The organism is Xanthobacter sp. NM-59 (assembly GCF_021401125.1).
Lineage (GTDB): Bacteria > Pseudomonadota > Alphaproteobacteria > Rhizobiales > Xanthobacteraceae > Xanthobacter.
In genome coordinates this window covers 1-230,686 of record NZ_JACBFQ010000004.1, presented here as the reverse complement: position 1 = coordinate 230,686, position 230,686 = coordinate 1, and the positions used below count along the sequence as shown (strand labels likewise).

The window sequence follows — 230,686 nt, the reverse complement described above, 5'->3', positions numbered from 1 at the left end:
GCGGCGCCCGCATCCAGGAAGGCGTGGCGGCGCTGGGCGGCTACGGCGAGGTGTTCAAGCGCAACGTGCTTGCCTCGGGCGTCATCCCGCAGATCTCCCTCATCATGGGCCCGTGCGCGGGCGGCGACGTCTATTCGCCGGCCATGACCGACTTCATCTTCATGGTCCGCGACACCTCCTACATGTTCGTGACCGGCCCGGACGTGGTGAAGACCGTCACCAACGAGACCGTCACCTCCGAGGAGCTGGGTGGCGCCAAGGTGCACACCTCCAAGTCCTCGGTAGCGGACGGCTCGTTCGAGAACGATGTCGAGATGCTGCTGGAGTGCCGCCGGCTCATCGACTTCCTGCCCTCCAACAACCAGGAAGGCGTGCCGCAGTGGCCCTCCTTCGACGATCCCGGCCGCTATGACGAGAGCCTGGACACCCTGGTTCCGGACAATCCGAACAAGCCCTACGACATCAAGGAACTGATCCTGAAGGTCGTGGACGAGGGCGATTTCTTCGAGATCCAGGCCGCCTACGCCAAGAACATCGTCACCGGCTTCGGCCGCATCGAGGGGCGCACGGTGGGCTTTGTGGCCAACCAGCCCATGGTGCTGGCGGGCGTGCTTGATTCGGATGCCTCCCGCAAGGCGGCCCGCTTCGTGCGCTTTTGCGACGCGTTCGAGATCCCGATCGTCACCTTCGTGGACGTGCCCGGCTTCCTGCCCGGCACCGCGCAGGAATATGGCGGCCTCATCAAGCACGGCGCGAAGCTGCTGTTCGCCTATTCCCAGGCCACCGTGCCGCTGGTCACCGTCATCACCCGCAAGGCCTTCGGCGGCGCTTACGACGTGATGGCCTCCAAGCATGTGGGCGCCGACGTCAACTACGCCTGGCCTACCGCTCAGATCGCGGTGATGGGCGCCAAGGGCGCGGTGGAGATCATCTTCCGGGCCGACATGGACGATCCGGAGAAGATCGCCGCCCAGACCAAGAATTACGAGCAGCGCTTCCTGTCGCCCTTCGTGGCGGCGGAGCGGGGCTTCGTGGACGAGGTCATCATGCCCCATTCCACCCGTCGGCGCCTTGCCCGCGCGCTCGCCATGCTGCGCACCAAGAAGCTGGAGCAGCCCCACCGCAAGCACGACAACGTGCCGCTCTGAGCGGCTGGGACTGATTTAAAGGCCCTTCCCACCAAGCTCGCCCTCCCCTCCCAAGCCCTCCCCTGAAAGCAGGAGAGGGAGTTGGCATGGGGGTCAGGCGAAAGCCCTCTCCCGCCTGCGGGGGAGGGTTGGGAGGGGGAACCGCTCCTTAAGATTTTCAGCGCCCATGCCACCGGCGCTTCAAGGAACCGCACGCTATGTTCTCGAAAATCCTGATCGCGAACCGAGGCGAGATCGCCTGCCGCGTCATCAAGACGGCGCGCAAGATGGGCATCAAGACCGTGGCCGTCTATTCCGAGGCGGACAAGGATGCCCTGCATGTGGAGATGGCGGACGAGGCCGTCTTCATCGGCCCGCCGCCGGCAGCCCAGTCCTACCTCATCGCCGAAAAGATCGTGGAAGCCTGCATGCTGACCCACGCCGAGGCGGTGCATCCCGGCTACGGCTTCCTCTCCGAGCGCGCCGCCTTCCCCAAGCTGCTCGCCGAGCACGGCATCGTCTTCATCGGCCCGAACCCCCATGCCATCGAGGCCATGGGTGACAAGATCGAGTCCAAGAAGGCGGCCGCCGCGGCCAAGGTCTCCACCGTTCCCGGCTATCTGGGCGTCATCGAGAGCGGTGAGCAGGCGGCCAAGATCGCCGATGAGATCGGTTATCCGGTGATGATCAAGGCCTCCGCCGGCGGCGGCGGCAAGGGCATGCGCATCGCCCATTCCCGCTCGGAAGTGCAGGACGGCTTCGACCGCGCCCGCTCGGAGGCCAAGTCGTCCTTCGGCGATGATCGCGTGTTCGTGGAAAAGTTCATCGTCGATCCGCGCCACATCGAGATCCAGGTGCTGGGCGACAAGCACGGCAACGTGATCTATCTGGGCGAACGCGAATGCTCCATCCAGCGCCGTAACCAGAAGGTGGTCGAGGAAGCCCCCTCCCCGCTGCTGGACGAGGCCACCCGCAAGAAGATGGGCGAGCAGGCCGTGGCCCTCGCCAAGGCGGTGGGCTATGACAGCGCCGGCACGGTGGAGTTCGTCGCCGGCCAGGACAAGAGCTTCTACTTCCTGGAGATGAACACCCGCCTGCAGGTGGAACATCCGGTCACCGAGCTCATCACCGGCATCGACCTCGTGGAGCAGATGATCCGCGTCGCCGCCGGCGAGCCCCTCTCCGTCACCCAGGACGACGTGAAGCTGACCGGCTGGGCGGTGGAAAGCCGCATCTATGCGGAAGACCCCTACCGCAACTTCCTGCCCTCCACTGGCCGCCTCGTGCGCTACCGGCCCCCGGCGGAAGGCAAGACCGGCCCCATCACCGTGCGCAACGACACGGGCGTCTATGAGGGCGGCGAAATCTCGCTCTTCTACGATCCCATGATCGCCAAGCTCGTGACCCACGCGCCCACCCGCGCCATGGCCATCGAGGCCCAGGCGGATGCGCTCGACGCCTTCGCCATCGACGGCATCGGCCACAACATTCCCTTCCTCTCGGCCCTGATGGCGCACCAGCGCTGGCAGGATGGCCGCCTCTCCACCGGCTTCATCGCCGAGGAGTATCCGGACGGCTTCCATCCCCGCGTGCCGGAAGGCGAGATCGTCCACACCCTGTCTTCGGTGGCGGCGGTGATCGACCACATCCAGAATGCCCGCAAGCGGCAGATCTCGGGCCAGACCTCCGGCGTGCCGGTGAGCTTCGCCAAGCGCCGCATCGTCACCCTCGCCACCGGTGAGCACGTCGTCTCCACCGCCTGCGAAGTGGAAGACGTGGACGGCGGCTACAAGGTCCAGATCTTCGACGCGGAGGGCAATCCCGGCCACGCGCACGTGCTGCGCTCCAGCTGGAAGCCCGGTGATCCGGTGTGGACCGGCACCATCGATGCCGACCAGGCCACCATGCAGGTGCGGCCCATCTCCAACGGCGTGGCGCTGGCCCATCGCGGCGTCGCCACCAAGGCGCGGGTCTATACGGAGTTCTCCGCCTCCCTCGCGGCCCTGATGCCGAAGAAGGAAGCGGCGGGCGGCGGCAAGGAGCTCTTGTGCCCCATGCCGGGCCTCGTGGTGTCCATCGCCGTCACCCCCGGCCAGGAGGTGAAGAACGGCGAGATCCTCGCCATCGTGGAAGCCATGAAGATGGAAAACGTGCTGCGCGCCGAGCGCGACGGCATGATCAAGGCGGTTCACGCCAAGCCCGGCGACAGCCTCGCCGTGGATGCGGTGATCCTGGAATTCGCCTGATGATCGCGGCGCGCGGGGCCATTCCTTCCATGCGCCTGCGCGCCGTCATGCCCGGGCTCGTCCCGGGCCCCCGCGCCCCGAGGCCCGGCCTGCGCCGGTCCTTGGGCATCCTGTCTTTCTGCGCCCACGACCGGGACAAGACCGGATCGGCGCGCTACCTTCGGTCGGCCCTCCCGCGGAAGGACGTCTGACCTATGCGCCTGCTCTCCCATCTCCTGAAGCGGTTCGTGGACAAGGGCCGCCTCACGGTCATCACTGCTGACGGCACGCGCCACGTGTTCGGCTCGGGCGAAGGTGGTCCCTCCGTCACGGTGCGCATGCATGACCGGAAGGTGGAGAAGGAACTTTTCTTCAACCCCGAGCTCGCCGCCGCCGAGGCCTTCATGGATGGCCGCCTCACCTTTGAGGACGGGGCGGGCGTGTTCGACCTGCTCTACCTGTTCTCCGTCAACCGAAAGGGTCTCGGCAGCCATCCGGTGCAGCAGGCCCTGCGGCAGGCGTGGCGCTCGGTGCGCCGCTTCCAGCAGGCCAACCCCATCGGCAAGGCGAAGGAAAACGTCTCCAGCCATTACGACCATCCGGCCGCCTTCTACCGGCTGTGGCTGGATGAGACCATGACCTATTCCTGCGCCTATTTCCGCGAGCCGGAAGAGCCGCTCGCCGATGCCCAGCGCAACAAGTTCCGCCACATCGCCGCCAAGCTGAAAATCACGCCCGGCATGCGGGTGGCGGAGATCGGCTCGGGCTGGGGCGCGCTCGCCATCTACATGGCCAAGGAATGCGGTGCGAAGGTCACCGCCATTAATGTCTCGCCCGAGCAGCTGGCGGAAAGCCGCCGGCTGGCCGAAGCCGCGGGCGTCGCCGACAGCATCGATTTTCGCGAGGTGGATTATCGCCAGTTGAAGGGCAAGTTCGACCGTGTGGTCTCCATCGGCATGATGGAGCATGTGGGCGTCGCCCATTATGACGAATACTTCACCACCATCCGCAATCTTCTGAACGAGGGCGGTTTTGCTCTGGTGCACGCCATCGGCCGCATGTCGCCGCCCGGCACCACGGCGCCCTTCATCCGCAAATACATCTTCCCCGGTGGCTATGTGCCTGCCTTATCGGAAGTGTTCGCCTCAACCGAGCGCACCCACCTGTGGGTGGACGATTGCGAGGTGCTGCGGCTGCATTATTACTGGACCATCCGCGCGTGGCGGCGAAACTTCATGGCCAAGCGCGCGGAGGTGGATGCCATGATGGGCGAACGCTTCGGCCGCATGTGGGAATTCTACCTCGCGGCCGTGGAACTGGGCTTCCTGCACGGCTCCAACATGGTGTTCCAGCTCCTGCTCTCGGAAAAGCGGGACGATGTACCGGTGCTGCGCGATTACATGATCGACGCGGAACGCGCCCTCGCCACCCAGGAGGCGCGCTGATGGGCGCCCTCCCGCTCCCCTCTTGCCCGATGCGGCCCGCGACAGCGGAGCGGCACGGGGGCCAATCTTCCTGGTGCGCACCGCGCGGCGCTTTTCGCCGACCCGCGAGCCGCCACACCTCAAACTTCTTGCCTTCGGAGGCTCAGCCATGACCACCCTGCCCTTCGCCACCGACCTGCCGACCGTGACCCGCGAGGACTGGCTGAAGCTGCTGGAGGGCGTGCTCAAGGGCGTGCCCTACGACAAGAAGATGGTGACCCCCACCTATGAGGGTCTCGCACTGGACGCCCTGCCGCCGCGCAAGCCGGCCGCCCCCATCCTGGCGGGCCGCGCCGCCGCCGCACCCTGGACCATCTCCATGCGGGTGGACCAGCCTGACCTGACGGCGTCCAACGCCCAGGCGCTGGAGGATCTGGACGGCGGGGCTTCTGGCCTCTCGCTGGTGTTCGCCACCTCGCCCCAGTCCTACGGCTTCGGCCTGCCCAACGGCGCCGATCTCGATGCCGTCCTGAAGGGCGTGATGCTCGACCTTATCGAGACCCGCCTGGAGCTGGGCGGCTTCACGGGCCGCGAAAATGCCCTCGCCTTCGCCGCTCTGGCGGAAACGCGCGGGCTCGACCCCAAGGCGGTGAAGGTTTCGTTCGGCCTCAATCCCATGGGCAGCTTCGCCCTCATGGGTCATCTGCCCATGAGCTGGTCGGACCTGGCCAAGCGATTCTGCGAGACCTCCGCGACCCTGGCGGACAAAGGCTTTGCCGGCACCATCGCCCGCGCGGAAGGTTCCATCTTCCACGAGGCGGGTGCTTCCGATGCGCAGGAGCTGGCGGCGGTTCTGGCCACCGCCGTGGCCTACCTGAAGATCTACACCAATGCCGGCGTGCCGCTGGAGGAAGCCGCGCGCCGCATCGAGGTGTCGCTGGTGGCGGACGTGAACCAGACCGCGACCATCGCCAAGTTCCGCGCCATCCGCCTGCTGTGGGGCGCGGTGCTGCGCGAGTGCGGCCTGCCCGCCAAACCGCTCACCGTGCATGGCACCACCGCGTGGCGCTCCATGACCCGGCGCGACCCCTATGTGAACCTGCTGCGCGCCACCGTGGCGGCGTTCGCGGCCGGCGTCGGCGGGGCGGACAGCGTCACCGTGCTGCCCTTCACCCAGACGCTGGGCCTGCCGGATGCCTTCGCCCGCCGCCTCGCCCGCAACACCCAGGTGATGCTGATCGAGGAATCCAATGTGCACCGCGTGGCCGACCCTGCCGCCGGCGCTGGCGCGGTGGAAGCCCACACCGACGGGCTGGCTGAAAAGGCCTGGGACCTGTTCCGCACCATCGAGCATCGTGGCGGCCTCATCGACGTTCTGACCGATCGCTGGCTCCAGGGCGAGATTGCCGAAGTGAAGGCCCGCCGCGACAAGGATGTGGCCACCCGCAAGGCGCCCATCACCGGCACTTCGGAATTCCCCATCCTCGTGCAGGAGATGCCGGAAGTGCTCGCGCCCCTGCCGGCGGCGGCCCCTGTCGCCGATGGCGCCCTGGGCTCCTACCGCACCGCCGAGCCCTTCGAGGACCTGCGTAACAAGGCTGAGGCCGCCGCCCCCAAGGTGTTCCTCGCAACTCTTGGCCCGGTCGCAGCCTTCACCGCCCGTGCCACCTTCGCCAAGAACTTCTTCGAGGCTGGCGGCATCAGCGCCGCGGTGCCGGACGGCTTCGCCGATCTCGACGCCCTGGTGGCCGCCTTCAAGGCCGCCGGCACGCCCTTCGCCTGCCTTGCCTCCTCCGACGAGGTCTATGGCACCGACGCCGCTGCGGCGGCCAAGGCCCTCAAGGCGGCCGGTGCCGGCGCGGTCTGGCTGGCGGGCAAGCCCACCGCCATCGAGGCGGAGCTGAAGGCAGCGGGCGTGGATGGCTTCATCTTCGTCGGCTGCAACGTGCTCGAAACGCTGGCCGCCGCCCAGGCGGCCGCCGGCCTGAAGTGAGGGTGGCGAACGTGGCGCCAGCGCTTGCAGCCGCCTCACGATACCGGAGGGCTTACGGTCCCCGGCGCTTGGGAGGCACGACATCCCTCCTGGCGGCCCTTGCCGCGAGCCTTGTGCTCGCGGTTCCCGCCGCCGCGGCCTCCCGCCACGACGGAACCTGGGATGTGCGTACCGCCCCCGAAGGTGGCGCCTGCGACAGCACTTTCGACTTCAAGCAGAAAGTGAAGGGTGGCAAAGTCACCTATGCGGGCTTTTGGCCGGTGAAAGCCACTGGAGGCATCAACAAGCTCGGCGTGGTGAACATGGCTCTCGCCCACGGCCACCATCGCGTCGTCGCGAAGGGGCTGGTGGAAGGTGACGCCGCCTCCGGGGATTGGACCTCGCCGAAGCCGAAATGCTCCGGCTCCTGGTTCGCCAAGCGCGCTTAGGCGCGCCACGGTTCGCCAAATGCGCGATCGCGCGCATCACGATTTCAAGGCCGGCTCGCGGCCCATCTCGCGAGCTGAAAGACAAGCCGACGCATTCAAGGGGATAGAACCATGAGCCAGATCCCGAACTTCGCCGCCGTCGACTGGCGCGCCCCCGACGTGGCGCAGCCTTCGAGCGACGCCGCCGCCTGGACCACGCCCGAGGGCATCGACGTCAAGCCCCTGTACGGCCCCGCCGACATTGCGGACTTGGGCTATATCGACACCTATCCCGGCATCGTCCCGTTCCTGCGCGGGCCCTATGCGGGCATGTATGCCACCCAGCCCTGGACCATCCGCCAATATGCGGGCTTCTCCACGGCCGAGGATTCCAACGCCTTCTACCGGCGCAACCTCGCCGCCGGCCAGAAGGGCCTTTCGGTCGCCTTCGACCTCGCCACCCACCGTGGCTATGACTCGGACCATCCGCGCGTCGCCGGCGACGTGGGCATGGCGGGCGTGGCCATCGACAGCATCTATGACATGCGCACCCTGTTTTCCGGCATTCCGCTGGACCAGATGAGCGTGTCCATGACCATGAACGGCGCGGTTCTGCCCATTCTGGCGCTCTATGTGGTCGCCGCGGAAGAACAGGGCGTACGGCACGATCAGCTTTCCGGCACCATTCAGAATGACATTCTGAAGGAGTTCATGGTCCGGAATACCTATATCTATCCGCCCGCGCCTTCCATGCGCATCATCTCGGACATCTTCGCCTATACGTCGAAGGAGATGCCGCGCTTCAACTCCATCTCCATTTCCGGCTACCACATGCAGGAAGCCGGCGCGACCCAGGACCTGGAGCTGGCCTACACCCTCGCGGACGGCGTGGAATATGGCCGCGCCGGCATCGCCGCCGGGCTGAACATCGACAAGTTCGCGCCGCGCCTCAGCTTCTTCTGGGCCATCGGCATGAACTTCTTCATGGAAGTGGCCAAGCTGCGCGCCGCGCGCCTGCTGTGGACCCGCCTGATGAGCGACCTCGGGGCCAAGAACCCCAAGTCCCTGCCTTTGCGCACCCACTCGCAGACCTCCGGCTGGTCGCTCACCGCCCAGGACGTGTTCAACAATGTGATGCGCACGGCCATCGAGGCCATGGCCGCCACCCAGGGCCAGACCCAGTCCCTGCACACCAATGCCCTCGACGAGGCGCTGGCTCTGCCGACCGACTTCTCGGCCCGCATCGCCCGCAACACCCAGATCATGCTCCAGCAGGAGAGCGGCACCACCCGGCAGATCGACCTGTGGGGCGGCTCCTTCTATGTTGAGAAGCTGACCTATGACCTCGCCGCCAAGGCCTGGGCCCACATCCAGGAGGTGGAGGCGCTGGGCGGCATGGCCAAGGCCATCGAGGCGGGCATTCCCAAGCTGCGCATCGAAGAGGCCGCGGCCACCACCCAGGCCCGCATCGACGGCGGTGCGCAGACCGTGGTGGGCGTGAACAAGTTCAAGCCCGAGAAAGACAAGATCATCGACGTGCTGAAGGTGGAAAATGCCGCCGTGCGCGCCGCCCAGATCGAAAAGCTCCAGCGCCTGCGCGCCGAGCGCAATCCGGCCGAAGTGGAATCCGCCCTGACCGCCCTCACCAATGGCGCGGCCGCCAACGGCAACCTTCTGGAGCTCGCCATCAACGCGGCCCGGGTGAAGGCCACCGTGGGCGAAATTTCCGACGCGCTGGAGAAGGTGTTCGGCCGCCATCGCGCCGAGATTCGCGCCATTTCCGGCGTTTATAAGCGGGAGGCTTCCGCCATGACGGACAAGGTCGCCAAGGTGCAGAAGCTGGTGGAAGCGTTCGAGGTCGCCGAGGGCCGCCGGCCGCGCATCCTGGTGGCCAAGGTGGGCCAGGACGGCCACGACCGCGGCCAGAAGGTGATCGCCTCCGCCTTCGCCGATCTCGGCTTCGACGTGGATATTGGCCCGCTCTTCGCCACGCCCGAGGAAGCCGCCCGTCAGGCGGTGGAAAATGACGTGCACGTGGTGGGCATCTCCTCCCTCGCCGCTGGCCATCTCACCCTGGTGCCGGCGCTGAAGAAGGCGCTGGAGGCGGAAGGGCGCGGCGACATCATGGTGGTGGTGGGCGGCGTGGTGCCCCCGCAGGACTATCAGGCCCTCAAGGACTTCGGCGCGGAGGCCATCTTCCCGCCCGGCACCGTGATCGCCGATGCCGCCACCGAGCTGCTGCAGACCCTCTCCCACCGCCTGGGCCACAATCTGGAAGCGGCGGAGTGAGCACCCCTTCGTCCGGTGGCGGAAGCATCGCCGCCACCGGAGCACCTGTATTCGCTCGGCCTGGGTCCACCCTGCGCATTCTGGAACCGGCCCCGCATGTGCTGGCCTTCTATGACGGCCGCATCGCGGGCACGCGCCTGCACAGCGCTGCGGAGAACTGGCTCGACGATGGCGCCTATACGCTCGGCATCGCCTCCTATGCGGTGATCGATGGGGAAGAAGCGCTGGTCTACGACCCGCACATCTCGCTCATCCACGCCCGCCTCATCCGTGAGTCCCTGGAGGCCCGGGGGGTGCGACGGCTACGGCTGGTGCTGAGCCACTGGCACGACGACCATGTGGCGGGCAATGCGGTGTTCGCCGATGGCGAGATCATCGCCAGCGCGGAAACCGCCGAGCTGCTGGCAGCCCACCGGGCGCGGCTGGAACGCGGCGACCCGCCCATCAAACCTCTGGTCATGCCCAACCACATCTTCCACGGGCGCCAGGACATTCAGGTCGGCGGCATTCCGGTGCAGCTCCATCACCTGGACATTCACAGCCGCGACGGGGTCGTGGCCCTGCTGCCCGGCGGCGTCCTGCTGGCCGGAGACACGCTTGAAGACCCCATCACCTATGTGGACGAGGCCGACCGGCTTGCGATCCACCTTCGCAATCTTGATGCCCTCGCGGCCCTGGGCGCGACGCGCATCCTGCCCAATCATGGCGCGCCTGAGGTGATCGCCGCCGGTGGGTATGGGCCGGAGCTGATCGAGGCCACCCGCCTCTATGTGGAACAGCTGCTGCGTGTGAAGGCCGAGCCCGAGCTGGCGACGCAGGACCTGCGCACCTTCGCCGCCGCAGCATTCGCCACCGGCGCCATCACTTATTTCGAGCCCTATGAGGCAGTGCACCGGCGCAATGTTGCCGCCGTTCTGGAGCGCGGGTAAGGGCCAGCGAAGGGAAAGCTCTTGCTGGCCTCAAGCCTCAGGGGGAATGCCCCTGGCGGATTAAGCCGCAGCATCTCTTCGAGCGCTCGCGAGCCGGGCGGTCACCGCTCGGCGTGCAGCAAACGCGTCAACTCAATGACTTGGACTTCTCTTTGCTTCGCTGAAGCAAGGACAGCGCTGGCGACCCATTCCACAGCTGCGCTGGACAGCGGCACCAGCTCCGAGCCACCCGATTGCGCCGCGCACGCAACCGCCTCTTCCCTCAATGCGAGCTGCCTGTCGTGCGTTGGCACGGCCGAGCCGCCGCCGGCACTCAGCCGGCCCGCGACAGGCCCCGGCCCGTGCGGCCGGCGCCCAGAACGGCTTCGGCCTTGGAGACAATGGCATCCGCATCAAGGCCCGCCTCGGCGAGCTGGCGCGCCTGGCTGTCCTGGTCGATATAGATATCGGGCAGCGCCATGGATCGTACCTTCAGATCGCCATGGTCGAGCATGCCCTCGTCGGTCAGCAGCTGGAGCACGTGGCTGCCGAAGCCGCCAACCGCCCCCTCTTCCACAGTGAGCAGCACCTTGTGGCCGGCAGCCAAACGCAGCAGCAGATCACGATCCAGCGGCTTGGCGAAGCGGGCATCGGCCACGCTCACCTTGAAGCCCTGCGCCTCCAACCGTTCGGCCGCCTTCAGGCACTCGCCAAGGCGCGTGCCCAGCGACAGAAGGGCAATGTCGCCCTCGCCTGAGCCTGAAACCAGCCGTCCCTTGCCGATGGGCAGCACTTCCCCACGATCCGGCCGCTCCACGCCCACGCCTTCCCCACGCGGGAAGCGTATGGCACAGGGGCCTTCGTCATAGGCCACGGCGGTGGCGACCATGTGGGTCAGCTCCGCCTCGTCGGCCGGCGCCATCAGCACCATGCCCGGCAGACAGGCCAGGAAAGCAACATCGAAGGCGCCTGCATGGGTGGCCCCGTCCGCCCCCACGAGGCCCGCGCGATCGATAATGAAGCGCACCGGCAGGCCCTGCAGGGCGACGTCATGCACCACCTGGTCGTAGCCGCGCTGGAGGAAGGTGGAGTAGATGGCGCAGAACGGCTTGAAGCCCTCGGTCGCAAGCCCGGCCGCAAACGTCACCGCATGCTGCTCGGCGATGCCGACATCGAAGGTGCGGGCGGGATGCGTCTGTCCGAACAGGTCCAGCCCCGTTCCCGAGGGCATGGCGGCGGTAATGGCCACCACTTTCTCGTCACGCCCGGCTTCCGCGATCAGGCTTTCGGCGAACACGCGGGTGTAGGAAGGCGCGTTGGACTTCGCCTTCTGCTGCGTGCCGGTGAGGACGTCGAACTTGACGACGCCGTGATACTTGTCGGCGCTGGCCTCGGCCGGGGCGTAGCCCTTGCCTTTCTGGGTCACCACGTGGACCAGGATCGGTCCGCGCTTGGCGTCGCGCACATTCCGCAGCACCGGAAGCAGGTGGTCGAGATTGTGCCCGTCGATGGGGCCCACATAATAGAAGCCCAGCTCCTCGAACAGGGTGCCGCCGGTCCAGAATCCGCGCGCGAACTCCTCCGCACGCTGGGCGCCGCGCTCCACGAACTTGGGCAGGCGACCGGCGAGCTGCTTGCCGATCTCCCGCAGCGACAGATAGGTCTGCCCGGAAATGAGCCGAGCCAGATAGGCCGACATGGCCCCCGTTGGAGGCGCGATGGACATGTCGTTGTCGTTGAGGATGACGATGAGGCGCGAATCCATGGCGCCCGCATTGTTCATGGCCTCATAGGCCATGCCGGCGGACATGGCGCCGTCGCCGATCACGCACACCACATTGCGGTCCCCGCCCGAAAGGTCCCGCGCCACCGCCATGCCGAGCCCGGCCGAGATGGAGGTGGAGGAATGGGCCGCGCCGAACGGGTCGTAGACGCTCTCCGAGCGCTTGGTGAAGCCGGAAAGGCCACCGCCCTGGCGCAGGGTGCGGATGCGGTCGCGGCGGCCGGTGAGAATCTTGTGGGGATAGCACTGGTGCCCCACGTCCCAGATGAGCCGGTCGTGGGGGGTGTTGAAGACGTGATGCAGCGCAACCGTCAGCTCCACCACGCCAAGGCCCGCGCCCAAATGCCCGCCAGTGACGGACACCGCATCGATGGTCTCCGCGCGCAGTTCGGCCGCAAGCTGGGAGAGCTTCTCCTGGGGCAGGCGCCGCACGTCGGCGGCATCCTTGATGGTATCGAGCAACGGGGTCTTCAAAGACGTCACGGAACCACTCCGCGCCGGACCCGCCGGCGACAAGCGAGGCTTACACAGGGAAATGATACGGCGCAACGCGCGGCATTAACCATTAGACCTGTGGCCTGCGCAACTTCTCGTGCCCCCATGAGGCGGCTTCAAGGCACGCGAGCCTCGGCCACGCCGTCGCTCGCCAGCTTCGCACCGCGGCTCAGAAAGCCAGCAGGGCAGCCGCCCGCAGGCCCAGCGACCCCAGATGCAGCTGCACCTCATCGGGCTCGAAGCCATATTGGGCCAGATGCCCGCGCCAGTCCTTCAGGTCGACGCCCGAGGGATTGTCGCGCAGCAGCTGGACCTTCACAAAGGGCAAGCCCGCGGCATTGAGGCGGCGCCAGTCCTTCATGGTGGGGTTGTCCTTATTGCGAGGGGCATAGAAGACATCCACACGATTGCCTGCGGCTTCCAGCGCGCTTTCCAGCTTCACCTCGTAGGAGCGGATCACCTCGTCCTTGTCGACCAGGGCCCGGACGGAGTCGAAAAAGGCGCGGGTCTGCGGGCGGGCCAGGGCTCCGGACTTCAGGACGAAGAAATAGCTTTGGAAATGAGGCTCGATCTGGTTGGAGCCGGTCGCCGCGACCACGTCGGCGGTGCTGGCCTTCACATAGTCCGCGAACGCCGGGAACAGGCCCGGAGAGTGATAGACGCTGTCGTTCGCGAACCAGAGGGCGGAGGTCTCCCACAGCCACGGCCACAGCCGCAGCACGGCAGTCCAGGCGGCGAAGTCGAGGCCATGGTTTTCCCGCACCACCACCGCATCGACGACATCCGGCCCGGGGTCCTCGCAGCACAGGTCGGTGCGCTCAGTGGTGGCGATCAGCACCACGCGGCACCCAGTGGCCCGCAAGCTCCGGGCATAGCTGACCAGATGCGGCCACAGCCGGCCGTCGGGGCTGTAGGTCACCAGCAGGCACACCGGCCCCGGCCCCTCCGACAGGGGGCGGCGCACCACGCAACGCTGGGCCTCCACCTCGGTATCCTCGGTGTAGAGCGGGGCCGAGGCTGAACGGGGCATCATCCCAAGCAGGGTGAGAACCTTGCGAAGGTTTCGCTGCGGATTGCGATGCACCAGGATCTTGCCGGCGGCGGTCAAAAGATGACGCGCCACGCGACGGCGATCGATAACGAGCTCTTGCCCGGATGTGCGATCAAGGGTCATTTCGAATCACTTCAAGGTTGGCACGGGGATCTGGTCGAATAAGCCGCGCAACTTGCCGGCCCGTACCGCGACCCGATGGGGATTGAGGAGCAATCCAGCCAGAAGGCAGCCCCCGAGGAGCTTCAGCACCATGCCGGCGATACCGCGTCCGCGCCCGTATTTCGTGCGGACATAGCGCTCGGATTGCTGCTTGAACCGGTTGATGGCGAAGGTCTGGGCGAAGCTCGGCGTGGATGAGCGCCCGCCGCTGTGAACCGCCTGCGCAGCAGCAACGACGGTGATCGGCATGCGCCGCGCGCGGGCGCGCAGGGAAAGATCATCGTCTTCATGATAAAGAAAGATGGCCTCGTCGAACCCGCCCAGGGAGAGGAAGGAGGCCCGCGCCATCATGAAGGCGGCGCCGTGGAGGAAGCCGGTGCAGTAGTCGCCGGCAATCTCCCCCGCCTTTAGCCGGGCGCGGCGCGGCACCTGGTCTAGAATGGTACCCTGCTTGCGCATCAGCCGACCATTGTCGCCGATGATGGCGGGCATGAGGATGGCCTCGTCGCCATAAATGCCGGCAGCCTCGAACAGCTGATCCACCGCATCGGGGGCGAGCGCGGCGTCGGGATTGAGGAACATCACATAGGGCGTAGCCGCCCGCCGCGCACCGGCATTGCAGGCGGCGCCGAAGCCGGCATTGCGCCCCATGTCCACCACCTCGGCCGGACGGGGAAGGCTCGCGCGCCACGGCGTGCCCTCAGGGCTCGCATTGTCGACGATGATCACGTCGCAGCCATCGGGCACGCTCGCGACCGCGCGGGCAATGACGGCGCCGCTATTATAGGTCACGAACACCACAGTAAGCCGCGGCGTGCCGACGTTAGGTGTGGCGGACAATGGACGGCCTCGGTTCTGAGCCGGCGACATTCCACAAGGCGAGACCACCGGCCGGGCATTTCCTTGCCCTTTCCCCGCCTTGAACACAAGCCTTCGCTGCCCGCCGACGACCCGTGCCCCAACCCGGCCGAGCCGGTTTAGCGCTTAACAAAACGTAAAAATCCTCTAGAAGGCGCCCGCATGCGGGACGGTTCCAGCAGCCGCGAAATGCGCCGGCACTTCTTTTTCGCGGCGGGGTACCACCCCATGACCGTCGACGACCATTTCCGGGTGTTTGGCCGCGAGCTCAAGCGGTTCGGCTCCGTGTGGTCGGTCGAGACGCGCTGCCTCGACGCGGCCCCGCAGGCCACCCCCACGGGCGCCCTCTGGCGGGCGCGGGCCGCCGGCCCCGGCTGGGAAACACAGGCCAATTTCGAGATCCTAGCCTGGGATGATCTCGCCCGCGCCGACATGGAGCGCTCGGCATGGTCCCACCTCAAGGGCCAGATCAGCACCATCGCCGACATGATCACGAGCGGCACGCTGGCCCGCTATTTCCGCTCCAGCCGGCGCTACGGCATCTTCTTTCTCCTCACCTATTTGATGCTGGCCGCGCTGTGGGGCACCGCGCTCGCGCTTGGGCTGGAGGTGGGGCGAGCGCTGGTGCCGCTCACGGGAACCATGGGGGCCACGGTTGCGGGTGGAGCGCTGGCCCTCGCCTGCGGGCTGCTGCTGATGCGCTGGCCCGGTCGGCGGCTGCACCTCAAGCAATCCCTCGACCTCGCTGAATTCTCGGTCGATTTCGCCCATGGCCGCCATCCGGAGGTGGATGCGCGGGTGGCCGCCTTCGCCCGGCGCATCGCCGATGTGGCGGCGCGGGACGATGTGGATGAGGTGGTTGTCGCCGGCCACAGCCTGGGCGCCATGCATGCCATCTGCGCCCTAGCGGCGGCGGTGGAGGCGGACCCGGCCTTCGGCCAAAAGGTGCCGGTGCGGCTGCTGACCCTTGGCAGCACCACCGCCAAGTTCGCGCTGCATCCGGCTGGGGAAAGGCTGCGCCGGGCGGCGGCTCGGCTCGCGGCGGCGCCCGCCATCGGCTGGCTCGAAATCCAGTCCCGCGACGATATCGTGAGCTTCTACAAGGTGAACCCCGTCACGCTGGAACGGGCGACGATGGTGGCGCACAACCTGCGGCCGGGGGATTTCTCCACCCGCCCCCTGCTGCGCCATGTACCCATCCGCGACATGATCACCCCCGCCACCTACCGCCGTTTCCAGCTGGACGTGATGCGACTGCACTGCCAGTGCTTCCTGGCCGGCGACAAGCGGGCGCCGCACGACTTTTATGCTTATGTGTGCGCGCCGGTGCGCTTCGATGCCCTGGCGGCGGACACCGGCGGCCTTCTGGCCTATCTGAACGAGGGCGGCCAGCTGCGGCCCTCCGCTCAGGGCCCGGCCCCGCGAGCTTCCTCGAACCCCTGAGAGCGTGATGACCCTTCTCGCCTTTTCCAAGATCGCATGGGCGATCGGCGTGGTGTGCTGGTACGTGCTGCGCATCCCGTTCGAGCGCAAGGCGCGCCGCATGAAGGTGACCAACGCCCGCCACCGCAACGCGCGAGATATGACGCTGCTCACCATCTCCACCCTGGGGCTCGGCATCACGCCCGGCATCTACGCCCTCACCGGCTGGCCGCGCTTCGCCTCCTATCCCATCACCATGGTGCAGGTGGTGGCGGGCGTCCTGGTGTTCCTGGCGGCCCTTTGGCTGTTCTGGGCCACCCACAAGGCCATCGGCCGCTATTGGTCGGTGACACTGGAAATCAAGGAAAAGCACGAGCTGGTCACCACCGGCGTCTATGGCCAGGTGCGGCACCCCATGTATTCCGCCTTTTTCATGTGGGCGCTGGCGCAGGCGCTGCTGCTGCCGAACTGGATCGCGGGCCCCGCCGGACTGGTGGGCTTCGGCATCCTGTTCTTTTTCCGGGTGGGACGGGAAGAGCAGATGATGCGCGAGGCCTTCGGCGCGGAATATGACGCCTATGTCCGCCGCACCAAGCGCATCATCCCCGGCATTTATTGAGCTTCGGCACTGGGCGGGAACAAACGGTGATGCGGACGGTGTCAGCGATTCGGTCCCGCTGCGTTCCCGCTTTCCACTCAGCCTCGTCCCATATGGGGACACCGATCCCTTGAGCCGGGCACGAAGCGCGAACCGGCTATAAAAAGTGATTCGTCCCGCCTTCGTTCGCGATCCGGACCCACGGCGCGAAAACGGTGTCCCATTCCGGCACGGGCCCGAAAACCGGGAACAGGACCGGAACTGGGAGCGGACAGCGATTCGGTCACGGCCCGTTCCCCCTTTCCTCCCGCCCCTGGTTCAAAACGGGACGCGATCAGGCCTCCGGATCGAGAGGCGCCAGACCGGCGGGGCGCCCCTCGGCGTCGCGGGTAATGGTTTCGACCCGAGCTTCCGCCTGCTTGAGCAAGGCCTCGCAGCGCTTTTTCAGCGCCTCGCCGCGCTCGTAGATGGCGATGGATTCTTCCAGCGGCACGTTGCCCTTTTCCAGGCTCGCGACGATTGCCTCCAGCTCCGCCAGGGCCTGCTCGAAGGAGAGGCTGGCCACATCCGCCGCCTTCCCCGTCTTCGCACCCTTGGGCGCGCCGCCCGTTCCTGCCTCGACCATGGCCGTCTCCCTCCAATTTCCCGCGCCGCCACCATAGCTGAAGCCAGCCTCCACCTTGAAGCGGCCGCGACGGGGTGGCCCTGCCGCGCCCCCTTTGCTAGAAGCCCAGCATTCAGATGGAAAGTGGAACCATGTCCGCCGCGGCGCCCGCGTCCCTCCCTGTGCACGACCCCCGCATCCTCGAAGAGGCCCTCATCGCCCGCTTCGATGCGGCCGGCTATGTGCGCCTTGATCCGCCCATCCTCCAGCCGGCCGACGTGTTCCTGGACCTGTCGGGCGAGAGCATCCGCCGGCGCATGTTCCTGACCGCCGACGCGGAAGGCCGCGAGCTGTGCCTGCGGCCGGACCTCACCATTCCCGTGGCCCGCGCCGTGCTCGAACATCAGATGCCGCTGCCCGCGGCGGTGAGCTATCTGGGGCCTGTCTTCCGCTTTCGCGGCGAAGGCTCCGGGGAATTTCGCCAGGCCGGCGTGGAATCCTTCGGCCGGACGGATATCGAGGCAGCGGACGCGGAAATCCTCGCCCTCGGGCTTGACGTGTGCACGCTCTACGGCGTCGAGCAACCGGAGATCCGGCTCGGCGATGTGGGCCTGTTCAGCGCCCTGCTGGAAGCCCTGCCCCTGGCCCCGGCCCTGCGCCGGCGCCTGTTGAAGGATTTCGGCCAGGGCCGACTCGGCGCGGACTTCACCCGCCCCGCCGCCGGTGACACGACCACCGCCCATTCCGGCGTGCTCAACGCCTTGGCGGGGGCCGACCCGGAAGCCGCCCGCGCCCTCATCACCGATCTCCTCTCCATCGCCGGCATTTCCACCGTCGGCGGGCGTACCGTCTCGGAAATCGCCGAGCGCTTTCTGGAAAAGGCCTCGCTGGAGGCTGACGGCCTGCCCCAGGAAACGGCGACCGTCCTCACCCGCTACCTCTCCATCACCGGCCAGCCGGATGCGGCATCGGCGCAGATGCGCGCGCTTGTGGAGGATGCGGGCATCGACCTTGATCCTGTGCTCGACCTGTTCGACCGGCGCACGGGCTTCCTGACCGCCCACGACGTGAACCTCGCGGACGTGCGCTTCTCCACGGCTTTCGGGCGGCCGCTCGATTATTACAGCGGCATGGTGTTCGAGCTGCACGACCCCGCCGGCCGCGCTGGCGGCGCCCTGGTGGCGGGTGGGCGCTATGATCGCCTGCTGCCACGCCTCGGCTCCTCGTCGGAGGTGACCGGGGTTGGCCTTGCCGCCTGGGTGGAACGCCTCGACGCCCTCACTTCCCGCGGGACCCTGTCATGACCGCTTCCAGCCCGCTCATCCTCGCCGTACCGTCCAAGGGGCGCCTGCAGGAGAACGTTCACGCCTTCTTCGCCCGCGCCGGCATGCCGCTGACCCAGGCGCGCGGCGCCCGTGAATATCGCGGCGCGCTGGCCGGCGTGGACAATGTGGAGGTGGCCTATCTCTCCGCCTCCGAGATCGCCGCCGCGCTGGCGTCCGGCACCGCCCACCTGGGCGTCACCGGCGAGGATCTGGTGCGGGAGAACATCCTCGACCCGGATACCCGCGTCGCCCTGCTGGAGAAGCTGGGCTTCGGCTATGCCAATGTGGTGGTCGCGGTGCCGCAAGCCTGGATCGATGTGCGCACCATGGCGGATCTGGACGACGTGGCCACCCACTTCCACGGCCGCACCGGGCGGCGGATCCGCGTGGCGACCAAGTATGTGAACCTCACCCGCGGCTTCTTCGCCCGCTCCGGCATTGTCGACTACCGCATTGTGGAGAGCGCCGGCGCCACCGAGGGCACCCCCGCCTCGGGCTCGGCCGAGCTGATCGTGGACATCACCACCACCGGCAGCACGCTGGCGGCCAACGGCCTCAAGGTGGTGGATGACGGCATCATCCTGAAGTCCGAAGCCAATCTCGTCGCCTCGCTCACCGCGCCGTGGAGCCCACAGGCCCTGGCCGCCGCGCGCGCCATGTTCGACCGGCTGGGCGCGGAAAAGCGCGCCCGCACCAAGCGCGAGGTGCGCACCCGCTTTTCGAGCTGCGACGCCTCGCTGGTGGACGAAGCCGTGGCGCAGTTCCGCTGCGTGGCGCCCTTTGGCGGGCCGACCTCGTCGGGCATGCTCACCCTCCATTGCCCGCCAGACACGCTGCACGGCCTCGCCACCTTCCTGCGGGAGCGGGGCGCCAGCATGGTGACGGTCGCGCCCATCGAATACGTGTTCGCCTCGGACAACCCCCTTTTCGGGGCCCTGGAAGCGCGGCTTGGCGCGAAGCAGGCTCTCGGCTGAACCCAATGTGCGACGACTGGGCGCCCCCGAGGCGCCCAGTCTGCACCAGATGGCCGATGCGTGCAGCCGGCTTCGATGTCATGCTGGAGCTTAGCGTGTCATCGGGAAGAGCCCAGCCATGAATGCCCGCCTTGCGGCCCCTCAGCGTGCTTGGCCCCGCCTCCTGGGCGCGTTTGCCGGGGGCGGAAGCATCGGGGCGCTGGGCGGGCTCATTGGCCTTGGCGGCGCGGAATTCCGGCTGCCGCTGCTCATCGGCGCGTTCGGCTTCGGCGCCCTGGAAGCCGTTATCCTCAACAAGGCCATGAGCCTCGTGGTGGTGGCCTTCGCCCTGCCCTTCCGCATGTCCACCGTGCCTTTGTCCGCGCTGGCGGCGCACTGGGACATCATCCTCAACCTGCTGGCGGGCAGCCTCATCGGCGCGTGGCTCGGGGCCGGCTGGGCGACGAAGCTGGCCTCCCGCACCTTGTTCCGGGTGATCGCGGTGATGCTTGGCATCATCGCCGTGGTACTGGTGTTGCTCCATGATCCGGACGGCGCGCAGGTGCCTTTCCACGGCGGCGCGCTCATGATGCTGGGCACGATTGCCGGCTTCGTCATCGGCATTTTCGCGTCGTTGCTGGGAGTCGCGGGGGGCGAATTGCTGATCCCCACGCTGGTTCTGCTGTTCGGCGCCGACATCAAGCTGGCGGGCAGCCTGTCCCTCGCCATCTCTCTGCCAACCATGCTGGTGGGCTTTGCCCGCTACAGCCAGGATCGCAGCTTCGCGGTGCTGGGGCGGAACAAGGCATTCGTCGGCATCATGGCGATCGGCTCCATCGCGGGAGCGTTCATGGGCGGCCACCTGCTTGGGCTCGTGCCCTCCTCTTTGCTGCTGCCCGTTTTGGGCGTGATCCTGCTTCTGTCCGCCATCAAGGTCTGGCGCCACGGCTGAGGGGCGCGGCGCGGCTTTCCTCCGCCACGATCGCGCACTACTCTTGCCGGCCGAAGCGCACCGCGGGTTGCGCCCTTGCGCAATCCCCCCATGCCCCGGTGCCGACAGGAGCCCAGTTCCATGCGTGATGCCGAGCCGCAGCCGATCCGCCTTGCTGATTACCGACCGCCGGAGTGGCTGGTGGATAAGGTGGATCTCGATTTCGCGCTGCATCCCACACAGACCCGCGTCACCGCCCGCCTCGCCCTGCGCCGCAACCCGAAGGGCACGGCCGACGCCCCGGTGGTGCTTGAGGGCGACGGCCTGACCCTGTTGCGGCTCGCGATCAATGGCGAGCCGCTCGCCGGCACCAGTTTCGAGGCGACGCCGGAGCAGCTCACGCTCGCCCACCCACCGGCTGACAGCTTCACGCTGGAAATCGAGACCCTGGTGGACCCCACCGCCAACACCCAGCTCATGGGGCTTTACCGCTCGTCCGGAAACTACTGCACCCAGTGCGAGCCGGAAGGCTTCCGCCGCATCACCTATTTCCCCGACCGGCCGGACGTGCTCGCCGTCTACACCACCCGCATCGAGGCGGAGAAGGACGAGGCGCCGATCCTGCTCTCCAACGGGAATCTGGAGAAGAGCGGGCCCATTCCCGGCACCAACCGGCATTACGCGGTGTGGCACGACCCGTGGCCGAAGCCCTCCTATCTGTTCGCTCTGGTGGGCGGCAAGCTCGCCAAGGTGGCTGATCATTTCGTCACCGCCTCCGGCCGGCCGGTGGAGCTCGGCATCTATGTGGAGGAAGGCAAGCAGGATCGCGCCGGCTATGCCATGGACGCGCTGAAGCGCTCCATGCGCTGGGATGAGGAGGCGTTCGGCCGCGAATATGATCTCGACGTGTTCAACATCGTCGCCGTCTCCGACTTCAACATGGGCGCGATGGAGAATAAGGGACTCAATGTCTTCAACGACAAGTATGTCCTCGCCAGCCCACAGACCGCCACCGACGCCGATTATTCCGGCATCGAAGGGGTCATCGCCCATGAATACTTCCACAATTGGAGCGGCAATCGCATTACCTGCCGCGACTGGTTCCAGCTGTGCCTGAAGGAGGGCCTCACCGTCTTCCGCGACCAGGAATTCTCATCCGACCAGCGCTCGCGCCCGGTGAAGCGCATCGCTGACGTGCGGGCGCTGAAGGCTGCGCAGTTCACGGAGGATTCCGGCCCGCTCTCCCATCCGGTGCGTCCGCAGACCTATCGCGAGATCAACAACTTCTACACCGCGACAGTCTATGAAAAAGGCGCCGAGGTGGTGCGCATGCTGAAGACCTTGCTGGGCGAGGATGGGTTCCGCGCCGGCATGGATCTTTACTTCAAGACCCATGACGGGGAGGCGGCCACCATTGAAGACTTCCTGGCGGCGTTCGCCGAGGCCACCGGCCGCGACCTCTCCCAGTTTGCCCTTTGGTATGAGCAATCCGGCACGCCGGTCCTGACGGTGAAGGGCACCTACGACGAAGCCGCCCGCACCTATCGCCTTGACGTTGCGCAATCGATTCCGCCGACCCCCGGCCAGCCCACCAAGCAGCCCATGGTCATTCCGCTGGCGCTGGGCCTTGTGGGACCGGATGGCAATGACATGCCGCTGACCCTCGGCAACAGGGTGGTCGAACGCGGCGTGCTGGAGCTGAAGGCGGCCGAGCAGAGCTTCGTCTTCACCGGCATCGACGCCCGCCCCGTGCCCTCCCTCAACCGCGGCTTTTCCGCCCCGGTGAATGTGGTGAGCGATCTTTCCGCCGATGATCGCGTCTTCCTCGCGGCCCATGACGCGGACCCCTTCAACCGCTTTGATGCGTTGCAGGGCCTTGCGCTGGGCCTGCTGAAGGAGGCGGCCCGCTCGCATGCCGCGGCCGAGCCCGCAGCCCTCACCGGCGCGGCGCGCGGCCTACTCGCGGACAAGGCTCTCGATCCCGCCTTCAAGGCCCAGGCGCTGGCACTGCCGGGGGAAGGCGAGGTCGCGCGCGAGCTCGCAACCGACGTCGACCCGGACGCCATCTACGCCGCCCGCAAGACGCTCAAGATCGCGTTGGGCACCGCGCTCGCCGACGGATTCGCGCAGACCTATGGCGCGCTTTCAAGCGCCGGCACCTTCACCCCGGATGCCGCCTCCGCCGGCCGGCGCGCGCTGCGCAATCTCGCCCTCGACTATCTGGCGGTTGCCGGATCAGCGGAAGGCATCGCGCGGGCGGCGGCTCAGTTCGAGCAGGCCGACAACATGACCGACCGTCTCGCCGCCCTGGCCGTGCTGGCGCAGCATGACGTGCCCGAGCGTGAGCGGGCGTTGGCCGCCTTCTACGAGCGCTTCAAGGCGGATGCCCTGGTCATCGACAAGTGGTTCATCCTGCAGGCGCAGATCGCGGCGCCCGACACGCTGGAGCGGGTGAAGGGGCTGATGGAGCACCCGGCGTTCTCGCTGGGCAACCCCAACCGGGTGCGCTCGCTCATCGGCGCGTTCGCCGCCGGAAACCCCACCCAGTTCAATCGCCCCGACGGCGCCGGCCATGGGTTCGTGGCTGACGTGGTGCTGACGCTGGATCCGAAGAACCCGCAGGTCGCCTCCCGCCTGCTGTCGTCCTTCAAGACCTGGCGCCAGCTGGAGCCCGTGCGCCGCGCCAGTGCTGAGGCGGCGTTGCGCCGCGTGGCGGAGACGCCGGGCCTGTCCGCCGACGTTTCCGACATCGCGACCCGCGCCCTCAGCTGAAGGCACATCGGTAGCTGAGAAACCAGGGACGGCCCCTTTCAAGGGGGCCGTCCGCACAGACGCAAGGCGTCCCGCATTGCTGCCGAAAACGGCATAAAGTCATTCGAACGTCACGCATTATCCCGCCGGCGTTCGAGGCCTAAATCTCCCTCATCGAAAGCGGCTCAAGCGAACCGCAGCAGAAAAAGGGAGAAGACCCATGCGTACCCTCACCATCGCGACCGTGACCCTCGCCGCATCTCTGTCGTTCGCCGGCATTGCCAGTGCGGATGAAGGCATCTCGCGCGAGAATGCCGAGTCTGCGGCCGTCGCCGCCCAGTCCTGGCAGGAAGCACACGAGCCCCGCTCGGCCGCGTCCGACACTGCGCTTGGCTACAGCACCCAGGCCTCGCACCGCGCCCAGCAGATCGACGCCATCTTCAGCCAGCCTGCGCACCCGAGCAACGATGCGCTCTTCCTCGACCAGGGTGACCGTGGCCTGGGCACCAACTGATCTGGCGCTGCACGAGCGCGTGCTTATCTGTTGAACAAGATGCGCCCGGCACCTGCCGGGCGCCTCAAACGGGGCCAACATGGGGGGAGGCCCTTCAAGGAACGCGACCCATGGCCAGGTTCGATGATGTCGAGGTGTTCGTGCGGGTGGTGGAGCGCGGCAGCTTTCACGGCGCCGCCCAGCAACTGGGTCTGCCTGCCACGTCTGTGAGCCGCAAGATCAAGGCTCTGGAAGAGCGCCTCGGCGTTCAGCTGCTCCACCGCACCACGCGCCGGGTATGGCCCTCAGACGCGGGGCAGGCCTATTACCAGCGCTGCGTCAGCGCCGTGGCCCTTCTCGATCAGGCCGACGCCCAGGTGCGGGCCCTGGCCCAGGAGCCGGAGGGGCCGCTGAAAGTGCTGATGCCCCACTCCACGGGCATCCTCTTTCTGGAGCCGGAGCTTGGAGCGTTTCGCGCCCGCTATCCAAAGGTCCAGCTCCACATCACCCTGGACAACCACGCCCTCGACCTGGTGGAGCACGGCTTTGACCTCGCGGTGCGGCACGGGCCGGTGCGCGATTCCAGCTATCACGTCCGCGCCCTCGGCCTCTCCCCCCTGCATCTGATGGCAAGTCCGGCCTATCTGGCAGAGCACGGGCGCCCCACACATCCGCGGGAGCTCGCACAACACGAGCTCATCGGCATCCGCTCCGCGCCCGGGCCGCTCATGTGGGCCCTGGAGGGGCCCGGCGGCGGCGTCGAGCTGAAGATCGAGCCGCACCTTGTGACCAACGACCCCGTTCTCGCCATGCGCCAGGCCCTCTCCGGCGGCGGCATCGCGCTGCTCTCCCATTGCCTGAGCGAACGCCGCATCGAGGCCGGAGAGCTGGAAATCATCATGCCGGACTGGGAACGCCGCGAGCCGCTGGAAACGGTCGCCCTGTTTCCCGCCCGCGCCACCTTGGACCTGAAGGTCCGGGTGTTCCTCGATTTTCTTGCGGAAATCTTCGGCCGCCGGTTCCTCGCGGGCGCGGCCCGACCGTTGGGCGGCGCTCTGCCAGGCCATGCCCCCTCAGGGGGCGCGAGCTGAGCCAAATCTGCACCGCGCCGGCGGCCCGTAGGCGCCGGCGCGGCCGCGGCTCAGTATTCCACGATGCCGTCGAGCGCGTAGTGCTTCACGCTCTTGCGGTTGGCGATCAGCTCATCCGCCGTCGGCTTGCCGGTCATGGCACGGGAAATGGCGAGCTTCGTGGCCTCGTAATTGGTGCGATAGAGATCCGCCTTGTCGAGGTTCGGATCCTCCGGGCACCGGGGGTCGAGCCACACCATGATGATCATGCAGAGCTCGTCGGCCTGATCCTTCGGCAGGATACCCTCGCTCAGGCAATCGACGATGGCGTCGCCCATGGCGCCCTGCACCACGCCGCCGAGCAGCTCAACATATTCAGCGGACGGGATGGTGACCTTGCAGGTCATCATGGTCGCCGGACGCACCATCTGATTGAGGTCACGCACCACAAACATGCGCGTGTGCCCGGCCGACTGCCCCATCATGGAGGCGAACGCCTGCCCAACGGGCCCGCGCACGGAGCCGATCAGCACCTCCGGCATGGCGTCCGTGGCCTGCCCTTCCTTCGCCAGCACCGTGGCCTCGCCGGTCTTGAACCAAATGTCCGTCATGTCGTCTCCTCGCTTCCGGGTTCCGAGAACCACCGCTTCTAAAATTCTTTTCGCTTGAGGAAAATCTTTTTTCCTCACCCCCTTCCTGCCGCACAGGCGGGTTGACGCCCTATTACCTCCCCGGCGCTGCCCATCACTTGTCCCCGTTTTCCCCAACTGCATACCAGGGCTCCTCCAAGCCCCGAGAACGACTCTCCGCACGCGATTTTCGCCCCCGAAGAGCCCTATTTTTTAACTCTTGACACACCTCCGACCCTGGACAAATCACCCGCGATTCGATTCCAATGGTCACGATTCGGAGAGATGCGGCACGTCCCTCCAGATCGAGGACGTGGAAGGCTTGAGCTTAGGCCGCTCAAGGCTTCCGAATGACCCGAAGGAGACCGGCGATGGCACGCGCCAACGCTGCGAGCGTCGGCGCGCGCGACCAAGCCATTCGAGGTCTGGCAAGGTCGATCGCGCGCCCTGCCTACCAGCGCCTGCTCGACGCAGAGCCGGTCCTTCGCAGGATCGTCCCTGCATTGATCGTGACATTTCTGGTGGTGATCGGAGCTGGGGCCCTGGTGCAGGTCCACAGCCACCGCCTCACCGTGCTTGAGAACGCCAAGGACGACTTGGCGCTGCTCGCGCTCGCCACCGCAGAGGGGCTTACCCGCCAGCCCGGCAATCCGCTCGACCGCGCCGCCCAGGCGCTCGCGGACGCGCTGCCCCCGCGCGCCACCGATTCCGGCCGCCGCGTTTATGTGACGGACCAGAGCGGCCGCATCATCGCCAGCGCCCCCCGCTTGGAGCGCATGCCTGCAAGCCTCGCCGACATCATGGATCCGGCCCAACCGCTGGTCATCTTTGCCGAGCGCGCCGGAGTGCTGGAAGTGCCCATGGCACCTGCCGCGGGTGGCCAGACCATGCTCGCCACCGTGCGCAACCTGAAGGCACCCCTCGGCCAGATCGTCTATGTGCAGCCCATGGCCGACGCGCTCGCCGCCTGGTCGGACAGCACCACGCTCACCATCACCCTGTTCACCACCACCGGGGCGGTGCTCCTCATCCTCGGCTTCTCCTTCCACTGGCAGGCGAGCCGCGCGCGCGAGGCGGACCACATCTATGACACCGTGCGCCGGCGCATCGACACCGCCCTCAATCGCGGCCGCTGCGGCATGTGGGATTGGGACATGGCACGAGGGCGCATGTACTGGTCCGACACCATGTTCGAGATCCTGGGCCTGGAGCGGAAGGACGAGCTGATTTCCTTCGGCGACATCGCCAAGCTGGTGCACCCCGACGACGTCGACCTCTACGAGCTGGCCAAAGACCTGGCGGACCGCCCCGGCGCCGCCGTGGACCGGGTGTTCCGCATGCGCACCGCGCGCGGCGACTATGTGTGGCTGCGCATGCGCGCCGAAGTGGTGCAGCAGCAGGGCGAGGACGGCCCCCATCTGATCGGCATCGCCATGGACGTCACTGAAGCCCAGCACATGGCTGAGCGCACGGTGACCGCGGATATGCGCCTGCGCGACGCCATCGAGAGCATTTCCGAGGCGTTCGTGCTCTGGGACAGCCAGAACCGTCTGGTGCTCTGCAATTCCAAATTCCAGTCCCTGCACGAGCTGCCTGACGAGGCCATCCAGGCGGGTACCCCATTCGAGACCATCGCCTCGGTGGGCCGGCACCCCGTCACCCGCACCCCGCTGAAGCCCGAGGACAAGCCGGAAGAGGGCTCGCGCGCCTTCGAAGCCCAGCTTTCCAACGGCCGCTGGCTGAAGATCGCCGAGCGCCGCACCAAGGATGGCGGCTACGTCTCGGTGGGTACCGACATCACCACCATGAAGCGCCATGAAGAGCGCCTCATGGACAATGAGAAGCGCCTGATGGCGCTGGTGGCGGACCTGCGCAAATCCCAGCAGACCCTGGAGCACCAAGCCCAGCAGCTCGCCGAACTCGCGGAGAAGTACTCGGAGGAGCGCAACAAGGCCGAGGACGCCAACCGCGCCAAGAGCGAGTTCCTGGCCAACATGTCCCACGAGCTGCGCACGCCGCTCAACGCCATCATCGGCTTCTCGGAGATCATGGAAAGCGGCATGTTCGGCCCGCTGGGCTCGCCCAAATACGCCGAATACTGCACGGACATCAAAGGCTCCGGCACCTATCTGCTGGACGTGATCAACGACATCCTCGACATGTCGAAGATCGAGGCCGGCCGCATGCAGCTCGAAGTGGAGGATGTGGCTCTCGACGAGATCATCGCGGACGCCATGCGCGTCACCGCCGTGAACGCCGACGAGAAAAATATCGCCATGACGGTTGCCGAGAGCGAGAAGCTAAACATCAAGGGCGACCGGCGGGCGCTGAAGCAGATCCTTCTGAACCTGCTCTCCAATGCGGTGAAGTTCACGCCGGAGGGCGGCAAGATTTCCGTTCGTGCACGCATCAACGGCTCGGCGGCCGTGGTCGCCATCGAGGACAGCGGCATTGGAATAGCGCGCGACGCGCTGGCCCGCATCGGCCGGCCGTTTGAACAGGTGGAAAGCCAGTTCACGAAAACCCACAAGGGCTCTGGCCTCGGCCTTGCCATCGCCAAGTCACTGGTGGAGCTGCATGGTGGCGCCATGCGCATCCGCTCCAGCGAAGGTAAGGGCACCGCCGTCATCGTCCGCCTGCCGGTGAGCGGGCGCGCTGCGAATTCCAACGAGACACCGAAGCTCGCCGCGGTGATGTGATCGGGACACCCGCGGAGCACCATAGGGTCACCACATGAACCTGTTGCCGTTTCTTCGCCTGCCCCGCACCTTCCTTTCGCCCTGCCGCACCGCGCTGTTCGCAGGCGTTTGCATGACCGCCATCGCGTCGTCGCAGGTGGCGGCGCGGGCAGAAATGAATCTGGCCATCGACTCAAAGCTGCCGCCATCCGAATCCGTCGCGCTCGGCATTCCCAAGGGCCAGGTCGAGACCGCGATCGGAAAGCTCGACGACTTCGCCACTGCCCTGATGAAGCGCTCCGGCGTGCCCGGCATGGCCGTGGTGGTCGTGCGCGACGGCAAGACCGTCTATCTGAAGGGCTTCGGCGTCCGCAAGGCGGGCGAGAAAGACGCCGTCGACGGCGACACGGTGTTTCAACTCGCCTCGCTCTCCAAGGCCATCGGTGCGAGCGTCGTGGCGCAGCAGATCGGCACAGGGTCCGTGACCTGGGACACCCCAGTAAAGAAGCTGCTGCCCTGGTTCGCCCTGAAAGATCCGTGGGTCAGCGAGCATGTGACCCTGGCTGACCTCTACACCCACCGGTCGGGACTGCCCGACCATGCCGGCGACGAGCTGGAGGATATGGGCTTCGACCGCAGGCAGATCCTGGAACGGCTGAAGCTGCTGCCCCTCGCCCCCTTCCGGATCTCCTACGCCTATACGAATTACGGCGTCACCGCCGCGGGCGAGGCCGTCGCCACCGCCGCCCACAAGGATTGGGCCGAGCTTTCCGACGAGGTGCTCTACAAGCCCCTGGGAATGAGCGCGACCTCCTCAAGGTTTTCGGACTTCATGGCACGCGCGAACCGCGCCATCCCCCATGTTCGCGAGAATGGCGCCTTCGTCGCCAAGTACCAGCGCGACCCGGACGCACAGTCGCCCGCTGGCGGGGTGAGTTCTTCCGCGCGCGACATGGGCCGCTGGCTGTCATTCGTGCTCGGCAACGGCACGTTCGACGGCAAGGAAATCGCGCCCGCATCGGCCTTGCTGCCCGCCATGACGGCGCAGATCATCTCCACGCCGTCGGATACAACCACAGCGCGCCCCGCTTTCTACGGCCACGGCTTCGGTCTCAACATCGCGCCCTCGGGACGCGTCGTCATCTCACACTCGGGCGCATTCATGCTGGGCGCGGGCACCACCTTCGCGCTGCTGCCCTCGGAAAAGCTCGGCATCGCCGTGCTGACCAATGCGCAGCCCGTGGGCGCGGCCGAGGCGCTGGCCATGCAGTTCATGGACTATGTGCAGTTCGGCTCCATCACGCGGGATTGGTTCGCCGCCTATACGGGCCTGATGGCGCCGCTCTACCATCCACTGGGCGTGCTCAGCGGCCTTCCGGCGCCAACCAAGCCGGAGCCGGCCCAGAAGCTCGAAACCTATGCCGGCAGCTACACCAACCCCTATTTCGGCCCCGCTACCGTGTCCGTTGAGGGCGAACGGCTGATGCTCAGCGTCGGCCCCAAGCCTGAAACCGCCAGCCTGGGACACTGGAACGGCGACGTCTTTACCTTTGTGCCCTCCGGGGAAAGCGCGCCTCCCGGCACCGTGTCCGAGGTGACGTTCGCCGTGAAGGGCAAGAGCGCCTCCACGATGACCATCGAGTTCTTCAACGAGAACGGCCTCGGGACGTTCACGCGCCAGTCGACGCCCCGCAAGAGCGGCAAGTCGAAGGCGGTTCACCAGAAATAGGCCGGTTTGCGCATGCGGTCGCGGCGGGCATATTGGGGCCGCCGCGACTGGCCTTCAGGATGGAGCCCCGCTAGTCCTCAGAATCGGCAGCCACGGGAACCACCAGGGCATCACAGCTGAGGCCATCAAGAACAGACTTGGCCGTAGAGCCCACCAACAATTCCAGCAGCGCCCCCTTGCCCTCGGTGCCCAGCACAACGAGATCGGCCCGGAACGCCGTCACATATTGCTGAATGAGCCGGGCCGGGTCGCCTCGCTCCACCAGAACGTCCACCACCTGGCGGGGCGGAATTCCCACCTGGGACAGGAAGGCTTCCAGGTCGCGCGCCGCCAGCTCACCGAAAGCAGTGCGATAGCCCTGCGGGTCGCTCAGCAATCCATCGAGCGGCGGGTCGAACGCGTGGAACACGTGAAAGGGCGTGTCTGGAAAAAAGCCGGCGGTCGTGCGCAGGGCGGCCCGCGACGCGGGGGAGACATCGGCAGCCACCACGATGCCCCCATAGGGATGCCGCGGCCTCTGGCGCACTACCAGCACAGGCACCCGCGCCCGGCGCAAAACCTTGTCGACGGTCGCCCCCAGCAGGAACCGTCCGAGGACCTCATCGCGCGCGACGGCGGTAACGATAAGCCCGCAGCCGTGCTCCTCCGCCGCCTTCAGGATCAGCTCAACGGGATCGCCCGGCTCGACAATCGAGATGACCGGCACCGGTGAACCATCCAGATCATGCTGGAGCGCCTCCGCGACGATGCGGGCGGGTTCCGGGCCACGTTGCCATGACGGCAGATCCGCCAGATCGTTCACGCCTGCGGATGCGGGCACATCCTGGGCATCCAGGGCATGAACGACCACCAGTTCCGCCCTCCAGGCCCTGGCCAAGGCGACGGCGCGATCCAGCGCGCGGTCGCACCGGGCGCTGAGGTCGCTCGCGAGCATGATGCGGCGCGGCGTGCCGATGGTGTCCGGCTGTTGCGTCATCTCGATTTCCCCCAAATCGCGGCCATGTGACGTAAAACCGCCCTATGTCGCGCCCGCACCCATGGCGTGACCCGCGCGAGGCCACCACCGCATCGCCTTCAATCGGCCAAGCCGAACCGGCGCATGACCACCTTCTCGCCCTCGAGAATGGCCATGAAGATCACCCCCGCAGCGATGATGATCAATCCATCGGACAGTGTTACCGGGGTGGTGCCGAACAATTCATGCATGACCGGCAGATAGGTCAGCGCGAATTGCGCGGCAATGACGCCCGCCAGCGCCAGCAGCACCGCCGGCGTTCCCAGCGCACCCCGCCAGGTCAGCGAGGTCATGTGCATGAAGCGCACGTTGAACAGGTAGAAGATTTCAAGCACCACGATGGCATTCACCACCAGCGTGCGCGCCGTGGCCAGATCCCGACCTTCGCCCAGTGCGTAAAAGAAAATGGAAAGCGTGCCGGCGGCGAACAGGACCGAAACGAAGAACACACGCCACAGCAGGAACCGCGTCAGCAGTGGAGCATCCGCACGGCGGGGCGGGCGGCGCATCACATCCGGCTCGGCGGGCTCGAACGCCAGCACCAGACCCAGCGTGATGGTGGTGATGAGGTTGATCCAGAGGATCTGCGCCGCCGACATGGGCATGACGAAGCCGAATACGATCGCCGTGACGACGGCCAGAACCTCGCCGCCATTGGTGGGCAGCGTCCAGGCGATCACCTTGCGCACATTGTCGTACACGGTGCGCCCCTCATGCACGGCGGAGACGATGGACACGAAATTGTCGTCCAGCAGCACCATCTCCGAGGCCTCCTTCGCGGCCTCCGTGCCCTTGACGCCCATGGCCACGCCCACGTCCGCCTGCTTGAGCGCGGGGGCGTCATTGACCCCGTCGCCAGTCATCGCCACCACGGCGCCGGTGGATTGCAGGGCCCGAACGATGCGCAGCTTGTGTTCCGGGCTTGTGCGCGCGAACACGCTGGCCCGTGTCGCCAGTAAGGCGAGCTCCGCGTCCGAGGCCGCATCCACCTCGGCGCCCGTGGCCACCTCCAGGTGATCAGAAAGGCCGAGCTGGCCGGCGATGGCGGCGGCAGTGGCCGCATGGTCGCCGGTGATCATCTTCACCGAGATGCCCGCCGAGCGGCATTCGGCGATGGCATCGATGACCTCCGGCCGGGGCGGATCGATGAAGCCGACCAGGCCCAGAAAGCACAGGCCATCCACATCGGCAAAGCCGAGCCGCCCTTCCGCGACGCCCTGGGCCTGGGCCTTCATAGCGAAGCCGAGCACGCGCTCGCCCTTGCCCGCGGCCCGGGCGATGGCCTCGCTCCAATGGCCAGCGTCCAGCGCCTCGACGCCCGCCGCGCCGGCCTGCGTGCGGCAGCGGCCCAGCAGCGCTTCCGGCGCACCCTTCACGAACAGCACCGCGCCGCCGCCCGGATGGCGATGCCGGCTGGCCATGAACCGATGCTGGGCATCAAAGGGGATCTCGTCCTGCCGCTGCCATTCGGAGCGCAGATGATCGGGATCGAGCCCTGCCTTTACGGCAAGGGTCACAAGCGCCCCCTCCATGGGGTCCCCGCTCACGCGCCAGTGCCCGTCGGCATGGGCGAGGGCCGCGTCATTGCAGAGCAGACCGCAACGGATAAGCTCCTCCGCAGCCTCCAGGGCCGCCACATCATCGTCGGACCCGATCGCCTTGAAGGCGCCCTGCGGCGCGTAGCCAGAGCCATCGACCTCCAGCTGGTGGGTCGCGGTGACCAGACGGCGGGCCGTCATCTCGTTGCGGGTGAGCGTGCCGGTCTTGTCGGAGCAGATGATTGAGGTGGCGCCCAGCGTCTCCACCGCAGGCAGGCGGCGGATGACCGCCCGGCGCGAGGCCATGCGCTGCACGCCGATCGCGAGCGTGATGGTGATGACCGCCGGCAGCCCCTCGGGAATGGCGCCGACCGCGAGGGCCACCACGGCAATGAGGGCCTCGACCCAGTCATAGCCCCGCAGCAGCACCGCGAAAGCGAACAGCGCAATGGAGGCCAGGAAGGCGACGATGGTGAAGCCGCGGCCAAAGCTGTTGATCTGCTTCAGCAGCGGGGTCGTGAGCGGCTCGACCTTGGCGATGAGGGTGCTGATATGGCCGATCTGCGTGTCGCGGCCCGTCGCCACGGCGATGCCCGCCCCCTGCCCGGCCGCCACCAGCGTGCCTGAAAACGCCATGGAGGCGCGATCCCCCAGCGGCGCATCGACAGCGACGGAACCCTCGTGCTTCTCCGCCGCAACCGACTCCCCGGTCAGCATCGCCTCGTCGACCAGCAGGTTTCGGGCATGCACGAGGCGCAGATCCGCCGGCACACGGTCGCCGGCTTCCAGCAGCACCAGATCACCCGGCACCAGCTCGCGCACCGGAATCGAGGTGCGCACGCCGTCCCGCATCACGGCTGCATGGGGCGCGATAAGGTCGCGAATGGCACTCAACGCCTGTTCGGCCTTGCCCTCCTGAATGAAGCCCACCACCGCATTGACGCTCACCACCGCGACGATGACCACCGCGTCGATGGTATGGCCGAGTGCCAGCGCCGCGACGGCGGACGCCAGCAGGAAATAGATGAGGGCGTTATTGAACTGCGCCAGAAAACGAAAGATCGGGTTGCGCGCCGGCGCCTCCGGCAGGGCATTGGGGCCATGGCGCTCAAGACGATGGCGCGCCTCTTCGCTCGAAATTCCCGATGCGCCCGTGTCCAGCGCAATGAAAACTTGCGATGGCACCAGAGCGTGCCAGTCGGCGGTGCTGTTCTGCGAGGAAGAGGAAGCGGCCGAACGGTGGTCCTGATCTGCCAAGGTCAATGCACCTGCCCCTGATGACGGCATCACAAAGCGCGTGTGACGCCCCCATGGCGCGCCATTACTTGATCGAAATCAAGTTTACGCTGCGGAATATCATAGGGGAGGACGAGCCGGCCGGGCAAGCCATCCGGCACGGCTCAATGCCGCAGCCCCTGCATCCCGCCCCGGTCAGGCGGCGCCGGCCTGAAGGATTCGCTCGAAGATGGCCCGCACCTTCTGCTGGGTCTCGGTGAGATAGGCTTCCAGGGTGGCGAAGTCCGGCATCTCGCCAGCGCGGGCGAGCAGGGCCCTCAGCGCCGGGCTGGCATCGGCCGGCACCACATGGGCATCCACCGACAGGCGCAGCACCTGCGTCAGGTCCTGGTAGAGCCGGCAGGCACGGATGAGGACATTGGCATCCTCCGCCTCCAGCAGATCGAGCCGCTCGGCATGGGCCAGGATGCGGGCGGTCGCAGTGTCGACGATCTCCGGATGACGCTCAGCATGGGCCAGAACGAGGTATTGGGCCAGGAACTCCACGTCCACCTGCCCGCCGGCGGCGTGCTTGAGGTTCCATTTGTCGTCCTCGCCCTTCTCAGCGGCGATGGCGTGGCGCATGTCGAGGATGTCGCGGGCCAGGGTGCGCCGGTCCCGCGGCTGGCGCATCACCGAGCAGATGACTTCCTCAACGCGGATCCGGAAGTCGTCATCAGACGCGATGACGCGGGCCCGGGTGAGCGCCATGTGCTCCCAGGTCCAGGCCTCCTCCTGCTGATAGGCGGCAAAGGAGGTGAGGCGCGTCGCCAAAGGCCCAGAGCGGCCAGAGGGGCGCAGCCTCAGGTCCACATCATAGAGCTTGCCCGCATTGGTGAGGGAGGTGAGCGCCGTCACCAGGCGCTGGGTGAAGCGCGCAAAATACTGGGCGCCCTGCAGCGGCCGCTCGCCATCGGAGGTGGGGTCGGCGTCGGCGGCATAATCGTAGAGCACGATCAGGTCGAGGTCCGAGCCGGCGGTCATCTCGCGACCGCCCAGCTTGCCCATGGCCAGCACCGCCGTGCGCGCGCCCGCAATGCTGCCGTGCGCCTCCACGAAGCGCGCCCACACGCGCCGGTGCAGCGCGCGGATGATGACTTCCGCAAGGCGCGCATAAGCCTCGCCCGCCCGCGCCGCCGCCAGGGTGCCCGAGGCGATGCGCACGCCGATGAGCACGTGCTGTTCCTGCCGGAACCGCCGCGCCCGGTCGAACTGCTCCTCCTCCGTGTCGGCGCCGTCCAGCAGAAACTCAAGATGGGTTTCAAGGCTGCGTTCGTCGGGCAGAACATCGAAAAAGGCGGGATCGAGCAGCGCATCCGCCAATGACGGCCGCCGGGCGAGGGTTTCGCCCAGGCGCGGCGCCGCCGTGAGAATGGTCGCCAGAAGCCGCACCAGATCAGGGTGGCGATCCAGCGCCGCCAGCAGGTGTGGCCCGGAAAGGTCCGTGAGGAAACGGTCCGCCGCGATCAGCGCCCCGTCGGGATCGCCACCGCGGGCCAGGGATTCCAGCAGCAGCGGCACGATGCGCGCAAGGTGCAGGCGCGCGCTCTCGGTCTTGAGCGCGCGGGGTTGCCCGGCCAGCCACCCGCGCACGATGCCGCTCGCCGCCGCCGGCTCGCGAAAGCCCAGGCGGGCCAGCGCGGCCATGGTGGGGCGGTCATTCTCATCCGGCGGAAACAGGAGGTCGGCATCGAGCACGGCCGGCGGCGGCGCATCCTCGAACAGCTGGGCATAGTGCCCCTGCACCCGCTGCAGGCGCTCCACCAGCGCGGCGGCGAAGGCGTCGCGGTCGGCATAGCCCATGAAACGCGCGAAGCCCTCCATGGTCTCGCGGCTCTCGGGCAGCTCATGGGTCTGCGCATCCGCCACCATCTGGATGCGGTGCTCCACCCGGCGCAGGAACAGGTAGGCCTCGGTCAGCTCGTCGCGCACATTGGGGGCGATCCAGCGATGGGCGGTCAGCGCCTCCAGCGCCTCCAGCGTGCGCGAGGTGCGCAGCAGGGGATCGCGCCCGCCGGCGATGAGCTGCTGGGTCTGCACGAAGAACTCGATCTCGCGGATACCACCGCGCCCGAGCTTCACATTGTGGCCCTCCACCGCCACCACGTCATGGCCACGGAAGGCATGGATCTCCCGCTTCATGGCGTGGACATCGGCGATGGCCTGGAAATCCAGCACGCGCCGCCACACGAACGGCGACAGCTCGGTGAGGTAGCGCCGCCCCAGATCGAGGTCGCCGGCCACAGGGCGGGCCTTGATATAGGCGGCGCGTTCCCAGGTGGCGCCCTCGCGCTCGTAATAATCGAGGGCGGCGTTGATGGAGAGGGCAACCTGGGTGGAGCCGGGATCGGGCCGCAGGCGCAAATCCACACGCAGCACATAGCCGTCGCCGGTGCGTTCCTGGAGCATGCGCACCAGCCCCTTCGTGACCTTCACGAAGAAGGGGGAAGCGACGACGTCTTCCGCCAACGGCGCGCGGTCGCGGTCGTAGACCACGATCAGGTCGATGTCGCTGGAATAGTTGAGCTCGCGGGCGCCATGCTTGCCCATGGCGATGACCGCGAAGCCGCAGCCGAGCGCCGGCTGCGCTGGGTCGACGGGTGAAAGGCGGCCCGCACGGGCGGCATCCGTCAGCAGGAAGTCCAGCGCCCCGCGCACGGCCGCATCGGCCACATCGCTCAGAGCGGCCGTCACATCCACCAGGTCGAAGGCCCCGCCGATGTCCGCAAGGGCGATAAGAAGGGCCGCCTCGCTGCGCATGCGCCGCAGGGCCCGCATCGCCTCTGCTTCCTCGGTGGCAGCGAGGCAGGCGGCGGCGCAGGTGGAGATCAGCCGTTCAAGGTGGACTGCGGGATCACTCCCCAGGATGCGCAGCAGGCGCTGCGGTTCGGAGCGGATCAGCTCCATGAGAAAGGGCGAGCCCTCCGCGACACCGCGCACCACATCCCGCGACGCGGGGCCGGCGGCGAAAAGCGCGTCCAGTCGTTCCCGCTCCGCCGGCTCCAGCCGCTCGACCGCATGGGAGAGCCGCAGATCGGCGGCGGCAGCGTCATGAACAACGGGCGCTTCCCGCATCATGACGGCGAGGACGGTTCCTTCGGACGAATCCGACACGTGGTCCGGAGCATGGGGCGCGCGCATGGACTGACCTAAAGGCACGGGAGCGCACAATGTGCAACCCCTCAGATGACAGTGAGACCGATTCTGAGGCGTGCCCGCCGATTCGGTCGCCTCGCCCCGCCTTTGTGCCTCACCGGGGTTAACGTCGGCTGGCCAGATCCGCGGTTGCACTCGCGCCATCCCGCACCACCTTGGCCGGAAGACGCAGGCTGGCGACAAGGCCGGGCGCATTGTCGGCAAAGGAAAGTTCGCCTCCATGCAGCCGCGCCACGGCGGCCACCAGCGACAGGCCTAGCCCGGAACCCGGCCGGGTGCGGCTTGCTTCCAGCCGAACGAAGCGCTCCACCACCCGCTCGCGGTCCGCAGCCGAGATGCCTGGGCCTGAATCGGCGACGGTCAGCACCGCATGCCCCCCATCGCGCTTGAGGCTGACCTCGATGCGCCCGCGCTCCCCTTCGGGCGGGCGGCCGTATTTGATGGCATTGTCGAGGAGATTGGAAAGCGCCTGCGCCAGCAGCTCGCGCACGCCATGCACGAAAACCGGCTCCAGCGTCACCGTCAGGTCGAGCCCCTGCTCGTCCGCCAGGGGGTCATAGAGTTCGGAGACGTTCTCGGCGATATCCGCCAGGTCCACGTCGGTCATGTTGTCGCGCGCCTGCCCGGCCTCCGCGCGAGCGATCATCAGCAGCGCGTTGAAAGTTCGGATGAGGCCGTCACTCTCCTCAATGGTGGTCTCCAGCGCGGCCCGCCATTCCTCCTCGCCGCGCGCGGTGCGCAGGGCCTCCTCCGCGCGGTTGCGCAGGCGGGTCAGCGGCGTCTTCAGATCGTGGGCGATATTGTCGGACACCTCCTTCAGACCCTGCATGAGGGCCTCTATGCGCTCCAGCATGACATTGAGGGAATGGGCCAGCCGGTCGAACTCGTCGCCGGTTCCGGTCAGGGCCAGCCGGCCGGAAAGGTCGCCGGCCATGATGGTCTCGGTGGTGGCGGTCATGGCATCGATGCGCTTCAGCACGCGCCGCGTCACGAACACGCCGCCGGCCAGCCCCAGCACCACGATGAGCACCACAGCCCATTGCGCCGGCCGGGCCACGAGATCGCGCAGCGTGTCACGCTCTTCGATGTCACGCCCCACCAGCAGGCGATAGCCGCCCGGCAATATGAACACCTGCACGAACGCCACATGGCTGCGGCTGGCGCCGCCGTCATCCTGCCGATTATAGGTTGTGAAGCGCGTGCCCGCCGCATCCAGCAGGCCCAGCGACAGGTCCGACACGTTGGCGGCGAGCACCTCGCCCTGGAAATTCGCCAGCATGTAAATGGACGAGCCGGGCCGGCGGGAACGCCGGTCGATCACATAGACCAGCCGCTGGATACCACCGACGCGGTACTGGTCCGCCAGATAGCGGACCTCGCGGTCGAGATCGTCGGCCACCTGGTTCTGGATGAGCTCGCGGGTGTGCCACGCCGTGTAGCCGATGACCGAGACCGCGAACACGGCGAACACGGCGAGATAGGCCGCCAGCAGCTTGAAGGCGGTGGTGCGCACCAGGCGCGAAAGCTGCCCGAAGACGCGCACGGCCGCCCCCGCGATCTCCCGCCCCAGGGGCACGCGCGGCGCGCTTGTCACGCCAGCCCCGCCCGCACCATGTAGCCGGCTCCGCGCACGGTGTGGATCAGCGGCACCTCGAAGCCCTTATCCACCTTGGAGCGCAGCCGCGACACATGCACGTCGATGACGTTGGTCTGCGGGTCGAAATGATAGTCCCACACATTTTCCAACAGCATGGTGCGGGTCACCACCTGTCCGGCATGGCGCATGAGATATTCCAGCAGGCGGAACTCCCGCGGCTGCAGGGGAATTTCCTTGCCGCCCCGCGTCACCCGGTGGGCCAGGCGGTCCAGCTCCAGGTCCGCCACCTTGTAGAGGGTGTCAGTGGCCTGCGGTCCGCCGCGCCGGGCGAGCGCCTCCACCCGCGCCAGCAGCTCCGTGAAGGCATAGGGCTTGGGAAGATAATCGTCGCCACCGGCCCTGAGACCCTGCACCCGGTCATCCACCTGGCCGAGGGCGGACAGGATGAGCACGGGGGTGGCATGGCCGCGCCCGCGCAGCTCCGCGACCAGCGACAAGCCATCGCGCAGCGGCAGCATGCGGTCCACCACAAGCACGTCGTATTTGTCGGCGAGGGCAAGGGCGAGCCCCTCTTCCCCGTCGGCGGCATGGTCCACCACGTGGCCGGCCTCGCGGAAGGCCTTGCGGAGATATTCGGCGGCGTCGCGGTCGTCCTCGACAAGGAGGAGGCGCATGGCGGTGAGGGTATCCAGATCGAGATTCGCGTTCATGCCACTCTAAAGCGATTTCGAGCGAAAGGGGACCGGCCAAAGGCGGGCCGCGAGAGGCGCAGGGCACGTGCGCAAAAAGAAAAGCGCGGGAAGCCCTCTGGAGCTTCCCGCGCTTGCGGTTCCGGCCGACGGTGGGGGCGACGGGGATCGTCGGGCACGGCACCGGAAACGGTCCGATCGGCGGGGCGAGGGGTAGGGGGCGAACCCCGCCGATCGGCACTGGCCGGGCTGTTTGGGATCAGCCCGGGAACTTCTTGATGTTGATCAGCCCCAGGCCTTTCCTCAGCCCTTGGCCTTGCTGTCGAGGGTGATGGCGACGAAGCGCACGCCCTGCTCGTTCTTCACCTGCATGAGCACCGCCTTGCGGTTCTCAGCCTTGGCGGCGGCGAGCCCGTCGCGCACATCCTTGGGGCTGGAAACAGCCTTGTCACCCACCTTCAGGATCACGTCGCCGGTGCGGAAGCCGCGGGCGGCGGCGGGGCCGTTGGGGTCCACGCCGGTGACGACCACACCTTCACTGCCGGCACCGTCCACACCCTTGGCCGGGGCGAGCTGCAGGCCGAGGCGCGGCAGGCCCTTGGCGCCCGCATCCTCATCCGCCTGCTCGGCGCGGGCCACCTGGTCGTTGGGCAGCTGGTCCAGCTTCACCGCCACGGTGATGGGCTTGGCATCGCGGATCACCGCGAGCTGCACCTCGGTGCCCGGCTTCAGCATGCCCACCTTGCGGGTGAGCTCACGGGCGTCCTTGATCGGCTCGTTGTTGAGCTTGACGATCACGTCGCCCGCCTTCAGCCCCGCCTTGGCGCCGGGGGTGTTGGGCTGAACCTGGGCCACCAGCGCGCCCTCGGTCTCCTTGATGCCGAGACCGGAGGCGAGATCCTCGGTTACCGGCTGGATCTGCACGCCGATATAGCCGCGCGCCACCGAGCCGTTCTCGCGGAGCTGGTTCACCACCGTCTTCACGGTCTCGGAGGGAATGGCGAAGGCGATGCCCACATTGCCGCCCGAGGGGGAGACGATGGCGGTATTCATGCCGATCACCTCACCGTTCAGCGAGAAGGTCGGACCGCCGGAATTGCCCCGGTTGATGGGGGCGTCGATCTGAATGAAGTCGTCATAGGGACCCGAGCCGATGTCGCGGCCGCGAGCCGAGACGATGCCCGCAGTCACCGTGCCGCCGAGGCCGAACGGATTGCCGACCGCCATCACCCAGTCACCCACGCGCGGGGCGCTGTCGGCCAGCTTCACCCAGGGCAGGTCCTTGGCATCCTGGATCTTCAGAAGGGCGACGTCGGTGCGCGGATCGGTGCCGATCACCTTGGCCACGTGCTCCTTGCCGTCGGTGGTGGTCACATCCACCTCGTCGGCGCCGTCCACCACGTGGTTGTTGGTCACCACATAGCCGTCGGCAGAGATGATGAATCCGGAGCCCTGGCCAACCACGGGGCGCTCACCGCCCGGGCCGCGATGGCCGCGCGGCCCCATCGGACCGTTGGGGCCCATGGGACCCATCGGGCCACGGCCCTCACCGAAGCCGAAGCGCTTCATGAACTGCTCGATCTGGGGCGGAATGTTGCCGCTGCCAAGGCCCTCGCCGTCATTGGAAGCGACTTGGTCGCCCACATCCTTCTTCACCTTCACGGACACGACCGCAGGCGACACCTTCTCGACGATGTCGGCGAAGGAGAAGGTCCCAGCCGGCTGGCTGGTGGTGATCTGCGCGTAAGCGGGAGTCGCAGTGCCCGGCAGGAACTCACCAGCCACCATGCCGGCGACCGCGAGGCCGAACACGCCAGCGAGTAGAGCCTGGCGACGGCGCTTCGTCACGGAGGGGGTCTTGTCAGAGCGGGTCATGCGATCGGATCTCACTTTTTAGCGTCGGGTGTCCTGCGTCATCGGCAGGTTCGAGGGTGAAAGTAGATGTCCGAGCCTTACGGTTCCCTGGCGATGGCATTACGGTTCGGTAATGTCGCTCACACGGCCGTGATGGCCGGTTTCGACGGAACGCGGCGCGCCCGCGAGCGTTCACCGGCCGGATGCGCCCTCTCTAAGCGACGGCTTGGTGCGCAAGGATTTCCCGAGAGCGGCCGCCGCGATTGTGTCAGGAGGTCGACCATGGGCCGATCGCTTCTTGCCCCTGCTACCGCCGTGTGCCTGGGTCTTCTCGCCATTGGCCCCGCCCTGGCGGCCGAACCTGCAATGATCATGGAAACCCCGAAGGGCAATGCCCTGGTGGATGCCTCGGGCATGACCCTTTACGTCTTCGCCAAGGATGCGCCAGGCAAATCCGCCTGCGCCGCGGCCTGCGCCAAGAATTGGCCGCCGCTGAAAGCCGGCATGGATGCCAAGGCCATGGGCGCCTGGACCCTCGTCACCCGCGACGACGGCACCATGCAATGGGCCTATAAGGGCAAGCCCCTGTATCATTTCGCCAAGGACCAGAAGCCCGGCGAGGCCATGGGAGACGGATTGCTCGACGGCGCGTGGAGCGTCGCCCGGCCTTAATCCGTCGGTGCGGGCAACCTGCGGCGCCGGTTGGGCCGGAAACGCCCCTGTGTCGTGCACAGGGGCCAATGCGTCGGAATCGGCGCCGGTTGTCCCGTGCGCTCAGCCCACGGCCCGGGAAGCGTTGTCCTGGTAGTCGTCTGCGGCATCCTCGAGCTGGGCGGGATCGAGACTGGCTTGCTGCCCTTCGCCTTCGGCGCCCGCGGCGGCGGTGGAAGCCGCCGCCTCCTCCGCCTGCTGCTGGCGATGCCAGAGATCGGCATAGAGCCCGCCGCGCGCCAACAAAGCCGCATGGCTACCGCGCTCGGCCACCTGCCCGTCGGCCATCACCAGGATCTCGTCCGCCCCAACGATGGTGGACAGGCGGTGGGCGATGACGAGCGTGGTGCGCCCTTCCGACACCTTGTCGAGGGCTTCCTGGATATCGCGCTCGGTGTGGCTGTCGAGGGCGGAGGTCGCCTCGTCCAGCACCAGGATGGGCGGCGCCTTCAGCAAGGTGCGGGCGATGGCCACACGCTGCTTCTCGCCGCCGGAGAGCTTCAGGCCGCGCTCGCCCACCTCGGTCTTGTAGCCCTTGGGAGTGGAGCGGATGAAGCCGTCGATGCGGGCCAGCCGCGCCGCTTCCTCCACCTCGCCCTCGGATGCATCCTGGCGGCCATAGCGGATGTTGTAGGCGATGGTGTCGTTGAACAGCACCGTATCCTGCGGGACCATGCCGATGGCAGCCCGCAACGACGATTGGGTCACGTCGCGGATATCCTGCCCATCGATGAGGATGCGGCCGGAGGAAATGTCGTAAAAGCGGAACAGCAGGCGCGACAGCGTGCTCTTGCCCGCGCCCGAGGAACCCACGATGGCGAGCGTGCGGCCCGCCGGCACCTCGAACGAGACGCCCTTGAGGATCTCGCGATTGCCTTCATAGGAAAAGCGCACGTCCTCAAACCGCACAGTGCCGCCGCGCACCACCAGATCGGCCGCGCCCGCCTTGTCCTTGATCTCCGGATCGCGCGCCAGAACGGCGAACATCGCCTCGATATCGAGCAGGGCCTGCTTGATCTCGCGATAGATGAAGCCGAGGAAATTCAGCGGCACGTAAAGCTGCAGCATCATGACATTGATCATGACGAAGGAGCCCACCGTCTGCCGTCCGGCACGGATGTCGAACACGCACATCACCATGATGACGGCAAGGCCGACCGAGTAAATGACAGCCTGCCCGGCATTAAGCCAGGCCAGAGACGTGTAAGTGTGGATCGTCGCCTTCTCATAGCGCGCCATGGAGCGATCGTAGCGGGCATTTTCCCACCGCTCGGCACCAAAATACTTGACCGTTTCGTAGTTCAGCAGGCTATCCACGGCCTTGGTGTTGGCCTCGGTGTCGCTGTCATTCATTTCCTTGCGAATGGCCAGACGCCATTCGCTGGCGCGATAGGTGAAGATGCCATAAGCGGCGATGGTGAGCGCCACCACCACGACGTAACGCCAGTCGAACGCGAACAGCAGCACGCCCAGCACCATCACCAGCTCGACGATGGTGGGCGCAAGCTGGAGCACCGCCATGCGCACGATGGTCTCGATGCCATTGCGGGCCCGTTCCAGAACACGCGTCAAGCCGCCCGTCTTGCGCTCCAGATGGAAGCGCAGCGACAGATCATGCATATGCTGGAAGGTCTCGATGGCCAGCTTTCGAACCGCATTCAGCGCCACCTTGGCGAAGATGCCGTCGCGCAGCTGGGTGATGGCCGCCATGACGATGCGCGCCAGTCCGTAGGCCAGGGTCAAGGCGACGGGCGCCGCAAGCACATAGGCCCAGCCGGAGGGGGTGGGCTCGCCATTCACCTCGGACGTCAAAGCGTCGGTCGCCCATTTGAACACGAAGGGCACCACCATGGTGGCGCCCTTCGAGCCGAACAGCAGCACCATGGTGATGATGACCCGGGTGCGCAGGTCGGCCCGATCCCGTGGCCACAGATAAGGCCACAGGCGCGATAGGGTGCCGAACATGCGCTCGCCCGCCGCGCCGGAAGCGCGCGGGGCGGGCGCGGCGAGGCCCGCGCCGCCAGCCTTGGAACCGTCAGACATGAAAACCTAACTTTCCGCCGTGGGCTCGTCCGCTCCCTCACGGAGCAGGAGATCGAACACGGCCTGCAACTCGGCGCGAAGCGCCAGGACGGCCTCACGATCGAGGCAATAGCTGATGCGCGCCCCTTCCGCGCGGCTGCGGATAAGGCCCGCTTCCGCCAGAACCTTCAGATGCTGCGATACGGTGGACTGGGCCAATGGCAGCCCGCGCACGATCTCCCCGCACACGCAGCGGTTCTCCCGCGCCAGCCGCAGAAGCACCGTGAGGCGCGCTGGATGGGCCAGCGCCCGCAAGCCCTCGGCCAGCCCATCGAGGGCCTCGGGATCGGGATCCGCGCAGGCGGCGACAAGGGGAGGAGGATTCATCGTTCATCGTCGATAAACGATGATCATGACCCTTTCAAGACCCGCTGTCACGCCGGCGTCGCGGCCTGCGGCGAAGCTGGGGTACGCTGCGAAAAACAGTGCTAAAGTGGGGCCATGGCTAAAATTGAAAGCGTCTGTGTTTATTGCGGATCGTCCCGCGGCCGCTCCCCCGTCTTCTCGGAGGGGGCGCAACAGTTTGGAAGAATCCTTGCCGAGAACGGCATCCGACTCGTCTATGGCGGCGGTGGCGTGGGGCTGATGGGTGATGTGGCGAGCGCGGCCGCGCTGGCCGGCGGCGCCGTCACGGGCATCATCCCGACCTTCCTCAAGAAGGCGGAGCGCGCCTTCCGCCACGAGGCGGAAATGATCGAAGTCGGCGGCATGCATGAGCGCAAACGGCTCATGTTCGAGCGCGCCGACGCGTTCGTGGCGCTGCCAGGCGGCGTCGGCACGCTGGAGGAGCTGGTCGAGCAGATCACCTGGGCCCAGCTCGGCCGGCACCGCAAGCCGATCCTGCTGGCCAATCTTGAGGGCTTCTGGAATCCGTTCCTCGACCTGCTGAGTCACATGCAGGAGATGGGGTTTCTGTGGGCCCAGCAGCCGCTACGCATTCTCACCGCCGAACGCATCGAGGATATTCTGCCCGCGCTCCAGGCGGCCGCGGCAGCGGTGCCCGAAGCGGAGTTCCACGGCCTCGACGCGGACCTGGCCAAGCAGATGTGAGGCGCGGCGCCTCACATCTCGTCCAGGTGAAGCCCCCAGGTCAGGCCCCCAGGTCAGACGCCCGCATATTCGGCGTAAGACAGCGGCGTCTCGAAAACGCGGACGCTCGCCAGCTGCGGCAATGCGGGCTTCACGCGCGTCCAGATCCAGACGCTGATATTCTCCGCGGTGGGGTTTTCGAGCCCCTCCACCTCGTTCAGGCAATAGTGATCGAGCCGCGCCAGCAGGGGCGCGAAAGCGGCCTCCACGTCGAAGAAGTCGGCTACGAAGCCAGTAACCGGATCAACCTCGCCCACCAGGGTCAGCTCCACCTTGTAGGAGTGGCCGTGCATCCGCCGGCAGCGGTGAGTTTCGGGCACGTGGGGCAGGAAATGGGCCGCCTCGAAATGGAAGCCCTGGGTAATGCGCATGGCGCGCGCCGCTCCGCTCATGGAATACCGATCATCTTGTGGGTCTGGAGGGACAGGCGCCAGCGCGGATGGGCGAGGCAATAGGCCACCGCCTCCTCGGTATGGCGCAACCGGTCCGGTCCATCCATCGGTTGCAGGAAGAAATTGGCGAAATCGAGCCCGGCCACCGCTTCGGGATCAAGGCCCGGCTGCGGGAACACGAGCTTCAGCTCCTGCCCCTGGCGCTGCACCAGCGGCGCGCCGGCCTTCGGGCTCACGCAGATCCAGTCGATGCCCGTCGGGGCTTCAACGGTTCCATTGGTCTCGACCGCGATCTCGAAGCCCTCGGCGTGCGCTGCCACGATCAGCGCGCGGTCCAGCTGCAACAAAGGCTCGCCGCCGGTGAACACCACGAAGCGGCCGGCCCTCTCCGGCCCCCAGACAGCCGCGAGTGTGGATGCCAAATCGGTCGCTGAGACGAAGCGGCCGCCGCCCTCCCCGTTCACGCCCACGAAGTCGGTATCGCAGAATTGGCAGATGGCCGCCTCGCGGTCAGCCTCGCGACCCGACCACAGGTTGCACCCGGCAAAGCGGCAGAACACGGCGGCGCGGCCGCTCTGCGCCCCCTCCCCCTGGAGGGTCTTGAACATTTCCTTGACAGTGTAAGCCATGGCCATCGCTTTAGACCCATCCCGCCCCGGGGGGAAGCGGCGCGGGCCTCATCCATTGGCGGGGCGCCCGGCGCTGGGATAAAGGGACTGGACCGGATGTTTCACGCCACAGCGAGCAACCCAGAATGACCGCTCTCGACCTCGACGCCCGCCTCGACCCGCGCGAGCTGCGCAACGCCCTCGGCCGTTTCGCCACCGGCATTGCGGTGGTGATGGCCGGTGACGACGAGGGACTGATGGGCGTGACGGTGAATTCCTTCTCCGCCGTCTCCCTTGATCCGCCGCTGATCCTGTTCTGCATGGCCCGCTCGCTCCGCTCACTGCCGCGGCTGGAAAAGGCGAGCGCCTATTCGGTCAATATCCTGCTGGAAAACCAGGAGGATGTTTCCAACCGCTTCGCCACCGCCGGCGAGGACAAGTTTGCCGCGACGGACTGGGAGCACGGCCCCAGCGGCGCCCCGCGCCTGGTGCCCGCCCACGCCGTGTTCGAGTGCCTGCCCTACGCCCATTACGACGGCGGCGACCATGTGATCTTCGTCGGCCGGGTCGTGCACATGCATGCGGAGGGGGAAGAGGCGCCCCTGCTCTATTATCGCGGGCGCTATCGCACCCTCGGCTCCCCGGAGAAGTGAGCCCACCGGAAGATGGGAATGCCGGCTTCAAGCGCCACGCGGAAGGGTCTAAACAAGCGTTGACCTGACGCAACGTTGGCGCGGCGGAAGATCGCTGACGCCCGGTATCGACGCCCTCTCCACGCGGATCTCGCAGGCGGGCCCGTGCATTTTTCGAGGAATGGCCATGCTCCAGAACCTAAGAAGCATCCTCATCGGCCTCACTGAGGAAGGCGTCGACAAGCCGTCCGCGGCGCTGGGCTACGGTCTCTCGCTGGCCCGGCAGGCGGGCGCCCACGCCACCATCCAGGCCGCATCGCTGAAGGTGGTGCTGGGCACCGCCTTCGTGAGCAGCATGGCCGCCGGGTATGTGAGTGACCATAACCGCCGCCTGCGACAGTTGGCGGCGAGTCTCGCCGAACGCGCGCGCGGCGACGCAGCGGCCCAGGGGGTTTCCTGCTCGGTGGAAACGCCCCAGCTTCCCTATGACGAGCTGGCGGAAACCTTTGTCACCCAGGCCCGCGTGCACGACCTGTGCGTGCTCGATGCCGAAACCGCGACCGTGAATGCCGAGCGCGGCCTCATCGATGCGCTGCTGTTCGAGAGCGGGCGGCCGGTCATCGTCGTGCCGGCGGCTTGGGAGGAGTTCAAGCACCAGCGTGTGGTCATCGCCTGGGATGCGAGCGCCCGCGCGGCGCGCGCGGTGGCCGACGCGATGCCGATCCTGCAATCCGCGGCCGCCGTCGAGGTGGTTGCCATCGGCACCGAGAAGGAGCTCGGCCAGAGCGTTCCGGGGGCGGAGCTCGGCCCGCACCTCGCGCGCCACGGCGTGAACGTGAGCGTCAAGGACCTGGTGGTTCAGCCCGACGGCATCGCGGGTACGCTGCGAGAGCAAGCGAGCCTGTTCGATGCCGATCTCCTGGTGATGGGCGCGTTCAACCACTCCATGGTGCGCGAATGGGTGCTCGGCGGCGTCACCGAGTCCCTGCTTCAGGACTGCGCCGTACCTCTGTTCATGTCCTACTGAGTAGCGGGCGCGCTCAGCTCACCGCCTGCCACTTGCCATCGGTATTGCGGCAGGCGGCGCCGCGCGCAATCTGCGGGCGGTTGTCGATATAGATGGTGTGGGAATAATCCCGGCAGGTCTGGAAACCGGCGCGGTGATACGGCGGGCCGGCAATGACGGTGCCGTGGGCGCCGCTGTCGCTCTTCCAGCCCGTGGGATAGCCGGGGCCACCGGTCTCGAGGGCGGAGATTTCCGCGTCATAGGCCTTCTGGCGATCAGTATCGTCGAGGCCATTGCCGATGGCGCCACTGATGAGGCCGCCGGAAACCGCGCCGCGCATGACCGGCGCCGCCGGCAGGGCGATGTTGCCGGTGCCCTTCAAGCTGGAATTGGCATCGCTGGCGCAGCCCGACAGGAGCATTCCAAGAGCAAGTGCACTGAGAGCGGCGGGCAACTGACGAACGGGCATCGCACGGGATCTTTCAACGCCAAGGCCTTGCGGCGCGGAAACGGATCGCAGCCGGAACAGGCTGCCGCACAGTCTTAGTTGGACTTTGCCGGGAGGAAAAGCGCGCGCGGTGCCGCCTGTCCGCGCAGGTGCGATAAACCGCATCAACACGCAGCTCCAGGCTGAGAGGGAGCCATCACCGCTGGCAGCACCAGCTCGGTTCTCAACCCGCCGCCGGGCGCCGAGCCAAGCTCAAGGCTTCCGCCATAAAGCAGGGCGAGCTCATGGACGATGGACAGGCCGAGCCCTGAACCGGGCATCGATTCGTCCAGCCGCCTCCCGCGCTGCCCCACCTCGGCGCGACGGGCGGGGTCCAGGCCGGGACCGTCATCATCGATCACCACGCGAAAAAACGGAGCGCTGCCAGCCGGGCGGGGGGCATCCAGGCGCACCTCCAGGTCGACCCGAGAACGGGCCCACTTGCAGGCATTGTCCACAAGATTGCCCACCATCTCCTCAAGGTCCTGCTGCTCGCCGCGAAAACGCACGCCGTCGAGAATGCGCACATCGATGGCGAGCCCCTTCGCGCGGTGGATCTTCTCCATGGTGCGGGCGAGGGCGGTGACGGTGTAGGCGACGTCGCATGCCCCGACGACGATGGACGGGCGCGCCGCCATCCGCGCCCGCTCCAGATGATGGGCGACCTGGTCGCGCATGACGCTCACCTGGTCCCGCACCCGTGCCGCAAGGGGATCGCCCCGCGTGCCGGCCTCGTTCAGCAGCACTGAAAGCGGGGTTTTCAACGCATGGGCGAGATTGCCGACATGGGTCCTGGCGCGCTGCACCACTTCCCGATTGGCGTCGATGAGCGCATTCACCTCGCGCACCAGTGGCACGATCTCCACCGGATAGGCCCCCACCAGGCGTTCCGCCTCGCCCGAACGCACATCGGACAGGGCCTGGGAGATACGTGACAGGGGCTTCAACCCGAACCGCACCTGGAACAGAACCACCAGCAGGAAGGCAAGACCGAGCACAATCAGTGTTCCGACCAGCACCATGTTGAAGCCGGCGACATCGCTGTCGAGCTCTGTGGAAACCGCCGCCACTGAAACCACATAGCTGCCGTCCGCCCCGAAATCGAGCTCCCGCTCCACCACCCGCAGGGTTTCCCCGCGCGGCCCCAGGCCATAGCCCTGACGGACGGCGCCGGTGCCGTCCGCCCCGCTGGCAGGGGCCGCGCGAGGCAGGCGCGCATCCCGCAGCGAGCGCGAGGTCTTCACGGCCGAGCCGCCCTCCGCCTTATGGGCGATCTGCCAGTACCAGCCGGAATTGGGGAAGATGAACAGGGGGTCAGAAAGGGCTTGCGGCTCCGGCACGTCGGCGCCGCTGGCATTGGCCACCTCAGCAACGATCATCTTCAGATAGACGCCAAGCCGCCGGTCGAAGGCGCGTTCCGCCGCCCGGGCATACAGGGTGGAGAGCACCAGCCCCACCACCAGCAGCACCGCCAGCATGATGGCGAGGGCAGACAGCACGAGGCGCAGGGCAAGCGAGCCCGATGGAGGCGTAGGGCCCATGCTTCACGCCCTCCCCGGCACAGGCGCGCCGCGGCTCATTGCGCGTCTTCCGGCGGCCCGAGAAGGTAGCCAAGGCCACGCACCGTTTGGATAAGCTCACAATCGAGCTTCCGCCGCAGACGCCCGACGAACACTTCGATGGTATTGGAATCCCGGTCCGAATCCTGCTCGTAAAGGTGCTCCACCAGCTCGGCGCGGGACACGACCCTCCCGGCATGGTGCATCAGATAGGACAGCAGGCGATATTCGTGAGAGGTGAGCTTCACCGGCAAGCCCCGCACGGACACCCGGCCCGAGCGCGTGTCCAACCGCAGCGGGCCGCAGGTCAGCTCGCTGGAGGCATGGCCGGCGGCACGGCGCAGCAGGGCCCGCAGCCGCGCCAGCACCTCCTCCATGTGGAAGGGCTTCGGCACATAGTCATCGGCTCCGGCGTCGAAACCCTGCACCTTGTCGCTCCAGCGATCGCGGGCGGTCAGGATCAGCACCGGGACGGTCTTGCCCGCGCGGCGCCAGCGCTCGAGAACGGAGATGCCGTCGAGCTTGGGCAGGCCGATATCCAGCACGATGGCGTCATAAGGCTCGGTGTCGCCGAGGAAATGCCCCTCCTCCCCGTCGAAGGCGCGGTCGACCGCATAGCCGGCCTCGCCCAGCGCCGCCGAGAGCTGGCGGTTGAGATCGGGATCATCCTCCACCACCAGCAGACGCAACGCCACCTCCCCCAGCCGTTCTTTAGAATAATAACATTCTTACCTCGGCCAGGGCAGGACCTATCCCCATCAACCGGGGCCCGCATCGCGCCCAGAGCGCACGGCGTCAACTTCCGCGGCCTCGGTCCGATGCGCCAGCACATAGAGACCGGCGGCCAACACCGCCACTCCCGTCGGCCACATCCAGCTGGGCAGCCCACTCAAGGCGTCGCGCAGCGCGCTGAGCTTGCCGACCGCCTCGGGCACCTGCTCCAGCACGCCGAGCAGCGTCGCGGGCGCCGCCAACAGCAGGGCCCCGCGCTTGCTCCAGCCGGCGGCGAGTGCTACCGCATCCCCTTCCGCCGCGAGGCTGCCGCCGGTGACGCGCGCGCGGGCGCCGCTCACCGGGCGCGGCCCTGCCGTCGCGAGAGCCGCGGCCGTCGCCGTGTCGAGCCGGCCAGTCACCGGCAGAGCGGTGGTCGCCTGGAACGCCGCGACACCAGCCGTGGTGCGCGGCCCCCAAAGGCCATCGGCGCGCCCCGTTTCCGCATACCCCAGGTCCCGCAGGCGCTGTTGCAAGGCCCGCACCTCGCCGGGGTCGAGCCCGTCTGACGCCGCTTTCCCCGCCGGCTGCGGCGGCCGGACGGGAGGCGAAGCCTCGCGCGCGCCGAAGCCCACCTCGGAATCCAGCTCCATGAGGCGTGCCATCAGGGGCGCAATGCCGATCTGCTTGTCGACGGCATTGCCGCTCCACACGCCATCGGCGACATATTTTCCGCGCGCATACCGGTCCGACCCGCTCCAGAGATAGGCGCTGGGCACGCCGCGCATGCGGTAGCCGAAGCCGTTGAAGCGCTCGCCCTCGAACAGGCAGCGCGGCAAGCTCCACGGGAATCCGGGCTTGTAGCCCTTCAGCGACAGCGCATCTTCCGCCGCTTCCTCCCAGGTCTCGAAAGGCCCCCGGCCAGCGGGCACCAGCCGCGTCGCGTGGCCCGTCCCGAGGATCTTCTCGCCGTTATGGAGCACGCCGCGAAAGTCGCAGCCGGACTCGCGGGCATGAAGCACCCCAATAAAGGCCCACGGCACGCCCGTGAGCGCCTCGACAGCCTGATAGCGCGCCTTGCCGGCGATGATCTTGCGCGCCGTGGAATCGATCGCGGGCAGACGCTCCGGCGCCAGCCGCATGTCGGCCCAGCGCTGGGCATACTCGGCCTCCAGCACCACAAAGGAATAGTTCGCCGACATCGCCTGTCCTTCCCTGCGAATGAACAAAAAAGGCCGCCGAGAGGGCGGCCCGCAAATGCGCGGTGGGATGAAGGAGGCAAGGGGCATCGTGTCCCGCTGGTGCGGAGGCCGCCACAATTGCCGCAAGGGAATATCAGGCTTATAGTCCTGCCCTTGGGGGAACTGCCATGGAAAACCTTCGCCTGCCTCTCCTCACCTTTGCCTTTATGCTCTGGTTTGCGCTGTACTGGTTTCACTGAGGAAAACCGGCCCGCGCCGGCCTTCAGAGGGCGAAACAGCAGCGCGGCGTCTGCGGCGCAATGAGAGAGGCACCGAAATCGGGCGCGCTCGCCTGCGTGCCCCACCACAGAAAATTCACGTGTTCCCCGCTGGTACTGGTCGGCACGCCATGGTCTGACAGGAAACACAGATCATAGCGCGTGCCCGCGAACCAACCGGACGTGGTCATTTCCCGCCCGTCTTCCTGACCCGCGGAACCGACATGCCCAAGCACGGCGGCAAGTGTCGCGAGCGCTTCGGCTCGATCGGAAAATCGCAGATAGATCGTGACCATCGCGCCCTCCTCAGGCCCACACGCGCGCTTGGGACTGGATCGCCGATGCGCTGCCCTTGACGGGCCAGATCAGCAGTTCGTCGATCTCGAACCGGGTGCCGCTATCCATGCCTCCGGAGCGGCCAAAGAAAATACTGTCCATGCCGTAGGTTGGAGCCGTCGCGTCGGTCCCCGCATCGGCCCCGTTCATGGCCCCGATACGGCCGGCGCCGTTCCACCCCACGCAGGCTCCCACATCCGAGGCGCCGCCGAGCGTGATGGGGCCGAGCGAAAGGTGAATGGAGGCGCCGTAAAGGCGGAGGGTGCCATCCGCGTGCGCGTACAGCAGGTGCCCGCCGGTGGTGTAGATCACGCCCTTGCTCCCGGCCGCGAAGAAAAGGGTTCCGCGCAGCGCGATGGTGCACGGCCCGGCCGTGGTCGGGAGAGCGGCCGCCTCCCCTGACCACGCGCTGACATCCGTGGTGCGCGTGGCCGCCGCCGTGGTCGTGGCGATGTAGCTCGACGCCACGGCCCCGATCTCAAGCTGGACTTTGGTGACGGTGCCGGACGGCGTTAAGGTCAGCGTTCCGGCGGCAGGAGTGAAAGCGTAGCTGGTGCGCATGGTAGCGCCGCCACCGGTCACCGTGGCGCTGTGGGCTCCGGAAAGAGCCAGTGCGCCCGCGCCCCAGAAGGAAACGGTATAGCTCTGCGCCGTCACCGCGATGGACTGCGTCGTGGCTGCCGCAGAATTGAGGAAGAGATTGGTGGCCGCCCCCTCCAGCAGCAGACGCCGCCGGCCGGAGGAATAGTCGAAGGCCACCGTATCCGCCGGGGCCACCATCAAGGCCCCCGAGGCGGCCGTCACCATTTTCGTTCCACCGGCTCTTTGCAGGATGCTCGGGGACGACGCCTGGCCGCCACCAAGGGCGTATCGCTCTCGCGAGAAATCCGCGGCCAGCGCGGGCTCCGCCTCATCGAGCAGATAGCCCTCCTTCGCCCACCAGCGGGCTTCCAGTGCCGGAAAAGCCGACGCCGGACAGGTCAGCACATGGATGGAAACCCGCACGCGCCCACCGGTGAAGGCGCCGTCCTTGGCGGTTAGCCGCACCGCAGTCGGCGCATAAAATGCGGTGGGCCCTATGACACCGGAATTGGACGAGCCCTGCGCGATGCCGAGCGTTCCGCCGAACTTCGAGCTTTCGCCCGCAATCCCACAATCATACGACGTCGGGCCGGTCAGTGCCGACAGGACGAGCGTGGACACGCCGAGCACAATGCCCCGCGCCGGAATGCGGATGGTGGTGTCCACGCTGGTGCCGGACAGCACCAGATCCTCTTCCAGCACCTGCGCCTCGATGGCCGAGCGCGTGGGCCGAACGGCCAGGGGCGAAACCCAGTCCCCGCCGTCATAGAGCGCAAGCCGCCACTCGTCGCGGATGAAGGCGAGAGTTCCCGCCGTCGGCGCCACGAAGGAGAACACGCCGCCCTCATGGGTCGCAATGGTCCCCTCATGGCCGGCAAACACACCACCGGCGCCGGCAGGCACGAACCAGTTCGCTCCATCATCGGGGCTGGCAGGCGGAGCAACGGCGCTGATGCTTTCCAGCACGAGCTGGCCCCCGCCCCCGCTCGCCGCGCCCCCGGAGAGCAGCGGCACCCAAGTGGTGCCGTCGAACCGCGCGAAGCTTTCCGCATCGCGGACATAGGCCAGGGTGTCCCGGGGCACGGTGAGGAAATCGAAGGCGCCGGCCTCATAGGCGGCCAGCTTGCCGGCCTGTCCGGCGAAGGCGCCGCTCGCCCCCTGGGGCACGAACCAGCGGGCGCCTTCGGTTGGAGTGCCCGGCGGCTCGGTCGCGCTCACGCTTTCCAAGGCGAGCTGAACATAGGCGTCGAGGCGCCGTACGGCCTCGTTGTGGGTCACATGCTTCTGCGCCTGCGCCGCCGCCAGATACGGCAAAGCAAGGTTGGCGGACTGTTCGGTCGCCATGGACGTGCTCCGGGTTAAGGATGTGATCCGGGCGCGCGGCCCGTGAAAATAAGGAGGCACACCGCGACAGGGCGTCCCTCCATCCGGTCAGAGGACCAGCGTGCGCACGGCTGCGGCGCCCGCCCCGACGGTGGCGGAGAGCTGGCGCACCCGCACCGTGAGACTGCTCTGCACGGCGCCGAAATCCGCCAGCTCCGCGGCATTGGGGTAAGTGACCTCGGTGCTGGCGGCCGCAAGGATGCGCACCACGGTGGTGCCTGCGAGGATTTCCACCCGATAGGCCTCACTGGCCTCGCCCAGAGGCACCTCCACCACGTCCCAGCCGTCACCGTCCACACGGGTGCGGCGCGTGAAGTTGATGACGATGCCCGCCGGGGTGCGCCGCGCCTTCAGATGCACCGGAGAGAGGGGCAGCAAGGCGCTGCCGGTGACGGTGGCGCTCACCTCGGTCACGTCGTCCCCGCCATAGTCGCCGCTGGCGGGGCCGACCCGGTAGATGGAGCTGCGCCCCACGGCCGAGAGGCCGCTGGCCACGGTCACCACCGTCCCGTCCAGCAACAGCGCCCGCGTGCCCTCGGGCCAGGTTTCGGCCCCCGCCGCCTCGGTGCCCGCGCGACCGCGCAACAGGCCGGAGAGGCGGTAGGTGTTGGTATCCACCAGTTCGGCCTCGGTGAACTGGACGAGCTCCGGCGTCCGCCCATCCGCGAATAGCGCCAGCACATTGGCACCTGCCAGCACCTGGCTTTCGCTGGCCGAAACCAATTGCGAGCTGTCCACCTGCACCAGCAGGGTGTTGAAGCGGTCGAACCGCCAGGCCGGCCCCGGCGGCAGGGCCGCAAGCAAGGAGCCAAGGGCGGACGAGGCGCTGACCGCCCCCAGCGTCTCGAAACTCTCGCCATCCCCGGAGCGCCAGACGGCGAGCGTGCCCGGCCAGGGCGCGGCGGCGGCGGCAAGATATTGCAGCGGCAGCGGATCAGCAGACACCGTCGTTGGCAGGTCCAGCACCACCACCGCCGGCGGCCCCGAAACGGTGGGCACCGCGACACTGCCCGCCGGCAGGGTGTCGAGCGCAGTGTCGAACACCTCGGGCTCGATGGAACGGGCGGTGATCGCCCGCGCCTCCGCCTCCTCGACCCGGGTGATTTCCAGCAGCCGCTCGCGCCCGTCGAGGGTAAGCCGGACCACGTCTCCCGGCATCAGGCCCACATGGGACGGCGGCAGGCTGAAGCTCACCGTCTCGCGGGAGGCCCAAAGGTCCTGGAGCCACATGTCGGCGGCCCGCACCATCACATTGGGCGCCGCCACGAGAGCAAGGTCCGCCTCCGTCACATGGCGGCTGCGGCCCGCCAGGCGTCGGGACGAGACGGTGGCCTTGCGGAAATCGTGCAGCGGATCGATGAACCCGACGGTGACCTCCAGCGGCAGCTCGCTTTCCTGCGCGCGGGTCAGGGAGATGAGGGCGCCTTCATCATCGGGCTGCACAAGGTCGTCCACGCCGAGGTCTGATACCGTGCCATCGCCGCGCTGGTGGAAGACGATGCCGCCACCCTGCTCCGCCGCCTCGAAGGAGAAGGCGCGCGCGAGCGGCTCCAGCGCCGTGCGGGCGGACATGGGGTCGGCCACCACATAGCCTTCCACCACGCCCGACAGGCGCGCCGTGTCCACCTCGACGCCGAAATCCGCGCACAGGGCCCGCACCAGCCCGTCGAGGGGCGCCGAGCCCAGGCGGCCGGTGAGCCAGTGGCCGGTGTTCCAGTTGTCACCGTCGCCCCACACGTTCGAGAGCAGGGGGAATTGGGGATAGGGCCGCGCGTCCCAGGTCCACAAGAACACGCAGCCCGCCTCCACCATCCGCCCGCCATAGAGCGGCGCGGCCGGGTTGTCGGCGAGGCTCGCCCCGGCGGCCGGATCGAAGGTGGCGAGGATCGCTTCCAGCGTCCGCCGCTGCACCATGTCGTCGCGATTGCCGGTGGAATAGGGCGGCAGCGCATTTTCCGACGACTTGGCATCGGGAAAGGCGCTGGGCCGGTTCGGCCCCTTATCCACCGCGGCGCAGCCGGCCTCCATCAGGCGAATGGGCTTGCCCGCGGGCACATAAGCCGTCGGGCTCCCGGCCCGCACGCCCGCGATGCGCTCGTGATGGACATTGGCCCACCACGACCACAAATCCTTCTGGCGATAGACCCAGGGCTCGCCATAGGCGCCGTCGGTGATGGGGGTGCGCCTTTGGGCGTCGCGGTCCGCATCGCTCGCATAGAACCAGTCGAAAGCCTCACCCGCCCGCAGCCGCCCCTTGAGATAGGCCGGATCGGTGATGGCGCGCGCCAGCCCCGCGTCCAGATGGGCGGAGCCATCGCGCCAGTCGGTGATGGGCGGGTAATAGTCGATGCCCACGAAATCGACCGCCGGCGAGGCCCACACCGCATCCAGCGGAAACCGCACATCGCCATCATCAAAGGCCTGGGCGCCATACTCGGTCCAGTTGGCGCCGTAGGACACCTGCGTGCCCTCCCCCACCACCGCCTTCACATCCTCGGCGAGGGCCGCGAGGGCCGTGGCGGCGGGGAAGCCGCCGTCGCCGCCACGCAGCCGCGTCAGGGCCTCCATCTCGGAGCCAACGAGGATCGCCTCCACCCCGCCAGCCGCGACCGCCAGGTGGGCATAATGCAGCACCATGCGGCGCAGGCTCCACTCCGCCGCGCCCAGATAGAGCACGAGGTCGCCCAGGCGCAGGAAATCCGTCGCCCGCGCGGCGCCGAACAGGGCCTCCACCTGGTCCGCGCACGCGCTGGTGCCCTCCACCGATCCGGCGCGCCCCGGCGCGGGATCGCACACGATGCGGCCCCGCCAGGGATGGGGCGGCTGGCTGCTCGCGCCGCTCCAGGGGTCCGGCAGCGTGTTGGTGGACGGAATATCCATCATCACGAACGGGTTGAGCGTCACCTTCACCCCCGCCGCATTGAGCCGGCGGATGGCGCGGATAACGGTGAGGTCAGAGGGCGTGCCGCCATAGGCCGCGCGGCCGTCATAGCGGGACACGGCCGGCAGCAGCAGGCGCGTGAAGCCGCCCACCGACCACTCATCGGGAAAGGTGGACTTCAAGGCGCGCTCGCATTTGGGACGCACGCGGCAGTGGCCCGCCCTGAGATCGTCGCCGAACCACGCCACCACCAGCGACACCCGCTCCAGGTTCGGGCAGGCCGCCAGAAGCTGCTCGACGGCCGCGTTGAAATCGCTGGCGGCGGTGGAGACATGGCGGGCCTCCGGACCGTAGCTGCCGCCGCCATAGACCTGGATGGTGGCCATGGTGTCGTAGCCGAACTCGGTGGCGCCGGGGATGAGGGTGACCGCCCGCACCTGCTGTTCCAGGTCGCCCACGGCACGTTCCACTTCCACGGTGATCTGCGGCAGGCGATTGCCGAAATCGGTTAGCTCGAGATTTTCGAACACCAGATAGGCGATGCCGCGATAGGCGGGGGTTCCGGCGCCGCCCTGCTTGGCCGAAATCCACGTATCGGCCGCCTGCGTCTCGCCACCCAGGTGCCGGCGGATGGACAGGCCGGCCAGCTCCAGGAGCTTGCCATCGGCCCAGATGCGGCCGATGCGGGAGATGGGCCCCTCGCACAAGGCGACCGCGAAATTGGCGTAATAGGTGTAGGTGACGGCGCTGGACTTGGCCGAGAGGCTGCCGCCCTTGCCGCCCACGGACTGGCTGCTGGTGCTCTTGATCTCGGTGAGGCGGGTGGCCCAGATGACCTGCCCGGACAGGCGCGCGCGGCCATAGAGCCGGGGGATGGACGCCCCGGGCGTCGAGGCCATCACCTCCAGGTCGCTGAGGCGCGTGCCCTCGCTCGACGCGGTGCGATTGCCGCCCAGGAGGGTCTGATCGAGCACCGCGCCGCCGAGCGCGCCCAGTGCCCGCCCGGCCACCGCACCCAGGGGGCCGAACAGCGCGCCGCCCACCAGCCCTCCGGCCGCGCCGAGAAGCAGGGTCGCCATGACAGATCCTCGCAATGATGGAGAAAAGGAGAGCAGCCGTCGCCCGGTCACGCCTCGGGATCGGCAAGGCCGGGAAAGCGGAACGCAAAGGCCAGGCGCCGGCGCCACCACGGGGTCAGCGCGGTCTCGCACACGTTTGCGCCGTCATAGGCGTGGATCATCTGGCCGCCGCCACTCAAAATGGCCGCGTGCTTGGCCGGCAGATGGGCGCGGAAGCGGAACAGGACCACATCGCCGGGCCCGGCCTGCGACACATCGAGCGGCACCAGATGGCGCCGCGCCGTGTCCGCCAGGGTCTCGCGCCGGCTGGCCTCCGCCCAGTCGGGCGCATAGGGCGGAAGCGGCTCCGGCTCCGGGCCCACGCACGCGCGCCACACGCCGCGCACGAGGCCCAGGCAATCGGCCCCCCGCCCCTTCAGCGAGGCGCGATGGCGGTAGGGAGTGCCGACCCAGTCGCGCGCTTCCGCCACCAGCACGTCACGGGTGAGATGGCGGCTCATTCCAGCAGGCTCCCATCATATCCCCCCTCCCCGGACAGCGCGACGGAGATGACGAAATCGTTGCCCGGCATATGGGGAAAGCCGCGGAAGTTCAGGGCATTGGCGAAGCGGTCACGGCAGGTGGCGAACTGCTTGTCGCAACCCGCGCTCACACGCACGCGGTCCCCCGCCGCCACCGCGAACGGCGGGCGCTGCCACAGGCGCAGCACGGCGAGAGCGCCATTCCGCGTGTGGCCCTTGATCTCGGTGGCGAAGCCGGAATTGGCGCCGTCCGTGAACTCCAGCCGCCCGCGCGCCAGCGTCTCCGCAGCGAAGGCGGAAACACCGGCCACGGTCAGGCGCAGCGCCCCTTCCACCGCGCTCACGGTGCCGACGCCCGTGTGGGCGACAAGGTCCAGCCCGCACCGCGCATCTCCGAAATCCGCGTCGCAGCGGGTGCCGAACACGCGCCCGCGCTTCTGGTTCAGCGCATCGGTCAAGGCGCGGATTTCCGCCGTGAAGCGGCCATCCTCCCGCTTCACCTCGCCGATGGTGCCCCGGCGCAGGAGAAGGCGCATGGCCGGATCCGACCAGTTGAGCAAATAGAGCTCGATATCCGCGCCGTCATAGAGCCCCGCAGCGAGATCATCTTCGCTCAGCGCATCGGCCGTGAGGGCGCCGGAGAGCTCGCTGCCGGTCACCGCCAGCCCCTCCGCGGCGGCGCTTTCCGACGAGGCGATGCCGGAGGCGGCCTTCAGCATCAGGCCGTCGAACAGAAGATCGCGATCATGATCGGTGAAGCCGAGCACGGTGCCGTCGCGCCGCGTGAGCCGCCAGCCGTGGCACAAGGTGGTGGCGCCGCCCGCCAGATGGGTGGCGAGCGCCGGGTCCAGGGTGCGCATGGCATCCTCCAACGTCTTGGGAAAATTCAGATCCGGATCTCGATGACCGGAATGCGCGGGATTTCGCCGGCCGCGAAGGCGGAAAGGTTCACCTCCAGGAAATCGGTGTCGAAGCGCACCGGCACATCGAACAGGAAGCCCGCCGTCACCACCGCTCCGGCCGACGGAACATGGCCGTCGAGGAAGAGGATGCGCCCGCTGCCGGCATCCAGCGAAAAGGCCGCGCCGGACGCCTGTTCGACCCCGTCCACCGCCACGCGCACCGTGCCGGCGACCGGCTTGGAAATGGGGCGCGCATAGGGCGCATGGAGGGCGCCATAGGTCTTCGTGAGGGCGAAGCTGGCGGTGGCGCCATCGCCAACCGCCAGCGGCTGGTCAAGGGGGCTCGGCGCCGCGCCCGGCGGGGCCGAGCTGTGGTCCAGCCGGTCGCGCCAGCGGAAGCCATAGAGGCGCCCCCGCCGCTCCTCGAAAAACGCCACCACCTCGGCCAGGGCGGCAAGGGTTTTCACCCCATAGCCGGCATCCCAGCGGCGGCGCGAATCAGCGAGCCGTGTGTTGCGTTCCTCGCGCCCGGTGGCCGTGGTGATCACCTGCGTGACCCGCTCGGGACCGCCGGAGGCCCCAAGCGCCACATCCATGGGAAACAGAACGTCATGGAAGGCGGCCATTTGATCCCTCCCATCCCCAATTCTTCACCCCAGCCAATAGAAACAGCCTTGACATAGTTTTATCCCGCGCCTTGACTTTCATCGCCTCGATGAGGATGGAGCAGATGCATGGCTACGAAGCCCGCGAAGAAGCCTGCGGCTGCGGCTGAAGAACCGGCCGCGACGAAGGCGGATCCGGTCAAGGCAGCCCCGGCAGCCAAGACCTCAGTGAAGACCGCCTCCGTGAAGACCGCCGCCACGGCCGCCGTTAAGAAAACCGCGACCACGAAAACTGCGACCACGAAAACTGCGACCGAGAAAGCCGCGATCGAGAAGCCCGCGACGAAGCCCGTCGCCAAAACGATTGCCAAGCCGACCGCGACGAAGGCTGCGGCCTCCAAGGTCAAGGTCGCGGAAGCCGGCGCCCCCGCCGCAATCAAGCCGGCAGCTGTGAAAGCCGCCAAGGCCCCCACCAGCAAGGAAGCCGCCCCGAAAGCGGCAACCACCAAGCCCCTCGCCAAGGCCGCAGAGCCTGCCAAGGCTGCTGCTGCCAAGGCCGCCCCCGCCAAGGCGACTGCCGCGAAGGCAACCGCAGCCAAGCCCAGCGCGACCAAGGGCGCTAAGGACGGGATGACCGCCAAGGCCGCCGCGGCGAAGACTGTCGCCACCAAGGCCCCGGCCTCCAAGGCCGCTCTGGCGAAGGAAGCTCCTGCGGAGCCCGCCACCGCCCCGACAAAGGCCAAGGTCGCCCCCAAGGCGAAAAGTGAGCTCGCCAAAGTCGAGCCTGCGAAGGCTGGGGGGGCCAAGTCGGCGGCCTCGAAGCCGGCTGCGACCAAGGCCGCGACCACCAAGCCCGCTGCCGCGAAGGCACCGGCTGCCAAGTCGTCAGCAGCCAAGTCGTCAGCGGCCAAGTCCCCAGCCTCCAAGGCAACTGGCGCAAAGCCTGCCGCGGCCAAGTCGGCACCTGCCGAGTCATCCCCTGTAAAGTCGGCCCCTGCGAAGTCGACATCCACAAAGTCGGAAGCCGCCAAGCCTGTGGCGACCAAGCCGGCGGAGCCCAAGGGCGAGGCGACGAAGAAGGCCGCGTCGGTGAAAAAGCCTGTCGAAGCGAAGGCTGAGCCGTCCCCCGCGAAGAAGGCCGCGCCCAAGACCAAGGCGAAGGCCGCCGCCAAGGCGTGACACACCGGCCGCGCAAGGCCGGCGGAAGCAGAACACGTAATGACGCCTCGGGATCATTCCCCGAGGCGAGAAGTCGCTCGTGACAGCTTCGCATTCGTGCGGTGGAGGGCGCAGCTTTCAGCCCCTCCCCTCCCGCAAAGGCAGCATTGGTGAGGGCGCAGGCCTGTGCCATAGTCGCTCGGCAGGATAGAGGCATTCCCAATGCGCGCCCGCCGGGGCCGACTGAAGGGCCTGTCGCAAATCCAAGCTTCAAGCGATGTGGCGGGAGCGATGGGGCGCCACCGGCTCCGCAAGGGCCGCGCCCCCGCGGCGCATTTTGAAGGCTGTGGTCCACCATGTTGTCATCTGCCTCACCCGCGTCTTCCATCGCCGCCGGCCAACTGGGGAAGCGCACAGCGGCTTGGCGCACGGGAACCTTCGCCGCAGGCCGGCCATGCCTGTTCACGACCGCGTATGCGGTTGCGATCACGGCCACCCTCATCGCCGCGTCCGGCGCGGCCTATGCGCAGAAGGCTCCCACCAAGAGCGCGGATTGCGCAGCGCTGGGCGAGGGCTTCATGAAGATGCCCGGCTCGGATACCTGCGTGCGCATGCAGGGCGCGGTGCGGATGGATGCGGGCAGCGGGCGCAGCGTGTCCAACACGGGAAGCTTCGGCAACAGCGCCACTGAGCTCGGCAGCAGTTCGTCCAACAGCTCCCAAGGGTCGACATCTGATCCCTGGAGGCAGGCGCGCTAGGACCCTTCCCCGTGTCCTGGAACAAGGGAAACGCCGGATCTTATTGAGCGAACGCGCTTTCTTGATGCGAGCCGCGCCCCCATAACTCGAAACCGCGCTCAGGGCACCGTCAGGCTCCCCGCTGCGCGCGCCCTACGGCCCGCGCCACCAGGCCGGAAAGATAGGCGTCGGAGCGGCGAAAGGCCGAGAGATCCGGCGTCGCCACATTCACCGTCACCTGCGCCCGCGCGCCTCCCTCCACCTGTCGCACACCCAGGCTGCCATCGGCGCCACGGGTCAGGGGCATGATGGCTTCCGCGCCCTTCTCACCCATCAGGCCGAACGACGCCCCGCTGAGCGGAAAATAGGTGGGCGCCGCCACCACGCCGCCACGGGCGAAGGGGCGAACGCGCGCCTCGGAAAGCGGCGCCGCCCCCTGCCCCACCCCACCCGAGAACACGCCGCCCGAGAACACGCCGCCTTTGGCAAAGGGCAGCACCGCTCCCCCCTCAAACACCCCACCCTTGGCGAAGCCCAGCCCGCTCGTGGCGCCGGACAGCAACGCGGTAAGCCCGCTCTCCAGGGGTTTCAGCGCGGCGGTCAGCGCCATGTTGGAGAGCCGCACCCCGAGCTGCTCGATGACCGTGCTCAGGTCCTTGCCCTTCACCACCAGGCCGGTGAAGGCGGAGCCGAGGGCGCTGGCCAGCCCCTTGGCTGAAACCTCCATCTCCCCCAAGGCGGCCTTGGCCTCCCGCGTATCGACGGATACGGCGATATCGACGGTCTCGCTCATCCTTATGTCCTTTCACGGCGGTAGCCCCCGAAGCGCGCGCATCGGGGCCTCGATTTCAGAGCGGGCCCGACGGCGCATCGGGAAAGCGGGCCATCAGCGCCGCGAGATCCGCGCGGCGCAGCACGGCCGGCGGGCGCGGGGAAAGCACGCCGGCCGCCGCCGCCAGCTCTCGCGGTGTCATGCGCCAGAAGTCCTCCGGGGGCAGCCGCAGGATGCCCAGTCCCAGCCCCATGGCCTCGTCCCACGGAAAGGCGCGGGGCTCGGTGGGGGGCCGGGTCAGGCCTCCTGCGGCGGCGGAGGGGGGAGAGCGGCCTCCGCCGCGCCGAACGTGGCTGCGAGCAAGGCGGCGACGATGCGCACGAAGCCAGCGGCGCCGTCCTCCACCCGCATGCGTTCCACATCGGCCAGCGTCACGTCCTCTCCCGCGCCGCGCAGGCCGGCGCACAGAATGCGCGCGGCGTCGCGGGCGCCGAGGCGGCCACGCTCGAAACGCTCGGCCAGCGCCATGAGATCGGCCACGCCGAAGGCGGCCTCAAGCTCCGCCAGCGCGCCGAGGGTCAGCACCAGAACGCGCGGCCGGCCGTCCATGACGGCCGCGATCTCGCCGCGTCGGATATTGGCCATGGTCATGTCCTCCGAACGTGATCTCACAGGGCGGCGAAGGCGATCTCGCCAGCGCTCTCCAAGGTCAGGTCGAAGGTGACCTCACGGTCATGCTCGGCCGCGATCTCCAGGGCGGTGACCTGAAAACTGCCGGTGATGGTGCCGAAGTCGGGCACCAGGATCTGGCAGCTCGCCAGCGCGCCGTTGAAGAACATCTGCCGCACCAGCGCATCGGACGCGGCATCCTTGAACACGCCCGATCCCGAGACGCTCGCGCGCTTGACGCCCGCGCCATCCAGCAGCTCGCGCCAGCGGCCGGCGGATTCCGAATGGGTCACGTCCACACTCTGCGCGTTGAAGGCGAGCGTGCGCGAGCGCAGCCCCGCCACCGTCACGAAGGCCGTGCCGTCGTGGATCTTCAACAACAGGTCCTTGCCCTTCTGCGCACTCATGGCGATCTCCGATGGGTAGCCGGCCCCCTTCCGCCCGACCGGCTTCGGATCGCGGCGGAAAGATGCGTGGCTTCAAGTGGTTGGAAGTGTGGGGCGTATAGCCGCCCGAGCTTCACACAGGCTCGGTGACGGCGCGGAACCGCACCAGGGCGTGAAACGTGCGCCCATCCTTCTCGCGCACCACCTCGCTGGTCGTGGCGCGCAGATTGGCCAGCCGATGGCCCTGGAGGGAGAGAGGCGCATCGTGCAGCGCCTCCTGCACGGCGGCGGCAAGGGCGAAGGCCTCGCCCCGCCCACCACTGCGGGAGAAAGCGTGCAGGGTCAGCGCATGCTCGGTACCGGCCTCCGTGGCCGTGGACCAGTCGCTCACCACAGCCTCGCCGAGGGCGACGAAAGGAAAGACCGCATCCTTCGGCGGCACGTCATGGATGCGCGCGCCGCCAAGCAGCGCCACCAGCGGAGCGTCGGCGCACAGGGCCGCATGGATGGCCTTGCGCAGGCTCAAGGCGGGGCTCGTCAGCGGCACGCTCATGGCGTCGTCCCCTCCGGGGTCGGGGCGGGCTGCGCTGGCCGGCGCGTGAAAGCGAGGCGCACGCGATCGAGCACCGGGTCTCCCGCATGCGCCGCATCACCCCGCACGCGATCGAGCACGGCGGGGTCGGTGACCCGCACCAGCGGGCGCGATGGGGTGCCGGCCTGCTGCGGGGCGGCGCCGGTCGCCGTGGCAATCTCCCGTGCAAGCGCATCGGAGGCCTGGCCAGCGACCTTTTCCGCCACCGGGGGAAGAACCTGCGCGGCAAGGCGCGCGGCCAAGCCCTCGACGCCGCGACTGGAAATGCTCACCTTCATGGCTGCTCCTCCCGGCAGCGGCAGAGGGAGAAGCGCCCGCGCCCATCCGCATCCCGCACCGCCTCCACATGGAACGTCCGGGTGCCCAGCAGCAGCCGATCCCCGGGCGCGATGGTGTTGGGCGAGCGCACCGTAATGCGCACGACATGGGACGCGCGGGCGCGCTCCTCGCCGATGCCGAACTCGGTAGACGCCGTCTCCACCGCCCCCCACAGCCGATCCACGGACAGGAAGGTGCGGGAGATGCCGCCGGCGCCGTCGGCGGTGTCCACATAGGTCTGGTGCGTCAGGCGCTGACGCAGGGCCGCCACCGCGCTCACAGCCGCACCAAGCGGTAGGGCGCCAGCAGCGCGCCGACGGTGTCGGGCAGTGACAAGGCGTCGCCCGAGCCGTCGCGGAACTCATAGAAATGCGCCATCACCAGCCGCACCGCCTGCATCAGGTCGGCCGGCACGGCGGCGGCGGTCGCGCCATAGCCGGCGGTGATGGTGATCGCGATGCCGCCCGCTCCCGGCTGCGGCGCGCGGGCGAGATCCACATGGATGAGCGCGGGCGCGCGATCCGCCTTCAGGCTGAGCACCCCTTCGGGCACCTCCACCGTGTGCCCATCGGCCAGGGACACGATTGCGGAGACGATCGTGCGCACCGGGGCCACGGGGGCCGGAATGACGCCGCTGAGCGGCCAGGCCTCACGGCCAAAGCACCAGGTCTGCTCCAGCAGCACGCGGCCCGTGGCCGCCTCCACCATGCGCCGGGCGGCGACGATGAGGGCATCGACCAGCGCATCCTCGTCGTCATGGTCGATGCGCAGGAAGGATTTCGCCTCGGCGCGGGTCAGCGGCTCGGCGGCGGGGCCGGCGAGAAGTTCTGCCATGCTCGGTCTCCATTGAGATTGAACCTGCGCGGCGCCATTGACGGTGGGGAGCCGGAGCGGCAGAACGCGCCCATGATCGGCTTTGCTCCCCTGCGCGCGTCCTGCGCCGTCGTCCTCCTCGCGGCCACCATCGGCGCCGCGCTTCCCGCGCGGGCCATGGTGGGCGGCGCGCCGGCCGACCCCACCCTGGAGGCGCACGCGGCCATGGTGGTTTCCACCCGCGGCGCGGTCTGCACCGGCACCGTCCTGGCGCCGGACCTGCTGCTGACCGCCGCTCACTGCGTGGAGCCCCAGGCGGACTATGCGGTGGCCATCGTGGGTGAGGGTCCGCCCCGGCTGATCCCGGCGGCGCGGGTCGAGGTGCATCCGCGCTTCAACGCGGACCAGTTCCGCACCCGCAGGCCCACACCCGACCTCGCCCTCGTCAAGCTGGCATCGCCGCTGCCACCGCGCTTTCACCCGGTGGCGCTCACCGCCGCCACGGGGCTGCCGGCCAAGGGCACGCCCTTCACCCTCGCCGGGTTCGGTGTGACGGCGGACGGCGCCACCAAGACCGCCGGCACCCTGCGCACGGTGAACCTGCCTTCCATTGGCACCACCGGGGGCATCATGGTGCGCCTTTCAGCGGGCCAGGGCGCGGCCGGCGCCTGCACCGGCGATTCCGGCGGCCCGGCCTTCCAAGACGGGACGGTGGCCGGCGTTATCGGCTGGGCCACGGGACCCGGCGGCACACGCGGCTGCGGCGGCGTCACCGGCGTGACGCTGGTGTCCATCCACCGCGATTGGATCACCTCCACCGCCGCTGCCCTCGGCAGCCCCATCGGCCGCTGACCATGGCCGCGGCGTCGCCCCTTCCCATGCGGACGGCGCGCCGCGGTATTGCCGCCGGCCTCCTGCTGCTCGGCGCGCTGGCGGGCACTCCCGCGCCGGCCGAGGCGCAAGCGGTCGACGGCCTCGCGAATGATGCTCCCCAGCCGCCCATGACAGCACCCCCGCCCTCCGGATCTCCCGGCAGCGGCGACACGGCCAAAGGCGAAACCATCGATGGCGCGCTGTGCCGCCTGATCGACGGCGCGGCGGCGCGGAGCGGCCTCCCGGCCACCTTCCTCACGCGGCTGATCTGGCGTGAAAGCTCGTTTCGCCCCCATGTGGTGAGCCGCGCGGGCGCCCAGGGCATCGCCCAGTTCATGCCGGGCACGGCGCGGGAGCGCGGCCTCTCCAACCCGTTCGACCCGGAAGAGGCCATTCCCGCCTCGGCGGCGCTGCTGGCCGATCTGCGGCGGCAGTTCGGCAATCTCGGCCTTGCGGCGGCGGCCTATAATGGGGGGCCGGGCCGCGTGTCAGCCTTCCTGGCCGGCGGCGGCCTGCCCCGCGAGACCCGTGCGTATGTGCGCCTCATCACCGGCCGCACCGCTGACGACTGGGCCGCCCTGAAACGGAGCGGGGATGTCCCGCCCGAAGAAGCGGACGCGACCTGCCTCGTCACCCTCGCCAGCCTGCGCCAGGGGACGCCCGCGCCCGATGCCGGGCCCAATGCCCTCTTCGCACCCTGGGGCGTGCAGATCTCCGGAAACTTCTCCAAGGATCTGGCTCTGTCATCGTTCCAGCGCGCGGCGGGCAAATATCAATCGGTTTTCGGCGATGCGGTGCCGGTGATCGTCGCCACCCGCATGGCGGGCCGCGGTGCGCGCACCTTCTATCGCGTGCGCCTGCCGGCCCAGACGCGGTCGGAAGCCAACGCCCTGTGCACCCGCCTGCGCAAGGCCGGCGGCCCCTGCATCGTGCTGCCGAACTGAGGGCTCAACGGCGCCCGCCTCCGGCCTCGCCCAGGTCCCACCCCTTCCAGGAACGCGACGCCGCGCACAGCCATTGGCATCACCATCCTCCGCCCGAGGCGACCGCGGCGCTCCGCGCCAGCGGCGTTGCGATGCCCCCGCGGCATCCGCGGCGGCCATGCCTTGGGGTGCAGATTCATAACCAATGGCTGACTGTCGCGGCAATGCAGGCAGCAGTGGGAAAGTTGACGGCCAGACGGTGGTAGCGGATCGCGATACGCCGCAGGTCCTTCAGGCACTACAACATAGGTTCGATGACGTTGCGGTCGCGGTACAGCGCCACAGAGAAGCAGGGTCTCCAACGCCGGTGGGCATTGGCGGGATGTTCGGCATGGAACGCGCCTCGTGCACCTGAGGGCGAACCGCGTTGCTGTCATAGCCTTTGTCCCCATACATGATGCGGGCATTCGGCATCTGCTGGAGCAACGTCGCCGCAGCCATGCAATCGGCCACCGGGCCGCCGGTGAGCAGAAAGGCGACAGACCGGCAGCTAAGCTCGGTCAGCACGTGAATCTCGGTCGTGCGCCCCGCCAGGGGAGCGGACGATAGCCGGCGCGCGCTCCCCTTTCCCGCCCGAGGCCGAGCGGTGGTCCTTGACGGCGGAACTGTCGATCAGAACTCGCGCAGGCGGCCCGCCGGCTCCGGTGAACGCGTGGAAGTCGCCCCCTAAGGCGACCCGGCGGGCACAGCGGTTGTACGGGTTTTGCGTGGGCCCCAGTCGACCGAGGCATCGACCCAGCGTCCGCCGGATTTCAGGACAAGAATAATCCCGCTGACCACCCTGCGGTCCTCGACACGAGGTAGCCCGCACGTGTCCTTCGGCAGATGGGGTTCAGTCCGCGCGAACTGCGCATCCGTTAGCGAGAAAAGGCCCCAGTTCATCTCGCCTTCCCTTCGGAAGCCGTGAAACACGACCCGGGCCCAACAACGAACCGTTTATGGGCCCACACCCCAGGAGTGCGCGAAGAGCCGCGCGAACATCCCTTTTGATTTCACCAGGAGCTACCCCCTCAAGTGAGCAGCGCAAGACGCACCCGCAGCCACCGGCCCGAGCGGCTTCGAGCCACTGAGGCGGGCGCCGTGCGAGCGGCGCGGCAATGCCCCCGATCATGCGCACCCATCCGCGCCGGTGAGATCGCGGGAGAAGAGGGCAAAGCGGCCCCGCCTTTCCTCATGCGTCCGCCCCAGATCGGCCATACCGCACGCGGATCCTGTGCGTCGACCCGGGTCTGATGGCCTCGCGTGTCCCCGTGATCCGAGCTGAACGGTTCACCGGAGCCGCAATGGCGCTCCATCCCCGCAACCGTCGGAGGGGGCGCAGGCGCCGCCGGCGCCCCTGTGTCAGGAGAGCCCCCTTGTCCTCTCCCCGCGAAGGAGGCGGCGCGCCCCGCGCGCGCCGCCTGCCTCCCTCAGCTCGCGGCGAACTTCAGCAGCTTGGCCGCGTCGAAGTCCATGATGCCGCCGCCGACCCGCTTGGTGGTATAGAACAGCACGTAGGGCTTGGCGGAGTACGGGTCGCGCAGCACCCGCATCCCCGCCCGGTCCACCACCAGGTAGAACCGCTGGAAGTCGCCGAAGGCGATGGGGAAGGCATCGGCCGCGATGTCGGGCATGTCCTCGCTTTCCACCACGGGAAAGCCCATGAGGCTGGCGCCCTGGCCCGCCACCGGCGGCGGGGCCCACAGATAATTGCCGTTCTCATCCTTCAGCTTGCGCACGGCCGACTGGGTGCGCCGGTTCATGACGAAGCTGGCATTCTGGCGATAGCCGCCCTTCAGCGCATAGACGAGGTCGATGAGCCGATCCCCCGCATCCGCGCCGGGAAAGGCGCCGGCGGCGCCGGTGGCCACATAGCCCACCTTGTCCCAGGCCCAGGCGCTTTCCGCCACCTTGTCATAGGCCAGGAAGCCCTTGGGCTTGGCCACGCCATCGCCATTGATGAAGGCCGCGCCCTCCTGCTCGGCGAAGACGGTGTCCACCTCCTCGGCCAGCCAGTCGTCCACATTCACCTGGACATCGTCCAGCAGCGCCTGGGTGGCGGCGGGCATGGCATAAAGCTCCATGGCCGGATAATCGAGGGCGGCCAGCACCGGGCTGTCGGTCTGCGGGCGCGCCGCCGTCTCCGCCGCCCAGCCGCTGACGGGGCCGGAGGTCATGAACGGCTTGCGGTAGATGCCCGTGCCCATGGTCCGCACCGAGGCGATGGCGCGAATGGGCGACAGGGTCGAAAGGCGCCGACCGACCTCGCTCTCGACCTCGACCGGCACCAGATAGCCGCCATCGACCCCGGAGCCGGAGGAGAGCGCCTTCGCTTCCAGCGCCTTCAGGCCGCCGGCCTCGCCGTGGCGCACATAGGTGTCGAAGGCCGAGGCATGGGCGCTCGCCGCCACCGAGCGCTCAGGCGCGCCGCCCAGGGCCGGGCGGCGGGCCTTGGTGGCCAGGGCATCGAGCCGCGCCTGGTGGGCATCGAGCGCGGCGTCGATGCGGCCGAGCTGGTCGAGGGTGAGGGCATCCGCACCGCGCCGCTCCATCTGCGAGAGGCGGGCATCATTGGTGGCCTTGTAGTCCTCGAAGGCGGACAGGAAATCGGCCAGGGCGGAACGCGCCTCGGCACCGGCGAAATCGGGCGCGGCCACTTTGGTCTCGGGGGCGCTGACGGCATTAGGCATGGGACATCCTCAAGGGTTACAACGAAAAGGGCAGTTCAGCGGGCCGCAAGGCTGGCGCGCAGGCGGCGGGTGGCGCCGGCCAGCGCCAGAGCGGGCGGCAGGCTCGGCGCGAAACCGGGAGCGAGAGCCGGCTCGACCGGCGCGAGACGGGCGCCGGGCTGCATGGGGAAGGTGACGATGGAGACCTCCCACAGATCGATGCGGGAGAGCCGGCGCACCCGCGTCTTGGGATCGGTGCGGGCCTCCACGGCCTTGAAGCCGATGGAGAGGCCATCGAGCGCGCCTTCGCGCACCAGGGCCGCGCATTCGCGGGCGCGGGCCACCGCGGGGGAGAGCCGGCCGCGCACATAAAGGCCGCGCGCATCCTCGCGGATGTCGGTCCACACGCCGATGGGCTCGGCCGGGTCGTGCTGGTAGAGCATGCGCACGGCGGCGCCCCGGGCCAGGCTTTCGGCGAAGGCGCCGGGCAAGACCATGTCGCGGCCGAGATCCACCACCCCGAACAGGCAGGCGTGCCCCTCAATGACCAGCCCCTCGGCGGATGGGGGTAGAAAGATCGTCTCATCCATGCCTCAGCCCTCCCCGCCCGTGGCGCCGGGCTTCTTGCGGCGGCGGCTCTTGTCGAGCTTCTCCAGGGTGGCGACGAATTCGCGGAACACCTTGCCGGCCGAGGGCGCGTTCTGGGCCGGGCCCGGCGCCTTGGCGCGCGAGGGGGCGCCGCCGAGCGCGCGGATGCGCGGCGCCGGCGCCTTCTGGAAGGGGGCACGCATGGAATTTCTCCGGATGTCAGGCGTGAAGACGGCGCCGCGCGGCAGGCGACGGCGCGGAAAGCCTCAGGCGACGGAGCCTTTGCGCGGCTCAGCCTTTGCCGTTGTGGCGGGCATTGAAGCGGGCGAGCTCCCGCACGAAATCATCGAACCGGCGCGTGGCGCGGGCGAGCTCGGAGAGCACCCGCCAGAAGGCGAGCGAGGCCGACAACGCCCACACCAGCAGCGCCAGATGCGCGAGATCGCCCCGCTCGGCGAAGGTGCGGATGACGGTATCCATCGGGCCTCAAGCCTTCAGCACGGCGGTTGGTCGCGTCCCGCCCCCCGGGGCGAGAGCGGCGGGGCGTTGGATCTGGCGCGCAATATGCCTGCCGCCGTCTGGACCCGCGGTTTCGTCGGGTTTGCAACGTCGAATCCGACAAGGAGCTCATCTTGCCCGCATTGCAGGAAACCCGCGCCACGGTGACACTGGCCCCCGCAAAGCCCACCGGATTGGCCGATCTGGGCGTGCCCATGGTCGAGACCACGGCGGTTAAAAAGGGGCGCGTGCACGAGCATGACCAGCTTCTGGCTGACGGCAAGATCGGCCGGCGCTACCAGGATCTTCGCGTCATCGCCATCAAGACGGTGGAAGGCGGCGCTCCCTCCGCCAAGGTGTTCGTGCAGTTCGAGGTGTTCGGCGACAATACGACTATGCTCGCCGGCGGCGGCATCTTTGAAATCGTGCTGTTCGCGGGCGAGCGGCAAGTGGCCAGCCGCGCTTCAAGCGGCATGTTCATACCCTATGCCAATTTCTGGTACGCGAACCGCTTCGTGTTCGACCTGACCATGGAAGAACTCGACCAGGCCGACCGCGTGGAATTCATCGCGAAGGCCGAAGACGTCGGCGCGATCTAGGCCGGGTTGAGCTGCAAAGTCAGGCATGGCCGGGCGCCTCCCCTCTCCCGCTCGCGGGGGAGGGTTCGGGAGCGGGGCGGAATGTCCCCTCTTCTTCAGAACACAGGCCTTGAGGAGGCTACGGCCACCCGAGGTCTGCGCCCCACGCCCGCTCTGCCTTCACCCCCCGGCGCGCCCGCCCCTCCCCCCGCAAGCGCGAGGGAGGGACGGCGGGAGAGCCGTTCGCCTCGACGCCCAGGCCATCCCTTTGCGCTGAAGGTCAGTCGATGCCCTCCGGCGCGCCCCGTAGAAATCCCCTCCGCGAGCCTGCGCGGAGCCAGCATGAGCGAAGAGCATGACCTATCCCCTCGTCAAACGCGTGCCCCATCGAATGCTCGGCGAGATGCTGCGCATGATGCTGAGCGACGATGTCTATTTCGACCTGACCCTGGAAGAGGGCCGAACCCTGTCCCGCGCCTTCACCGCCGTCGCCTTTGACTGGCGCCGCACGGACTTCATCTATCTCAGCCCCATCGGTACCGACACCGAATTCTCCGCCGCCGTAACGCAAACCGGCGTCACCGTAGAAACCCCCAAGGGGCCCCATCACCTGAGCTGGGACGATGTGAGCGAACTGGCGGAGCGGCTGGCGGTGGTGTGAGGGCCGTGTGGCTGTAGTGCGCAGCGAATACCGCGGGCTATTTCTCACCAGCCACACCTCACATGGGGATGAGGATCGATATACCTCCGTCATTTGCCCATATTGACGGCACTCCATGTCCGTAAGGCGCCTCGAAACAATGATCTAAATCGCGGACATAGCGCGGCGGTCGTTGGCGCGTTGCCACAACCTCTCGTTAACTGAGGGGAACGAATTTTCTCCTTTGGAGATAAGCCATAGGGCACCATCTCTGGCGTCTCCGCCACCACAACATCCGCGACGACGAAAAGAGATGCCATAAGGTATACTCAATCCATTGGGTCAACGGAACCTCGCAGCGGAAACAGAATAGGACTGCTCCATGACATTCGTTGCGGCGAAGCGTTTTGGAAAAAGGATCATTATGGTCGGAGACACGATGATTTCAGACCTGCAAGGGACCCGACATAGTTCGATCCCTGGCCAACTAAAGATCGTCGTATTGTCTCCCACCTTGACAGTCGCGTTCGCCGGCTTGGCAAACCAAGCGCTCGACGCCATTCGCACAGCCAGACGACTCCACTTGGCTGGAGAAACCATAGCCGAAATTGAACAGATGTTAACGGAAGAGACTGCGTATCATGAAGGCCAGATAGAATTCCTCCTTGTCAGCCATTCCAGTGGCGAGCCGACACTGAAACGCATTTGGGATGGTCGCAACTCTAATGATTTACCGTATAGTTGCATTGGCCAGCGAAACCTTTTGCCAACCCTCCTGATGAAAGCAGGCGAAGTTCCATTGGGATGCCGCTCCCATGAATTCGAGCAAGAGATCCAGTTTTGGACAGCGTTTCGGCGCCTATTCGACGGCACAAGGATTACGGATGGAGTAGGAGGCCTCCCCATCATGGCCACCTGCTCGCCCTATGGGCACTGCTACAATTCATCAGCAAGCTCAGCAACGTGGGACGTGATTTCCTTCCCCGGCGGCCTGACACAGCAGCAGCTGACAGACCGCTGTTCCGGCATGACCCAATGGTTATTCAACATCCAAGATACAAAATACCGTGGCGTCGCGGTCCTAGGGGTGCTCATTCTCGACGCTGGTGTAGGGTATATCTATTCCCCTCTGGAAAATGACAATCCGCTCAATTGGCGTTTTTCAAATCCTTTAACACAAGCTGTGCGTGACACGATATTAGCGGAATTTAAAGCGGCTTTGGAAGAGAGAGTGGAAGCGCTCGGTGGATTATTAATTGATAATTATACTCCAATCGAGCATCGATTGACTGATATTGAGCTTGAGGAAATAATGGCCCATGCGGCAGCGGCGCCCATTCCGACGCAAATTACCGTAGAAACGGATGGACTGTGGATTGAATGTGGTCAATGCGCAATACGAAGCTGCGAACGCTTAGGATTTCAAGGCATCGGACCCCAACCGGTGCTGGTCATCAAAACATTGATTGATCGGATGAATGCAGAAGTTGCTGCACGACAGTAAACTTGCAACTGCCCATCATCACGAAGGCGTCCCCCAAGTAAGGAGCACAAGCTCGAAGGATGACGCGGACCGAATAGGTGAACTCCGGAGGCTTTTCGAGTTCAAATCTCACCCATACCCCACCGCCGCCCGCTTCTCCTCGTCGGTCAGGAAGTCTGCGGCGCCCACGCGGGTCCACAGGTCGGCGCGTTCGCTGGCGAGGGCTTCGATCTGGTCGAGGTCGGGGACGAGGCGCAGGGCGCCTTCATAGGCGGGGGTGAGCCAAGTGGAGAGGCTTTCGGCGGTGCGCTTCACCAGCGGCACCACGCTCTGGCGCCACAAGGCGCGGTTGGCTTCGGCGTAGTTGGCGTAGGTGTTGTCGCCGGGAATGCCCAGCAGCATGGGCGGCACGCCCACCGCCAGCGCGATTTCCCGCGCGGCGGCGTTGCGCGCGGCCTCGAAATCCATGTCCTTGGGCGAGAGGGAGAGGGGGCGCCAGTCCAGCCCGCCTTCCAGCAGCAGCGGCCGGCCGGCGTTGGTGGCGCCCTGAAAGGACGCTTCCAGCTCGCCCTTCAGGCGCTCGAACTGCTCATCGCTCAGCGCCCCCGTGCCGCCATAAACCAGCGCGCCGGAAGGCCGGGCCGCATTGTCGATCAGCGCCTTGTTCCAATTGCTGGCGGAATTGTGCAGGTCGAGGGCCTGCGAGGCCGCCTCCAGAGGCGGAAAGCCGTAATGGTCGTCCAGCGGATTGAAGGCGGTGAGGTGGAGGATGGCCGGCACATCGCCCCCTTCCACCACGCTCGCCTGGGAAATGCGCAGGGTGCGCCCGCACAAGGTGTAGTCATAGGCCTCCGGCCAGCCATCCGGACCCGGCACCACGCGCATGCGATCGGGCCGCAGCACATGCAGCTCGCGCACGCGGCCTTCCACCGCCACCGCCTCCACATAAGCATTGCCCGCCACCATGAGATGGCTGATCAGCGCCTCCATGAAGCTGGAGCCGGTGAGGCGCGGATTGGGCCGGGCCAGAAGGTCCAGCATTGGGTGGGTGTCCAGCTCGCGCGGGCCGTCCATCAGCACCAGCGGCACGGAGGCCGCCGCCTCCCCGATCATCCGCACCGCCCGGTAGGCGATGGCGTTGCGGGCGAATCCGTCGCGGGCAAGGGAGGCGTAATCGTGCCGGCTCCAGGTGGGCCGGCCGGTGGTGAGCAGCGCCACAAGGGCCGCCGTGCGGCTCGCCTTCGCCTCGGGCGGCGCGGATTTTGGGCGGAAGGGGGCGAGAAGCGAACCAAGCATGAGGGGCTCCAGCAGAAAAGAAGCTCTGAACGCCGCGGACAGCCGGTTTCCGGCCTCCGGGAAAAAGCGTAGGATCATCGCGTAGCGGCATCTGGAGGGCGCATGCTCTACGCACTGATCCTCGTCATCTCCACGACCACCCGCATCGAGCAGTTCACGCCGGCTCCCGATTGGCCGGTGCAGGTGGGCGCAAGCTATTTGGCCACCATCGATACGCAGAAGCTGGTGGCCTATTACGACACCGAGCGCGCCTGCCTGCGTGCCAGCACGCGGCCCAACGGCGCCTGGCCGGCGCCGGCCCCCGGCCAGCGCGTGCGCGCCATGTGCATGCCCGTGCCCGCGCAGCAGCCCGCGCCATCTCCCTTCGGTGGTTTCGGGAACTGAGCCTGCTCAGCTGTCCGAGGGAGCGCCCTACAGCCCCCGCACCCGCGGCGGCGCACCCTGCCGCCCCAGCGCCAAGGCGGTGATGGCCCACACCAGCGCATCCAGCCGGTCCGGCGAGCGGCCGGAGCTGAGGCCGTCCGGCCCGAAGTCGCAAAGCTCGTCCTCGAGGGGCGGAAAGGGGCCCACATGGCGCACCCGCCCCTGCTCGTAGAGCGCCGCCACCGGCTCGGCGCGCAGATACTTGCCGCGCGTGGCGCGCACAGCCTGCACCGGCACGGCGGCATCCACCTCCGCCAGCACGGCGCGCACCATCTCGCCCCCCTGGTTCACCTCGGCCACCACGCCGTCGGCCTCGAAGCGGTGATACAGGGCCACCGCCCGCGCCGCCCACTGGGCCGGGCGCAGCCCCGCCGCGCTCTCATCGGCCAGCACATAGACCATGCCCGCGCTGTCGATGCCGGCGCAGACAATGCCGCACGCATCCGCCCCCGCGCGGGACGAAGCCGGCGGGTCCACCGCCACCATGATGCGGGCGAGCGCCGGCGCGGAACGGGTTCGCGCCGCATCGAGCGCCGCGCGGGTCCATAGGGCATCGGGCCGGTCCTCGATGATCTCGCCATCCAGCTCCTGCCGCCCCAGCCGCGTGCCGCCATAGCGGGCCAGCACCTGAGACAGGAAAGTGGGGGCGAGATGGAAGGCGTTGTCCGCCGTCTTGGCCCGCGTCACCGCCGTGGCCGGATCATCCAGCAGCCGGCGCAGCAAATGGGTGGGGCGCGGCGTGGTGGTGACCATCTGGCGGGGATGGTCGCCCAGCCGCAGGCCGAACTGCAGCATGTCGAAGGTGGCCTCGCCACGCCGCCACTTGGCCAGCTCGTCGCACCAGGCGGCGCCGAACTGGGGGCCGCGCAGGCTTTCCGGATCCTCCGCCGAGAAGCCCTGCGCCACCGCGCCATTGGGCCATTCCAGCCGGCGACGGGAAGGCTCCCAGCGCGGCCGCTCCTCCCGCGTGTGCACCGCAAGGAGGCCGGAAACGCCCTCCACCATCACGTCTCGTACATCGGCCAGGGTCTCGGCCACCAAGGCGATGCGGCCAACGGGGCGGCTGGCGAAGGGCGCGCGCCCCAGCGCCAGGCCCCGTACCCATTCGGCGCCCGCGCGGGTCTTGCCCGCGCCGCGCCCGCCCAGCACCAGCCACGTGGTCCAGGGCCCGCCCCCAGGGGCCTCGGCGGGGGGCAGCTGATCGGCCCGTGCCCAGAACGTCCAATCCGCGAGAAGGGCCCGCAGCTCGCCGTGGCTGAGGTCAAGCAGGAAGCGGCTTGTCAGGTGCGGCCTCGTCTTCACGCAGTCGCTCAAGGCGGCGCGCAAGCTCGCGACGGAACTCGTCGAGGTCGCGAACGGTGTCATCGGCATCCTTCTCCGGTTTCACGGTCGCATCCTCCTCGGCGGCCACCAGCTCGCGCAGGGTGCGGGCCAGGAGAGCGAGGGCGCGGGCATCTTTCTCCGCATCTGCGGCGGCGCGGGGCGGCGCCTCGCCCTCGGCGGCATCGAAGCGCTTCGCGCGCGCCTCGATATCGGCCACCTGCCGCTCGGCCGCCCGCCACAGCCGTTTGAGAAGGCGGACGCGGGGCGACTCCCCCGGCTGCGCCGCATCGCGGCGGGCCGTGTAGGCCTTGCCGGCGCGGCGGCTGATGGGGGCGAGGCGGACCGAGCCGTCTTCCCCCACCTCGCGGTCAATCCAGTGATAGGCGGCGCCGGTGCTGAGGCCGGTGCGCGCGCAGATCTCGGCGATGGGCACGCCCTCGGCATAGAGCCGACGCGCGAGCCCCGCCGTCGCGGGCGTCTGCCGACGCGGCGGTGTGGGTGCCATGAGATGTCCAAGCTGAAGGTGCGAGAGGCCCGGCCCCGCCAGGCGCAACTCTCGAACATGGCAAAACTCTAGCCCCGCAGCGTATCGCTGTCAAGGACTAAATTCCTCATTTCGTAAAAATAGGATCAAATGCCTTCAGCCGGAGGAAGCGCCATGGGCTCCTCGCCCCGCACGTGGTTCCGGCCTGCCATCTTGGCCGCGTAGAGCGCCTTGTCGGCACGGCCATAGATGGAGGTGAAATCGTCACCCGGGCGCACCGCCGCCACGCCACAGGAGAAGGTGTAGGAGAAGTCCGGCATATCGGGCAGTGGACGGGAGCCACGCACCGCCGCCAGCATGCGCTCGACAATGCGGATGCCCTCATCGAGCTCCGTGTCCGGCAGCACGAGCACGAACTCCTCGCCGCCGATGCGCCCGAAGCAATCGGACCGGCGCACCTGGCCGCTGATGCAGCCGGCGAAATCGCGCAGGATCGCGTCGCCGGCCTGATGGCCGTAGCTGTCGTTGATGTACTTGAAATTATCGAGATCGAGCACGCACAGGGATCCGGGCACCCGCGGCCCATGCACCAGGGCGGAATGCGCGAGCATGGTCTCGATGCGGGCGATGACGAAGCGGCGATTCGCGACGCCGGTCAGGTCGTCGGTGTGGGCGGCGCGCAACGCCTCGTCGCGGTCGCGGCGCACCGCGCGCACGTCCGCGCGCAGCTTGGTGATGTCGCAGCCCACGCACAGGCGCCAGCCATCTGGGCCCACGCTTTCCTGCAGCAGCAGCCAGCGGCCGTCTGGGAGCTTTACCTCCACCTTGCGGGGCGCGGCGGTGCAGGTCGCAACCGCTTCGGCCACCCAGGACTCGATGTCGGCCCCCTCCAGCACCACCCCGGTGTTCAAGGCCAGGTTGCGGCGCATCAGGTCCGCCCAGCCGAGCAGCTCGCCGGCGGCGATGCCATAGGCCGCGCGGTAGGCGGCATTGGCATGTCGCAGGAATCCGCCACCATCGAACGCGGCGAAGAGAGCCGGGCTCTCCTCCTGGAGCTGAAGCAGTTGGGCCGCCAAATCAGTCATAATCGTACCGAACATAACCGAGAATTACCTGCGGCGGGAGATACGACGATGACGGTGACGCCCGCATCCACCAGATGGCATACGAACCTTGCATGCAGCCATCGCATGGCGGTCGCCTCCGCAGAAGCCTTGAAATGAACCCGCAACTCTGGTCTGACACGCCCCTTCCGGAGACTGACATGAGCGCCTGCGGCCTGGATTTCGGCACATCGAACACCACACTCGGCATTCTGACGGAAGGCCGGGCCCGCCTGTGCGCGCTCGAGGGCGCCCACGTCACGGTGCCAAGCGCCGTGTTTTTCGGCACGGACGGCACCTATCGCATCGGCCGCGCGGCCATCGAGGCCTATGTGGAGGGCGTGGAAGGCCGGCTCATGCGCGGGCTCAAATCCGTGCTCGGCAGCGCGCTGATCGACGAGGCGACGCGAATCGGCCGCGAGCGCGCGCCCTTCCGCACCGTCATCACCCGCTTTTTGGCGGAAGTGAAGCACCGAGCCGAGGTCACCGCCGGCCGCCCCCTCGACGCGGTGGTGCATGGGCGCCCGGTACACTTTGTGGACGGCGACCCGGAGGGCGACCGCAAGGCCGAGGACACCCTGCGCCTCATTGCCGGCGAGATCGGCTTTCGGGATGTGCTGTTCCAGTACGAGCCCATCGCCGCGGCCCTCGACTACGAACAGCAGATCGACGACGAGGAACTGGCGCTGATCGCGGACATCGGTGGCGGCACCTCCGACTTCTCCATCGTCCGCATCAGCCCGGAGCGGCGCGCGCAGGCCGAGCGGGGCGACGACATCCTGGCCAATGACGGCGTGCGCATCGGCGGCACCGATTTCGACCGGGTGCTGAGCCTCAGCACGCTGATGCCGCTTCTGGGCTATGGCAGCCCCATGCGCGGCAAGAATATCGACGTGCCGTCCAGCTATTTCCACGACCTTGCCAGCTGGCACTCCATCAATCGCGTCTATGAGCCCAAGGTGGCCCGGGAAATCCGCGAGGTGAAGCGCGATGCCATGGAACCCGAGCGTCTGGAGCGTCTGGAGCAGGTGATCGAGGAGCGCCGCGGCCACGCTTTGGCCGGTGCGGTGGAGGGCGCCAAGATCGGCCTTGCCGAGGCGCCGGACACGCATATTCCGCTGGAGTGGCTGAAGGCTGGCTTCACCCTGGGCATCAGCCGCCAGGAGCTGAAGGAAAACACCGCCGAGCTGGCCGCCCGAATCTCCCGCCGCATCGACACGGTGCTGAAGCAGGCCGGGGTGAGCGCGGAGCGCATCGACGCGCTCTTCCTCACCGGCGGGTCCACGCGCCTTGCCCATGTGCGCGCCGCCATCACCGCGGCCCTGCCCACCGCCAAGGTGGTGGAGGGCGACACCTTCGGCTCGGTGGGGGTCGGCCTCACCATCGCGGCGGGGCGCCGTTTCCCGCAGTGAAAGCGGGGCCCCCGCCCCGCCCTTGAGCAGCCGGGCGGATCCATGCCAGACGCAAAAAAGGCATCCCGGCGGGGGCGCCAGGATGCCTTGAAAATGCTGGCGCCTCTTAATGGGCGCCGGCAAGGCTCAGCTTCTGAAATGCAGCTCGCCTTGTGTGACGGCGGACGCCCGATAGCCCACGCCGCCGCCAGCACACCGCAAGGCGATCACCCCCACCACGGAAGCGGCGGTGATCAGCCCCATCACCTTCTCACTTGGCGGAGAGGCCGGCGAAGGTGGCGGACGGGATGCGGAAGAAGCCGCGGCCGTTGGACAGGGTCTGGTAATAGGAAGAGGCACCGGCCAGCAGGCGCTCATACCAAGCCTTGGGGCTCACGCCCTCGGGGCAGCTGTCGATGGTCCACACCTCGGCATTGGGGTGGAAGCGGACGTGGATGAGGACTTCATCGGCGGTCTGGGCAACGGCGGACATGGAATGCTCCGTGATGAATGCAGGGCTCGCCAAAAAGGCGACTGGAACCGAAGAGGCCCCGCATGTGGCTCTCTCACCTGCGGAAAACCCCTCGCTGGCAAGGTAAACACAGGCGCCGTGAGCAAACCTTGATCACGATCAAAAACCGCGCATTCAGGGCGCCGGCCTTGTCGCCGCCGGCCTCAGGCCCAGCCCCGCCGGCCGGCGGCAGCGCGGTGTCTTGCACACGGGATTGGCTTGCCTCGATCCGCATCAGGCCGTCTACACTAACGCCCACCTGGAATCGCGACGGCCCCCATGCGCCCCTTTCCCAAGCCCCGTGTCGATGCCCTGACCGATGGCATTTTTGCCTTCGCCATGACCCTGCTGGTGGTGGATATCCGCGTGCCGGAGGCGGTGGAGGTCACCTCGACGGAGGCTCTCTGGCAGCAGCTGCGCGCGCTCTCGCCGCAGGTGGTGGCCTATGTCATTTCGTTCTTCGTGCTCGCCGCCATGTGGCGCAACGTGATTTCCGTGCGTCACGACACGGACGAGGTGGCGGCCGGCCCCATGCATCTATGGTTGTGGTACCTGCTGTTCGTCACCATGGTGCCCTTCTCATCGGCCCTGGTGGGCCGCTATGGGCAGTTCCCGCCGGCGGTCTGGATCTATGGGGCCAACATGGCGGCCCTCGGCATCCTCTCCATCCCCCTGCACCGGCTGGAAATTCCGGAGCCGATGCAGGCCGAGGCGCGGCGCGGAGAACGGCGCATGGTGGTGTTCATCGTTTCCGCGCTGGCCTCCGTGCTGGTCAGCCTCAGGGCGCCGCACTACGCCATGTATGCCTATCTGCTCAACGTGCTGGGCCGCCTGCCGCCATTCCGCTGAGCGCCCTTGCCGGCGGCCTAACCCTTGCGCTTCTTCTTGCCCTTATCTTTGTCCTTGCCCTTCGGCTTGGCACCCTCAGGCCCCTTGGCGCCCTTAGGCCCCTTGGCGCCCTTAGGCCCCTTGGCGCCCTTAGGCCAACGGACGGGCCAGGTGACCAGCCGGTCGATCAGCTCGAACACGCCGTAATCGTCCTCCAGCCCCGCCACCCGGCCGGCCACGGAGATGCCCGCCGCGCGCACGCTGTCGGGGTCCCCGGAAACCAGCGGGTGCCAGAATGGCAGGTCCTGGCCCTCCTGGAGCAGGCGATAGGCGCAGGTGGGCGGCAGCCAGGAGAGGGTGGCAACCGCCTCGGGCGTGAGGCGAACGCAATCCTCCACCTTTTGCGAGCGGTTTGCATAATCGGAGCAGCGGCAGGTGCCGGTGTCGAACAGCTGGCAGGCGACGTCGGTATAGACCACGACGCCGGTTTCCTCGTCCTCCATCTTCACGAGGCAGCAGCGCCCGCAGCCGTCGCACAGGCTCTCCCATTGCTCCGCGTTCATGGCCGCGAGCGGCGTGGTGCGCCAGAAGGGCTGTTCGGGCTCGGTCCCGGCAGCGGGCGTGGAGGGGGCGGCGGGCGGCGTTTCAACGGGCGGCGTTTCAGCGGGCGGCTTCATGGGGCATCTTTAGAACATTTCCGCGATCCGCGGAAACGGGGAAATGTTCTAGCTTATTGAGCTGACGCACATTCTTCATACCCTCCGCCCTCGCCGGACGCCTCGCTCCCGGCTGGCGCCCGCCTCTCAATCCCACATCAGCACCATCTCGGACACCACCGGCCGCACTGCGCGCATGGCCGCATCGTCGGACCGAAACTCGCGATCGCCGCTCACCTTGGTGATGCGCTTGGGATCGGCCTCGGGCCCGGGCGCGAAGCGCAGCAGGATGCGGCAGCCGGGCCGAGCCAGCTTGCCGCCGGACCACTCACCGGCCATGCCGCCATAATCCCACTCGAAGCCGGAAAGGACGAAGGGCCTGCCATTGGCGGCCTGCACCGCTTCCAGCGTGGAGCCGACGCCAATGCCCGCCGGCGTGCGCCAGCCCACCGCCCCTTCGCGCACCGTCAGCGATGCCGGCTCCTGGCGCCGGGCATCGTCCTGCCAGAGGATTTCCGCCCGCCGCACCGGATCATCGGGGAACAGGAGGGTGCCCTCCTCCTCCGCGCCCTCGGCGCCGGGGACTTTCGCGCGCTTCACCGCGGGCCCGCCGAAGACCTTCGCCAGGGTCGACTGGCTGGCCGATGCGACCAGGGGGCCGGAGCAATCGAAGCTCAGCTCCTGCGCCCACGCCGGTATCGCCAGCAAGGCCGCCGTGGCAACGGCGACAACTGCGATGGCACGCGCTGCGATCCGGATCCCCATGACGGCCCCCTCACAGGACGTGGCCGAGAGAGGGTAGCCCAATATGACATCGCATCAAATCACAAGGCGCTGCGCCAACCGTGATCACGCGGCGATGGAACGTGTCAGCTCAGATAGCCGCGGGCCTTCAGATGCTGCACGATCTGGTCGGCCATCTCCTGCGGCGCGTGCACCCCGCCTTCCAGGTGGATCTCGGGGGATTCCGGCGGCTCGTAGGGGCTGTCGATGCCGGTGAAGTTCTTGATCTGGCCGGCGCGCGCCTTCTTGTAGAGCCCTTTCACATCGCGGCTTTCGGCCACCGCCAACGGGGTATCCACGAAGATCTCTACAAACTCGCCCGCGCCCATCAGCTCGCGCGCCATCTGCCGCTCGGCGCGGAAGGGCGAGATGAAGGACACCAGTGTGATGAGGCCGGCATCCACGAACAGCCGCGCCACCTCGGCCACGCGGCGGATGTTCTCCACCCGGTCCGCCTCGGTGAAGCCGAGATCGCGGTTGAGACCGTGGCGCACATTGTCGCCGTCGAGCATGTAGGTGTGGCGCCCCTCGGCGTTGAGCTTCTTCTCCACCAGGTTGGCCACCGTGGACTTGCCGGCACCGGAAAGCCCGGTGAACCACAGCACCACCGGCCGCTGGCCCTTCATGGCCGCGCGGCTCTCCTTGGAGACATTGAGTTCCTGCCAGTGCACGTTGGTGGCACGCCTGAGGCCGAAATCCACCATGCCGGCGCCGACCGTGAGATTGCTCATGCGGTCGATGACGATGAAAGCGCCGGTTTCCGGCACCTGCGCGAACGGATCGAAGGCGATAGGCTCATGGGTGGCAAGGTTCACCACCGCCACCTCATTGAGCTGGAGCGTCTTAGCGGCGAGATGCTGGAACGTGTTCACGTCCAGCTTGTGCTTGATCTCGGTGACCTGCGCACCCACCGTGCGGGTGCCCATCTTGATGAGATAGGGCCGGCCCGGCAGCAGCGGCTCCTCATTCATCCAGATGAGATGGGCGGCGAACTGGTCGGACACTTCCGGCCGGTCGGCGGCCGCCGCCAGCACATCACCGCGGGAAACGTCCACCTCGTCGGTAAGGGTGAGCGTCACCGCCTCACCGGCGCCGGCCTCCTCCAGGTCGCCATCCTTGGTGACGATGGACTTGACGCGGCTGGTGGCACCGGAGCCGGCCACCACCACGGCGTCCCCCGGGCGCACGAAGCCCGACACGATGGTGCCGGAGAAGCCGCGGAAATCCAGGTTCGGCCGGTTCACCCACTGCACCGGCATGCGGAACGGGCGGGCCAGAGCGTGGCTCTCCACCTCCACCGTCTCGAGGTGCTCCAGAAGGCTCGGGCCGGTGTACCAGGGGGTGTTGGTGCTGCGCTCGATCACATTGTCGCCGAAGCGGGCGGACAGGGGGATGGGCACCAGGGTCTCGAAGCCGAAATCAGCCGCGAAATCCGCATAGGTGCGCACGATCTCGTCGAACCGCTCCTGGGAGAAATCCACGAGGTCGATCTTGTTCACCGCCAGCACCACATGGCGCAGGCCCAGCAGCTTCACGATGTAGGAATGCCGGCGGGTCTGGGTGAGGATGCCCTGGCGGGCGTCCACCAGGATCACCGCCAGGTCCGAGTTGGACGCGCCGGTGGCCATGTTGCGGGTGTACTGCTCGTGGCCGGGCGTGTCGGCGACGATGAACTTGCGCTTGTCGGTGGCGAAGAAGCGATAGGCCACATCGATCGTGATGCCCTGCTCACGCTCAGCGGCAAGGCCATCCACCAGCAGCGCGAAATCCAGGTCCGCCCCGGCCGTGCCGTGCTTGCGGCTGTCGGCGGAAAGGGTGGCGAGCTGGTCCTCGAACAACAGCTTGGTGTCGTAGAGCAGGCGGCCGATGAGGGTGCTCTTGCCGTCGTCCACGCTGCCGCAGGTGAGGAAGCGCAGCAGGCTCTTGCCTTCCTGGGCGGCCAGATAATCGCTGAAGCTGGAAAATTCGGGCTGGGCGGACATCAGAAATAGCCCTCGCGCTTCTTCTTTTCCATGGAGGCGGCTTCGTCATGGTCGATGAGGCGGCCGGCGCGCTCGGAGGTGCGGGCCGTGAGCATCTCGCCCACGATGGCCTCCAGCGTATCGGCATCGCTCTCCACCGCGGCGGTGAGCGGGTAGCAGCCCAGGGTGCGGAAGCGGATGCGCTTCATCTGCGGCACCTCGCCGGGGTTCAGCGGCAGGCGCGCGTCATCCACCATGATGAGCTGCCCGCCGCGCTCCACCACCGGCCGCTCGGCCGCGAAATAGAGCGGCACGATGGGGATGCGCTCGGCCAGGATGTATTGCCAGATATCGAGCTCGGTCCAGTTGGAGAGCGGGAATACGCGGATGCTCTCCCCCGCCTTCACCCGGGTGTTGTAGAGGTTCCACAGCTCCGGGCGCTGGGTCTTGGGGTCCCAGCCGTGATTGGCGGTACGGAAGGAGAAGATGCGCTCCTTCGCGCGGCTCTTCTCCTCGTCCCGGCGGGCGCCGCCAAAGGCCGCATCGAAGCCATGCTTGGTCAGCGCCTGCTTCAGCGCCTCGGTCTTCATCACATGGGTATAGAGGCTGGAGCCGTGGTCGAACGGATTGATGTTCTGCGCCAGCCCCTCGGGATTGGTGTAGGTGATGAGCTCGAAGCCCAGCTCCTTGGCCATGCGGTCCCGGAAGGCGATCATCTCGCGGAACTTCCAGGTGGTGTCGATGTGCATCAGGGGAAAAGGCGGCTTGGACGGGTAGAACGCCTTCACCGCCAGATGCAGCATCACGGCCGAATCCTTGCCGATGGAATAGAGCATCACCGGATTGCGGAACTCGGACGCCACCTCCCGCATGATGAAGATGGATTCGGCCTCCAGACGCTTCAAATGCGTCATGCGCTCAGACGACATCGACCCGCACTCTCCTGCCTGCCCTGCCGGCCCCGGCATGGGCGCCCCTTGTGGGCACCTATTTCACCAGACATAGATGTCTTAAGAGATATAATCCATACAATTTTGATATGTAATTTATTTCACATCAAAATACCGTCGTTTTGGCTTCAGCGGCTGAAGGTGGCCACCAGCTCCACATGGGGGGAGTAGCGGAACTGGTCCACCGGCGTCACGCCGCCGAGCCGCCAGCCGCCATCCACCAGCAGCCGCGCGTCACGGGCGAAGGTGGCGGCGTTGCAGGAGACGTAGACGAGCCGCTCCACCTTGGCCGCGGCCAGCTCGCGGGCCTGGGCCTCGGCGCCCTGGCGGGGCGGGTCGATCACCACCGCGTCGAAGGCGGCCAGCTCCTGGGCCATCAGCGGGCGGCGGAACAGGTCTCGCGCCTCGCCCTTCACCGCCTTGAGGCCCGGCGCGTGGGCAGCCTTCAGGAGGGCGGCGAGGGCCGGCGCGTGGCTTTCGGCAGCAAAGACGCGTCCACGGGCAGCCAGGCGCAGGGCGAACGTGCCCACCCCGGCGAACAGGTCCGCCACATGCTTCGCGCCCTCGGTGGCCGCGAGCACCGCCTGCGACAGCAATTCCTCGCCGGCGCGGGTGGCCTGCAGGAAGGCGGCCGGCGGCAGCTCCACCCGCGCGGTGCCCATGGCCAGCACGGGCGCGACCCGCTGCAGCACGAGCTCCCCATGGCGGGTGAGGCGCGCGAGATTGAAGCGGTCCGCCAGGGCGGCCACGTCCATCAGCAGCGCCGGCGGCAGGGGGCCGGAGCCGCGCACATCCATGTCGAGCCCGGTATCGGTGGCGATCACCTGGAGGTCGAGCGGCTTTTTCAGCGGCGCCAGCACCTCCGCCACCGCGCGGGCGGCGGGCAGCGCCCGGTCCAGGCCCGGCGCCAGCACCGGGCAGGCTTCCAGCGCCACCATGGCGTGCGACTTGCGCTCGGCGAAGCCCACCACCGTGCGCGGGCCATATTGTCGGGCATGGAATATGACGCGCCGGCGCCCGTCGCCATGGGCGTCGATCAGCGGCGCCACCTCGGCGTCCAGGCCCTCGCGCCGCAGCGCCTCCACCACCAGGGTGCGCTTCCACTCGAAATAGGGCTCAAGGCTCCAGTGCTGGAGCAGGCAGCCGCCGCAGCGGCCGAAATGGGCGCAGGCCGGCGCCACGCGATCCGCGCTCGGCTCCAGGATCTCGGCCACGACGAGCCGCTCGCCCTCCAGGGCGCCGCGCACCGTCTCGCCGGGCAGCACATAAGGCATGAAAACGGGGCCGGCCGGCCCTTCGGCCACGCCGTCACCCTGCGCGCCCAGGCGGCGCACCTGAAGATCCACCATCGTCGCCGTCACGGGCGCTCCGCTCCCAGAAGATATTCCACATTGCCGTCGCCGCCGGTGATGGGCGACGGCACGAGCCCTGAAACCCGCCAGCCCAGGCTCGTCACGAAGTCCTCGCTGGCGGTGCAGACCTCCTGCCGCGCCGCCGGATCACGGACGATGCCCTTCTTCAGCGCATCCCGGCCAGCCTCGAACTGCGGCTTCACCAGCGCCACCAGCCGCGCGCGCGGGGCGGCGAAGGCCAGCGCCGCCGGCAGCACCTGCCGCAGCGAGATGAAGCTGACATCCACCACCACCAGGTCCACCGCTCCCGGTACCGCCGCGCGGTCCAGGCTCCGGATGTCGGTTTCCTCCATCAGGGTAATGTCCGGCCGGCCCCTCAGGCTGGCGTGGAACTGCTCGCGCCCCACATCCACGGCGAACACATGGGCGGCGCCCCGGCGCAGCAACACATCCGTGAAGCCGCCGGTGGAGGCGCCCACATCCAGCGCGCGCAGCCCGATGGGATTGATGCCGAAGGCCTTCAGGCCCGCTTCCAGCTTCATGCCCCCGCGCGAGACGAAATCATGGACATCGCGCGCCTCGATGCGGGCATCTTCCGCCACCTCCGCCGCCGGCTTGGTGACGACGGCGCCATCCACCTTCACCAGCCCCGCGGCCAGCGCGGCCTGGGCCCGGGCCCGGCTTTCGAACAGGCCCCGCTCCACCAACAATCGATCAATGCGCATGCCCGGCGCCCTGCTCCAGCCCCGCCCCGACGTATGGCTTTTCCACCTGCGGCCGAGCCTTGCGGCTGCCCCGCGACGCAAAGCCGTAGCTTGCGCCGTCGCGAGCGGATAAAGGCCGTGATATGCCAAGCCCGTTGGGGAAGCAAATTGACCATTGAGTGGCAAGGAAGCGCGATCCGGGACGGTCACGACCGCCGCCGGGGGCGTCGGCGCGCGACGGAACCGGGAACCATGCAGCAGACCAAGCCGAAGCGTGCACCAGCCGAAATCGCCCTGAGCCTCGTTTTTTCCAGCCTCCTGGCCCTCTGGCCGGGTGCGACGGGGGCCTGGGCGGCCACCTCCCACGGGGAAAAGGCCAAGCCCGCCAAGCACAGCGACGCGCCGAAGGATAATCGCGTGTGGCTGATCGCGCGGGCCGATGAAACCATCGTGCTGCGCTTCGGCGCGCCGGGAGCGGCGGACCCGGTCTTCGCCGTGGGGTGCCAGCCCAGTGCAGGCCTGCTGCAGTTCACCGTCGAGGTAAAGTCCGCCAAGATCCATTCGGGCGAAGGGGTGGCGCTTTCCCTGTCCGCCGGCAAGCGCCGGCTGGAGCTCGCCGCCTCCACCTTTCGCGGCGCCAGCGACGGGCTGGTGGTGGCGGAAGCGGCCGTGAGCTTCGACGAGCGCGTGCTCGACCTGCTCGCCGACGGGGACACCCTGACGGTGCGCGCGCCGGGCGCCACCGCCAGCTTCCCGCTGGCCGGAGCCAAGATGAAGCTGGCCGATTTCCGCCGCGCCTGCCAGCCCCGGCGGTAGCCCGCAGCGCCTGGAGACGGGGCGTTAAGGCTCGCGCACGGACAGCGCGCGCGAGCCCCTTCAACTTCCCGTGACAGGCAGTATGATCCGCGCCGGATCAACTGGAACACGACCATGCTCCGCCCGCTCGTCCTCCTGCCCCTCATGTCCGTTGCCGCCACGGCGGCGCTCACGCTGCCGGCCACGGCTCAGCAGAAGATGTCGTGGCACCTCCAGCAGACCGAGGAGAGCGCCGCGCTCGTCTTCGGCGTGCCGGAGACCGACGAGGTGATGCTGTTCTTCCTCTGCAAGCCCGGCTCGGACAGCGTGACCGCGCAAAGCCAGATCGGCTCCGAGGGCCTGGAGCGGGAGGCCGCCGCACGGCTCATCCTGTCCACCGGCAGCGTCAAGAAGACGCTCAACGGCAAGGCCGTGGGCAATGAGGAGAACAATGCCGTGGACGTGGAAGCGCCCACCAAGCTCGCCGACGTCAAGGCGCTCCTGAAGGGCGGCTCCTCCCTCACCGTCGAGGTGAAGGGGATGAAGCAGAAGATCAGCCTTTCCGGCGCCGGCGAGGCCCTCACCGCCTTCGAGGCCGCCTGCAAGCCCAAGAATTGAAGCCGGACATGACCGAGGGCGGACAAGACTGACGCCCCGAGCGGCCAGTCACCGCCCCCTCTCGGGCGCGCCATGGCGGTGCCCGCGGCGCCGCCGCTTCCGTGCGGCACCACATCGCCCGCGCGGATCCGAGCCCCACGGCTATGGCGCGCGGGACTGGGCAGTCCTCCGCTCACGGAAGCGGAGAAATCCTTTAGCGTCTTGACTTAAAGCACTTTCCTCAGGCGAACCGGGAGCCTCTTCGCTTGAAGACGCTCCCGCCCCGCGCGCAGCCCCCGGCCTCAGGCCGCGGCCACCTGTTTCAGGAAGCCGTCGATCTCGGTGTCGAGGCGCGTTGTCGCCGCTCCCACCGAGTGCGAGGCATCCTGCACGCGGGTCGCCGAGGCACTGGTGCCGGCCACCGCGATGTTCAGGCCGCCGATATCCGCCGCCACCTGGCTGGTACCGGCCGCAGCGCTCTCGATATTCGAGCTGATCTCCGTGGTGGCTACGGTCTGTTCCTCAATGGCGCCGGCGATGGCGGTGGCATAGTGCTCCACCTCTTCCATCAGGCTCACGATGGCCCGGATGGCATCCACCGCCTCCGCCGTCTCGGTCTGGACCGAGGAGATGTGCTGCGCGATGTCATGGGTGGCCCGCGCGGTCTGCTCCGCAAGGTCCTTCACTTCCGCCGCCACCACGGCGAACCCGCGCCCCGCCTCGCCGGCGCGCGCGGCCTCTATGGTGGCGTTCAAGGCCAGCAGGTTGGTCTGCTGCGCGATGGCCTCGATCAGCCCCACCACCTCACCGATGCGGGAGACGGCCTCCGCCAGGCCGGCAATCTTGGTATTGGCAACGCCCGCCCCTTCGGTGGCCTTGCCCACCATCTGCTCGGTCCGGGCGATCTGCTGGGCGATCTCGGAGATGGAGGCGCTCAGCTCTTCCGCCGCGCCAGCCACGGCCTGCACATTGCCCGACGCGCTCTGCGAGGTCTGAAGCGCCGACGCGGAGTCGCGCTGGCTCGTCTCGGCCGCTCCGATCAGCGCGCCGGACACGGTATCGAGCTCGCGCATGGCACCGTTGACATCATTGATCACGGTGTTTGCCGTCTGGCGGAAGCCCTGGATCAACGCGTCGATCCGGGCCTGGCGGGCCATGCGGGCCTCGTTCGCCTGCTGGGCGGCGGCCTCGTGCTCCCTGCGCGCGATGGCATTGAGGCGGAACACGTCCACCGCCCGCGCCATCTCGCCGATCTCGTCCTTGCGGTCCATGTCCTCCACCGCGATCGAGGTGTCGTCGCTGGCCAGAAGACGCATCTTCTCGGTCATGCGGTGGATCGGGCGCGCCAGGGCGCCGGCACCGAAGAACACCAGCACCAGGATAAGGGCCAGCGTCACCACCGCCGTCAGCAGCAGCTTGTTCCGCGTGTCCGTAACGGTGGCGAACAAGGTGGCCTCCGGCACGCTCATCACCAGCACCCAGCGCTCATTGACCCCTGACAGCGTGACCGGCGCCGCCATCAGCGACCATGTGCCCGCCGCGTCCTCCCGCTGCCCGGTCGCGGTCTCGCCCCGCTTGGCGGCATCGAGCAGCGCCCTGAGCGACGGGTCCGTGACCGGCTTGCCGAGGAGCTTGGGATCGTTGTTGGCGATCCACAGGTCATTCGTGCCCACCAGCGCCACCCGGCCGTCGCCGAAAGGCCGCAGCGTCTGCACGAAACGGGTGATGCCGGTCAGCGGCAGATCGGTGGTGACGATGCCGATGGGCTTGCCGTTGCGGCGCACCACCACGCTGCTGGTGGTCATCAGCCGGTTTTCGCCGTTCACGGGATATTCGTAAGGCGGGGTGACCAGGGCCCGGTTCTCGCGCACCGGCCGGTCATACCAGTTCTCGGTGCCGGCCTCCTTGGTCATGACGAGCTTTTCGACATCCACGGAGCCGTCGGGCTTATGGAAGAAATAGGGCACGAAGCGCCCGGCCGCGTCAGAGTAGGGGTGGGAGACGAAATCGGCGTCCCGGCCTTCCAGCCCATTGGGTTCGAAGGCCAGCGTCATGCCCACCAATTGGGGATTTTCGCGCACCATGCGCAGCATCAGGCCGCCGAGCGCGTCCCGATCCACCATGTTCGCCTCAAGCAGCCCCTCCACCGCCAGCGCGCCCGATTGCGCGATGGTGATGGAACGGGACATCTGCGCGGCAATGGTCTGCTCATATTGGCCAAGCAGCGCCTCGGCGCGTGCCTCCGCGTCCCGCGTGGCGGCCCGGGCCGACACCCACAGGCTGACGCCCGCCACCACCAGCATGGACAGGATGCTCAACGCACCCGCAGCAAGGACGAGTTTCGTCCGGATGCCCAGATCGGCCAAACGCATGATACACTCCCCGCCCACCATAGTCACTTACGGGATACTTCTAGCTGTACCCAATGACCACGGATTGACAGCGAGTCGCAATCCTATGCGGAATAAAATACCTTCGGCAATTCGGAGACTTAGGCCGGATCGCCGAGCCCGCCCGCCGTTTCGATAAAGCGCGCCACGGCCTCCACCCCGCTGCCATTGCGGATGGCGGAGAAGACGTAAGGGCGCCCGGCGCGCATGCGGATGGTGTCGTCTTCCATCACCTTGAGGTCGGCGCCCACCAGCGGCGCGAGGTCGGTCTTGTTCACCACCAGCAGGTCCGAGCGGGTGATGCCGGGCCCGCCCTTGCGCGGGATCTTCTCACCACCCGCCACGTCGATCACATAAATGGTGATGTCGGCCAGCTCCGGGGAAAAAGTGGCGGCCAGGTTGTCCCCGCCGGATTCGATCAGCACCACGTCGAGCGCCGGAAACTTCGCCTGCATGTCGGCCACCGCCCGCAGGTTGATGGAGGCATCCTCGCGAATGGCCGTGTGCGGGCAGCCGCCGGTTTCCACCCCCAGGATGCGCTCGGGCGGCAGGGCGCCGGCCACCGTGAGCAGGCGCGCATCCTCCTTGGTGTAGATGTCGTTGGTGATGGCGCAGACGTCGTAGCGGTCGCGGAAGGCCTTGCAGAGGGCCTCCATGAGCGCCGTCTTGCCCGAGCCGACGGGCCCGCCGATGCCGACGCGCAGGGGAGATTTGCTGGAGCTCATGAGCGGAACAGCCTCGTATATTGGGTTTCGTGGCGAAAGCTGCCGAGATCGGCGCGAAAGGTGGCGCTGCCGATCTCATCCAGCGTGAGCGCGGGCGCCTCCGCCGCGAGCGCGCGGGCGTGGGGCGCCAGGGCCGCCACCACCCTCGTGCCCGCCGTCTGGCCAATGGGGGCAAGGCGCACGGCGGCCGAGACGAGATTTTGCGCCACGCCGAGAAGGAAGGCTTCCAGCACCGGTGCGAGCGCCATGCCATGGGCCGCGCCGGCGAGCCCCAGCGCCACCGCATAGGCGGCCTCCGGCACCAGCAGCGGGGCGAATTCGGCCAGGCGCGGCGCGGGCCACGCGGCGCTCACCGCATCGAGGAAGGAGCGGCCCTGCTGGCAGCCCTCCAGCCGCAGCTCGGCGGAGGGCGCGAGCGCCACGGCCAGGTCATTCACATCCCGCAGCGCGTGCCCGTTGCCCGCGTGAGCGGCAGCATAAGCGTGAGCGAGAAGGATGGCATCGGTGCGCGCGAAGCCGTGGGCGAACACGTCTTCCAGCCACGACAGCAGCTGCGCGGGGGTCTCGACGTCGCCGGCCTCCACCGCCCATTCGAGGGCGTGGGAATAGGCATAGGCCCCCACCGGAAAGGCCGGCGAGAGCCACGCGAACAGCGGCAGCAGGCCAAGCGTCACGCCCCCGCCGGGTGGGGGCTCGCCGGCCGCATCCCCCACCGCGCCGGCACGCGATACGGAATGCGCAAGGGAAGCCGGCTCATTGGGTGGCTCCACCGCCGTCGCAACGCTGAGGCCGGCGGCCGATGGCCCGTTCGTGACCGCGATATCAGCCATGCCGGTGGCTGTGGCCCGCGCCGTGATCATGGGCATGCTCACCAGCCTGGGGCTGCGAGCTTTCATGCCCGTGGCCGTGGTGCTCGTGGCCATGGTGCCCGTGGGCATCCTCGTGGGTGTGCGCATGGTCGTGATCATGGGCATGATCGTGCCCACAGCCCGGTCCATGGACATGGCCTTCGTGTTCATGCTCGTGAGCGTGGTGCTCATGATCATGCCCGCAGCCGGGGCCGTGGACGTGCTCCTCCCCATGCGCATGAGCGTGCTCGTGGTGGGCATGGCCATCATGATCGTGGTCGTGATGGCCGCCATGGGCGGCGGCGGCCTCGTAGGCGCCCTTTTCGGGTCGGAAGGGGCGCTCCACCACGGCGGTGGCGGCGCCCAGGCCCCGCACCATCTCCATCAGCACATGATCGTCCGCGAAATAGATGGCGTCCTCGGTGAGCTCGGCGGGCACGTGCCGGTTGCCCAGGTGCCACGCCACCTTCATGAGCCGCAGGGGGCTCGCCGTGCGCACCTCGATCAGCCGCTCGGGCGCGGCCTTGATGCGCACCAGGCGGCCATCCTCGAGCTTCACCGCGTCGCCATCGTCGAGCACGGCGGCCTTGTCGAGGTCGAGCAGGAAGGCAAGCCCTCCATCGGCGGTGAAGGCGAAGCGGCGGCGGTGCCGGGCCTGATGGTCGAGGGTCAGCTCATCGGCAACCCGCTCGGTGCGGACGGCGGGGCGGCGGACAATGGTGGTGGCGCGGATCATCTCATCCTCCGGGATCATCTCCCGATCTCAATCTACAGCATTCCCGCCGGAAGCCCGGCGTGGACGGCGTCAGAACAGGAAGTAACGCTGAGCCATGGGCAGGCTTTCCGCCGGCTCGCACACCAGCAACTCGCCATCGGCGCGCACATCGTAGGTTTCCGGGTCCACCTCGATGACCGGGGTAGCGTCGTTGTTCACCATGCTCTTCTTGGAGATGCCGGAGCGGGTGTTCTCCACCGCCACCAGCTCCTTGGAAACCGCAAGACGCGTCGCCAGCCCATCCTCCAGCGCCGCCTTGGACACGAAGGTGAGGGAGGTGTGGGCCAGCGCCCGCCCGAAGGCGCCGAACATGGGCCGGTAGTGCACCGGCTGCGGCGTGGGGATGGAGGCGTTGGGGTCGCCCATCTGCGCCATGGCGATGGCCCCGCCCTTGATGACGAGATCGGGCTTCACGCCGAAAAAGGCCGGGGTCCACAGCACCAGATCCGCCAGCTTGCCCGCCTCCACCGAGCCGATCTGGCGCGACATGCCGTGGGCGATGGCGGGATTGATGGTGTATTTGGCGATGTAGCGGCGCGCGCGCAGATTGTCGCTGGTGGTCTCGCCGGGCAAGTGGCCGCGCTGGCGCTTCATCTTGTCCGCCGTCTGCCAGGTGCGGATGATGACCTCGCCCACCCGGCCCATGGCCTGGCTGTCCGAGCTCATCATGGAAAGCGCGCCGAGATCGTGCAGGATGTCCTCCGCCGCAATGGTCTCCTTGCGGATGCGGCTTTCGGCGAAGGCGAGATCCTCCGCGATCTCCGGGTCGAGGTGATGGCACACCATGAGCATGTCGAGATGCTCGTCGATGGTGTTGCGGGTGTAGGGCCGGGTCGGATTGGTGGACGAGGGCAGCACGTTCGGCAGGCCCGCCACCTTGATGATGTCCGGCGCATGGCCGCCGCCCGCCCCTTCCGTGTGGAAAGCGTGGATGGTGCGGCCCTTGAAGGCGGCGATGGTGTCTTCCACGAAGCCCGATTCGTTCAGCGTGTCGGTGTGGATCATCACCTGCACGTCGAGGGCATCGGCCACCGAGAGGCAGCAGTCGATGGCCGCCGGGGTCGTGCCCCAATCCTCATGCAGCTTCAGCGCCGCCGCGCCCGCAAGCACCATCTCTTCCAGCGCGGCGGGGCGGGATGCGTTGCCCTTGCCGGCGAAGGCGAGGTTCATGGGAAAAGCGTCGGCCGCCTCGATCATGCGGGCGATATGCCAGGGGCCCGGCGTGCAGGTGGTGGCGTAGGTGCCGGTGGCCGGGCCGGTGCCGCCGCCCAGCATGGTGGTGATGCCGGAGGACAGCGCTTCCTCAATCTGCTGCGGGCAGATGAAGTGAATATGGCTGTCGAAGCCGCCGGCTGTGAGGATCTTGCCCTCGCCCGCGATGATTTCGGTGCCGGGGCCGATGATGATGTCGACGCCATCCTGAGTATCGGGATTGCCGGCCTTGCCGATCTTCGCGATGCGCCCATTCTTCAGGCCCACATCGGCCTTCACCACCCCCCAATGGTCGAGGATGACGGCATTGGTGATGACCGTATCCATGGCGCCATCGGCATTGGCCACCTGGGACTGGCCCATGCCGTCGCGGATCACCTTGCCGCCGCCGAACTTCACCTCCTCCCCATACCGGGTGAAGTCCTTCTCCACCTCGATGAAAAGGGAGGTGTCGGCGAGCCGCACCTTGTCGCCCACCGTGGGGCCGAACATGTGGGCATAAGCGGAGCGGGGCATTCTGGCGGACATATCCGGCTCCTCAGTGGCTCGCGCCGTCGTGCTCGACAGGGGTCAGGCTCTTTACGTCCACGCCGTCGAGGCAGCGGGCATTGATGGCCACCATGGCGGTGCCGTCCGGCGCCGCGCCGCGCGAAAAGGACTGGATGCCGCAGGTGGAGCAGAACAGGTGGTGGATCTTGCGGGTATTGAACAGGTATTCGGTAGTCGCCCCCTCACCGGACACGAGCTTGAACGCGCTTTCGGGCGCGAACGTCAGGATCGCGCCCAGCTTGCGGCAGCGCGAGCAATTGCAGGTCACGGTGTGGTCGAGGTCCGCATCCACCTCATAGCGCACGGCGCCGCACTGGCAGCCGCCGAAATAATGCTGAACCGCCATCTCAAAGATCCCCCATCACCTGACCCCGGAAGCCCTGCACCTTGCGCGCGCCGCCGAACGGCACCAGCCGCACCTCCCGCGTAGCACCGGGCTCGAAGCGCACCGCCGTGCCGGGGGCGATGTCCAGCCGCATGCCGCGCGCCTTCTCCCGCTCGAACGACAAGGCCGGGTTGGTCTCATAAAAGTGGTAGTGGCTGCCCACCTGGATGGGCCGGTCGCCCGTATTGGCGACCGTGAGCGTCACCGTCTCGGCGCCCTCGTTGAAGACGATATCGCCCGGCCGCGCCGCGATCTCCCCCGGCACCAGCTCAGAGGGCGCCCCGCGGATGGGGTGGTGCACGGTGACGAGCTTGGTGCCGTCGGGAAAGGTCGCCTCCACCTGGATGTCGTGGATCATGTCGGCGATGCCATCCATCACCTGGTCGGTGGTGAGCACGCGGGCGCCTTCATCCATCAGCTCGGCCACGGTGCGGCCGTCGCGGGCGCCCTCCACCACGAAGTCGGTGATGAGCGCCACCGCCTCCGGATGGTTCAGCTTCACCCCGCGGGCGAGGCGCTTGCGGGCCACTTCGGCGGCCATGGCGATGAACAGCTTGTCCTTTTCGCGCGGCGTCAGCAGCACGGCTCTTCTCCCTGTCCTGGCGATTCCACCCGCTCCCCCCGGTCTTCGACCGGTGCCGAATGGGCCCGCTCAAACGCCGCGCGGGCTCGGCCAATGGCCCGTGCGTCACACTCACACGCCTTTGGCATCACGTGGCCCACACCCGGGGCAGCGGCCGGCCCCGGAAGCCTATCAGAAACGAGCCGGCCGCACGGCGCAATGTGGCGCTGTCGGCGGCCAGCCAGCGCACCGCCAGAAGGCCGTTCCAGGCGCTCGCCCCGAATTCGCAAGGTCCGCCCGGCTCGGCGGCGGCCAGCAGGGCGCGCGCATCCTCAAGGCGCCCCTCGGCATCGGGAGCGACGTAAAGCAGGGTGCCGAACGCCCGGTGGCCCGCCGCCACCGCCGGCCGCGCCAGCAGCGCGCCGAGCGGGCCGGAGAGGCGCAGCGCATCAGCAAAGGCAAGGCGCCCATCTCGGCGCACCCGCCAATGGTCCTCCAGATGCCCATCCCCCATCTCGTCCCCATGGGCAAGGCGGCCCAGCACCAGTGCCTCGAAGGAGAGGAAGCGGGCATCGGCAGCAAGGTCCACCTCGTAGCGCCGCCGCAGCCGGGCGCGGTCGAACAGGATGGTTTCCTGGGGCAGCCATTCCAGATGCGCGCCCGCCTGCGCCCTCAGCACCACGTCGATCTCGGCCAGCGGGCCGTCGGAGCGGTAGACCTTCTCGGCGGCGGGCGTGGTGAGGGTGAGATGGGCCCCGGCCTCCGCCCGCGCGGAAATGCGGAAGAGGTCGCCACAGGCGACGCCGCCGGCGGTGTTCACCACCACCGCTTCCACCCCCTCGCTGCCGCGCGGCAGGCGGGCGCGCAGATTACCCGCCTCCGCCAGGTCCTTCAGGCGCGAAACGCCGCCGAACAGCGCCGCCGCCACATGCACCCGCCCCTCGCTGCGCTGGCGGCGCGGCGCCGGCGTCTGCGCAGGCAAGGTCACCCCAGATGGCCGGGTCACTTCAGATCGCCATGAGGCGGCGCACGTCGTCCCCATCAAGTCCGCTCCTGTCGCCGGAAGCCAGCACCTCGCCGCGATCCATCAGAATGAAGCTGTCGGCCAGTTCCTGGGCGAACTCGAAATACTGCTCCACCAGCACGATGGCCATATCCCCCTTGTCGCGCAGATAGGAGATGGCCCGGCCGATATCCTTGATGATGGACGGCTGGATGCCTTCGGTGGGCTCGTCCAGCAAGAGCAGGCGCGGGCGGGTGACCAGCGCGCGGCCAATGGCGAGCTGCTGCTGCTGTCCACCGGAAAGGTCGCCGCCGCGCCGCTTCAGCATGGAATTCAGCACCGGGAACAGCTCGAACACCTCATCGGGCACGAACTTGTCCCGCGCGGCAAGGCGCGCATAGCCGGTCTCCAGATTCTCCTTCACGGAGAGAAGCGGAAACACCTCACGCCCCTGGGGCACGAAGCCGATGCCGCGCGCGGCGCGATCGGGCGTGGAGAGCTTGGAGATCTCCTCGCCCTCCAGCGTGATGGAGCCGCCGGCAATGGGCCGCTGCCCCATGATGGCGCGCAGGAGCGAGGTCTTGCCCACCCCGTTGCGCCCGAGCACGCAGGTGACCTTGCCGGCCTCCGCCGTGAGCGAGACGTTCTTCAGCGTGTAGGCGGCGCCGTAATAGAGGTCGAGGTTGTCCACCTTCAGCATGGCCCCTCACCTCCCCAGATAGACTTCGATGACGCGCTCGTCGGCGCTCACCTGGTCGAGCGGTCCCTCGGCCAGGACGGAGCCTTCGTGCAGCACGGTCACCTTCACGTCGAGGTCGCGCACGAACTGCATGTCGTGCTCCACCACCACCACCGAGCGGGTCTTGGCGATCTCCCGCAGCAGCACCGCCGTGTCGGCCGTCTCCTGGTCGGTCATGCCGGCGGCGGGCTCGTCCACCAGCAGCAAACGCGGCTCCTGTGCCAGCAGCATGCCGATTTCCAGCCACTGCTTCTGCCCGTGGGAGAGATCGCCCGCGCGGCGGAAGCGATGGTCCTGAAGCCGCACCCGCTCCAGAAGCTCGTCCACCCGCGCCTTCTCATAGGCGGTGCGATGCCAGCGGATATTGGCGAAGGCGCGCCGGTCCGCCTTCACGGCGAGCAGGATATTGTCCTCCACCGTGTGCATGTCGAACACGGTGGGGGTCTGGAACTTGCGGCCGATGCCGAGCTCGGCGATGGCGGCTTCGTCCAGGGTCGTCAGATCATGAACGCCGGCGAACAAAGCCGTGCCCGTGTTGGGCCGGGTCTTGCCGGTGATGACATCCATCATGGTGGTCTTACCCGCGCCATTGGGGCCGATGATGGCGCGCATCTCCTTGTCGCCGATCACCAGCGACAGGGCATTGAGCGCCCGGAAGCCGTCGAAGGACACGGTGATGGCGTCGAGATAGAGCAGCGCCGAGGTCACGGCCAAAGGGTCGCGCACGGGCCGCTCGGCCGCGAACAGCGCGTCGTCCGCCTCCAGCGAGAGCGCGCCGGGGGATTTCACCACCTCCGGCGGCGGGCCGGCCAGGGTGCCGGGCAAGGGCGCGCCAGCCAGGGTCTTGGCGGCGAGGGGGCGGGCATTGAGAGGGGTGAGGCTCATGATGCTCACTCCGCCGGGGCGGCCGCGGGGGCCGCCGGTTTCTTGAGTCGCTCGGAGATCTGGGACCCCAGGCCCAGCACCCCCTTGGGCAGAAACAGGGTAACCACCACGAACAGGGCGCCGAGGGCAAACAGCCACGCCTCCGGCAGCACGCCGGTGAACCAGGTCTTGCCCGCATTCACGATGAGCGCGCCGAGCGCCGCGCCCACCAGGGTGCCGCGTCCGCCCACCGCCACCCAGATCACCATCTCGATGGACTGGGAGGGCGCGAACTCGCTGGGATTGATAATGCCCACCTGCGGCACGTAAAGCGCCCCCGCCACCCCGGCCAGCATGGCCGAAAGGGTCCAGGCGAGCAGCTTGTAGTTCTCCACCCGGTAGCCGAGGAACCGTGTGCGGCTTTCCGCGTCGCGCACCGCCACCAGCACCTTGCCGTATTTGGAGGTGACGAGCGCCCGGCAGATGAGATAGCCCGCCGCCAGCGCCAGGGCGGAGGCCACGAACAGCGCCAGCCGAGTTTCACTCGCCTGCACGGAAAAGCCCAGGATATCCTTGAAATCCGTGAGGCCATTGTTTCCGCCGAAGCCCATGTCATTGCGGAAGAAGGCGAGCATCAGCGCGAACGTCATGGCCTGGGTGATGATGGAGAGATAGACCCCCGTCACCCGCGAGCGGAACGCGAACCAGCCGAACACGAAGGCCAGCACCCCCGGCACCACCAGCACCATGAGCGCGGCGAAGGGGAACCAGTCGAAACCGTGCCAGAACCAGGGCAGTTCCTTATAGTTCAGGAACACCATGAAGTCCGGCAACACCGGGTTTCCATAGACCCCGCGCGGGCCGATCTGGCGCATGAGATACATGCCCATGGCATAGCCGCCCAAGGCGAAGAAGGCGCCATGGCCGAGCGAGAGCACCCCGCAATAGCCCCACACCAAGTCCACCGCGACGGCCAGCAGCGCGTAGCAGAGATACTTACCGATGAGCGGGATCATGTAATCGGGCACATGCAGCGGATTGGAGGGCGGCAGCAGCAGGTTCGAGGCCGGCACCAGCACCGCCGCCGCCAGAACGAGGAAGAGGAAGATGCCGCCGGTGCGGTCGATGATGCCCCTCATGATTCCACCGCCCGGCCCTTGAGCGCGAACAGGCCGCGCGGGCGCTTCTGAATGAACAGGATGATGGCGACGAGCAGCAGGATCTTGCCCAGCACCGCGCCGGCGAACGGCTCCAGCAGCTTGTTGGCCACTCCCAAAGTGAAGGCGCCCACCAGCGTGCCCCAAAGATTCCCCACCCCGCCGAACACCACCACCATGAAGCTGTCGATGATGTAGCCCTGTCCCAGGTTCGGGCTCACATTGTCGATCTGCGAGAGCGCCACCCCGGCAATGCCGGCAATGCCGGAGCCCAGCCCGAAGGTGAGCGCGTCGATGCGCCCGGTGCGGATGCCCATGGCCGCCGCCATGCGCCGGTTCTGCGTCACCGCCCGCACATAAAGGCCAAGGGAGGTGCGCTTCAGCACCATGAGCAGGGCGAAGAAGACGAGCAGCGAAAAGACGATGATCCACAGCCGGTTATAGGTGATGGACATCTGCCCCACCTGGAACGCCCCGGACATCCAGGAGGGCGCGCCCACCTCCTGGTTGGTGGGCCCGAAGAGCGAGCGCACCGCCTGCTGCAGGATCAGCGACACGCCCCAGGTGGCCAGCAGCGTTTCCAGCGGCCGGCCATATAGGAAGCGGATCACCGTGCGCTCGATGAGGATGCCCACCAGCCCGGTGAACATGAAGGCGAGCGGCAAGGCGATGGCGAGCGACCAGTCGAACAGCCAGGGCGCCGAGGTGCGGATGACCTCCTGCACCAGAAAGGTGGTGTAGGCTCCAAGCATCACCATCTCGCCATGGGCCATGTTGATGACCCCCATCACGCCGAAGGTGATGGCAAGGCCGATGGCCGCCAGCAGCAGCACCGAGCCCAGAGAGAGGCCATACCAGACGTTCTGCGCCACCTCCCAGAATTTGAGATCGCGCTCGATGGCGGCGATGCCTTCCGCAGCCGCGGCCTTCACGGCGGGCGGAGCGCTCGCCGGCACGGTGCGCAGCAGGCCGAGCGCCTCCTGGTCGCCACGGGCAGCGATGAGCTTCACGGCAGCCATCTGCTCCGCCTCCGGCGCATCCGCCTTGCCGATGAGGATGGCCGCGCGCGCCTCAGCCAGCGCCGCTTTCACATCCGCCACCTTCTCCTGCGCCAGGGCGGCATCGAGGGTGGGAAGGGCCGCCGCATCGCGCGACTTGAACACCGCCGCCGCCGCATCGCGCCTCTTGGCCGGATCGGCATCGAGCAGGGAAAGCGCGCCCGCCGCCGCCTCAATGGCGCGGCGCACCCGGTTATTGGCCCGCACGGCGGACAGATCGGCCGGCGCCCCGCTTGCCTTGGCGCCGGTCGCGGCGTCCTGAAGGCTGCCATCCGCGAGACGGATATAGACCGCCTTGGTGGCGGGATCGTAGAGCAACCGGCCATCGGCCAAGGCGCTCACGATAGCGGCGGCCTGGGGACTGCCGGTGGTGGACAGCTCGGCCAGGGCCTCGGCCGTCTGGGCATAGCTGTCATTGGCGAATTTCGCGACGGTTGGGGCAAGCTCCGTGGGGGCAAGGTCCGGCGCCGTCTGCGCCTGGGCTGGCGCCAAGGTCGGCGCGAGGGCCGCCAGGCCCAACAGCAGGAGCCCGGCCAGGGCCAGCGCACGCCCTGCGGCCACGGCCTTCTTCATACAAACGCGGAAGCTCACGAAGGAGGCGCGTGCCGCCGCCCCCGCGAGGCGGGACGCAGCGATGCCCCCTTGCGCCCACCCGTCCCCGGCGCCGCGCCTCCTGCGCCGCCAATGCCGAAAGGTGAGGCAGCTCCGGGAAAGGGGGATTGGTCTGCGCATGGGCGTCTCATCCAGAGCTGAAGGCGTGTGGCGGAACCGGAGCCGACCCCGGCGGCAAGGCCCGGACCGCGCGGCGCCCCAGGGCTGCGGACTTCGGCCCCTTCATCCCGACCCCACCCCGCGCGACGGGCCGTGGCGTCGCTGCGGGGCGGAGGGATGCGGCCCGATGGCCGGCAAGCGCCCTCTCCCCGGGCTGGGGGGAGAGGGCCGGGTGTGAGGCCCTTCCGCGCGGCCGAGAGCTTTGCTTTGCAGAAGAACCCCTCGCCTCCACCATGCCCGCCCCCACCGGGAGGCGGACCGGGATCACCCGAGGCGAATTCGGCGGACGGGAAGCCCCGCCCGACACACCAGCGTGATGGCCGCCCTTACTTGGCGGGCGCCGCGGAACCCAGGCACACGTTTTTCACGGTGTCGTAGTTGCCGCAATTATACTTCACCCAATCGGCAACCAGATTCTTGGACCCCTCAAGATAGCGCGACCACGCCTCACCAGGGATCAGATCCTTGGTCTTCCACACCACGTCGAACTGGCCATCGCCCTCGATCTCGCCGATGAAGACGGGCTTGGTGATGTGGTGGTTGGGCAGCATCTCCGCGATGCCGCCGGTGAGGTTAGCCTGCTTGATGCCGGGAAGGGCGGCAATCACCTTGTCCGGATCGGTCGTGCCGGCCTTCTCCACCGCCTTCACCCACATGTTGAAGCCGATATAGCTCGCCTCCATGGGATCATTGGTCACGCGCTTGGGATCCTTGGTGAAGGCGTGCCACTTGGCGATGAAGTCCTTGTTCTCCGGCGTGTCGATGGACATGAAGTAGTTCCAGGCCGCCAGGTGACCCACCAGCGGCTTGGTGTCGATGCCGGCCAGCTCTTCCTCACCCACAGAGAAGGCCACAACCGGAATGTCGGTCGCCTTCACGCCCTGGTTCGCAAGCTCCTTGTAGAAGGGCACATTGGCGTCGCCATTGATGGTGGAGACCACCGCCGTCTTCTTGCCCTGCGAGCCAAACTTCTTGATATCCGCCACGATGGTCTGCCAATCGGCATGGCCGAACGGCGTGTAATTGATCATAATGTCCTCGTCCTTCACCCCACGGGACTTGAGGTAGGCTTCGAGGATCTTGTTGGTGGTGCGGGGATAGACATAATCGGTACCGGCCAGCACCCAGCGCTTCACACCTTCTTCCTCGGCCAGGTAGTCCACCGCCGGAATGGCCTGCTGGTTGGGCGCGGCGCCAGTGTAGAACACGTTTCGCTCGCTCTCCTCGCCCTCATACTGCACGGGGTAGAAGAGGATGTTGTTCAATTCCTTGAACACCGGCAGCACCGACTTGCGCGAAACCGAGGTCCAGCAGCCGAACACGGCCGAAACCTTGTCCTTGGTGATGAGCTCGCGCGCCTTTTCGGCGAACAGCGGCCAGTTGGAGGCCGGGTCCACCACCACCGGCTCGAGCTTCTTGCCGAGCACGCCGCCCTTCTTGTTCTGCTCCTCGATGAGCATGAGCATCACGTCCTTCAGCGTGGTCTCGCTGATGGCCATGGTGCCGGAGAGGGAATGCAGGATGCCCACCTTGATGGTGTCCTCGGCGCGCGCTGCGCCCATGGAGCCGGCCAACGCGCCGGCGGTGGCCCCCGCGAGCGCCGTGGCGGCGGCGAGCCGCTTCAATCCCGTCGTCGCTCTCTTGAACAAACGGAGCATTGCCCTCTCCCTTTCGCTGATGCCGCGCCCGCCGGAGCACCCCGGCCGCGCGAACGGGCGGCTCAGGGACAGCAAAGCCTATGCCAAAGGCATGGGAGACCTGCGAAGACTTGGGAACGCGGAGGGTTTTCGGCCTACCCCCTCACCCTGCCGCCCGCAGGATCATAATGCTACCTATTTACTGCCCATAGATAAGGCATAAGCATAATTATTATGCAGCCCATACGGGCCCCAGCCGGCGAATGCCGCACCGAAAGGCAAGGCCGCGCGGCTTCCTCGTTATTTCAAAGGCAAAGCCCCCTCAGCGCCGCTGCGGAACCGGTGACAAGGGCACTTGACGCGCGCCGCGCGCCGGCTTTCCGTGCCCCCGCACAGCTGAGAAGGAGAGAAGCGGTGGACGATCTGATCGCGGGCTACAAGCGCTTCCGTGAAATCGCCTGGCCAGAGCGCAAGCAGGTGTTCGAGCAGCTCGCGGCCAAGGGCCAGAAGCCGGAGACCCTGGTCATCGCCTGTTCCGACAGCCGCGTCGACCCTCAGATGATCTTCAATGCCGGCCCCGGCGAGATGTTCATCGTCCGCAACGTCGCGAATCTGGTGCCGCCCTACCAGCCCGACGCGAACTATCACGGCACCTCGGCCGCCATCGAGTTCGCGGTGCGCGTGCTGAAGGTGAAGCATGTGGTGGTGATGGGCCACGCCCAGTGCGGCGGCGTCCACGCTTTGCTGGAGGGCGCCCCGCCCGAGGCCCAGGACTTCGTGACCGAGTGGATGAAGATCGCCGAGCCGGCCCGCCTCATGGCGGTGGATGCCAACCTGCCCGCGACCGAGCGCGCGCGCTTCTGCGAACAGTGCTGCGTCAAGCTCTCGCTCTCGAACCTCGGCTCGTTCCCATGGGTGAAGGATCGCGTCGCGGCCGGGGACCTGCAACTGCACGGCGCCTATTTCGGCGTCGCCACCGGCCGCCTGGAAGTGCTCGACAAGGAAGGAAGCTTCCAGGCCGTGTGACGCTTCGGGAGCGGTGATTTGATACTGTCATGAACGGCAGTTTAGACATCGACAGGCGCCTCCCGTCGCGACTGTGACGCTGCGGGAGGCTTTCGGTTCACAGGCGGGCTCCCGAACCCGCAGCGTCCGGCGTTCCGGTGGGAGATTTGGGGATGAACGTGGGCAAGATCAACGCCGATGCCATGGCGGGAACCGCCTCGAACGCTCTGGTGGGGCGGCTCGGCCACGAGCACGTCGCCGACATTGTGGAATACCTGAACGCCAAGACGGCGCAGGAAGCCACCGACGTCGTTTCCGCCATGCCCCTGCCGTGGGCGGTGGAAGTGCTGGACCAGCCGGAATTCCACGATGCCTGCGAGGTCATCGAGGCGCTGCCCCAGGACAAGGCGGTGGCGATCCTGGAAGGCATGGCCGCCGACCGCGCGGCCGACGTGCTGCGCTGGGTGGAGGACGAGGCCCGCGCCCGCCTGCGCAACGCCCTCAACACCGAATCCCGCACTGCCATCGACCACCTTCTGACCTATCCCGAAGGAACCGCCGGATCGCTGATGACCACCGAGTTCGTCTCGGTGCCGGCCGACTGGACGGTGCAGCAGACCCTCGACCATGTGCGCGCGGTGGAAGGCAGCCGCGAGACCATCTACGCCATCTATGTGCTGGACCCGGCCACCCGCCGGCTGATGAACACGGTGACCCTGCGCCGCCTGATCTCGGGCGTGCCGGATGCGAACATCACCACCGTGGCCCAGCCCTACGCGCCCATCACCGTGTCCCCCACCCTGCCCCGTGAGGACGTGGCACGCACCATTTCCAAGTATAATTTCCTGGCCCTGCCGGTGGTGGACAGCACCGGCCACGTCATCGGCATCGTCACCGTGGACGACGTCATCGACGCCATGATCGAGGAGCAGACCGAGGACGTCCAGCGCATGGGCGGCATGGAGGCCATCGACGAGCCCTACCTCGACATCTCCTTCATGCAGATGATCAAGAAGCGCGCCGGCTGGCTGTGCGTGCTGTTCCTTTCGGAAATGCTCACCACCTCGGCCATGCAGGTGTTCTCCGACGAACTGGAGAAGGCCATCGTGCTGGCGCTGTTCATCCCGCTGGTCATGAGCTCGGGCGGCAATTCCGGCTCGCAGGCCACCTCGCTCATCATCCGCGCCCTGGCCCTGCGCGACGTGACACTGAGGGACTGGTGGCGCGTGGCCCTGCGCGAGCTGCCCACCGGCATCGTGCTGGGCGCCATCCTGGGCGTCATCGGCATCATCCGCATCGCCGTCTGGCAGGAGGCCGGCATCTTCGATTACGGCGAATACTGGAAGCTGCTGGCCGTCACCATCGGCGCCGCCCTCATCGGCATCGTCACCTTCGGCTCGATGGCGGGCTCGCTGCTGCCGTTCGCGCTGAAGCGGCTGGGCTTCGACCCGGCCACCGCATCGGCGCCGTTCATCGCGACCCTGGTCGACGTCACCGGCATCGTCATCTACTTCTCGGTGGCCTGGCTCTTCCTGCACGGCACCATCCTGTGATGCCCGCGGCCCTGGCCTGAGACCGGCCCGGGGCACCTTCAGAAACCGCCGGCACGGTGGCGCCCGCCACGGTGCCGGCGGCGCGTTTTTCTCCATTGCGTCCGGCCCGGGCCTCAGGGCATCTTCCGGCGCCTCGTTCGAGGTGTCATCTTCCGGAAGCAGCCCATGGTGCAGCTCGCGTTCATTCTCGTCGGCGCACAGGCGCTGCGCCGACGGTGGTGGGGTCTTCTCATCGTCGCCCTGGCGCTGTTCGCCCTGGCCCTCGTCATCCTCGCCGATCTGGTGGACGGCACCGTTTCACTGGCCACCAACCTCTTCGGCTACGTGTTCCTGTTCGAGGGGCTGCTCGGCCTGTTGATCGGCATTGCGAGCCCCAGCCCCACCGGCCGGCTGTTCACCATCCTCCGTTCGCTGGCGCTGATGGTGCTGGGCGGCCTCATCATCGATCTTCCGCTCCACAACGAGATGGCGGTGGCGATCCTGTTCGGCCTCGCCTTCGCGGTGGATGGCGTGGCCCGCATCGTCTCCTCGGTGATGGTGCGTTTCCCGCGCTGGCGCACCATGGCCGCCATCGGCGCGGCGGAGATCGTGCTGGCGGGCCTGGTGGTCACCGATTGGCCCCTTCCGCACCGACTCAACGTGCCGGTCTGCGTCAGCCTGCTGCTTCTGGTGAGCGGCGGCGTGATCCTGCGCACCGCCCTGATGCTGCGCAACCATCTCGACGAAGTGGCGATTCTGGCGCTGCCCCTGTTCGGGGTCCGCAACTGGTATGACAATGCCCCGGTCCTGGTGAGCGACGAGGGCGCCCCGCCCTCGCGCCCCCAGCACCACGACCAGCCCATGACGGTGCGGGTCTGGACCCCGGTGGGCTCCGCCGACGTGCGCGGGCGCCGGCTGCTGATCGACCGCTACATCGCCGCCGTGGATACGGACGGCCACATCTCCACCGGCCATTCGGCCCTTGAGCTGACGCCGGATCTCTATATCAGCCACTATCCGGCGCAGGAGATCGAGAGCGGCTCCGCAGATTTCGCCCGCCGCCTGCGGGCGTCCGCCGAGAATGATGTGCGCGGCCGCTTCCAGCCCTCATACGCCCAGGAAGCCGCCAACTGGTGCGAGGCCGACCAGCGGGTGGACTTCTTCACCTATGATGCCCGCCGCCTGCGCGCCTACTGGGCCGGCTACCGGCAGGACGACACCTACAACCTCACCAACCGCAACTGCTCCGTCGCGGTGGCCGCCGCGCTCGATTCGGCGCTGGAAGGAGCTCTGTCGGCGCGCCTGCCCTGGATGCGCCTGGGCCTGCTGCTGCTGAACCCGGACCTGTGGGCCGCCGCCTACATCCGCTCCCGCGCCGGGGCCATGAGCTGGACCCCCGGCTTGGTGCTCGATTATGCCCGCACGCTGAAGCGCATCGTCGAGCCCAACGCCCCCTCCTTCGTCATCCGTCTCGGCGACTTCCTCCGCCGCCTGCGCGCGGCGCGCGCCTCCGTGACCCAGGAAAGCATGCCATGACGGGCCCCGACGCCGCCGAACTCTCCACGCCGCAAGCCAGCGGTGATGCCGCTGGCGGCCATATCCTGGCCCGGGCCGCGGTCATCGCCACCGCCGCGGTGTTCGGCCTCACCTATTCGCTGAGCGCGCCGCTGGTGGCGCTGGGGCTTGCCCAGCATGGCGTGTCACAGACCGTCATCGGCGCCAATGCCGCCATGCATGCCGTGGGCGTGCTCGTCACCGCCCTGCTGCTGCCCCGCATGGTGGCGCGGTTCGGGGCCAGGCGCATCATCATCGGCTCGCTTGGCCTGTCGACGCTCACCCTCATGGCGTTTCCGGCGGTGCCCTCCATCTGGCTGTGGTTCCCCCTGCGGCTAGTGCTGGGCATGGCGGCGGAGGCGCTGTTCGTGACCTCCGAAACCTGGATCAACGCCCTTTCGACGGAGAGCACCCGCGCCCGCGCCATGGCCGCCTATACGGCCGCGCTCTCGGTCGGGCTGGCGCTGGGGCCCTTCATCCTGTCGCTGGTGGGCTCCGGCGGGCTGCTGCCCTATGGGCTCGGGGCGGCCATCTGCCTGGCGGCGGTGGTGTTCATCGCCTCGCCGCGCGTGCCGGCGCCCCATTTCGACGAGCCGAGCGTGGATTCGCCGGTGCACTATCTGCGCCTGGCCCCGCTCGCCCTGGGCGCCACCGCGCTCAATGCGGCCATCGAGACGGCCGGCCTCTCCTTCCTGGCCCTCTACGCCATCGGCCTGGGCTGGGGCGAGCAGGATGCCACGCGGCTGATGTCGGTGATGATGGTCGGCGCCATCCTGTTGCAACTGCCCATCGGCTGGCTTGGCGACACGGTGGACCGCCGGCGGCTGGTGATCGCGCTCGCCGTGTTCGCAGCCCTGGGTGCCGCCGTGTGGCCGCTGGCGCTGGGCCATGCGGTCGCGACATACGGCCTGCTGTTCGTGTGGGGCGGCGCGTTCGTGGGCATCTACACCATCATGATCACCATCGTCGGGGCCCGCTTCAAGGGGGGCGACCTTGTGGGCATCTACGCGGTCAGTGGCCTGTTCTGGGGCTTTGGCGCGCTGCTGGGCCCGCTTCTGGCGGGCGTGTCCATGCAGGCCCATGTGCACGGCCTCGCCATATTCGCGGCCATATCCTGCACGCTCTTCGCCCTGGCCGCCTGGAGGCTGCGCGACGCCTCCTGACGCGGACCGGTCCGCAGGAAAGGAAGAGCCATGACCCAGCCGGACATGCGTGAAGCCGACCTCCCCGCCATCGCCGTGGAAGCCCTCCGCGCCCGCCTCGAAAGCGCGGTTTCGGACCTGCCGGACAGTCCCGCGGCGCTGGTGAGCTCCCCCTGGCGCGCGCCCGAATACGGCCTGTTCGTGCATCTGCACGGCCTGGCGCCAGCCGCCTCTCCCCTTGCCCCCCGCCCGCTGGCGGCGGGGCAAGGCACCCGCGGCGCCGGCCAATGGCAGCTGCGGCTGCTGATCGGCGCCTTCGCGCCCGAGGACACGGCGATCCATCGCCTGATGGCGCGCGCGGCCATGACTCTCTCTGCAGAGCCCCTGTTCGACGCAGCAAGCCTCGCGAAGGCCGCGCATCGGCTGAGCTGCGACGAAGGCATCACCGCCGGTCGTATCTGCGAGGCCCATCGCGAGGACCTCTCGCTCGACGACATGACGCGGCTTTGGCGCCGCTTCGCGCCCATGCGCTACAGCCTTTCGGCTGCATGGCGGCTGGATCTCGCCTGAAGGCGGATCCATCCCCCTTTCGGCGGATCCGCCGCGCGCATTGGGGGGTAAGATGACGCAGCCGGCCATTTTGCAATTGATAGGTTGCGCAACTTCCTGCAACCTTTCCCGAGCTCGCCGGCGTATTTGGCGGAATGGTGTTTTCTGGACCGTTGGAGCGACCTCCCAGCTGCGCTCCGGACATCAGGATGGAACCCATGACGACCGCGATTCTCGCCATCGTGACGGTGGCCGCGCTTATTTGGATGCTGCGCGTCGAAGCCCGCCTGCGGGAGATCTTCAACCGGCTCGATCGCCAGCAGGCCCCCGGCCTGAACGATACGGTGCGGGACGGGCTGGAGATTTTCTAGGAGCTCGCCCGCGCACCACGCCCGTGGGCGTTGCTTGGCCGCGCCCGGATTGGGGAAACAGAGCGCAGGCGACGATCGGCCAGCCCGCTGAAGGGCCGAGCATTTGCGCTTGGGCCAGCATTTGCGCTTGGGGACGATTTCGCCAGACGGCAGGCCCGTGCTCTGCCCCCGGGCGCGCGGCGAGGCCCATCCAACCGACCGACGCAGCCCCTCCACAAAAGCGGCCGTTCGTTCGGCGACCCCATTTCCGCTGGCGACCGGCCGCACGACACCATGATCGCAGCGCAGGATGTGGAGCCTTATCGCGCTGGACCGCATGTAGCGAGACGCGACGTCCGCACCGCCAGCCAGATCTGATTCGCCCCGAAAGATCAGGGTGGGTACGGCGCGATCCGCCAGGCGATCGGTGCGACAGGGATCAGGCTCATCACCAGGCGCGTGAATGGAGAACCGATACCGGGGCCCCCTGCAGATGCGGAACCCAGCGAGGCAGCCTTTCCTGGCCGCATGCAAACCCGATGAACGCCGCCGGATGATGACGCCCAGCGCGAGCCCGCTCGCCCCCCCCCCAGCAGACGACTCCGCAGATCCATATTCCTGAAATCGGAGAGAGACCAATGACCGTCGCCGGCGTGTTTTTCAGCAAACGCTGCATAACGGATGAATTCACAATTCAGCCGCGCGCGATTTTTTCTTACCGTCGCCGGTCAGAGGGATAACCATCGCCCAACTGAGAGATGATGATGGGACCAGGCACAGACGGTCTCCACCACATTTTCCGATCGGCTTGCGCACATGCGGCCCACCGGAATCGCGTGCAGCGCGAGGCACGCGGCGATTCTCCACCGGCAAGACCGCGAATCACACGCCGATGCCGCGCGCGATTCGCAGGCCGGCAGCTTCAAGCTCCAGGGAATCTAGGCGCTGCGCCCCTGAGCCCAACATGCGATTTCTGGATTTTGGAAAAGAAACAAGGCCGACTGGCTGTTTGCGGCATTTCCGCAGTCAATGTCGGAGCGCCGTTGTGTGCAGACGGGAACTTTGTCCCTTCGTTCTGCCGGCGCGGCTTCCATCTGGTCATGGAAACCTCTGAAGCCACTGGTCGGAGTGGCAGGATTTGAACCTGCGACCCCCACGTCCCGAACGTGGTGCGCTACCAGACTGCGCTACACTCCGTGGCCAGGGCGATGCCTCTAACATGCCCTTTCCTCCCGATGCAAGTGCCAAGTTGAGCCATGCTCGCTTGAACGGTGGATGGCCCCATGTCATAGGAAGCCGGCCGAAGGGGCGTTCCTTTGCCAGAAGGTGCGACCGTGCGGCATCAACGGCTTGATCATGTGGAGTATGGGCAAATGGCGACGGACGGTTTCGCGAGCGGTCTTCTGAAGGGCAAGCGCGGGCTGATTCTCGGTGTCGCCAACAATCGATCCATCGCCTACGGAATCGCCAAGGCCGCGCGTGCTGCGGGCGCTGAGATCGCCCTCACCTATCAGGGTGAGCCGCTGAAGAAGCGCGTGGAGCCGCTGGCCGCCGAGCTGGGTGGGCACCTTGTCGGCCATTGCGACGTGACCGAGCCCGACACCCTGGACGCGGTGTTCGCGGAAACCGAAAAGCTGTTCGGCAAGCTCGATTTCGTGGTGCACGCCATCGCCTTTTCCAACAAGGACGAGCTCGACGGCCGCTATGTGGACACCACGGCGGACAATTTCACCAAGACCATGTTCATCTCCTGCTATTCCTTCACCGCCATCGCGAAGCGGGCGGAAAAGCTGATGAACGATGGCGGCTCGCTTCTGACCCTCACCTATTACGGCGCCGAGAAGTGGATGCCCCATTACAACGTGATGGGCGTGGCCAAGGCGGCCCTGGAAGCCTCGGTGCGGTATCTTGCCGCCGACCTGGGCCCCAAGGCGATTCGCGTGAATGCCGTTTCCGCTGGCCCCATCAAGACGCTGGCCGCCTCGGGAATCGGTGATTTCCGCTACATCCTGAAGTGGAACGAGCTGAACTCTCCGCTGCGCCGCACCGTCACCACCGACGAGGTGGGCGACACCAGCGTGTACCTCCTTTCGGATTTGTCGCGAGGTGTGACCGGTGAGATCCACCATGTGGACGCCGGATATCATATCGTTGGCATGAAGCATCCCGAGGCGCCGGATCTCGCTCTGGTCAAGGAGTGAGTCGGCCCTCGCGGCGCGCCAACAGGAGACAGATCATGCGGACAGCCCTGCGCCTCGTCCTTGCCGCGCTCGCCACCCCGCTCGCCCTGGGCGCGGCGGCGACCTGCGCCGGCGCGCAGAGCCTGCCCACCCTGGAGCAATACCCGCTCCGGGATCGCGTCTTCGGTCCCGGCGGCGCTTTCTTCCCGAACTATGTGACACCCAGCCAGCCGGGCATTTCCTACATGATCGGCATGGGCCCCGCGGCGCAGCTCCCCAAGGGCGGCATCTTCGCGGCGGGAACGTCCGACTACAATTGCCAGCAGAGCCAGGTGCCCACCATCAAGGTGCTGTCGGCCCCGCCTGGCGCGAAGGTGAGCGTGGCCTACGGCCGCTTCGTCGCCACCGGCATTGATGGCGGCGCCACCAATCTGTGCGTCGGCCATCCGGCCAAGGGCGCCGTGGTGCAGTACAAGGGCCGCCGCGCCCCGGGCCAGACCGTGACCTTGCGCGTGACCTACCCCTCCCTTGGCGCGTGGTACGACCACGTCGTCGCGGTGCCCGCGCGCTGATGACCTGGGCAAAAGCGGCCCCCGCGCCGCGTGTGCAGATGATTCGCCCACTCCGTGGTTCCGCGCGCCCCTGCGAGCAAGCGGCGTCTTCACCGATGGGGCAGCGGCCATGATCTCTTCGACCCACCCGAGGGGCTCCGTCGGGGCGGCCCCGGCTTCCGCCGGCATGAGTCCCGCCTCCGATGAGCGGCACCGCTTTTTTCTGGTCCGCCATGGAGAGACGGACTGGAATGTGGCCGGTCGCCTGCAGGGGCGCCGGGATGTGCCGCTCAACGCGCTCGGCCGCATCCAGGCCGGAAGCGTCGGGCGCGTACTGCATCAGCTCGCCGGACCGCCGGAGGAGCTGGCCTTCATTTCGAGCCCCCTGGTGCGGGCCACCGAGACCATGCGCATTCTGCGCACCAGCCTCGACCTGCCGGCGCATGATTTTTCCACCGACATCCGCTTCGCCGAACTCTCCTTCGGACGCTGGGAGGGCCAGACCTGGCCGGAGCTGCGCCGGCGGGATTTCGACGCCGTGCGCAAGCGTGATCGCGACCCGTGGCGCTTCGTGCCGCCCGAGGGCGAGAGCTATGTGGATCTCTCCCGCCGCGTGACATCCGCGATTTCCGAGCTGCCGGGCGATGCGGTGATCGTCACCCATGGCGGCGTCATTCGCGCGGCGCTGCACGTGCTCGCGGGCATGCCCGCGGAAGAAGCCGCGGTACTGCCGGTGCGCCAGGGCGCCGTCTATGTGGTGTCCGGCGGCCGCTTCGACGTGGCCGACTGAGCGCGAAGCGCACCCCAGCGAGAGTCGCGCGGCACCGATCCCGCACAGCATTGAGCGGAAGGCCCGGCCTGCCGGCGGACGAGCACCCACAACAATGAGTGGTTCGGGCGAAGCGCAGTGCGCGGCGCCGCCCTGGCTTCCGACACCTTCGATTCGCATGGAGGCCATCGCTCCCGCGCGGCCGAGGCCGGGGCGGACCTGCCGCACCTTGGCATTTTTCTTGCTGCGACAACTTGTTCGCGCGTGCGGTGTCGCGAAGGCGACGCTTCCGCTCGGGCCGGGCCCTCGCCCCGCGTTTCCCGCCTGCGTTCTTTCTGCCCTACGCTCTCACATTTCAGGGGATTTCCATGACCGACATGGCCGAGCTGCAAAAGCGCAAGATGCCCCTCAATCTGGCCATCGTGCACGTGGACCCGGATGCCTTCATTGCCAATTACATGCCGTGGCTGGAGATCACGTCCTACATCATGGCCCAGCGCGCCGGTGAGCCGGTGGCCCCGGTGGACGGCAAGACGCCCGCCCTCACGCCCCAGCAGCTTGCGACTGGCGGCGTCCATAATGTGGGAAACGACACGCTGTTCGCCTTCTGCATGACCGCCGCGCTGAAGGGCGACAAAGCCGCCGTGGACAAGGTGGAAGCCGCCCTGATCGAGGCCATGGGCAAGGAATATCCTGGCAATTTCGCCCTGTGGCACTTCCGCTCCCAGATCGACGCGCCGGTGACGCTGGATGATTTCGTGGGCCAGGCGGGCAAGAAAATGCTGCTCGGCGACATCCCGCCCCCGCCGCTGCGCGCCAAGGAGAATTGGAGCGCGGGCCTGCGCTTCTTCGAGAAGGCGCGCAAATCCAATTTCGTGAGCGAAATCATGTATCCGCTGGCCCTGTGGCACCGCGCCAAGTGGAACGAAACCCTGGAAAAGGGCATCGCCTTCCTCAAGCACATCGAGGACACGGTGCCGGTGCTGCGTGACACCCTGGCCGATCCGAAGAACGACCAGGCCTTCATCGCCAACATCCTCCTGAAGAATGCGTTCGCCGTGGATATGGAGCTGACCGAGGAATACGAGGGCTTCCTGCGCTCACTCGCGCGACGGGATTGAGACGGCCGGCCAGCGCGATGGAGCCGATTTTAGGGGCGGATTGCGGCGTCACCGCCCCGCCCCGCAAACGGGGAAGGGGATGGCCGCTTCAAGCCATCCGCCGGGCTGTGGCGCCCCAAGCGTGCGGCAGCCGTGACAGCGCTTGGCGCGAGGTGGACGCCGGCGCGTGTGGGAAAAGCGCAGAAATGCAAAGGGCTAGCGCATTTTCCCGATTTCGCGAAAACAGAAAATGCCCTTGCCGAAGCCTTCCAATCGGTCCGTTCAACTCACCGCAAAAGCCCTCGCCCGCGTTCCCGGCGGTGAGGGGTGCAAGGCGGGCACAAGCTGGGAAGACCAACGGAGGCCGAGGACGAGCCCGGCAGGACAGCCATCGAACCGGCGCCGCCAAGCGCGCGGGCGCTGACCGCGGGCTGCGGAATACCGCAATCGCCCGCGGCGGCCTTCCTCACTCCGACCCGGCCACCTTCTGGCGGTGCAGCACGTGGGGGCGCGAGACCAGGAGCTTGTCGATGCGCCGGCCGTCCATGTCCACGATTTCGAAGCGCCAGCCATGGGCGTGGAACACCGCGCCCTCCTCGGGCAGTTCCTTGATGCGCGAGAGGGCGAAGCCCGCCACCGTGTGGAAGCCCTCGTCCACCGGGAGTTCGACGTCGATCAGCTCCATCAGCTCGTCGATGGGCGTGTCTCCGTCCACCAGGTAGGAGCCGTCCTGGCGCTCCACGATGTGGCGCTCAGTCTGGGTGTCCACGGGCACGGTGGAGGTGATGGCGTCGAGCAAATCGTAGCCTGTCACCACGCCGGCCATGTCGCCATATTCGTCCACGACGATGCCCATGGGCACTTCCGAGCCGCGCAGGATGCGCATGGCCTCCAGCGCGCCCACCGTCTCCACCAGGAAGGGGGCGGGCTGCACGAAATCGCGCGGATCGGGATTCTCGCCCTTCAGATAGGCATCAAGCACGCGCTTGGCCTGGATGACGCCAATGGTCTCCTGCGGCGAGCCCTCGCAGGCGGGCAGGCGCGAATGGGGCGTTTCGAGAAGCTCGGCACGCACTTCGTCCGGGCTCTTGGAAATGTCCACCCACTCCACATCGGTGCGGGGCGTCATGATCGCGGTCACCGGCCGATCCGCCAGCCGCATCACGCCGGAAATCATGCGACGCTCTGCGGGCTCAATGACGCCAGCCGTCTCCGCCTCGGTGATGATGGCGCGAATCTCCTCGTCGGTCACCGCATTGTCGCGGTCGCCCCCCTCGCCCATCAGGCGCAGCACCAGGCGGGTGGAGGCGTCCAGCAGCCACACCGCCGGCGCGGACACCTTGGAAAGGCCGACCATCAGCGGCGCCACCATGCAGGCCAGCCGTTCGGGGTTCTGCAGAGCGAGGCGCTTGGGAATCAGCTCGCCAATCACCAGCGAGACGTAGGTGATGGCCGCCACCACGGCGGTGTAGCCAACTGGCCCGGCAACGCTCGCAGGCATGCCCGCATCACGCAGCGCATCGCCCAGCTGTGAGCCCAGGGCCGCGCCGGAGAAAGCGCCGGCCACGATGCCGATAAGGGTGATGCCGATCTGCACCGTGGAAAGGAATCGGCCCGGCTCGGCGCCAAGGGCCAAGGCTGCGTGGGCGCCGGAGCGCCCGCGCTCCGCCATGGTCTTCAGCCGCGCAGGCCGGGACGAGACAATGGAAAGCTCCGCCGCCGCAAGCACCGCATTCAACAGCACCAGGGCGACAACGATGAGGATTTCAAGGAAAGGCATGGCGGGAAATGAGGCTCCGTCCCCCTCCTCTTATCACTTCTCGCGTGCCATGGCACCTTCAGAGTGACATTAACGCACTATAATACCGCACCTGCGGCGGAGTGGTTTCCAATCTGCGTGATGTCGTCTATGGGGCGGGCGCAGCAGAATAGGTCGGGCCATGTCGTTCAATACCTTCGGGCAGCTTTTTCGCGTCACCACTTTCGGCGAAAGCCACGGGCCGGCCATCGGCTGCGTGGTGGACGGCTGCCCGCCCAATCTGCGCTTCACGGTGGAGGAGGTTCAGGCCGCCCTCGACCGGCGCCGGCCGGGCACCTCGCGCTTCACCACCCAGCGCCGCGAGCCGGATGCGGTGAAGGTGCTCTCCGGCACCCTGGAGCATCCGGAAGGTGGCCTCGTCACCACGGGCACGCCCATCGCCCTTCTCATCGAGAATGTGGACCAGCGCTCCAAGGATTATGCCGACATCGCCGGCGCCTACCGGCCGGGCCATGCCGATTTCACCTATGACATCAAATACGGTATCCGCGACCATCGCGGCGGCGGGCGCTCCTCCGCGCGCGAGACGGCGACGCGGGTGGCGGCCGGCGCCATCGCGGCCAAGGTGCTGCCGGGCGTCACCGTGCGCGCGGCCCTGACCCAGATCGGCGATATCGCCATCGACCGCAGCCGCTGGAACTGGGACGAGGTGGGCAACAACCCCTTCTTCTGCCCGGATGCGGAAACCGTGCCTGCCTGGACCGACTACCTCGACTCCATCCGCAAGGCCGGCTCCTCCGTGGGGGCCGTGGTGGAAGTGGTGGCGGAAGGGGTGCCGGCGGGCCTCGGCGCGCCGCTCTATGGCAAGCTCGACGCGGACCTCGCCGCCGCCCTCATGGGCATCAATGCGGTGAAGGCGGTGGAGATCGGCGAGGGCTTCAACGCCGCCCGCCTCACCGGCGAGGAGAATGCCGACGAGATGCGGCGCGGCAATGAGGGCCACCCGCAATTCCTGGCCAACCATGCAGGCGGTATCCTGGGCGGCATCTCCACCGGGGCGCCCATTGTGGCGCGGTTCGCGGTGAAGCCCACCTCCTCCATCCTCACGCCCCGGCGCACGGTGGACAAGTTCGGCGAAGAGACGGAGCTGTTCACCAAGGGCCGCCACGACCCCTGCGTGGGCATCCGCGCCGTGCCGGTGGGTGAGGCCATGGTGTGGTGCGTGCTCGCCGACCACCTGTTGCGCCATCGCGGCCAGGTGGGCGAAGGCGCCCACTGGCCGTTCACGCGCTGAGGGCTGCGGCGCGGCCCCGCGCGGCGTTGCGCTTCACGGCCACCATGATGGCCGCGTGCACCAGCACCGCCACCGCGAGGCCGAAGAGGTTCTGGGCCAGCGTGCCCGGCACCGCCGCGATGCCGTAGAGACCGAACGGGATGAACAGCACCACAGCGGTGCCGAGGCCGGGATTGTAGCCCTTCAGCCCCACCGCCATGCCCACATGGGCGATGCCGTTCAGCAGGATGAGATAGAGCGCCGCCAGCCCCCAGCCGGGCGCCAGCCAATGGGCCGCATAGAGCGCCAGCAGGTTGATTCCCCACACGCCGGGCAGGTTGATCCACAGCACGTCCGCCACGGTGAGCGCCTCGACCCCGCCGAACACGCGCGCATTGACGAAGGCACGGAAGCGATCGCCCAGATGCTCTTCGACCTGGTGGAGCATATAGACGGGCCCGGCGAGATAGATGATGCGCTCCGCCCCGCCGCCGGTGAAGGGCAGCACCAGCAGCAGCGCCCCGCACATGAAGGCCGCACCGGCGACCCAATGGGCCGCGAGCCACTTTTGCATGACGCCCCTCCGCTTCAGCTTGAGAGTGACGTCGCCGCTCACGGATCGCAAGCCGGGATCGCAAGTGGAGAGCTCGCAAGCCTTGACGCGAGCCGCCGCGCGGGGCTCTCTCAGGCTCTGGGAGCCGGCTGCATCCCCTGCGGCGCCGGCCGGATTTCAGTATGGCTGAATTTCAAGAAATTTTATTGTCACTGAAATTCACCCTGTTATGCTGAGCCCATGAAGCTCGCGGAATGGCTTTCGAGCAATGGAACAAAGCGCAGCGCGTTCGCGCGCAAGGTGGGGCTATCTCCCGCCAGCGTCACCGCTTTGTGCAATGACGAGAGGGCCTGGATCTCCCGCGAGACGGCCGAGAGGATCGCAGAGGCCACCGGCCACGAGGTGACGCCCAACGATTTCCTCGGTCTTCCTCCGCTCAGTCTGCGAGGTTCCGCCGTGACCGACAGTACCCAGGCCCGCGTCCAGGCCGCCATCGAAGCTTTCGCCCGTGGTGAAATCATCGTCGTCACCGATGACGACGACCGTGAGAATGAAGGCGACCTCATCCTCGCCGCCTCACTGGCGACGCCGGAGAAGATGGCTTTCGTCATCCGCAACACGTCCGGCATCGTGTGCGCCCCGCTGCCGCCCTCCGAGGCCAAGCGCCTGCGGCTCGACCCCATGGTGTCGAACAACGACGCGCCGCTGGGCACAGCCTTCACCATCTCCATCGACGTGAAGCACGGCACCACCACCGGCATTTCGGCGGAAGAGCGCACCAACACCGTGCGCGCGCTGGCCAATCCCAACATGGGCGCGGCGGATTTCGTGCGGCCGGGCCATGTGTTCCCGCTTATCGCCAAGGAAGGCGGCGTGCTCATGCGCTCCGGCCATACCGAGGCGGCGGTGGACCTGTGCCGCCTCGCCGGCCTGCCGCCCGTGGGCGTCATCTCCGAGCTGGTGAATGACGACGGCACGGTGAAGCGCGGCCCCCAGGTGGCCGAGTTCGCCGAAACCCACAAGCTCACCAGCATTTCGGTGGCCGACCTCATCGCCTACCGCCAATCCCGCGAGAAGCTGGTGACCCGGGCGGCAGAGTTCCCCGTGCCCACCTGCGTGGGTGAGCTGCAGGGCTATTCCTTCACCACCCCCTTTGATTCGGTGAACCATCTGGCCCTGGTGAAGGGCCGCATCGGCGATGGCGAGAAGGTGCTGGTGCGCCTGCATCGGGCGGACCCCATCGCCGACGCTTTCGCTGGCGGCAAGTCCATCCAGAAGGCGCTGGAGCGCATCGAGGCTGAGGGCCGCGGCGTGCTGGTCTATCTGCGTGACGGCACCGCCGGCGTGCCCCCCTCCGCCTTGGGCGCGGGGGAGAAGACCTCCAGCGAGGTCGAGCGCGATCGCCACTGGCGCGAGGTGGGCCTGGGCGCCCAGATCCTGCGGGATCTCGGCATCGTCTCCATCCGCCTGCTCGCCTCCAAGGCCCGCACCTATGTGGGCCTGGGCGGCTTCGGCATCGAGATCATCGAGACCGAAACCCTCGATCAGTGAGGCAGAAAGACGAGGCCCATGCACAAATGGCGTGCAGGGGCCTCGTCTTCAACTAATTGTGACGACGGCACGACACTCCCTCTTCGGGCCGCAATCCTTCATTCATGCCCCTTTGCGCCGCACCGGCGCAACCAAGGGAGACGGCTAAGCTCTTTTGCACCCGCTCCGATGATGTCAGCATCATCGCGACGACATGTCGCGGATGCCCGACGCAGGGGAGCATGGGTGATGATGACGCGCAGGCTGTGGTACGGATCGTGGCTGCTGGGCCTGGCCCTTGCGGCCCAGGAGGCGCGGCCCGCGGCGGCGGATGACGGGCGCCTGCCGGTGGATGTGGAGTTGGTCCTGGCGGTGGACATCTCCTATTCCATGGACACCGAGGAGCAGGCCCTCCAGCGCGACGGCTATGCCGCTGCCATCACCTCCCCCGAATTCCTGGAAGCCCTGCGACTGGGCCCGAATGGCCGCATCGCGGTCGTCTATGTGGAATGGGCCGGCGAGAGCGAGCAGGACGTGGCGGTGAAGTGGCAGCTCATCGACGGCCCGCAATCCGCCCAGACCTTCGCGGACGCCATCCGCGCCGCGCCGCTGCACCGGGTCTACCGCACCTCCATCTCGGGCGCCCTGCTCTACAGCGCCGACCAGTTCGACCTCAACGGCTTTCGGGGCCTGCGCCGGGTGATCGACATTTCCGGAGACGGCGTGAACAACCAGGGTCCGCCGGTCGTGGTGGCGCGTGACTCGGTGGTGGAGCGCGGCATCACCGTGAACGGCCTGCCGCTGGTCATGAAGCGCGGCTCCGCCGCCGCCGTGGATGCCCCCGAGCTTGATCTCTATTACGAGGATTGCGTCATCGGCGGCCCTGGCGCCTTCGTGATTCCGGTGGAGCATATTTCCGAGTTCGCCCGCGCGGTGAAAACCAAGCTGGTGATGGAGGTGGCCGGCGTGGTGCCGCCGCCGGCGCCCAGCCTCGTGGTGCCCGCCAGCTCGGCCCAGCCGCGGGTGTCCTGCACCATCGGCGAGAAGATGTGGCTCGATCACTGGGCCAATTGAGGCCCGCGACGCCGCCCCCCACGGGCTCAGGCACCTGCGCCGTCCTCCCAGCAAAAAGGGCGCGCTCACGGGCAAGGCTCGTGAACAAGTCTCAGGGGACGAACTCCCGGCCATCCCCTCCCGCGGTGCTGCCAGCAACGCACGGGCCACATCCTGCGCGATGGCATGGTCTCCGGCGCTTTTGGGGCGAGGAAAGCCACCCGGCGCAGTCAGCTGACGCGTTTCGCCCACCCCGCAAACGGGGAAATGCCCTAGTAGCGGTTCAGAGAGAATGATCTAAAGTCGGCCCGGACGAGCTGTCGACGGCGCGTTCGCGGGCATCGGGCGAAGGTCGTGAAGAGCAGGTGGTCATGAGGCACAAGGCAAGCCAGGGCAGCGCCCCGCGGGAGGAAGCCTCTCCCCTCGCGGCCGAGTGTGCTCCGCCTGGGCTCCATGGCGCGAATTCCTCCTATCTGCACGCAATAATCGAGCGTCGGCTCGGCCAGCTGGTGCCGCCGACGGCCCTCCACCCGGGGGCCCTGCATGCCGCCATGCGCGACATTCTGCTCAGCCCGGGCAAGAGGCTGGCGCCCCTGCTCGCCATCGCCGCCGCCCTTCAGCTCGACATGTCCGAGCACGCGGTGCTCGACTTGGGCTGTGCGCTGGAGATGGTCGACGCGGCCTCCCGCTTCATGGACACCCTGCCCCGCAACAACCACGCCGCAAGACTCCAGTCGCAGCCTGCCGGCGTTGGGCACTGTGGGGATGATGTGGCCCTTCTGGCCGCCATCTCCCTGCTCTCGCGCGCCTTTGGCGTGGTGGCGGATGCGCCCGGCGTGGACGAATGCGTGCGGCTCCAGGCGGGGACCTCCCTGTCCCTGGCGGTTGGCTCCCTCGGCCTGTGCGGCGTGCGCTTTGACGATCTGCGCCCGACCGGCCACCCGGCACCAACCGGGGATGAGGTCAGCCGGCGCACGAGCAGCCTTCTGTTCCCCCTCGCCGCCGAGTTCGCCGGCCGGGTGGCGCGGCTGGAGGAGGAGCGGCTGGCCCACCTCATCTTTTTCGCCAGCCATGTGGGGCATGCGTATCACCTGCTCGACGCCACGCGCGATGCTTCTGCCCCCCGCGCCCCTCTGCGCGCGGCGCGCACCCGCGAGCTGCTGGCCGAGCATGTGATGGGCGCCGGCGACGCCTCGCGGCGCCTCGGCCCCAATGACGAAGGCCACGAGCCCCTGCGCCTGTTCCTGCGCTCTGCCTTCGGCGACGTGGTGGAGGCCAGGCCATGCTGAGCCGGCCGTGAGCGCGCCCATGCCCCCCTCGCACCTGCGCCTCGTGCAGCCACCGGAGCCCCCGCCGGCCGGTCCGCCGCCTGCGGCGGGCGAAGAACCCGCGCTCGCGGTGACCGGGCTCGATGCCGGTTACGGGCGACTTCGGGTGCTGCACAACGTGGACCTGACCGTGCCGGCGGGCTGCATTACGGTGCTGATGGGCCCCGGCGGAGCGGGCAAGTCCACCCTGGTGCGTGCCATCTGCGGCCGCCTGCCGGCGCGCGCCGGGCAGGTGCGGATCTGCGGTGTTCCCGTCACCCGCGCCGAGGCGCGGGGGAAAATCGGCCTCGTGCCGCAGGACATCGCCCTCTACCCTACACTCACGATCGCCGAAAACCTCTCCATCTTCGCCGAGCTCTCGGGCCTGGGCCTGAGAGAGGTCCGCGAGAGCGTGACCCAGGCCCTGGACCGCACCGGAACCGCCGCGCGGCAGGACCAGCGCATTGATCGCCTTTCCGAAGAGTGGCAACGGCGCGCCAATCTCGCAGCGGCTTTGGTGGGGCGCCCGCGCCTGTTGCTGCTCGACGAGCTCACCGCCGGCATGGATGCCCTCGGGCGCGAGGATCTGGTGAGCCTGCTGCGAACCCTCGCGGGCGAAGGGCTGGGCGTGCTGCTGATCACCCAGGATTTCGAGCTCGCCGAGCGGGTGGCGGAACGCGTCGCCATTCTCAAGGCCGGACGACTGGCCCTGGAAGGCGCCGTACGCACCCTCGCCGCACAGGATTTCGCGCACCGGCGGCTGGTGGAGCTCGCCTTCAGCACCCCGCCCTCGCAGCTTCAGGCGGGGTTCCTTTCGGCCTTGGGCTTCACGTTGGAAGGGGCGCATGCGCACGGCCTCATTTCCGATTCCCCACGGGCGGTGAGCGAGCTGCTGTCGCGCCTGGATTCCCTGGGCCTGCCGCCGCGCGCGCTCACCTTGAGGACCGCAGGGCTTGCCGCCATCTACGGCGCCATCACCGGTCGGGACGCGTGATGGGCGCGGTGATGGGCGCCATGGCGCTGTCTTTCTTGCGTGATCGCGGCGCGCTGATCACGACCTTCGTTCTGCCGCCGCTGCTGTTCCTGCTGTTCGCCGCCATCTTTGCGGAGAGCGCCGGCGGTGCCGGTTCCCTCTCGGTGGCCGCCGCCCGCCTCACCGACGCCCCTACCGCTGCTGCCGTCCTCGACGCACTGGCGGCCACCCCCGGCACCCGCCTGACCCTCCTCACGGGCCCTGACGCCGCCGCGAAGGTCGAGGCCCAGGTGCACGCGGGTGGCGTGGATGTGGGCCTGGTGGTGCGGGATGACCCTGCCGTGGCTACGCCGGAGCCGCCCTTTCTGGTCATTACCGATCCCGGACGCGCGCTGGCGGGCGCCGTGCTGATGGGGCGCATCCACACCGTGTTCGACGCCGCGTTTCGTGCCGCCACACTGTCGCGCGCGGCCATGCAGATTGAGGAGCTGGCGGGCCCCTTCAGCAGTGAGCAGACACGGCGCCTGAAGGAGGCCATGGCCCGCGCGCCCGAACGGGCCGCCAACGGCGGCGGCGCGCTGATCGCCAACCAGGCGGTGTCACGCGCGCCGGCGCAGCCCGGCGTCATCTATTATGCCGCCGCCATCACCCTGCTGTTCCTGCTGGTCGCGGCCCTGCGGGGGGCCGCGAGCCTGGTGGAAGAGCGCCGCTGCGGGGTGTTCGACCGTGTGCTCATGGCACCAGGCGGCCTCGGCGCGCTGCTGTTGGGCAAGTTCGCGTTTCTGGTGCTCCAGGGGCTCGCCCTGGCGGTCGTGCTGTTCACGGTGGCGCAGCTGGTCCACGGGGTGGGCGTCACCGCCCACCTGTCGGCCTTTCTGCTGGTGTCCCTCGCCTGTGCGGCAGCGGCGGCCGGGGTGGCGCTCGCGCTGGCGGCGGCCTGCCGCACCCGGCAACAGGTCCGCGCCCTTTCGACGATCCTGGTGCTGCTCTTCTCCGTGGCCGGAGGCGCCATCGCCCCGCGCGTCCTCATGCCCGACTGGCTGCAGCGCCTGGGACAGCTGACCCCGACAGCCTGGGGCATCGAGGCCTATCAGGATGCCCTGTGGCGCGGCGCGGCTCCGGAAGTGCTCGTCTTGCCGCTTTCGGTGCTGCTGGCGTTCGCGCTGGCGGGTGGTCTTGCCGCGGTTTGGCTGACCCACCGCGCAGCACGGATGTTTTAAGGCAGGCCCAGCCCGCCGGAGCCCATCCGTGAACCCGCGAAATCGCCTCGCGCGGCCATCCCCACGCCCTTCGCGACAGCATCCCTTTCGAGGGCACGCCTCGGCAGTCGCCCGAGCGCACGCCCAACCAAGCCCCGCCCACGGCGACACGAGGGCCCCGCCCGGCACCACCCCCAGCCCATGACATGGATGCCGGGGTGCGTGATACGCGCAGCGAAAGGGCCGGCCCGACAGAGCACCTCTCCCGCGACTGCAAACACAGCCGTTCAGGTAGGCACCCGCTCGGGCAGCGGCTCAGGGCCAAGGATGAGGTGACGGGGTGACCAGCCTATCTGCGGCCCGCTTGTCTGCGTCGGGGCCTCGAGGCATTGCGGCGTGGTTGACCACAGCGACCAGCCGGCAGAAACCCGCGCGCCACTGAACGCGGGGGAAATTCGGCGCACTCGCCAACTCGCCGCGCCAACGGGGGGCCCTGCCCCCGCTTCAAAAGGCCTCCGCGTAGCTCACCCCCGCGTCGGCCCAAAACAAAACCGCCGGTGGCACGAGCCACCGGCGGGAAAACGACGGTCAGCCGCCGAACAATTTACGCTGCCACCAGCCCGAGCGCGGCTTTGCCGAAGGCGTATCCGCGGGAGGGGCAGCCGGCGTTTCAGTGGAAGGCTCGCCGGCCAAGGGCTCCGCAGCCGGAGCCACCTCTTCCGTCTTGCCTGCGTCCGCGGGCTCACCTGGTTCAGCCTTGGCCTCCACGGCCGGCTCGGACGCGATGGCCGGCGCCTCGGAGGCGGGCGCAGCCTCGCCCTCCCCGGCAATCGGCTCGGCATCCTCAGTCTTCGCCACCGCAGGAGCCTTCTCGCGCACCGTCGAGCGACGGCGACGGCGGCCGGTTTCGGGCTCCGCAGGCTCGCTGGCAGCCGGTGCGGCCTCAGCGGCAACGACTTCAGGAGCCTCCACGACCGGCGCGGTCACGGGCTCGGCTTCAGCCGCTGCTGCCACCGGCTCGGCGACCGGAGCGGGCTGTTCCTCTTCCCCTTCGCCGGCAGTCTCATCAGCGGTGAGTTCACCCTCACCCGCTTCACCCTCCGCGGCACCGTCCTCACCATCCCGCTCGCGGCGATTGCGGCGGCCGCCCCGGCGGCCGCGGCGACGGCGGCGCCGATCATTGGCGTCATCCTCGCCCGACTCGTCCTCGGACACCGGCTCCTCTTCGCCCTCGGCCTCCTCGGCCTCGGCGGAGACTTCCTCTTCGTCCTCGCCATCGGCCTCCGACTCGCGGGTCTCGTCCCGCTCACCCGGGCGCCGCCGGCGGCGGCGGCGACGACGACGACGATTGTTCTCGTCGGCCTTGTCGGCCGCATCGCCCTCGGCGTCGGCCTCCAAGGTCTCATCGACCTCGTCTTCCTCCTCCTCGACGAATGCCTCATCGGGAGCGATGGAATCGGGGTGCACCACCGGAGCCGCGCGCGGCGCGGGCGCAGGCGGAGCGGCGAGGTCGCCCTTGTCGATGATGAACGGCTGGTGGCCGGTCACCGTCTCGTCTGCCTCGATGGTCAAGGTGACGTTGAAGCGCTCTTCCAGGTCGCGCAGGTGAGCGCGCTTGTGGTTGAGCACATAGAGCGCCACCTCGGCCCGGGTGCGGGCGATGAGATTATTGGAAGCCGAGCGCAACAGCTGCTCTTCCAGAGCGCGCAGGAGCTGGAGCGAGACCGAGGCCGCCGAGCGCACATGACCGGTGCCACCGCAATGGGGGCACACCTCGATGGAGCTTTCCAGCACGCCGGTGCGGATGCGCTGGCGCGACATTTCGAGCAGGCCGAAATGGGAGATGCGGCCGATCTGGATGCGCGCCCGGTCGTTCTTCAGGCAATCCTTGAGCTTGCGCTCGACCGCCCGGTTATTGCGCTTCTCCTCCATGTCGATGAAGTCGATGACGATCAGGCCCGCGAGGTCGCGCAGCCGCAGCTGGCGCGCGATTTCCTCGGCGGCTTCCACGTTCGTCTTGAGCGCGGTGTCCTCGATATGGTGCTCGCGGGTGGCGCGGCCGGAGTTCACGTCGATGGAGACCAGCGCCTCCGTCGGGTTGATGACAATGTAGCCGCCGCTCTTGAGCTGAACCACCGGGGAGAACATGGCGTCGAGCTGCTGCTCCACCCCGTAACGGGCGAAGATGGGCTGCGGCTCACGATAGGGCAGGACCGCCTTGGCATGGCTCGGCATGAGCATGCGCATGAAGTCCTTGGCCTCCTTGTAGCCGTCCTCGCCGGCCACCTGCACCTCGTCGATGTCCTTGTTGTAGAGGTCGCGGATGGCCCGCTTGATGAGCGATCCCTCCTCATAGACAAGGCTCGGCGCGGCGGACGACAACGTGAGCTCGCGCACCGTCTCCCACAGACGCAGGAGATATTCGAAGTCGCGCTTGATCTCGGTCTTGGTGCGGTTGGCGCCGGCGGTGCGCAGGATGATGCCCATCCCCTCCGGCACCTCCAGGTCCTGCACCACTTCCTTCAGGCGCTTGCGGTCCACGGCATTGGTGATCTTGCGGGAGATGCCGCCGCCCCGGGCGGTGTTGGGCATCAGCACCGAATAGCGGCCGGCGAGGGACAGATAGGTGGTGAGAGCCGCGCCCTTATTGCCGCGCTCTTCCTTCACCACCTGCACCAGCATCACCTGGCGACGGCGGATGACCTCCTGGATCTTATAGGTACGGGCGCGACGCTGGGGCGCGCGCTCGGGCACCTCCTCGAGGGCGTCCTCGTCGGAGCCCAGGTGCTCGATTTCCTCTTCCTCGTCGATCTGGTCGACGTCGCCGTCGTCCTCGTCCTCTTCCTCGTCGTCCTGGGGCTGGCGGGCCTCGGCGGGGGCGTCCTCGTCCTCAGGCAGGATGGGAGCGGGCTGGACCTCACCCTCCTCGGCCTCATGACGGCGCTCGGCCTCCTCGGCGTGAGCCTCAAGGGCGACCACCTGCTGTGCGGGCGCCGGCAGCGCGGTGCCCAGCGCAGCCTCGGCCGCAGCCTCCTCGCGCTCCTCTTCCGCCTCTGCGGCTTCCGCCGTGGCGAGCAGCGCGGTCACCGTATCCACATGCGCGTGCACGGGAGCGGCCTCCGCCGGCGCCTCGGACGGCTCTTCAGCGGGCTTGGCCTCGGGCGCGCTTTCAGCTTCGGCGGCGACGGGGGCATCAGCCGACGCCTCATCTACAGGCGCGTTCTCGACCGGCTCGACCGCAGTCGCCGGCTCGGCATCAACGGCGGAATCGGGCTCCGCAGCGGAAACGGCAGCCGCCTCCACGCCTTCAGCCGCCGGCTCGGCGGTCGCGGCTTCCGGAGCGGCGGCGGCATCGGCCTCCTCCACCTCTTCGCTGACGGCGGCATCGGCGCGGCTCTTGCGCGACCGGCCGCGCTCGCGGCGCTTCTCGCGCATGTCGGCCTCATCCTCGGCGAGGCGCGCGGCGCGCTCCTCCTCCTCGATCAGCGCCAGGCGGTCGGCGACCGGGATCTGGTAGTAATCGGGGTGGATCTCGCTGAAGGCGAGGAAGCCGTGGCGGTTGCCGCCATATTCGATGAACGCGGCCTGGAGCGAGGGCTCCACGCGCGTGACCTTGGCCAGATAGATGTTGCCCCGCAGCTGCTTGCGGGTGGCGGACTCATAGTCGAATTCTTCGACCCTGTTCCCGCGCACGACCACGACCCGGGTTTCCTCCGGGTGGGTCGCATCGATGAGCATCTTGTTCGCCATTGAATTCTCTCTTCACGGCGCCGGAGCCACAGCTCCGCCACAGGCGCCGGGAGGTGTCGCAGACCCCCGCCGGAACGCCGTTCGAACGCCGGATGTGATGACGGAAAGAGTCAGAGGATCGGTCGCGCCGGGGCGTGTCGTTCACACCCTCGACGTCGGGGCACACTCTGGCGCGGCGAACGCGCCGGTCGTGCGGATAAAAGTCCATGCCCTCGGCTACCCGGTCCTCGATGAAAGGTCCAACCGGCCCCGGAGCCAAGGCCCCGATCCGGCTACGGCACACGCCCGCCCGATTCTCCAGAACGTTCCTCGAAGGCATGTTTCGGAAGGGTCGCCGGGACCGCCGCTCGAAATGCCGCCGGCTCTCCTTGCTGGCGCGCTGCGCCGAAAGAGAGCGACCGACGACGAGGAGTGGGCCACTAAGGCCGGAAAGCGCGCTGCACCAGGGCCACGCGTACTTCCGGGCCTGAAGAGGAACACCCGCGGCAGCCGCGGCAGCCGGTGGCCGAAGAGCCTGGTCCGGAACGCGAACTGTGTACGCGCCTTTTGTAGACGCCCTCATTCCCGCTTGGCAAGGTTTATGCGTGTGCCGACGGTCCCTCGCAGCGGGACGCCAGGGCGCGACGGCTTGCCGACACAGCACTTCACCCGTGTCGCGACCACGACGCCGCAGGCGCTATCCCCAGCCGGCGGCGAGGTGTCAACCAAAGGTTAACGCACCTGCCCCTATCCGTTAAGGACGTGCGGCGCGGGCCCCATTGGCCATCGCCGCCGCCCGGTCACCGGCACGACGGGATGCGCATGGTCCAAACCGCCTGGCACACCAGACTTTTCCGAGCGGCGGCCCGGTCCTGCAGGGGCGGCCCGATTCGCCGCGCGCTGCTCGTTGCGCTGTGCGGCACCGCTCTCTGCATGCCGGCCGCCGCCGCCGGCCGCAATGCCGAAGCCCCCGCGCCGGAGGCGACCGGAAGCATCACGCGGCCGGCCGCGCCCGCGGCGGCCCGCCTGCCCACCCTTGCCCGTGAAGCCCGCCTCGCCGGCGACGGCCAGCGCACCCGCATGGTGCTCGACCTGGACCGGGCGGTGGATATCCGCACCTTCACCCTCGCCAATCCCTACCGGGTGGTGGTGGACCTCGACGATGTGGTGTTCTCCATGGCGCCGCAGCCGATGCAGCGCGGGCTGGTGAGCGCCCTGCGCTATGGCGTGTTCGCGCCCGGCAAGGCCCGCATGGTGCTGGAGGTGGGCGGCCCCGTTTCCATCGACAAGAGCTTCATTCTTGACGCCGTGGACGACCAGCCCGCTCGGCTGGTGCTGGACCTGGTGCCGACCGACGCCGCCACCTTCGCCCGCACCCTGGCCACCGCCACCCGCCCCCAAGCGGCCACGCCCGAACCCATCGTTCCGCCGGCTGGAGACACCCGCCCCGTGATCGTGATCGATCCCGGCCACGGCGGCATCGATACCGGCACCACCGGCTACAGCTCGTACGCGGAAAAGAATATCGTGCTGGAAACCGGGCTGGTGCTGCGCGACAAGCTGGAGAAGCTGGGCATCTACCGGGTGGTGATGACCCGCAGCACCGACACCTTCATTCCCCTCGGCGAGCGCGTGCGCATCGCCCGCGCGCATCAGGCGGCCCTGTTCATCTCGCTCCACGCGGACGCCCTCGCCCGCAATGATGGCAAGGCCCGCGGCGCCAGCGTCTACACCCTCTCCGAGACCGCCAGCGACGCCGACGCCGCCCGCCTCGCCGACCAGGAGAACAAGGCCGACCTCATCGCCGGCGTGGACCTGAGCGATGAATCGGATGCCGTCGCGGGCATTCTGGTGGATCTCGCCCAGCGCGAGACCCGCAGCTTTTCCGCCCATTTCGCCCGCCAGCTGGTGCACCAGATGAAAAGCGTGGCGCGCACCCATCACGGCGCGCTCAAGTCCGCCGGCTTCCGCGTGCTGCGGGCCCATGACGTCCCCTCGGTGCTGGTGGAGCTCGGCTACATGTCCAGCCGCGAGGATCTGAAGCTGCTCACCTCCGACACCTGGCGCAACGAGGTTGCGGACGCCATGGTGGAGGCGGTCAACGACTTCTTCGGTCCGCGCGTGGCCCACGCCACCCCCGCCGACGGGCAGACGGCCCGCGCCGAGAATGCCAAGGGCGAGCGCGCCGAGCCGGGCAAGGCCGGCCGCTGAGCGCCCACGCAACCCGCCCCTCACCCAACTCCCCATCCGCGTGGTCGCGAAGCGGCCATGTTTGCCCGCCATAGGGGCAAGGGCCGGCTGTCGCCAGCCGCTACCGCCCGCCGGTACCGCCTGATATTGGCCCGTCGCGAGCCGTCGCCATCTTCGGATGGTCCGCGCGCGTGTCGCGGCCTTGTGATGGCGAAGCGGTGCGGGAACGGCTACGCACCGGCATCTGCCGCTTCGCAGCGAAGCCGAGTCGCGGTAATGCGATGTCGCCGCGCGTGCGGTGCGGCGCAGGTAGATGGCCGGCATGCCGTTGGGGCATGCGTTCAACGATGTGGAGGGGCCCTGCGAGATGAGGCTGCTGCTGAGGTTTCTGGGCTTCCTGTTCGCTCTGTTCACCCTGGTGCTGCTGGTGGGCGCGGCGGGCGCGACCTATTTCGTCTGGAAGTACTCCAAGGACCTGCCGGACTATACCCAGCTCCAGAATTACGAACCGCCGGTGATGACGCGGGTGCACGCGGCCGACGGATCGCTGGTGGCTGAGTACGCCAAGGAGCGGCGGCTCTACATCCCCATCCAGTCCGTGCCCAAGCTGGTCATCGAGGCCTTCCTCTCGGCCGAGGACAAGAATTTCTACGAGCACGGCGGCGTCGACCCCACGGGCATTTTCCGCGCCGCCAGCTTCTATCTGCAGAATTACGGCAAGAACGTCCGGCCCCAGGGCGCCTCCACCATCACCCAGCAGGTGGCCAAGAACTTCCTTTTGACCAACGAGGTCTCCATCGACCGCAAGATCAAGGAAGCGCTCCTGGCGCTGCGCATCGAGCGCGCCTATTCCAAGGACCGCATCCTGGAACTGTACCTCAACGAGATCTATCTCGGCATGGGCGCCTACGGCATCGCCGCCGCCGCGCTGGTCTATTTCGACAAGTCCGTGGAAGAGCTGAACGTGCAGGAGGTGGCCTACCTCGCCGCCTTGCCGAAGGCGCCTTCCACCTACAACCCCTTCCGCGAGCGCGCCCGCGCCACCGATCGCCGCAACTGGGTGATCGACCGCATGGTGGAGAACGGCTTCGTGTCCCCCGAGGACGGCGAGGCCGCCAAGAAGTCGCCGCTTGACGTGACGCCCCGCCCCTCCGGCGCGCAGATCTTCGCCGCTGAATATTACGCTGAGGAAGTGCGCCGTCAGATTTTCGAGCGCTATGGCGAGAACAAGCTCTATACGGGCGGCCTCTCCGTGCGCACGCCGCTGGATCCCAAGCTGCAGGTGCTGGCCAAGAAGACCCTTTCGGAAGGCCTGGTTCGGTTCGACGAGGAGCGCGGCTGGCGCAAGCCTGTCACCCACATCGACATTACCGGCGCCGACTGGGGCGCCAAGCTGGGCGAGGTAAAGGAGTTCAACGACATCCCCTGGCGCCTCGCCGTGGTGCTGGACGTGAACAAGGACAACGCCCGCATCGGCCTGCAGCCGCCGCGTACCAAGTCCGGCGCGCGCTCCACCGAGCGCGAGGTGGGCCTCATCACCGCCGACGGCGCCAAATGGACCCGCCGCGCGCTGAACTCCATCCTGAAGACCGGCGACGTGGTCTATGTGGAGCCCATGGCCGGCCGCCAGGGCCAGTTCCGCCTCCACCAGATCCCCGCCATCGAGGGCGCGATGGTGGTGATGGAGCCGACCACCGGCCGCGTGATCGCCCTTTCCGGCGGCTTCTCCTATGACGAGAGCCAGTTCAACCGCGCCACCCAGGCCATGCGGCAGCCGGGCTCGTCGTTCAAGCCGTTCGTCTATTCGGCGGCGCTGGACAATGGCTATACGCCGTCCTCCATCGTGGTGGACGCGCCCTTCGAGCTGGAGCAGGCGGGCCAGGCCACGTGGCGGCCCACCAACTATTCCAACAAGTTCTACGGCCCGCAGACGCTGCGCTTCGGCCTCGAGCAGTCGCGCAACGTGATGACGGTGCGCCTCGCCAACGACATCGGCATGCCGATCATCGCTGAATACGCCAAGCGCTTCGGCATCTATGACAACATGCCGCCCATGCTCTCCATGGCGCTGGGCGCCGGCGAAACCACGCTGATGCGCATGGTGGGTGCCTACGCCATGATCGCCAATGGCGGGCGCAAGGTGACGCCCTCGCTCATCGACCGGATCCAGGACCGTTACGGCCACACCATCTACCGCCACGACGAGCGCGAGTGCCGCGGCTGCGATGCCGACCACTGGGCCAACCAGCCCGAGCCGACGCTCATCGATCGCCGGCCCCAGGTGCTGGACCCCATGACGGCCTACCAGATCACCTCCATGATGGAAGGCGTGGTGCAGCACGGCACCGGCACCGCCCTGAAGGAGCTGGGCAAGCCCATCGCCGGCAAGACCGGCACCACCAATGACGAGAAGGACGCCTGGTTCGTCGGCTTCACTCCTGAAGTGGTGGTGGGTGTCTATCTCGGCTATGACCGCCCCCGCCCCATGGGCAAGGGCGCCACCGGCGGCCACCTCTCGGCGCCGGTCGTGCGCGACTTCATGAAAGTGGCGCTGGCCGACCGCCCCGCCATTCCCTTCAAGGTGCCCGCCGGCATCAAGCTGGTGCGGATCGACCGCAAGAGCGGGCAGCGCACGGGCGCGGGCGATAGCAACGCCATCCTCGAAGGCTTCAAGCCCGGCACGGCCCCGCCCGACAGCTACTCGGTCTCCGATTCCTCCGGGGCATCCGATGGCGGCATTGGGTCCGGCTCCAGCGCGGGAACGGGCGGACTCTACTGAAAACAGGGTGGCGGTTCCAACGGGCCGCCGCCCTCATCTTTTTGTCCACTCCCTTCCCTTCTCGTCCCCACAGAGCCCGCCGCGGCGAACCCACGGCTTTCGTCACTCTTGGTTAACCCTTTGTTGGCGCGGCCAAAGCGGCCCTGCACACAGCCTTGGGGCGAAATTGTGTTACGGCCAAGCTATGGATGAGCTTGACGGTATCGATTGGTACCGCGCAATGTAACCTCGCCCAATGGCATCGGTAGCGCGCTCGCGTGACCTTGCAGGGGATCAAGCAGCGCGGGGGCGACGCGATGGATGAGGAGGTCCAGGATCTCAACCAGCTGGCACTTAGCCAGTGCCTGGACGCCGTTGTTTTCATAGACGACAAAACAACGTCATCTTTTTCAACGACGCCGCCGAAAGGCTCTGGTGCCGCCCGCGCGCCGATGTGCTGGGCCGCAATGTCGCCGAGCTCGTGCCCCTGCGTTGGCGCGGCCAACACGACGAATTCGTCAACACCCAGCGCCGCACTGGCGTCACCAAGATCGTCGGCACCACACGCGATGTTCCCATCGAGCGGGAAGATGGCAGCGTGGCCTGGGGCCAGCTGGCCTTGTCCCGCGCTGAGTTGGGCGACAAGACCTATTATGCAGCCTTTGTCCGCGAGATCACCGCGGACGTGCGCCAGCGCGAGCAGATGCGCATTCTCTCCCTGGTTGCGGAAACCACGGGGCGCATCGTCCTGGTTCTGAACAGCCGGTCGGAGGCGGTCTACATCAACCGCGCATTCACAGACCGGTTCGGCTACACGGTTGACGACGTTCTCGGACAAGAGCCTTTCGCCCTTCTCACGACCGATTCCGGCACAAGAGCGTTAACAAGTCAGCTTACCGATCGCCTAAAACAGTTGCCGGAATTCACTGAAGAGGTACTGTTGTCCGATAGCTCAGGAAGGGGCGTCTGGGTGTCTGCGACTTTCAACCGTGTGATCGACAACTCGACCGGCGAGATCGCGAACATCGTCGCCGTTCTGGCTGACATCACCCAAATCAAGCAGATCGAAGAGCTGCGGCGGGATGTTCTCGCCGCCGTGGTTTCGGACGAACCGCTCGACGCCGTCGCGGATCTCGTCTGCCGGAAAGTGGAAGCTATCGCCCCCGGCGTTGTCACCTCCATTATTTCGGTGACCGATGACGGCCTTCTGCAGCCGGTCGCCGGGCCCAGCCTTCCCCAGAGTTTCGTCGCTGCCGTGGAAGGTGTTGCCATCGGGCCGGACGTCGGGTCGTGCGGCAGCTGCGCGTTTCTCGGCGAGCCGGTGCTGGTGGAGGACATCGCCACCGATCCGCGTTGGGACGATTTCCGCTGGCTGCCTTTGCCGGCCAATCTGCTCGCCTGCTGGTCGGTCCCGGTGAAGCTGCGCTCCGGCAAGGTGGCCGGCACCTTCGCCTTCTATTTCACGGACCGTCGCGCCCCCACCGCCTGGGATGAGCAGATCGTCAACGCCTGCATCCATCTGTGCGCGCTGGCCATGGAGCGGCAGGAATCCAAGCGCCATATCGCGCGCCTCGCCTCAATGGATCCCCTCACGGGCCTGCCGAATCGTGGTGAGATTCTGCACCTGATGAGCGACGAGCTGCTGCGCGCGGAAGCGCTGAAGCTGCCACTGGCGCTGCTGTTTCTCGATCTGGATCACTTCAAGGACGTCAACGACACTCTGGGCCACACCACCGGCGACCGCCTGCTGGTGGAAATTTCCCGGCGCCTGAAGGCTCAGTTGCGCACCGGCGACGTGGTGGGCCGCATCGGCGGGGATGAGTTCGTCATCCTCATCCACAATTGCCGCGGTGACGAAGCCGCCCGCATCTCCGGCCGGTTGCTCGAATATCTGGCCGCGCCCGTCAATATCGAGGGGCTCAACCTCGCGATGACGGTGAGCATCGGCATCACCCTGTTCCCCGAGCATGGGCGCGACGCCGAAACGCTGCTGAAGCACGCCGACACCGCCATGTACGAGGCGAAGCGTGAAGGCCGGGGCAAGTTCCGCTTTTTCACCGAGGACCTCAACCAGCGCGTTCAGAACCGGCTGGTGCTGTCGGTGGCCTTGCGCAAGGCCATCCAGAACAAGGCCCTGAAGCAATACTACCAGCCGCAGGTGTGCATCACCGACGGCTCGCTCCACGGGGTGGAAGCTCTCAGCCGGTGGCATGACCCCATCCATGGCGACGTGCCAGCCCCCCGCTTTATCGCCCTGGCCGAGGAATACGGCCTGGTGGACGGGATCGATCAATGGGGCGTGGAAACCGCCTGCGCCCAGATCGCGAAGTGGCGGGCCGAGGGCCTGCCGGTGCCCCACATTTCCGTCAACCTCTCGCCGCTGAGCTTCCGTAGCGGCACAATCGTCGATGTCATCGCCGACGGCCTGAAGCGATACAACATCCAGCCGAGTGATATCCGTGTCGAGATCACCGAGCGGGTGATGATGGACCAGCACCCCAATTCGCTCGCCACCGCACGCGCCATCGAGGCGCTCGGGGTGCACATCGCCATGGACGATTTCGGCACCGGCTATTCCAGCCTTTCCGCCCTGGCGCGCCTGCCCATCGCGGAGCTGAAGATCGACCGCTCCTTCATGATGAGCCTGGAGCAGGACCAGAACTCCCAGGCCCTTGCCACCGCCGTGATCCGCATCGGTCAGAGCCTGGGCATGTCCGTGGTGGCCGAAGGGGTGGAAACCGAGGCCCAGATGGCGCTGCTGCGCGAGCTCAAGTGCCACGCCGCGCAGGGCTACCTGTTCGCTCGCCCGCTCGCCACCGAGGATTTCGAGGCCTGGTTCGTCACCCGGCTTCAGCACAACACCCGCCCCACCGCCAGCCGCGCCTGACCGTCGCGACCCGCGCTCCACTTCGGGGCCGCTGGCGGCTCGACAGTGGCAAAAAGTGCGCCAGAAGCGCGAAGGTGGGACTTTCCCTGCTTCCATTCACAGCTGCGCCGTTTACACCTGCGCGCGCGGCCGCTATTTTCCGCGGCCCCATCCGGAGACCATGAAGCCATGCGCGCGGAACTCGCCGCGAAAGTCGACGAGATCAATCAATCGTTGGACCTGCTGCGGTCCCACCTGGACGTGGACCGCTCTCGCCGACGCCTGGCCGAGCTGAACGCCATGGTGGAGGATCCCACTTTGTGGGACGAGCCGGACCGGGCCCAGAAGATCATGCAGGAACGCACGACGCTGGAAGATGGCCTCACCGCCATCGACCGGATCGCGCGCGACCTCGCGGACAATGTGGAGCTGATCGAGCTTGGCGAGGCGGAGGGTGATGAAGGCGTCATTGCCGAAGCTGCCGGCGCACTCCAGGCGCTGAAGGCCGAGCTCGCGCGGCGCGAGCTCGAATCCCTGCTTTCCGGCGAGGCCGATTCCAACGACACCTATCTCGAGGTCCATGCCGGCGCCGGCGGCACCGACAGTCAGGACTGGGCCGAGATGCTGCTGCGGATGTACACCCGCTGGGCGGAACGACACGGCTTCAAGGTGGAGCTGGTGGATGAAAGCGCGGGCGAGCAGGCCGGCTTGAAGTCCGCCACCATCATGGTGAAGGGCCACAACGCCTATGGCTGGCTGAAGACCGAGGCGGGCGTGCACCGGCTGGTGCGCATCTCGCCGTTCGATTCGAATGCCCGGCGCCAGACCTCCTTCTCCTCCGTCGACGTCTACCCGGTGATCGACGACCGCATCGTGGTGGAGATCAACGAGGCCGACGTGCGGGTGGATACCATGCGCTCCGGCGGCGCGGGCGGCCAGCACGTGAACAAGACCGAATCGGCGGTTCGCCTCACCCACATTCCCACCGGCATCGCGGTGGTGAGCCAGGGTGACCGCTCCCAGCACAAGAATCGCGCCACCGCCTGGAACATGCTGCGCGCGAAATTGTACGAGATGGAGCTGAAGAAGCGCGAGGCGGAAGCCGCCGCGGAGCAGGCCGCCAAGACCGATATTGGCTGGGGCCACCAGATTCGCTCCTATGTGCTCCAGCCCTATCAGCTGGTGAAGGACCTGCGCACCGGCGTCTCGTCCGGCACCCCGCAGGAAGTGCTCGACGGCGACCTGGACACCTTCATGCAGGCCGCCCTCGCCCAGCGCGCCTATGGCGGAGGCCCCGAGAGCGTCGACGACGTGGACTGATCGCGGCGGAGGGCGCGCCCCTCCGCCCCCGGCGGGTGCTGTGCCCGCCGCAGGCCTTCGCGCCCCATTCTCAGCGATAGCTGCCGCAGGCCCAGGCCCAAGCGCCGGCCTCACCGGCCGGGGTGGGCCGGCGCGCCGCCGTGTCGCGTCCAGTGCACGCCCGGCGATGGCGCCCCTTGCCTTCGCGCGTGGATTGTCGCTTACTGCGGGTAATGGGAAACGGTTGGGGGCGGAGGTTTGAGGCGGAGCCGCGCGATGCGACCGCTGGTCCATCGATCTATATCCGTGCTTTCGGTGGCGGCTCTCGCAACGCCGCGCACGCATCCAAGACCCGCTCCGGGCGCCATCGATGGAGCGTCAGCCTGTCCGTGTATTCGACGCGAACGCACCTCGTCCGCCGCGCGCCCGCCCCTGCCCACAGGTCGGGAGCGATTTGCCGCGCTGGCGATGGTTCGCCCGGCCCTTGGCGTCGGCATCGAGCCCCCGCGACGTCTCCCCTCTCGCCATCTTCACCCGTAACGATACCGCTGGCCGAGCTGGCGGAGCTGCTCCCCACCCTCAAGCGCACCTCGCACAGAGCTGCATTCCCGCACACGCCGCGCGCACACCCGAGCCGCCGGCATGGTGACATCCGACACTGAGGAGGCCGCCTTTGACTTCTGATCTCTCCAAGGCCCGCGCCGCCGGCGCGCTGCGGGACGAGCTTCTCGACGACGTCTACTCGTCGAGCGACCTGCATGGCCAGCTTCCCAAGTTCAATTTCCCGACCAAGGAACACGACCCTCGCCACGTGTTCACCGCCGTGCGCGACGAGCTGATGCTGGACGGCAACTCCCGCCAGAACCTCGCCACCTTCTGCCAGACCTGGGTGGATCAGGAGATCCAGGACCTCATGGCCTTGTCCATCGACAAGAACATGATCGACAAGGACGAGTATCCGCAAACCGCCGCCATTGAAGAGCGCTGCGTGCGCATGCTGGCGGACCTGTGGAACTCCCCCTCCCCGCGCGAGACCATCGGCTGTTCCACGGTCGGCTCTTCGGAAGCCGCCATGCTGGGCGGCCTCGCGCTCAAGTGGCAGTGGCGCAAGAAGCGCGCGGCGGCCGGCAAGCCCACCGACAAGCCCAACATGATCACCGGGCCAGTGCAGATCTGCTGGCACAAGTTCGCCCGCTATTTCGATGTTGAGCTCCGCGAGATCCCGCTCGAGGGCGACCGGCTCATCATGAGCCCGGAAGAAGTGCTGAAGCGGGTGGATGAGAACACCATCGGCGTGGTGCCCACCCTGGGCGTCACCTTCACCTGCCAATACGAGCCGGTGAAGGCGGTCAGCGACGCCCTCGACCAGCTTCAGAAAGACACCGGGCTCGATATCCCGATCCATGTGGACGGCGCCTCCGGAGGCTTCCTCGCCCCCTTCTGCGCGCCCGAGCTGGAATGGGATTTCCGCCTGCCGCGGGTGAAGTCCATCAACTCCTCGGGCCACAAGTTCGGCCTCGCGCCCCTGGGCGTGGGCTGGGTGGTGTGGCGCGAAGCCGCCGACCTGCCGGAAGACCTGGTGTTCAACGTGAATTATCTGGGCGGCAACATGCCCACCTTCGCGCTGAACTTCTCGCGCCCCGGCGGGCAGGTGATTACTCAATACTATAATTTCATGCGCCTCGGCCGCGAAGGCTACGCCAAGATCCAGAACGCCTGCTACGACACCGCCGAATACCTTGCGCAGGAAATCGCCGCCCTGGGCCCGTTCGAGGTGCTCTTCAATGGCGATCGCAAGGCCGGCATTCCCGCCTTGTGCTGGAAGCTGAAGGACAATGCGAGCATTGGCGGCTCCACCCTTTATGACGTGGCCGACCGGCTGCGCAGCCGCGGCTGGCAGGTGCCCGCTTATTCCATGCCCGCCCATCGCGAGGATCTGGTGATCCAGCGCATCCTGGTGCGGCACGGGGTGAGCCGCGATCTCGCGAGCCTGCTGGTGGACGACACCAAGCGCACGCTCGATTATTTCGAGAAGCATCCGGTGACGGCGCCGCTCACCTCGGCGGAAGCGAGCGGCTTCAACCATAACTGACGGGGCGGGCCCCTGCGTGGGGCCCGCCAAAGGTCAAGGCCGGCGAAGACTTGGGACGTCCCGTCGCCCGTCGGCGGCGACGGGGATGGCTCAAGGAGGACTTGAGCGAAGTAGACCGCAGTTCAAGCGAAGATAACGCAGCAACTCAACAGGCGAGAGCATTTCCCGGATTCCGTGAAACCGGAAAATGCTCTAGCCTGCTGCAAATCCTACCGGCGGGTTCAGGCGGACCCGCCCTCATCCGAGGTTGTCATTCCATGGCCGGAGCCGAGATGTTCGCCACCAAGACCCGTGTCGCAAAGATCTTCGCAAGCCGGTTCCGCCCGTCCGCTCTGACACTGGCGCTGTTCGCAGCGTTCGCCCTGCTGGCCCTGCTCACGCCCCATACGGGGGTGGACGCCGTGGTGGCCTGCACCGCCCTGCTCTATCGGGACAATAAAGGCGGCGTCTATGCCGGGCGCACCCTGGAACTGCCCATGGAGCTGCCCTACCTGCTCACCTATCTGCCGGCCGGGCGGAAGGTCAGCTCCGCCGTGCCGGGGCGCGATCCGCTGGTGTTCGAGACGCGCCACGCCATTGTCGGCATCACCGTTCCCAACGGTACGGTGGCGGACCTCAAGCTGGTGGAAGGCGTGAACGAAAAGGGCCTCACCTTCAGCCTGCTGGCCTTCGCCGACGCGGCAGGGCCCGCCATCGGTTTCCAGAAGACCAAGGCGGCTCTGGCGGCCATCGACCTCGGCGTGTGGACCCTCGGGCAGTTCGAGACCACGGACCAGGTGAAGACCGCCCTTGCCGCGCAGCCCGTCCTGCTCTCCGCCCTCGAGGCCCTGCACGGTGCGCGCACGCCATTCCACTTCATCGTCCATGACCGGGCCGGCGGCTCGCTGGTCATCGAGTTCGCGGACGGCAAGCAGAATGTCTATGACAATCCCATCGGCGTGATGACCAACGGGCCGGATTTCCCGTGGCATCTCACCAACATGAACAATTACTCGTATTTGACGAACCTGGACCGGTCCTCCGGCACGTTCGGCAAGCTGAATGTGCGCCAGCCGGATTCCGGCATTGCCACCGCCGGCCTGCCGGCCTCCAACACGGCCGTCGGCCGGTTCGTGCGCGCGGCCTATTATGCCCAGTATGCGGAGCGCGCTGCGCCCGAGGCGGCGCTCTCGGCCCTGGCCCATGTGATGAACAATTTCGACCGGCCGAAGGGCATCACCGTGGACCCGCGCGGCGCCGGCGGCCTGGAGGTGGAGGGCGCGGAGCCCGATGGCGAGGCCGACACCACCACCGAATATACCTCCTGGACCTCCCTCACCGACCTTGCCGGGGGACGCTTCCTGGTGCGCACCTATGCCGGGATGAACTATGTGAGCCTCGATTTCGCGGCCCTGAAGGGCGCGGACGAAGTGAAGGCGTTGCCGCTCAACGCCGTTGGCGCGCTGCCCGTGGCGAACGTCGCGGCCGAGCTCCTGGCCGCCAAGCTGGGCTGAGGCGCGGTCATGGAGGGCGTGGAACGCGTGCGCCAGGCCCTTCTCGCGGCCGGGCACGAGGACAGCATCATGGCCTTTTCGGAAGGCACCCACAGCGCGGCGGACGCCGCCGCGGCCGTGGGTTGCGCGCTGGCACAGATCGCGAAATCCATCGTGTTCCGTGCTGGCGACGAGGCCGTGCTGGTGATCGCTTCCGGTGCCAACCGCATTGACCGCAAGAAGGTCTCGGCCATCACCGGCCTTGCGGTGAAGCCGGCCGATCCGGATTGGGTCGCGCGGAAGACGGGCTTCGCCGTGGGTGGCGTCTCGCCGGTGGGGCATGCAGCGCCGCTCATCGTTGTCATCGATGAGGACTTGATGGCGCTCGACCCCATCTGGGCCGCGGCGGGCTCGCCGCTCCACGTCTTCCGCACCCGCGCGGCGCTGCTGGCCGAGATGACCGGCGCGGCGCCGGCGAATGTTCGCCAGGAGTGAATGGCGGCAAGAGTGAATGGCGGCAAGAGTGAATGGCGGCAAGAGTGAATGGCGGCAAGAGTGAACGCCCCCGCGTGAGCGTCCAAGCCGAGCAAACGACACGCGCCCGCAAGCTCCGCGGGCGCCCGGACCTCACACGCCGAGGTCGACGCCGAACGTCTGCAACAGCAGCACCGCGTTCAGCCCCAGCACCAGCACGCTGCCGATAACCGCGAAAATCGTGGTGAGCGGGCCATTGGCGAACTCGCCCATGAGATCACGCCGGCGGGTGAACATCACCAGGGCAATCATGGGCACCGGCAGGGCGATGGACAGCACCACCTGGCTCAGCACCAGGGCGTAGGTGGTGTTCACGCCCATGGCCACCACCACGAAGGCCGGCACCATGGTGACGAGCCGGCGCACCAGCAGCGGAATGCGGAACCCCACAAAGCCCTGCATGATCATCTGCCCCGCCATGGTGCCCACCACCGAGCTGGAGACGCCTGAGGCGATGAGCGAAACGAGGAAGATGCCCGCCGCGCCCGCGCCCAGCAGCGGCGTGAGCGTGTGGTAGGCTGTCTCGATCTCCGCCACGTCCGAGTGGCCGAGATGGAACGCGCTTGCGGCCATGATGACCATGGCCATGTTGACGAGCCCGGCGACCGAAAGCGCCAGCATCACTTCCCGGTTGGAGAAGCGCACCAGCAGCCGACGCTGGGCGATATTTTCCGGCGTGGTGCGGTTCTGGGTCAGGCCCGAATGCAGGTACAGGGCATGTGGCATGACGGTGGCGCCGATGATACCCACGGCGATCATCAGCGCCTGCCCGTCGGGAATCTGCGGCGTCACCGCGCCGGTGAGCGCCGCACCCCAATCCACCGGCGCAATGAACAGCTCGGCCAGATAGCACAGGCCGATGAGCCCCACGAGACCGCCGATGATGAGCTCCATGGGCCGGAAGCCATAGCGCTCGAACATCAGGATGCCGTAGGTGACGATGGCGGTGATGCCCATGCCCACCAGCAGCGGCAGGCCGAACAGCAGCGACAGGCCGATGGCGCCGCCAAGGAATTCGGCGAGGTCTGTGGCCATCGCCGCCACCTCGCTCACCACCCACATCGCCCACACCATTGGCCTGGGCAGCTCGGAACGGCACATCTCCGCCAGATTGCGCCCGGTGGCGATGCCGAGCTTGGCGGACAGCGCCTGGAACAGCATGGCCACCAGATTGGCCGCCACCACCACCCAGAGCAGCGCATAGCCATAATGCGCGCCGGCCTGGATGTTCGTCGCGAAATTGCCCGGGTCCATGTAGGCGATGGAGGCCACCACCGCCGGGCCCATGAACAGCAGCGTGCCGCCCCGCCGGCGGCCGGACAGCACCTCGGCGATGGCGGCATTGGTGCGCTGTGTGACCGATCCGCCCCCGGCCGATGCCAGGCTGGGGGACAGGGATGTCGGCGCCTCGGGCACCGGTCCGGTCGAAAAAGGCGAAGAGGGCATGGGGCAGGCCCGCGTTGCAGTTGCTCTATAATGTAGCCATGGCTACACCTCATGCAATAGCCTCATTTCGGCGACACCGTGCTGACAGGATCCGGGCAGCGCCGGGCTGTCCCGAAAGCGCCTTGCGGCCGGGGCCCGACGCCATTCGGCATGTCCCCGGCGGCAAATGCGGGCCGGCGTCGGTGGATGGCGGGGCGAGGCGAGTTGCAAAGCCCCACCCCGACCAGATAATGGGAGCGTCTTCCTGTTCGCGATCGGCCGCGCGCCCACCCCGGTGCCCCATGGCTGATCTCCCTGCGGGCCTGTCACGGGGGAGCGATTGACGTCCGAGCACAAGGGTGCCAGCGGCGGAGAGCCCGCCCCCATAGACCTGCGCGCCGCGGAAGCCGCCGAGGTGCGCCGCTTCAACCGCGCCCGAACCGCCCGCTCGGCGGAGATTCCCGAGGATTACACCGAGCTCATCGCCGACCTGCTGAACGCCCATGGCGAGGCACGGGTGACCGACATTGCCCGCCGGCTGGGCGTGACCCACCCCACCGCCACCAAAGCCATCGCCCGCCTGAAGCGCGAGGGGCTTGTGACCTCGCGTCCCTATCGCGGCGTGTTCCTCACCGAGGCCGGCGCCGCCATGGCGGAGCGGGTGCGGGCCCGCCATCGCCTGGTGGTGGACTTCCTGCTGGCCGTCGGCGTGCCGCGCGAGGCGGCGGAGACCGACGCCGAGGGGATGGAGCACTACGTTTCGGAAAAGACACTCAGCGCCTTCCGCCGCTTCCTTGACAGCCAGGGCTGAGAGAGGCGCTCAGCCTCCTCCCCCGATGGCGCGCAGGGGCTTGCCGGCCAGCACGTCATCCTCGATGCGCTCCAGGGGCACCGCGCGCGTCTCGGGCGTCACCGTCAGCGCCACCAGCAGCGAGACCACGCACACCGCCAGGAAGATGCCGATCGTCGCCGCAAGGCCCATCACCCCCACCACCGAGAGGAAAGTGGCGGCGACGATGCCGTTGAACAGCCAGCTGGTGGCTGAGGCCAGGGCGATGCCGCGCTCGCGAATGGCCGCCGGGAACAGCTCCGACATCAGCACATAAGGCAGCGGCCCCAGGCTCAAGGCGAACGCAACGATGTAGAGGCTGAGGCCGCCCAGCGCCACGAACGGCCAATCGAAGGTGGCGGCCGCCACCACCGCCGCCAAGGCGCACACCATCACAGCCGAGCCGCCGATCAGCAGCGGCCGCCGGCCGAGCCGGTCCACCAGCACCATGGCCGCCACCGTCGCCAGCACATTGACAAGGCCAAGCCCGAACGTCGCCGCCAGGGACGCGAGGCCGGCGGAGAAGCCGAGCTCCGTGAAAATGTGCGGCGCGTAATAGAGAATGCCGTCGATGCCCGAGAAGTTCTGCAGCACGAACAACGCGCTGCACAGGCCGAGCACCGCCAGGGTGCTGCCCTGGCGAAGCACCGCGCGCAAGGGCAGCGCCGCCGCGCCCGGCGCGGCCTCCCCCATCTCATCGGCAATGCCGAACACGCGCGCAGCCGCCTGCGCCTCGCCCGTGCGGCCCTGGCCCTGCAGCCAGCGCGGGCTTTCCGGCAGCGTCCCGACCACGAGACCGCACGCCACGACGATCACCAGCCCAAGCGCCAGCATCACCGGCCACGACGCGACATTCATCAGCGCGAGAGGTACAGAATAGCCGCCAAGTATTCCAACCGTGATCGCGAGTTGGTACATGGACACAACTGCCCCACGGTAGCGCGCGGCGGTCACCTCGGCCGCGTACATTGGCACAACCATGGAAGAAAGGCCGACACCAAGGCCAATCAGAACGCGCGCGCCCGCCAGCAGTTGCGGGCCGAACGGCACCTGCCCCACCAGCAGGATCAGCCCATAGCCAACTAAAGCAAAGACCACCGCGAGAAACAGCGATGGCTTGCGCCCAATGCGCGAAGACACCGGTGCCGCGCTTGCCGCCCCCACGAAGCAGCCCACCAGCAGCGCTGTCACGATCATCTCGACCGCGTGCGTGGAAAGACTGAAATCCGCCGTGATATCAGCCAGGACGCCGGCAATGGATGCGGTGCTGAAGCCAAACAGTGCGCCGAAACACAGCACCAGCGCGGAGGTAAGAACGACGACTTTCACCAGCAAACCTCGCCTGTCAAGCAAAGATATGTTGTCCGAATGGGCAAGATTTTCCCGCGCTCTCGCTTGCGGCTCAGGGCCGAGCTGAAGCATAGGTATATGCTGACCAGCGCGAAAGGCGTTCGCCCAAAAATCCTGGGTGCGGGCGCAAGCGTTGGGTGCAGGAGCAAGGCATGTCCCCCACGACCGTCGCTCGCGAACACGCCAACCGTCTGGCCATCGATGGAGGGGAGCCGGTGCGCACCGCGCCCCTGCCGTGGGAGCTGCCGGGCGCCCATTGGATCGGCGCCGAGGAGCTGGAGCTGGTGGAACGTGTGGTGCGCGCCCGCAGCCCGTTCCGCTTTTATGGCCCGGACCTGCAGCACATGGTGGACACGCTGGAAAGCGAATGGTGCTCCACCTTCGGCCACCGCCACGCGCTGGGCGTCTCCTGCGGCACGGCGGCCCTGTCCATCGCGGTGTCGGCGCTGGGCCTCGGCCCGGGCGACGAGGTGCTGGTGCCCGGCTATCTGTGGGTGTCGTGCGTGAGCGCGGTGGTGCGCGCCGGTGCCATTCCGCGCCTGGTGGACATCGACGACACCTTCACCCTCGACCCCGAGGACCTCGTCCGCAAGATCGGCCCCCACACCCGCGCGGTGCTGATGGTGCACATGAGCGGCGCGCCCGGCCGCGTGCAGGAGGTGGCGCGCATCTGCCGCGAGAAGGGCCTGCGCCTCATCGAGGATTGCGCCCAGACCGCCGGCGCCAGCTCCCACGGCCAGCCGGTGGGCACGTTCGGCGACATCGCCATCTTCTCGTTCCAGCTCAACAAGAACATGACCTCCGGCGACGGCGGCCTGATCACGAGCAATGACGACGAGCTCTTCCGCCGCATCGTGGCGCTGCACGATCTCGGCTACCCGCGCAACGCCCAGGGCCGGCTCGACACCTCGGACGAGGATTGCCAGCTGTGGGGCGTGGGCGCGCGCATGTCGGAGCTGGCCGGTGCCATGGCCCTCGCCCAGCTGCGCAAGCTGCCGAAGATCACGGGGGCCATGCGCGATGCCAAATGGCGCATCCGCAACGCCCTTTCGGACATTCCCGGCCTCTCCTTCCGCACCATTCCGGACCCGGCGGGCGACAGCGGCCCCTTCCTCATCATGATGCTGCCCGACGAAGCCACCGCGAAGCGCTTCATCGAATGCGTGCGGGCGGAGGGCATTTCCGGGCCGCCCGGGAGCTTGGCCTGCGTGACCATGCGTGAATGGGGCATGCATTGGTACTCGAACATCCCGAGCCTGGTGCACAAGCGCTCCAACAGCCGCGACGGCTTCCCCTGGACCCATCCGGCCAACGCCTTCGGCGCCGATTATGATTACAGCGCCGGCGCCCTGCCCCATTGCGATGCGCTGCATGCCCGCAGCGCCCTCATCGCCATCGCCTCGACCCTGACCGACGCGGATGTGGAGGACATCATCCTCGCCGTGCGCAAAGTGGCGCGGGTCGTCCTCGGCTGAGGCGGCATCCCGGCCCCGGGAGCCGTCCGCGCGCTTGGAGAAGCGTTCATGATCTATTTCATCGCCGCCATTGCCGGCCTCGCGGGTGCCCTGTTCGGCTTCGACGAAGGCGTGATCGCCGGTGCACTCGGCCCGCTGAGGACCGACTTCGGCATTGATCCCCTGGCGGAAGGGGTCATGACGGCGGCGGTGCCCTTCGGCGCCCTCGCCGGCGCGCTGATCGGCGGGCGCATCGCCCCCGCCTCCGGGCGGCGGCGCATGCTGCTGGGCGCGGCGCTCCTGTTCATCTGCGGCGCGCTCGGCAGCGCGCTCGCCTGGGATTTGTGGTCGCTCACGGCGGCCCGGCTCGTCATCGGCGTGGCGGTGGGCATGGCGGCCATGATGGCGCCGCTCTACATCTCCGAAAGCGCGCCCACGGCGCAGCGTGGCATGCTGGTGTCCATTTACCAGCTCGCGGTCACCCTGGGCATTCTGGGCGCCTATGTGGTGGGCTACCTGCTCTCGGATTCCTGGCGCTGGATGTTCGCCATGGGCGCCCTGCCCGCGCTGGTGCTGTTCTTCGGCATCTTCTCCCAGACCGATACGCCGCGCTGGCTGATGGCGCGCGGCCGCCAGACCGAGGCGCGCCGCGCCCTCGCCCACCTGCGCAACGTGCCGGAAACGCATCCGGACGTAGAAAAGGAGCTGAGCGAGATCCGCTCCGCCTCCGTGGCGGATCTCAAGCCCGGCCGGTTGTCCGACCTTTTCACCCCGCAACTGCGCCCGGCCCTTTATGTGAGCATGGGCCTGTTCCTGCTGCAGCAGCTCTCGGGCATCAATGCGGTGATCTATTACGCCCCCACGGTGTTCCAGATTTCCGGCTTCGATTCCACCTCCACCCAGATCCTGGCCACCGCGGGCGTGGGCGCGGTCAATGTGCTCATGACCATCGTCGGCATGCTGCTGATTGATCGCCTGGGCCGCCGGCTGCTTCTGCTGCTGGGCTTCGCGGGCACGGCCGTCGCGCTCGGCGCCATCGCCATCAGTTCCGCCACCGGCAGCCCCTCCCTGGGTGTGGTCGCCCTCGGCGGGCTGCTTCTCTACATCTCCGCCTTCGCCATCAGCATCGGGCCGCTGCCCTGGGTGATGATGGCGGAAGTGTTTCCGCTCAACGTGCGCTCGCTGGGCATGAGCCTGGCTTCGCTGGTGAACTGGGGCTTCAACTTCCTGGTGGTGTTCTCCTTCCCCGTGCTGGTGGCGGAGCTGGGCCTGGCCGGGGTGTTCGCCATCTATGCCCTGGTGTGCATCGCCGGGCTCGCCTTCACCCTGCGTGCGGTGCCGGAGACCAGCGGCGTCAGCCTGGAGGATATCGAGCGCCACCTGAAGAGCGGGCGCCCGTTCCGTGAGCTGGGCACCGCCCCGCTGGCATCCCGCGCCCTGTGAGGAGACAGGCCATGTCGATCACCCCCGACGATGCCCGGCGCCTCATGGCCGCCCTGGTGGAGCTGAGCCCCTATAGGCGCCCCCTGCGCCCGCTGCTCGGCGACCTGACCCGGATCGCACTTGCCAACCACCAGCTTCACGCCGCGCTGGAGGGGCTGAGCACCCGCGTGCCCGCCGGCGGCGCCAAGCTCACGCGGGCCGACCTCGGCGCCGACGCGCCGCTGTTCGCCGATTTCCTGGAATACATGCGCTTTGCCTCGCCCGCCTTCCTGGCCAGCGTGGGCGAGTGGCCCATAGGAGGCGCCCGTGGCTGAGGCTGCCCATTGCGATGTGTGCGTTGTCGGCACGGGCGCCGGCGGAGGCATCCTGGCCTATGAGCTCGCGAAGGCGGGCCTGAAAGTGGTATCGCTGGAGCAGGGCGGGCGCCTTGCCGACGACCATTTCGAGAAGGTGGACCCGCCCGGCGCGCGGCTGGATTTCGGCGTGCGCCCCAAGTCCACCTGGCCTGTCGACCCGCTCGAAAACCTGTTCATCCACCCTTTGTACGCCAAGGGGCCGGAGGGCTCCACCGGATGGCCCGAGGGCAGCTTCCGCCACTATCAGATCCTGGCCGTCAACGGCCTGCAGAATCTGTGGAATGGCGTCAGCGTCCGGTTCGCGGAAAAGGACTTTTCCACCTGGCCGTTCGGCTATTCCGCCCTCGCGCCCCATTATGACGCGGTGGAGAGCCGCATCGTGGTGTGCGGCACCAAGGAAGCCATTCCCGAGCTGCCCGATGGCGTGTTCGTGCCGCCCAAGCCCCTGCGGCCGGCGGATGAGATGATCGTGGCGGCGGTCAAGTCCCTGGGCGAGCCGCACTCCCACGCCATTCCCAACCGCAAGGCCATCGACACGCGCGCGGGTGGGCCGCATTCCTGCGTCTCAACGGGCATCTGCACGTCCGGCTGCCCGGTGGGGTCGGTCTACAAGTTCACCGCGCGCCTGCTGCCGGAGATCCAGGGGCGCGACAATTACGAGCTGCGCACCGGTGCCAAGGTGGTGCGGGTGCTGCGCGAACCCGGCACCGCCCGCGTGAGCGGGGTGGAATATCGCGACATGGCGAGCGGCGAGCGGCGCGTGCTCACGGCCGACGTGGTGGTGCTGGCCACCGGCGCCGTGGAGACGCCGCGCATCCTCTTCAACTCCGCCGACGAGGCCGCGCCCCAGGGCCTGGGCAACCCCCATGGCCAGCTGGGCCTGCGCCTTCAGGACAATCCGAAGGCGGTGCTTTCCACCTCGCTCTGGCGCCTGTGGGGCAAGCATCGCGACTATGACGTGGGCTATGGCGACCATCTCATTCTGCTGTCGCGGGGCAAGACGCGGGATGGCGTCGAATTTCCCTTCATCGGCCACGCCATCCACGGCCTGCCGGACGTGCCCTATTATCTCTCCGAGATGCAGCGCTTCCCGCCCTTCATGAAAGAGTGGCTGGCGCGGATGATGTTCCACAGCTACGTGACGCTGGGCCTGTTCTGCGCCGGCGACCCCACCCCCCGCAACCGCGTGCGCCCCGGAACCACCACGGACGCCTTCGGCGTGCCGCATGTGACCGTGGACTTTTCCGTATCGGCCGAAACCGAGGCCATGATGGAAGCCATGCTGAAATGGGGCCGGCGCGTGCTGCGGCACACCTCATCCACCCTCATCAGCACCGGCACCGACAATACGGGAACGGGCATCCACTATGCCGGCACCACCGCCATTTCGGGGGATCCGGCGCGGGGCGTGGTGGACGCGAACCTGAAGTGCCACGACCTCGACAATCTCTATGTCTGCGACGGCGGCGTGGTGCCGGTGTTGCCTGACAAGCACCTGACACTCACCATCATGGCGCTGGCGCATCGGTTGGCGGGCCATCTGGTGGAGAAGGCCAAGGTCGCCACGGCGGCGGCCTGATCCGGCGTGGCAGGGAGAAGCACAATGGGCCGCTCGCGCTTCCGCGCTCTCATGCTCGGGGTGATCACCGCGCTGGCGCTGGCGCCGGCGGCGCGGGCCATGGACAATCTCGACACCTATCTGGAAGGGGTGCGGGCGAAATATCAGCTCCCGGCGCTGGCGGCGGCGGTCACCTCCAAGGGCGAGATCGTGGCGGCGGGCTCGGTGGGCAAAAGGGCCATCGGCCTGGATGTTCCCGTCACCATCAATGACCGCTTCCACCTCGGCTCCGACACCAAGGCCCTGACGGCCACCGTCGCCGGCACCCTGGTGGATGAGGGGCGGCTCAGCTGGAAGAGCACGGTGGGCGAGGTGCTGGGCAAGGCGGTTCCGGACATGAATCCGAAGCTCGCCGCCGTCACCCTCGAGCAGCTGTTGAGCCATTCCAGCGGCATTCCCACCGACACGCCGGACATGCTCGACATCTATATGAGCCCCGCCGCTTTCGAGAAGAATCCGCGCGACCAGCGCATCGATGCCGTCAACCGCTGGAAGCACCACGCGCCCAAGGTGCCCAAGGGCTCGCCCTTCCAATACGCCAATTTCGGCTATCTCATTGCCGGCGCCATGCTGGAGCAGGTGTCGGGCCAGCCGTGGGAACGGCTGGTGGAGGAGCGCATCTACAAGCCCCTCGGCCTCACCACCGCCGGCTTCGGCCCCCAGGCCACCACTGGGCGCTATGATGCGGCCATCGGCCATTCGCTGGGCGATGAGGGCCGCGCCAAGCCCATGCCGTGGGGCCCGGCGGCTGATGTGCCGCCGGTGATGGGACCGGCCGGCAGCGCCCACATGTCGGTGCTCGATTTCGCGCGCTGGGCGGATTGGAACGCCGGCGGCGCCCGGCGCGGGCCGCCCATCGTCAAGCCGGAGACCCTGGCTGAGATTCAGCGCCCCCACGTGCGCACGCCCCCGAGGCCCCATCCCGCGCCCGGCACGCCGGCGCAGGGGGAATATGGCTTCGGCTGGGGCATCGTGAAGTTCGACTGGGCGAAGACCCCCCTCCTCGCCCATAACGGCTCCAACTCCATGAACCTCGCCAAGATCCTGGTGGACCCGAAGGCCGATCGCGCCGTGGTGGTGGTGACCAACTTCCCCGGCCCCTATGCGGAAACCGCCGCCGCCGAGGTGCAGCAGCACCTTTACGAGGCCTATGTGCCGAAGCCCTGATACCAAAGGCCCGTGAGCAGGGCTCATGGGCCCTTTGGTTAAACCCGCGCGGCGCTTGAGCGTGGCCCATAAGCGTGGCCCACTTGGCACCGCTCGAAGACCGGGGCGGATGGGATGGGGCGCTTTACGCGCCGAACAGCCGCCGGTCCCAGAACACCGGCTCGTGCAGCCCTGCCGTGATCATCGCGAAGTCGGGATGGGCGGGATTGATGAGCACGTTGCGGTCGAGGCGAGCGACCGCGCTCGGCACCAGCAGAATGGCGCTGCGCCGCTCCCGGCACCAGCTCTCCCCAAAGGCCTTGCTCACCGTCGCCGGCATCGCGTCCCACCCCGGCAAAGCGGGCGGCGAGAACACCTCGTAAGTGAGGCCCCGCGGCAGGGTGATCTCCACATAATGCTGGTTCGGCGGCAGGCGCCCGCTGCCATGCACCAGCTTCTCCAGCAAAGCGGTGGAATAATGCTCGCTCGAATAGATCAGCGGGCTGCCCGGCGTGTTCCACCGCCCCGGCGCGAGGGTGGAGCCGGTGGCGTCGAAGATGGGAAAGGCGCCGTTGGGATCGCCGATCCGGTAGCTGAACAAGGTGCGGTCGAGGACCTGCGCCGTCACGCGGCGGTGCCGTATTTCAGCCGGCCGAGGATGTCGAGCACCAGCTCGGCGCCGATCTCACTCTGAAGAACCAGGTCGATGGGGCGCCGGTCTTCCAGCATGGCGTGGGGGCGGAACAGGAAGTCGCGGGCCTCGTCCGCATCCTGCCACACCTCCAGCGCGAAGGCCCACGCCCGCGCGAGCCGCGCCAGCCGCGTGCCCTCCTCGGCGGAAAGGCGCTGCGTGCCCTTGCGCCGCTCAAAGGTGGCCTTGGGCACCAGGCGGTATTTGAATTGCGCGTCATCGGGCGCCACCAGCCGCGCCACATGCTCCAGCGTGCCCAGGGGCAGGCCGCTCTCGATCCGCGACATCAGCCCCAAAGGCGAGCGCGCGGCAATTTCCTTCACCGGCAGGCCCAGCACATCGGCAACGCTCGAAAATGCAAGCATCATCGTCGCCTCTTTTCAGTTGGGCCTGAGATTAGGCTCAACTGAGGCCTCCCGCAAGCAGACCACCCGCGCCGTGCGCTTGCCCCTGACGGCAGCTACCACGCCCCTTCTAAAGAAGGGGCGTGGTAGCTTGCGGGTCGGCCCTTGCCGTCGCTGACGACGCTACACGTCCTGCGGCACCTCGGCGGGCACACGGGCCCAGCGGCGGCGCACAACCATGGCGCCCATGAGCACCGCCAGCAGGCCCGCGCCCAGAAGCTCGCTGTCGCGGTTCGGCACCATCACCAGCAGAGCGCCGGCCAGCAGCGCCACCCGCTCCATTCGGCCGATGGGCCCCACCCGATAGAGATAGCCTTCCACCGCGCAGGCGAGCAGCACCGTGGCGATAATGGCGGTGGTGACGGAGACCACGATGTTCACCACATCGCCCTGCAGCAGCAGGCCGGGATTGTAGACGAACATGAAGGGCAGGATGAACAGCACCAGCCCCAGCCGCATGGCGGCGAAGCCCGTCTCCAACCCCTTGCCCCCGGCGATCTGCGCGGCGGCGATGGCGGCCAGCGCCACCGGCGGGGTGATGTAGGAGAGCATGCCCCAATAGAGCACGAACAGGTGCGCCCCCAGCGGGTTCAGCCCCAGCCCCACCAGCGCCGGTGCCAGCACCGTCGCCAGGAAGATGTAGCAGGCGGAAACCGTCATCCCCATGCCCAGCACGAACGAGGTGAGGGCGCCCAGGATCAAGAGCAGCAGCACATTGTTGCCGCCATAGAGGATCAGCTCACGGGAGAAGGCGCTGCCCACGCCGGTCATGGCCAGCGAGCCCACGATGAGGCCGATGCCGCACAAGGTGGCCACCAGATAGGCGATGTTGCTCGTCACATCGAGCAGCAGCGCGCGCACGGTCGCGAGCGGCAGCACCCGCCGCGTCGCCACCACGCCCAGCACCAGCATGATGGCGGTGGCGTAATAGGCCGCATGGCCCGGGCTGGCGATGAACAGCAGCACCACCAGCGACACGAGCGAAACCAAATGATGCCACCCGCCCCGGACGGTGGCGAGAAGGTTCGGCAGCTGGTCGCGCCCCACCCCACGAATGCCGGTGCGCGCCGCAAAGGCATCGGCCTGGATGAACAGCGCGAGGTAATAGAGCATCGAGGGCACCACCGCCGCGATGATGATGGTGGTGTAGGAGGTGTCGAGGAACGAGGCCATGATGAAGGCCACCGCGCCCATCACCGGCGGCATCAGCGTTCCGCCGGTGGAGGCGCAGGCTTCGATGGCGCCGGCATAGGTGGCCGGATAGCCCGCCCGCTGCATGGCGGGAATGGTGAGGCGCCCGGTGGTGAGCACGTTCGAGACCACGCTGCCCGAGAGCGAGCCGAACAGGGCGCTGGAGAGCACCGCCACCTTGGCCGGCCCGCCACGGCTGCGGCCCATGAGGGCCATGGACAGGTCCATGAAGAACTGCCCTCCCCCCATCACGCTCAGCACCGAGCCGAAGATGATGAAGCCCACCAGCGTGTCCGCCACCACCCGCACCGGCATGCCGATGACGCTTTCCGCGCCCATCACATGGGCCGCCAGGGTTTCGGACAAGGTGAGCTCGGTGCCCCACAGGAAGCCCGGCATGTAGCCCGCGAACAGGGGATAGGACGCGAACACCACGCAGATGGCGAGCAGAGCCAGGCCGCCCGTGCGGCGCACCGCTTCCAGCGCCAGCGCCACCACCACCGCGCACACGGCCACAGCCGAGAACGGCGCCACCACTTCCCAGCCGCTGGTGATGATGGTTTCCGCCTCCACCGCCAGATAGCCGCAGGAGGCGAGCGCGAGCGCGGCGCAGGTCCAGTCGAACACCGTCACCTGCCGGTGGCGGGGGCTGGCCGGCTGCAGCAGGAAGGCGGCCGCCAGGAACAGGCCGATCAGCACATAGTAATAGCGATTGGCCAGCAGCGGCAGCACGCCGCCAATCTCCACATTGAAGCTCTGCGCCAGGATGATGGCGAGGCCGGCGCCGCCGAGCGCCAGCAGGGCAGCAAGGGCGGGCCCGCGCACGCGCGGCGGCGGCAGAGGCAGCGCCTCGACGGTGGCGGCGGCCGGCTCCCCGCAGGAGCGCGGCGCGGGGGACTTTGCCGAAGACATGGCAGACTCCTTCTGGGCGAGCCCGTGCCGGTGGACGCGGGCCATCGGCCGGCGCGCGGGCTCATTCCCGCGCGGGCCTTGCGCGAACCCGTTCGCCGCCGGCACGCGGCCGGCGGCACTCAGGTCAGTTGAGGTTCTGCTTGCGATAAGCGTCCCAGAAGGTCGGCCAGTCGGAATCGGCCACCTTCTTCTCGGCGGCGAGCGCGCGTGCGGTCGTCCAGGCGGCCTGCACCGACTTCAGCCGGGCCATGCGGCGCACGTTCCAGGCTTCGTCCTTGTCGGTCCACACGCCGATTTCCTTGAGATAGCGGACCGCGCCGGGGTGGAAGGGAGCATCCGAGGGCGCCGTGCCTGCCTCGGACATCCGCCAGGCCGGCATGGCGCTGGTGGCGCCCTGGTAGAGGCCGTAGGTCTGGTCCAGCGCCTTCAGGAACTGATACACATCATCGTCCGTCGCATTGGCATAGACGGAGATCATGGGATAGCGCACGGCGAACAGCTCCGCCGGCTTCTGCGGCGAGAGGCCAGCGCCGGCGGTGGCAGTGACGGGCGCGAAGAAGTCCGCCACCGAGGTGATGGCCTTCCAGCCCGCCGCATTGTCCTTGGGCAGGGGCACCCAGGCGATGCCGCGCTGGGATTCCAGCTCGTAGAGCGCAGCGGCCGTGGGCGTGGTGCCGGCCACATCCACCTGCCCGTCCACCAGCGCCTGGAGAGCGGCGCCATAGGAGGGCACTTCCACCACTTTCACATCGTCCCAGCTGAGGCCGCCAAAGGCCAGCATGGCCTCCACCTTGATATTGATGGAGGGGTTAGCCTTGATGCGCGGCACCCTTTTGCCCTTCACCTCCGCCACCGTGGCGATGCCGCTATTGGCGGCGGTGGCGAGGCCGAAAGTGGAGGGCCGCCCGGCCAGCACACGCAGATCCTGCGGGCCCCAATCGGCGGCCGCGAAATCATAGGTGCCCTCAGTCGCGAAATAGAGCTCGTCCGCGAGCCAGCCATATTGGGCGCGGCCGGTCTTCAGCGGCAGCAGGCGGGCGATGGAGGTGCCCGACGGCATCAGCCGCACCCGCGTGCCATAGGTCTTGCCGAAAGCGTCCGCGATGGCGGAGGCCTCCACGAAGCCGCTGGAGCCCACATCGTAAGTGGCCCAGACCATGCTGGACGGCAGCTTGGGGGCGCTGGGCTTCTCATCGGCCGCCAGGGCGGGCATGGCGGCCACGGCGAGCCCGGCGGCCAGTAATGCCGCCCGCACATTGAACATCCTCATCATTTCCTCCCGAACTCTGATCTTTATTGGCGTTGATCAGTTGTGATGGGCGCGTTGGCGTGGCACGACACCATCACTCAAGAATTGATCCGTCTCCTCTGGGCCATATCCCGCTTCCGCGAGAATCTCGGCCGTGTGCTGGCCGAAGGCCGGCGGCGGGCGGCGATAGCTGGGCGCCGCCTCGCTCAGCCGCACCGGCGCGCCGAGCCCGCGATAGGCCCCCATCTCCACCACCATGCCGCGATGGCGGGCATGGGGCTGGGCGAGAGCCTCCGACACGTCCAGGATGGCACCCGCCGGCACCCCGGCGGCGATCAGCCGGGCCGCCAGCTCCACCCCGTCAAACGCCTTCAGCTGCTCTTCCAGGGCGATGCGCAGCGCCTCCCGGTTCTCCACCCGTACCCCATTGGTGAGGAAACGCGGATCGCCGCCCAGTTCGGGCGCTCCGATGACCGCGCACAGCTTGCGGAACTGCCGGTCATTGCCCACCGCCAGATAAATGGGGCGGGTGGCGGTGGCATAAGTGGAATACGGCGCGATATTGGGATGATTATTGCCCGAGCGCTGGGGAAGCTTGCCGGACAGGAAGTAGTTCGCCGCATGGGGATGCAAAAGCGACAGCGCGGAATCGAACAAGGTCGCTTCCACGAACTGCCCGCGCCCGGTCTCAACCCGATTGTGCAATGCCAGCAGGATCCCGAGGGTGGCGTTGAGGCCGGTCACCATGTCCACCACCGGCAGGCCGACGCGGGTGGGCTCGCCGCCCTCCGCGCCGTTCACGCTCATCAGGCCGCCCATGGCCTGCAGCACCGCATCATAGCCCGGCAGGCCGCCCAGGGGCCCATCGGCGCCGAAGCCGCTCACCCGGCAATGGATAAGGCGCGGAAAGCGCTTGGCAAGCACCTCCTCATAGCCCAGCCCCCATTTCTCCAGGGTGCCGGTCTTGAAATTCTCCACCAGCACGTCCGCATCTTCCAGCAGGCGCAGCAGAACCTCGCGGCCGGTGGGGTGGGTGAGGTCCAGGGCCATGGAGCGCTTGTTGCGGTTCACGCCGAGGAAATAAGAGGCGGTGCCGTCCAGAAAGGGCGGCCCCCATTCGCGGGTTTCGTCGCCCTGGGGCGGCTCGATCTTGATGATGTCGGCGCCGTGGTCGCCCAGCACCTGGGTGGCGAACGGCCCGCCCAGCACGCGGCTGAGATCCACCACCTTCAGGCCGGCAAGCGCGCCGGTGGCTTTAGCGGCGCTCATTCCGCCGCCTCGCGGGTCGTGGGAGTGTCCTCGCCGAGCAGGGTCGCGAGTTCCGCCGCATCATCGCCGCCGCGCAGGGGATCGCGGGGCAGAAGCTTGTGCCGCAGCACCGCACCGGCGAGCGCGAGACGCGCGCCCGAGCGGGCGTTGGTGCGCTCCTCGATGCGCGCATTCTCCCAGCTCAGCACGGTGGCGGAGGCGGCGTTGTAGACGGCCGAGGCTGCCTGGCGCACATCCGCCTCGCGGGCGCGGTCCTGCGCCACTTCATCCATGAAGCCGAGCGCCGATTTCAGCGTTTCGGCAAGGCCCGCCGGCATGCGCGCGGCACCCGTTTCCCGTTGCAGGTCATCGAGATAATCGGCGAGCGCCGCGAGCGCCCCCTCGCGCCGCGCGGCGCGGGCCACGTCCAGGGCCACGATGTTGCTGGTGCCCTCCCAAATGGAGCCCAGATGGGCGTCGCGCAGCACGCGGGCGTCGGACCACTCCTCGATATAGCCGCAGCCGCCGCGCACCTCCATGGCGTCGCCCGCCACCTTGCGGGCATCACGGCAGGTGCGGAACTTGATGAGCGGGGTGAGGATGCGCAGCACCTTGACGCTGCGCGCATCGCCCGCATCCGCCGCCTCCAGCACCTTGGCGGTGTGGAACACCATGGAGCGGCCCTGCTCGGCCGTCACCTGCATCTTGGCGAGCTGCCGGCGCATCAGCGGCAAGTCCGCCAGCCGGGAGCCGAACGCCGTGCGGTTGCGGGCCACGAACAGCGCCTCGTTCACCGAGCGGCGCATCAGCCCGGCGGAGCGCACGCCATTGGCCAGGCGCGACATGTTGATCATGTCCGTCATCTGCTTGAAGCCGGAATTGGGCTCGCCCACCAGATAGGCCTGCGCCCCCTCCAGCATGATCTCGCCAGAGGCCATGGAGCGGGTGCCCATCTTCTCCTTCAGCCGCAGGATGCGATAGGCGTTGCGCCGCCCGTCCGGCAGGTGGCGCGGCAGCAGGAACAAGGAGAGCCCCTTGGTGCCCGGCCCCGCCCCTTCCGGACGCGCCAGAACCATGCCCAGAGCAGCGTCGGGATTGGAGCAGAACCACTTGTCGCCATAGAGCTTCCACACGCCATCCTCGAGGCGTGCGGTGCACTCGATGGCGCCCACATCCGAGCCCGCCACCTGCTCCGTCATGAACATGGAGCCCTGGGCCAGCGTCTCCAGATCCTGGCTGGTGAGATCGTCGAAATAGCGCGCGACGAGGTCCGGAGCGCCGAATTTCACCAGAGTGCGGGTGAGGGAATCCGTCATGCTCAGCGGGCAGCACAGGCCGAATTCCGCCTGCACGAACAGATAGACCAGAGCATATTTCACGATCGGCGGCAGCTTGTCCGGCGCGCCGAACACACCGGGGCGGTGGGACATGGCGGCTAGGCCGAAATCACCGAACGCCACCTGCTCCAGCGCCACATAGGCCGGGTGCTTGGTCACCTTTTCATCCGGCGCGCCGTTGCGGGCGCGGATGGTGAGGGTGGGCGGGTTCTTGTCCGCGGTGAGGGCCAGCTCGTCGAGCCGACCGCCCACCAGTTCCCCCATATGCTCCAGATGCGGCAGCACCCGCTCCAGCATGTCGTCGCTCAGATAGACCCGCAGCAGGTCCAGAAACCCCGGGTCGGCGTGGAACACGTTCCAGCCGGAACTGTCCGGAATATTGCGATGCACCGCCACAGGCAAACCCTCCTCCCACTCGGCCGATTATCTCGGCATTGATCCGTTGCAGAGAGGATGGTTGAGTTATGATCTCTAATCCAATATCGATTTTGTATTCCGTGATAGCGAAATGGATATCATCTGAGCCATGGCCATCACCTTCCGGCAGCTGCAGCACTTCCTGGTTCTGTCCGAGCAGCTTCATTTCGGCCGGGCGGCGCGCCTGCTGAACATCTCCCAGCCGCCGCTCAGCGCCAGCCTGAAGCAGCTGGAGGAGCATCTGGGCTTCCAGCTCATCGACCGCTCGAGCAAGACGGTGCGCCTCACCCCCGCCGGGGTGGTGTTCGCGGAGCATGCGGCGCGCATTCTCGGCCAGCTGCGCTCGGCGCAGGAGATCGCGGGGCAGACGGCGCGCGGTACGGTGGGCAAGCTCACCGTGGCCTTCGTGCCCTCCATGCTCTATCGCCGCCTGCCGGCTTTGCTGAAGGATTTTCAGGAACGCTTCCCGCAGGTGGAGCTGCATTTGCAGGAGATGAATTCCACCCGGCAGATCGAGCAGCTCATCAGCCACAAGATCGATGTGGGCTTCGTGCACGCGACGCCCTTTCCGGACGCCATCGCCACCCTGCCCTTGGAAGTGGAGCGCCTCATGTGCTGCGTGCCGCGCCAGCACCGTCTGGCGGGGCGCAGCCAGGTGTCACTGCGGGAGCTGTCGGGCGAGCGCATCCTGGTGTTCGCGCGCGATTTCGCCGCCCATTATCACGATCGCATCGTGGGGCTGCTGCGCTCCGCCCATGTGGAGCCGCACCTCAATTACCGCATCCAGAGCTGGTTTACGGTCATCGCCTTGGTGAGCCAGGGCATGGGGGTGTCCATCGTCCCGCGCTCCCTCATCCGCAGCCATGTGGCGGACGTGACCTATATCGAGCTCGCCGAGCCCACGGCCGAGCACCATGTGGCCCTGGCCTGGCGGATGGAGGCCAATTCCGACGCATGCAGCGCCTTCGTCGCCAGCATCCGCGAGCACTATCATCCGCTGACGGTTTCCTGACGCCAAAGGCCCGCGGGGGAGCCCCACGGGCCTTTGGCCGCCCGGCCAGCCGCGCCGGCCCCTGCACCAGCGCGGCGTCGCGGCTCACTCGGCCGCGTCGCGGGCCTTCAGCATGTCGAGGGCAACATCGACGATCATGTCTTCCTGGCCGCCGACCATGCGGCGCTTGCCGAGCTCCACCAGGATCTCGCGTGTGTCCACGCCATAGAGCTTGGAGGCATTTTCCGCATGACGCAGGAAGCTGGAGTAGACGCCGGCATAGCCCAGGGCGAGGCTCTCCCGGTCCACGCGCACCGGGCGGTCCTGCAGGGGGCGCACCAAGTCGTCCGCCGCGTCCATCAGGCCGTAGAGGTCGCAGCCGGTGGCAATGCCCTTGCGCTCCAGAACTGCGATGAGGGCTTCCAGCGGCGCATTGCCCGCGCCCGCGCCCATGCCCGCCAACGAGGCATCCACCCGCACAGCGCCCGCCTCGATGCCCGCCACCGCATTGGCGACACCCAGCGTCAGGTTGTGATGGGTGTGCACGCCGATCTCGGTCTCAGGCTTCAAGGCCTCGCGCATGGCCTTCACGCGGACGAAATAATCCTCCGGCAGCAGCGCGCCGGCCGAATCCGTCACATAGACGCATTCGGCGCCGTAGCTCTCCATGAGCTTGCCCTGCTCCACCAGCTTTTCGGGCTCCAGCATGTGGGCCATCATCAGGAAGCCCACCGTGTCCATGCCCATCTCGCGCGCCACCTCTATATGCTGGCGCGAGACGTCGGCCTCGGTGCAGTGGGTGGCGATGCGCACCGAGCGGGCGCCGGCCTTGTAGGCCTCCTTCAGGTCATGCACCGTACCGATGCCGGGCAGCAGCAGCACGGTGGGCACCGCATGGGTGCACACCTCCGCCACGGCGGCAATCCACTCCACGTCGTCATGAGCGCCGAAGCCGTAATTGAAGGTGGAGCCAGTGAGCCCGTCGCCATGGGTGATCTCGATGGCGTCCACCTTCGCCGCATCCAGGGCGCGGGCGATTTCGCGGGCGGTATCGAGGCTGTATTGATGGCGCACGGCATGCATGCCGTCGCGCAGGGTCACGTCCTGGATATAGATCTTGTTCGGGTTGGGACGGGCCATCACGCGGCCTCCTTCGCAAGCGCCTTGGCGGCCCAGTGATCGGCGGTGATGAGGGCGGCCGAGGTCATGATGTCGAGATTGCCGGCATAAGCGGGCAGGTAGTGCGCCGCCCCTTCCACTTCCAGCAGAATGGTGGTCTTCAGCCCCGACTGATAGCCGAGGCCCGGAATGCGCACCGGCGCGTTGCTCGGAATGTCCTCGAACTGCACCTTCTGCTTCAGCCGGTAGCCGGGCACGTATTTCTGCACGGCCGCGGCCATCTGCTGGATGGATGCCTCGATCGCCTCGCGCGAGCCGCCCTGGCTGAGAGTGAAGACCGTGTCACGCATGATGGGCGGCGGCTCGGCCGGGTTGAGGATGATGACCGCCTTGCCGCGCTCCGCCCCGCCCAGCACCTCGATGGCCTTGGACGTGGTTTCGGTGAATTCGTCGATGTTCGCCCGCGTGCCGGGACCCGCCGAACGGGAGGAGATGGAGGCGACGATCTCGCCCCAGATCACCCGGCCGGTGGCGCGCTTCACGGCATGCACCATGGGAATGGTGGCCTGCCCGCCGCAGGTGACCATGTTGACGTTGGGCTCGTCGATATTGGCGTCGCCATTGATGGCGGGGATGGTGAAGGGACCGATGGCCGCCGGCGTCAGGTCGATGACCTTCTTGCCGTCCTTCTGGAGCAGCTCGTTGTTGCGGATGTGGGCCCCGGCGGAGGTAGCGTCGAACACCACGCCGATCTCGCCATAATTCGGCATGGCGCGCAGCCCCTCGATGCCCTCATGGGTCACCGGAACGCCCAGCCGCGCGGCGCGGGCGAGGCCATCCGACTTGGGATCGATGCCCACCATGGCACCCATCTCCAAATTCTTCGACGTGCGCATGATCTTGATCATCAGGTCGGTGCCGATGTTCCCCGAACCGATGATTGCTGCTTTCATCTTGGTCATATGGAGAAACTCCCCGGAGCCACGGGCCGCAATGGTCTGGCTCCATTGTTCAATTCTAAAAAAACCGCGACCACGTGCGCGCGACGCAAGGACAAGGCCCCATCGCCGCGCGCGAATGCAGGAATGGCTCAGAGCCGGCCGTCAGCGACCTTGCGCAGGTCCGTCCTGGGGTTGGCGAGAAGGGCGCGGTCGCCCACCCGGTAGCCGGCGGCGATCATCGCCCGCGCCGGGCGCATCTCGCGGCCATTGTCGATGGTGAAGGCGCCCACCACCACGCCGTCCTTGAGGCCGAACACGGTGGACTTCAGCGCCCCCTCATCGCCGCGCCGCAGCCACTCGTCCGCCTGCTGCGCGCCGGCGACCTGGAAATTGTGGCCATATTGGTCGGTCCAATACCAAGGCACCTCGAAGCCGCAGGGCTCCCCCGTCACCATGGACCGGCCGACGCCGGTGCCCTGGTTCTGCGCATTGGCCCAGGTTTCGAACCGCAGGTGGGAGCCGAAAGCGGGGTTCCATTGGCGGGCCACGTCGCCGGCGGCGTAGACGGCCGGATGACTGGTGCGGCCGCACTCGTCCACCACAATACCGTCCTCAACCCTGAGGCCGGCGGAAATGGCGAGGTCCGCATTCAGCTCCACACCGATACCGTACACCACCAGATCGCCAGTGAAGACACGGCCATCCGCCGCCTTCAGCGTGATCTCGCGAGTATTGGCGCGGGTCGCCTCCACCAGCTCGGCGCCCAGCTCGAAGACGACGCCGTGCTCGCGGTGAAGAGCAGTCAGCACCTCCACCATGGGCGCCGGGGCCCCGCGCGCCATCAGGCGCTCACCACGCTCGATCACCGTCACCGCGGCGCCCATGGCCACCGCGCTCGCGGCCACCTCCAGCCCAATGACGCCGCCGCCCACCACGAGAACGCGGCGGCCCGGCCAGATATGGCCGCGCAGGGCCTCCGCATCGTCCAGGGTGCGCAGGGTGTAGACGCCGCTGCCGAGCTGGTCGAGCAGAGGATAGGCCCGCGCCCGCGCGCCGGTGGCCAACAGCAGCTTGTCGAAGGCGAGCGTCTCGCCGGAGGCCAGCTCCAGGCGCTTTTCATCCAGGTCGAAGTGCACGGCGGCATCGCCGAACCGGCACTCGATTCCCTTTTCCGCATAGTAGCTTTCGGGATGGATGGCGAAATGGGCCGTCTCCGGCTTCACCAGCACATCCTTGGAGAGCGGCGGGCGCTCATAGGGCAGATGGGGCTCGGCACCGACCAGCACGATGCGGCCGGCAAAGCCCGCCTCGCGCATGGCGCTGGCCGCGGCGGCGCCCGCCTGGCCGCCGCCCACCACCACATGCACGGGCCCCTCGCTGACGGGGCGGGTCATCACATTCATGGCCGCCCCCTCACGATGCGAGGCTGTCAGCGCTGACCATGCCCATGCCGGCGATCCACTCGTCGATGGGATGGTAGTAGCGCGTGGCGGCCCGGTAGGCGCCGGCCGCCTTCAGGCAACCGAACGCGGCGATCCAGGCGCGGATTTCCTGCCCGCCGCGCCCGCCTTTGGCGCGGATTTCCTCATCGGTCATGGTCAGGAAGCGATCGAGGTCGCCGGTGACGAAATTGTCGATGAGGCCGAGGTCCCATTCCGGATCGAGCGGCTGAGAGCTGCCCTGGCCCTGGGCCAGCGCGCGCCCGTTCGCCACCACCCGTTCCTGCCGCGTCTGGCGGGCCTGCGGCGTGGGATTGCGGCCGGCGATGAGGAATTCCTCCACGTCCGGCGGCACGGTGCCGAACTGGGGCGTCGGCGGATCATGGGACAGGCCGCCGGAACCGACGATGAGGATGCGCTCTGGCCGCCCGGCCAGGAACCGGCCCACCGCCTCGCCCAGCTTCAGCGCGCGTCGGCAGGGCGGAAAGGGCTTCGCCGCCCCGTTGATGAAGATCGGAATGGTGGGATAGCGCGCCACCGAGCCGGCCAGCAGCTCCAGCGGCTGGGTGAAGCCGTGGTCCGCCTGCATGCGGTAGGAATAGGCGATGTCCACGTCTTCCGCCTGCACCGCCCGCACCAGATCGAGGGCCAGCGCCTCCGGTACATTCAGCGGCCCCTCGCCAATGTCCCAATCCCCCGCGCACTTGGCGCGCAGGCCGATGCAGAAAGGCGGCATCAGATCATAGAAGAAGCCGTTGAAATGGTCGGGCGCGAACACCACGATCAGTTCGGGATCGTAGGCCGCCACCTCCCGCGCCAGCTCGGCGAAAGTGCCGCGCGCGGCCTCCTCCACCTCCGGCGCCGGATGGATGAAATCCATCATCGGGCTGTGCGAGACGCACATGAGCTTGATGGCCATGGCGCAACTTTCCTCCCTTTGTGTCGGCGCCGTCACGGGCTGCCATTCTTGTTGGCGCGGGGCCGGAGCATCCCGCGTGCGAGGCCCGGGCCGCCTCTAGAGTTCAAGGCCTCGGGCCAGGTCTCAGAGTTCAAGGCCTCCGGCCACCTTTAGAGTTCAAGGCCTCCGGCCACGTGGCGAATGCCGCGGATTCCAAGCCCGCAATCCGCATTGATCATCACCCCCGAAAGGGTCCGGTTGTCGGCCCGCGAGGCCAGCAGCACGTAAGGGCCGGTGAAGTCCTTCGGCTCCGGGAAGAACTGCAGGGGCAGGATGGCGCGGATGGCTTCCGGCGAGCGCGAATCCATGATGCGCTGGTCCTGCTGGCCAAGGGCCTCGGGCCCGCGCAGGTCGCTCGCCATGCCGCTCGGCGCCACCGCATTCACCCGCACCTTCGGCGCGAGCTCATAGGCGAGCTGTCGCACCAGCCCGACCCCCGCATGCTTGGAGGCGGTGTAGAGCGGCCCGCCGCCACCCGGATAGAATGCGGAATTCGACAGGGTAAAGATGATGGAGCCCTGCGACTTCACCAGCGCCGGCGCCGCCGCCTTCGCCCCCAGCAGATAGCCCTTCACATTGATGGCGAAGAGTTCGTCGAAGGCATCCGGCAGGCGCTCCGGCGCCATGTCCATGAGGCTCGCCCCATGGTCCCACACCGCCGCATTGCCGATGAAGCAGTCGAGCTGGCCGAAGCGGGCGACGGTCTCAGCCACTGCTTTGTCATTGTCGGCCATGGAGCGCACGTCGCCGGCCACCGCCACGACATCCGCGCCGAAGTCGGCCGTGAGCGCAGCCACCTTCTCCGCCGAGCGCTCCAGCACGCCGACACGCGCGCCTTCGCCAAGAAAGCGCTCCACCAGGGCCCGGCCGAGGCCCGAGCCGCCGCCGGTGATGAGGGCCACCTGCCCGTCGAGCGCGCCCATCAGGCGCCTCCTTGGGGCACGAGCACATAGATTTCATCGCCCTCCACCTGCACCTCGAAGGTGGCGAGATCGACAGTGGCGGGCTGTGTGAGCGCCTTGCCGGTCTTCAGGCAGAAACGGGCGGTGTGAACCGGGCATTCCACCGTGCAATCATCTTCCAAATAGCCTTCGGCCATGGAAGCGTTGCCGTGGGTGCACAGATCCGCGAGGGCGTAGAATTCACCGTCCAGATTGAAGACGGCGACGGCCGGGGACGTGTCCACCCGGCGCGCTTCGCCGGGTGGCAGGTCCGCCGTGGAGCAGACGTGAATTTTATCCATGATCACAACAGGATGCTGATATTGGCCGACATCAGGGTGAACTCGTCGAGTTCCAGATCGCGGCCGAACAATTCCCATCCGCCAGCCGTTTCCGCGCGCCGCAGGCGATCGCGACGGGTGCCGATGAAGGTGTGATGGTCGCGCGCCTTGGCGGCACGGTGGACCATGTAGTTACAGGCGAGCTCCAACTCGTCCCCGACCACCGAGAGGATCCGTACGTTGGACACAAAATGCCGCGTGCGCGAGGCCGGCTCCTCCGACCAGGCCATGCCCGTTTCGAGGCGGGCAATGCGCCGCTCCAGCTGGTACTTGTCCTCGTTGAAGATGTAGGTGGTGGGCGGCTGCAGGCCGCGCCGGCGGTCCCGCACCTGGGCCAGGGTGTTGGTGCCGAGCACGTAGGAGATGTCCTCCGCCAGAAGGTCCAGCCACTCCCGGAACCGGCGCTCGTCGAGCAGAGCGGCTTCCAGGTACAGGAACTGCTCCACCTCGTGCTGAAGCTGCGGGGTGACGGCGCCGGCGGGCTCCGCCAGCGGCGCGATGCGGGCGACGGCCTCAAGCATTGACGACCTCCTTCACGAACGAGGTGTTGAGAGCGTCGATCTCGTCCCAGCTTTCAGCGGTCATCATGTCCGCCCAGCGCTGGTAGAAGCCGCGCGCGGCGGTTTCCGCGAAGGTGTAGTTGGTGACGCCCGGAATGCCGTCGGTGCGGCGCTCCTCCAGTCCCAGGCCCATCTGGACGCAGAATTCAGTCTTCTGCGCCATGTGGCCGCGCAATACCTTCTGCACTTCCACCCAATTCTCGGAATCGTCCTGCTCCAGGAAGCCGGCGGGACCGAAGGCGCGGGCGTGGCTCTTCTTCAGAGCCTCCTTCACCTCTTCAGGCGCGGCCTTGTCAGCGATGCAGAAGGCCCACACCTCGATCTGGTTCGGCCCGCGCGGATGCCACACGCGCAGCGTCTGTGTGCCATTGAGCCAGGACAGGGTCGGGAACATGGTGTTGTGGCCCGCGAGGCGCAAAGCCCGCACGCGGCCGAGGCGACGTTCCGATTCCGGATAGGTCTCGCGGAAGTAATTGGAGACCGCGCCACCCACCCACACATTGGCATCGGCGCTTTCGGTAAAGAAGAATGCGCTGCCATGGCCGTTTCCGGCGAACTGCACGCCACCCAGGCCATTGGCCCAGGCGGGCTTTGCGGTCTGCCCCTCACCCAGGGGCGAGCCGTCGGGCTTGTTGGTGGGCACCGGCTGAAGCACCTGCACGGCCGAGCCGTGTGTATAGGGCGCGTGATACTGATCGGAGCAGAACTGTTCGGCCGCGAACTTCCAATTACACTCGATCACCCACTTGTGGATACCGCCGACAATCTCGGTTCCACCTTCGCGACGATCGAGGAAGCCATCGAGATACCAGGCCATGTCGCCCAGATAATCCTCAAGGCTCGGCGCGCTCTCGTCCCAATTGCCGAAGATCAGGCCTTTATAGGTGGCAAGGCGCGGAACCTTGCGCATGCCCCACTTCGACTTGTCGAGCTTGTTGCGATAGGCCTCTTCCTCCAGCGGCACCGAGGTCAGCGCGCCGTCCAGGCCATAGGCCCAGCCGTGATAAGGGCAGGTGAGAGAGCGGGTATTGCCCTCATCCGCATGGCACAGCTTCATGCCGCGATGGCGGCACTGGTTGAGGAAGGCGGCGACCGAGCCATCCTTCTGGCGCACCACGATCACCGGATCCTCACCCATGAAGGTAGTGAAGAAGTCACCCGCCTTCGGAATCATGCATTCGTGAGCCAGAAACAGCCAGGAGCGCGCGAAGATCCGCTCCAGCTCAAGCTCATAGATCGCCTGATCGGTATAGATGGCCGGTTTGATCGTACCGCGCTGCACGTCGATGAGACTACGGACGCCGAGCTTGTCGTCCATACGCCGATCCTCCCTTTGTGGCTGCTTGGTTCGTTGGTTGTGGACCAAGCCTTGAGATGGGCGACACTAAACATCGACTTAGAACAACCAGAAATATTTTCTTCCTTGCTGTATGAGACATTTTGCGTCTAACTGCGCCCATGGAGCTGAGACACCTTCGCTATTTCGTCGCCGTCGCCGAGGAGCTGAACTTCACCCGCGCGGCGGCGCGCCTGCGTACCGCGCAGCCCTCCTTCAGCCAGCAGATCCGTGACCTGGAGGAGGAGATCGGCACGCCTTTGCTCACCCGGACCAAGAGGCGGGTGGCCCTCACCGAAGCCGGGCGGGTCTTCCTCGATGAGGCCCGCCTGGTGCTCGCCCAAGCCCATCGGGCGGTGGAAATGGCGCGGCGCGCGGCTCAGCTGGATGAGCGCCGTCTCGTCATCGGCTTCCTGCCGTCAGCGGAGGTAAAGATCTTTCCCTCCATGCTGACGGTGATGCGGGCGCGCTTTCCCGAGCTCAACCTCGTCTTTCGCAGCCTCACCACCATGGAACAGGAAGAGGCGCTATCGCGCCGGGATATCGATGTGGGCTTTCTGCGCCTGCCGGTGAAGGACCCCGCCCTCCGGCACGTCTCCGTCCTGCGCGAGCGGCTGGTGGCGGTGATCCCCGCCGACCACCCCCTCGCCCGCGTTGAGGAAGTCGACATCACGGAGCTCGCCAAGATCCCGTTTCTAAGGATTTCACCCGGCCATGCCGGCGGCCTGCACGATATCGTTGAAGGATTTCTCAAGGCCAATAAAGCGGAGGTTACGCCAGTCCAGGACGTCGACAACGTGATGACGATGATGACCCTGGTCGGGCTGCGAACCGGATTTTCCATTCTGCCTGACTATGTGGAGCATCTGCTGTTCCGAAATGTCACCACGCGCCCGTTCCGCGGCCGCCAGACTTTCGTGGATCTTGCCATGGTCTGGCACTGCGAAAACGACATGCCCGAGCTGGCCGCCTTTCGGGAACTTGTGCTCGAAGCCCTCGCGCAGAGCGCCGACTGAGACGCAACGCATCTTAATATGCGATGGATTATGTATTGGCGTGGTCCCGGTGCTGTTCTCCATCTTGCCCCGGCTTTCAAAACACAGCCGAGGAACACGCCATGTCGGAAGCGGCCCGGACCACGGTCCCAGCATCCCCTCACCCCACCTCCACCACCCAGCCCGAGCTGCGCTCTCTGTGGTCCGCCATCGCGGGTGGGGACGTGCACCTGCACTATATTGACGCCAAGGGCGTTCGCACGCGCGTGCTGGAGGCCGGCTCGGGCCCGGTGCTGATCCTGCTTCACGGCGTCTCCGGCCATCTCGAGGCCTATCACCGCAACATCCTGCCCCACGCCGAGCATTTCCGGGTGCTGGCGGTGGACATGCTGGGCCACGGCTTCACCGACAAGCCGGCCCGCAATTACGAGATCTCCGATTATGTGGAGCATCTGCACGATCTCATCGACGCGCTGGGCGTCGAGAAGGTGCACCTTTCGGGCGAATCCCTGGGCGGCTGGGTGGCGGCGCGCTTTGCCGCCACCTATCCCGAGCGCGTGGACCGGCTGGTGCTGAACACCGCCGGCGGCATGATCGCCGACCCCAAGGTGATGGAGCGCCTCAAGACCCTGAGCCTTGCCGCCGTGCGCTCGCCCGACCGGGAGGCCACCCGCAAGCGCCTGGAATTCCTGATGCTCGACCCCACCATCGTCACCGAGGACCTGGTGGAGGCGCGCTTCGCCTGCTTCCGCCGCCCGGGCATGGTGGAGGCCATGGAACGCATCATGTGCCTCCAGGACATGGATGTGCGCATGCGCAACCTGCTCACCCCCGAGGAACTCGGCCGCATCACCGCCGACACCCTGGTGCTGTGGACCACCCATGACCCGACCGCTTCGGTGGAAGTGGGCCAGCGCATGGCGAACATGGTGAAGGGTAGCCGCTTCGTGGTGATGGAAAATTGCGGGCACTGGCCGCAATATGAGGACCCCGACACCTTCAACCGCATCCACATCGACTTCCTGCTGGATCGCTGAGACACGCTATGACTGATCCGCAAACGGCGGCCGTCGCCGCCGACACCGCCATTGCCGCAGTTGCCGAAAAGCTGCGGCAGGCGGCGGAGAGCCGCACGCCGTGCGCGCCCATCGCCTCCCTGCTGCCGGCGGGCGACCTTGATGCCGCCTATCGCGTGCAGGAAATCGGCACCCTGCGGGCGCTGGCGGAGGGCCGCGCGCTGGTGGGGCGCAAGATCGGCCTCACCTCCAAGGCGGTGCAGAAGCAGCTCGGCGTGGACCAGCCCGATTACGGCATGCTGTTCGACGACATGGCCGTGCCCGATGGCTGGGAAATTCCCGCCGGCCGCCTGATCCAACCCAAGGTGGAGGCGGAGATCGCCTTCGTCATGGGACGCGATCTGGACAGCGAGCGCATCACCCTCGCCGAGGTGATCGGGGCGGTGGACTATGCCGTGCCGGCCATCGAGGTGGTGGATTCGCGCATCGCTGACTGGAAGATCGGCATCGTCGACACCATCGCCGACAATGCCTCCTCGGGCCTCTACGTGCTGGGCAATACCCCCTGCCTGCTGGAGGGGCTCGACCTGCGCCTCGCCGGCATGGCCATGACCTGCCGGGGCGATCTGGTGTCGGTGGGCGTGGGCGCGGCGTGCCTCGGCCATCCGCTGAACGCTGTGTGGTGGCTGGCACGCACCATGGCCCGCGCGGGCCGGCCGCTGCAGGCGGGGGATACGGTGCTTTCCGGCGCGCTCGGCCCCATGGTCGCGGTCAAGCCCGGCGAGAGCTATGAGGCGCAGGTGATGGGCCTCGGCTCCGTGCGCGCGACATTTGGGGCCTGACGCTCACGCCCCGCGCGAAGACGAGCGCTGACGATGAAGGCCCGCCACGAGAGATCGTGGCGGGCCTTTTGACGCCATGGGCGGCGAATACCTATGCGAACGATTTCCCGGCCATCAATGACTGATCATCCATGGCCGCGCGGTCGGGAAGCTTTTGGCGCCGGTGGGCGAGACGCGGGTGCGGCTCTTCATCTTCGGCGCGCAGCAGGCGCAGCCAGCCTTGTGCTTGGCGCGCGCGCTCTTCTCCGCATATTCACCCACGCTCATGGGGGCGTTGGCACTGCGCTCATTGGCTGCGAAGGCATTGCGGCGGCCCGCATCCATGCCCGCCACATGGGGCGCGGTGAGGAAAGCGCGCGGGGAGAAGGCCCGGCACTCGGGGCAGGGCTGCGCCTCGTCGCACTGGCTCATCGGGTGCATCTGGGTGAACGGCCCGCAGTCCTCGCACATATAATCATAGACCGGCATGGGCATCCTCCGCGTCATTCGATTGGAAGGAAAAAGCCGCCGGAGCGCGAGCGCCCCGGCGGAGAGGGGTTCAGTCTTCCAGCGCGACGGGCATGTCGATGGAGCCATCAAGGAACTTCTGCGGGCCGGCCGCCGAAGGCTTGATGTCAAAGTCGAAGATCTCGGTGGGCAGCCACAAGGTGGCGCAGGAATTGGGAATATCCACCACGCCCGACAAGTGCCCCTGCACCGGCGCGACGCCGAGCAGCGAATAGGCCTGGGCACCAGAATATCCGAACTTCTTCAGGTATTCGATGGCATTCAGGCAGGCCTGACGGTAGGCCACATTGGCATCGAGATAATGCTGGGTGCCGGTCTCATCCACCGAGATGCCCTCGAAGATGAGATAATCCTTGTAGTTGGGGGTGATGGGCGACGGCTTGAAGATGGGATTCTTGATGCCGTACTTGGTCATCCCCTCCTTGATGAGGTCCACCTTGATGTGGAGCCACGCGCCGAACATCTCGATGGCGCCGCAGAAGGTGATTTCGCCATCGCCCTGGGAGAAGTGCATGTCGCCCATGGAAAGGCCGGCACCGGGCACATAAACCGGGAAATAAATGCGCGAGCCGCGCGACAGATCCTTGATATCGCAATTGCCGCCATGTTCGCGGGGCGGCACGGTGCGCGCGCCTTCCGCCGCCACGCGCGCCTTGTCGTCACCGGTGAGGCGGCCGAGATGGGCGGTCTTGGCGAAGGGTGGGTTGGCCAGCGGCGGGCTGCGGGTGGGGTTGGTGTCAATCAGCGCCTGCTCGCGGGCGTTCCAGGTATCGAGCAGCGACTTCGACGGCAGGGTGCCGATGAGGCCAGGATGGATGAGGCCCGCAAAGCCCACGCCCGGCACGTGCCGCGAGCGGGTGAACATGCCCTCGTAATGCCACACGGACTTCTGCGCCAGCGGGAAGTGGTCGGTCAGGAAGCCGCCGCCATTCTTCTTGGAGAAGAAGCCGTTGAAGCCCCATTCGTGGCCTTCCAGCGTGCCGGCGTCCAGAATATCCACCACCAGCAGGTCGCCGGGCTCGGCGCCCTTCACGCCGATGGGGCCGGACAGGTAATGCACGGTGGTGAGGTCCACGTCGCGAATGTCGTCCGCGCTGTCATCGTTCTTGATGGCGCCGCCGGTCCAGTCCACCGTCTCCACCCGGAAATCGGCGCCGGGCTCCACCCACACGGCGATCGGGATATCCGGATGCCAGCGGTTGTGGAGGTTCTCATTCTCCGTGGCCGGCCGCGACAGGTCGACCGAGATCAAGGTCTCAGGCATGGCTCTTCCTCAGGGTTGAAGGCGAAAAAGGTTCAGACGGACAGGAACTTGGCGACCTTGGCTTCGTCGATGTCGGCGCGCAGGTCCTCATGGACGATCTCGCCGTTCTCGATCACCAGGACGCGGTCGGCGATGTCGAGGGCGAAGGAGAGCACCTGTTCCGACACCACGATGGACAGGCCCCGCTCATCGCGGATGCGCTTCAGGGTGCGGGCCATCTCGCGGATGATGGAGGGCTGGATGCCCTCGGTGGGCTCGTCCAGCAGCAGAACCTTGGGCCGGGTGGCGAGCGCCCTCGCGATGGCCAATTGCTGTTGCTGGCCGCCGGAAAGGTTGCCACCGCGCCGGTGCTTCATGTCCAGCAACACCGGGAACAGCTCATAGATGTCCGGCGGCACTTTGCTGTCATTGTGGACGATGAGGCCGGTTTCGATGTTCTCCTGAACCGTCATGGAAGAAAAAATCATCCGCCCCTGCGGCACATAGGCGATGCCGCGCGCCACCCGCTGGCAGCTCTTGAGATCGGTGATCGTGTCGGTGCCCAGGGCCACCGTGCCGGAGCGGGTGGGCACCACGCCCATCAGCGATTTCATGAGCGTGGTCTTGCCCATGCCGTTGCGGCCCATGATGGCGACGATCTCCCCCGGCGCCACGCCGAAGGACAAGCCGTGCAGCACCTCGCTCTGGCCATAGGAGACGACGAGGTTGTCGACGTTGAGCATGGTCGGTTCCCCTCAGTGGCCGAGATAGACTTCGATGACTTTGGGATCGGCCTGCACCTTGGCCATGGGCCCCTCGGCGAGGATCTTGCCCTGGTGCAGCACCGTGACCTTGTGGGCGATGTCCTCCACGAACTTCATGTCGTGCTCGATCACGATCACCGAGCGATCCTTGATGATGGTGTTGAGCAATTCCGCCGTCTTCTTACGTTCGGCCACGCTCATGCCGGCCACCGGCTCGTCCAGCATCAAAAGCTCAGGGTCCTGGATCAGCAGCATGCCGATTTCCAGCCATTGCTTCTGGCCGTGACTCAAGTATTCGGCCCGCTGGTGGAGCTGGTCGGCCAGAAAGATGGTCTGCGCCACCTCCTCCACCCGCCCGATCACTTCCGCATCCCGCTTGAAGGCGAGCGCACCGAACACGCCGCGTCCGCGCGGAAAGGAAATCTCCAGGTTTTCGAACACCGTGAGATCTTCATAGATGGACGGGTTCTGGAACTTGCGCCCCACCCCGGCGCGGACGATCTCGTATTCCTTGAGGCGGGTCAGCTCCGTATTCTTGAACTTCACGGAACCTGATGTGGCTTTGGTGCGGCCGCAGATGAGATCAAGCACCGTGGTCTTGCCGGCACCGTTGGGGCCAATGATGACCCGGATCTCGTTCTCATCCACATAGAAGGACAGGTCGTCGACCGCCTTGAAGCCGTCGAAGGAGACGGTCAGCCCCTCCACCGCCAGCAGGAAATCGGGGCCCATCTGGTCGGTGATGACGTTGGTGGCAGCTTGCGCGTTCATGGCTCACCTCCTCATTCAGCCGGAGCGGGCGCGGGGGTGGAGCCGGAGCGCCCCTTGCGACCGAGGAAGGCGTCGATGCGCGGCTCCACATGGCTGCGGTAGAGGCCCGCAAGACCGTTGGGGAACAGCAGCACCACCGCGATGAAGAGGGCACCGAGGCCGAACAGCCACAGCTCCGGAAAGCTTTCGGAGAAGGAGGTCTTCGCCCAGTTCACCAGCAGCGTGCCGTAGACCGCGCCGAACAGAGAGAGCCGCCCGCCCACCGCCGTGTAGATGACCATTTCGATGGAGGGCACGATGCCGACGAAGGACGGCGACATGAACCCCACCTGCAGGGTGAACATGGCCCCGCCCACGCCCGCCAGCGCCGCGGCCAGGCAGAACACGAACACCTTGAAGCTCGCCACGTCGTAGCCGGAGAACCGCACCCGGTCCTCCTTGTCGCGCATGGCGACGAGGATGCGGCCGAGCTTGGAGCCGCGCACCAGCAGGCACAGCCCGATGGCCCCAAGCAGCAGCGCCACGTTCACGAAATAAAGGATGGTCTTGGCGCTGTCGGTGCGGATGTCCCAGCCGGCCAGGGTGCGCAGATCGGTAATGCCGTTGATGCCGCCCGTATAGCCCTGCTGGCCGACGATGAGGATCGTCATGATGGCCGCCAGCGCCTGGGTGATGATGGCGAAGTAGACGCCACCCACCCGCCGCTTGAACATGGGAAAGGACACGATGAAGGCGAACGCCATGGGCACCAGCACCACCGCCAGCAAGGACAGCGGCAACGACTTGAAGGGCACCCAGAAGAAGGGTAGCTCGGTAATCTGGTTCCAGTCCATGAAATCGGGAATGCCGGGGGTGGACTGGATCTTGGTGGCCTCTAGCGTGGAGGACTGAAGCTTCAGATACATGGCCATGGCATAGCCGCCGAGACCGAAGAACACCCCCTGGCCGAGGGAGAGGATGCCCGCATTGCCCCAGCACAGCACCAGGCCCACCGCCACGAAGGCGTAGGTGAGATACTTGCCCACCATGTTGAGGCGGAAGGGCTCCAGCACCAGCGGCAGTACCACCGCCAGAAGCACGGCAAGGAGAAGAAGGCCGATGAGGTTCTTGAAACGGGGGGAGAGCGCTTGCGTCATGTCAGGCCTCCTCAGCGCCGGACCTTGAGGACGAACAGGCCTTCCGGGCGCACCATGAGGATGCAGACCACCACCAGCAGCGTGAGCACCTTGGCCATGGAACCGGACATGAAGAATTCCATGGTCGACTGCGCCTGGGAGATGGTGAAGGCCGAAGCGATGGTGCCCGCGAGGGAGGCCGCGCCGCCGAACACCACCACCAGGAAGGTGTCGACGATGTAGAGCTGGCCCGCCGTGGGGCCCGTGGACCCGATCATGGTGAAAGCGCTGCCGGCGATGCCGGCAATGCCGCAGCCGAGGCCGAAGGTGAAACGGTCCACCCGCTCGCTGTCGATGCCCACCGCGCCCGCCATGGGCCGGTTCAACACCACGGCCCGCACCTGCAGGCCCCAGCGCGAGCGGAACATGAGCAGATAGACGGCGATGGCAATGAGGGTGGTGAGGCCCATCACGAACAGGCCGTTGATCTGCACCTCAATGGTGTCGGTGATGGCGAGCGAGCCCATCATCCATTCGGGCAGCTCCACGCCCACCTCGCGGGCGCCGAAGATGGAGCGGAACGCCTGCTGCATGATGAGAGAGAGGCCCCAGGTGGCCAGCAGCGTGTCGAGCGGGCGCTTGTAGAGGAAGCGGATCATGCTCCACTCCACCAGCATTCCCAGCGCGCCGGAGGCACAAAAGGCCACCACCATGGCGACGAAGAAGTAGATTCCGTAGAGCCCCGGCGCGAAAGCCTGAAACGCCTGCGAGGTGAGGTAGGTCATGTAGGCGCCGAGGATCATGAACTCGCCGTGCGCCATGTTGATCACGCCCATCTGGCCAAAGATGATGGCGAGACCCAGCGACATGAGCACGAAGACGGAGAACAGGATCAGGCCGGCGAAGGCCTGCATGGCGAAGATGGAGCCGAGCTCCCCCAGCGAATATCCCATGAACATCGAAGCACTCCGCAGCGGCTCCGGCCGCATGACCCCGGACCCCTCCTCGGGCCGGATGGAGCCCGCCCGCGCCGCGCGCGGACGGGTGGCGCGCCGCTTTTCAGGCGAAAGCGGCGCGGCGTGGGAGCGCTCGGCTCACTGGTAGCCCTTGGGGAAGGGGTTCGGCTCCACCAGCTCGGCGGTCTCGTAGAGCACGTCGAACTGCCCATCCGGGCGCGCCTTGCCGACGCGGGTCTTGCTCCACAGATGGTGGTTCTCGTGGATGCGCACATAGCCTTCCGGCGCCTTGTCGAAGGCGACGCCCGGGGAGGCCGCGGCCACCTTGTCGATGTCGAAGGAGCCAGCCTTCTCCACCGTGAGCTTCCACAGCCAGGGGCCGAGATAGGCGGCCTGGGTCACGTCGCCGATGACCATGTTGGGGCCATAGGCCTTCTTGAACGCCTCGACGAACGCCTTGTTGTTGGGATTATCGAGGGATTGGAAATACTTCATGCAGGCGAGCGCGCCCGCGATATTCTCGCCGCCGATGCCCAGGATCTCGTCTTCCGTCACCGAAATGGTGAGCAGGGTCTGCTTGGACAGGTCGATGCCTGCCGCCTTGAGCTGCTTGTAGAAGGCGACGTTGGAACCGCCGACGATGATGGCGTAGATGACATCCGGCTTCTTCAGCTTGATCTTGTTGATGGCCGAATTGAACTGGGTATGACCGAGCGGGAAATACTCCTCACCCACCACCTTCAGGTTGAGGAAGTTCTCGATGTGCTTGCGGGCGATCTTGTTGGAGGTGCGCGGCCAGATATAGTCCGAGCCCAGGAGATAGAAGGTCTGCGCGCCGCGATTCTGCACCACCCAGTTGAGGCCGGCAATGATCTGCTGCGTCGCCTCCTGGCCCGTATAGATGACATTCTTGGACTGCTCCAGGCCTTCATAGAAGGTCGGATAATAGAGCATGCCGTTATACTGCTCGAACACCGGCAAAACCGCCTTGCGCGAAGCGGAGGTCCAGCAACCGAACACCGAGGCGCACTTGTCCTGCACCAGGAGCTTCTTGGCCTTCTCCGCGAAGGTTGGCCAATCGGAGGCGCCGTCTTCCTGAACGTACTTGATCTTGCGACCCAGCACGCCGCCGGAGGCGTTGATCTGGTCGATGGCGAGCTTTTCCGCCTGCACCGATCCGGTTTCGGAAATGGCCATGGTCCCGGTGACTGAGTGCAGGATGCCCACGGTCACTTCCGTGTCCGTCACGGCAAGCCCGGTCGTATTCACGGCGGACGTCGCCGGCGCCTGGGCGAAGGCCGAGGACGAGAAGAAGGCGGACGCCCCGAAAGCCGAAGCAACGGGCATGGCCGCGAGGCCCTTCAGGATTTGGCGCCGCCCCAGGTTCATCTGGGACAGACCTCGACCGGACCGCTGATCATCAGAAGACATACTTCCCCCTCCATCGCGATGACAGGATGGTTTCAAAGTGTCTGGAAGCTTTTTGGTGGGGTGATGCTTCCCGGGTTCGGGCCGGATCAGCAATACGTCAATTGACGTATATGGCCCGCGACAGGTCCGTTTATCTTGGCCCTGGACGCTCGGCGGGACTGGGCGGCGCGGCGGGAGGTGACAAATCCGCGGCGAAGCACGACACTGCCCCGCCGAACGAAACCGGCACCGGGTTTCACCCGGGCCACAGCCGGCGGCGACCGGCAGGAGGCGGCCACAGCGCAGCCCCTTGCCGGGCGCCGAAACCATAATGGCGGCAAGCCGAACAGAGACTGTCGGGAGCGATGCAAGAGGAGGTCCTTTCGAACCAGCAGGCGATGGGACCTGAAGCCATGGGGGCGGAACAGAGGATTGTCCGCGTCAGACGCCAGTACAATCAATGGGTGCGTAACGAGACACTGGAAGACTTCGCGCTGCGCTTCACCGCGAAGAGCGCACGGCGCTGGTCCGCATTCCGGGTGGCGAACACGGCGCTTGGCGCCATCTCCTTCCTGGCGCTGGAGGCCATCGGCGGGGCGGTGACGCTCAGCTATGGATTCACCAATGCGGTGGCGGCCATCCTGGCGGTCAGCGCCATCATCTTCGCCACCGGCCTGCCCATCAGCTATTACGCCGCCCGTTTCGGGGTGGATATCGACCTGCTCACCCGCGGGGCGGGCTTCGGCTATCTCGGCTCCACGGTCACCTCGCTGATCTACGCCTCCTTCACCTTCATCTTCTTCGCCATCGAGGCGGTAATCCTGGCGCTGGCGCTGGAGATGAGCTTCGGCATCCCGCTCGCCATCGGCTATGTGATGGGGGCAGTGGCGGTGATCCCCCTCGTCACCCACGGCATCACCTTCATCAGCCGGTTCCAGACCTGGACCCAGCCCTTGTGGCTGGGGCTTCATCTGGTGCCGCTCGGCCTTCTGCTGGTTCACCGCGAAAGCCAGCTTCCCGAATGGATGGCGTTTTCCGGCCAGTGGGGCCCGCCGGACGGGCGCTTCGACCTTCTCGCCTTCGGCTCCGCCTCCACCGTGGTGTTCGCGCTGGTGGCGCAGATCGGCGAGCAGGTGGACTTCCTGCGCTTCCTGCCGCAGCGCAAGGGAGTGGGTGACCTGCGCTGGTGGGGCAGCCTGCTGGCGGCCGGCCCAGGCTGGATCGTGCCCGGCGCGCTGAAGATGCTGGCGGGTTCCTTCCTCGCCTATCTGGTGTTTGAAAGCGGGGTGCCCCTGGCCGCAGCGGCCGAGCCGACGCGCATGTATCTGCTGGCGTTCCAGGATGTGGTGCCGTCGCACCAGGCGGCCTTGGTGCTCACCGGCCTGTTCGTCATCGTCTCCCAGCTCAAGATCAACGTCACCAATTCCTATGCGGGCTCCATCGCCTGGTCGAACTTCTTCTCCCGCCTCACCCATTCACATCCGGGGCGGGTGGTGTGGCTGGTGTTCAACGTCACCATCGCGCTGCTGCTCATGGAGCTGGGCATCTACAAGGCGCTGGACCAGATCCTCGGCATCTATGCCATCATCGCGGTGGCCTGGGTGGCGGCGCTGGTGGGGGACTTGGTGGTGAACAAGCCGCTCGGCCTCTCCCCGCCCACCATCGAGTTCAAGCGCGCCCATCTCTATGACATCAACCCGGTGGGCGTGGGCGCGGTGCTCATCGGCACCAGCCTCGCCCTCACCGCCTATGCCGGCCTTCTGGGCGTGACCGCACAGGCGCTGTGCGTGTTCATCGCCCTCATCGCTTCCTTCCTCGCCGCTCCCGCCATCGCCTTCGCCACCGGCGGACGCTATTACATGGCCCGCGAGCCCAAGACCGATTGGGCGCCCGCCGCCCAACGCCACAACGGCCTGGTGCGTTGCTGTATCTGCGAGCATCGGTTCGAAGCGGAGGACATGGCCCAGTGCCCGGTCTATGCCGGCCCCATCTGCTCCCTGTGCTGCTCGCTGGATGCGCGCTGCAACGACCGCTGTAAGAGCAAGGCCCGCGCCTCCGACCAGCTCATGGGCGTGCTGGCCGCGACCCTGCCCCAGGCCGTGGTGGGCCGGCTCAATACCCGCGTGGGGCATTATCTCGCCATCCTCGCTTTGCTGGCCGGCGTCATCGGCGGCATCCTGGCGCTCATCTATTCCCACGCCCGCCTGGAATCGCCCCTGCATGGCGATGCCATCCGCACCACCCTGTGGACGCTTTATTTCGTGCTGATGATCATCGTCGGCGTGGTGGCGTGGCTGTTCGTGCTGGCCCAGGAGAGCCGGCGCGTGGCGCAGGAGGAAAGCCAGCGCCAGACCGCCCTCCTCATGCGCGAGATCGAGGCCCACAAGCGCACCGACGCCAAGCTGCAAAAGGCCAAGGAGGCGGCGGAGGCGGCCAATCTGGCCAAGAGCCGCTATGTGGTGGGGATCAGCCACGAGCTGCGCACGCCACTCAACGCCATTCTCGGCTATGCCCAGCTCCTGGAGCGCGACAGCTCCATTCCCGCCCACCGGCGCGACGCCATCCGGGTGGTGCGCCGCTCGTCCGAGCACCTGTCGGGCCTCATTGACGGCCTGCTGGACATCTCCAAGATCGAGGCCGGCCGGCTGCACCTCTATCGCGACGAGGTGCGCATCCACGAGCTCCTGGACCAGATCGTGGACATGTTCCGCCTCCAGGCCCAGGCGCGGGGAATCGAGTTCCGCCACGCCCGCTCGCCGCGCCTGCCACAGGTGGTGCACACGGACGAGAAGCGGCTGCGACAGATCCTCATCAACCTGCTCTCCAACGCCATCAAGTTCACGGCCCGCGGGCATGTGACCTTCTCGGTGGCCTATCGCAACCAAGTGGCGGAGTTCGAGATCACCGACAGCGGCATCGGCATTCCGGCCGAGGAACGTGAGCGCATCTTCGAGCCGTTCGAGCGGGGCAGCCGGGCGGGCACCTTCAACACCATCGGCATCGGGCTCGGCCTCACCATCACCAAGCTGCTCACGGAGATCATGGGCGGCGACATCTCGCTGCAGAGCGAGGTGGACACCGGCACCACGTTCAGGGTTCGCCTGCTGCTCTCCGAGGCCGCGCCGCGCCCCGACACCGCGCCCGCGGAACGGCGCATCGAGGGCTATGAGGGGCCGCCGCGCACCGTGCTCGTGGCTGATGACGATGCCGCCCATCGCGATCTCATGTGCGAGCTGCTGCGTCCGCTCGGCTTCATCGTCTTCACCGCGGATGACGGGCCGAGCTCGGTGGCCATGGCGGCTGAGGTCAAGCCTGATCTGGTGCTGCTCGACATCTCCATGCCCCACCTCACCGGCTGGGATGTGGCCGAGGCGCTGCGCACCAAGGTCGCGCCCAGCTCCCACATCATCATGATTTCCGCCAATGCCGGCGACATCACCCGCACGGACGAAGCCTCCTTCCATGACGACCAGTGCGTGAAGCCGGTCGACATGCGCACGCTGCTGGAGAAGATCCGCACCCTGCTGGGTCTCGAATGGACTTTCGAGGCCGATAGCCCCGCTTTGCCGGCCGCCGCGCCCGACACCGTGGCCCCGCCGGCTGCCGCGCATATCGAGGAGCTGCTGAAGCTCGGCCGCATCGGCTATGTGCGCGGCATCCGCGCCAAGCTGGAGGCTCTGGCGGAGGAATCCCCCGCCCATGGGCCATTCGTGGCCCAGATGAATGACATCGTCCGCAATTTCGACCTCAACCGCTACATGGCCGTTCTGGAGGCCTTCCGCAGCGATGATCCATAGCGCGACACGGCGTGACATCGTCCTGGTGGTGGACGATTCGCCCGAAACCCTGAGCCTGCTCACCGACGCCCTCGAAGATGCGGGCGTCACGGTGCTGGTAGCCACGGAGGGCGCCAACGCCCTCACCCTGGTCCAGCAGATCACCCCGGACGTGATCCTCATGGACGCCGTCATGCCCGGGCTCGACGGCTTCGAAACCTGCCGGCGGCTGAAGGCCGACAAGGCGCTGGCCCATGTGCCCGTCATCTTCATGACGGGCCTTTCGGAAACCGAGCACATCGTGCGCGGGCTCGATGCCGGCGGGGTGGATTACGTGGCCAAGCCCGTGGTGCCGGATGAGATCATTGCCCGCATGCGGGTGCATCTGGCCAATGCCCGCCAGACCCAGAGCGCCCAGGTGGCGCTCGACGCCGCCGGCCGCTTCCTCATGTCGGCGTCGCTGGACGGGCGCGTGCTGTGGAGTACGCCACAAGCGAACCGGCTCATCGGCACGCACCTGCAGACCGTGGCTGGCGAGGGCTATCTGCTGCCGGAGGCGGTGCGCACCTGGCTCGCGGCCATGCGCGCGGGCCCGGTGGCTGGCGGCGCCGACACCATCAACCTCACCGATGCCGAGGGGACCGCGCGCCTGAGCTTCTCCTATGTGGGGCAGGTGGGCCCCCAGGAGCTGCTTCTGCGCGTGGCCGAGGTGGAGCGCGTGAGCAGCGAGGACGTGCTGCGCCGCGCCTTTGGCCTGACCTCGCGCGAAGCCGAGGTGCTGGGCTGGATCGCCCACGGCAAGCCCAACCGCGACATCGCCGAGATCCTCGGCCTTTCGCCACGCACGGTGAACAAGCACCTGGAGCAGATCTACGCCAAGATCGGGGTGGAAAATCGCGCCTCCGCGGCGGCCGCCGCCGTGCGCGCCCTGTCCGCCCGCTGACGCCCCCGCCGGGACCCTCGGCCCCGGTCTTCTCCCGGTGCCAATCCGGTCCGCTGCAACGCTACGCGGGGTTGACCCCGGGGCCCATGGGGACCGCTCATCGGCCATGGGCGTCCCATGAAAAAAGGGGGCCGAAGCCCCCTCCTTCACAGGTATTGAACCCGCCTCAGAAGTTCACCGAGAAGCGCAGCGTGCCCATGTTGCGCGAAGTATGCTCGGAGAAGGCGCCCTCATATTCCGCCCGCAGGTTCATGCCGTGCTTGACCGCCGCAAGGTCCAGGCCGGCGCCGACCCGCCCATAGACCGTGTCCAGCGGCAACACCACGTCGAGCCCGCCCAGCCCCAAAGGCGCGCCCACCAAAGCGGTGGTGGAGGTCCAGGAATCGGTGGTGGAGAAGGTGCCCCCGAACCGGGCATAGCCCCGCAGCACGAAATCCGGATCGAGGTTGATGCGCGCGCCCACCTCGACGCCGGGGGTGGCAAGGCCGGTCCACTGGTCACTGCCCGCCACCATGCGGTCGAGCACGCCGGCGCCCATTTCCGTGTAGCCGGACATGCTGTTGTAGAGCACGTCCAGGTCCACGAAGGGACGGGCATAGAAGCTCTCCGCGCCCACCGTATAGGCGATGCGCCCACGCCCGCCGAAGCCCCACAGATCGTTGGTGCCCTTGGCGATGCCGCCGATGGTGCCGAGATAGATGGAACGCTCGCCGTCGAAGCTGCCATAGGAGCCGGTGAGCGCGGCGGCGAACAGCCACGGCCCGGTCTCGTACTTCACCGTCACGCCACCCCAGCCGCTGCTGCCGTCGATAGACATGTTGGCGGAGCTGATGCGGCTGTCGTCATAGCCGCCGGCGAGGCCCAGGAACCAGCCGGACGCCACCTCCTTCTGCATGCCCATGGCGAAGCTGTAGGTGGTGCTGCCATAGCCGCCAGCCCCGTCGAAGGCGCTCTGGTCAAAGCTCTGCCCCGCGCCCACGGCCCACATGCAGCTCGTCTGGGTGACGATGGCGGTTTCGCCCTGGAACACCGGGCAGCTCATCAGCCGGTCGAGATGCTGCTGGGCCAGCGCGATGTTCTCGCCCGCCGGCGCATTGGCCGTGCCCTCCCCGAGCTGGGACAGCGCATTGGCATAAAGGCCGCTGTCGAGGGTGGACAGGTGGCCGAACACCGAGCCATAGCCGCTGCCACCGCTGTTCCAGATGCCCTGCAGATAGTTCGCCACCCGCTGCTCGATGGCGTTGAGGCTGCCGCCCGAATTGGAGAAATCGGCGGTGGCGATCACCGAATAGGCGCTGCCGGACTTGTCGACCACATAGTCGAACACGTTGCTGGTGGAGCCATCCAGCGTGCCCACCGCCACACCGTCCACCTCGAGGAAGGTGAGCTTGCGGTTCGGCAGCAGGGAGGAGGCCACCACCTCCACCCGCCCCTTCAGCTCCGCATCGCCCCCCACCGACAACAGGTCGATGGTGCCGGCGGCGAAGTCAGCATTGGCGATGATGACGCCGCTTTCGCCCTGGGTGAGCGATCCGGAAAGGCGGGTGGTGCGATCGCTTTCCAATGCGCCCAGCACCAGGGTGCCGTCATTCACCAGATGGCCCGCCATGGCACTGCCGGCGACCAGCGTGCCGTCGCTGGCATTGGTGAAGGTGCCGTAGGTCGGCATGCTGCTGCTCTTCGCCGTGGCCACGAGAGCGTCGCCGTTGGAGAAGGTGCTGCCCGCGGTGAGATCCCAATTGCCCGCCACCGCGCCATGATTGGTCACGTTGGTGATGCCCTCGCCGGTGGAGCGGATGGCGAGGTTGGAGGTGGCGCTGAGGAAGCCGGTGGACGAGATCAGGATGGAATTGGTGGTGCTGTCGGAGTCCACCCAGATGGCGGTGCCATCTTCGCCATAGCCGCCGATCACCTTGCCATTCACGTTGATGGAGACCCCGCCGCTCGACGAGGTGCTATAGCCATTCTGGCCGACGCTCTGGGCGAAGATGCCCACCGCGTTTTCGCCGGTGGTATAGATGAGCCCGCCCGCGCCTTCGGTGATGGTCACCTTGCCGCCGCTGCCCAGGGAGCCGGTTCCGCCGGTCGAGCCCGCGATCACGGACAGCCCGTCATTGCTCGACCTCACGCCGCCGCCGGCGCCCACGCTCTGGGCGAAGATGCCATAGGCGCTCGCGCCCGTGGTGGTGATGGAGCTGTTGCCGGTGTTGACAGTGACATCGCCGCCATTGCCGGAAGTACCGAAATTGGGCCCATCCTGCGATGTCGCCATGCTCATGGTGGTGGTTCCGCCGGCAAAGCCGACGATGCCGCCGCCGCCGCCCACCGACTGGGCGAAGATGGCGTGCGCGCCCGCGCCCGACGTGGCGATTGAACTGTCGTCATGCAGCGCCACGCTGACCGCGCCGCCATTGGAATAACCGGTGGCGCCACCGAGCTCGTAAACGCCGGTTTTGGTGCTGCTGCCCGCCTGGCGGAACACCAGGCCGCCACCGCCGCCGATGCTCTGCGCCAGGATGCCATAGGCATTCGCCCCGCTGGTCGCGATGGTGAGATAGGGCAGGTTCGCGGCATCGAACGTCACCGCCCCGCCATCGCCGATCACCCCGGAGCCACCCGCAGACAGGGAGACGTCTCCGCCGAATTGCAGGATGCCGGGCGTCAGGGTGAAGCCGTCGCCCGCCACGCCGCCACCGCCGCCGATGGACTGGAGGAACACGGCCATGGCGGCGTCGCCGGCGGTTGTGATGCTGGTGGGCCCGCTGCCGCTCGCCGAGGCCAGGGTGACGCTGCCGCCATTGCCCATTTCGGCGGCGGTAAGGCTGCGGCTGGCGCCGAGGGAGAAATAGCCGCTGGAATTGGTCTGTGCCGATCCCGCCGTGCCGCCGCCGCCGCCCACGCTCTGCGCCAGGATGCCATAGGAGGCGTAACCGGCGGTGGAGATGACCGAATCCGCTAGGGTCACGCTCACCGCGCCACCATCGCCGGCGGCGCCGCCCGTGGAGCCGAGGGCGATGTTGGCATTGAGCTTCATGATGCTGCCAATGCCGGACGAGCCGCCCGCCACCGCCGCTCCGCCATCGCCACCGCCGCCACCGACAGACTGCGCCGACACCCCATAGGCATAATCATCCAGCGTCGCGACGGTGCTGTCGGTCAGGGAGACCTTCACCGTGCCGCCATTGCCGCCGGTTCCCCCATCGCCGCCCAGGGAGAGGGAGATATTGAGGGAGGGCAGGAAATTGCTGAGGGAATCCCGCATGGCCTGCGACCAGCCAGCCCCATCCTGAACCTTCTTCAGGATATCGGTCATGTAGTTCGCGATGCCGCTCACGAACTTCTTGTCCGCCTTCAGGTCATCGATGACGTTGGGATTGTCGGAGGAGCCCGAGGAGCCGGCCGAGCCGCCCTTGCCGCCGCCGCCGCCCACGCTCATGGCGGAAATGCCGGTGGCGCCCTCGGCGCTGGTGGTCACCGTGGTGCCGGTGAGGGCCACATTGACCGTGCCGCCATCGCCGCCGCCGCCGCCCGTATTGCCATTCCGGATGGTGACGGAGGAGGTGAGCTTGCCCACTGTCCAACCGGTGGTGGAGCCGGTGATGACCTTGCCCACCTCATCCAGGCTCGGCAGGCCGAGCTGGAACGAGCCGCCGCCGGAATTGCCGCCGCCGCCGCCCGTGCTTTCCGCGAGGATGCCGATGGCGCCATCGCCATAGGTCTGGATGGAGGTGCCGGTGAAGGCGGTCACGTTCACCTCGCCGCCGGTGCCGCCGCCCGTCCCCTGCCCGCCGAGGGTCAGCCCGAACTTCAGCGCCGTGCTGCCGCTGGTGCCGTTCTGGGTGGAGCCCGAGCCGCTGCCCGCATTGCCGCCGCCCCCGCCCTGCGACTGCGCGAGCACGCCATAGGCCGCGTCCCCGAGGGTAACGATCTGCACAGGATCGGTCGCCGCGTCCGCGTCGGCCACGCCATCGGTTCCGCCCAGGGTGACGTTCACCGTCCCGCCATTTCCGCTGGTGCCGCCATTGGAACCCACATTGAGCGTGAGATCCACGTTGTAATTGGCCTGCCCCGTCACCTTCGACAGGGTCTTGAAGCCGAAGGTGGTGGAATTGGACGATGAATCGCCACCCGTGCCGCCGCCCCCGCCAATGGACTGCACCATGAGCGCATGGGCCCCATTGCCATAGGTCAGGATGCTGACATCGCTGGCGAGATTGAGGGTCGCGGTGCCGCCATTGCCGCCCCCGCCGCCATCGCCGCCCGCCGAATAAGTGAGGGAAACCGCGAAGCCTGAAAGCCCCTCGCTCCCCGGAATGGTCACATCCTGCACGAAGGCCTTCGCGGCCGAGGCGCCGCCCAGGCCGCCGCCGCCGCCGATGGACTGCACGAGCACGCCATAGGAATCCACGGCCAGCGGATCGAGCACCGTGCCATAGGCGGCGTCTTCCGGATTGGTGGCATCCTGCACGCTCGCGGCGGTCACGATGGTGGTCTTCGTGAGGTTCACGGTTGCCGCGCCCGCGCTGCCGCCGTCCCCGCCCTGCCCGCCCGCGGCCACCGCGGCGCCGAAGCCCGCGCTGGCCGTCATGTCGAACGCCGAGCCGCCGACACCGCCGCCGCCGCCCACCGATTGCGCCACAATGCCCACCGACTGCGATCCCAGGGTCTTGATGGCAAGGTCGGTGCCGGTGAGGGTCACGGCGCCGCCCGCCCCGCCGGCGCCGCCCACCCCGCCAATGGCGAGGCTCACGCCCACCGAGGTGGCGGTGACATTGCCGCCATCGCCGCCGCCGCCGCCCACCGACTGGGCGAGGATGGCGGCCGCCAGATCCCCCTCGGTGGAGATGGTGCCGCCCGCATTCACGTTCACCGCGCCGCCCCCACCACCGCCGCCGCCCTCGCCGCCGATGGAGGCGAGATTGTCCGCCGAGCCGCCGGCCCCGCCGCCGCCGCCGATGCTCTGGGCGAGGATGCCGATGCCGTTGAAGCCCGTGGTGAGGATGGAGCCCAGGTTCGTCACCTGGACGGTGCCGCCATTGGTGGCAAAGCCGGCGGAGCCGCCCAGGCCCGTATTGGCCATGTCCAGATTGCCGCCATTGCCGCCATCGCCAGAGATGGACTGGGCCAGGATGCCGACGGCGGCCATGCCGCTGGTGCTGAGGGAGCCAGTCGCGGAATTGGTGGCGATCACCTCGCCCACCACGCCGGCCGACGCGCCCGTACCGGCCGAGACGAAGAAGATGCCGCCGGTCTGGCCGCCGCCACCGCCGCCGCCGGTGGCGGCCACGGCCTGGATGGCGGCGGAATCGTCGCCCAGGGTGGTGATGACGCCGTTGTTCACGGCCTCCACCGCCGTCAGCACGCCATTGACGGTGGAGCCGGCCTGGCCGCCCGTGCCGCCATCGCCGCCATGACTCGATCCGACGTTCGAGACGGTGTTGCCATTGCCGCCAAAGCCGCTGATGCTGATGGCCACGAGGCCCCCGGAGGCATCGCCCTGGGTGGTGATGGTGGCGCCGGCATCCACCGTTGCACTGACGAAGCCGCTACTGCCGCCATTGCCACCATTGCGCGGGCTGCCGGTCATGTTGACCTCACCAATGCCGCCATTGCCACCGGACCCGCCCGCGGAATAGGCGATCACGCCGGCGGACGAATAGCCGTTGGTGGTGACGCTGGAACCCGCCCCGAGCTCCACCGTGACGGAGCCGCCCGATCCCGCATTGCCGCCGCCGCCGGCATCGCCGGAATTGCCCGACTTGCGGTCGCCGCCATTGCCGCCATTGCCGCCGATGGAGAGGGCGACGATGCCCGCCGAATAGTCACCATTGGTGGCCACGGACGTATTGCTCAGGCTCACGGTCACCGCGTCGGCGCTGCCGCCCGCCGAGCCATTGCCGGCGTCGGAGTTCCAGCCATAATAGCTCGCGCCGTCGCCACCCACCCCGCCGATAGCCGCCGCCACCACGCCCGGCGCCAGGGTGCCGGAGGCGGTGATCGTCGTCCCATTGGAGAGGCTGACCGACAGGGCCCCCGCCGAGCCACCCGCGCCGCCATCCGTCTTGCTGCCGCCGTAGGGCTCGCCATCATTGTCCTTAGAATTGCCGGTGCCGCCGGCGCCGCCCGCATTGCGCGCCTCCACGCCGGCCATGGCATTGCCCGAAACGGACACCTGTGCGCCGGTGATGCTCACGCTGGTGAGGGTGTCGCCGATGCCCGCGTCGCCACCAGCGCCGGCGGCCGCATCATTGCCATAGGTCAGGCCGCCGTCCCGGCCCTGGGAGAGGGCGGCCACCGCCGCGCCGGTCAGCGCGGTGCTGGCCAGCTTGCCCGTGTCGTCATAGGCGATGGCCCCTGCGGTGTTCTGCGCCACCACGGTCACGTCAGCATCGGCGGTGAGGGTCACAACCGCGCCATAGGCGCTGCCACCCGCCCCGCCATTAAAGCCCTTCTGGGCCTTGTTTGAGCTCACCCCGCCTTCGGACCCGGCCACCACGCCATAGAGCTGGGATTCGCCAACGCCCGGTCCGGCGCCCTGCCAGGTCCAATAGACGCTCACCGGCGCGGTGCTATAGACGCTCGCGAGGCCGCCGGAGCCACCGAAACGCTCGTCGCTCGCCGTGCTTTCGCCCGCAGATCCGCCGAACGAGGACGCCTGCAAGGCGCTGATAGCGCTGCCCACACTGCCGCCCGTGGACCCCGCGACGAACGAGGTGGCGCTGCCAATATTGACCGCCGCATAATTCTCCAGCTGCACGGTGCCGCCAAAGCCGCCCGAGCCGCCGCTTGCGCCCTTGCCGCCATCCCCGCCTGTGGCGGTCGCGAGCACCAGGGCAAGGCCGCCCGGGAACTCCCCGAGGGCGGTGATGGCCTGGGAGTTGCTGACATAGACACCGCCCAGCGCGCTGCCGCCATTGCCACCGTCATAGGCATTGTCGTCGCCGGAATACTGGCCGCCATTGCCGCCCACGGCCTGGCCCAGCAGGGCGGAGATCGGGACGTATGACGAGGCCTGCCCGGTGACGGTGATGGCACCGGAATCATGGGCGATCAGACTGAGATAGCCCGCCGCACTGCCATCCTTCGCGCGGCTGGAGCTGGAGTCCGCGCCCGCGACCCCCAGCGCGCTGGCGGAGACGCCAGCGGCCGTGCTGTCCCCGATGGAGAGGGTGAAGGTGCCGTAATCATCCACCGAAAGCGCGCCCGCGCTCGCCGCCGCCGGGGCGGTGTAGGTTCCCGCCGAGATGGTGCAGGCCACGCCACCGGAGACATCGGCGCAGCTCGGCACGGCCGTCTGCGCCACCGCCGCACCGCTGGAAATGGCCATGAAGAGCGGCGCGAGGGAGAGCACACCAAGGGGCAGATCGCGGACCAGCGCGCGGCGCGCGCGGGGGTTCTGGGGAAGGTTGAGGGGGCGCGGATCGGCAGCGGAAAGGGACACGGGGAGATCTCCGGAAGCGATAAATGGCGCGGACGCTGCCTTGGCGAGAAGATCGCGGTGCGTCTTCCGCTTTCTTCGGCGTCAACGGCCACGCACAGAGGCGCGGGCTTGGAATTGCTGCGGGGCAGATCTTCAATTGCGGGCCTGCGGGCGATTCAGATGCCCGGAGCGCCAATTAATTCGAGTAAAATGCGAATTTATACATCGGCTCAGCACCTCGCGAGGCCATCTGCGCGGTTCTGCACTTGATATTCAGAGCAGATGACCGCATCACATTTGCGCCGGGGCAGACCTTTCCCCTGTGACATCCAGGTTTTGCAGCGCCCCCCGCAGCTCACAAGCGCCATTCGACGGAGGTGCCGAATTCCTCGATGAATCGGCGACCGACGCGCGGGTGGAAGCAAAGGCCCAGCCATGGCGCCGCCGCAACGCCACCCGGTATTCCTGTGCACGGGCGCGGATGCGCGTTATGCGGGTCGCGCATTCCATGAATTGTCAGGATGCAGTCGCGAAGAAGGTCCGCCCCATGGCTCCAGGAGCACCAGGGCCCGAAGAGCGAGGTCGGCGGATGGGCGAAGCCAACCCGCTTCCGAACGGGGCGCGGTTCAGCCCGGAACGCGGCGCTGCCCCGTCTGCCGTCATGGGGGAATAAAGGCCGTCCCGGAGGGCGGGCCGCCGGATCGGAAAGCGCCAGCGCAGTTGGCTCTGTGAACGCCCTCGGCGCACAGAAGGACGCGCAGGGCCGACAGGAGGGATATGAGCGAGACGCCCCCGCGCGACCCGCCCCACCGCGGGCGCGAGAAGGCACTTCAGGGCGCGCGGACGCTCACCCACCGTGCCGAAAGCGACGTCCGGAGCGCGCCGCGCTCACCTGAGGCAGAACGGAAAGCCCCCGTGAAACGCTCAGCGCGCACGGGGGCTTAGGGGACGAAAGGGCATGCCCTTGAAGCGGAGAGCGGTGATCAATGCTCCTCGTCGATCTCGTCGTGCAGCAGGCCCAGGATGCGCCGCTTCAGGGCGATGAATTCCGGCTCAAGAACGAGGTCCATGGAGCGCGGCCGGGGAAAGTCCACCTTGATCTCAGCCTTGATGCGCCCGGGACGCGCGGTCATCACCACCACGCGGTCACCCAGCAGGATGGCCTCGTCAATGTCGTGAGTCACGAACAGCACGGTCTTCTGGGTGTGTTCCCACACCCGCAGCAGCAGCTTCTGCATGGTGCCGCGGGTCTGGCTGTCGAGCGCGCCGAAAGGCTCATCCATGAACAGCACGCTGGGGTCGTTCGCTAGCGCGCGGGCCAGCGCCACGCGCTGCTTCATGCCGCCGGAGAGCTGCGCGGGGAAGGCATCGGCGAACTGGCCCAAACCCACCTCGCCGAGGAAGCGCTCGGCCACCGCGCGCCGCTCGGCCTTGCCGAGCCCCTTGCGCTTGGGGCCATATTCCACGTTCTGCCGGACCGTGAGCCAGGGGAACAGGGTGTAGCCCTGGAACACCATGCCGCGATCCGGCCCCGGCTCGGTCACGATGTGCCCATCCACGCGGATGTCGCCGGCGGTCAGCTCGGTGAGGCCGGCGGCAAGGTAGAGCAGGCTCGACTTGCCGCAGCCGGAGGGACCGACGATGACGCAGAACTCGTTCTGCTCCACATCGATGGACACATCGTCCACCGCCAGGGTGCCCGCGGGGCCGCCATAGCGCAGCGTGACATTCTCGATGGCGAGCCGCGCCGGCGAGCCCAGCGCCCGCCGCTTCTTGGGGAACAGCTCCACCGCTGTCGTTTCCATGGGGGAGGAAGGGGAAAGCTCGGTCATCGATGTGCCCATGGCGCGACCCTCGCGCGAAGGAAGCGGAAGAAGAGATCGGAGAGCAGGCCCAGCACGCCGATGGTGGCGATGGCCATGAAGATCACGTCCACCTGAAAGCCGCGCATGGCCTTGATGGTGATGTAGCCAAGGCCGGAAGACGCGGCCACGAGCTCGGCCACCACCAGATAGGACCATGCCCAGCCGAGCGTGACGCGCAGCGTATCGAGGATATCCGGCAGAGCGGCGGGGAAGATCACGTGCCACACCACCTCGGACCGCTTGGTGCCCAGGGTGTAGGAGGCGTTCACCAGATCGCGCGGCACCGCCCGGGCGCTGTCGGCGATCATCACCACCTGCTGGAAGAAGGTGCCAAGGATGATGACGCTGACCCGCTGCTGGATGCCGATGCCGATCCACAGGATGAGCAGCGGGACGAAGGCCGTCACCGGCAGGTAGCGCACGAAGTTCACCAGCGGCTCGAGCACCGCCTGCACGGCGCGGTAGCTGCCCATCCACAACCCGATGGGAATGGCGAGGACGGAGGAGATGGCGAAGCCGAGCATCACCACCTCAAGGCTCGCCAGGGTGTGGACGAACAGGCTGCCATCGGACATCAGCCGCACGCCCGCGGCCCACACCTTCTCCGGCGAGGGCAGGAACATGGGGGGCACCAGGTTCGTGTGGGAGAGGATCCACCACCCCGCCACCACCATGACCCACACGATGATCCCGGTGGTGATCACCGCCCGGCGGGAAATGTCCCGGAACGGCGTGGTCATCAAGGTCCAGGGTGCGCGTCGGGAACTCATGTCTTCTCTCCTGCCGGCATGCCGCCGGTTCCGCATGGGAACCGGCGGCGGCGGGCCTTGACCGGTAAGGTCACTGGGCAGTGGCGAAGGAGGGGTCGACGAGGGTGTCGTAATCCACCTTCATCTTCATCATCCCCTTGCTGCCCCAGATCTTGTTGGCAAGCTGGATGAGCTCGGCCGCCTCGCCCTTCTGCGGATTGCCGAAGAACTCGATGTTGCGGGCCTTGTCATAGAAGTTCACGCCCTTGGCGGCGTCGGCGAACTCCTTCGGGTCGGCGAGATAGCCGCCCACACCCTTGGCCATGATCTCGTAGGACTTCTCGGGATTGGCCTTCATGTAGTCGAGGGCCTTGTAATAGGCCTTCACGAAGGCGGCGATGTCGGCCTTGTTGGCGGCGATGAAGTCGCACTTGAGGCCGACCGTGTCGACGATGGCGCCGGGGGTGGCGGTGGAATCGATCAGCACCTGACCCTTGCCGGACTTGCGCACCTCGGTGAGGTGAGGCTCCCAGGTGACGGCGGCGGGAACGCGGCCAGCGATGAAGGCGGCGGCGGCGTCATCGGAGGTCATGTTGGTGACCTGCACGTCCTTTTCCGCCATGCCCGCCTTGTCGAGCAGGATGTTGAACCAGAACTCGGACACCGAGCCCTCGTTCAGCGCCACTTCCTTGCCCTTGAGATCCTTCAGCGACTTGACGTCCTTGCCGGCGAGCACGCCATCGCCGCCATGGCTGTCGTCGAGGGCCAGCACCGACTTGAAGCAGAAGTCCGGCGAACGCCACTTCATCACCTCGTCCACGGTGGAGGCCATGCCGTCGAGGTCGCCGGACGCCACGGCCGCCATGTAGATGGCCGCATCCTCAATGGTCTTCAGCTCCACGTCGAGGCCGGCTTCCTTGAAGTAACCAAGGTCGCGGGCGAGATAGAGCGGGCCGTAGCCGACCCAGGTGGTCATGCCCAGGCGGATCTGGCCGGCCTCGGCGGGGGAACCGAACGCGAGACCGGCGGCGAGGCCGGCGAGAAGGGTGGCGGTCTGGAAGGTCTTTTTGATCATGGATTCGGGTTCCGTCGCGGGTCGCGGCCGGCTCGCGCATGCGGTCCTGGCCGGGTGGAACGCGCTGACATCCAGACTTTATCCCGCGGCCGGAAAGGGCTTGGACACCCTCGCGACCTCAGTAAAACCCCGGAGATCAGCTCCGGAGACGAGCTAAACATGCACCCTTCTTCGGCAAAAATAGTCTTTTCGGGGGTTTTGCCTCGCCTTGGCCTAAGTAGGAGGCCCCCTGCCCCCAAGCCTCGCTCCGCGCCCCGCGCCATCCCTTGAAAACAGGCACGTGTGCCCGCCTGGCCGTCACGGCTTGCGCACCCGGCGGTCGAGGGCCGGCGGCACCATGCCGGGGATGTAGGCATCGGAGATGAAGGACCGGCAATGGGCCTCGAACGCCTGGAGCAGGCGGGATTTCTTGAACTGCGAGACGGTGGCGGTGCCCACCACCATGGGCCGGTGCTCGCCGGACAGCCGCACCCGCACCACGCGCCGCCCGTCGAGCGCGAAATCCGAGCGCGGGCGCACATTGAAGAGGGTGTAGCCATAGCCGTTGGCGACCATGGTGCGCACCACCTCCTGATAGGCGGAGCGGGAATGGATCTTCGGCTGCAACCCCTCCTTGAGGAACAGCGCCAGGAAGTATTCGCGACTGATGGGCAGATCGAGCAGAATCAAGGGCTCGTCCGCCAGATCCTGCAGGCTCACCGCCGAGAGCCGCGCGAACGGATGGCCTTCGCTCACCACCACATGGGGCGGCAGGCTGGCCAGGGGGGTGAAGGTGATGCCGTCGGGAATCTGCAGGTCGTAGGTCAGCGCAATGTCGATCTCGGCGCGCCGCAGCCCTTCCAGCAGCCATTCCTGGTTGGCCTCCACATGGCGCACCTGAGTGGCCGGGAATGCGGACATGAAGCCGTGGGACAGTTCCGGCAGGATCATGGGGGCGAGCGTGACCATGCAGCCCACGGAGAGTTGCCCGCGCACCTGGTCCGTTGCCTCGGAGGCGACGGCGTAGAGGCCCTCGGCCTGCTCGATCAGGTGCTTGGCCTCGGCCAGCAGCTTACGGCCGGCGGGGGTCAGCGAAAGGCCCTGGGCGTGGTGGCGCACGAACAGCTGCACCCCCAGCTCCTGCTCCAGGTGGCTGATGGCGGTGGAGATGGAGGGCTGGGAAATGTTGATGCGCTCGGACGCGAGCGTGATCGAGCCGGTCTCCCCGGCCGCGATGAAATATTCCAGTTGCCTCAGCGTGTAGCGCATGGGCGTCCCCTACCCCTTTTCCGGGGGCCCGCGCGAGCAATCCCCGAGCGCACTCCTGGCGGAGCGCAACCCGATGCCTGATCGTGGCCTTCAGCGGAAATGTCAATGCGCCTGGGGCATGGCGACCCGGCCGGTGCCACCTTACTCCGCCGCGCGCGGCTTCATAGCCGGGTCGAACCAGCGCGAAACAGCGCTGTCGGCCGCGGCACGCGTGGCCTTGCCCATCACATTGTCGGACAAGCCCGCGGACCGTTTCACGAAGTCCAGCGGCCCGTCCCAGTCGAAGTTCCGGTACACCGCCGCAAGGTGGGCATAAGGCGGCGACTGGGCGAAGAGCTGGAAGCTCAGGCGGTGGCCCGCATAATCGGAGTTCAGCATATCGCGCGCGAAGGCGAGAAGCCTGCGGCGGTCCTCCGCCCCCCACTCCTCATTGAGGGTATAGAACTTGTCCAGCCACGGCTTGGTATCGGGATGGGCGAAGGCGGCAGCGTCCGGCGTAATGCAGATCTGCCCGCCACACAGTTCGCGGGCGATGTGCATGACGTGGTGGAGCTGGGAACAGGCCAGCACGCGGCCTGCATAGAGCAGCGACTGGTTCGGCATGGAAAGTCCACTGGGCGAGCGCTCGGCCAGGGTCACCGACGCAGTGAGGTGGGCGTTGATGCCCTCCCTATAGACCGCCAGCTCCGCCAATTTTTCCTGCACCGCCTGCAGCTTGTCGAGCCCGGTCTGGCGCGCGTTGAACAAGGCCGCGCCAATGAGCATGTCCGCGAAGGTGAGGCTGCGCTGCACGAAGGCGAAGGCCGAGTAGCGGTGCAGGGTCGCGCGCATGAACATGGCGGCCCGGGTGTGGCGGTAGAACAGCACGTTCTCCCAGGGGATCAGCACGTCATCGAAGATGACGAGCGCCTCCACCTCGTCGAAGCGGCTGGAAAGGGGGTAGTCTTCCACCGGCCGGCGGCCGGCGAACCCGGTGCGGCAGATGAACTTGATGCCCGGCGACCCCAGATCGCAGATGAACCCCACCGCATAGTCGGAATAGGCGCTGTCCCCCCAATTGGCGATGGTGGGCTTGGTGAAGGCCTGGTTGGCATAGGGCGCCGCCGTCTCATACTTGGCACCGCGCACGATGAGGCCGGCATCGGTCTCCTTCACCACATGCAGCAGCATGTCCGGGTCCTGCTCCTGCGGCAGGCGGGAGCGGTCGCCCTTGGGATCGGTGTTGGCGGAGACGTGGAAGGGGTCGTGGTGAAGCACCCGGTCGATGTGGTCACGGATGTTCGCGGAAAAGCGGGGGTCCACCTCGTTGAGCACATCCTGCCCGTCGAACAGCGACCACATCTCGCCCACGGTCTCGTCCCCCACCCGGGTGACGATGCCGCCAACCTCGCGCATCACGCAATCGGTCGCCCGGCGCTTGTCCCACCAATCCTCCTGGGTGATGGGCAGCTTGTTGCCGATGCCGTTGACCTCGCCATCCTGGGTGAAGGTCATCACATCGCGGGTGCGGGCCTCCCACTGCATGTCGTAGATACGCGCGCGAATGTCCACGAGCGGCTTGAACATGGGGTGGGAGGGCACATCGCGCACGCGCTCGCCATTGATATAGACCTCGCGCCCGTCGCGGATGGAGTCGAGATATTGCGCGCCGGTGCGGATCATGGCGAAACCTCTGCCGGGAAAACGAAATGGCGGGCGTGCGCCGCCCCGCCGTCTGCGGCGCCGATCCTGTCGCCACGGCAGGGGAGATGAAAATATTGCTTTCCTCTCCAATGGTTCGGAAAGCCCGAACCAACGTCCTCAGGCTGCCAGCCGCGCCAGAAGCGCATCCATGAAGCTGTCGCAGGCGGCGATCTGGTCTTTGGAAACCCATTCGTCCGGCTTGTGGCCCTGGTCCATGGAGCCAGGGCCGCACACCACGGTGGGGATGGACAGGCGGGTGCGGAACAGCCCGCCCTCGGTGCCGAACGCCAGCTTGATGCGCGCATTGGCGCCGGTGAGCGACTGGGCGAAGGCCACCACCGGCTCGTCATCGGCCGTGGCGAGGCCCGGATAGCTGTTGGTCGCCTCCAGCCGCACCGCCGCTTCGGGAAACTCCGCTTTCCACGGCCGGGCGACCGCCTCGGCGTCGGCCTCCAGCTCCGCGAGCAGGGTGGCGGGATCGTCCTGCGCGAGGTTGCGGAATTCCAGCTCCAGCGTGCAGGCATTGGGCACGATGTTGAGCGCGGTTCCGCCCTGGATGCGCCCCACATGGAGGGTGGTGTAGGGCACGTCATAGGCCGTGTCGCGCGCGCCCCGGTCCGCGTAGAGCGCCTGCCGGGCGCGGATCTTTTCCACGTAATCGGCCGCGAGGTGGATGGCGTTGAGCGCCGTGGGCGCGAGCGCGGAATGGGCCTCGCGGCCGCAGCACAGGGCCCGCAGCGCCGTCTTGCCCTTGTGGCCGGTGGCGATGCGCATGGAGGTGGGCTCCCCGATGATCGCCATTTCCGGCCGAAACGGCGCCCTTGCCAGCGCATCCAGCAGCCCGCGCACCCCCACGCAGCCGATTTCCTCGTCATAGGAGAAGGCGAGGTGCAGAGGCACCGCCAGCTCCATGCGCGCGGCACGGTCGGCCGCAGCGAGGGCGCAGGCCAGGAAGCCCTTCATGTCCGTGGTGCCGCGCCCCAGCAGGCGCCCGCCTTCCTCCCGCAGCCGGAACGGGTCGCCGGTCCAGGCCTGGCCTTCCACGGGAACCACGTCCGTGTGGCCCGAGAGCATGACGCCGCCTTTGTCCCGGGGACCGATGGTGGCGAACAGATTGGCCTTGGTGCCATCGGCATTGGGTACCAGCATCGCCTCGATGCCGCGCTCCGCCAGGAACGCCACCACAAAGGAAACCAGCTCCCGGTTGGAGGCGGACGACACGGTGGGAAAGGCGATCAGCCGTTCGAGAAGATCGAGGGATCGGGCGGACATGGAACGTCTCCGGGACGATGGGCCGCGTTGAGCTTTAACAGCCATGCCGCCGGCATCGATCTCGGAACTCCCGAACCAGAGCTTAGAAAAAAGCGAATTTCGATGGCGCCGGCCCACCGTTAGCTTTTGCCAGACCTTCCAGAACGCTCCGGAGGAGCCGCCGCGTGCCCCGCGATCCCCGTTACGACATCCTGTTCGAGCCGGTGAAGATCGGCCCTGTCACCACCCGTAACCGCTTCTACCAGGTGCCCCACTGCAACGGCATGGGCTATCGCGACCCCACCGCGCTCGCCACCATGCGCGCCATCAAGGCGGAAGGCGGCTGGGGCGTGGTGTGCACGGAACAGGTGGAAATTCACCCCACCGGCGACATCGCGCCCTTCATCGAGCTGCGCAACTGGTCCGATCAGGACGTGCCGGCCCTCGCCCGCATGGCCGATGCGGTGCACGCCCATGGCGCGCTCGCCGGCCTCCAGCTCGCGCACAACGGCATGAACGCGCCGAACCTCTATTCGCGCGAAATCCCCTTCGGCCCGGCCGACCTGCCGGTGTTCTCCATCTATGACGATCCGGTCCAGGCCCGGGCCATGGACAAGACCGACATCCGCAACCTGCGCCACTGGCACCGCGCCGCCGCGCTCAGGGCGAAAAAGGCCGGCTACGACATCACTTACATCTATGCCGGCAAGCTGTTCGGCGGCGCCATGTTCTTCCTCTCCCGGCGCTACAACAACCGCACCGACGAATATGGCGGCAGCCTCGAGAACCGCTGCCGGCTCCTGAAGGAGCTGATCGAGGACACCAAGGACGCCGTGGGCGACACCATGGGCGTGGCCTGCCGTATCTCGGTCGACGAACTGATCGGGCCGGAGGGCCTGCATGCGGCCGAGGCGCGGGACATCATCTCCCATCTGGCCGAGGTGCCGGACCTGTGGGACCTCACTCTCTCCAGCTGGGACAATGACAGCCAGACCTCCCGCTTCGCCGACGAGGGCTATCAGGAGCCATTCGTCACCGGTGTGAAGAAGCTCACCACCAAGCCGGTGGTGGGCGTGGGGCGCTTCACCTCGCCCGACACCATGGTGCGCATGATCCGCCAGGGCATCCTGGACCTCGTGGGCGCCGCGCGCCCCTCCATCGCCGACCCCTTCCTGCCGAAGAAGGTGGAGGAAGGGCGCATGGAGGACATCCGGGAATGCATCGGCTGCAACATGTGCGTTTCCGGCGACCACACGACCACGCCCATCCGCTGCACCCAGAACCCCTCCATGGGTGAGGAATGGCGGCGCGGCTGGCATCCCGAGCGCATCCGCGCCAAGGAGAGCGAGGCCAAGGTGCTGGTGGTGGGCGCCGGCCCCGCCGGTCTTGAAGCGAGCATGATGCTGGGGCGACGCGGCTATGAGGTGGCGCTGGCCGAGGCCACCCGCGACCTCGGTGGCCGCCTGGTGGCGGAGCGCCGCCTGCCCGGCCTTTCCGCCTGGGGCCGGGTGGTGGACTACCGCGTGGGCCAGATCGACCCCATGACCAATGTGGAGGTTTATCGCGAAAGCCGGCTGACGGCGGAAGACGTCTTGGGCTTCGGCTTCGCCCATGTGGCGGTGGCCACCGGCTCGAAATGGCGGGCCGACGGCATCGGCCGCCGCCTCTTGAAGCCCCTGCCCCTGGCCGAGGGCGTGGCGGTGCTGACGCCCGACGACCTGATGGCCGGCCGCCGCCCCGGTGCCGGACCCGTGATCGTCTTCGACGACGACCATTATTACATGGGCGGCGTGCTGGCCGAGCTGCTGGCGCGCGAGGGCCATGAGGTGGCGCTGGTCACCGCCAATGGCGAGGCCTCCACCTGGATGAAGATGACCATGGAGCAGCACTTCGTGCAGGCGCGGCTGATGGAGGTGGGGGTCACCATCGTGCCCCATCGCTTGCCCACGCGGGTGGACAAGGGCGAGATCGAGCTTGCCTGCGTCTATTCGGGCCGCACGGAGCGGCGCGCCTGCGCCTCCATCGTGCTCGTCACCGCGCGCCTGCCGCAGAAGGGGCTGGCGGAGGAGCTGGAAGCACGCCGGACCGAATGGGCCGATGCCGGCCTTCAATCGGTGACCCGCGTGGGCGACGCACTGGCACCGGGCACCATCGCCGCCGCCGTGTGGGCGGGCCGCCGCTTCGCCGAGGAGCTGGACGCCCCGCCGCGCGGCCTCGACGACCTGCCCTTCCGCCGCGAGGTGGCGGGCCTCGACGCCGGCCCCCTGCCCTGGGCCGCCGCCCATTGATGCCGAAGGCGCCGGGCGTTGCCCCGGCGCCCGTTGCCCCGTTCCCATGCCGCGCTGGAGCCCCCTGGCCCCGGCGCGATGACGCGTGCCTGGCGCATGGCAAGCAACGCCAAAGCACGCTGATACGTGTTTAGGGATATCCGAAGCACTACAGCAGAAAATCATATTTTTTATGATCCAGCGCGGCCGCTAGGTTGTCGATCAAACCTCGGGATTTCATCCGGAATTCTTCGAGGGCGAACGAGGGTTGAGAGATGTCGGTTGAGAAGACGGACACGCTGGTCATCGGCGCGGGCCAGGCCGGACTGGCCATGAGCGAGCATTTGCGGAGAAATGGCGTGCCGCATCTCGTGCTGGAGCGTTCGCGCATTGCCGAGCGCTGGCGCTCGGAGCGGTGGGATTCGCTGGTGGCCAACGGCCCGGCCTGGCACGACCGCTTCCCCGACCTGGACTTCTCCGAGATCGACCCCGCCATGGGGCCGGACGTGTTCGTGCCCAAGGAAACGGTGGCCGATTATTTCGTGGCCTATGCCAAGAAGATAGAGGCCCCCGTGCGGTGCGGCGTCGAGGTGCTGAAGGTGGAGCGGAACGAGGGTCGCCCCGGTTTCCGCGTGGAGACCTCCGCCGGGGTGATCGAGGCCCAGCGCGTGGTGGCCGCCACCGGCCCCTTCCAGCGGCCCATCATCCCCGCCGTCGTGCCCACCGCCGCCGGCCTGACGCAGATGCATTCGGTTTCCTACCGCAACCCCGGCCAGCTCCCCGAAGGGGCTGTGCTGGTGGTGGGCGCGGGCTCCTCTGGCGTGCAGATCGCCGAGGAACTGCTGGCCGCCGGCAAGCGCGTCTATCTCTCTGTCGGCCCCCACGACCGGCCGCCGCGCAGCTATCGCGGCCGTGACTTCGTGTGGTGGCTGGGCGTGCTCGGCAAGTGGGACGCCGCCGCCCAGGAGCCCGGCAAGGAGCATGTGACCATCGCCGTCAGCGGCGCCCATGGCGGCCACACCATCGACTTCCGCCGCCTTGCCGCGCAGGGCATGACCCTGGTGGGCCGCACCCTGGCCTATCAGGACGGCGCCATGACGTTTGCCCCCGACCTCGCCCAGAATCTGGCGATGGGCGACGCCGACAACCGCGCCCTGCTGGACGAGGCTGACGCCTATATCGCCCGCAACGGCCTCGATCTGCCGGAGGAGCCGGAAGCGCGCATGAGCGTTCCCGATTCCGAGTGCGTGACGAACCCCATTTTGTCCCTCGATCTCGCCAAGGCCGGCATCACCACCATCATCTGGGCCACCGGCTTCGCGGTGGACTATAGCTGGATGAAGGTGAACGCCTTCGACGCCAATGGAAGGCCGAAGCACCAGCGCGGCGTTTCCACCGAAGCGGGCATCTATTTCCTCGGCCTGCCGTGGCAGTCGCGGCGCGGTTCCAGCTTCATCTGGGGCGCGTGGCACGATGCCAAGTATCTGGCAGACCAGATCGTGATCCAGCGCAAGTACATGGAGTATCACAGCTCCGCCCGGCGCGAGATGGAACCCGCCTGAGCGCGAGGGGCCGATCCCGCCAAAGACACCATCCCGCCGAAACCCTGGGCGCAGCGCCCATGGGCTTCGGCGCATCCATCAGCATCGGAGAGCGAAATGGCGCACACCCGAATTCGCAAGTTCAACACCAAGGACACCTATCCCGAGCAGAAGCTGGACAACGACCTTGCCCAGGCGGTCGTGACCCAGGGCGGCAAGATCGTGTGGCTGCGCGGCCAGTGCCCGCAGAATCTCGACGACGCCGTCAACATCAACAGCCACGACCCGGTGGAGCAGACCCACAAGGTCATGCAGAACATGAAGCAGCTCATCGAAGAGGCGGGCGGCACCATGGAGCATCTGGTCAAGGTGGTGGTCTACATTACAGATGTGCGCCATCGCGAGGCCGTCTACCGGACCATGGGCGAATACATCAAGGGCGTTCACCCCGTCTCCACCGGGCTGGTGGTGAGCGCCCTCGCCCGGCCCGACTGGCTGGTGGAAATCGACGGAACCGCCGTCATTCCGGAGTGACACGATGACCTTCTCCCTGGTCGCCCGGTGCGCCGAAACCGGCATGTTCGGCCTCGCCATCTCCTCGTCGTCGCCGGCGGTGGCCGCGCGCTGCTCCTTCGCCCGCGCGGGCGTCGGCGCGGTGGCCTCGCAGAACGTGACGGACCCTTCCCTGGGCCCGCTCACGCTCGATCTGCTGGAGTCCGGCATGAGCGCCCGCGAGGCCATCGCCGAGGTGCGCCGGCGCAGCCAGTTCCTGGACTATCGCCAGGTTCTGGCAGTGGACCGCGACGGCGGCGCGGCCATCCACTCCGGGGCCAAGGCCCTCGGCCTGTGGGCGGAGGCCTGGGGGGAGAACGTCGCGGCTGGCGGCAACCTGCTGGCTGACAGCGAGGTTCCGCAAGCCATGGTGGACGCGTTCCAGGCGGCCACGGGCCATCTGGGAGACCGGCTGCTGGCCGCCCTCAAGGCCGGCCTGGCTGCCGGCGGCGAGGCCGGACCGGTGCACTCGGCCGGCCTCAAGGTCGTCGACAAGGTGTCCTGGCCGATCGCGGACCTGCGCTGCGACTGGACCGAGGATTGCCCCATCGAGGCCCTCGCCACCGCGTGGACCATCTACAAGCCGCAGATGGGCGCCTATATCCAGCGCGCCCTCGACCCGCGGGAAGCCCCGTCCTACGGCGTTCCCGGCGACGAGTGACAGAGGAAGGCAGCCATGGCGAACCACACCCGTGAGGACTGGAAGGCGCGCGCCGCGCAGATCACCTTCCGCCGACAGGCTTTCATCGACGGCAAGTTCGTCGACGCCCTCTCGGGCGAGACCTTCGACAGCATCAACCCCGCCACCGGCGAGGTGCTGGCGAAGGTCGCCGCCTGTGGCGCCGCCGATATCGACCGCGCGGTGGCGGCCGGCCGGCGCGCGTTCGAGGACGGGCGCTGGTCGCGCATGGCGCCGGGAGACCGCAAAGCGGTGCTGCTGCGCCTGGCCGAGCTGATCCGCGCCAATCTCGAGGAAATGGCCCTGCTCGACAGCCTCGACATGGGCAAGCTGGTGACCGACGCCGCCACCATCGACGCCCCCGGCTCGGCCCACTTCTTCCAGTGGTATGCCGAGGCCATCGACAAGGTCTATGACGAAGTCGCGCCCACCGCCCGTGGCGATCTCGCGCTGGTGCGCCGGGTGCCGCTGGGCGTGGTGGGCGCCGTGGTGCCGTGGAACTTTCCCCTCGACATGGCCACCTGGAAAAGCTCCGCGGCGCTGGCGGCGGGCAATTCCGTGGTGCTGAAGCCGGCCGAGCAATCGCCCCTTTCCGCCCTCCGGCTGGCCGAGCTGGCGGCGGAGGCCGGCATTCCCGACGGCGTGTTCAACGTGGTTCCGGGCTATGGCGCCACGGCAGGCAAGGCCCTGGGGCTGCACATGGACGTGGACTGTCTCGCCTTCACCGGCTCCACCGAAGTCGGCAAGATGTTCATGCAGTATTCGGGGCAGTCGAACCTGAAGCAGGTGTGGCCCGAGACCGGCGGCAAGAGCCCCAACATCATCTTCGCCGATTGCGGGGATCTGGATGCCGCCGCCGACATGGCCGCCTTCGGTATCTTCTTCAACCAGGGCGAGGTGTGTTCCGCCAATTCCCGGCTTTATGTGGAGCGCTCCATCAAGGACGCGCTGGTGGAAAAGCTGATCGCCCGCGCCAAGGCGGCCCAGCCGGGCGACCCCCTCGACCCCGCCTCGCGCATGGGCGCGATCGTGGATGAGAAGCAGACCCAGGGCATCCTGCGCTTCATCGAGGCCGGCAAGGCCAGCGCCAACCTCGTCGCCGGCGGTGAGCGCGTGCACGTTGAGGGCAAAGGCTGCTTCGTGGCGCCCACCATCTTCGAGGACGTGCGCCCCGACGACCCGCTGGCGCGGGACGAAATCTTCGGCCCGGTTCTGTCCGTCATCGCCTTCGACACGGAAGAGGAGGCCATCCGAATGGCCAACGATTCCATCTACGGCCTTGCCGCCTCGGTGTGGACCGACAATCTCAGCCGCGCGCTGCGCGTGTCCGAGCAGCTCCACGTGGGCACCGTCTCCGTCAACACGGTGGATGCGCTTTCGGCCCAGACGCCCTTCGGCGGCATGAAGCAATCCGGGTTCGGCCGCGATCTCTCCTTGCATTCGCTGGAGAAATACACGGCGCTCAAGACCACCTGGATCAAATACAAGATCTGAACGGCCTCTCCCTGCCCTTCTTCCCAACTCCTGTTCGGCCGGCGGCCGCCGCCGGCCCCTCTTTCCACCCAGCGCCGCTCGACCGAGGGTGCCAGGAACATCTGCAATGCGCGACGCGCGATACGATATCCTCTTCGAGCCCTGCCGGATCGGCCCGCTGACGGCGAAGAACCGCTTCTATCAGGTGCCGCACTGCAATGGCGGCGGCTATCGCGACCCGTCGGCCGCGGCAGCCATGCGCGGCATTAAGTCCGAGGGCGGGTGGGGCGTCATCTTCACCGAGCAGACGGAGATGCACCACACCTCCGAGATCACCCCCTTCATCGAGCTGCGGCTATGGGAGGACAAGGATATTCCCGGCCTGCGGCGGATGTCGGAGGCGATGAAGACCCACGGGGCCCTGGCGGGCATCCAGCTCGCATATTCCGGCATTAACGGGCCGAACTTCTACACCAAGGAGGTGCCGCTCGCGCCTTCCGCCTTGCCCATCCGCACCTTTACCAACGATCCCGTCCAGGCCCGCGCGCTCGACCGCACGGACATCTGTAACCTGCGGCGCTGGTTCGTGAACGCCGCCCGGCGCTCGAAGGGCGCCGGCTTCGACCTGATCTGCCTCTACGGCGCCCACGGCTTCGGCATCTTCCAGCACTTCCTGTCCCGCGCCACCAACCAGCGCACCGACGAATACGGCGGCAGCCTGGAGAACCGCTCGCGCTTCGCCCAGGAAGTGGTTGCCGACATTCGCGATGCGGTGGGCGACACCATGGCCATCACCATGCGCGTGAGCCTTGACGAGAGCATCGGCGATCTCGGCTTCTCCAATGCCGAGGTGCGCGAATATGTCGAGATGAATGCCGATCTGCCGGACCTGTGGGACCTCGCCCACGGCACCTGGGAAGACTGCTCCGGCCCCTCCCGCTTCAAGGAGGAAGGCGCCCAGGAACTGCTGGTGAAGGGCATCCGCGAGCTGTCCTCGCGCCCCGTGGTGGGCGTCGGCCGCTTCACCTCGCCCGATGTGATGGCGCGCATGATCCGCCAGGGCGTGCTCGATTTCATCGGCTGCGCGCGCCCCTCCATTGCCGATCCTTTCTTACCGAAGAAAGTCGAGGAAGGGCGGATCGAAGATATTCGCGAGTGTATCGGCTGCAACATCTGCATCACCGGCGACATGACCATGTCCATCAGCCGCTGCACGCAGAACCCCACCTTCATGGAAGAATGGCGCAAGGGCTGGCATCCCGAGCGGATGAACCCCAAGGGCGACAGCGCGAACGTGCTGGTGGTGGGCGCCGGCCCCGCCGGGCTGGAGGCCACGCGCGCCCTCGCCTTGCGCGGCTATGATGTGGCCATGGCGGAAGCCGGCACCACGCTGGGCGGCCGTGTCGCCCGCGAACGGCTGCTGCCCGGCCTTTCCGCCTGGGGCCGCGTGGTCGACTACCGCCAGTATCAGATTTCCCAGCGCTCCAATGTCGAAACCTATTTCGACAGCCACCTTTCCGCCGACGACATCATGGCGTTCGGCTTCGAGCACGTGGCTATCGCCACCGGCTCGCGCTGGCGGCGCGACGGGGTGGCGCGCCAGCATGTGGTGGCGATGCCGATGGATGCCGCCATGCCGGTCTGGACGCCCGACGACATCATGGCCGGCGCCTATCCGGAGAATCTGAGCGGCAAGACCATCGTGGTCTATGACGACGACCATTATTACATGGGCGGCGTGCTGGCCGAAGTCATGGCCAAGGCTGGAGCGCACGTCATCCTCATCACCCCCGCCGCCTACGTGTCCGACTGGACGCGCAACACGCTGGAGCAGGGCGCCATCCATGTGCGCCTGGCCGGCCTGGGGGTCGAGATCCGCCTCAACACCGGTGTCACGGCCATCGCGGCCGGTGCGGTGGAGACCAACTGCACCTATACGGACGCGCGCCGGCCGCTGCCCTGCGACGGCGTGGTGATGGTCGCCTCGCGCATCGGCGAAGATCAGCTCTATCAGGATCTGTTGTCGAGGCGCGATGACTGGGCCGATGCGGGAATCAAATCGGTGAAGATCATCGGCGACGCGGCCGCACCCGCGCCCATCGCCTGGGCGACGTATGCCGGTCACCGCTATGCCCGCGAGCTCGACATGCCCGATCTCGGAGACGACCTGCCGTTCCAGCGCGAGGTGACGGAGCTCGGGCCGCTGCATCATCCGTCCGTCTCAGGACACTGAGAGAAAACGCGGATAGTCACGCCACGCATATTCTTCAGGCGAGGCGAACTCCACTTCGCCTGAAGACACTGCTGCCTGTCCCTGAGCAAGACAACCTTGCCATCTGCCCCGCACCGTCTCGCGCATCTCCTGAGACCGGCGCCGTCGGCGCTGGGAGGATCGCGCGCCGCATGATAGCCGGCGTGCAATGCCGCGCCGCAATGCACGCAGAAGGCCGCTTCACTCCATATCTGAAGCTTCCCGCGTTGCCGCCCCCGGCAAAGAGTGCTCCCCTGCCATCGGCTCGCGTTGTGCCGGCGTTCAAGGCTCCCGGCATCGAGGCACGGCATTGGGTGGCGGCCTCGATCCCTGGAGCGGCGGACCGCTCGCCGGCACAGCGCCGAGCCACGGTTGAAGGGCGGCGCGCCGGCCACCCTCTCCCGCAAATGATGCGCCGGCAAAGGACGCATCAGAGCTCGGACAGGGGGGAAGCGCGCCGCTCGGTCCCCATTGTCCGCGCATGACAGCCGGAGGGCGCGTCTCGCCCCGCAGCGCGTATTCGACGAAAGTCGGCAACGCCTGCGCGCGCTTGAAACCGGTGGCGGGAGATGGGTAGGCTGCGCGCTGAAACGCCCCCATGGCGCCCGCAAAGAGGCGCCAGCGGGCGAGGGAATGGGTGCGTGCGCAGCGGACCGACCCGCTCGCCGGCGCCCCATTCACTGAGGAGGGGGAACACTCTGATGTGGGGATTTCCGGCAAGGAATACGGCCAGGGTCGACATTGCCGCGGCACAGCCGACGAGCAAACCGGCGCCCGAAGAACCGGCGCCAGCGGAAGCGGCGCCAGCGGAAGCGGCGCCGGCGCACGCCGCCCGCAGGGACGATAATCTCATCATCCTGCTGGAAGCCGACATCCGGCGCGCGGAGAGCAAGCTTGCGAGTGCGGGCGCCGAGATGCGCGCGAGCGCCGCCGCCGGCGTGCGCGACATGGAGCGCATCCGCGGCGACAGCGAGGAGATGACCGCGGAAACCGCCTCCGCCAAGGAGGATGCGGCCGGCCTTGCCCGGGCCATCGGGGCCTTTGCGGAAACCACCTTCGAGATCGGCCGCCAGGCCCAGGAATCGGGGCGGCTCGCCGGCGAGGCCGAGGCGGCCAGCCGTGACGTGGTCACCGCGACCCAGGAACTGCACGGCGCGATCACCCAGATCCAGGCCATCGTGGCGCTGATCGCGGACATTGCGCGCCAGACCAACCTTCTGGCCCTCAACGCCTCCATCGAGGCGGCGCGGGCGGGATCGGCGGGCGCCGGCTTCGCCGTGGTCGCGAACGAGGTGAAGTCGCTGGCCGGCCAGACCCAGAAGGCGACCGCCGACATCTCCCAGAAGATCGAGCGCCTGGACGCCGCCGCCAAGTCCAGCGACCAGGCCATTGGGCGGGTCAGCAGCACCATCGCGGAGATCAGCCCGGTGGCGGCGCGGGTGGCCGATGCGGTCGCCGGACAGGTGGCGACCATGGACGAGATCCGCCAGAGCGCGGAGGCCGTGGAGCGGTTCGCGGAGACGGTGGCGACCCGCGCCGAATCCATCCGCGCCGCCACCGGCGCCGCGGCGGAAACCGGCGCCGAGATCGAGCGAAGCACCGGCAAGGTGGCCGATGGGGTGCGTGAGATGTCGCGCCACCTGCTCAGCGTGCTGCGGCAGACCGCCATGGGCGATCGCCGCCGCTTCGAGCGCTGGCCGGTGGAAATCCCCGGCCACATCAGCTTCGCGGGCTCCAGCCAAAGCGTGAGGACGCTGGACCTCTCCCAGGGCGGCGTGCTGCTTGCCGCCCTGTCGCCGGCGCCCGTGGTTGGCAACACGGTGCGGCTGGAACTGGCCGGCATGGGCACCCTCTCCGGGCGGGTGGTGGGGCTCAGCGAACTGGGCTGCCACATCGCCTTCGACGATCAGGCAGCACCTGCGGTCATCGCGCGCATCGCCGCCCTCGCCCATGATGCGGCCCCCGCCATCGCCCGCGCCACGGCCGCCGCCGAGAAGATCCAGCTGGCCCTGGAAGAGGCCTTGAGGAAAAGGCTGATCTCGCAGGAAGAATTGTTCGATACCCACTACCAGCCGGTGCCCGGCACCGACCCCCAGCAGATGGTGACGCCATCCCTGCCGCTGCTGGAGCGGCTGCTACCCACCCTGATCGAGGCGATTGTCGAGGAAGACCGCAGCCTCGCATTCTGCGTCGCGGTGGACATCAACGGCTACCTGCCGGTGCACAATGCCCGCTATTCCAAGCCCCAGCGGGCAGGCGACCCGGTGTGGAACAACGCCAACTGCCGCAACCGTCGCATCTTCGACGACCGTGCGGGCCTGCTGGCGGCACGCAACACCAAGCCCTATCTGGTGCAGGTCTATGCCCGGCAGATGGGAAACGAGGTGGTGATGATGCGCGAGGTGGATGCCCCCATCTTCATCGCCGGCCGCCATTGGGGCGCCTTCCGCAGCTCCTACAAGCTGTAGGAGCGGATCGGCCTTCCGGCGACGGGGTTTGGCAAGCATCTCCCTCCCTCTCCCATCTGCGGGGGGATGCGGGAGGGAGCCGGGATGCTCCCGATTATTCAGAATGCCGGCTTTGAACGCGCGGCAGCTCGTCGGGGCGGAAGGCGTTCACTGGGGCGCGGCGTTCATCTGCCACCACGCCTGCCCCTGCCCCTGCCCCTGCCCGACAAGCGGGAGAGGGAGGGGGCGCGTCAAGGCAACACGCCGCCGGGTACCGCCTGTTCCGCGAAGCGGGGAATGTTCTGAGGTCACCTGGGCCCAGCGCCCCCAACGCGCGCGGGCGTGGACCCGTGCTTCGGGCGTGTCTGGATCTGGAGAATTCCGACGAACGGGCTTGGACTGGGCACAATGGCGGGCTACCCCGGCCCATCACAGATCCCATCCGAACGACGAGCCATCCCACATGACTGCATTTCATGAATTGGGCGCCGCGCCTCTCAGCCGCCTGGTTCACGGCCGGCAGGCTTCGAGCCGCGAGATCGTCGCCGCCTTTCTCGACCGCATCGAGGCCCTCAACCCCACCTACAACGCCGTGGTCTCGCTGCGTCCGCGCGAGCAGCTGCTGCGCGAGGCAGAGGCCGCCGATGCCCAGGTGGCGGCGGGCTCGCCGCTCGGTCCGCTCCACGGCCTGCCGTTGGCGGTGAAGGATCTGAGCCCCACGCGCGGCCTGCGCACCACATTCGGCTCGCCCATTTACGCGGACTTCGTCCCGCAGACGGATTCGCTGCTGGTGGAGCGCCTGAGGGCCGCCGGCGCGCTGATCATCGGCAAGACCAACACGCCGGAATTCGGCCTCGGCTCGCAGACCTACAATCCCGTCTTCGGCGCAACGCGCAACGCCTTCGACCCTTCCCGCACCTCCGGCGGATCGAGCGGCGGAGCGGCGGTGGCGCTGGCGCTGGGGATGGTTCCGGCGGCTGATGGCAGCGACTTCGGCGGCTCGCTGCGCAATCCGGCGGCCTACAACAACATCTTCGGCTTTCGCCCGTCGCAGGGCCGGGTTCCGTCCTGGCCGGCGGCCGACCCCTATTTCGGCCAGCTCAGCACCGATGGTCCCATGGCCCGCACGGTCGAGGACCTCGCTTTGCTGCTGGAGGTGATGGCCGGCTATGATCGGCGCGCGCCCCTCTCCCTCGACCCGGCCCATCCCCTCTTCGGCGATCTCGTGGCGCCCACGGCCCCACGCGTGGGCTGGCTCGGCGATCTTGGCGGCCACCTGCCGTTCGAGAACGGCATCATCGAGCTGTGCGAGAGCGCCCTCAAGTCCATGGATGCCATGGGCGCGAAGGTGGAGGCCATCACCCCGCGCTTCGACTTCGAGGAGCTGTGGCGCACCTTCGTGGTGCTGAGGCAATTCAACCAGCTCGCCCGCCTCAAGCCCCTCTATGAGGATCCGCAAAAGCGGCCCCTGCTCAAGCCCGAAGCCATTTGGGAAGTGGAAGGCGGGCTGGCCCTCAGCGCCGCGGACGTGTCGGCCGCGATCCAGGCGCGCGGGCGCTGGTATGGGGAGGTCTGCCGCCTTTTCGATACGTTCGACGTGCTGGCCATCCCCTCGGCGCAGGTGTTCCCATTCGCGGCGGAGACCACCTGGCCGCGCGCCATCGGCGCCCGCGCCATGGACAGCTACCATCGCTGGATGGAAGTGATCGTGCCCGCCACCCTCTCGGGGTGCCCGGTCATCAGCGTGCCGGTGGGCTTCCGGGAGGGGCTGCCCATGGGCATGCAGCTCATCGGCCGCCCGCGCGACGACCGCGCCTTGCTCGCCTTCGCCAAGGCGTACGAGGCCATCCTGCCGTTCAAGACCGGCGCGCTCTGAAGACGGCCGCGGCGCCTTCGCATCCTTTCCAGAAACAGAGGGCCGGGATCGCCGATGACGATCCCGGCCCTCTGTATTTTCGGCCCAAGGCGCGGCGGGAGCGGCCGGGGCAGCGCCCCGGCGCTGTTCAGAACACGCGGGACAGGGCCCCGTCGATGGCCTCCACGATCCGGTCGATGTCGTCGGCGGAGGCGATCAAGGCGGGGCTGAGGCACAGGGTATTGTTGTAGCCCGGCAGCGAGCGGTTGGTGGCGCCAATGATGACGCCATGGGCCATGCAGTCCGCCACCACCGCCTGGACAAGCTTTTCGTCGGCGGGCTCGCGGGTGGCCCGGTCCGCCACCAGTTCGGCGCCGCAGAACAGGCCCTTGCCGCGCACCTCGCCGATGGCGGCATGGCGCTCCGAAAGGGCGTTCAGGCCGTCCATCAGGCGCATGCCCATGTTGCGGGCGTTCTCCAGCAGGTTCTCGTCCTCGATGATGCGCATGTTCTCCAGCGCCGCCGCCGGCCCCGCCACGCAGCCTCCGAAGGTGGAAATGTCGCGGAAGAACGACATGGGATCGGCCGGGTCATCCTTGAAGAGGTTGAACACCTCCTCGGTGGAGGTAGTGCAGGAAATGGCCGCGTAGCCCGAGGCCACCCCCTTCGCCATGGTCACGAAGTCCGGCTTGATCCCATAGTGCTGGTAGCCGAACCAGGCGCCCGTGCGCCCCACGCCGCACACCACCTCGTCGATGTGCAGCAGCACGGAGTGGCGCTGGCAGATGTCCTGCACCTTCTCCCAATATCCGGCGGGCGGGGTGATGACGCCACCGCCGGCGGTGATGGGCTCCAGGCAGAGGGCGCCGACAGTGTCCGGCCCCTCGCGCAAAATCACCTGCTCGATGGCATCGGCGGCCATCTCGCCGTAATTGTCCACCTTGCCGAACTGGCTGCGATATTCGAGGCAGTGCGGCACTTCCACGAAGCCGGCCGGGAACGGGCCATACTGCTCGGCGCGCTGGGGCTGGCCGCAGGCGGCCAGGGTGCCGAGCGTGGTGCCATGATAATCCCGCTCACGGAACAGGATCTTGGACTTGCGCCCGCCATGGTGCCGGTGCGCGATCTGGCGCACCATCTTGAACACCTTCTCGTTCGCCTCGGAACCGGAGTTCGAATAATAGACGCGGGTCATGCCCGGCATCTTCTCGATGAGCCGCTGGGAGAACAGGGCCGCCGGAATGGAGCCCGCCGAACCCGCGAAATAGTTCAGCTTCACCAGCTGGTCGCGCACCGCATCGGCGATGCTGGCGCGGCCATAGCCCACATTCACCGTCCACACACCGCCGGAGACGGCATCCAGGAATTCGCGGCCGGTGGCGTCCCACAGCCGCATGCCCTTGCCTTCCACGAACACGCGCGGGTCGGTGGTCTCGAACGCCTTGTGCTGGAACAAATGATGCCAGACATGGGCCCGGTCGGCCTCGATCACCTCTTGCATGTCATTCGACCGGAGGCTTCCGTTCATCGATCTTCTCCTTGCATGGGGATGGCCCGCGGCGATGCGCGGCCTGAATTTCAAAGCAGGGCGCGGCTCAGCTCGCCGACGCCCGATGCACCGCGAAGGGCGCCCAGGACTGGCTCACCGGCATGATTTCCAGGCTGTTCACGTTCACATGGGCGGGCAGCGAGACGACCCAGCGCACCGCCTCCGCGATGTCCCGGGGCTGGAGCGCGTTGGCGCCGGCATAAAGGGCGTCATAGGCGGCCTGGTCGCCGCCGGTGCGCACCAGGGTGAACTCGCTCTCCGAGAGGCCCGGCTCCAGCGAGGTCACCCGCACCCCGTGCCGCGACAGGTCGCAGCGCAGGCCCAGGGAGAACTGGCGCACGAAGGCCTTGGTGCCCCCATAGACGTTGCTGCCGGGATAGGGCCAGTTGGACGCGATGGAGGCGAGATTGACGATGACGCCCCGCGTGGCGATGAGCTGATCCAGCACCAGCCGGGTGATGGTGACGAGGCCCGTCACATTGGTGTCGATCATCATTTTCCACTGGTCGAGGTCGCTGTCCTGCGCGCCCCCCGTCCCCAGTGCGAGGCCGGCATTGTTCACCAGCGCGGAAATCGGCCGGAAGTCCTCGGGCAGCCCGGCGAGGGCCGCCTTGGTGGCGGCTTCGTCGCGGATATCGAAGGCGAGCGCGTGCACCACCCGTGGCCCGCCCAGCTCGGCCACCAGCGCCTCCAGCCGCTCGCGGCGCCGGCCGGTGGCGATGATGCGCCAGCCATCACCCACCAGGCGGTGCGCGATGGCGTCGCCGAAGCCGGCGGTGGCGCCCGTCACAAGTGCGATCTTCGACATTCTGTCGCCCTTCATTTTCATGGGAGGAGGTCCCGGCTGAGCGCGAGGACGGTCTGAATGAGGCCGGCGGCGGCGATGGCGAGAAGGCCCCCGGTCGAAATGCGGCGCCAGGTCTCGAAGCCCATGCGGCTGCTCAAAGCGCGGCCGAGCGCGAAACCCGCGAAGGTGGGCAGGGCATAGACCGCGATGTGGTCGGGAAGGTCCGGGCCCAGCGCGCCGACGATCCCGCGCGCCAGAAGGCTCAGCGCATCCACCGCGCCGAAGAAGACGGCCAGCGTGCCCTTCACCAGGCGCCGGTCGGAACTGCGCGCCAGCAGCCATGCGGCGATCAGCGGCCCCCCGACGGCGAAGGCGGCGAGCAGCCCGCCCACCAGGAAGGCGATGCCGGCGCCGAAGGCGGTGTGCCGCAGCCACGCGGGCGGCCGGCGGATCATGGCCACGCACGCCGCGAGGAAGATGGCGAGGGCGACAACCTGCTTGGACGTCTGGTCGTCGAGATGGACCGCCAGCAGGCTGCCGCACAGCGCCCCGGCGGCCCCCATGACCAGCAGCAGCCGCGTCACCGGCCAATCCACCCGGCCATGGTCCCGATCCAGCAGGAGGAGAACCGTCAACACCAGGTCGATGAAGAGGATGAAGGCGACGCCATCGGCCGGCGACGGAAAGATGAACAGGCCCAGCGCCGCGATGAGCGCGTAGCCGAAGCCGGTCAGTCCACGAAAGGCCGCGGCCAGGAAGGAGATGCCGCCGAAAAGAAGCATGGACATGGAATTCGGCACCTGGTCCCGGAACATCGCGCGGCGGCGATCAGAAGACATGCGAAGGGGTGCGGGGGAACGCGGCCGGCGCAGTGGCCGGACGCCGCGGAGCGGAGCGCGCAACGGCGGCCTTCAGACCGAACGTCAAGCGTCTTCAAGCGGGTGGGAAGCCCGGGCGCGCGCAACAAATCATTTCGAATCAATGCGCTAGGGCCATCCCGCCCGTGCAACGGGGGATGTGCCTCAGCCGCTGGCGCGGACGTTCGTTCCGGATCGTCCCATGGCGGGCGCCCTTTCTTCCGGCGCGCGTTGCGCCTGTTGGATCGTGGCTCCCATTTGTGGTGCGATCGGCCGTGGGCATAAGGTCCAGTCGGCGGTCAATGACGGGGCCACCGGCCCACATGCCAGGGTTCAGGCCCAAGCGGCAACGCGGCCGAGCAGGAGCAGCGCGAGGCAAAACGCAAACGAAAAACCCCGCGAATGCGCGGGCGCTCGCGGGGCTGGTCGGGCACTCATGGAAGGCCGGTGCGCCTTGAATCTCGGCCCGCGTGACGAACACCACACGGGCATTTCGCGACAGGCTTTTCAGGCGGCGTAGCGGCCCAAATCCAGGCCCTCGGTGGAGATGTCGGGCTTGCGCTCGGACATGATGTCGGCCAGCAGACGGGCCGAGCCGCAGGCCATGGTCCAGCCGAGCGTGCCGTGGCCGGTGTTCAGGAACAGGCCCTTGCAGGAGGTGGCGCCGATCACCGGCGTGCCGTCCGGCGTCATGGGCCGAAGGCCGCACCAGAATTCCGCCTTGGCGAGATCGCCGCCCTTGGGGAACAGGTCCGATACCACATGCGCCACCGTGGCCCGGCGCTGCTCGCGCAGCTTCAGGTCAAAGCCGCAGATCTCCGCCATGCCCGCCACGCGGATGCGGTCGCCGAGGCGGGTGATGGCCACCTTATGGGCCTCGTCCATCACCGTCGATACCGGGGCCGCGTCGGCATCCACGATAGGCAGGGTGAGGGAATAGCCCTTCACCGGATAGACCGGCAAAGAGAAGCCCAGCGGCCGCACGAGATCGGGCGACCAGCTCCCCAGCGCCACCACCACCGCATCCGCCCGCAGGGTGCCGGCGGAGGTGACGACGCCGCTCACCCGCCCGCCCGACGCCACGATGCGCTCGATGCCGGTGCCGAAGCGATAGGTCACGCCCAGGCCCTTGGAGATCTCCGCCAGGCGCTGGGTGAACAGGAAGCAATCGCCGGTCTCGTCCCCAGGCAAGCGCAGGCCGCCCAGGATCTTCTCACCCACCAGGCCGAGCCCCGGCTCGGCGGCGATGCAGCCGGCCCGGTCCAGCACCTCATAGGGCACGCCGAAGGAATCGAGCACCTTGAGGTCGCCGGCGATGGAATCGATCTGCTTCTGATTGCGGAACACCTCCAGCGTGCCCTGGCTGCGCTCGTCATAATGAATGCCGGTCTGCGCCCGCAGCTCCCGCAGCACGTCGCGGCTATATTCGGCAATGCGCACCATCCGCCCCTTGTTCACGGCGTAGGCGGCAGCATTGCAATTGGCGAGCATCTTCAGCATCCAGCTCCACATCCTCGGATCGAGGGTGGGGCGGATGACCAGGGGCGCGTGGCGGGCGAACATCCACTTCACCGCTTTCCAGGGAATGCCGGGAGCCGCCCACGGCGAGGAATAGCCGGGCGAGACCTCGCCCGCATTGGCGAAGCTGGTTTCCAGGGCCGGCCCCTCCTTGCGCTCGATCACCTCCACCTCGTGGCCGGCGCGGGCAAGGAAATATGCGGTGGTGGTGCCCACCACGCCGCTACCCAGAACAATGACCTTCATGGCGTGCTTCCCGGTTCCGGAATCCAAAATCAGCAAAATCAGAGGGTGTGCCCGGCGCCATGCCAGCGGCGCTCATAGCGGGCGCCCAGCGAGGTGAGCAGCTCGTAACCGATCGTTCCGGCGGCCGCGGCCAGGGTGTCCACGCCATCCGCATCGCCGCCGATCACATCGATAAAGGCGCCCTCGCGCAGGGCATCGGGCGGCAGGGCGCTCACGTCCACGGTGATCATGTCCATGGAGACGGCCCCGACCATGGGCAGCTTCACACCCGAGAACCCCGCATGGGCCTTGCCGGCGAGCGCCCGGAAGAAGCCGTCCGCATAGCCGACCGAGACGGTGGCGACGCGCCGGGGCACGGGCGTCACATAGCGCCCGCCATAGCCCACCGCCGTGCCCTCCGGCAGCTCGGCCACGCGCAGGACCCGGCCGGAAACGCGCACCACGGGTGCCATGGGATTGGGCGCGCCGGTGCGCGGCGCGATGCCGTAGAGGGCCGCGCCGGGTCGCAGCAGGTCGAAATGATAGGGCGCGCCCAGGAACACGCCGGAAGAGTTCGCGAACGAAGCCTTCGCCGCCGGCAGACGGGCCCGCAGCCGCTCGAAGGCGAGGCGCTGGCGCTCGTTGGACGGATTGTCAGGCTCTTCCGCCGAGGCCAGATGGCTGATGACCAGCCGCAGATCCAGCCCCTTCAGCCGCTCGGGCTCGGCGGCAATGCGCTCCACCTCCGCTTCCGACAGGCCGAGCCGGGCCATTCCCGTATCCACATGCAGCGCCGCCGGCAGGGCCCGGCCGCAGGCGCGGGCCTCCGCCGACCAAGCCGCGATCTGGCCCAGGGTGGACAGGACCGGCGTGAGCCCATGGGCGCGCATGTCCGCCTCCATGCCCAGCACCAGACCGTGCAGCACGAGGATATCGGCCGCCGGGACCGCCGCGCGCAAAGCGATCCCCTCTTCCGGGTGGGCGACGAAGAAGGTCCGGCAGCCGGCCCGCGCCAGGGCCGATGCGACAGGACCAGAGCCGAGCCCATAGGCATCCGCCTTCACCACAGCGGCGGCGGGCACGCCTGCGGCCACCGCCATGAGGTGCCGCCAGTTGCCGACGATGGCATCGAGATCCACATGGACCACGGCGCCGGCTCGCGTCGGCGCGGCAAGGCTTTCATCCCCGCCTGCGACGAGACGGGGAGCGGGTTCGGCAGAGGTTTTCGGAAGCGGCCTGGACATTGCGGGGCACCTGCTGGACGGGCTTCCCCTTCCTCCGCATCATCCGTGCCAAGACGCTTTTCCTGCAAAATCAAGGCATTGATACCAGGACCACAGCCCTGCACGTCCGGAAATCCGTACACCCACGCTCAAGGGTGGAGAGTTTCCGCTTATTCCTCAATGGCCTGCCGCAACTGTCCGGAAACCCGTCCGACGTACGGATTTCCTTACGATCGCGTCAGCCCATAGCGCCGCAGACGATCGGCGATGGTGGTGTGCGAGGTGGCGAGGCGCGCCGCCAGTTTGCGGCTGGATGGGAATTGCGGATAAAGGCGCGCCAGCAGGGCCTTCTCAAAGCGCTCTATGGCACTGTCCCAGCTCATGATTTCCTCTTCCGCCAGGACCCGCGCCGTGGCTGCGTCGCGGTCGGCGAGGATCAGGTCGGCGGGCTCCAGCACCGGCTGATCAGACATGGTGACCGCCCGGAAGATCACGTTCTCCAGCTGGCGGACATTGCCCGGCCAGGGCTGGCGCTGCAGTGCCGCTTCCGCCTCGGGCGAGAGCTGCGGTGCCGCCCGGCGCGACTGCACTGCGGCGCGGGCCACGAAATGGCGGGCAAGGCGGACCACGTCCTCGCCCCGCTCCCGCAAAGGCGGGACATCAAGCGTGAGCACGTTCAGCCGGTAATAGAGATCCTCGCGGAAGGTGCCGGCCGCGACCATGGCGGCCAGGTCGCGGTGGGTGGCAGAGATGATGCGCACATCCACCCGGCTCTCGCGTTCCGCCCCCACCCGCCGGAACGAGCCGTCATTGAGAAAACGCAGCAGCTTGGATTGCAGATAGGGGGACATTTCCCCCACCTCGTCCAGAAACACCGTTCCCGCGTCCGCGAGCTCCATGAGCCCCGGCTTGCCGCCCCTCTCGGCACCGGAAAAGGCGCCGGAGGCGTAGCCGAACAGCTCGCTTTCGGCGAGATTTTCCGGCACCGCCGCGCAGTTGAGCGCCAGGAAGGGCGCCTCGCGCCGGCGGCTGGCCTGGTGGCAGGCCTGGGCCACCAGCTCCTTGCCGGTGCCCGTCTCGCCAAGAATGAGGATGGGGGCATCCACCTCCGCCACACGCGCCGCCCGCTTCCTCAGCGACTGGATGGCGGATGAGCTGCCCAAGATGGCGTCGAAGCCCCGCTCCGGCTGGGTCTGGAGCCCGCGCATGCGGGCCCCCAGCCGGTGGGGCGAAAGCAGGGTCACCACGCCACCCGCCAAAAGCCCCCCATCGAAGACCGGCACCACGTCGAGCTGAAACGGCACCCCGCCGAACGACACCTCCCGAGGGGCGGAGCGAAAGCCCGAGCGCACCAGATCCGCGAGCAACCCGCCATCAGCCAGGAGATCCCCCAGGCCCTGCCCGCAGATCTCCTCCACCCGTCGGCGCGAAACCGCAGCCGTGGCCGCGTTGGCGATGAGCACCGTGCCCTGCGCATCCACCAGCAGCACCGGATCCGGCATGCCGGCCAGCAGCGCTTCCAGATGCAGCCGATCCCGCGTGACGGGCAGGATGTCCACCCGCCGCGCGGCGGTCACCCCATCCACACACAGCAGGGCGTCGCACAGATCGACCCAGGCCGCTTCCGAGAGATCCGGCGCATCAATGAAGACGTGGGGCGGGGCCACCTCCACCGCCGTCACATTGAGGCGGCGGGTGGCGAGCGCCGCGAGGATTTCGTGTGCGATGCCGACCCGATCGCAAAAGGCCACGTCAATGCGCATGACAATCCGAGTTCGGCCGAGAATTTGACGGCGAGTGGTGCGGCCGGCCGGGGGCGCCGATCCCACAGGGTTAGCCGTCCCCAGAGCGCGCGGCAAGCCGGGGCGGTACGGCCACCAAAGGCCCACCGCGCTGGCCGGAGACGCCGCGCCGCCGGAGCACCGCATACGTCTGCGGCACATGCCGCGAACCGCCCCGGGAGCCGAGCCTCCGTCAGCCCTTCTGGCGCAGCCGCGCCAGGGGCGCATGGGGCGCATGGGCGGGCATGATGGCGGCGAGGCGCCGGAGCCCCGGCTCGATCCGATTCGTGGCGATGGAGGTGAAGCCCAGCCGGAAGAAGCGCCGCGCCTCCTCCGGGCGGTCGAAGAAAATGTCGCCGGGCTCGATGAGCACCCCATGGGCCTCGCGCGCGGTCTCGGCCAGGGCCCTCATGTCGGTGCCCTGCGGCGCCTCGATCCAGAAACTGGTGGCGCTGGCGTCGCGGCGCCATCGGCACTGGGGAAACAGCTCCGGCAAAAGCGAGCTGATGAGGTCCGCCCGCTCCTTCAGCACCTCCCCGCTCCGCCGCAGATGGTGGCGGTAGTGCCCAAGGGCGATGAACATGGCGAGGCTGCGCTGATTGTTGGAGGGCGGATGGCGCAGCATCAGGCGCCGTAGCACCCGCAATTCCGCCACCACCGGCGCCGCCGCGACGATGTAGCCGACCCGCAGCCCCGGCGCGAGCACCTTCGAGAAGCTGCCCACATAGATGACCCGCCCGGCCGTATCGAGGCTCTTCAGGCAAGGGATCGCCGGCCCGCCGTCGAAGGCCACATCGGCCTCGTAATCGTCCTCCACCAGGACGACATCGTGGCGCTCGGCCATGGCCAGCAGCTCCCGCCGCCGGGAAAGCGGCATCACCGCCGTGGTGGGGCATTGATGGCCCACGGTGACGAAGGCCACCTTGCGGCTCGCCAGCCGCGCATCCGGCACCACGCCGTGCATGTCCACGTCCAGGTTCACCACATCGTCGGTGGCGAGCCGGGCCATGTTGCGGATGTCCGTATAGCCGGGATTTTCCACCCCCACCGGGGTGTCGCGGCCCACCAGAAGCTGCACCAGCATGGACAGGGCCTGCTGCGAGCCGATGGTGACGATGATTTCGTCGGGACTGGCGATGATACCCCGCCGGGAAAGGATCTGCAGCCGCAATTGCTCGACGAGATCAGCGTCGTCCTCGTCGATGAGGTCGCCGGCCCAGCCGTTGATCTGCCGCACATGGGAGGCGGCCCGCACGCTCTCGCGCCAGTTATTGCTGGGAAACAGGGCCGGGTCGAACTGGCCGAACAGGAAGGGATAGGGATAGGAGAGCCAGTCCCGCGGCTTGGCGATCTGGGGCTGAGCCGAGGGGCGCACCGCGAAGCGCGCCGACCAGTCATCGCCGTCGGCCTTCGGCACCAGACGGGGCGTCCGGCTCGGCGCCGACAAGGCCACGAAAATGCCGCAGCGCTCGCGCGCCACCAGCACGCCTTCGTCCACCAGCTGCTGATAGGCGGCGTTCACCGTGTTGCGCGCGATACCCAGCAGGCTCGCGAGCTGGCGCGAGGACGGCAGGCGCACATCAGCGCCCAGAGTGTTGGTCTCCACCGCGTGCACGATGGAGCGCCGAAGCTGCACATGCAAAGGCACGCCGCTGCGGTCCGGCTCTCCAAAAATGCGCTTCCAGCGGAGTTCGTCTTCCACGTCGACCCCTGCTCTTCCAAGACGTTGACCATCTTGAAAAGCAAGTTCGATGCCACGAGCCACCTTAATACCTTCGCGTGGTATTCCAGGGGAGCGGGCCGCTGCACAGGGGGCGAGCAAGGCCGACCCGAAATCCGGCATTGCCTGCCTATTGTGCAGATCGCTGGAGCCGTGCCCCGCGACAGGCGAAGGGTCGTTCATGCCGACCGGGCCATTTCCCCGCTGGAGAAATCCGGGGCCTCGATCTCCCCGGCACGGTGGCAGGCGACGAAATGGCGGGGCGCCACGGGGCGCGGCAGCGGCGTTTCGGTCCGGCAGCGGTCCACCGCGAAGGCGCAGCGGCCGGCGAAGCGGCAGCCGGCGGGCGGATCGATGGGGCTCGGCGGCTCGCCCTTCACCAGATACCGGGCCTTCAAGCGCTCGCGCAGGGGCCCGGCCGGCACCGCGGCGGAGATGAGGGACCAGCTATAGGGATGTCGGGGCGCCGAAAAGAAGCTGGCGGTGGGGCCCTGCTCGATGATCTGCCCGAGATACATCACCGCGATCTCGTCGCACAGGTGCTGCACTACGCCCAGATCGTGGGAGATGAAGATATAGGCAATGCCCCGCTCCTGCTGCAGCCGCCGCAGCAGATTGAGGATCTGCGCCTGGATGGCCACGTCGAGGGCCGACACCGCCTCGTCACACACGATCAGCTCGGGCGCCGTGGCGAGCGCGCGTGCGATGCACAGCCGCTGGCGCTGGCCGCCCGAGAACTGGTGCGGATAGAGGAAGGCCGCTTCCGGCGGCAGGCCCACGGTGGGCAGCAGCTCGGCCACCCGATCGGCCGCCGCGCGGCGCGACAGGCCTTCCAGCAGGCGCAGCGGCTCGGCCACCAGTTCCCCGGCCTGACGGCGCGGGTCCAGCGAGGCGAACGGATCCTGGAACACCATCTGGATGCGCCGACGGGCCTCCCGCAGGCGGCCGCCGCGCATGGCGAGGAAATCCTCGTCCCGCAGCACCACCTGCCCGGAGGTGGCCGGCACCAGCCGCATCACCCCCTGCGCCGTGGTGGACTTGCCCGAGCCGGACTCCCCCACGATGCCAAGGCTGCGCCCCTCATGCACCACGAAGCTCACGCCATCCACGGCGTGGACCACCTTGCCGCCCGCAGCGGGGAAATGCACCGTCAGGTCATTGACCTGGAGAATGGGGCGCGGGCGCGCGTTCTCAACCGCCGTCATGCCACGGCCCTTTCTTCCGGATGCCAGCAGGAGACCTCATGGTCGGGCGAGATCGCCGCCAAAGGCGGCTGGTCCTGCGCCGAGCATTTGTCGGTGGCCCGCGCGCAGCGGGGCGCGAAGGCGCAGGAGGGGGGCCGCTGGCCCAGAGGCGGCACCAGCCCGGGGATTTCCTGCAGCGGCTCGGGCACGCCGGCCGCCGCCGCGCCCAGCCGCAGGTGGGGCGAGCAGGCCATCAGGCCGCGCGTATAGGGATGGCGCGGTGCCTCCATCACCTCCAGGGTCGGGCCATGTTCCACGCAGCGCCCCGCATAAAGCACCGCCACCGTATCGGTGATGTCCGCCACCGCCCCGAGGTCGTGGGTGATGAGGACGATGGCCGTGCCCATCTCCTCCTGCAACTCCTTCAGGAGATCGAACACCTGGGCCTGGACGGTCACGTCGAGGGCGGTGGTGGGCTCGTCGGCGATCAGCAGCTTGGGCCGGCACGCTAGCGCCATGGCGATCATCACCCGCTGGCGCATGCCACCGGACAGAGCGTGGGGATAGGCATGCAGGCGCTGCTCGGCGGCGGGGATCTGCACCGCCTTCAGCATGGCCAAAGCCCGCTCCATGGCGGCCTGCCGGCCGAGCCCCTGGTGCAGCCGCAGCGCCTCGCAGATCTGGTCACCCACCGTGAACACCGGATTGAGCGCCGTCATGGGCTCCTGGAAGATCATGGACATGGCATTGCCCCGCAGCGCCCGGAGGCGGGCGGGAGGAACCTTTGTGACGTCCTCCCCATCCAGGAGGATGGAGCCTTTCTCCAGGGCGAAGCCATCGGGCAGCAGGCCCATGATGGCCAGCGCCGTCATGCTCTTGCCGCAGCCGGATTCCCCCACCAGAGCTATGGTACGCCCCCGATCGAGCTCGAACGAGAGGCGTTCGAGCACGGGCACCGTGCCGGAGGCGCGCTTCAGCGAGACGGTGAGGTCGCGAACGGACAGAATCGGGATCATGCTCAGCGCTTCCTCAGGCGGGGGTTGATGGCGTCGTTGAAGGCATCACCCACCAGGCTGGTCCCGAGCACCGCGAGGAAGATGGCCGCGCCCGGGAACATCACCGTCCACCACGCATCGAGGGCATAGGCCCGGTTCTGGCCCAGCATGAGGCCCCAGCTCATGACATTGGGATCGCCCAGGCCCAGGAAGCTCAGCGCCCCCTCGAACAGGATCGCGGTGCCCACCGCCAGGGTGGCGGAAACCACGATGGGCGGCGCCGCATTGGGCAGGATCACCCGCCAGATGAGATAAGCGGGCGCCGCGCCCGAGGCCCGGGCCGCCTTCACGAATTCCAGCCCCCTGAGGCGCAGGAACTCGGCCCGAGCCAGCCGCGCCGTGGGCGGCCAGGAGACGATGCCGATGGCAATGGTGGTGACCACGAGATGCTGGCCGAAGAGCGTCACCAGAACCATCGCGAACAGCAATGTCGGCAAGGTCTGGAAGAATTCGGTGATCTTCATGAGCAGCGTATCCGCGGCGCCGCCGAAGAAGCCCGCGAGGGAGCCGAAGGCAACGCCGATCACCACCGTGATCAGGGCCGATGTGAAGCCCACCGCCAGGCTCGCCCGCCCGCCCTGGAGCAGGCCCGCCAGGATATCGCGCCCGAGATAGTCGGTGCCCAAAATGGGATCGTCGCCGGGCGGCTGGAACGGCATGCCCACGATGTCGAGGGAATCCACCCCGTAGAGCTGCGGCCCCGCCAACGCGGCGAACACCAGCACCACCAGGATGATGAGCCCCCCAAGGCCGATGGGATTGGACAGGAACAGGCGCAGCGCCGTGCCCGCCGGAGAGGCGACGCCTTGCGGCGCACCGGTCTGTGTGGTCGGCAGCGAGGCGCTCATGCGGCTCTCCCGGTGCGAATGCGGGGATCGATCAGGCGGTAGACCAGGTCGGTCACGAGGTTCACAAGGATCACGAGCAGCGCCGAGAAGAACAGGATGCCGAGCAGGGTCGGATAATCGCGCCGCAGGATGGAATCGAACACCAGGCGGCCCAGGCCCGGCCATGAAAACACCGTCTCCACCAGCACCGCGCCCGCGAACATCTGGCCGAACTGCATGCCCACCATGGTGACGAGGGGAATGAGCGCGTTGCGCAGCGCATGCTTGCCCACCACCACGCGCTCGGACAGGCCCTTGGCCCGCGCCGTGCGCACATAGTCGGCATGGAGCGCATCGATCATGCTCGCGCGCATCAGCCGGCTGTATTGGGCGATATAGACGATGGCGAGCGTCACCGTGGGCAGCACCATGTGGCGGGCCACGTCCAACGCGTGATCAAGGCCGGAATACTGGGCGGCGGGGTCCACCATGCCGGCCACCGGCAGGATGGGCCACACGGAGGAGAACAGCACCAGCAGCATCAGGCCGGTCCAGAACACCGGCGCGGCGTGGGCCGCCGTGGACACCACCGAAACGAAGCGGCTCAGCGCCCCATCCGGCTTGCGCGCCGCCAGCACCCCCATGCCGCCACCCACCACCACCGCCAGGACCAGCGCCGCGACCACCAAGAGCATCGTCGCCGGCAGGCGGTCCAGGATCAGCGTGGTGACCGGCTGGTTGAAGTAGAAGGAATAGCCGAGATCCCCATGGGCCACCTTCCCGAGATAGGTGAAAAGCTGCTCGGGAAGGCTCCGGTCAAGGCCGTATTGCGCGCGGATCTGGGCCAGAACTTCCGGCGAGGCGCCGCCCATCTCCCCGCCGATCACCTGCGCCGGGTCACCCGGCGCCGTCTGGATCAGCAGGAAGTTGAGGACGACGACCGCCAGCAGCAGACCGACGATGTTGACGATTTGCCGGGCGGCCCGCGCCCACAAGGCGGCGCCTCCCTTCATTTGGCAGCCCCGGACGACCAGGTGAGCTCGTCGAGCGGAGACAGCACGCCCCAGATGGAATCCGGCAGGCCGGTGAGGCGCGTGTCGTAGGCGGTCTCGTAGGGGGTCACGTTGATGAAGGTGATCGGCACCTCGTCCACCACGATCTTCTGGAACTCGCTGTAGAGCGCCTTGCGCTTGGCGGGGTCGGTCTCGATGGCCGCCGCCTCCAGCAGTTCGTCCACGCGGGGGTTGCTGTATTGCTGGGTGTTGGACCAGATCACGCCCTTGCGGATATTGCTGCCGAGATAGGTGCGCGCCACACCGATCACCGGGTCACCCCAGTTGAATACGGAGTCCATGGTCAGGTCGAAGTCGAAGTTCGACACACGCTGCGCCCAGGTCGCGAAGTCGGGCGCCGCGCGCACTTCCAGGGTCACGCCGATGCGCTTGAAGGCGGAGCGCAGGTATTCGGCGATGTTGCGCTGGTATTCGTTCTGATTGGGAATGTAGTCGATGGTCAGCGTTATGCGGCTTCCGTCGGCGCCCTTCTTCAGGCCCGCCTCGTCCAGCAGCAGCTCGGCCTTCTTCAGGTCCAGCTTGTACTGCTCCACATTGGGCTCGAACAGCGGGGAGCCGGACACGATGGGGCCGGTGGAGGGCTTGGCCGTGCCGCCCAGCAGCTTCTGGGTGATGAAATCGCGGTTCACGGCATAGGCCAGCGCCTTGCGCACGCGCACATCGTCCAGGGGCTTCTTCTTGGTGTTGAAGGCCAGCCAGTTCAGCGGGCCGATGCCCTCATAACCCTTGGCGGTCACCTCCACGCCGGGCGCCTTCTGAAGGCGCTTCACGTCCAGAACGCCGGTCAGGAACGGCAGCATGTTCACCTCGTGCCGCTCCGTGGCGATCACCAGGCTGTTCTTGTCCGGCAGGATGCGGAAGATGACGCGGTCGAGCTTCGGGCGGCCCGGCAGGAAGAACTTGTCGAACCGCTCCAGCTCGATGGTCTCGCCCTGCTTGTACGACACCAGCTTGAAGGGGCCCGAGCCCACCACGGCGAGGTTGGCCGGATGGGTGCGGATGTCCTGGCCGTCGCCATAGATGTGCTTCGGCAGGATCGGCATCAGCGCCGGAGACATGGCCAGGAGCAAGGCGGGATGCGGCCGCGACAGGTGGATCACCACCGTATAGGCGTCCGGCGTGTCCACGCTCTCCACCGGCGCCAGCATGGTCTTGAACGGGTGGTTGTTCTTGATGATGTCGATGGAGAAGGCGACATCCGCGGAGGTCAGCGGCTGGCCGTCGTGGAACACCGCGTTCTTCACCAGGTGCAGCGTCACCGTGCGCCCGTCCGGGGAAACATCCCACGTTTCAGCCAGATAGGGCTTGGGGGTCCACTTGTCGTCGAAGCGCAGCGGGCTGGCGAAGAGCTGGGTGGAGACCATGCCGGTGGCGAGGCCCGATTGCACGGCGCCGTTGAAGTGGCGCGGCACCTGGGTGGTGCCGATCACGAGGGGAGCGATGGTCTCGGCCCTGGCGGGCGCCCCGAGCGCGAGCAGGCACGAAAAGCCCGCGGCGATGAATGCGCGTTTGGTCAGTTGCATCGGGGATCGTCTCCGTAGGGGTTGCGGGACATGGCAGAAGAAAAGTCGGGCCCACCATCGGCGGCGGGCACCAGGGCATGGTCCAGAAGATCGGCCAAAGCCTCGCCCGCATGGGCGTCACTGGCCGCGATGCCCACCAGCTCAATCCCCCGCGCAGGGGATGAGGCAGGCGCGAGAGTCCACCGGCGCCCCACCATCTGGAGCACGCGGGTTTCGGCTGTCGCGCCCAGGCGCACCCACCCCTTCAGCCGCAGCACGGACGAAGGCGCGCGCTCCAGCACGCCGCGCAGGGCGCCGGCCTCGAACGCGCCGGGGCGGCGATAGATGAAGCGATCGAATGCCACCTCGTGATCGGCGGCGGACGTGGCGCGAAAGCGCGGGCGCTCTTCGCCGATAAGGCCGGGGGCAACGATGTCCGCCGGCATGCGGCCGCCCACCGTCTCCACCACCGGGTGCCCCGGCGCCAGCTCCGCGAGGAGCGCGCGCGCACGCGCCTTGGCTTCATCCCCCGCGAGGTCGCACTTGTTCAAAAGCAGGATATCCGCAGCGCGCACCTGCCGCGCCAAGGTATCGCCCAGGCGGGTATCCGCGATCTGGGCGGGGAAGGCTTCCGCGTCCACCACCACCACGATGGCACTCAGGCGCAGGTCCGGCTCGATGATGGCGATCTCGGCGATGGCCTCGGGGTCGCCGACGCCGCTCGCCTCGATGATGATGTGATCGAACGGCACCGGCTCCGCCAGAACCCGCGCCAGGGTGCCCAGGAAGCCGTCGCCGAGGCTGCAGCAGATGCAGCCATTGGTCAGGCGCAGGGTTTCCCCATCGTGGCTGGCGATCAAATCGCTGTCCACGTTGACCGCCCCGAAATCGTTGACCAGGACGGCATAGCGACCCGCGCCGCCGGCCAGCAGGCGGTTGACCAACGTGGTCTTGCCCGCCCCCAGGAAGCCGCCGATGACGGTGAGCGGCTGGCGCGGCCGCCCCAAACGGGTGGCGCCCTGCATCATGGCCGCGCCGCCGGGAAGACCTTGCCGCCCACCACGGTGGCGACAACGGAAATATCCCGCAGCTTTTCCGGAGCCACCGCGAAGGGATCCTCCGCCAGCACCGCGAAATCGGCATGCTTGCCGGGGGTGATGGAGCCCACCTCGCTGTCCATATGCAGCGTATGGGCGGCCCCGAGGGTGATCGCGTGCAGCGCCTCGCCGACGCTCAGCCGCTCATCGGGCCCGAGCACGGCGCCGGACGAGGAGATGCGGTTGACCGCGCACCAGGCCGCGAACAGGGGACCAAGGGGCGTCACCGGCGCATCCGAATGGATGGAGAATGGAATGCCCAGCCGCCCCGCGCTCTTGGCCGCATTCATGCGCGCCACCCGCTCGGGTCCCACGGTGAGGTCGCGGTGAATGTCGCCCCAATAATAGACGTGGTTGGCGAACAGGTTGAGGCACACGCCCAGCGCCTTGGCGCGCTCGAGCTGGGCGGGGCGGGCGAGCTGGCAATGCTGCAGCGTGTGCCGGTGATCCGCGCGCGGCGCGGCCTTCAGAGCCAGCTCGATGGCGTCGAGGGCGGCTTCCGTCGCCTCATCGCCATTGGTGTGGATGTGAAGCTGCACACCTGCCGCGTGATAGATGCCGACGATGCGCTTCAAATCATCGGGCGCCACATACCACATGCCGTTGGGCGCGCCATTGTGATAGCCGGGAGCGCCGAGGCGGGCGGTGAAGCCCTGGATCGACCCATCCACGATGATCTTCACGAGGCCGAAGCGCAGCCGCTCCGTATTGTGGGCGCGCAAGGCGGCGATGCGCGCCACCCCGTCCTCTGGCGCGCAGGAGGCGGAGGCAAGCGCCGGCACGATCCGCACCGGCAGATCCTCCGTGCAGGCGGCCCGATAGATCTCAATGGTACTGTCGGGCAGGTCATTATGCAGGTCGGCAATGGTGGTGATGCCCTGCACCTGGGCCGCCGCGCCGAAGCGGGCAACGTCCGCTGCCTCCAGCTCGCCCGCCCAGGAGGTCCAGCCCAAGGCGCGCAGCAGGCGCAGGCGAGCGGCGATGCCCTGGAGCTCGCCCGAGGGCTGGCCATCGGCGCCCTTCACCACACCGGCGATGGGCGTGTCGGCATCGAAGCCCGCCATTTCCAGCACACGGCTATTGGCCACGATGATGTGCAGGCTGGCATGAAACACCACCATCGGCCGCTCGGCGGACACCTTGTCGAGGTCCCGCCGCGTGAGGCGCGCGCCCTTGATGTGCAGCGGATCAAAGCCCCAGCCCACCAGGGTCTCGTCCGTGGGCGACGCCGCATGCGCTTGCGCGAGGCGCTCCACCACGCTGTCGATGGAGGAGAGGCCGGGAACCAGCTCGCCCGCGGGGTTGCGGCGATCGCCCGCGCCCACATAGGTGTGCTTCCAGAGGGTGCCTTCCATCACATGGGCATGGCCTTCCACGAAGCCGGGCAGGATCATGCAGTCGGCGAAGCGGCGATCCACCGGCTGGCCCGCGAAATCCTCCGCCGCGCCGACGGCAAGGATGCGCCCGTCGCGCACCGCCACATGAGTCGCGTCCGGATGGGTCGCGTCCGGACGGTCCGGGTCCATGGTGATGACGCGCCGGGCCTCGAAAACGGTCATTTCACTCACGTTGCGATCCCCTCATTCTTGGAAGGAGTATGAGGGCGGGCCCGTGAAACGACAGGGACCAGCCAGCCAGGAGCAATGGATCCAGAGCCGCGCCCGCGCAGCCGCGTCGATGGGTCCAGGATGATGGGTGCTGTCGGGCGCTCCGCGCGGTGCCGCGCGCAGCCTTCGGCCGCCGCCGGAGCCAGGACGCCATTGCCCCGCCCCTCCACCGATCGGCCTCGCGCGTGGAACCCGCAAGGGGCATGTGCCCCGCGCCCGTCCATGCGTGCCGGCAATCATATCAGGTCTTCCGGCTTGTCCAATGTCCCGCCCCGGAAGCCCCCCGCGCCGCTCATCTCTCGGCAATCGCACCGGCGCGGGGTAGAAGAAAGGCGCGGCACCGGCCGGCGGTGCCGCAGCCGGTTCAGGAGTGTGCTGCCCGTGTCGCCCGAAGGTCACATCCTCATCGTGGATGACGATGCGGAGATCCGCCGCCTCGCCGGCAAGTTCCTGCGCGAGAACGGGCTGAAGGTCTCCTCCGCCCAGGACGCCCGCGAGATGCGGGAGGTGATGGCGGCGGGCCCGGTGGATCTCATCATCCTGGATGTGATGCTGCCCGGCGTGAGCGGTCTGGACCTGTGCCGCGATATCCGGCGCAGCTCGCAGGTCCCCATCATCATGCTCACCGCCCGCGGCGGCGATGTGGACCGCATCGTGGGGCTGGAGCTCGGCGCCGACGACTATCTGGCGAAACCCTTCAACCCCCGGGAGCTGCTCGCCCGCATTCACGCAGTGTTGCGGCGGGCGCGGCCGGCGGGCGGAACGGCGACATCCGGCGGCGCCCGCCTCACCTTCCGCGGCTGGACGCTGGATACGCGCCGCCGGGAGCTGACCAATCCGGATGGGGCGGTGGTGGACCTTTCCACCGGTGAATACGACCTGCTCGTCACCTTCCTGGAACACCCCCAGCGGGTGCTGAACCGCGACCAGCTCATGGACGCCGCCAAGAACCGTACCGCCACGGGCTTCGACCGGGCCATCGACATCCAGGTGAGCCGGCTGCGCAAGAAGCTCGGGGCCCAGCTCGATGTCCATGGCGGCCCGGAAATGGTGAAGACCGTGCGCGGCGCCGGCTACCTGTTCGTGCCCGAGGTCGAGCGCAGCTGACGCGCGCCGTGGTGCCCTGGAGGGCGAAGCTCCGGAGCGGCGCGCTCGCCATGGCGGAGAAGCGCCAGCGACCGCCCGGCTTTGGCTAGGGCCATGCGTCCCGCTCACGAGTGGGCGCGCGGGCCGTTGCGCCTCCTGGTCCTTGAGAGCCGGCAACACTCCCCGCCGCAGGTCCCTTCGCCATCGGCCGAGGCGATACGCCGCCCGCGCCGCCAACCGTCGCGCGCCCGGTCAAATGGTTGCCCGCGAACCGCAGCCCGTATCATATGGCGCCCGGGTGATGACGATGGTGAGAGCCAGATGACGCCGCGCGAACAGACGACACAGCCGCAGGCCGGCCCGCAGCGCGCGGGTGCGCGCCCCGCCATTCCGCGCACCGTATGGGCGCTCGGCCTGGTGAGCATGTTCATGGATATCTCTTCGGAGATGATCCACGCGCTGCTGCCCCTGTTCCTCACGGGCACGCTGGGCGCGAGCATCGCCATGGTCGGGCTGATCGAGGGGGTCGGGGAATCCACGGCACAAATCGCAAAGGTGTTCTCCGGCTATCTCTCGGACCGGTTCGGGCGGCGCAAACCATTGATCCTGCTGGGTTACGGGCTCGGCGCGGCCTCCAAGCCCTTCTTCGCCCTGGCCGGCGCGCCGGGCATGGTCCTGGCGGCGCGGTTCGCCGATCGCGTTGGCAAGGGCATGAGGGGCGCACCGCGAGACGCCCTGGTGGCCGATGTCACGCCCGACGAAATCCGTGGTCGCGCCTATGGCCTGCGCCAGGCCCTCGACACGGTGGGCGCCTTCGCCGGGCCCCTTCTCGCCATCGTCCTCATGGCGCTGTTCTCGGATGATATGCGCGCGGTGTTCTGGGTCGCCCTCATCCCCGGCGCGCTGGCGGTGCTCTGCGTGGTGCTGGGCGTGGAGGACCGGGCCGTGGCGGCCGAGGCCGGCGCCCGCCCGCCTCCGGTGAGGATGGCCGATCTCAAACGCCTCGGCCGGCCGTTCTGGAGCGTGGTGGCCATTGGCGTGGTGTTCACCCTGGCCCGCTTCAGCGAGGCCTTCCTGGTGCTGAAGGCCCATGACGAGGGGCTGCCGCTGGCGCTCGCGCCCTTCGTCCTGGTGGCAATGAATGTGGTCTATTCCCTCGGCGCCTATCCGGCCGGCGCCTGGGCGGACCAGGCCCCGGCACAGCGCCTGCTGTTCAGCGGCCTTGCCGTGCTGGTGGCGGCGGATCTGGCTCTGGCCTTCGCGCCGGGCCTGCCGGGGGCATTCCTGGGCATCGTGCTATGGGGCGCCCACATGGCACTCACCCAAGGGCTGCTCGCCAAGCTCGTGGCTCAGCATGCCCCGGCGGAGCTGCGCGGCTCGGCCTTCGGCCTGTTCAACCTCGCCACCGGCGGCGCCACGCTGCTCGCCAGCCTTGCGGCCGGCCTGCTGTGGGAAAACCTGGGCGCCCAGGCGACATTCATCGGCGGCGCACTCCTCGCGGTGCTCGCCGCCCTGCTCCTCATCGCGCCCGGCACGGTGCGCCGAAAGGAAGGGGTGAAAGCGCGCTAGCGGCCGAGATACTTGATGAGGGCGGCGATGCCCAGCACCACCAGCATCAGGACCAGCAGGCCAAAAAGCCAAAACCCCCACATGCCGAAGCCCATAACGCCGTCGCCATACATCATCGCATGATCCTCCTCCGGCCGCCGCGTCCGATCGAAGCAAATCGGCATGGACATGAGCCCACGGCGCCGGGTTCCGCCTGGGGCTCGCCCTCCCCTCCCCGCTCAATCTAAACCCGGATCGACGCCTCGGGGCTGACAATCTCGCGCGCGGCCTCCCAGGCCCCGTTGTTCAGGCCTTGTCGCGAGGGTCGTCGGCGATGAGGGAGGGTTCGGCGGCTTCTTCCTGAGCCAGGGCTTCCAGCACCTCGCCCTTGGCCGCGCGGCCGCCGGCGATGAAGCCGATCACCACCAGCTGCAGGAAGTGGTAGATCATGATCGGCGTGATGATCAGCGACAGCTGCGGCGAGGTGCCGAACATCACCTTGGCAATGGGAAGCCCCGTCGCCAAAGACTTCTTCGAGCCGCAGAACAGCACCGCCGTCGTGTCCGCGTGGTTGAACCCCGCAAACCGGCAGAATAGCCCCAGCAGCCAGTACACCACCGCGAACAGCAGCCCCACACCCGCCACCATGCCGATCAGCAGCAGCGCGCTGTGCCCGCTCCACACCCCTTCCGCGACACTGTCGCAGAACGCGTTGT

186 protein-coding genes, 1 tRNA gene and 2 pseudogenes (1 of these 189 cut by a window edge) are annotated in these 230,686 nt (G+C 67.7%); 78 read left to right on the top strand and 111 right to left on the bottom strand.

Features of this window, described 5'->3' with window-relative positions:
* The 7 genes from L0966_RS10565 to L0966_RS10535 all read left to right on the top strand — a co-directional run.
* On the top strand, positions 1-1,148 hold the 3' portion of the coding sequence (locus L0966_RS10565; RefSeq protein WP_234051856.1) for an acyl-CoA carboxylase subunit beta. The gene continues 385 nt to the left of window position 1, outside the view; 1,148 of the gene's 1,533 nt are visible here — the last part of the coding sequence; the start codon falls outside the window, past its left edge; its stop codon occupies positions 1,146-1,148.
* Between the two features lie 197 nt (positions 1,149-1,345).
* A complete protein-coding gene (locus L0966_RS10560) occupies positions 1,346-3,373 on the top strand; it encodes an acetyl/propionyl/methylcrotonyl-CoA carboxylase subunit alpha (RefSeq protein ID WP_234051855.1) in 2,028 nt (675 codons plus the stop codon).
* 194 nt (positions 3,374-3,567) lie between these two features.
* Complete coding sequence (locus L0966_RS10555; protein ID WP_234051854.1) at positions 3,568-4,797, top strand: cyclopropane-fatty-acyl-phospholipid synthase family protein; 1,230 nt, start codon at positions 3,568-3,570, stop codon at positions 4,795-4,797.
* Positions 4,798-4,945: 148 nt separating this feature from the next.
* Positions 4,946-6,769, top strand: coding sequence for a methylmalonyl-CoA mutase family protein (locus tag L0966_RS10550; RefSeq protein WP_234051853.1), 1,824 nt, complete (start codon positions 4,946-4,948; stop codon positions 6,767-6,769).
* Between the two features lie 68 nt (positions 6,770-6,837).
* The gene (locus L0966_RS10545) at positions 6,838-7,197 is read left to right on the top strand and encodes a hypothetical protein (RefSeq protein WP_234051852.1); all 360 of its coding nucleotides are present in this window, start codon (positions 6,838-6,840) and stop codon (positions 7,195-7,197) included.
* Between the two features lie 111 nt (positions 7,198-7,308).
* Positions 7,309-9,465 carry a methylmalonyl-CoA mutase gene (scpA, locus tag L0966_RS10540; protein WP_234051851.1) on the top strand — a complete coding sequence of 719 codons (2,157 nt, stop codon included), beginning with the start codon at positions 7,309-7,311 and terminating at the stop codon, positions 9,463-9,465.
* Between the two features lie 26 nt (positions 9,466-9,491).
* Entirely contained in the window at positions 9,492-10,394 is a 903-nt protein-coding gene (locus tag L0966_RS10535; protein WP_234051929.1) for an MBL fold metallo-hydrolase, read from the top strand.
* Between the two features lie 313 nt (positions 10,395-10,707).
* Here L0966_RS10535 and dxs read toward each other — a convergent pair whose 3' ends face one another.
* From dxs to L0966_RS10520, 3 genes are all read right to left on the bottom strand, one after another.
* Positions 10,708-12,639, bottom strand: coding sequence for a 1-deoxy-D-xylulose-5-phosphate synthase (gene dxs / locus L0966_RS10530; protein ID WP_234051850.1), 1,932 nt, complete (start codon positions 12,637-12,639; stop codon positions 10,708-10,710).
* A gap of 181 nt (positions 12,640-12,820) precedes the next feature.
* A complete protein-coding gene (locus L0966_RS10525) occupies positions 12,821-13,825 on the bottom strand; it encodes a rhamnan synthesis F family protein (protein WP_234051849.1) in 1,005 nt (334 codons plus the stop codon).
* 6 nt (positions 13,826-13,831) lie between these two features.
* Entirely contained in the window at positions 13,832-14,704 is an 873-nt protein-coding gene (locus tag L0966_RS10520; protein WP_234051848.1) for a glycosyltransferase family 2 protein, read from the bottom strand.
* Between the two features lie 246 nt (positions 14,705-14,950).
* Between L0966_RS10520 and L0966_RS10515 the strand changes: the two genes are divergently transcribed.
* Positions 14,951-16,165, top strand: coding sequence for a hypothetical protein (locus tag L0966_RS10515; RefSeq protein WP_234051847.1), 1,215 nt, complete (start codon positions 14,951-14,953; stop codon positions 16,163-16,165).
* Between the two features lie 7 nt (positions 16,166-16,172).
* Positions 16,173-16,763, top strand: a complete 591-nt coding sequence (locus L0966_RS10510; protein ID WP_234051846.1) for a protein-S-isoprenylcysteine O-methyltransferase — start codon at positions 16,173-16,175, stop codon at positions 16,761-16,763.
* Between the two features lie 313 nt (positions 16,764-17,076).
* Here L0966_RS10510 and L0966_RS10505 read toward each other — a convergent pair whose 3' ends face one another.
* Positions 17,077-17,367, bottom strand: coding sequence for an exodeoxyribonuclease VII small subunit (locus L0966_RS10505; protein ID WP_234051845.1), 291 nt, complete (start codon positions 17,365-17,367; stop codon positions 17,077-17,079).
* Between the two features lie 131 nt (positions 17,368-17,498).
* Here L0966_RS10505 and L0966_RS10500 point away from each other — a divergent pair, with 131 nt between their 5' ends.
* From L0966_RS10500 to L0966_RS10475, 6 genes are all read left to right on the top strand, one after another.
* Positions 17,499-18,650 carry an ATP phosphoribosyltransferase regulatory subunit gene (locus L0966_RS10500; protein ID WP_234051844.1) on the top strand — a complete coding sequence of 384 codons (1,152 nt, stop codon included), beginning with the start codon at positions 17,499-17,501 and terminating at the stop codon, positions 18,648-18,650.
* Complete coding sequence (hisG, locus tag L0966_RS10495) at positions 18,647-19,645, top strand: ATP phosphoribosyltransferase (RefSeq protein ID WP_234051843.1); 999 nt, start codon at positions 18,647-18,649, stop codon at positions 19,643-19,645. Before L0966_RS10500 ends, hisG begins: the two co-directional genes overlap by 4 nt.
* A 118-nt stretch (positions 19,646-19,763) precedes the next feature.
* Positions 19,764-20,576 carry a sulfite exporter TauE/SafE family protein gene (locus L0966_RS10490; RefSeq protein ID WP_234051842.1) on the top strand — a complete coding sequence of 271 codons (813 nt, stop codon included), beginning with the start codon at positions 19,764-19,766 and terminating at the stop codon, positions 20,574-20,576.
* 120 nt (positions 20,577-20,696) lie between these two features.
* Complete coding sequence (gene pepN, locus L0966_RS10485) at positions 20,697-23,327, top strand: aminopeptidase N (protein WP_234051841.1); 2,631 nt, start codon at positions 20,697-20,699, stop codon at positions 23,325-23,327.
* 199 nt (positions 23,328-23,526) lie between these two features.
* A complete protein-coding gene (locus tag L0966_RS10480; RefSeq protein ID WP_234051840.1) occupies positions 23,527-23,820 on the top strand; it encodes a hypothetical protein in 294 nt (97 codons plus the stop codon).
* A gap of 110 nt (positions 23,821-23,930) precedes the next feature.
* Positions 23,931-24,890, top strand: coding sequence for a LysR family transcriptional regulator (locus L0966_RS10475; RefSeq protein ID WP_234051839.1), 960 nt, complete (start codon positions 23,931-23,933; stop codon positions 24,888-24,890).
* A gap of 50 nt (positions 24,891-24,940) precedes the next feature.
* On the opposite strand, the gene fae is transcribed toward L0966_RS10475, so the two are convergent.
* A complete protein-coding gene (fae, locus tag L0966_RS10470; RefSeq protein WP_234051838.1) occupies positions 24,941-25,480 on the bottom strand; it encodes a formaldehyde-activating enzyme in 540 nt (179 codons plus the stop codon).
* Positions 25,481-25,869: 389 nt separating this feature from the next.
* Here fae and L0966_RS10465 point away from each other — a divergent pair, with 389 nt between their 5' ends.
* Positions 25,870-28,197 (top strand): ATP-binding protein, encoded by a 2,328-nt coding sequence (locus L0966_RS10465; protein ID WP_234051837.1) that lies wholly within the window; start codon positions 25,870-25,872, stop codon positions 28,195-28,197.
* A 34-nt stretch (positions 28,198-28,231) separates the two neighbouring features.
* On the top strand, positions 28,232-29,905 hold the full coding sequence (locus L0966_RS10460) for a serine hydrolase (protein WP_234051836.1): 1,674 nt from the start codon (positions 28,232-28,234) through the stop codon (positions 29,903-29,905).
* Between the two features lie 70 nt (positions 29,906-29,975).
* Here L0966_RS10460 and L0966_RS10455 read toward each other — a convergent pair whose 3' ends face one another.
* The 6 genes from L0966_RS10455 to L0966_RS10430 form a co-directional block, all read right to left on the bottom strand.
* Positions 29,976-30,881, bottom strand: a complete 906-nt coding sequence (locus L0966_RS10455) for a universal stress protein (protein WP_234051835.1) — start codon at positions 30,879-30,881, stop codon at positions 29,976-29,978.
* A 98-nt stretch (positions 30,882-30,979) separates the two neighbouring features.
* Positions 30,980-33,715, bottom strand: a complete 2,736-nt coding sequence (locus tag L0966_RS10450; protein ID WP_370640700.1) for a cation-transporting P-type ATPase — start codon at positions 33,713-33,715, stop codon at positions 30,980-30,982.
* Between the two features lie 174 nt (positions 33,716-33,889).
* A complete protein-coding gene (locus L0966_RS10445) occupies positions 33,890-36,874 on the bottom strand; it encodes a bifunctional [glutamine synthetase] adenylyltransferase/[glutamine synthetase]-adenylyl-L-tyrosine phosphorylase (protein ID WP_234051834.1) in 2,985 nt (994 codons plus the stop codon).
* A 118-nt stretch (positions 36,875-36,992) separates the two neighbouring features.
* Positions 36,993-38,432 (bottom strand): ATP-binding protein, encoded by a 1,440-nt coding sequence (locus L0966_RS10440; protein ID WP_234051927.1) that lies wholly within the window; start codon positions 38,430-38,432, stop codon positions 36,993-36,995.
* A gap of 47 nt (positions 38,433-38,479) precedes the next feature.
* Positions 38,480-39,196: a response regulator transcription factor gene (locus L0966_RS10435; RefSeq protein WP_304945430.1), complete on the bottom strand. Its 717-nt coding sequence runs from the start codon at positions 39,194-39,196 to the stop codon at positions 38,480-38,482.
* 282 nt (positions 39,197-39,478) lie between these two features.
* A complete protein-coding gene (locus L0966_RS10430) occupies positions 39,479-41,050 on the bottom strand; it encodes a Do family serine endopeptidase (protein WP_234051833.1) in 1,572 nt (523 codons plus the stop codon).
* A 261-nt stretch (positions 41,051-41,311) separates the two neighbouring features.
* Here L0966_RS10430 and L0966_RS10425 point away from each other — a divergent pair, with 261 nt between their 5' ends.
* Positions 41,312-41,701: a hypothetical protein gene (locus tag L0966_RS10425; RefSeq protein ID WP_234051832.1), complete on the top strand. Its 390-nt coding sequence runs from the start codon at positions 41,312-41,314 to the stop codon at positions 41,699-41,701.
* Between the two features lie 102 nt (positions 41,702-41,803).
* Here the strand turns inward: L0966_RS10425 and L0966_RS10420 are convergent, their stop codons facing one another.
* Together L0966_RS10420 and L0966_RS10415 are read right to left on the bottom strand one after the other, a co-directional pair.
* Complete coding sequence (locus L0966_RS10420) at positions 41,804-43,705, bottom strand: ABC transporter ATP-binding protein/permease (RefSeq protein WP_234051925.1); 1,902 nt, start codon at positions 43,703-43,705, stop codon at positions 41,804-41,806.
* 84 nt (positions 43,706-43,789) lie between these two features.
* On the bottom strand, positions 43,790-44,149 hold the full coding sequence (locus L0966_RS10415) for a helix-turn-helix transcriptional regulator (protein WP_234051831.1): 360 nt from the start codon (positions 44,147-44,149) through the stop codon (positions 43,790-43,792).
* A 114-nt stretch (positions 44,150-44,263) separates the two neighbouring features.
* Here L0966_RS10415 and L0966_RS10410 point away from each other — a divergent pair, with 114 nt between their 5' ends.
* Positions 44,264-44,872, top strand: a complete 609-nt coding sequence (locus L0966_RS10410) for a TIGR00730 family Rossman fold protein (protein ID WP_234051830.1) — start codon at positions 44,264-44,266, stop codon at positions 44,870-44,872.
* Between the two features lie 53 nt (positions 44,873-44,925).
* Here L0966_RS10410 and queD read toward each other — a convergent pair whose 3' ends face one another.
* Entirely contained in the window at positions 44,926-45,282 is a 357-nt protein-coding gene (gene queD, locus L0966_RS10405; RefSeq protein ID WP_234051924.1) for a 6-carboxytetrahydropterin synthase QueD, read from the bottom strand.
* Positions 45,283-45,299: 17 nt separating this feature from the next.
* Positions 45,300-45,932 carry a 7-carboxy-7-deazaguanine synthase gene (gene queE, locus L0966_RS10400; RefSeq protein ID WP_234051829.1) on the bottom strand — a complete coding sequence of 211 codons (633 nt, stop codon included), beginning with the start codon at positions 45,930-45,932 and terminating at the stop codon, positions 45,300-45,302.
* Between the two features lie 125 nt (positions 45,933-46,057).
* On the opposite strand from queE, the gene L0966_RS10395 reads away from it, so the two are divergent.
* Together L0966_RS10395 and L0966_RS10390 are read left to right on the top strand one after the other, a co-directional pair.
* The gene (locus L0966_RS10395; RefSeq protein WP_234051828.1) at positions 46,058-46,564 is read left to right on the top strand and encodes a flavin reductase family protein; all 507 of its coding nucleotides are present in this window, start codon (positions 46,058-46,060) and stop codon (positions 46,562-46,564) included.
* A gap of 166 nt (positions 46,565-46,730) precedes the next feature.
* Positions 46,731-47,570, top strand: coding sequence for a universal stress protein (locus tag L0966_RS10390; protein WP_234051827.1), 840 nt, complete (start codon positions 46,731-46,733; stop codon positions 47,568-47,570).
* A 13-nt stretch (positions 47,571-47,583) separates the two neighbouring features.
* Here the strand turns inward: L0966_RS10390 and L0966_RS10385 are convergent, their stop codons facing one another.
* From L0966_RS10385 to L0966_RS10340, 10 genes are all read right to left on the bottom strand, one after another.
* Complete coding sequence (locus tag L0966_RS10385) at positions 47,584-48,018, bottom strand: hypothetical protein (protein WP_234051826.1); 435 nt, start codon at positions 48,016-48,018, stop codon at positions 47,584-47,586.
* Between the two features lie 143 nt (positions 48,019-48,161).
* Positions 48,162-49,577: a HAMP domain-containing sensor histidine kinase gene (locus tag L0966_RS10380; protein WP_234051825.1), complete on the bottom strand. Its 1,416-nt coding sequence runs from the start codon at positions 49,575-49,577 to the stop codon at positions 48,162-48,164.
* Between the two features lie 35 nt (positions 49,578-49,612).
* Complete coding sequence (locus L0966_RS10375; RefSeq protein WP_234051923.1) at positions 49,613-50,284, bottom strand: response regulator transcription factor; 672 nt, start codon at positions 50,282-50,284, stop codon at positions 49,613-49,615.
* A gap of 69 nt (positions 50,285-50,353) precedes the next feature.
* On the bottom strand, positions 50,354-51,508 hold the full coding sequence (locus L0966_RS10370; RefSeq protein ID WP_234051824.1) for a peptidoglycan-binding protein: 1,155 nt from the start codon (positions 51,506-51,508) through the stop codon (positions 50,354-50,356).
* A 262-nt stretch (positions 51,509-51,770) separates the two neighbouring features.
* On the bottom strand, positions 51,771-52,061 hold the full coding sequence (locus L0966_RS10365) for a hypothetical protein (RefSeq protein WP_234051823.1): 291 nt from the start codon (positions 52,059-52,061) through the stop codon (positions 51,771-51,773).
* 10 nt (positions 52,062-52,071) lie between these two features.
* Positions 52,072-54,027, bottom strand: a complete 1,956-nt coding sequence (locus L0966_RS10360; protein ID WP_234051822.1) for a DUF2793 domain-containing protein — start codon at positions 54,025-54,027, stop codon at positions 52,072-52,074.
* 87 nt (positions 54,028-54,114) lie between these two features.
* The gene (locus tag L0966_RS10355; RefSeq protein ID WP_234051821.1) at positions 54,115-58,026 is read right to left on the bottom strand and encodes a glycoside hydrolase/phage tail family protein; all 3,912 of its coding nucleotides are present in this window, start codon (positions 58,024-58,026) and stop codon (positions 54,115-54,117) included.
* A gap of 47 nt (positions 58,027-58,073) precedes the next feature.
* Positions 58,074-58,526 carry an NlpC/P60 family protein gene (locus tag L0966_RS10350; protein ID WP_234051820.1) on the bottom strand — a complete coding sequence of 151 codons (453 nt, stop codon included), beginning with the start codon at positions 58,524-58,526 and terminating at the stop codon, positions 58,074-58,076.
* On the bottom strand, positions 58,523-59,407 hold the full coding sequence (locus tag L0966_RS10345; RefSeq protein ID WP_234051819.1) for a DUF2163 domain-containing protein: 885 nt from the start codon (positions 59,405-59,407) through the stop codon (positions 58,523-58,525). The genes L0966_RS10350 and L0966_RS10345 overlap by 4 nt, the downstream gene beginning before the upstream one ends.
* 26 nt (positions 59,408-59,433) lie before the next feature.
* Positions 59,434-60,075: a DUF2460 domain-containing protein gene (locus L0966_RS10340; protein WP_234051818.1), complete on the bottom strand. Its 642-nt coding sequence runs from the start codon at positions 60,073-60,075 to the stop codon at positions 59,434-59,436.
* Between the two features lie 108 nt (positions 60,076-60,183).
* Between L0966_RS10340 and L0966_RS10335 the strand changes: the two genes are divergently transcribed.
* Positions 60,184-61,233, top strand: coding sequence for a hypothetical protein (locus tag L0966_RS10335; RefSeq protein WP_234051817.1), 1,050 nt, complete (start codon positions 60,184-60,186; stop codon positions 61,231-61,233).
* Positions 61,234-61,568: 335 nt separating this feature from the next.
* Positions 61,569-61,970, top strand: coding sequence for a porin (locus tag L0966_RS10330; RefSeq protein ID WP_234051816.1), 402 nt, complete (start codon positions 61,569-61,571; stop codon positions 61,968-61,970).
* A 109-nt stretch (positions 61,971-62,079) separates the two neighbouring features.
* Here L0966_RS10330 and L0966_RS10325 read toward each other — a convergent pair whose 3' ends face one another.
* The 8 genes from L0966_RS10325 to L0966_RS10290 all read right to left on the bottom strand — a co-directional run bounded on the left by L0966_RS10325 (position 62,080) and on the right by L0966_RS10290 (position 65,520).
* Positions 62,080-62,742, bottom strand: coding sequence for a phage tail tape measure protein (locus tag L0966_RS10325; RefSeq protein WP_234051815.1), 663 nt, complete (start codon positions 62,740-62,742; stop codon positions 62,080-62,082).
* A 55-nt stretch (positions 62,743-62,797) separates the two neighbouring features.
* Entirely contained in the window at positions 62,798-63,022 is a 225-nt protein-coding gene (locus tag L0966_RS10320) for a rcc01693 family protein (RefSeq protein WP_255683959.1), read from the bottom strand.
* Entirely contained in the window at positions 63,019-63,366 is a 348-nt protein-coding gene (locus L0966_RS10315; RefSeq protein WP_234051813.1) for a gene transfer agent family protein, read from the bottom strand. The genes L0966_RS10320 and L0966_RS10315 overlap by 4 nt, the downstream gene beginning before the upstream one ends.
* Before the next feature lie 23 nt (positions 63,367-63,389).
* On the bottom strand, positions 63,390-63,797 hold the full coding sequence (locus tag L0966_RS10310; RefSeq protein ID WP_234051812.1) for a phage major tail protein, TP901-1 family: 408 nt from the start codon (positions 63,795-63,797) through the stop codon (positions 63,390-63,392).
* A 112-nt stretch (positions 63,798-63,909) separates the two neighbouring features.
* On the bottom strand, positions 63,910-64,329 hold the full coding sequence (locus L0966_RS10305) for a DUF3168 domain-containing protein (RefSeq protein WP_234051811.1): 420 nt from the start codon (positions 64,327-64,329) through the stop codon (positions 63,910-63,912).
* The gene (locus L0966_RS10300; protein ID WP_234051810.1) at positions 64,326-64,646 is read right to left on the bottom strand and encodes a hypothetical protein; all 321 of its coding nucleotides are present in this window, start codon (positions 64,644-64,646) and stop codon (positions 64,326-64,328) included. Before L0966_RS10300 ends, L0966_RS10305 begins: the two co-directional genes overlap by 4 nt.
* Positions 64,643-64,966, bottom strand: a complete 324-nt coding sequence (locus L0966_RS10295) for a head-tail adaptor protein (RefSeq protein WP_234051809.1) — start codon at positions 64,964-64,966, stop codon at positions 64,643-64,645. The genes L0966_RS10300 and L0966_RS10295 overlap by 4 nt, the downstream gene beginning before the upstream one ends.
* Positions 64,963-65,520 carry a head-tail connector protein gene (locus tag L0966_RS10290; protein ID WP_234051808.1) on the bottom strand — a complete coding sequence of 186 codons (558 nt, stop codon included), beginning with the start codon at positions 65,518-65,520 and terminating at the stop codon, positions 64,963-64,965. The genes L0966_RS10295 and L0966_RS10290 overlap by 4 nt, the downstream gene beginning before the upstream one ends.
* Positions 65,521-65,592: 72 nt before the next feature.
* Here L0966_RS10290 and L0966_RS10285 point away from each other — a divergent pair, with 72 nt between their 5' ends.
* Both L0966_RS10285 and L0966_RS10280 read left to right on the top strand, forming a co-directional pair.
* Entirely contained in the window at positions 65,593-66,351 is a 759-nt protein-coding gene (locus L0966_RS10285; RefSeq protein ID WP_234051807.1) for a trypsin-like serine protease, read from the top strand.
* 149 nt (positions 66,352-66,500) lie between these two features.
* Positions 66,501-67,316, top strand: a complete 816-nt coding sequence (locus L0966_RS10280) for a lytic transglycosylase domain-containing protein (RefSeq protein ID WP_234051922.1) — start codon at positions 66,501-66,503, stop codon at positions 67,314-67,316.
* Between the two features lie 175 nt (positions 67,317-67,491).
* Here L0966_RS10280 and L0966_RS10275 read toward each other — a convergent pair.
* From L0966_RS10275 to L0966_RS10255, 5 genes and pseudogenes are all read right to left on the bottom strand, one after another.
* Positions 67,492-68,237 (bottom strand): annotated as a pseudogene (locus L0966_RS10275) (IS5 family transposase).
* A gap of 527 nt (positions 68,238-68,764) precedes the next feature.
* Positions 68,765-70,024, bottom strand: coding sequence for a phage major capsid protein (locus tag L0966_RS10270; protein ID WP_234051806.1), 1,260 nt, complete (start codon positions 70,022-70,024; stop codon positions 68,765-68,767).
* A gap of 35 nt (positions 70,025-70,059) precedes the next feature.
* The gene (locus L0966_RS10265; protein ID WP_234051805.1) at positions 70,060-70,593 is read right to left on the bottom strand and encodes an HK97 family phage prohead protease; all 534 of its coding nucleotides are present in this window, start codon (positions 70,591-70,593) and stop codon (positions 70,060-70,062) included.
* Positions 70,594-70,596: 3 nt separating this feature from the next.
* On the bottom strand, positions 70,597-70,794 hold the full coding sequence (locus tag L0966_RS10260) for a hypothetical protein (RefSeq protein WP_234051804.1): 198 nt from the start codon (positions 70,792-70,794) through the stop codon (positions 70,597-70,599).
* Positions 70,795-70,882: 88 nt separating this feature from the next.
* Positions 70,883-71,071 carry a hypothetical protein gene (locus tag L0966_RS10255; RefSeq protein ID WP_234051803.1) on the bottom strand — a complete coding sequence of 63 codons (189 nt, stop codon included), beginning with the start codon at positions 71,069-71,071 and terminating at the stop codon, positions 70,883-70,885.
* 152 nt (positions 71,072-71,223) lie between these two features.
* Between L0966_RS10255 and L0966_RS10250 the strand changes: the two genes are divergently transcribed.
* From L0966_RS10250 to L0966_RS10240, 3 genes are all read left to right on the top strand, one after another.
* Positions 71,224-71,688 (top strand): hypothetical protein, encoded by a 465-nt coding sequence (locus L0966_RS10250; protein WP_234051802.1) that lies wholly within the window; start codon positions 71,224-71,226, stop codon positions 71,686-71,688.
* Between the two features lie 334 nt (positions 71,689-72,022).
* Entirely contained in the window at positions 72,023-72,328 is a 306-nt protein-coding gene (locus L0966_RS10245) for a hypothetical protein (protein WP_234051801.1), read from the top strand.
* Between the two features lie 361 nt (positions 72,329-72,689).
* Positions 72,690-73,811: a hypothetical protein gene (locus L0966_RS10240; RefSeq protein WP_234051800.1), complete on the top strand. Its 1,122-nt coding sequence runs from the start codon at positions 72,690-72,692 to the stop codon at positions 73,809-73,811.
* 108 nt (positions 73,812-73,919) lie between these two features.
* Here the strand turns inward: L0966_RS10240 and L0966_RS10235 are convergent, their stop codons facing one another.
* A complete protein-coding gene (locus L0966_RS10235; protein WP_234051799.1) occupies positions 73,920-75,086 on the bottom strand; it encodes a phage portal protein in 1,167 nt (388 codons plus the stop codon).
* A gap of 102 nt (positions 75,087-75,188) precedes the next feature.
* On the opposite strand from L0966_RS10235, the gene L0966_RS10230 reads away from it, so the two are divergent.
* The gene (locus L0966_RS10230) at positions 75,189-75,470 is read left to right on the top strand and encodes a hypothetical protein (protein ID WP_234051798.1); all 282 of its coding nucleotides are present in this window, start codon (positions 75,189-75,191) and stop codon (positions 75,468-75,470) included.
* A gap of 27 nt (positions 75,471-75,497) precedes the next feature.
* Here L0966_RS10230 and L0966_RS10225 read toward each other — a convergent pair whose 3' ends face one another.
* The 3 genes from L0966_RS10225 to L0966_RS10215 all read right to left on the bottom strand — a co-directional run bounded on the left by L0966_RS10225 (position 75,498) and on the right by L0966_RS10215 (position 78,401).
* A complete protein-coding gene (locus tag L0966_RS10225) occupies positions 75,498-76,811 on the bottom strand; it encodes a DNA-packaging protein (protein ID WP_370640698.1) in 1,314 nt (437 codons plus the stop codon).
* Positions 76,771-77,337, bottom strand: coding sequence for a helix-turn-helix domain-containing protein (locus L0966_RS10220; protein WP_234051797.1), 567 nt, complete (start codon positions 77,335-77,337; stop codon positions 76,771-76,773). The genes L0966_RS10225 and L0966_RS10220 overlap by 41 nt, the downstream gene beginning before the upstream one ends.
* Before the next feature lie 125 nt (positions 77,338-77,462).
* Entirely contained in the window at positions 77,463-78,401 is a 939-nt protein-coding gene (locus tag L0966_RS10215) for a GGDEF domain-containing protein (RefSeq protein WP_234051796.1), read from the bottom strand.
* A gap of 179 nt (positions 78,402-78,580) precedes the next feature.
* On the opposite strand from L0966_RS10215, the gene L0966_RS10210 reads away from it, so the two are divergent.
* Entirely contained in the window at positions 78,581-79,831 is a 1,251-nt protein-coding gene (locus tag L0966_RS10210; protein ID WP_234051795.1) for an Hsp70 family protein, read from the top strand.
* A 250-nt stretch (positions 79,832-80,081) separates the two neighbouring features.
* Here the strand turns inward: L0966_RS10210 and L0966_RS10205 are convergent, their stop codons facing one another.
* Complete coding sequence (locus L0966_RS10205) at positions 80,082-80,303, bottom strand: hypothetical protein (RefSeq protein WP_234051794.1); 222 nt, start codon at positions 80,301-80,303, stop codon at positions 80,082-80,084.
* 297 nt (positions 80,304-80,600) lie between these two features.
* On the opposite strand from L0966_RS10205, the gene L0966_RS10200 reads away from it, so the two are divergent.
* Positions 80,601-81,170, top strand: coding sequence for a TMEM175 family protein (locus L0966_RS10200; RefSeq protein ID WP_234051793.1), 570 nt, complete (start codon positions 80,601-80,603; stop codon positions 81,168-81,170).
* A gap of 17 nt (positions 81,171-81,187) precedes the next feature.
* Here L0966_RS10200 and L0966_RS10195 read toward each other — a convergent pair whose 3' ends face one another.
* The 6 genes from L0966_RS10195 to L0966_RS10170 all read right to left on the bottom strand — a co-directional run bounded on the left by L0966_RS10195 (position 81,188) and on the right by L0966_RS10170 (position 87,576).
* On the bottom strand, positions 81,188-81,826 hold the full coding sequence (locus tag L0966_RS10195; RefSeq protein ID WP_255683945.1) for a YcgN family cysteine cluster protein: 639 nt from the start codon (positions 81,824-81,826) through the stop codon (positions 81,188-81,190).
* 126 nt (positions 81,827-81,952) lie between these two features.
* On the bottom strand, positions 81,953-82,570 hold the full coding sequence (locus tag L0966_RS10190) for a hypothetical protein (protein WP_234051792.1): 618 nt from the start codon (positions 82,568-82,570) through the stop codon (positions 81,953-81,955).
* 104 nt (positions 82,571-82,674) lie between these two features.
* Positions 82,675-84,570 (bottom strand): sulfate adenylyltransferase subunit CysN, encoded by a 1,896-nt coding sequence (gene cysN / locus L0966_RS10185; protein WP_234051791.1) that lies wholly within the window; start codon positions 84,568-84,570, stop codon positions 82,675-82,677.
* Positions 84,570-85,478: a sulfate adenylyltransferase subunit CysD gene (gene cysD / locus L0966_RS10180; protein WP_234051790.1), complete on the bottom strand. Its 909-nt coding sequence runs from the start codon at positions 85,476-85,478 to the stop codon at positions 84,570-84,572. The genes cysN and cysD overlap by 1 nt, the downstream gene beginning before the upstream one ends.
* A gap of 149 nt (positions 85,479-85,627) precedes the next feature.
* Positions 85,628-86,848 (bottom strand): class I SAM-dependent RNA methyltransferase, encoded by a 1,221-nt coding sequence (locus L0966_RS10175; protein ID WP_234051919.1) that lies wholly within the window; start codon positions 86,846-86,848, stop codon positions 85,628-85,630.
* An 8-nt stretch (positions 86,849-86,856) separates the two neighbouring features.
* Positions 86,857-87,576, bottom strand: coding sequence for a TlyA family RNA methyltransferase (locus L0966_RS10170; protein WP_234051789.1), 720 nt, complete (start codon positions 87,574-87,576; stop codon positions 86,857-86,859).
* A 231-nt stretch (positions 87,577-87,807) separates the two neighbouring features.
* Here L0966_RS10170 and L0966_RS10165 point away from each other — a divergent pair, with 231 nt between their 5' ends.
* Together L0966_RS10165 and L0966_RS10160 are read left to right on the top strand one after the other, a co-directional pair.
* Positions 87,808-88,371, top strand: coding sequence for a hypothetical protein (locus tag L0966_RS10165; RefSeq protein WP_234051788.1), 564 nt, complete (start codon positions 87,808-87,810; stop codon positions 88,369-88,371).
* 114 nt (positions 88,372-88,485) lie between these two features.
* On the top strand, positions 88,486-88,968 hold the full coding sequence (locus L0966_RS10160; protein WP_234051787.1) for a hypothetical protein: 483 nt from the start codon (positions 88,486-88,488) through the stop codon (positions 88,966-88,968).
* Between the two features lie 281 nt (positions 88,969-89,249).
* Here L0966_RS10160 and L0966_RS10155 read toward each other — a convergent pair whose 3' ends face one another.
* The 13 genes from L0966_RS10155 to urtA (L0966_RS10095) all read right to left on the bottom strand — a co-directional run bounded on the left by L0966_RS10155 (position 89,250) and on the right by urtA (L0966_RS10095) (position 103,643).
* Positions 89,250-91,319 carry a methyl-accepting chemotaxis protein gene (locus L0966_RS10155; protein WP_234051786.1) on the bottom strand — a complete coding sequence of 690 codons (2,070 nt, stop codon included), beginning with the start codon at positions 91,317-91,319 and terminating at the stop codon, positions 89,250-89,252.
* Positions 91,320-91,438: 119 nt separating this feature from the next.
* A complete protein-coding gene (gene ureG / locus L0966_RS10150; protein ID WP_234051785.1) occupies positions 91,439-92,062 on the bottom strand; it encodes an urease accessory protein UreG in 624 nt (207 codons plus the stop codon).
* The gene (locus tag L0966_RS10145) at positions 92,059-92,928 is read right to left on the bottom strand and encodes an urease accessory protein UreF (RefSeq protein WP_370640697.1); all 870 of its coding nucleotides are present in this window, start codon (positions 92,926-92,928) and stop codon (positions 92,059-92,061) included. Before L0966_RS10145 ends, ureG begins: the two co-directional genes overlap by 4 nt.
* Positions 92,885-93,664: an urease accessory protein UreE gene (locus tag L0966_RS10140; protein ID WP_370640696.1), complete on the bottom strand. Its 780-nt coding sequence runs from the start codon at positions 93,662-93,664 to the stop codon at positions 92,885-92,887. Before L0966_RS10140 ends, L0966_RS10145 begins: the two co-directional genes overlap by 44 nt.
* 51 nt (positions 93,665-93,715) lie before the next feature.
* Entirely contained in the window at positions 93,716-95,425 is a 1,710-nt protein-coding gene (ureC, locus tag L0966_RS10135; RefSeq protein ID WP_234051784.1) for an urease subunit alpha, read from the bottom strand.
* 10 nt (positions 95,426-95,435) lie between these two features.
* On the bottom strand, positions 95,436-95,792 hold the full coding sequence (locus tag L0966_RS10130; protein ID WP_234051783.1) for a GFA family protein: 357 nt from the start codon (positions 95,790-95,792) through the stop codon (positions 95,436-95,438).
* Position 95,793: 1 nt separating this feature from the next.
* Positions 95,794-96,414, bottom strand: a complete 621-nt coding sequence (locus L0966_RS10125; RefSeq protein ID WP_234051782.1) for an urease subunit gamma — start codon at positions 96,412-96,414, stop codon at positions 95,794-95,796.
* A gap of 127 nt (positions 96,415-96,541) precedes the next feature.
* A complete protein-coding gene (locus tag L0966_RS10120; RefSeq protein ID WP_370640695.1) occupies positions 96,542-97,435 on the bottom strand; it encodes an urease accessory protein UreD in 894 nt (297 codons plus the stop codon).
* Positions 97,401-98,096, bottom strand: a complete 696-nt coding sequence (urtE, locus tag L0966_RS10115; RefSeq protein WP_234051780.1) for an urea ABC transporter ATP-binding subunit UrtE — start codon at positions 98,094-98,096, stop codon at positions 97,401-97,403. Before urtE (L0966_RS10115) ends, L0966_RS10120 begins: the two co-directional genes overlap by 35 nt.
* Before the next feature lie 6 nt (positions 98,097-98,102).
* On the bottom strand, positions 98,103-99,020 hold the full coding sequence (gene urtD, locus L0966_RS10110) for an urea ABC transporter ATP-binding protein UrtD (RefSeq protein ID WP_234051779.1): 918 nt from the start codon (positions 99,018-99,020) through the stop codon (positions 98,103-98,105).
* 5 nt (positions 99,021-99,025) lie between these two features.
* Positions 99,026-100,138, bottom strand: a complete 1,113-nt coding sequence (gene urtC, locus L0966_RS10105; protein ID WP_234051778.1) for an urea ABC transporter permease subunit UrtC — start codon at positions 100,136-100,138, stop codon at positions 99,026-99,028.
* Positions 100,135-101,787 carry an urea ABC transporter permease subunit UrtB gene (urtB, locus tag L0966_RS10100; RefSeq protein WP_234051777.1) on the bottom strand — a complete coding sequence of 551 codons (1,653 nt, stop codon included), beginning with the start codon at positions 101,785-101,787 and terminating at the stop codon, positions 100,135-100,137. The genes urtC (L0966_RS10105) and urtB (L0966_RS10100) overlap by 4 nt, the downstream gene beginning before the upstream one ends.
* Before the next feature lie 524 nt (positions 101,788-102,311).
* On the bottom strand, positions 102,312-103,643 hold the full coding sequence (gene urtA / locus L0966_RS10095) for an urea ABC transporter substrate-binding protein (protein ID WP_234051776.1): 1,332 nt from the start codon (positions 103,641-103,643) through the stop codon (positions 102,312-102,314).
* A 393-nt stretch (positions 103,644-104,036) separates the two neighbouring features.
* On the opposite strand from urtA (L0966_RS10095), the gene L0966_RS10090 reads away from it, so the two are divergent.
* From L0966_RS10090 to L0966_RS10065, 6 genes are all read left to right on the top strand, one after another.
* Entirely contained in the window at positions 104,037-104,648 is a 612-nt protein-coding gene (locus tag L0966_RS10090; RefSeq protein WP_234051775.1) for a carbonic anhydrase, read from the top strand.
* A gap of 152 nt (positions 104,649-104,800) precedes the next feature.
* Positions 104,801-106,180, top strand: a complete 1,380-nt coding sequence (gene mgtE, locus L0966_RS10085; RefSeq protein ID WP_370640694.1) for a magnesium transporter — start codon at positions 104,801-104,803, stop codon at positions 106,178-106,180.
* 165 nt (positions 106,181-106,345) lie between these two features.
* Positions 106,346-107,695, top strand: a complete 1,350-nt coding sequence (locus L0966_RS10080) for an HdeD family acid-resistance protein (RefSeq protein WP_234051774.1) — start codon at positions 106,346-106,348, stop codon at positions 107,693-107,695.
* A complete protein-coding gene (locus tag L0966_RS10075; RefSeq protein ID WP_234051773.1) occupies positions 107,692-108,876 on the top strand; it encodes an MFS transporter in 1,185 nt (394 codons plus the stop codon). Before L0966_RS10080 ends, L0966_RS10075 begins: the two co-directional genes overlap by 4 nt.
* Before the next feature lie 30 nt (positions 108,877-108,906).
* Positions 108,907-109,425, top strand: coding sequence for a hypothetical protein (locus tag L0966_RS10070; protein ID WP_234051772.1), 519 nt, complete (start codon positions 108,907-108,909; stop codon positions 109,423-109,425).
* 197 nt (positions 109,426-109,622) lie between these two features.
* Positions 109,623-109,775, top strand: a complete 153-nt coding sequence (locus L0966_RS10065; RefSeq protein WP_234051771.1) for a hypothetical protein — start codon at positions 109,623-109,625, stop codon at positions 109,773-109,775.
* A 1,099-nt stretch (positions 109,776-110,874) separates the two neighbouring features.
* Here L0966_RS10065 and L0966_RS10060 read toward each other — a convergent pair.
* Positions 110,875-110,951 (bottom strand) — tRNA-Pro (locus L0966_RS10060).
* A 176-nt stretch (positions 110,952-111,127) separates the two neighbouring features.
* Here L0966_RS10060 and fabI point away from each other — a divergent pair.
* The 4 genes from fabI (at position 111,128) to L0966_RS10040 (ending at position 114,375) form a co-directional block, all read left to right on the top strand.
* Positions 111,128-111,955, top strand: a complete 828-nt coding sequence (gene fabI, locus L0966_RS10055) for an enoyl-ACP reductase FabI (protein WP_234051770.1) — start codon at positions 111,128-111,130, stop codon at positions 111,953-111,955.
* Positions 111,956-111,990: 35 nt separating this feature from the next.
* The gene (locus L0966_RS10050; RefSeq protein WP_234051769.1) at positions 111,991-112,506 is read left to right on the top strand and encodes a hypothetical protein; all 516 of its coding nucleotides are present in this window, start codon (positions 111,991-111,993) and stop codon (positions 112,504-112,506) included.
* Positions 112,507-112,672: 166 nt separating this feature from the next.
* Entirely contained in the window at positions 112,673-113,275 is a 603-nt protein-coding gene (locus tag L0966_RS10045; protein WP_234051768.1) for a histidine phosphatase family protein, read from the top strand.
* Positions 113,276-113,622: 347 nt separating this feature from the next.
* On the top strand, positions 113,623-114,375 hold the full coding sequence (locus L0966_RS10040) for a hypothetical protein (protein ID WP_234051767.1): 753 nt from the start codon (positions 113,623-113,625) through the stop codon (positions 114,373-114,375).
* Between the two features lie 445 nt (positions 114,376-114,820).
* On the opposite strand, the gene L0966_RS10035 is transcribed toward L0966_RS10040, so the two are convergent.
* Positions 114,821-116,134 (bottom strand): hemolysin family protein, encoded by a 1,314-nt coding sequence (locus L0966_RS10035; protein ID WP_234051766.1) that lies wholly within the window; start codon positions 116,132-116,134, stop codon positions 114,821-114,823.
* A 160-nt stretch (positions 116,135-116,294) separates the two neighbouring features.
* Between L0966_RS10035 and aroC the strand changes: the two genes are divergently transcribed.
* Positions 116,295-117,407 (top strand): chorismate synthase, encoded by a 1,113-nt coding sequence (aroC, locus tag L0966_RS10030; RefSeq protein WP_234051765.1) that lies wholly within the window; start codon positions 116,295-116,297, stop codon positions 117,405-117,407.
* Here aroC and L0966_RS10025 read toward each other — a convergent pair.
* Positions 117,397-117,960 (bottom strand): HXXEE domain-containing protein, encoded by a 564-nt coding sequence (locus L0966_RS10025; protein ID WP_234051764.1) that lies wholly within the window; start codon positions 117,958-117,960, stop codon positions 117,397-117,399. The two genes, aroC and L0966_RS10025, sit on opposite strands and share 11 nt — an antisense overlap.
* Positions 117,961-118,179: 219 nt before the next feature.
* On the opposite strand from L0966_RS10025, the gene ribB reads away from it, so the two are divergent.
* The 5 genes and pseudogenes from ribB (at position 118,180) to L0966_RS10000 (ending at position 124,022) form a co-directional block, all read left to right on the top strand.
* Positions 118,180-119,490 carry a 3,4-dihydroxy-2-butanone-4-phosphate synthase gene (ribB, locus tag L0966_RS10020; RefSeq protein ID WP_234051763.1) on the top strand — a complete coding sequence of 437 codons (1,311 nt, stop codon included), beginning with the start codon at positions 118,180-118,182 and terminating at the stop codon, positions 119,488-119,490.
* Between the two features lie 228 nt (positions 119,491-119,718).
* Positions 119,719-120,543 (top strand): DUF1194 domain-containing protein, encoded by an 825-nt coding sequence (locus tag L0966_RS10015; protein WP_234051762.1) that lies wholly within the window; start codon positions 119,719-119,721, stop codon positions 120,541-120,543.
* A gap of 350 nt (positions 120,544-120,893) precedes the next feature.
* Positions 120,894-121,628: pseudogene (locus L0966_RS10010) on the top strand (polyprenyl synthetase family protein); the annotation flags it as partial.
* Between the two features lie 202 nt (positions 121,629-121,830).
* The gene (locus L0966_RS10005; protein WP_234051760.1) at positions 121,831-122,823 is read left to right on the top strand and encodes an ABC transporter ATP-binding protein; all 993 of its coding nucleotides are present in this window, start codon (positions 121,831-121,833) and stop codon (positions 122,821-122,823) included.
* 20 nt (positions 122,824-122,843) lie between these two features.
* The gene (locus tag L0966_RS10000; protein ID WP_234051759.1) at positions 122,844-124,022 is read left to right on the top strand and encodes an ABC transporter permease; all 1,179 of its coding nucleotides are present in this window, start codon (positions 122,844-122,846) and stop codon (positions 124,020-124,022) included.
* A gap of 567 nt (positions 124,023-124,589) precedes the next feature.
* Here the strand turns inward: L0966_RS10000 and L0966_RS09995 are convergent.
* Positions 124,590-127,751: a ribonuclease E/G gene (locus tag L0966_RS09995; RefSeq protein WP_234051758.1), complete on the bottom strand. Its 3,162-nt coding sequence runs from the start codon at positions 127,749-127,751 to the stop codon at positions 124,590-124,592.
* Between the two features lie 912 nt (positions 127,752-128,663).
* On the opposite strand from L0966_RS09995, the gene L0966_RS09990 reads away from it, so the two are divergent.
* The 7 genes from L0966_RS09990 to L0966_RS09960 all read left to right on the top strand — a co-directional run bounded on the left by L0966_RS09990 (position 128,664) and on the right by L0966_RS09960 (position 140,902).
* Positions 128,664-129,941, top strand: a complete 1,278-nt coding sequence (locus L0966_RS09990) for an N-acetylmuramoyl-L-alanine amidase (RefSeq protein WP_234051757.1) — start codon at positions 128,664-128,666, stop codon at positions 129,939-129,941.
* 346 nt (positions 129,942-130,287) lie between these two features.
* A complete protein-coding gene (locus L0966_RS09985; RefSeq protein WP_234051915.1) occupies positions 130,288-132,699 on the top strand; it encodes a penicillin-binding protein 1A in 2,412 nt (803 codons plus the stop codon).
* Positions 132,700-133,039: 340 nt separating this feature from the next.
* Positions 133,040-135,565 carry an EAL domain-containing protein gene (locus L0966_RS09980; RefSeq protein WP_234051756.1) on the top strand — a complete coding sequence of 842 codons (2,526 nt, stop codon included), beginning with the start codon at positions 133,040-133,042 and terminating at the stop codon, positions 135,563-135,565.
* Between the two features lie 168 nt (positions 135,566-135,733).
* Positions 135,734-136,864: a peptide chain release factor 2 gene (gene prfB / locus L0966_RS09975; RefSeq protein WP_234051755.1), complete on the top strand. Its 1,131-nt coding sequence runs from the start codon at positions 135,734-135,736 to the stop codon at positions 136,862-136,864.
* Positions 136,865-137,516: 652 nt separating this feature from the next.
* Positions 137,517-138,935, top strand: coding sequence for a glutamate decarboxylase (locus L0966_RS09970; protein ID WP_255683944.1), 1,419 nt, complete (start codon positions 137,517-137,519; stop codon positions 138,933-138,935).
* A gap of 257 nt (positions 138,936-139,192) precedes the next feature.
* Positions 139,193-140,428: a linear amide C-N hydrolase gene (locus L0966_RS09965; protein ID WP_234051754.1), complete on the top strand. Its 1,236-nt coding sequence runs from the start codon at positions 139,193-139,195 to the stop codon at positions 140,426-140,428.
* Positions 140,429-140,437: 9 nt separating this feature from the next.
* Entirely contained in the window at positions 140,438-140,902 is a 465-nt protein-coding gene (locus L0966_RS09960; RefSeq protein WP_234051753.1) for a YbaK/EbsC family protein, read from the top strand.
* A gap of 132 nt (positions 140,903-141,034) precedes the next feature.
* On the opposite strand, the gene L0966_RS09955 is transcribed toward L0966_RS09960, so the two are convergent.
* Positions 141,035-142,387: an Nramp family divalent metal transporter gene (locus L0966_RS09955; RefSeq protein WP_234051752.1), complete on the bottom strand. Its 1,353-nt coding sequence runs from the start codon at positions 142,385-142,387 to the stop codon at positions 141,035-141,037.
* A 319-nt stretch (positions 142,388-142,706) separates the two neighbouring features.
* Between L0966_RS09955 and mntR the strand changes: the two genes are divergently transcribed.
* Positions 142,707-143,177 (top strand): manganese-binding transcriptional regulator MntR, encoded by a 471-nt coding sequence (gene mntR / locus L0966_RS09950; protein ID WP_370640693.1) that lies wholly within the window; start codon positions 142,707-142,709, stop codon positions 143,175-143,177.
* Between the two features lie 9 nt (positions 143,178-143,186).
* Here mntR and L0966_RS09945 read toward each other — a convergent pair whose 3' ends face one another.
* Complete coding sequence (locus L0966_RS09945) at positions 143,187-144,617, bottom strand: sugar porter family MFS transporter (protein ID WP_255683943.1); 1,431 nt, start codon at positions 144,615-144,617, stop codon at positions 143,187-143,189.
* 80 nt (positions 144,618-144,697) lie between these two features.
* Here L0966_RS09945 and L0966_RS09940 point away from each other — a divergent pair, with 80 nt between their 5' ends.
* Genes L0966_RS09940 through L0966_RS09920 form a run of 5 tightly spaced genes read left to right on the top strand, consistent with a single transcriptional unit; the run spans position 144,698 to position 150,583 of the window.
* On the top strand, positions 144,698-146,020 hold the full coding sequence (locus L0966_RS09940; RefSeq protein WP_234051750.1) for a DegT/DnrJ/EryC1/StrS aminotransferase family protein: 1,323 nt from the start codon (positions 144,698-144,700) through the stop codon (positions 146,018-146,020).
* Positions 146,021-146,068: 48 nt separating this feature from the next.
* The gene (locus L0966_RS09935) at positions 146,069-147,442 is read left to right on the top strand and encodes a sugar porter family MFS transporter (protein WP_234051749.1); all 1,374 of its coding nucleotides are present in this window, start codon (positions 146,069-146,071) and stop codon (positions 147,440-147,442) included.
* An 11-nt stretch (positions 147,443-147,453) separates the two neighbouring features.
* On the top strand, positions 147,454-147,756 hold the full coding sequence (locus L0966_RS09930; protein ID WP_234051748.1) for a hypothetical protein: 303 nt from the start codon (positions 147,454-147,456) through the stop codon (positions 147,754-147,756).
* The gene (locus L0966_RS09925) at positions 147,749-149,377 is read left to right on the top strand and encodes a GMC family oxidoreductase (protein WP_234051747.1); all 1,629 of its coding nucleotides are present in this window, start codon (positions 147,749-147,751) and stop codon (positions 149,375-149,377) included. The genes L0966_RS09930 and L0966_RS09925 overlap by 8 nt, the downstream gene beginning before the upstream one ends.
* Positions 149,378-149,401: 24 nt before the next feature.
* Positions 149,402-150,583, top strand: a complete 1,182-nt coding sequence (locus L0966_RS09920) for a serine hydrolase (protein ID WP_234051746.1) — start codon at positions 149,402-149,404, stop codon at positions 150,581-150,583.
* Between the two features lie 124 nt (positions 150,584-150,707).
* Here L0966_RS09920 and L0966_RS09915 read toward each other — a convergent pair whose 3' ends face one another.
* The 6 genes from L0966_RS09915 to L0966_RS09890 form a co-directional block, all read right to left on the bottom strand.
* On the bottom strand, positions 150,708-151,190 hold the full coding sequence (locus tag L0966_RS09915) for an RES family NAD+ phosphorylase (RefSeq protein WP_234051745.1): 483 nt from the start codon (positions 151,188-151,190) through the stop codon (positions 150,708-150,710).
* Positions 151,187-151,618 (bottom strand): antitoxin Xre/MbcA/ParS toxin-binding domain-containing protein, encoded by a 432-nt coding sequence (locus L0966_RS09910; RefSeq protein ID WP_234051912.1) that lies wholly within the window; start codon positions 151,616-151,618, stop codon positions 151,187-151,189. Before L0966_RS09910 ends, L0966_RS09915 begins: the two co-directional genes overlap by 4 nt.
* Positions 151,619-151,780: 162 nt before the next feature.
* A complete protein-coding gene (locus tag L0966_RS09905) occupies positions 151,781-153,760 on the bottom strand; it encodes a TRAP transporter fused permease subunit (protein WP_234051744.1) in 1,980 nt (659 codons plus the stop codon).
* Positions 153,761-153,884: 124 nt separating this feature from the next.
* Complete coding sequence (locus tag L0966_RS09900) at positions 153,885-155,033, bottom strand: TAXI family TRAP transporter solute-binding subunit (RefSeq protein ID WP_234051743.1); 1,149 nt, start codon at positions 155,031-155,033, stop codon at positions 153,885-153,887.
* 33 nt (positions 155,034-155,066) lie between these two features.
* Positions 155,067-156,278: a CaiB/BaiF CoA-transferase family protein gene (locus L0966_RS09895; RefSeq protein WP_234051742.1), complete on the bottom strand. Its 1,212-nt coding sequence runs from the start codon at positions 156,276-156,278 to the stop codon at positions 155,067-155,069.
* Complete coding sequence (locus L0966_RS09890) at positions 156,275-157,990, bottom strand: acyl-CoA dehydrogenase family protein (protein ID WP_234051741.1); 1,716 nt, start codon at positions 157,988-157,990, stop codon at positions 156,275-156,277. The genes L0966_RS09895 and L0966_RS09890 overlap by 4 nt, the downstream gene beginning before the upstream one ends.
* Before the next feature lie 130 nt (positions 157,991-158,120).
* Between L0966_RS09890 and L0966_RS09885 the strand changes: the two genes are divergently transcribed.
* Entirely contained in the window at positions 158,121-159,023 is a 903-nt protein-coding gene (locus L0966_RS09885) for a LysR family transcriptional regulator (protein WP_234051740.1), read from the top strand.
* An 84-nt stretch (positions 159,024-159,107) separates the two neighbouring features.
* Here L0966_RS09885 and dmpG read toward each other — a convergent pair whose 3' ends face one another.
* From dmpG to hcaE, 8 genes are all read right to left on the bottom strand, one after another.
* Positions 159,108-160,142, bottom strand: a complete 1,035-nt coding sequence (gene dmpG / locus L0966_RS09880; RefSeq protein ID WP_234051739.1) for a 4-hydroxy-2-oxovalerate aldolase — start codon at positions 160,140-160,142, stop codon at positions 159,108-159,110.
* On the bottom strand, positions 160,142-161,083 hold the full coding sequence (locus L0966_RS09875) for an acetaldehyde dehydrogenase (acetylating) (protein ID WP_234051738.1): 942 nt from the start codon (positions 161,081-161,083) through the stop codon (positions 160,142-160,144). The genes dmpG and L0966_RS09875 overlap by 1 nt, the downstream gene beginning before the upstream one ends.
* 128 nt (positions 161,084-161,211) lie before the next feature.
* Positions 161,212-162,465 carry a 3-phenylpropionate/cinnamic acid dioxygenase ferredoxin--NAD(+) reductase subunit gene (gene hcaD / locus L0966_RS09870; protein WP_234051737.1) on the bottom strand — a complete coding sequence of 418 codons (1,254 nt, stop codon included), beginning with the start codon at positions 162,463-162,465 and terminating at the stop codon, positions 161,212-161,214.
* Positions 162,466-162,475: 10 nt separating this feature from the next.
* On the bottom strand, positions 162,476-163,420 hold the full coding sequence (locus L0966_RS09865) for a 3-carboxyethylcatechol 2,3-dioxygenase (protein ID WP_234051736.1): 945 nt from the start codon (positions 163,418-163,420) through the stop codon (positions 162,476-162,478).
* 149 nt (positions 163,421-163,569) lie between these two features.
* The gene (hcaB, locus tag L0966_RS09860) at positions 163,570-164,382 is read right to left on the bottom strand and encodes a 3-phenylpropionate-dihydrodiol/cinnamic acid-dihydrodiol dehydrogenase (RefSeq protein ID WP_234051735.1); all 813 of its coding nucleotides are present in this window, start codon (positions 164,380-164,382) and stop codon (positions 163,570-163,572) included.
* Entirely contained in the window at positions 164,382-164,702 is a 321-nt protein-coding gene (gene hcaC, locus L0966_RS09855; protein ID WP_234051734.1) for a 3-phenylpropionate/cinnamic acid dioxygenase ferredoxin subunit, read from the bottom strand. The genes hcaB and hcaC overlap by 1 nt, the downstream gene beginning before the upstream one ends.
* A gap of 2 nt (positions 164,703-164,704) precedes the next feature.
* Complete coding sequence (hcaF, locus tag L0966_RS09850) at positions 164,705-165,262, bottom strand: 3-phenylpropionate/cinnamic acid dioxygenase subunit beta (protein ID WP_234051733.1); 558 nt, start codon at positions 165,260-165,262, stop codon at positions 164,705-164,707.
* A complete protein-coding gene (hcaE, locus tag L0966_RS09845) occupies positions 165,255-166,619 on the bottom strand; it encodes a 3-phenylpropionate/cinnamic acid dioxygenase subunit alpha (protein WP_234051732.1) in 1,365 nt (454 codons plus the stop codon). Before hcaE ends, hcaF begins: the two co-directional genes overlap by 8 nt.
* Before the next feature lie 140 nt (positions 166,620-166,759).
* Between hcaE and L0966_RS09840 the strand changes: the two genes are divergently transcribed.
* The 3 genes from L0966_RS09840 to L0966_RS09830 all read left to right on the top strand — a co-directional run bounded on the left by L0966_RS09840 (position 166,760) and on the right by L0966_RS09830 (position 169,490).
* The gene (locus tag L0966_RS09840) at positions 166,760-167,653 is read left to right on the top strand and encodes a LysR substrate-binding domain-containing protein (RefSeq protein ID WP_234051731.1); all 894 of its coding nucleotides are present in this window, start codon (positions 166,760-166,762) and stop codon (positions 167,651-167,653) included.
* Positions 167,654-167,754: 101 nt separating this feature from the next.
* Positions 167,755-168,669 carry an alpha/beta fold hydrolase gene (locus L0966_RS09835; RefSeq protein WP_234051730.1) on the top strand — a complete coding sequence of 305 codons (915 nt, stop codon included), beginning with the start codon at positions 167,755-167,757 and terminating at the stop codon, positions 168,667-168,669.
* An 8-nt stretch (positions 168,670-168,677) separates the two neighbouring features.
* A complete protein-coding gene (locus L0966_RS09830) occupies positions 168,678-169,490 on the top strand; it encodes a 2-keto-4-pentenoate hydratase (protein WP_234051729.1) in 813 nt (270 codons plus the stop codon).
* A 114-nt stretch (positions 169,491-169,604) separates the two neighbouring features.
* On the opposite strand, the gene L0966_RS09825 is transcribed toward L0966_RS09830, so the two are convergent.
* From L0966_RS09825 to urtA (L0966_RS09795), 7 genes are all read right to left on the bottom strand, one after another.
* Positions 169,605-169,958 (bottom strand): FmdB family zinc ribbon protein, encoded by a 354-nt coding sequence (locus L0966_RS09825; RefSeq protein WP_234051728.1) that lies wholly within the window; start codon positions 169,956-169,958, stop codon positions 169,605-169,607.
* A gap of 70 nt (positions 169,959-170,028) precedes the next feature.
* Entirely contained in the window at positions 170,029-171,261 is a 1,233-nt protein-coding gene (fmdA, locus tag L0966_RS09820; RefSeq protein ID WP_234051727.1) for a formamidase, read from the bottom strand.
* Positions 171,262-171,293: 32 nt separating this feature from the next.
* On the bottom strand, positions 171,294-171,983 hold the full coding sequence (gene urtE, locus L0966_RS09815) for an urea ABC transporter ATP-binding subunit UrtE (protein WP_234051726.1): 690 nt from the start codon (positions 171,981-171,983) through the stop codon (positions 171,294-171,296).
* A gap of 12 nt (positions 171,984-171,995) precedes the next feature.
* The gene (gene urtD, locus L0966_RS09810; RefSeq protein ID WP_234051725.1) at positions 171,996-172,775 is read right to left on the bottom strand and encodes an urea ABC transporter ATP-binding protein UrtD; all 780 of its coding nucleotides are present in this window, start codon (positions 172,773-172,775) and stop codon (positions 171,996-171,998) included.
* An 11-nt stretch (positions 172,776-172,786) separates the two neighbouring features.
* Positions 172,787-173,911: an urea ABC transporter permease subunit UrtC gene (gene urtC / locus L0966_RS09805; protein ID WP_234051724.1), complete on the bottom strand. Its 1,125-nt coding sequence runs from the start codon at positions 173,909-173,911 to the stop codon at positions 172,787-172,789.
* A gap of 11 nt (positions 173,912-173,922) precedes the next feature.
* Positions 173,923-174,849 carry an urea ABC transporter permease subunit UrtB gene (gene urtB, locus L0966_RS09800; protein WP_234051723.1) on the bottom strand — a complete coding sequence of 309 codons (927 nt, stop codon included), beginning with the start codon at positions 174,847-174,849 and terminating at the stop codon, positions 173,923-173,925.
* Between the two features lie 135 nt (positions 174,850-174,984).
* The gene (gene urtA, locus L0966_RS09795; RefSeq protein WP_234051911.1) at positions 174,985-176,193 is read right to left on the bottom strand and encodes an urea ABC transporter substrate-binding protein; all 1,209 of its coding nucleotides are present in this window, start codon (positions 176,191-176,193) and stop codon (positions 174,985-174,987) included.
* Positions 176,194-176,669: 476 nt separating this feature from the next.
* Between urtA (L0966_RS09795) and L0966_RS09790 the strand changes: the two genes are divergently transcribed.
* Together L0966_RS09790 and L0966_RS09785 are read left to right on the top strand one after the other, a co-directional pair.
* Positions 176,670-180,053 carry an ATP-binding protein gene (locus L0966_RS09790; protein WP_234051910.1) on the top strand — a complete coding sequence of 1,128 codons (3,384 nt, stop codon included), beginning with the start codon at positions 176,670-176,672 and terminating at the stop codon, positions 180,051-180,053.
* Positions 180,043-180,975 (top strand): response regulator transcription factor, encoded by a 933-nt coding sequence (locus L0966_RS09785; protein WP_234051722.1) that lies wholly within the window; start codon positions 180,043-180,045, stop codon positions 180,973-180,975. The genes L0966_RS09790 and L0966_RS09785 overlap by 11 nt, the downstream gene beginning before the upstream one ends.
* Before the next feature lie 166 nt (positions 180,976-181,141).
* On the opposite strand, the gene L0966_RS09780 is transcribed toward L0966_RS09785, so the two are convergent.
* The 7 genes from L0966_RS09780 to argE form a co-directional block, all read right to left on the bottom strand.
* Positions 181,142-188,416, bottom strand: a complete 7,275-nt coding sequence (locus tag L0966_RS09780) for an autotransporter outer membrane beta-barrel domain-containing protein (protein ID WP_234051721.1) — start codon at positions 188,414-188,416, stop codon at positions 181,142-181,144.
* 962 nt (positions 188,417-189,378) lie between these two features.
* Positions 189,379-190,239 (bottom strand): ABC transporter ATP-binding protein, encoded by an 861-nt coding sequence (locus L0966_RS09775; protein WP_370640692.1) that lies wholly within the window; start codon positions 190,237-190,239, stop codon positions 189,379-189,381.
* Positions 190,224-191,030, bottom strand: a complete 807-nt coding sequence (locus L0966_RS09770; protein ID WP_234051720.1) for an ABC transporter permease — start codon at positions 191,028-191,030, stop codon at positions 190,224-190,226. Before L0966_RS09770 ends, L0966_RS09775 begins: the two co-directional genes overlap by 16 nt.
* Positions 191,031-191,100: 70 nt before the next feature.
* Positions 191,101-192,084 carry an ABC transporter substrate-binding protein gene (locus L0966_RS09765; RefSeq protein WP_234051719.1) on the bottom strand — a complete coding sequence of 328 codons (984 nt, stop codon included), beginning with the start codon at positions 192,082-192,084 and terminating at the stop codon, positions 191,101-191,103.
* A 297-nt stretch (positions 192,085-192,381) separates the two neighbouring features.
* Entirely contained in the window at positions 192,382-193,332 is a 951-nt protein-coding gene (locus tag L0966_RS09760) for a LysR family transcriptional regulator (RefSeq protein WP_234051718.1), read from the bottom strand.
* A gap of 141 nt (positions 193,333-193,473) precedes the next feature.
* The gene (locus L0966_RS09755) at positions 193,474-194,994 is read right to left on the bottom strand and encodes a 4-hydroxyphenylacetate 3-hydroxylase family protein (RefSeq protein ID WP_234051717.1); all 1,521 of its coding nucleotides are present in this window, start codon (positions 194,992-194,994) and stop codon (positions 193,474-193,476) included.
* Positions 194,995-195,132: 138 nt separating this feature from the next.
* Positions 195,133-196,287 (bottom strand): acetylornithine deacetylase, encoded by a 1,155-nt coding sequence (gene argE, locus L0966_RS09750; RefSeq protein ID WP_234051716.1) that lies wholly within the window; start codon positions 196,285-196,287, stop codon positions 195,133-195,135.
* A gap of 164 nt (positions 196,288-196,451) precedes the next feature.
* On the opposite strand from argE, the gene L0966_RS09745 reads away from it, so the two are divergent.
* The 8 genes from L0966_RS09745 (at position 196,452) to L0966_RS09710 (ending at position 209,352) form a co-directional block, all read left to right on the top strand.
* Positions 196,452-198,554, top strand: coding sequence for an NAD(P)-binding protein (locus tag L0966_RS09745; RefSeq protein ID WP_234051715.1), 2,103 nt, complete (start codon positions 196,452-196,454; stop codon positions 198,552-198,554).
* Positions 198,555-198,808: 254 nt separating this feature from the next.
* Entirely contained in the window at positions 198,809-200,095 is a 1,287-nt protein-coding gene (locus tag L0966_RS09740) for an NAD(P)/FAD-dependent oxidoreductase (RefSeq protein WP_234051714.1), read from the top strand.
* Positions 200,096-200,191: 96 nt separating this feature from the next.
* The gene (locus L0966_RS09735) at positions 200,192-200,608 is read left to right on the top strand and encodes a RidA family protein (protein WP_234051713.1); all 417 of its coding nucleotides are present in this window, start codon (positions 200,192-200,194) and stop codon (positions 200,606-200,608) included.
* Positions 200,609-200,612: 4 nt separating this feature from the next.
* Positions 200,613-201,287 carry a DUF1028 domain-containing protein gene (locus tag L0966_RS09730; protein ID WP_234051712.1) on the top strand — a complete coding sequence of 225 codons (675 nt, stop codon included), beginning with the start codon at positions 200,613-200,615 and terminating at the stop codon, positions 201,285-201,287.
* 15 nt (positions 201,288-201,302) lie between these two features.
* Positions 201,303-202,799 (top strand): aldehyde dehydrogenase, encoded by a 1,497-nt coding sequence (locus tag L0966_RS09725; protein WP_234051711.1) that lies wholly within the window; start codon positions 201,303-201,305, stop codon positions 202,797-202,799.
* A gap of 106 nt (positions 202,800-202,905) precedes the next feature.
* Positions 202,906-205,011 (top strand): FAD-dependent oxidoreductase, encoded by a 2,106-nt coding sequence (locus tag L0966_RS09720; RefSeq protein ID WP_234051710.1) that lies wholly within the window; start codon positions 202,906-202,908, stop codon positions 205,009-205,011.
* A gap of 719 nt (positions 205,012-205,730) precedes the next feature.
* Positions 205,731-207,497: a methyl-accepting chemotaxis protein gene (locus L0966_RS09715; RefSeq protein ID WP_234051709.1), complete on the top strand. Its 1,767-nt coding sequence runs from the start codon at positions 205,731-205,733 to the stop codon at positions 207,495-207,497.
* Between the two features lie 442 nt (positions 207,498-207,939).
* On the top strand, positions 207,940-209,352 hold the full coding sequence (locus tag L0966_RS09710) for an amidase (protein ID WP_234051708.1): 1,413 nt from the start codon (positions 207,940-207,942) through the stop codon (positions 209,350-209,352).
* Between the two features lie 127 nt (positions 209,353-209,479).
* Here the strand turns inward: L0966_RS09710 and L0966_RS09705 are convergent, their stop codons facing one another.
* The 14 genes from L0966_RS09705 to L0966_RS09640 all read right to left on the bottom strand — a co-directional run bounded on the left by L0966_RS09705 (position 209,480) and on the right by L0966_RS09640 (position 227,288).
* Positions 209,480-210,859 carry an aspartate aminotransferase family protein gene (locus tag L0966_RS09705; protein ID WP_234051707.1) on the bottom strand — a complete coding sequence of 460 codons (1,380 nt, stop codon included), beginning with the start codon at positions 210,857-210,859 and terminating at the stop codon, positions 209,480-209,482.
* Positions 210,860-210,926: 67 nt separating this feature from the next.
* On the bottom strand, positions 210,927-211,688 hold the full coding sequence (locus L0966_RS09700) for an SDR family NAD(P)-dependent oxidoreductase (protein ID WP_234051706.1): 762 nt from the start codon (positions 211,686-211,688) through the stop codon (positions 210,927-210,929).
* Between the two features lie 17 nt (positions 211,689-211,705).
* Entirely contained in the window at positions 211,706-212,455 is a 750-nt protein-coding gene (locus tag L0966_RS09695; protein WP_234051705.1) for a sulfite exporter TauE/SafE family protein, read from the bottom strand.
* Positions 212,456-213,031: 576 nt separating this feature from the next.
* Positions 213,032-214,288 (bottom strand): D-amino acid dehydrogenase, encoded by a 1,257-nt coding sequence (locus L0966_RS09690; RefSeq protein ID WP_234051704.1) that lies wholly within the window; start codon positions 214,286-214,288, stop codon positions 213,032-213,034.
* A 38-nt stretch (positions 214,289-214,326) separates the two neighbouring features.
* Positions 214,327-215,511 (bottom strand): alanine racemase, encoded by a 1,185-nt coding sequence (gene alr, locus L0966_RS09685; protein WP_234051703.1) that lies wholly within the window; start codon positions 215,509-215,511, stop codon positions 214,327-214,329.
* Between the two features lie 206 nt (positions 215,512-215,717).
* A complete protein-coding gene (locus L0966_RS09680) occupies positions 215,718-217,253 on the bottom strand; it encodes a sigma 54-interacting transcriptional regulator (RefSeq protein ID WP_234051702.1) in 1,536 nt (511 codons plus the stop codon).
* Between the two features lie 211 nt (positions 217,254-217,464).
* Positions 217,465-218,973 carry a PLP-dependent aminotransferase family protein gene (locus L0966_RS09675; protein ID WP_234051701.1) on the bottom strand — a complete coding sequence of 503 codons (1,509 nt, stop codon included), beginning with the start codon at positions 218,971-218,973 and terminating at the stop codon, positions 217,465-217,467.
* Positions 218,974-219,170: 197 nt separating this feature from the next.
* The gene (locus tag L0966_RS09670; RefSeq protein ID WP_234051700.1) at positions 219,171-220,196 is read right to left on the bottom strand and encodes an ABC transporter ATP-binding protein; all 1,026 of its coding nucleotides are present in this window, start codon (positions 220,194-220,196) and stop codon (positions 219,171-219,173) included.
* Positions 220,193-221,191, bottom strand: a complete 999-nt coding sequence (locus L0966_RS09665; protein WP_234051699.1) for an ABC transporter ATP-binding protein — start codon at positions 221,189-221,191, stop codon at positions 220,193-220,195. Before L0966_RS09665 ends, L0966_RS09670 begins: the two co-directional genes overlap by 4 nt.
* 2 nt (positions 221,192-221,193) lie before the next feature.
* Positions 221,194-222,078 (bottom strand): ABC transporter permease, encoded by an 885-nt coding sequence (locus L0966_RS09660; RefSeq protein WP_234051698.1) that lies wholly within the window; start codon positions 222,076-222,078, stop codon positions 221,194-221,196.
* A complete protein-coding gene (locus L0966_RS09655; protein ID WP_234051697.1) occupies positions 222,075-223,070 on the bottom strand; it encodes an ABC transporter permease in 996 nt (331 codons plus the stop codon). The genes L0966_RS09660 and L0966_RS09655 overlap by 4 nt, the downstream gene beginning before the upstream one ends.
* Positions 223,067-224,653 (bottom strand): ABC transporter substrate-binding protein, encoded by a 1,587-nt coding sequence (locus L0966_RS09650; protein WP_234051696.1) that lies wholly within the window; start codon positions 224,651-224,653, stop codon positions 223,067-223,069. Before L0966_RS09650 ends, L0966_RS09655 begins: the two co-directional genes overlap by 4 nt.
* Positions 224,644-225,660 (bottom strand): GTP-binding protein, encoded by a 1,017-nt coding sequence (locus L0966_RS09645; protein ID WP_234051695.1) that lies wholly within the window; start codon positions 225,658-225,660, stop codon positions 224,644-224,646. The genes L0966_RS09650 and L0966_RS09645 overlap by 10 nt, the downstream gene beginning before the upstream one ends.
* The gene (locus tag L0966_RS09640; protein WP_234051908.1) at positions 225,657-227,288 is read right to left on the bottom strand and encodes an amidohydrolase; all 1,632 of its coding nucleotides are present in this window, start codon (positions 227,286-227,288) and stop codon (positions 225,657-225,659) included. Before L0966_RS09640 ends, L0966_RS09645 begins: the two co-directional genes overlap by 4 nt.
* A gap of 429 nt (positions 227,289-227,717) precedes the next feature.
* Between L0966_RS09640 and L0966_RS09635 the strand changes: the two genes are divergently transcribed.
* Both L0966_RS09635 and L0966_RS09630 read left to right on the top strand, forming a co-directional pair.
* Positions 227,718-228,443 (top strand): response regulator, encoded by a 726-nt coding sequence (locus L0966_RS09635; protein ID WP_234051694.1) that lies wholly within the window; start codon positions 227,718-227,720, stop codon positions 228,441-228,443.
* A gap of 300 nt (positions 228,444-228,743) precedes the next feature.
* Entirely contained in the window at positions 228,744-229,991 is a 1,248-nt protein-coding gene (locus L0966_RS09630; protein ID WP_234051693.1) for an MFS transporter, read from the top strand.
* A gap of 285 nt (positions 229,992-230,276) precedes the next feature.
* On the opposite strand, the gene L0966_RS09625 is transcribed toward L0966_RS09630, so the two are convergent.
* A partial coding sequence (locus L0966_RS09625) for a bile acid:sodium symporter (protein ID WP_234051692.1) occupies positions 230,277-230,686 on the bottom strand: 410 nt, incomplete at its 5' end.

Bases quoted from the DNA above. Each gene is read 5' to 3' on its own strand.
- hcaD (WP_234051737.1), bottom strand. From the start codon at position 162,465: ATGAATGTGATGACCCGCCCCGTCAGCGAGGGGCCCGTGCATGTGGTG.
- queE (WP_234051829.1), bottom strand. From the start codon at position 45,932: ATGGCTTACACTGTCAAGGAAATGTTCAAGACCCTCCAGGGGGAGGGG.
- L0966_RS10285 (WP_234051807.1), top strand. From the start codon at position 65,593: ATGATCGGCTTTGCTCCCCTGCGCGCGTCCTGCGCCGTCGTCCTCCTC.
- L0966_RS10300 (WP_234051810.1), bottom strand. From the start codon at position 64,646: ATGAAGGTGAGCATTTCCAGTCGCGGCGTCGAGGGCTTGGCCGCGCGC.
- L0966_RS09955 (WP_234051752.1), bottom strand. From the start codon at position 142,387: ATGCCCTCTTCGCCTTTTTCGACCGGACCGGTGCCCGAGGCGCCGACA.
- L0966_RS09930 (WP_234051748.1), top strand. From the start codon at position 147,454: ATGTCGATCACCCCCGACGATGCCCGGCGCCTCATGGCCGCCCTGGTG.
- L0966_RS09895 (WP_234051742.1), bottom strand. From the start codon at position 156,278: ATGAGCGCCGCTAAAGCCACCGGCGCGCTTGCCGGCCTGAAGGTGGTG.
- L0966_RS10080 (WP_234051774.1), top strand. From the start codon at position 106,346: ATGGTGCAGCTCGCGTTCATTCTCGTCGGCGCACAGGCGCTGCGCCGA.
- L0966_RS10360 (WP_234051822.1), bottom strand. From the start codon at position 54,027: ATGGCGACCGAACAGTCCGCCAACCTTGCTTTGCCGTATCTGGCGGCG.
- L0966_RS10140 (WP_370640696.1), bottom strand. From the start codon at position 93,664: ATGATCCCGGAGGATGAGATGATCCGCGCCACCACCATTGTCCGCCGC.
- L0966_RS09785 (WP_234051722.1), top strand. From the start codon at position 180,043: ATGATCCATAGCGCGACACGGCGTGACATCGTCCTGGTGGTGGACGAT.
- argE (WP_234051716.1), bottom strand. From the start codon at position 196,287: ATGTCCGCCCGATCCCTCGATCTTCTCGAACGGCTGATCGCCTTTCCC.
- L0966_RS10040 (WP_234051767.1), top strand. From the start codon at position 113,623: ATGACCGACATGGCCGAGCTGCAAAAGCGCAAGATGCCCCTCAATCTG.
- L0966_RS10240 (WP_234051800.1), top strand. From the start codon at position 72,690: ATGACATTCGTTGCGGCGAAGCGTTTTGGAAAAAGGATCATTATGGTC.
- L0966_RS10315 (WP_234051813.1), bottom strand. From the start codon at position 63,366: ATGGCCAATATCCGACGCGGCGAGATCGCGGCCGTCATGGACGGCCGG.
- mgtE (WP_370640694.1), top strand. From the start codon at position 104,801: ATGAACGTGGGCAAGATCAACGCCGATGCCATGGCGGGAACCGCCTCG.
- L0966_RS10270 (WP_234051806.1), bottom strand. From the start codon at position 70,024: ATGCCTAATGCCGTCAGCGCCCCCGAGACCAAAGTGGCCGCGCCCGAT.
- ureG (WP_234051785.1), bottom strand. From the start codon at position 92,062: ATGAGCTCCAGCAAATCTCCCCTGCGCGTCGGCATCGGCGGGCCCGTC.
- cysN (WP_234051791.1), bottom strand. From the start codon at position 84,570: ATGTCCGCCCAGCCCGAATTTTCCAGCTTCAGCGATTATCTGGCCGCC.
- L0966_RS10465 (WP_234051837.1), top strand. From the start codon at position 25,870: ATGGCACGCGCCAACGCTGCGAGCGTCGGCGCGCGCGACCAAGCCATT.
- L0966_RS10430 (WP_234051833.1), bottom strand. From the start codon at position 41,050: ATGACCCGCTCTGACAAGACCCCCTCCGTGACGAAGCGCCGTCGCCAG.
- cysD (WP_234051790.1), bottom strand. From the start codon at position 85,478: ATGTCGTCTGAGCGCATGACGCATTTGAAGCGTCTGGAGGCCGAATCC.
- L0966_RS10215 (WP_234051796.1), bottom strand. From the start codon at position 78,401: ATGACTGATTTGGCGGCCCAACTGCTTCAGCTCCAGGAGGAGAGCCCG.
- L0966_RS09630 (WP_234051693.1), top strand. From the start codon at position 228,744: ATGACGCCGCGCGAACAGACGACACAGCCGCAGGCCGGCCCGCAGCGC.
- L0966_RS10245 (WP_234051801.1), top strand. From the start codon at position 72,023: ATGACCTATCCCCTCGTCAAACGCGTGCCCCATCGAATGCTCGGCGAG.
- L0966_RS09660 (WP_234051698.1), bottom strand. From the start codon at position 222,078: ATGAGCGCCTCGCTGCCGACCACACAGACCGGTGCGCCGCAAGGCGTC.
- L0966_RS09900 (WP_234051743.1), bottom strand. From the start codon at position 155,033: ATGATGAGGATGTTCAATGTGCGGGCGGCATTACTGGCCGCCGGGCTC.
- L0966_RS09670 (WP_234051700.1), bottom strand. From the start codon at position 220,196: ATGACGGCGGTTGAGAACGCGCGCCCGCGCCCCATTCTCCAGGTCAAT.
- L0966_RS10035 (WP_234051766.1), bottom strand. From the start codon at position 116,134: ATGCCTTTCCTTGAAATCCTCATCGTTGTCGCCCTGGTGCTGTTGAAT.
- L0966_RS10515 (WP_234051847.1), top strand. From the start codon at position 14,951: ATGACCGTCGACGACCATTTCCGGGTGTTTGGCCGCGAGCTCAAGCGG.
- hcaB (WP_234051735.1), bottom strand. From the start codon at position 164,382: ATGGGCGCGCTCGACGGGCAGGTGGCCCTCATCACCGGCGGCGGCTCG.
- L0966_RS10310 (WP_234051812.1), bottom strand. From the start codon at position 63,797: ATGAGTGCGCAGAAGGGCAAGGACCTGTTGTTGAAGATCCACGACGGC.
- L0966_RS09690 (WP_234051704.1), bottom strand. From the start codon at position 214,288: ATGAAGGTCATTGTTCTGGGTAGCGGCGTGGTGGGCACCACCACCGCA.
- fae (WP_234051838.1), bottom strand. From the start codon at position 25,480: ATGACGGACATTTGGTTCAAGACCGGCGAGGCCACGGTGCTGGCGAAG.
- L0966_RS09910 (WP_234051912.1), bottom strand. From the start codon at position 151,618: ATGCTTGCATTTTCGAGCGTTGCCGATGTGCTGGGCCTGCCGGTGAAG.
- L0966_RS09715 (WP_234051709.1), top strand. From the start codon at position 205,731: ATGTGGGGATTTCCGGCAAGGAATACGGCCAGGGTCGACATTGCCGCG.
- L0966_RS10365 (WP_234051823.1), bottom strand. From the start codon at position 52,061: ATGGTCACGATCTATCTGCGATTTTCCGATCGAGCCGAAGCGCTCGCG.
- L0966_RS09765 (WP_234051719.1), bottom strand. From the start codon at position 192,084: ATGATCAAAAAGACCTTCCAGACCGCCACCCTTCTCGCCGGCCTCGCC.
- L0966_RS09695 (WP_234051705.1), bottom strand. From the start codon at position 212,455: ATGTCCATGCTTCTTTTCGGCGGCATCTCCTTCCTGGCCGCGGCCTTT.
- dmpG (WP_234051739.1), bottom strand. From the start codon at position 160,142: ATGGCCCGTCCCAACCCGAACAAGATCTATATCCAGGACGTGACCCTG.
- L0966_RS10325 (WP_234051815.1), bottom strand. From the start codon at position 62,742: ATGAGCGAGACCGTCGATATCGCCGTATCCGTCGATACGCGGGAGGCC.
- L0966_RS10220 (WP_234051797.1), bottom strand. From the start codon at position 77,337: ATGGCACCCACACCGCCGCGTCGGCAGACGCCCGCGACGGCGGGGCTC.
- L0966_RS10395 (WP_234051828.1), top strand. From the start codon at position 46,058: ATGACCGCTCTCGACCTCGACGCCCGCCTCGACCCGCGCGAGCTGCGC.
- L0966_RS09790 (WP_234051910.1), top strand. From the start codon at position 176,670: ATGGGGGCGGAACAGAGGATTGTCCGCGTCAGACGCCAGTACAATCAA.
- L0966_RS10330 (WP_234051816.1), top strand. From the start codon at position 61,569: ATGTTGTCATCTGCCTCACCCGCGTCTTCCATCGCCGCCGGCCAACTG.
- urtC (WP_234051778.1), bottom strand. From the start codon at position 100,138: ATGAGGGGCATCATCGACCGCACCGGCGGCATCTTCCTCTTCCTCGTT.
- L0966_RS10385 (WP_234051826.1), bottom strand. From the start codon at position 48,018: ATGCCCGTTCGTCAGTTGCCCGCCGCTCTCAGTGCACTTGCTCTTGGA.
- L0966_RS09830 (WP_234051729.1), top strand. From the start codon at position 168,678: ATGACTGATCCGCAAACGGCGGCCGTCGCCGCCGACACCGCCATTGCC.
- L0966_RS09760 (WP_234051718.1), bottom strand. From the start codon at position 193,332: ATGCGCTACACGCTGAGGCAACTGGAATATTTCATCGCGGCCGGGGAG.
- L0966_RS10345 (WP_234051819.1), bottom strand. From the start codon at position 59,407: ATGCGCACCCTGGACCCGGCGCTCGCCACCCATCTGGCGGGCGGCGCC.
- L0966_RS09735 (WP_234051713.1), top strand. From the start codon at position 200,192: ATGGCGCACACCCGAATTCGCAAGTTCAACACCAAGGACACCTATCCC.
- aroC (WP_234051765.1), top strand. From the start codon at position 116,295: ATGTCGTTCAATACCTTCGGGCAGCTTTTTCGCGTCACCACTTTCGGC.
- L0966_RS09645 (WP_234051695.1), bottom strand. From the start codon at position 225,660: ATGATGCAGGGCGCCACCCGTTTGGGGCGGCCGCGCCAGCCGCTCACC.
- L0966_RS10370 (WP_234051824.1), bottom strand. From the start codon at position 51,508: ATGTCGGCGAACTATTCCTTTGTGGTGCTGGAGGCCGAGTATGCCCAG.
- L0966_RS09985 (WP_234051915.1), top strand. From the start codon at position 130,288: ATGAGGCTGCTGCTGAGGTTTCTGGGCTTCCTGTTCGCTCTGTTCACC.
- L0966_RS10005 (WP_234051760.1), top strand. From the start codon at position 121,831: ATGCCCCCCTCGCACCTGCGCCTCGTGCAGCCACCGGAGCCCCCGCCG.
- L0966_RS09720 (WP_234051710.1), top strand. From the start codon at position 202,906: ATGCGCGACGCGCGATACGATATCCTCTTCGAGCCCTGCCGGATCGGC.
- L0966_RS10235 (WP_234051799.1), bottom strand. From the start codon at position 75,086: ATGCTTGGTTCGCTTCTCGCCCCCTTCCGCCCAAAATCCGCGCCGCCC.
- urtE (WP_234051726.1), bottom strand. From the start codon at position 171,983: ATGCTCAACGTCGACAACCTCGTCGTCTCCTATGGCCAGAGCGAGGTG.
- L0966_RS10000 (WP_234051759.1), top strand. From the start codon at position 122,844: ATGGCGCTGTCTTTCTTGCGTGATCGCGGCGCGCTGATCACGACCTTC.
- L0966_RS09960 (WP_234051753.1), top strand. From the start codon at position 140,438: ATGGAGGGCGTGGAACGCGTGCGCCAGGCCCTTCTCGCGGCCGGGCAC.
- urtA (WP_234051911.1), bottom strand. From the start codon at position 176,193: ATGCCCGTTGCTTCGGCTTTCGGGGCGTCCGCCTTCTTCTCGTCCTCG.
- L0966_RS10510 (WP_234051846.1), top strand. From the start codon at position 16,173: ATGACCCTTCTCGCCTTTTCCAAGATCGCATGGGCGATCGGCGTGGTG.
- L0966_RS09705 (WP_234051707.1), bottom strand. From the start codon at position 210,859: ATGAACGGAAGCCTCCGGTCGAATGACATGCAAGAGGTGATCGAGGCC.
- L0966_RS09935 (WP_234051749.1), top strand. From the start codon at position 146,069: ATGATCTATTTCATCGCCGCCATTGCCGGCCTCGCGGGTGCCCTGTTC.
- L0966_RS10205 (WP_234051794.1), bottom strand. From the start codon at position 80,303: ATGTCCGCCGTTGCCCAGACCGCCGATGAAGTCCTCATCCACGTCCGC.
- L0966_RS10045 (WP_234051768.1), top strand. From the start codon at position 112,673: ATGAGTCCCGCCTCCGATGAGCGGCACCGCTTTTTTCTGGTCCGCCAT.
- urtB (WP_234051723.1), bottom strand. From the start codon at position 174,849: ATGTTCATGGGATATTCGCTGGGGGAGCTCGGCTCCATCTTCGCCATG.
- L0966_RS09905 (WP_234051744.1), bottom strand. From the start codon at position 153,760: ATGTCTTCGGCAAAGTCCCCCGCGCCGCGCTCCTGCGGGGAGCCGGCC.
- fmdA (WP_234051727.1), bottom strand. From the start codon at position 171,261: ATGCCTGAGACCTTGATCTCGGTCGACCTGTCGCGGCCGGCCACGGAG.
- L0966_RS10015 (WP_234051762.1), top strand. From the start codon at position 119,719: ATGATGACGCGCAGGCTGTGGTACGGATCGTGGCTGCTGGGCCTGGCC.
- L0966_RS09640 (WP_234051908.1), bottom strand. From the start codon at position 227,288: ATGACCGTTTTCGAGGCCCGGCGCGTCATCACCATGGACCCGGACCGT.
- L0966_RS09875 (WP_234051738.1), bottom strand. From the start codon at position 161,083: ATGACCAAGATGAAAGCAGCAATCATCGGTTCGGGGAACATCGGCACC.
- urtE (WP_234051780.1), bottom strand. From the start codon at position 98,096: ATGCTGAAGGTGGACAACCTCGACCTCTATTACGGCGCCGCCTACACG.
- scpA (WP_234051851.1), top strand. From the start codon at position 7,309: ATGAGCCAGATCCCGAACTTCGCCGCCGTCGACTGGCGCGCCCCCGAC.
- L0966_RS09665 (WP_234051699.1), bottom strand. From the start codon at position 221,191: ATGATCCCGATTCTGTCCGTTCGCGACCTCACCGTCTCGCTGAAGCGC.
- L0966_RS10415 (WP_234051831.1), bottom strand. From the start codon at position 44,149: ATGAATCCTCCTCCCCTTGTCGCCGCCTGCGCGGATCCCGATCCCGAG.
- L0966_RS09885 (WP_234051740.1), top strand. From the start codon at position 158,121: ATGGCCATCACCTTCCGGCAGCTGCAGCACTTCCTGGTTCTGTCCGAG.
- L0966_RS09775 (WP_370640692.1), bottom strand. From the start codon at position 190,239: ATGGGCACATCGATGACCGAGCTTTCCCCTTCCTCCCCCATGGAAACG.
- hcaF (WP_234051733.1), bottom strand. From the start codon at position 165,262: ATGCTTGAGGCCGTCGCCCGCATCGCGCCGCTGGCGGAGCCCGCCGGC.
- L0966_RS09835 (WP_234051730.1), top strand. From the start codon at position 167,755: ATGTCGGAAGCGGCCCGGACCACGGTCCCAGCATCCCCTCACCCCACC.
- L0966_RS09730 (WP_234051712.1), top strand. From the start codon at position 200,613: ATGACCTTCTCCCTGGTCGCCCGGTGCGCCGAAACCGGCATGTTCGGC.
- L0966_RS10025 (WP_234051764.1), bottom strand. From the start codon at position 117,960: ATGCAAAAGTGGCTCGCGGCCCATTGGGTCGCCGGTGCGGCCTTCATG.
- L0966_RS10280 (WP_234051922.1), top strand. From the start codon at position 66,501: ATGACAGCACCCCCGCCCTCCGGATCTCCCGGCAGCGGCGACACGGCC.
- L0966_RS09770 (WP_234051720.1), bottom strand. From the start codon at position 191,030: ATGAGTTCCCGACGCGCACCCTGGACCTTGATGACCACGCCGTTCCGG.
- L0966_RS10175 (WP_234051919.1), bottom strand. From the start codon at position 86,848: ATGGTGGATCTTCAGGTGCGCCGCCTGGGCGCGCAGGGTGACGGCGTG.
- L0966_RS10155 (WP_234051786.1), bottom strand. From the start codon at position 91,319: ATGCGTTTGGCCGATCTGGGCATCCGGACGAAACTCGTCCTTGCTGCG.
- prfB (WP_234051755.1), top strand. From the start codon at position 135,734: ATGCGCGCGGAACTCGCCGCGAAAGTCGACGAGATCAATCAATCGTTG.
- L0966_RS09755 (WP_234051717.1), bottom strand. From the start codon at position 194,994: ATGATCCGCACCGGCGCGCAATATCTCGACTCCATCCGCGACGGGCGC.
- L0966_RS10335 (WP_234051817.1), top strand. From the start codon at position 60,184: ATGGCTACGAAGCCCGCGAAGAAGCCTGCGGCTGCGGCTGAAGAACCG.
- L0966_RS10190 (WP_234051792.1), bottom strand. From the start codon at position 82,570: ATGGGGATCCGGATCGCAGCGCGTGCCATCGCAGTTGTCGCCGTTGCC.
- ribB (WP_234051763.1), top strand. From the start codon at position 118,180: ATGAAGCTCGCGGAATGGCTTTCGAGCAATGGAACAAAGCGCAGCGCG.
- urtD (WP_234051779.1), bottom strand. From the start codon at position 99,020: ATGAGCCTCACCCCTCTCAATGCCCGCCCCCTCGCCGCCAAGACCCTG.
- L0966_RS10195 (WP_255683945.1), bottom strand. From the start codon at position 81,826: ATGAAGCCGCCCGCTGAAACGCCGCCCGTTGAAACGCCGCCCGCCGCC.
- L0966_RS10460 (WP_234051836.1), top strand. From the start codon at position 28,232: ATGAACCTGTTGCCGTTTCTTCGCCTGCCCCGCACCTTCCTTTCGCCC.
- urtB (WP_234051777.1), bottom strand. From the start codon at position 101,787: ATGAAGAAGGCCGTGGCCGCAGGGCGTGCGCTGGCCCTGGCCGGGCTC.
- L0966_RS09995 (WP_234051758.1), bottom strand. From the start codon at position 127,751: ATGGCGAACAAGATGCTCATCGATGCGACCCACCCGGAGGAAACCCGG.
- hcaE (WP_234051732.1), bottom strand. From the start codon at position 166,619: ATGGACGACAAGCTCGGCGTCCGTAGTCTCATCGACGTGCAGCGCGGT.
- L0966_RS09920 (WP_234051746.1), top strand. From the start codon at position 149,402: ATGGGCCGCTCGCGCTTCCGCGCTCTCATGCTCGGGGTGATCACCGCG.
- urtA (WP_234051776.1), bottom strand. From the start codon at position 103,643: ATGCTCCGTTTGTTCAAGAGAGCGACGACGGGATTGAAGCGGCTCGCC.
- L0966_RS09865 (WP_234051736.1), bottom strand. From the start codon at position 163,420: ATGGCCATCAAGCTCATGTGCGTCTCGCACAGCCCGATGATGGATTTC.
- L0966_RS10445 (WP_234051834.1), bottom strand. From the start codon at position 36,874: ATGCGCGCGCCCCATGCTCCGGACCACGTGTCGGATTCGTCCGAAGGA.
- L0966_RS09650 (WP_234051696.1), bottom strand. From the start codon at position 224,653: ATGCAACTGACCAAACGCGCATTCATCGCCGCGGGCTTTTCGTGCCTG.
- L0966_RS10255 (WP_234051803.1), bottom strand. From the start codon at position 71,071: ATGGATACCGTCATCCGCACCTTCGCCGAGCGGGGCGATCTCGCGCAT.
- urtC (WP_234051724.1), bottom strand. From the start codon at position 173,911: ATGACGCAAGCGCTCTCCCCCCGTTTCAAGAACCTCATCGGCCTTCTT.
- fabI (WP_234051770.1), top strand. From the start codon at position 111,128: ATGGCGACGGACGGTTTCGCGAGCGGTCTTCTGAAGGGCAAGCGCGGG.
- L0966_RS10305 (WP_234051811.1), bottom strand. From the start codon at position 64,329: ATGAGCGTGCCGCTGACGAGCCCCGCCTTGAGCCTGCGCAAGGCCATC.
- L0966_RS10075 (WP_234051773.1), top strand. From the start codon at position 107,692: ATGACGGGCCCCGACGCCGCCGAACTCTCCACGCCGCAAGCCAGCGGT.
- L0966_RS10455 (WP_234051835.1), bottom strand. From the start codon at position 30,881: ATGACGCAACAGCCGGACACCATCGGCACGCCGCGCCGCATCATGCTC.
- L0966_RS10480 (WP_234051840.1), top strand. From the start codon at position 23,527: ATGCGTACCCTCACCATCGCGACCGTGACCCTCGCCGCATCTCTGTCG.
- L0966_RS10260 (WP_234051804.1), bottom strand. From the start codon at position 70,794: ATGCGTGCCCCCTTCCAGAAGGCGCCGGCGCCGCGCATCCGCGCGCTC.
- L0966_RS10210 (WP_234051795.1), top strand. From the start codon at position 78,581: ATGAGCGCCTGCGGCCTGGATTTCGGCACATCGAACACCACACTCGGC.
- queD (WP_234051924.1), bottom strand. From the start codon at position 45,282: ATGCGCATTACCCAGGGCTTCCATTTCGAGGCGGCCCATTTCCTGCCC.
- L0966_RS10170 (WP_234051789.1), bottom strand. From the start codon at position 87,576: ATGCGCATTGATCGATTGTTGGTGGAGCGGGGCCTGTTCGAAAGCCGG.
- L0966_RS10265 (WP_234051805.1), bottom strand. From the start codon at position 70,593: ATGGATGAGACGATCTTTCTACCCCCATCCGCCGAGGGGCTGGTCATT.
- L0966_RS09680 (WP_234051702.1), bottom strand. From the start codon at position 217,253: ATGCGCATTGACGTGGCCTTTTGCGATCGGGTCGGCATCGCACACGAA.
- L0966_RS10380 (WP_234051825.1), bottom strand. From the start codon at position 49,577: ATGGGCCCTACGCCTCCATCGGGCTCGCTTGCCCTGCGCCTCGTGCTG.
- L0966_RS10505 (WP_234051845.1), bottom strand. From the start codon at position 17,367: ATGGTCGAGGCAGGAACGGGCGGCGCGCCCAAGGGTGCGAAGACGGGG.
- L0966_RS10230 (WP_234051798.1), top strand. From the start codon at position 75,189: ATGCTCTACGCACTGATCCTCGTCATCTCCACGACCACCCGCATCGAG.
- L0966_RS10490 (WP_234051842.1), top strand. From the start codon at position 19,764: ATGAATGCCCGCCTTGCGGCCCCTCAGCGTGCTTGGCCCCGCCTCCTG.
- L0966_RS10555 (WP_234051854.1), top strand. From the start codon at position 3,568: ATGCGCCTGCTCTCCCATCTCCTGAAGCGGTTCGTGGACAAGGGCCGC.
- L0966_RS09840 (WP_234051731.1), top strand. From the start codon at position 166,760: ATGGAGCTGAGACACCTTCGCTATTTCGTCGCCGTCGCCGAGGAGCTG.
- L0966_RS09655 (WP_234051697.1), bottom strand. From the start codon at position 223,070: ATGAAGGGAGGCGCCGCCTTGTGGGCGCGGGCCGCCCGGCAAATCGTC.
- L0966_RS10160 (WP_234051787.1), top strand. From the start codon at position 88,486: ATGCTCCGCCCGCTCGTCCTCCTGCCCCTCATGTCCGTTGCCGCCACG.
- alr (WP_234051703.1), bottom strand. From the start codon at position 215,511: ATGTCCAGGCCGCTTCCGAAAACCTCTGCCGAACCCGCTCCCCGTCTC.
- L0966_RS10145 (WP_370640697.1), bottom strand. From the start codon at position 92,928: ATGCCCATGATCACGGCGCGGGCCACAGCCACCGGCATGGCTGATATC.
- L0966_RS10200 (WP_234051793.1), top strand. From the start codon at position 80,601: ATGCGCCCCTTTCCCAAGCCCCGTGTCGATGCCCTGACCGATGGCATT.
- L0966_RS10390 (WP_234051827.1), top strand. From the start codon at position 46,731: ATGCTCCAGAACCTAAGAAGCATCCTCATCGGCCTCACTGAGGAAGGC.
- L0966_RS10500 (WP_234051844.1), top strand. From the start codon at position 17,499: ATGTCCGCCGCGGCGCCCGCGTCCCTCCCTGTGCACGACCCCCGCATC.
- hcaC (WP_234051734.1), bottom strand. From the start codon at position 164,702: ATGGATAAAATTCACGTCTGCTCCACGGCGGACCTGCCACCCGGCGAA.
- L0966_RS09710 (WP_234051708.1), top strand. From the start codon at position 207,940: ATGACTGCATTTCATGAATTGGGCGCCGCGCCTCTCAGCCGCCTGGTT.
- L0966_RS10355 (WP_234051821.1), bottom strand. From the start codon at position 58,026: ATGGCGACCCTGCTTCTCGGCGCGGCCGGAGGGCTGGTGGGCGGCGCG.
- L0966_RS10425 (WP_234051832.1), top strand. From the start codon at position 41,312: ATGGGCCGATCGCTTCTTGCCCCTGCTACCGCCGTGTGCCTGGGTCTT.
- L0966_RS10525 (WP_234051849.1), bottom strand. From the start codon at position 13,825: ATGACCCTTGATCGCACATCCGGGCAAGAGCTCGTTATCGATCGCCGT.
- L0966_RS10420 (WP_234051925.1), bottom strand. From the start codon at position 43,705: ATGTTCGGCACCCTATCGCGCCTGTGGCCTTATCTGTGGCCACGGGAT.
- ureC (WP_234051784.1), bottom strand. From the start codon at position 95,425: ATGTCCGCCAGAATGCCCCGCTCCGCTTATGCCCACATGTTCGGCCCC.
- L0966_RS10475 (WP_234051839.1), top strand. From the start codon at position 23,931: ATGGCCAGGTTCGATGATGTCGAGGTGTTCGTGCGGGTGGTGGAGCGC.
- pepN (WP_234051841.1), top strand. From the start codon at position 20,697: ATGCGTGATGCCGAGCCGCAGCCGATCCGCCTTGCTGATTACCGACCG.
- L0966_RS09945 (WP_255683943.1), bottom strand. From the start codon at position 144,617: ATGCTTCAGCTCGGCCCTGAGCCGCAAGCGAGAGCGCGGGAAAATCTT.
- L0966_RS10350 (WP_234051820.1), bottom strand. From the start codon at position 58,526: ATGAGCCGCCATCTCACCCGTGACGTGCTGGTGGCGGAAGCGCGCGAC.
- L0966_RS10435 (WP_304945430.1), bottom strand. From the start codon at position 39,196: ATGAACGCGAATCTCGATCTGGATACCCTCACCGCCATGCGCCTCCTC.
- L0966_RS10550 (WP_234051853.1), top strand. From the start codon at position 4,946: ATGACCACCCTGCCCTTCGCCACCGACCTGCCGACCGTGACCCGCGAG.
- L0966_RS09965 (WP_234051754.1), top strand. From the start codon at position 139,193: ATGGCCGGAGCCGAGATGTTCGCCACCAAGACCCGTGTCGCAAAGATC.
- L0966_RS10065 (WP_234051771.1), top strand. From the start codon at position 109,623: ATGACGACCGCGATTCTCGCCATCGTGACGGTGGCCGCGCTTATTTGG.
- hisG (WP_234051843.1), top strand. From the start codon at position 18,647: ATGACCGCTTCCAGCCCGCTCATCCTCGCCGTACCGTCCAAGGGGCGC.
- urtD (WP_234051725.1), bottom strand. From the start codon at position 172,775: ATGAACGCGCAAGCTGCCACCAACGTCATCACCGACCAGATGGGCCCC.
- L0966_RS10120 (WP_370640695.1), bottom strand. From the start codon at position 97,435: ATGGGGACGACGTGCGCCGCCTCATGGCGATCTGAAGTGACCCGGCCA.
- L0966_RS10070 (WP_234051772.1), top strand. From the start codon at position 108,907: ATGACCCAGCCGGACATGCGTGAAGCCGACCTCCCCGCCATCGCCGTG.
- L0966_RS09940 (WP_234051750.1), top strand. From the start codon at position 144,698: ATGTCCCCCACGACCGTCGCTCGCGAACACGCCAACCGTCTGGCCATC.
- L0966_RS10560 (WP_234051855.1), top strand. From the start codon at position 1,346: ATGTTCTCGAAAATCCTGATCGCGAACCGAGGCGAGATCGCCTGCCGC.
- L0966_RS09700 (WP_234051706.1), bottom strand. From the start codon at position 211,688: ATGTCGAAGATCGCACTTGTGACGGGCGCCACCGCCGGCTTCGGCGAC.
- L0966_RS10290 (WP_234051808.1), bottom strand. From the start codon at position 65,520: ATGGCAGAACTTCTCGCCGGCCCCGCCGCCGAGCCGCTGACCCGCGCC.
- L0966_RS09740 (WP_234051714.1), top strand. From the start codon at position 198,809: ATGTCGGTTGAGAAGACGGACACGCTGGTCATCGGCGCGGGCCAGGCC.
- L0966_RS10050 (WP_234051769.1), top strand. From the start codon at position 111,991: ATGCGGACAGCCCTGCGCCTCGTCCTTGCCGCGCTCGCCACCCCGCTC.
- L0966_RS09825 (WP_234051728.1), bottom strand. From the start codon at position 169,958: ATGCCGGTCTATGATTATATGTGCGAGGACTGCGGGCCGTTCACCCAG.
- L0966_RS10340 (WP_234051818.1), bottom strand. From the start codon at position 60,075: ATGGCCGCCTTCCATGACGTTCTGTTTCCCATGGATGTGGCGCTTGGG.
- L0966_RS10165 (WP_234051788.1), top strand. From the start codon at position 87,808: ATGCAGCAGACCAAGCCGAAGCGTGCACCAGCCGAAATCGCCCTGAGC.
- L0966_RS10410 (WP_234051830.1), top strand. From the start codon at position 44,264: ATGGCTAAAATTGAAAGCGTCTGTGTTTATTGCGGATCGTCCCGCGGC.
- L0966_RS10130 (WP_234051783.1), bottom strand. From the start codon at position 95,792: ATGGCGGTTCAGCATTATTTCGGCGGCTGCCAGTGCGGCGCCGTGCGC.
- L0966_RS09725 (WP_234051711.1), top strand. From the start codon at position 201,303: ATGGCGAACCACACCCGTGAGGACTGGAAGGCGCGCGCCGCGCAGATC.
- L0966_RS09990 (WP_234051757.1), top strand. From the start codon at position 128,664: ATGCCGGCCGCCGCCGCCGGCCGCAATGCCGAAGCCCCCGCGCCGGAG.